Origin of the sequence: Streptomyces sp. NBC_00876, from assembly GCF_045207435.1 — a bacterium.
Lineage (GTDB): Bacteria > Actinomycetota > Actinomycetes > Streptomycetales > Streptomycetaceae > Streptomyces.
In genome coordinates this window covers 4,941,647-5,168,304 of the sequence record NZ_CP108800.1, presented here as the reverse complement: position 1 = coordinate 5,168,304, position 226,658 = coordinate 4,941,647, and the positions used below count along the sequence as shown (strand labels likewise).

227 protein-coding genes, 4 tRNA genes and 4 pseudogenes (2 of these 235 running past the window's edge) are annotated in these 226,658 nt (G+C 70.0%); 77 read left to right on the top strand and 158 right to left on the bottom strand.

Annotated elements, in window-relative coordinates; genetic code table 11:
* From alr to glmS, 5 genes are all read right to left on the bottom strand, one after another.
* Nucleotides 1-550: the 5' portion of an alanine racemase gene (alr, locus tag OG782_RS22835; RefSeq protein ID WP_406453764.1), read on the bottom strand. The gene continues 677 nt to the left of window position 1, outside the view; 550 of the gene's 1,227 nt are visible here — the first part of the coding sequence; its start codon is at nt 548-550; the stop codon falls past the left edge of the window.
* 83 nt (nt 551-633) lie between these two features.
* Nucleotides 634-1,020 carry a DUF488 domain-containing protein gene (locus OG782_RS22830; protein ID WP_406453762.1) on the bottom strand — a complete coding sequence of 129 codons (387 nt, stop codon included), beginning with the start codon at nt 1,018-1,020 and terminating at the stop codon, nt 634-636.
* Between the two features lie 46 nt (nt 1,021-1,066).
* Nucleotides 1,067-2,533, bottom strand: coding sequence for an NAD(P)H-hydrate dehydratase (locus OG782_RS22825; protein ID WP_406453760.1), 1,467 nt, complete (start codon nt 2,531-2,533; stop codon nt 1,067-1,069).
* A gap of 29 nt (nt 2,534-2,562) precedes the next feature.
* Entirely contained in the window at nt 2,563-2,931 is a 369-nt protein-coding gene (locus OG782_RS22820) for a holo-ACP synthase (RefSeq protein WP_406453758.1), read from the bottom strand.
* Nucleotides 2,932-2,959: 28 nt separating this feature from the next.
* A complete protein-coding gene (gene glmS / locus OG782_RS22815) occupies nt 2,960-4,807 on the bottom strand; it encodes a glutamine--fructose-6-phosphate transaminase (isomerizing) (protein WP_406453756.1) in 1,848 nt (615 codons plus the stop codon).
* Nucleotides 4,808-5,015: 208 nt separating this feature from the next.
* Between glmS and OG782_RS22810 the strand changes: the two genes are divergently transcribed.
* On the top strand, nt 5,016-6,470 hold the full coding sequence (locus OG782_RS22810) for an ATP-binding protein (RefSeq protein ID WP_406453754.1): 1,455 nt from the start codon (nt 5,016-5,018) through the stop codon (nt 6,468-6,470).
* Between the two features lie 92 nt (nt 6,471-6,562).
* Nucleotides 6,563-6,964, top strand: a complete 402-nt coding sequence (locus tag OG782_RS22805) for a hypothetical protein (protein ID WP_406453752.1) — start codon at nt 6,563-6,565, stop codon at nt 6,962-6,964.
* Nucleotides 6,965-6,987: 23 nt separating this feature from the next.
* On the opposite strand, the gene OG782_RS22800 is transcribed toward OG782_RS22805, so the two are convergent.
* Both OG782_RS22800 and OG782_RS22795 read right to left on the bottom strand, forming a co-directional pair.
* Complete coding sequence (locus OG782_RS22800) at nt 6,988-7,194, bottom strand: DUF397 domain-containing protein (RefSeq protein WP_406453750.1); 207 nt, start codon at nt 7,192-7,194, stop codon at nt 6,988-6,990.
* The gene (locus OG782_RS22795; RefSeq protein WP_406459218.1) at nt 7,191-8,063 is read right to left on the bottom strand and encodes a helix-turn-helix domain-containing protein; all 873 of its coding nucleotides are present in this window, start codon (nt 8,061-8,063) and stop codon (nt 7,191-7,193) included. The genes OG782_RS22800 and OG782_RS22795 overlap by 4 nt, the downstream gene beginning before the upstream one ends.
* A gap of 115 nt (nt 8,064-8,178) precedes the next feature.
* Between OG782_RS22795 and OG782_RS22790 the strand changes: the two genes are divergently transcribed.
* The gene (locus OG782_RS22790; RefSeq protein WP_406453748.1) at nt 8,179-8,697 is read left to right on the top strand and encodes an ATP-binding protein; all 519 of its coding nucleotides are present in this window, start codon (nt 8,179-8,181) and stop codon (nt 8,695-8,697) included.
* Between the two features lie 247 nt (nt 8,698-8,944).
* Nucleotides 8,945-9,856, top strand: coding sequence for a helix-turn-helix domain-containing protein (locus OG782_RS22785; protein ID WP_406453746.1), 912 nt, complete (start codon nt 8,945-8,947; stop codon nt 9,854-9,856).
* A gap of 79 nt (nt 9,857-9,935) precedes the next feature.
* Here OG782_RS22785 and OG782_RS22780 read toward each other — a convergent pair whose 3' ends face one another.
* The gene (locus tag OG782_RS22780; protein WP_406453744.1) at nt 9,936-12,794 is read right to left on the bottom strand and encodes a M4 family metallopeptidase; all 2,859 of its coding nucleotides are present in this window, start codon (nt 12,792-12,794) and stop codon (nt 9,936-9,938) included.
* Nucleotides 12,795-13,060: 266 nt separating this feature from the next.
* Here OG782_RS22780 and argG point away from each other — a divergent pair, with 266 nt between their 5' ends.
* The gene (gene argG, locus OG782_RS22775) at nt 13,061-14,506 is read left to right on the top strand and encodes an argininosuccinate synthase (protein WP_406453742.1); all 1,446 of its coding nucleotides are present in this window, start codon (nt 13,061-13,063) and stop codon (nt 14,504-14,506) included.
* A gap of 69 nt (nt 14,507-14,575) precedes the next feature.
* Here the strand turns inward: argG and OG782_RS22770 are convergent, their stop codons facing one another.
* Together OG782_RS22770 and OG782_RS22765 are read right to left on the bottom strand one after the other, a co-directional pair.
* Nucleotides 14,576-15,388, bottom strand: a complete 813-nt coding sequence (locus OG782_RS22770; protein ID WP_406453740.1) for a hypothetical protein — start codon at nt 15,386-15,388, stop codon at nt 14,576-14,578.
* 116 nt (nt 15,389-15,504) lie between these two features.
* Nucleotides 15,505-15,900: a winged helix-turn-helix transcriptional regulator gene (locus tag OG782_RS22765; RefSeq protein WP_406453738.1), complete on the bottom strand. Its 396-nt coding sequence runs from the start codon at nt 15,898-15,900 to the stop codon at nt 15,505-15,507.
* An 84-nt stretch (nt 15,901-15,984) separates the two neighbouring features.
* Here OG782_RS22765 and OG782_RS22760 point away from each other — a divergent pair, with 84 nt between their 5' ends.
* From OG782_RS22760 to OG782_RS22750, 3 genes are all read left to right on the top strand, one after another.
* Nucleotides 15,985-16,893, top strand: a complete 909-nt coding sequence (locus tag OG782_RS22760; protein ID WP_406453736.1) for an NAD(P)-dependent oxidoreductase — start codon at nt 15,985-15,987, stop codon at nt 16,891-16,893.
* Between the two features lie 113 nt (nt 16,894-17,006).
* Complete coding sequence (gene coaA / locus OG782_RS22755) at nt 17,007-18,002, top strand: type I pantothenate kinase (RefSeq protein ID WP_406453734.1); 996 nt, start codon at nt 17,007-17,009, stop codon at nt 18,000-18,002.
* Nucleotides 18,003-18,044: 42 nt separating this feature from the next.
* Nucleotides 18,045-19,010, top strand: coding sequence for a DUF389 domain-containing protein (locus OG782_RS22750; protein ID WP_406453732.1), 966 nt, complete (start codon nt 18,045-18,047; stop codon nt 19,008-19,010).
* 46 nt (nt 19,011-19,056) lie between these two features.
* Here OG782_RS22750 and glmM read toward each other — a convergent pair whose 3' ends face one another.
* From glmM to OG782_RS22730, 4 genes are all read right to left on the bottom strand, one after another.
* The gene (gene glmM, locus OG782_RS22745; protein WP_406453730.1) at nt 19,057-20,415 is read right to left on the bottom strand and encodes a phosphoglucosamine mutase; all 1,359 of its coding nucleotides are present in this window, start codon (nt 20,413-20,415) and stop codon (nt 19,057-19,059) included.
* 175 nt (nt 20,416-20,590) lie between these two features.
* The gene (gene rpsI / locus OG782_RS22740; protein ID WP_363067032.1) at nt 20,591-21,118 is read right to left on the bottom strand and encodes a 30S ribosomal protein S9; all 528 of its coding nucleotides are present in this window, start codon (nt 21,116-21,118) and stop codon (nt 20,591-20,593) included.
* 45 nt (nt 21,119-21,163) lie between these two features.
* Nucleotides 21,164-21,607: a 50S ribosomal protein L13 gene (gene rplM / locus OG782_RS22735; RefSeq protein WP_406453728.1), complete on the bottom strand. Its 444-nt coding sequence runs from the start codon at nt 21,605-21,607 to the stop codon at nt 21,164-21,166.
* Nucleotides 21,608-22,182: 575 nt separating this feature from the next.
* A complete protein-coding gene (locus OG782_RS22730; protein WP_406453726.1) occupies nt 22,183-23,802 on the bottom strand; it encodes an ABC-F family ATP-binding cassette domain-containing protein in 1,620 nt (539 codons plus the stop codon).
* Between the two features lie 66 nt (nt 23,803-23,868).
* On the opposite strand from OG782_RS22730, the gene OG782_RS22725 reads away from it, so the two are divergent.
* A complete protein-coding gene (locus OG782_RS22725; RefSeq protein ID WP_406453724.1) occupies nt 23,869-24,723 on the top strand; it encodes a hypothetical protein in 855 nt (284 codons plus the stop codon).
* A gap of 79 nt (nt 24,724-24,802) precedes the next feature.
* Nucleotides 24,803-26,671 carry a hypothetical protein gene (locus tag OG782_RS22720; protein ID WP_406453722.1) on the top strand — a complete coding sequence of 623 codons (1,869 nt, stop codon included), beginning with the start codon at nt 24,803-24,805 and terminating at the stop codon, nt 26,669-26,671.
* Nucleotides 26,672-26,693: 22 nt separating this feature from the next.
* On the opposite strand, the gene truA is transcribed toward OG782_RS22720, so the two are convergent.
* From truA to rpsJ, 31 genes are all read right to left on the bottom strand, one after another.
* Nucleotides 26,694-27,548 (bottom strand): tRNA pseudouridine(38-40) synthase TruA, encoded by an 855-nt coding sequence (gene truA, locus OG782_RS22715; RefSeq protein WP_406453720.1) that lies wholly within the window; start codon nt 27,546-27,548, stop codon nt 26,694-26,696.
* Nucleotides 27,549-27,638: 90 nt separating this feature from the next.
* Nucleotides 27,639-28,142, bottom strand: a complete 504-nt coding sequence (gene rplQ / locus OG782_RS22710) for a 50S ribosomal protein L17 (protein WP_136328425.1) — start codon at nt 28,140-28,142, stop codon at nt 27,639-27,641.
* A 250-nt stretch (nt 28,143-28,392) separates the two neighbouring features.
* Complete coding sequence (locus tag OG782_RS22705) at nt 28,393-29,415, bottom strand: DNA-directed RNA polymerase subunit alpha (RefSeq protein WP_003966937.1); 1,023 nt, start codon at nt 29,413-29,415, stop codon at nt 28,393-28,395.
* Nucleotides 29,416-29,552: 137 nt separating this feature from the next.
* Nucleotides 29,553-29,957, bottom strand: coding sequence for a 30S ribosomal protein S11 (gene rpsK, locus OG782_RS22700; RefSeq protein WP_003956432.1), 405 nt, complete (start codon nt 29,955-29,957; stop codon nt 29,553-29,555).
* Nucleotides 29,958-30,062: 105 nt separating this feature from the next.
* The gene (gene rpsM / locus OG782_RS22695; protein ID WP_014047799.1) at nt 30,063-30,443 is read right to left on the bottom strand and encodes a 30S ribosomal protein S13; all 381 of its coding nucleotides are present in this window, start codon (nt 30,441-30,443) and stop codon (nt 30,063-30,065) included.
* 193 nt (nt 30,444-30,636) lie between these two features.
* Nucleotides 30,637-30,750 carry a 50S ribosomal protein L36 gene (gene rpmJ / locus OG782_RS22690; RefSeq protein WP_003956441.1) on the bottom strand — a complete coding sequence of 38 codons (114 nt, stop codon included), beginning with the start codon at nt 30,748-30,750 and terminating at the stop codon, nt 30,637-30,639.
* 60 nt (nt 30,751-30,810) lie between these two features.
* Nucleotides 30,811-31,032 (bottom strand): translation initiation factor IF-1, encoded by a 222-nt coding sequence (gene infA, locus OG782_RS22685; protein ID WP_014047798.1) that lies wholly within the window; start codon nt 31,030-31,032, stop codon nt 30,811-30,813.
* Nucleotides 31,033-31,322: 290 nt separating this feature from the next.
* The gene (gene map / locus OG782_RS22680; protein ID WP_406453717.1) at nt 31,323-32,159 is read right to left on the bottom strand and encodes a type I methionyl aminopeptidase; all 837 of its coding nucleotides are present in this window, start codon (nt 32,157-32,159) and stop codon (nt 31,323-31,325) included.
* A gap of 124 nt (nt 32,160-32,283) precedes the next feature.
* Complete coding sequence (locus tag OG782_RS22675) at nt 32,284-32,940, bottom strand: adenylate kinase (RefSeq protein ID WP_406453715.1); 657 nt, start codon at nt 32,938-32,940, stop codon at nt 32,284-32,286.
* Nucleotides 32,940-34,259: a preprotein translocase subunit SecY gene (gene secY / locus OG782_RS22670; RefSeq protein ID WP_406453713.1), complete on the bottom strand. Its 1,320-nt coding sequence runs from the start codon at nt 34,257-34,259 to the stop codon at nt 32,940-32,942. Before secY ends, OG782_RS22675 begins: the two co-directional genes overlap by 1 nt.
* A 223-nt stretch (nt 34,260-34,482) precedes the next feature.
* On the bottom strand, nt 34,483-34,938 hold the full coding sequence (gene rplO, locus OG782_RS22665; RefSeq protein ID WP_250968189.1) for a 50S ribosomal protein L15: 456 nt from the start codon (nt 34,936-34,938) through the stop codon (nt 34,483-34,485).
* A 1-nt stretch (nt 34,939) separates the two neighbouring features.
* Nucleotides 34,940-35,122, bottom strand: coding sequence for a 50S ribosomal protein L30 (rpmD, locus tag OG782_RS22660; protein WP_024491595.1), 183 nt, complete (start codon nt 35,120-35,122; stop codon nt 34,940-34,942).
* Nucleotides 35,122-35,727, bottom strand: a complete 606-nt coding sequence (gene rpsE, locus OG782_RS22655; RefSeq protein WP_406453711.1) for a 30S ribosomal protein S5 — start codon at nt 35,725-35,727, stop codon at nt 35,122-35,124. The genes rpmD and rpsE overlap by 1 nt, the downstream gene beginning before the upstream one ends.
* A gap of 47 nt (nt 35,728-35,774) precedes the next feature.
* On the bottom strand, nt 35,775-36,158 hold the full coding sequence (gene rplR / locus OG782_RS22650; RefSeq protein WP_328905327.1) for a 50S ribosomal protein L18: 384 nt from the start codon (nt 36,156-36,158) through the stop codon (nt 35,775-35,777).
* A gap of 2 nt (nt 36,159-36,160) precedes the next feature.
* Nucleotides 36,161-36,700: a 50S ribosomal protein L6 gene (rplF, locus tag OG782_RS22645; RefSeq protein ID WP_326738107.1), complete on the bottom strand. Its 540-nt coding sequence runs from the start codon at nt 36,698-36,700 to the stop codon at nt 36,161-36,163.
* A gap of 21 nt (nt 36,701-36,721) precedes the next feature.
* Nucleotides 36,722-37,120, bottom strand: coding sequence for a 30S ribosomal protein S8 (gene rpsH, locus OG782_RS22640; protein ID WP_014154584.1), 399 nt, complete (start codon nt 37,118-37,120; stop codon nt 36,722-36,724).
* A 224-nt stretch (nt 37,121-37,344) separates the two neighbouring features.
* Complete coding sequence (locus OG782_RS22635) at nt 37,345-37,530, bottom strand: type Z 30S ribosomal protein S14 (RefSeq protein WP_024491590.1); 186 nt, start codon at nt 37,528-37,530, stop codon at nt 37,345-37,347.
* A gap of 2 nt (nt 37,531-37,532) precedes the next feature.
* Complete coding sequence (gene rplE, locus OG782_RS22630) at nt 37,533-38,090, bottom strand: 50S ribosomal protein L5 (protein ID WP_018550615.1); 558 nt, start codon at nt 38,088-38,090, stop codon at nt 37,533-37,535.
* Complete coding sequence (gene rplX / locus OG782_RS22625; protein ID WP_018550616.1) at nt 38,090-38,413, bottom strand: 50S ribosomal protein L24; 324 nt, start codon at nt 38,411-38,413, stop codon at nt 38,090-38,092. The genes rplE and rplX overlap by 1 nt, the downstream gene beginning before the upstream one ends.
* Before the next feature lie 2 nt (nt 38,414-38,415).
* On the bottom strand, nt 38,416-38,784 hold the full coding sequence (rplN, locus tag OG782_RS22620) for a 50S ribosomal protein L14 (RefSeq protein WP_003966950.1): 369 nt from the start codon (nt 38,782-38,784) through the stop codon (nt 38,416-38,418).
* Between the two features lie 107 nt (nt 38,785-38,891).
* On the bottom strand, nt 38,892-39,176 hold the full coding sequence (rpsQ, locus tag OG782_RS22615; protein ID WP_073786784.1) for a 30S ribosomal protein S17: 285 nt from the start codon (nt 39,174-39,176) through the stop codon (nt 38,892-38,894).
* A complete protein-coding gene (gene rpmC / locus OG782_RS22610; RefSeq protein WP_024494976.1) occupies nt 39,176-39,400 on the bottom strand; it encodes a 50S ribosomal protein L29 in 225 nt (74 codons plus the stop codon). Before rpmC ends, rpsQ begins: the two co-directional genes overlap by 1 nt.
* Nucleotides 39,400-39,819, bottom strand: coding sequence for a 50S ribosomal protein L16 (gene rplP, locus OG782_RS22605; protein WP_003966953.1), 420 nt, complete (start codon nt 39,817-39,819; stop codon nt 39,400-39,402). The genes rpmC and rplP overlap by 1 nt, the downstream gene beginning before the upstream one ends.
* 5 nt (nt 39,820-39,824) lie before the next feature.
* A complete protein-coding gene (gene rpsC / locus OG782_RS22600) occupies nt 39,825-40,661 on the bottom strand; it encodes a 30S ribosomal protein S3 (RefSeq protein WP_096625054.1) in 837 nt (278 codons plus the stop codon).
* Entirely contained in the window at nt 40,661-41,008 is a 348-nt protein-coding gene (gene rplV, locus OG782_RS22595) for a 50S ribosomal protein L22 (RefSeq protein ID WP_026290933.1), read from the bottom strand. Before rplV ends, rpsC begins: the two co-directional genes overlap by 1 nt.
* Nucleotides 41,009-41,050: 42 nt before the next feature.
* On the bottom strand, nt 41,051-41,332 hold the full coding sequence (gene rpsS, locus OG782_RS22590) for a 30S ribosomal protein S19 (RefSeq protein ID WP_015610726.1): 282 nt from the start codon (nt 41,330-41,332) through the stop codon (nt 41,051-41,053).
* 12 nt (nt 41,333-41,344) lie between these two features.
* Nucleotides 41,345-42,181, bottom strand: a complete 837-nt coding sequence (gene rplB / locus OG782_RS22585; protein ID WP_024494973.1) for a 50S ribosomal protein L2 — start codon at nt 42,179-42,181, stop codon at nt 41,345-41,347.
* Nucleotides 42,182-42,220: 39 nt separating this feature from the next.
* Nucleotides 42,221-42,544 carry a 50S ribosomal protein L23 gene (gene rplW / locus OG782_RS22580; protein ID WP_014154589.1) on the bottom strand — a complete coding sequence of 108 codons (324 nt, stop codon included), beginning with the start codon at nt 42,542-42,544 and terminating at the stop codon, nt 42,221-42,223.
* A complete protein-coding gene (gene rplD / locus OG782_RS22575; protein WP_406453705.1) occupies nt 42,544-43,194 on the bottom strand; it encodes a 50S ribosomal protein L4 in 651 nt (216 codons plus the stop codon). Before rplD ends, rplW begins: the two co-directional genes overlap by 1 nt.
* Before the next feature lie 4 nt (nt 43,195-43,198).
* A complete protein-coding gene (gene rplC, locus OG782_RS22570) occupies nt 43,199-43,843 on the bottom strand; it encodes a 50S ribosomal protein L3 (protein ID WP_136328436.1) in 645 nt (214 codons plus the stop codon).
* Between the two features lie 14 nt (nt 43,844-43,857).
* Nucleotides 43,858-44,166: a 30S ribosomal protein S10 gene (gene rpsJ, locus OG782_RS22565; RefSeq protein WP_003948644.1), complete on the bottom strand. Its 309-nt coding sequence runs from the start codon at nt 44,164-44,166 to the stop codon at nt 43,858-43,860.
* Nucleotides 44,167-44,671: 505 nt separating this feature from the next.
* Between rpsJ and OG782_RS22560 the strand changes: the two genes are divergently transcribed.
* Together OG782_RS22560 and OG782_RS22555 are read left to right on the top strand one after the other, a co-directional pair.
* The gene (locus OG782_RS22560) at nt 44,672-46,342 is read left to right on the top strand and encodes an RNA ligase family protein (RefSeq protein WP_406453703.1); all 1,671 of its coding nucleotides are present in this window, start codon (nt 44,672-44,674) and stop codon (nt 46,340-46,342) included.
* Nucleotides 46,342-49,029, top strand: coding sequence for a GNAT family N-acetyltransferase (locus tag OG782_RS22555; protein WP_406453701.1), 2,688 nt, complete (start codon nt 46,342-46,344; stop codon nt 49,027-49,029). The genes OG782_RS22560 and OG782_RS22555 overlap by 1 nt, the downstream gene beginning before the upstream one ends.
* Before the next feature lie 95 nt (nt 49,030-49,124).
* On the opposite strand, the gene tuf is transcribed toward OG782_RS22555, so the two are convergent.
* From tuf to OG782_RS22485, 14 genes are all read right to left on the bottom strand, one after another.
* Entirely contained in the window at nt 49,125-50,318 is a 1,194-nt protein-coding gene (gene tuf, locus OG782_RS22550; RefSeq protein ID WP_359132075.1) for an elongation factor Tu, read from the bottom strand.
* A 160-nt stretch (nt 50,319-50,478) separates the two neighbouring features.
* A complete protein-coding gene (fusA, locus tag OG782_RS22545) occupies nt 50,479-52,608 on the bottom strand; it encodes an elongation factor G (protein ID WP_406453698.1) in 2,130 nt (709 codons plus the stop codon).
* A 38-nt stretch (nt 52,609-52,646) separates the two neighbouring features.
* Nucleotides 52,647-53,117, bottom strand: coding sequence for a 30S ribosomal protein S7 (rpsG, locus tag OG782_RS22540; RefSeq protein WP_014154599.1), 471 nt, complete (start codon nt 53,115-53,117; stop codon nt 52,647-52,649).
* A gap of 2 nt (nt 53,118-53,119) precedes the next feature.
* Nucleotides 53,120-53,491: a 30S ribosomal protein S12 gene (gene rpsL / locus OG782_RS22535; protein ID WP_003948652.1), complete on the bottom strand. Its 372-nt coding sequence runs from the start codon at nt 53,489-53,491 to the stop codon at nt 53,120-53,122.
* A 437-nt stretch (nt 53,492-53,928) separates the two neighbouring features.
* The gene (locus OG782_RS22530; RefSeq protein ID WP_406453696.1) at nt 53,929-57,828 is read right to left on the bottom strand and encodes a DNA-directed RNA polymerase subunit beta'; all 3,900 of its coding nucleotides are present in this window, start codon (nt 57,826-57,828) and stop codon (nt 53,929-53,931) included.
* A gap of 129 nt (nt 57,829-57,957) precedes the next feature.
* Nucleotides 57,958-61,443, bottom strand: a complete 3,486-nt coding sequence (gene rpoB, locus OG782_RS22525; RefSeq protein WP_406453694.1) for a DNA-directed RNA polymerase subunit beta — start codon at nt 61,441-61,443, stop codon at nt 57,958-57,960.
* Nucleotides 61,444-62,041: 598 nt separating this feature from the next.
* Nucleotides 62,042-62,425, bottom strand: coding sequence for a 50S ribosomal protein L7/L12 (gene rplL, locus OG782_RS22520; RefSeq protein ID WP_406453692.1), 384 nt, complete (start codon nt 62,423-62,425; stop codon nt 62,042-62,044).
* A gap of 83 nt (nt 62,426-62,508) precedes the next feature.
* The gene (gene rplJ / locus OG782_RS22515) at nt 62,509-63,066 is read right to left on the bottom strand and encodes a 50S ribosomal protein L10 (protein WP_406453690.1); all 558 of its coding nucleotides are present in this window, start codon (nt 63,064-63,066) and stop codon (nt 62,509-62,511) included.
* A gap of 282 nt (nt 63,067-63,348) precedes the next feature.
* Nucleotides 63,349-64,260: a hypothetical protein gene (locus OG782_RS22510; RefSeq protein WP_406453688.1), complete on the bottom strand. Its 912-nt coding sequence runs from the start codon at nt 64,258-64,260 to the stop codon at nt 63,349-63,351.
* Between the two features lie 157 nt (nt 64,261-64,417).
* Nucleotides 64,418-65,140 (bottom strand): 50S ribosomal protein L1, encoded by a 723-nt coding sequence (gene rplA, locus OG782_RS22505; protein WP_406453686.1) that lies wholly within the window; start codon nt 65,138-65,140, stop codon nt 64,418-64,420.
* Nucleotides 65,141-65,220: 80 nt separating this feature from the next.
* Nucleotides 65,221-65,655 (bottom strand): 50S ribosomal protein L11, encoded by a 435-nt coding sequence (rplK, locus tag OG782_RS22500; protein WP_010058817.1) that lies wholly within the window; start codon nt 65,653-65,655, stop codon nt 65,221-65,223.
* A gap of 176 nt (nt 65,656-65,831) precedes the next feature.
* A complete protein-coding gene (gene nusG, locus OG782_RS22495) occupies nt 65,832-66,767 on the bottom strand; it encodes a transcription termination/antitermination protein NusG (protein WP_406453683.1) in 936 nt (311 codons plus the stop codon).
* A gap of 75 nt (nt 66,768-66,842) precedes the next feature.
* Nucleotides 66,843-67,130, bottom strand: coding sequence for a preprotein translocase subunit SecE (gene secE / locus OG782_RS22490; RefSeq protein WP_073732696.1), 288 nt, complete (start codon nt 67,128-67,130; stop codon nt 66,843-66,845).
* Nucleotides 67,131-67,236: 106 nt separating this feature from the next.
* Nucleotides 67,237-67,309 (bottom strand) — tRNA-Trp (locus tag OG782_RS22485).
* A gap of 235 nt (nt 67,310-67,544) precedes the next feature.
* Here OG782_RS22485 and OG782_RS22480 point away from each other — a divergent pair.
* Both OG782_RS22480 and OG782_RS22475 read left to right on the top strand, forming a co-directional pair.
* Nucleotides 67,545-68,771 carry a pyridoxal phosphate-dependent aminotransferase gene (locus OG782_RS22480; protein ID WP_406453681.1) on the top strand — a complete coding sequence of 409 codons (1,227 nt, stop codon included), beginning with the start codon at nt 67,545-67,547 and terminating at the stop codon, nt 68,769-68,771.
* A 133-nt stretch (nt 68,772-68,904) separates the two neighbouring features.
* On the top strand, nt 68,905-69,927 hold the full coding sequence (locus OG782_RS22475; RefSeq protein ID WP_406453679.1) for an adenosine deaminase: 1,023 nt from the start codon (nt 68,905-68,907) through the stop codon (nt 69,925-69,927).
* An 8-nt stretch (nt 69,928-69,935) separates the two neighbouring features.
* Here the strand turns inward: OG782_RS22475 and OG782_RS22470 are convergent, their stop codons facing one another.
* Nucleotides 69,936-70,541, bottom strand: coding sequence for a TetR/AcrR family transcriptional regulator (locus tag OG782_RS22470; protein ID WP_406453677.1), 606 nt, complete (start codon nt 70,539-70,541; stop codon nt 69,936-69,938).
* An 87-nt stretch (nt 70,542-70,628) separates the two neighbouring features.
* Between OG782_RS22470 and OG782_RS22465 the strand changes: the two genes are divergently transcribed.
* Complete coding sequence (locus tag OG782_RS22465; RefSeq protein ID WP_406453675.1) at nt 70,629-71,264, top strand: NAD(P)-dependent oxidoreductase; 636 nt, start codon at nt 70,629-70,631, stop codon at nt 71,262-71,264.
* Nucleotides 71,265-71,336: 72 nt separating this feature from the next.
* Here the strand turns inward: OG782_RS22465 and OG782_RS22460 are convergent, their stop codons facing one another.
* The 8 genes from OG782_RS22460 to OG782_RS22425 form a co-directional block, all read right to left on the bottom strand.
* Nucleotides 71,337-72,392, bottom strand: coding sequence for a UDP-N-acetylmuramate dehydrogenase (locus tag OG782_RS22460; RefSeq protein ID WP_406453673.1), 1,056 nt, complete (start codon nt 72,390-72,392; stop codon nt 71,337-71,339).
* Between the two features lie 69 nt (nt 72,393-72,461).
* The gene (locus OG782_RS22455) at nt 72,462-73,928 is read right to left on the bottom strand and encodes an MFS transporter (protein ID WP_406453671.1); all 1,467 of its coding nucleotides are present in this window, start codon (nt 73,926-73,928) and stop codon (nt 72,462-72,464) included.
* A gap of 140 nt (nt 73,929-74,068) precedes the next feature.
* Nucleotides 74,069-74,617 carry a TetR/AcrR family transcriptional regulator gene (locus OG782_RS22450; protein ID WP_406453669.1) on the bottom strand — a complete coding sequence of 183 codons (549 nt, stop codon included), beginning with the start codon at nt 74,615-74,617 and terminating at the stop codon, nt 74,069-74,071.
* Nucleotides 74,618-74,737: 120 nt separating this feature from the next.
* The gene (locus tag OG782_RS22445; protein ID WP_406453667.1) at nt 74,738-75,166 is read right to left on the bottom strand and encodes a MaoC family dehydratase; all 429 of its coding nucleotides are present in this window, start codon (nt 75,164-75,166) and stop codon (nt 74,738-74,740) included.
* Nucleotides 75,166-75,618: a MaoC family dehydratase N-terminal domain-containing protein gene (locus OG782_RS22440; RefSeq protein WP_406453665.1), complete on the bottom strand. Its 453-nt coding sequence runs from the start codon at nt 75,616-75,618 to the stop codon at nt 75,166-75,168. Before OG782_RS22440 ends, OG782_RS22445 begins: the two co-directional genes overlap by 1 nt.
* 118 nt (nt 75,619-75,736) lie before the next feature.
* Nucleotides 75,737-75,901, bottom strand: a complete 165-nt coding sequence (gene rpmG, locus OG782_RS22435; protein WP_003956487.1) for a 50S ribosomal protein L33 — start codon at nt 75,899-75,901, stop codon at nt 75,737-75,739.
* Between the two features lie 90 nt (nt 75,902-75,991).
* Nucleotides 75,992-76,064: transfer RNA gene (locus OG782_RS22430), tRNA-Met, on the bottom strand.
* A gap of 45 nt (nt 76,065-76,109) precedes the next feature.
* Nucleotides 76,110-76,182 (bottom strand) — tRNA-Thr (locus tag OG782_RS22425).
* A 366-nt stretch (nt 76,183-76,548) separates the two neighbouring features.
* Here OG782_RS22425 and OG782_RS22420 point away from each other — a divergent pair.
* Both OG782_RS22420 and OG782_RS22415 read left to right on the top strand, forming a co-directional pair.
* A complete protein-coding gene (locus OG782_RS22420; RefSeq protein WP_406453663.1) occupies nt 76,549-77,826 on the top strand; it encodes an amidohydrolase family protein in 1,278 nt (425 codons plus the stop codon).
* A gap of 36 nt (nt 77,827-77,862) precedes the next feature.
* Nucleotides 77,863-78,519: an SDR family oxidoreductase gene (locus OG782_RS22415; protein WP_406453661.1), complete on the top strand. Its 657-nt coding sequence runs from the start codon at nt 77,863-77,865 to the stop codon at nt 78,517-78,519.
* A gap of 34 nt (nt 78,520-78,553) precedes the next feature.
* On the opposite strand, the gene OG782_RS22410 is transcribed toward OG782_RS22415, so the two are convergent.
* Nucleotides 78,554-79,003: a DUF523 domain-containing protein gene (locus OG782_RS22410; protein ID WP_406453660.1), complete on the bottom strand. Its 450-nt coding sequence runs from the start codon at nt 79,001-79,003 to the stop codon at nt 78,554-78,556.
* Between the two features lie 286 nt (nt 79,004-79,289).
* On the opposite strand from OG782_RS22410, the gene OG782_RS22405 reads away from it, so the two are divergent.
* From OG782_RS22405 to OG782_RS22385, 5 genes are all read left to right on the top strand, one after another.
* Entirely contained in the window at nt 79,290-79,913 is a 624-nt protein-coding gene (locus OG782_RS22405; RefSeq protein WP_406453658.1) for a hypothetical protein, read from the top strand.
* A gap of 367 nt (nt 79,914-80,280) precedes the next feature.
* Nucleotides 80,281-80,685 carry a hypothetical protein gene (locus tag OG782_RS22400; protein ID WP_406453656.1) on the top strand — a complete coding sequence of 135 codons (405 nt, stop codon included), beginning with the start codon at nt 80,281-80,283 and terminating at the stop codon, nt 80,683-80,685.
* The gene (locus OG782_RS22395) at nt 80,682-81,398 is read left to right on the top strand and encodes a hypothetical protein (protein ID WP_406453654.1); all 717 of its coding nucleotides are present in this window, start codon (nt 80,682-80,684) and stop codon (nt 81,396-81,398) included. The genes OG782_RS22400 and OG782_RS22395 overlap by 4 nt, the downstream gene beginning before the upstream one ends.
* A gap of 522 nt (nt 81,399-81,920) precedes the next feature.
* Nucleotides 81,921-82,832: a hypothetical protein gene (locus OG782_RS22390; RefSeq protein ID WP_406453652.1), complete on the top strand. Its 912-nt coding sequence runs from the start codon at nt 81,921-81,923 to the stop codon at nt 82,830-82,832.
* Nucleotides 82,833-82,969: 137 nt separating this feature from the next.
* The gene (locus OG782_RS22385; RefSeq protein ID WP_406453650.1) at nt 82,970-83,371 is read left to right on the top strand and encodes a hypothetical protein; all 402 of its coding nucleotides are present in this window, start codon (nt 82,970-82,972) and stop codon (nt 83,369-83,371) included.
* Between the two features lie 72 nt (nt 83,372-83,443).
* Here OG782_RS22385 and OG782_RS22380 read toward each other — a convergent pair whose 3' ends face one another.
* Nucleotides 83,444-84,112 carry a YdcF family protein gene (locus tag OG782_RS22380; RefSeq protein ID WP_406453648.1) on the bottom strand — a complete coding sequence of 223 codons (669 nt, stop codon included), beginning with the start codon at nt 84,110-84,112 and terminating at the stop codon, nt 83,444-83,446.
* Nucleotides 84,109-84,282: pseudogene (locus tag OG782_RS22375) on the bottom strand (UTRA domain-containing protein); the annotation flags it as partial. The pseudogene OG782_RS22375 and the gene OG782_RS22380, both read right to left, overlap by 4 nt.
* A 219-nt stretch (nt 84,283-84,501) precedes the next feature.
* On the opposite strand from OG782_RS22375, the gene OG782_RS22370 reads away from it, so the two are divergent.
* From OG782_RS22370 to OG782_RS22360, 3 genes and pseudogenes are all read left to right on the top strand, one after another.
* Entirely contained in the window at nt 84,502-85,749 is a 1,248-nt protein-coding gene (locus OG782_RS22370; protein ID WP_406453646.1) for a DUF3631 domain-containing protein, read from the top strand.
* 165 nt (nt 85,750-85,914) lie between these two features.
* Nucleotides 85,915-86,103: a helix-turn-helix domain-containing protein gene (locus OG782_RS22365; protein ID WP_329306504.1), complete on the top strand. Its 189-nt coding sequence runs from the start codon at nt 85,915-85,917 to the stop codon at nt 86,101-86,103.
* Nucleotides 86,104-86,174: 71 nt separating this feature from the next.
* Nucleotides 86,175-87,553 (top strand): annotated as a pseudogene (locus tag OG782_RS22360) (tyrosine-type recombinase/integrase).
* A 172-nt stretch (nt 87,554-87,725) separates the two neighbouring features.
* On the opposite strand, the gene OG782_RS22355 reads toward OG782_RS22360, so the two are convergent.
* Nucleotides 87,726-87,807: transfer RNA gene (locus tag OG782_RS22355), tRNA-Tyr, on the bottom strand.
* Between the two features lie 213 nt (nt 87,808-88,020).
* On the opposite strand from OG782_RS22355, the gene OG782_RS22350 reads away from it, so the two are divergent.
* From OG782_RS22350 to OG782_RS22340, 3 genes are all read left to right on the top strand, one after another.
* On the top strand, nt 88,021-88,509 hold the full coding sequence (locus OG782_RS22350) for a YajQ family cyclic di-GMP-binding protein (RefSeq protein ID WP_406453643.1): 489 nt from the start codon (nt 88,021-88,023) through the stop codon (nt 88,507-88,509).
* Nucleotides 88,510-88,658: 149 nt separating this feature from the next.
* Nucleotides 88,659-89,177, top strand: coding sequence for a methylated-DNA--[protein]-cysteine S-methyltransferase (locus OG782_RS22345; RefSeq protein ID WP_406453641.1), 519 nt, complete (start codon nt 88,659-88,661; stop codon nt 89,175-89,177).
* Nucleotides 89,177-89,854, top strand: coding sequence for an alpha-ketoglutarate-dependent dioxygenase AlkB family protein (locus tag OG782_RS22340; RefSeq protein ID WP_406453639.1), 678 nt, complete (start codon nt 89,177-89,179; stop codon nt 89,852-89,854). The genes OG782_RS22345 and OG782_RS22340 overlap by 1 nt, the downstream gene beginning before the upstream one ends.
* A gap of 62 nt (nt 89,855-89,916) precedes the next feature.
* Here OG782_RS22340 and OG782_RS22335 read toward each other — a convergent pair whose 3' ends face one another.
* The 14 genes from OG782_RS22335 to OG782_RS22270 all read right to left on the bottom strand — a co-directional run bounded on the left by OG782_RS22335 (nt 89,917) and on the right by OG782_RS22270 (nt 102,545).
* Nucleotides 89,917-90,192, bottom strand: a complete 276-nt coding sequence (locus tag OG782_RS22335) for a GlsB/YeaQ/YmgE family stress response membrane protein (RefSeq protein ID WP_406453637.1) — start codon at nt 90,190-90,192, stop codon at nt 89,917-89,919.
* Nucleotides 90,193-90,304: 112 nt separating this feature from the next.
* Nucleotides 90,305-90,697 (bottom strand): YccF domain-containing protein, encoded by a 393-nt coding sequence (locus tag OG782_RS22330; protein ID WP_406453635.1) that lies wholly within the window; start codon nt 90,695-90,697, stop codon nt 90,305-90,307.
* A complete protein-coding gene (gene htpX / locus OG782_RS22325; RefSeq protein ID WP_406453633.1) occupies nt 90,694-91,557 on the bottom strand; it encodes a zinc metalloprotease HtpX in 864 nt (287 codons plus the stop codon). The genes OG782_RS22330 and htpX (OG782_RS22325) overlap by 4 nt, the downstream gene beginning before the upstream one ends.
* 194 nt (nt 91,558-91,751) lie before the next feature.
* Complete coding sequence (mscL, locus tag OG782_RS22320; RefSeq protein WP_326738074.1) at nt 91,752-92,216, bottom strand: large conductance mechanosensitive channel protein MscL; 465 nt, start codon at nt 92,214-92,216, stop codon at nt 91,752-91,754.
* A 101-nt stretch (nt 92,217-92,317) separates the two neighbouring features.
* A complete protein-coding gene (locus OG782_RS22315; RefSeq protein WP_406459216.1) occupies nt 92,318-93,784 on the bottom strand; it encodes an NADH-quinone oxidoreductase subunit N in 1,467 nt (488 codons plus the stop codon).
* A gap of 89 nt (nt 93,785-93,873) precedes the next feature.
* Complete coding sequence (locus tag OG782_RS22310) at nt 93,874-95,424, bottom strand: NuoM family protein (RefSeq protein WP_406459214.1); 1,551 nt, start codon at nt 95,422-95,424, stop codon at nt 93,874-93,876.
* Nucleotides 95,425-95,451: 27 nt separating this feature from the next.
* The gene (locus tag OG782_RS22305; RefSeq protein WP_406453631.1) at nt 95,452-97,452 is read right to left on the bottom strand and encodes an NADH-quinone oxidoreductase subunit L; all 2,001 of its coding nucleotides are present in this window, start codon (nt 97,450-97,452) and stop codon (nt 95,452-95,454) included.
* Complete coding sequence (gene nuoK / locus OG782_RS22300) at nt 97,449-97,871, bottom strand: NADH-quinone oxidoreductase subunit NuoK (protein ID WP_406453630.1); 423 nt, start codon at nt 97,869-97,871, stop codon at nt 97,449-97,451. Before nuoK (OG782_RS22300) ends, OG782_RS22305 begins: the two co-directional genes overlap by 4 nt.
* On the bottom strand, nt 97,871-98,530 hold the full coding sequence (locus tag OG782_RS22295) for an NADH-quinone oxidoreductase subunit J (protein WP_406453628.1): 660 nt from the start codon (nt 98,528-98,530) through the stop codon (nt 97,871-97,873). Before OG782_RS22295 ends, nuoK (OG782_RS22300) begins: the two co-directional genes overlap by 1 nt.
* Nucleotides 98,530-99,102 (bottom strand): NuoI/complex I 23 kDa subunit family protein, encoded by a 573-nt coding sequence (locus tag OG782_RS22290; RefSeq protein ID WP_406453626.1) that lies wholly within the window; start codon nt 99,100-99,102, stop codon nt 98,530-98,532. The genes OG782_RS22295 and OG782_RS22290 overlap by 1 nt, the downstream gene beginning before the upstream one ends.
* Nucleotides 99,102-100,070 carry an NADH-quinone oxidoreductase subunit H gene (locus OG782_RS22285; protein ID WP_406453624.1) on the bottom strand — a complete coding sequence of 323 codons (969 nt, stop codon included), beginning with the start codon at nt 100,068-100,070 and terminating at the stop codon, nt 99,102-99,104. The genes OG782_RS22290 and OG782_RS22285 overlap by 1 nt, the downstream gene beginning before the upstream one ends.
* Nucleotides 100,067-101,440, bottom strand: a complete 1,374-nt coding sequence (locus OG782_RS22280; RefSeq protein WP_406453622.1) for an NADH-quinone oxidoreductase subunit C — start codon at nt 101,438-101,440, stop codon at nt 100,067-100,069. Before OG782_RS22280 ends, OG782_RS22285 begins: the two co-directional genes overlap by 4 nt.
* Nucleotides 101,437-102,153 carry an NADH-quinone oxidoreductase subunit B gene (locus tag OG782_RS22275; protein WP_406453621.1) on the bottom strand — a complete coding sequence of 239 codons (717 nt, stop codon included), beginning with the start codon at nt 102,151-102,153 and terminating at the stop codon, nt 101,437-101,439. Before OG782_RS22275 ends, OG782_RS22280 begins: the two co-directional genes overlap by 4 nt.
* Complete coding sequence (locus OG782_RS22270) at nt 102,144-102,545, bottom strand: NADH-quinone oxidoreductase subunit A (protein WP_406459212.1); 402 nt, start codon at nt 102,543-102,545, stop codon at nt 102,144-102,146. Before OG782_RS22270 ends, OG782_RS22275 begins: the two co-directional genes overlap by 10 nt.
* 175 nt (nt 102,546-102,720) lie before the next feature.
* Here OG782_RS22270 and OG782_RS22265 point away from each other — a divergent pair, with 175 nt between their 5' ends.
* The 5 genes from OG782_RS22265 (at nt 102,721) to OG782_RS22245 (ending at nt 109,922) form a co-directional block, all read left to right on the top strand.
* Entirely contained in the window at nt 102,721-103,932 is a 1,212-nt protein-coding gene (locus tag OG782_RS22265; protein WP_406453619.1) for a sensor histidine kinase, read from the top strand.
* Nucleotides 103,933-104,211: 279 nt separating this feature from the next.
* Nucleotides 104,212-105,567, top strand: coding sequence for a sensor histidine kinase (locus tag OG782_RS22260; protein WP_406453617.1), 1,356 nt, complete (start codon nt 104,212-104,214; stop codon nt 105,565-105,567).
* A gap of 237 nt (nt 105,568-105,804) precedes the next feature.
* Nucleotides 105,805-106,464: a LuxR C-terminal-related transcriptional regulator gene (locus OG782_RS22255; protein ID WP_406459210.1), complete on the top strand. Its 660-nt coding sequence runs from the start codon at nt 105,805-105,807 to the stop codon at nt 106,462-106,464.
* 451 nt (nt 106,465-106,915) lie between these two features.
* Nucleotides 106,916-108,871, top strand: a complete 1,956-nt coding sequence (locus OG782_RS22250; RefSeq protein ID WP_406453615.1) for a 2-oxoacid:acceptor oxidoreductase subunit alpha — start codon at nt 106,916-106,918, stop codon at nt 108,869-108,871.
* Complete coding sequence (locus OG782_RS22245) at nt 108,864-109,922, top strand: 2-oxoacid:ferredoxin oxidoreductase subunit beta (RefSeq protein ID WP_406453613.1); 1,059 nt, start codon at nt 108,864-108,866, stop codon at nt 109,920-109,922. Before OG782_RS22250 ends, OG782_RS22245 begins: the two co-directional genes overlap by 8 nt.
* Nucleotides 109,923-110,039: 117 nt before the next feature.
* Here OG782_RS22245 and OG782_RS22240 read toward each other — a convergent pair whose 3' ends face one another.
* Nucleotides 110,040-110,432 (bottom strand): winged helix-turn-helix transcriptional regulator, encoded by a 393-nt coding sequence (locus tag OG782_RS22240; RefSeq protein ID WP_406453611.1) that lies wholly within the window; start codon nt 110,430-110,432, stop codon nt 110,040-110,042.
* A 108-nt stretch (nt 110,433-110,540) separates the two neighbouring features.
* Between OG782_RS22240 and OG782_RS22235 the strand changes: the two genes are divergently transcribed.
* The 7 genes from OG782_RS22235 to OG782_RS22205 all read left to right on the top strand — a co-directional run bounded on the left by OG782_RS22235 (nt 110,541) and on the right by OG782_RS22205 (nt 117,858).
* A complete protein-coding gene (locus tag OG782_RS22235) occupies nt 110,541-111,401 on the top strand; it encodes an SDR family oxidoreductase (RefSeq protein ID WP_406453609.1) in 861 nt (286 codons plus the stop codon).
* A gap of 141 nt (nt 111,402-111,542) precedes the next feature.
* Nucleotides 111,543-112,562, top strand: a complete 1,020-nt coding sequence (gene rarD, locus OG782_RS22230; RefSeq protein WP_406453607.1) for an EamA family transporter RarD — start codon at nt 111,543-111,545, stop codon at nt 112,560-112,562.
* Between the two features lie 63 nt (nt 112,563-112,625).
* Nucleotides 112,626-114,176 carry an FAD-dependent monooxygenase gene (locus OG782_RS22225; protein WP_406453605.1) on the top strand — a complete coding sequence of 517 codons (1,551 nt, stop codon included), beginning with the start codon at nt 112,626-112,628 and terminating at the stop codon, nt 114,174-114,176.
* A gap of 56 nt (nt 114,177-114,232) precedes the next feature.
* A complete protein-coding gene (locus tag OG782_RS22220) occupies nt 114,233-116,059 on the top strand; it encodes a hypothetical protein (protein WP_406453603.1) in 1,827 nt (608 codons plus the stop codon).
* Entirely contained in the window at nt 116,056-116,748 is a 693-nt protein-coding gene (locus OG782_RS22215; RefSeq protein WP_406453601.1) for a class F sortase, read from the top strand. Before OG782_RS22220 ends, OG782_RS22215 begins: the two co-directional genes overlap by 4 nt.
* Complete coding sequence (locus tag OG782_RS22210; protein WP_406453599.1) at nt 116,729-117,187, top strand: VOC family protein; 459 nt, start codon at nt 116,729-116,731, stop codon at nt 117,185-117,187. Before OG782_RS22215 ends, OG782_RS22210 begins: the two co-directional genes overlap by 20 nt.
* Nucleotides 117,188-117,315: 128 nt before the next feature.
* Complete coding sequence (locus OG782_RS22205) at nt 117,316-117,858, top strand: GNAT family N-acetyltransferase (RefSeq protein WP_406453597.1); 543 nt, start codon at nt 117,316-117,318, stop codon at nt 117,856-117,858.
* Nucleotides 117,859-117,874: 16 nt separating this feature from the next.
* Here OG782_RS22205 and OG782_RS22200 read toward each other — a convergent pair whose 3' ends face one another.
* The 4 genes from OG782_RS22200 to OG782_RS22185 are packed head-to-tail and all read right to left on the bottom strand — an operon-like array spanning nt 117,875 to nt 118,942.
* Nucleotides 117,875-118,231 carry a hypothetical protein gene (locus OG782_RS22200; RefSeq protein ID WP_406453595.1) on the bottom strand — a complete coding sequence of 119 codons (357 nt, stop codon included), beginning with the start codon at nt 118,229-118,231 and terminating at the stop codon, nt 117,875-117,877.
* Nucleotides 118,228-118,512 (bottom strand): hypothetical protein, encoded by a 285-nt coding sequence (locus OG782_RS22195; protein ID WP_406453594.1) that lies wholly within the window; start codon nt 118,510-118,512, stop codon nt 118,228-118,230. The genes OG782_RS22200 and OG782_RS22195 overlap by 4 nt, the downstream gene beginning before the upstream one ends.
* On the bottom strand, nt 118,509-118,679 hold the full coding sequence (locus tag OG782_RS22190) for a hypothetical protein (RefSeq protein WP_406453592.1): 171 nt from the start codon (nt 118,677-118,679) through the stop codon (nt 118,509-118,511). The genes OG782_RS22195 and OG782_RS22190 overlap by 4 nt, the downstream gene beginning before the upstream one ends.
* Entirely contained in the window at nt 118,676-118,942 is a 267-nt protein-coding gene (locus OG782_RS22185; protein WP_406453590.1) for a hypothetical protein, read from the bottom strand. The genes OG782_RS22190 and OG782_RS22185 overlap by 4 nt, the downstream gene beginning before the upstream one ends.
* 105 nt (nt 118,943-119,047) lie before the next feature.
* Here OG782_RS22185 and OG782_RS22180 point away from each other — a divergent pair, with 105 nt between their 5' ends.
* Genes OG782_RS22180 through OG782_RS22165 form a run of 4 tightly spaced genes read left to right on the top strand, consistent with a single transcriptional unit; the run spans nt 119,048 to nt 121,515 of the window.
* The gene (locus OG782_RS22180) at nt 119,048-119,884 is read left to right on the top strand and encodes a helix-turn-helix domain-containing protein (RefSeq protein WP_406453588.1); all 837 of its coding nucleotides are present in this window, start codon (nt 119,048-119,050) and stop codon (nt 119,882-119,884) included.
* A complete protein-coding gene (locus tag OG782_RS22175) occupies nt 119,881-120,090 on the top strand; it encodes a DUF397 domain-containing protein (RefSeq protein ID WP_406453586.1) in 210 nt (69 codons plus the stop codon). Before OG782_RS22180 ends, OG782_RS22175 begins: the two co-directional genes overlap by 4 nt.
* A 3-nt stretch (nt 120,091-120,093) precedes the next feature.
* Nucleotides 120,094-120,699 carry a GNAT family N-acetyltransferase gene (locus tag OG782_RS22170; RefSeq protein ID WP_406453584.1) on the top strand — a complete coding sequence of 202 codons (606 nt, stop codon included), beginning with the start codon at nt 120,094-120,096 and terminating at the stop codon, nt 120,697-120,699.
* Nucleotides 120,700-120,708: 9 nt separating this feature from the next.
* Nucleotides 120,709-121,515, top strand: a complete 807-nt coding sequence (locus OG782_RS22165) for an HAD family hydrolase (RefSeq protein ID WP_406453582.1) — start codon at nt 120,709-120,711, stop codon at nt 121,513-121,515.
* A gap of 53 nt (nt 121,516-121,568) precedes the next feature.
* Here the strand turns inward: OG782_RS22165 and OG782_RS22160 are convergent, their stop codons facing one another.
* From OG782_RS22160 to OG782_RS22140, 5 genes are all read right to left on the bottom strand, one after another.
* Nucleotides 121,569-122,159: a TetR/AcrR family transcriptional regulator gene (locus OG782_RS22160; RefSeq protein ID WP_406453580.1), complete on the bottom strand. Its 591-nt coding sequence runs from the start codon at nt 122,157-122,159 to the stop codon at nt 121,569-121,571.
* Nucleotides 122,160-122,371: 212 nt separating this feature from the next.
* Nucleotides 122,372-123,262 (bottom strand): ABC transporter permease, encoded by an 891-nt coding sequence (locus OG782_RS22155; protein ID WP_406453578.1) that lies wholly within the window; start codon nt 123,260-123,262, stop codon nt 122,372-122,374.
* A complete protein-coding gene (locus OG782_RS22150) occupies nt 123,249-124,244 on the bottom strand; it encodes an ABC transporter ATP-binding protein (protein ID WP_406453576.1) in 996 nt (331 codons plus the stop codon). The genes OG782_RS22155 and OG782_RS22150 overlap by 14 nt, the downstream gene beginning before the upstream one ends.
* A 108-nt stretch (nt 124,245-124,352) precedes the next feature.
* Nucleotides 124,353-125,615 (bottom strand): LolA family protein, encoded by a 1,263-nt coding sequence (locus OG782_RS22145; RefSeq protein ID WP_406453574.1) that lies wholly within the window; start codon nt 125,613-125,615, stop codon nt 124,353-124,355.
* A 217-nt stretch (nt 125,616-125,832) separates the two neighbouring features.
* Nucleotides 125,833-126,843 (bottom strand): polyprenyl synthetase family protein, encoded by a 1,011-nt coding sequence (locus OG782_RS22140; RefSeq protein ID WP_406453572.1) that lies wholly within the window; start codon nt 126,841-126,843, stop codon nt 125,833-125,835.
* A 156-nt stretch (nt 126,844-126,999) separates the two neighbouring features.
* On the opposite strand from OG782_RS22140, the gene OG782_RS22135 reads away from it, so the two are divergent.
* The 4 genes and pseudogenes from OG782_RS22135 to OG782_RS22120 all read left to right on the top strand — a co-directional run.
* Nucleotides 127,000-128,499 carry a peptide MFS transporter gene (locus OG782_RS22135; protein WP_406453570.1) on the top strand — a complete coding sequence of 500 codons (1,500 nt, stop codon included), beginning with the start codon at nt 127,000-127,002 and terminating at the stop codon, nt 128,497-128,499.
* A 9-nt stretch (nt 128,500-128,508) separates the two neighbouring features.
* Nucleotides 128,509-130,503 (top strand): CocE/NonD family hydrolase, encoded by a 1,995-nt coding sequence (locus OG782_RS22130; RefSeq protein WP_406453568.1) that lies wholly within the window; start codon nt 128,509-128,511, stop codon nt 130,501-130,503.
* A gap of 150 nt (nt 130,504-130,653) precedes the next feature.
* Complete coding sequence (gene fahA / locus OG782_RS22125) at nt 130,654-131,883, top strand: fumarylacetoacetase (protein WP_406453566.1); 1,230 nt, start codon at nt 130,654-130,656, stop codon at nt 131,881-131,883.
* 10 nt (nt 131,884-131,893) lie between these two features.
* Nucleotides 131,894-132,061, top strand: a pseudogene (locus tag OG782_RS22120) (Uma2 family endonuclease); the annotation flags it as partial.
* 26 nt (nt 132,062-132,087) lie between these two features.
* Here the strand turns inward: OG782_RS22120 and recQ are convergent.
* The 15 genes from recQ to OG782_RS22045 all read right to left on the bottom strand — a co-directional run bounded on the left by recQ (nt 132,088) and on the right by OG782_RS22045 (nt 150,368).
* Entirely contained in the window at nt 132,088-134,097 is a 2,010-nt protein-coding gene (recQ, locus tag OG782_RS22115) for a DNA helicase RecQ (protein WP_406453564.1), read from the bottom strand.
* A 167-nt stretch (nt 134,098-134,264) separates the two neighbouring features.
* On the bottom strand, nt 134,265-135,929 hold the full coding sequence (gene nuoN / locus OG782_RS22110; protein ID WP_406453562.1) for an NADH-quinone oxidoreductase subunit NuoN: 1,665 nt from the start codon (nt 135,927-135,929) through the stop codon (nt 134,265-134,267).
* Nucleotides 135,926-137,497 (bottom strand): NADH-quinone oxidoreductase subunit M, encoded by a 1,572-nt coding sequence (locus OG782_RS22105; RefSeq protein WP_406453560.1) that lies wholly within the window; start codon nt 137,495-137,497, stop codon nt 135,926-135,928. Before OG782_RS22105 ends, nuoN begins: the two co-directional genes overlap by 4 nt.
* Before the next feature lie 4 nt (nt 137,498-137,501).
* Complete coding sequence (gene nuoL / locus OG782_RS22100; RefSeq protein ID WP_406453558.1) at nt 137,502-139,403, bottom strand: NADH-quinone oxidoreductase subunit L; 1,902 nt, start codon at nt 139,401-139,403, stop codon at nt 137,502-137,504.
* Between the two features lie 14 nt (nt 139,404-139,417).
* A complete protein-coding gene (nuoK, locus tag OG782_RS22095; RefSeq protein WP_018101339.1) occupies nt 139,418-139,717 on the bottom strand; it encodes an NADH-quinone oxidoreductase subunit NuoK in 300 nt (99 codons plus the stop codon).
* The gene (locus OG782_RS22090) at nt 139,714-140,544 is read right to left on the bottom strand and encodes an NADH-quinone oxidoreductase subunit J (protein WP_406453556.1); all 831 of its coding nucleotides are present in this window, start codon (nt 140,542-140,544) and stop codon (nt 139,714-139,716) included. Before OG782_RS22090 ends, nuoK (OG782_RS22095) begins: the two co-directional genes overlap by 4 nt.
* Nucleotides 140,541-141,296, bottom strand: coding sequence for an NADH-quinone oxidoreductase subunit NuoI (gene nuoI, locus OG782_RS22085; RefSeq protein WP_406453554.1), 756 nt, complete (start codon nt 141,294-141,296; stop codon nt 140,541-140,543). The genes OG782_RS22090 and nuoI overlap by 4 nt, the downstream gene beginning before the upstream one ends.
* Nucleotides 141,289-142,692 (bottom strand): NADH-quinone oxidoreductase subunit NuoH, encoded by a 1,404-nt coding sequence (gene nuoH / locus OG782_RS22080; RefSeq protein WP_406453552.1) that lies wholly within the window; start codon nt 142,690-142,692, stop codon nt 141,289-141,291. The genes nuoI and nuoH overlap by 8 nt, the downstream gene beginning before the upstream one ends.
* Entirely contained in the window at nt 142,689-145,196 is a 2,508-nt protein-coding gene (locus tag OG782_RS22075; RefSeq protein WP_406453550.1) for an NADH-quinone oxidoreductase subunit G, read from the bottom strand. The genes nuoH and OG782_RS22075 overlap by 4 nt, the downstream gene beginning before the upstream one ends.
* A complete protein-coding gene (nuoF, locus tag OG782_RS22070) occupies nt 145,193-146,560 on the bottom strand; it encodes an NADH-quinone oxidoreductase subunit NuoF (RefSeq protein WP_406453548.1) in 1,368 nt (455 codons plus the stop codon). The genes OG782_RS22075 and nuoF overlap by 4 nt, the downstream gene beginning before the upstream one ends.
* Entirely contained in the window at nt 146,557-147,363 is an 807-nt protein-coding gene (gene nuoE, locus OG782_RS22065; protein WP_406459208.1) for an NADH-quinone oxidoreductase subunit NuoE, read from the bottom strand. The genes nuoF and nuoE overlap by 4 nt, the downstream gene beginning before the upstream one ends.
* A gap of 29 nt (nt 147,364-147,392) precedes the next feature.
* Nucleotides 147,393-148,715 (bottom strand): NADH-quinone oxidoreductase subunit D, encoded by a 1,323-nt coding sequence (locus OG782_RS22060; protein WP_406453546.1) that lies wholly within the window; start codon nt 148,713-148,715, stop codon nt 147,393-147,395.
* Nucleotides 148,715-149,440, bottom strand: coding sequence for an NADH-quinone oxidoreductase subunit C (locus tag OG782_RS22055; protein ID WP_406453544.1), 726 nt, complete (start codon nt 149,438-149,440; stop codon nt 148,715-148,717). Before OG782_RS22055 ends, OG782_RS22060 begins: the two co-directional genes overlap by 1 nt.
* A complete protein-coding gene (locus tag OG782_RS22050; protein ID WP_111337185.1) occupies nt 149,437-149,991 on the bottom strand; it encodes an NADH-quinone oxidoreductase subunit B family protein in 555 nt (184 codons plus the stop codon). Before OG782_RS22050 ends, OG782_RS22055 begins: the two co-directional genes overlap by 4 nt.
* Nucleotides 149,992-150,008: 17 nt before the next feature.
* The gene (locus OG782_RS22045; RefSeq protein WP_003992243.1) at nt 150,009-150,368 is read right to left on the bottom strand and encodes an NADH-quinone oxidoreductase subunit A; all 360 of its coding nucleotides are present in this window, start codon (nt 150,366-150,368) and stop codon (nt 150,009-150,011) included.
* A 793-nt stretch (nt 150,369-151,161) separates the two neighbouring features.
* On the opposite strand from OG782_RS22045, the gene OG782_RS22040 reads away from it, so the two are divergent.
* Both OG782_RS22040 and OG782_RS22035 read left to right on the top strand, forming a co-directional pair.
* Entirely contained in the window at nt 151,162-151,995 is an 834-nt protein-coding gene (locus OG782_RS22040) for a C40 family peptidase (protein WP_406453541.1), read from the top strand.
* A gap of 205 nt (nt 151,996-152,200) precedes the next feature.
* Nucleotides 152,201-153,394 (top strand): MFS transporter, encoded by a 1,194-nt coding sequence (locus tag OG782_RS22035; protein ID WP_406453539.1) that lies wholly within the window; start codon nt 152,201-152,203, stop codon nt 153,392-153,394.
* On the opposite strand, the gene OG782_RS22030 is transcribed toward OG782_RS22035, so the two are convergent.
* Nucleotides 153,391-154,674, bottom strand: coding sequence for a geranylgeranyl reductase family protein (locus OG782_RS22030; RefSeq protein WP_406453537.1), 1,284 nt, complete (start codon nt 154,672-154,674; stop codon nt 153,391-153,393). The genes OG782_RS22035 and OG782_RS22030 overlap by 4 nt on opposite strands.
* A 97-nt stretch (nt 154,675-154,771) precedes the next feature.
* Here OG782_RS22030 and OG782_RS22025 point away from each other — a divergent pair, with 97 nt between their 5' ends.
* Nucleotides 154,772-155,296, top strand: a complete 525-nt coding sequence (locus OG782_RS22025) for a GNAT family N-acetyltransferase (RefSeq protein ID WP_406453535.1) — start codon at nt 154,772-154,774, stop codon at nt 155,294-155,296.
* Nucleotides 155,297-155,407: 111 nt separating this feature from the next.
* On the opposite strand, the gene OG782_RS22020 is transcribed toward OG782_RS22025, so the two are convergent.
* From OG782_RS22020 to OG782_RS22000, 5 genes are all read right to left on the bottom strand, one after another.
* A complete protein-coding gene (locus OG782_RS22020; protein ID WP_406453533.1) occupies nt 155,408-156,100 on the bottom strand; it encodes a demethylmenaquinone methyltransferase in 693 nt (230 codons plus the stop codon).
* A 71-nt stretch (nt 156,101-156,171) separates the two neighbouring features.
* Nucleotides 156,172-157,383 carry an ABC transporter permease gene (locus OG782_RS22015; protein ID WP_406453531.1) on the bottom strand — a complete coding sequence of 404 codons (1,212 nt, stop codon included), beginning with the start codon at nt 157,381-157,383 and terminating at the stop codon, nt 156,172-156,174.
* 71 nt (nt 157,384-157,454) lie between these two features.
* A complete protein-coding gene (locus OG782_RS22010; RefSeq protein ID WP_406453529.1) occupies nt 157,455-158,144 on the bottom strand; it encodes an ABC transporter ATP-binding protein in 690 nt (229 codons plus the stop codon).
* The gene (locus OG782_RS22005) at nt 158,141-159,631 is read right to left on the bottom strand and encodes a peptidoglycan-binding protein (RefSeq protein ID WP_406453527.1); all 1,491 of its coding nucleotides are present in this window, start codon (nt 159,629-159,631) and stop codon (nt 158,141-158,143) included. The genes OG782_RS22010 and OG782_RS22005 overlap by 4 nt, the downstream gene beginning before the upstream one ends.
* Nucleotides 159,632-159,654: 23 nt before the next feature.
* Nucleotides 159,655-160,164 (bottom strand): hypothetical protein, encoded by a 510-nt coding sequence (locus OG782_RS22000; RefSeq protein WP_406453525.1) that lies wholly within the window; start codon nt 160,162-160,164, stop codon nt 159,655-159,657.
* A 272-nt stretch (nt 160,165-160,436) separates the two neighbouring features.
* On the opposite strand from OG782_RS22000, the gene OG782_RS21995 reads away from it, so the two are divergent.
* From OG782_RS21995 to OG782_RS21980, 4 genes are all read left to right on the top strand, one after another.
* Complete coding sequence (locus OG782_RS21995) at nt 160,437-160,862, top strand: peptidase inhibitor family I36 protein (RefSeq protein WP_406453523.1); 426 nt, start codon at nt 160,437-160,439, stop codon at nt 160,860-160,862.
* A gap of 118 nt (nt 160,863-160,980) precedes the next feature.
* Nucleotides 160,981-161,964, top strand: coding sequence for a hypothetical protein (locus OG782_RS21990; protein WP_406453521.1), 984 nt, complete (start codon nt 160,981-160,983; stop codon nt 161,962-161,964).
* A 124-nt stretch (nt 161,965-162,088) separates the two neighbouring features.
* Complete coding sequence (locus tag OG782_RS21985; protein WP_406453519.1) at nt 162,089-162,508, top strand: helix-turn-helix transcriptional regulator; 420 nt, start codon at nt 162,089-162,091, stop codon at nt 162,506-162,508.
* Between the two features lie 67 nt (nt 162,509-162,575).
* Nucleotides 162,576-163,271 (top strand): DUF3152 domain-containing protein, encoded by a 696-nt coding sequence (locus OG782_RS21980; protein WP_406453517.1) that lies wholly within the window; start codon nt 162,576-162,578, stop codon nt 163,269-163,271.
* A gap of 65 nt (nt 163,272-163,336) precedes the next feature.
* Here the strand turns inward: OG782_RS21980 and OG782_RS21975 are convergent, their stop codons facing one another.
* The 4 genes from OG782_RS21975 to OG782_RS21960 all read right to left on the bottom strand — a co-directional run bounded on the left by OG782_RS21975 (nt 163,337) and on the right by OG782_RS21960 (nt 168,366).
* On the bottom strand, nt 163,337-164,008 hold the full coding sequence (locus OG782_RS21975; RefSeq protein ID WP_406453515.1) for an imidazolonepropionase-like domain-containing protein: 672 nt from the start codon (nt 164,006-164,008) through the stop codon (nt 163,337-163,339).
* Nucleotides 164,009-164,022: 14 nt separating this feature from the next.
* Nucleotides 164,023-165,222 carry a cyclic dehypoxanthinyl futalosine synthase gene (gene mqnC, locus OG782_RS21970; RefSeq protein WP_406453513.1) on the bottom strand — a complete coding sequence of 400 codons (1,200 nt, stop codon included), beginning with the start codon at nt 165,220-165,222 and terminating at the stop codon, nt 164,023-164,025.
* Nucleotides 165,223-165,294: 72 nt separating this feature from the next.
* Entirely contained in the window at nt 165,295-167,049 is a 1,755-nt protein-coding gene (locus OG782_RS21965; protein ID WP_406453511.1) for a serine/threonine-protein kinase, read from the bottom strand.
* A 438-nt stretch (nt 167,050-167,487) separates the two neighbouring features.
* Entirely contained in the window at nt 167,488-168,366 is an 879-nt protein-coding gene (locus OG782_RS21960; protein WP_406453509.1) for a menaquinone biosynthetic enzyme MqnA/MqnD family protein, read from the bottom strand.
* Between the two features lie 366 nt (nt 168,367-168,732).
* Here OG782_RS21960 and OG782_RS21955 point away from each other — a divergent pair, with 366 nt between their 5' ends.
* Entirely contained in the window at nt 168,733-168,936 is a 204-nt protein-coding gene (locus OG782_RS21955; protein ID WP_003967102.1) for a cold-shock protein, read from the top strand.
* A 166-nt stretch (nt 168,937-169,102) separates the two neighbouring features.
* On the opposite strand, the gene OG782_RS21950 is transcribed toward OG782_RS21955, so the two are convergent.
* Both OG782_RS21950 and OG782_RS21945 read right to left on the bottom strand, forming a co-directional pair.
* The gene (locus OG782_RS21950; RefSeq protein WP_406453507.1) at nt 169,103-170,134 is read right to left on the bottom strand and encodes a CU044_5270 family protein; all 1,032 of its coding nucleotides are present in this window, start codon (nt 170,132-170,134) and stop codon (nt 169,103-169,105) included.
* Complete coding sequence (locus tag OG782_RS21945) at nt 170,131-170,769, bottom strand: RNA polymerase sigma factor (RefSeq protein WP_406453505.1); 639 nt, start codon at nt 170,767-170,769, stop codon at nt 170,131-170,133. Before OG782_RS21945 ends, OG782_RS21950 begins: the two co-directional genes overlap by 4 nt.
* Nucleotides 170,770-170,894: 125 nt before the next feature.
* On the opposite strand from OG782_RS21945, the gene OG782_RS21940 reads away from it, so the two are divergent.
* Nucleotides 170,895-171,722, top strand: coding sequence for a MerR family transcriptional regulator (locus OG782_RS21940; protein WP_406453503.1), 828 nt, complete (start codon nt 170,895-170,897; stop codon nt 171,720-171,722).
* A gap of 61 nt (nt 171,723-171,783) precedes the next feature.
* Here the strand turns inward: OG782_RS21940 and OG782_RS21935 are convergent, their stop codons facing one another.
* Complete coding sequence (locus OG782_RS21935; protein ID WP_406453501.1) at nt 171,784-173,016, bottom strand: amidohydrolase family protein; 1,233 nt, start codon at nt 173,014-173,016, stop codon at nt 171,784-171,786.
* A gap of 231 nt (nt 173,017-173,247) precedes the next feature.
* Here OG782_RS21935 and OG782_RS21930 point away from each other — a divergent pair, with 231 nt between their 5' ends.
* Nucleotides 173,248-176,217 (top strand): BTAD domain-containing putative transcriptional regulator, encoded by a 2,970-nt coding sequence (locus OG782_RS21930; RefSeq protein ID WP_406453499.1) that lies wholly within the window; start codon nt 173,248-173,250, stop codon nt 176,215-176,217.
* 195 nt (nt 176,218-176,412) lie between these two features.
* Nucleotides 176,413-176,631, top strand: coding sequence for a hypothetical protein (locus OG782_RS21925; RefSeq protein WP_406453497.1), 219 nt, complete (start codon nt 176,413-176,415; stop codon nt 176,629-176,631).
* Between the two features lie 522 nt (nt 176,632-177,153).
* Here the strand turns inward: OG782_RS21925 and OG782_RS21920 are convergent.
* Nucleotides 177,154-178,710: a FadD3 family acyl-CoA ligase gene (locus OG782_RS21920; RefSeq protein WP_406453495.1), complete on the bottom strand. Its 1,557-nt coding sequence runs from the start codon at nt 178,708-178,710 to the stop codon at nt 177,154-177,156.
* 101 nt (nt 178,711-178,811) lie between these two features.
* Between OG782_RS21920 and OG782_RS21915 the strand changes: the two genes are divergently transcribed.
* Genes OG782_RS21915 through OG782_RS21905 form a run of 3 tightly spaced genes read left to right on the top strand, consistent with a single transcriptional unit; the run spans nt 178,812 to nt 181,185 of the window.
* Nucleotides 178,812-179,960: a lipid-transfer protein gene (locus OG782_RS21915; protein ID WP_406453493.1), complete on the top strand. Its 1,149-nt coding sequence runs from the start codon at nt 178,812-178,814 to the stop codon at nt 179,958-179,960.
* A gap of 1 nt (nt 179,961) precedes the next feature.
* Nucleotides 179,962-180,402: a Zn-ribbon domain-containing OB-fold protein gene (locus OG782_RS21910; RefSeq protein ID WP_406453491.1), complete on the top strand. Its 441-nt coding sequence runs from the start codon at nt 179,962-179,964 to the stop codon at nt 180,400-180,402.
* Between the two features lie 6 nt (nt 180,403-180,408).
* Nucleotides 180,409-181,185: an enoyl-CoA hydratase/isomerase family protein gene (locus OG782_RS21905; RefSeq protein ID WP_406453489.1), complete on the top strand. Its 777-nt coding sequence runs from the start codon at nt 180,409-180,411 to the stop codon at nt 181,183-181,185.
* Nucleotides 181,186-181,231: 46 nt separating this feature from the next.
* On the opposite strand, the gene OG782_RS21900 is transcribed toward OG782_RS21905, so the two are convergent.
* Nucleotides 181,232-181,765: a hypothetical protein gene (locus OG782_RS21900; protein WP_406453487.1), complete on the bottom strand. Its 534-nt coding sequence runs from the start codon at nt 181,763-181,765 to the stop codon at nt 181,232-181,234.
* Between the two features lie 243 nt (nt 181,766-182,008).
* On the opposite strand from OG782_RS21900, the gene OG782_RS21895 reads away from it, so the two are divergent.
* Nucleotides 182,009-182,701 carry a hypothetical protein gene (locus OG782_RS21895; RefSeq protein WP_406453485.1) on the top strand — a complete coding sequence of 231 codons (693 nt, stop codon included), beginning with the start codon at nt 182,009-182,011 and terminating at the stop codon, nt 182,699-182,701.
* Between the two features lie 210 nt (nt 182,702-182,911).
* Here OG782_RS21895 and OG782_RS21890 read toward each other — a convergent pair whose 3' ends face one another.
* Nucleotides 182,912-185,299, bottom strand: a complete 2,388-nt coding sequence (locus OG782_RS21890) for a PQQ-binding-like beta-propeller repeat protein (protein ID WP_406459206.1) — start codon at nt 185,297-185,299, stop codon at nt 182,912-182,914.
* Nucleotides 185,300-185,478: 179 nt separating this feature from the next.
* Complete coding sequence (locus tag OG782_RS21885; protein ID WP_406453483.1) at nt 185,479-186,249, bottom strand: VOC family protein; 771 nt, start codon at nt 186,247-186,249, stop codon at nt 185,479-185,481.
* Between the two features lie 376 nt (nt 186,250-186,625).
* Between OG782_RS21885 and OG782_RS21880 the strand changes: the two genes are divergently transcribed.
* Nucleotides 186,626-187,273: a TetR family transcriptional regulator gene (locus OG782_RS21880; protein ID WP_406453481.1), complete on the top strand. Its 648-nt coding sequence runs from the start codon at nt 186,626-186,628 to the stop codon at nt 187,271-187,273.
* A gap of 128 nt (nt 187,274-187,401) precedes the next feature.
* Here the strand turns inward: OG782_RS21880 and OG782_RS21875 are convergent, their stop codons facing one another.
* Together OG782_RS21875 and OG782_RS21870 are read right to left on the bottom strand one after the other, a co-directional pair.
* The gene (locus tag OG782_RS21875) at nt 187,402-187,902 is read right to left on the bottom strand and encodes a nitroreductase family deazaflavin-dependent oxidoreductase (RefSeq protein WP_406453479.1); all 501 of its coding nucleotides are present in this window, start codon (nt 187,900-187,902) and stop codon (nt 187,402-187,404) included.
* Nucleotides 187,902-189,155, bottom strand: a complete 1,254-nt coding sequence (locus tag OG782_RS21870) for an acyl-CoA dehydrogenase family protein (RefSeq protein ID WP_406453477.1) — start codon at nt 189,153-189,155, stop codon at nt 187,902-187,904. The genes OG782_RS21875 and OG782_RS21870 overlap by 1 nt, the downstream gene beginning before the upstream one ends.
* A 164-nt stretch (nt 189,156-189,319) precedes the next feature.
* Between OG782_RS21870 and OG782_RS21865 the strand changes: the two genes are divergently transcribed.
* Nucleotides 189,320-190,498 (top strand): thiolase C-terminal domain-containing protein, encoded by a 1,179-nt coding sequence (locus OG782_RS21865; RefSeq protein WP_406453475.1) that lies wholly within the window; start codon nt 189,320-189,322, stop codon nt 190,496-190,498.
* Between the two features lie 33 nt (nt 190,499-190,531).
* Here OG782_RS21865 and OG782_RS21860 read toward each other — a convergent pair whose 3' ends face one another.
* From OG782_RS21860 to OG782_RS21850, 3 genes are read right to left on the bottom strand one after another with little or no spacing between them, the layout of a single operon-like run.
* Nucleotides 190,532-190,936, bottom strand: coding sequence for a type II toxin-antitoxin system VapC family toxin (locus tag OG782_RS21860; RefSeq protein WP_406453473.1), 405 nt, complete (start codon nt 190,934-190,936; stop codon nt 190,532-190,534).
* Nucleotides 190,929-191,207, bottom strand: a complete 279-nt coding sequence (locus OG782_RS21855) for a type II toxin-antitoxin system prevent-host-death family antitoxin (protein WP_362544187.1) — start codon at nt 191,205-191,207, stop codon at nt 190,929-190,931. Before OG782_RS21855 ends, OG782_RS21860 begins: the two co-directional genes overlap by 8 nt.
* Before the next feature lie 32 nt (nt 191,208-191,239).
* Nucleotides 191,240-192,475, bottom strand: a complete 1,236-nt coding sequence (locus tag OG782_RS21850; RefSeq protein WP_406453470.1) for an MFS transporter — start codon at nt 192,473-192,475, stop codon at nt 191,240-191,242.
* Nucleotides 192,476-192,513: 38 nt separating this feature from the next.
* On the opposite strand from OG782_RS21850, the gene OG782_RS21845 reads away from it, so the two are divergent.
* Nucleotides 192,514-193,110, top strand: coding sequence for a CGNR zinc finger domain-containing protein (locus OG782_RS21845; RefSeq protein ID WP_406453468.1), 597 nt, complete (start codon nt 192,514-192,516; stop codon nt 193,108-193,110).
* A gap of 56 nt (nt 193,111-193,166) precedes the next feature.
* Nucleotides 193,167-193,855 (top strand): annotated as a pseudogene (locus OG782_RS21840) (pyridoxal 5'-phosphate synthase).
* A 38-nt stretch (nt 193,856-193,893) separates the two neighbouring features.
* On the opposite strand, the gene OG782_RS21835 reads toward OG782_RS21840, so the two are convergent.
* Together OG782_RS21835 and OG782_RS21830 are read right to left on the bottom strand one after the other, a co-directional pair.
* Nucleotides 193,894-194,073, bottom strand: coding sequence for a ferredoxin (locus tag OG782_RS21835; protein WP_406453466.1), 180 nt, complete (start codon nt 194,071-194,073; stop codon nt 193,894-193,896).
* Nucleotides 194,074-194,102: 29 nt separating this feature from the next.
* Nucleotides 194,103-195,311, bottom strand: a complete 1,209-nt coding sequence (locus OG782_RS21830; protein WP_406453464.1) for a cytochrome P450 — start codon at nt 195,309-195,311, stop codon at nt 194,103-194,105.
* A gap of 171 nt (nt 195,312-195,482) precedes the next feature.
* On the opposite strand from OG782_RS21830, the gene htpX (OG782_RS21825) reads away from it, so the two are divergent.
* The 3 genes from htpX (OG782_RS21825) to OG782_RS21815 all read left to right on the top strand — a co-directional run bounded on the left by htpX (OG782_RS21825) (nt 195,483) and on the right by OG782_RS21815 (nt 197,942).
* Nucleotides 195,483-196,394 carry a zinc metalloprotease HtpX gene (gene htpX / locus OG782_RS21825; RefSeq protein WP_406453462.1) on the top strand — a complete coding sequence of 304 codons (912 nt, stop codon included), beginning with the start codon at nt 195,483-195,485 and terminating at the stop codon, nt 196,392-196,394.
* A 9-nt stretch (nt 196,395-196,403) separates the two neighbouring features.
* A complete protein-coding gene (locus tag OG782_RS21820; protein ID WP_406453460.1) occupies nt 196,404-196,988 on the top strand; it encodes a hypothetical protein in 585 nt (194 codons plus the stop codon).
* A gap of 102 nt (nt 196,989-197,090) precedes the next feature.
* Nucleotides 197,091-197,942 (top strand): hypothetical protein, encoded by an 852-nt coding sequence (locus tag OG782_RS21815; RefSeq protein ID WP_406453458.1) that lies wholly within the window; start codon nt 197,091-197,093, stop codon nt 197,940-197,942.
* Here OG782_RS21815 and OG782_RS21810 read toward each other — a convergent pair.
* From OG782_RS21810 to OG782_RS21800, 3 genes are all read right to left on the bottom strand, one after another.
* On the bottom strand, nt 197,930-198,754 hold the full coding sequence (locus tag OG782_RS21810; RefSeq protein ID WP_406453456.1) for an aldo/keto reductase: 825 nt from the start codon (nt 198,752-198,754) through the stop codon (nt 197,930-197,932). The genes OG782_RS21815 and OG782_RS21810 overlap by 13 nt on opposite strands.
* Entirely contained in the window at nt 198,688-199,899 is a 1,212-nt protein-coding gene (locus OG782_RS21805; RefSeq protein ID WP_406453454.1) for a JmjC domain-containing protein, read from the bottom strand. Before OG782_RS21805 ends, OG782_RS21810 begins: the two co-directional genes overlap by 67 nt.
* Nucleotides 199,900-199,976: 77 nt before the next feature.
* Entirely contained in the window at nt 199,977-200,129 is a 153-nt protein-coding gene (locus tag OG782_RS21800; RefSeq protein WP_406453452.1) for a hypothetical protein, read from the bottom strand.
* Between the two features lie 136 nt (nt 200,130-200,265).
* On the opposite strand from OG782_RS21800, the gene OG782_RS21795 reads away from it, so the two are divergent.
* Both OG782_RS21795 and OG782_RS21790 read left to right on the top strand, forming a co-directional pair.
* Nucleotides 200,266-201,525 (top strand): XRE family transcriptional regulator, encoded by a 1,260-nt coding sequence (locus OG782_RS21795; RefSeq protein WP_406453450.1) that lies wholly within the window; start codon nt 200,266-200,268, stop codon nt 201,523-201,525.
* Nucleotides 201,522-202,088 (top strand): NUDIX domain-containing protein, encoded by a 567-nt coding sequence (locus OG782_RS21790; RefSeq protein ID WP_406453448.1) that lies wholly within the window; start codon nt 201,522-201,524, stop codon nt 202,086-202,088. The genes OG782_RS21795 and OG782_RS21790 overlap by 4 nt, the downstream gene beginning before the upstream one ends.
* 162 nt (nt 202,089-202,250) lie before the next feature.
* Here the strand turns inward: OG782_RS21790 and OG782_RS21785 are convergent, their stop codons facing one another.
* Entirely contained in the window at nt 202,251-203,294 is a 1,044-nt protein-coding gene (locus OG782_RS21785) for a Gfo/Idh/MocA family oxidoreductase (RefSeq protein WP_406453446.1), read from the bottom strand.
* Nucleotide 203,295: 1 nt separating this feature from the next.
* Nucleotides 203,296-204,345: a Gfo/Idh/MocA family protein gene (locus OG782_RS21780; RefSeq protein WP_406453444.1), complete on the bottom strand. Its 1,050-nt coding sequence runs from the start codon at nt 204,343-204,345 to the stop codon at nt 203,296-203,298.
* A 187-nt stretch (nt 204,346-204,532) separates the two neighbouring features.
* Here OG782_RS21780 and OG782_RS21775 point away from each other — a divergent pair, with 187 nt between their 5' ends.
* Complete coding sequence (locus OG782_RS21775) at nt 204,533-204,913, top strand: hypothetical protein (RefSeq protein WP_406453442.1); 381 nt, start codon at nt 204,533-204,535, stop codon at nt 204,911-204,913.
* Between the two features lie 11 nt (nt 204,914-204,924).
* On the opposite strand, the gene OG782_RS21770 is transcribed toward OG782_RS21775, so the two are convergent.
* Genes OG782_RS21770 through OG782_RS21760 form a run of 3 tightly spaced genes read right to left on the bottom strand, consistent with a single transcriptional unit; the run spans nt 204,925 to nt 206,386 of the window.
* The gene (locus OG782_RS21770; protein WP_327709503.1) at nt 204,925-205,359 is read right to left on the bottom strand and encodes a GNAT family N-acetyltransferase; all 435 of its coding nucleotides are present in this window, start codon (nt 205,357-205,359) and stop codon (nt 204,925-204,927) included.
* A gap of 26 nt (nt 205,360-205,385) precedes the next feature.
* Nucleotides 205,386-205,574, bottom strand: a complete 189-nt coding sequence (locus OG782_RS21765; RefSeq protein WP_406453440.1) for a DUF397 domain-containing protein — start codon at nt 205,572-205,574, stop codon at nt 205,386-205,388.
* Nucleotides 205,571-206,386, bottom strand: coding sequence for a Scr1 family TA system antitoxin-like transcriptional regulator (locus tag OG782_RS21760; RefSeq protein WP_406453438.1), 816 nt, complete (start codon nt 206,384-206,386; stop codon nt 205,571-205,573). Before OG782_RS21760 ends, OG782_RS21765 begins: the two co-directional genes overlap by 4 nt.
* 84 nt (nt 206,387-206,470) lie before the next feature.
* On the opposite strand from OG782_RS21760, the gene OG782_RS21755 reads away from it, so the two are divergent.
* A complete protein-coding gene (locus tag OG782_RS21755) occupies nt 206,471-206,875 on the top strand; it encodes a hypothetical protein (protein WP_406453436.1) in 405 nt (134 codons plus the stop codon).
* Nucleotides 206,876-206,912: 37 nt separating this feature from the next.
* Here OG782_RS21755 and OG782_RS21750 read toward each other — a convergent pair whose 3' ends face one another.
* Nucleotides 206,913-207,572: a TetR/AcrR family transcriptional regulator gene (locus OG782_RS21750; protein ID WP_406459204.1), complete on the bottom strand. Its 660-nt coding sequence runs from the start codon at nt 207,570-207,572 to the stop codon at nt 206,913-206,915.
* Between the two features lie 178 nt (nt 207,573-207,750).
* Between OG782_RS21750 and OG782_RS21745 the strand changes: the two genes are divergently transcribed.
* Nucleotides 207,751-209,208, top strand: a complete 1,458-nt coding sequence (locus OG782_RS21745) for an MFS transporter (protein WP_406453434.1) — start codon at nt 207,751-207,753, stop codon at nt 209,206-209,208.
* A gap of 42 nt (nt 209,209-209,250) precedes the next feature.
* Here OG782_RS21745 and OG782_RS21740 read toward each other — a convergent pair whose 3' ends face one another.
* The 14 genes from OG782_RS21740 to OG782_RS21675 all read right to left on the bottom strand — a co-directional run bounded on the left by OG782_RS21740 (nt 209,251) and on the right by OG782_RS21675 (nt 224,419).
* Nucleotides 209,251-210,021, bottom strand: coding sequence for an NADase-type glycan-binding domain-containing protein (locus tag OG782_RS21740; RefSeq protein WP_406453432.1), 771 nt, complete (start codon nt 210,019-210,021; stop codon nt 209,251-209,253).
* 502 nt (nt 210,022-210,523) lie between these two features.
* A complete protein-coding gene (locus tag OG782_RS21735; protein ID WP_406453430.1) occupies nt 210,524-211,087 on the bottom strand; it encodes a phage tail protein in 564 nt (187 codons plus the stop codon).
* A complete protein-coding gene (locus tag OG782_RS21730) occupies nt 211,084-213,045 on the bottom strand; it encodes a putative baseplate assembly protein (RefSeq protein ID WP_406453428.1) in 1,962 nt (653 codons plus the stop codon). The genes OG782_RS21735 and OG782_RS21730 overlap by 4 nt, the downstream gene beginning before the upstream one ends.
* The gene (locus tag OG782_RS21725; RefSeq protein ID WP_406453426.1) at nt 213,045-213,470 is read right to left on the bottom strand and encodes a GPW/gp25 family protein; all 426 of its coding nucleotides are present in this window, start codon (nt 213,468-213,470) and stop codon (nt 213,045-213,047) included. The genes OG782_RS21730 and OG782_RS21725 overlap by 1 nt, the downstream gene beginning before the upstream one ends.
* Complete coding sequence (locus OG782_RS21720) at nt 213,467-213,784, bottom strand: PAAR domain-containing protein (protein WP_406453424.1); 318 nt, start codon at nt 213,782-213,784, stop codon at nt 213,467-213,469. Before OG782_RS21720 ends, OG782_RS21725 begins: the two co-directional genes overlap by 4 nt.
* A gap of 81 nt (nt 213,785-213,865) precedes the next feature.
* Nucleotides 213,866-215,635: a VgrG-related protein gene (locus OG782_RS21715; protein ID WP_406453422.1), complete on the bottom strand. Its 1,770-nt coding sequence runs from the start codon at nt 215,633-215,635 to the stop codon at nt 213,866-213,868.
* The gene (locus OG782_RS21710) at nt 215,632-216,354 is read right to left on the bottom strand and encodes a LysM peptidoglycan-binding domain-containing protein (protein WP_406453420.1); all 723 of its coding nucleotides are present in this window, start codon (nt 216,352-216,354) and stop codon (nt 215,632-215,634) included. Before OG782_RS21710 ends, OG782_RS21715 begins: the two co-directional genes overlap by 4 nt.
* Nucleotides 216,355-216,415: 61 nt before the next feature.
* Entirely contained in the window at nt 216,416-216,841 is a 426-nt protein-coding gene (locus tag OG782_RS21705) for a phage tail protein (RefSeq protein ID WP_326737971.1), read from the bottom strand.
* Between the two features lie 85 nt (nt 216,842-216,926).
* Entirely contained in the window at nt 216,927-218,348 is a 1,422-nt protein-coding gene (locus tag OG782_RS21700) for a hypothetical protein (RefSeq protein WP_406453418.1), read from the bottom strand.
* A 1,537-nt stretch (nt 218,349-219,885) separates the two neighbouring features.
* The gene (locus OG782_RS21695; RefSeq protein ID WP_018519429.1) at nt 219,886-220,044 is read right to left on the bottom strand and encodes a DUF6760 family protein; all 159 of its coding nucleotides are present in this window, start codon (nt 220,042-220,044) and stop codon (nt 219,886-219,888) included.
* The gene (locus OG782_RS21690; RefSeq protein WP_406453416.1) at nt 220,044-220,535 is read right to left on the bottom strand and encodes a hypothetical protein; all 492 of its coding nucleotides are present in this window, start codon (nt 220,533-220,535) and stop codon (nt 220,044-220,046) included. The genes OG782_RS21695 and OG782_RS21690 overlap by 1 nt, the downstream gene beginning before the upstream one ends.
* Entirely contained in the window at nt 220,532-220,972 is a 441-nt protein-coding gene (locus tag OG782_RS21685; RefSeq protein ID WP_124720830.1) for a phage tail protein, read from the bottom strand. The genes OG782_RS21690 and OG782_RS21685 overlap by 4 nt, the downstream gene beginning before the upstream one ends.
* A gap of 68 nt (nt 220,973-221,040) precedes the next feature.
* A complete protein-coding gene (locus OG782_RS21680) occupies nt 221,041-222,567 on the bottom strand; it encodes a phage tail sheath family protein (protein WP_406453413.1) in 1,527 nt (508 codons plus the stop codon).
* A gap of 559 nt (nt 222,568-223,126) precedes the next feature.
* Complete coding sequence (locus OG782_RS21675; RefSeq protein WP_406459203.1) at nt 223,127-224,419, bottom strand: hydrolytic protein; 1,293 nt, start codon at nt 224,417-224,419, stop codon at nt 223,127-223,129.
* A 226-nt stretch (nt 224,420-224,645) separates the two neighbouring features.
* Here OG782_RS21675 and OG782_RS21670 point away from each other — a divergent pair, with 226 nt between their 5' ends.
* Together OG782_RS21670 and OG782_RS21665 are read left to right on the top strand one after the other, a co-directional pair.
* Nucleotides 224,646-225,401, top strand: a complete 756-nt coding sequence (locus OG782_RS21670) for a response regulator transcription factor (RefSeq protein ID WP_406453411.1) — start codon at nt 224,646-224,648, stop codon at nt 225,399-225,401.
* Between the two features lie 136 nt (nt 225,402-225,537).
* Nucleotides 225,538-226,658, top strand: partial view of a hypothetical protein gene (locus OG782_RS21665; protein WP_406453409.1) — the 5' portion only. It continues 139 nt past the right edge of the window; only the first 1,121 of its 1,260 coding nucleotides appear in the window; its start codon is at nt 225,538-225,540; its stop codon lies off the right edge, out of view.

The following is a 226,658-nucleotide window of genomic DNA, read 5'->3' as shown; positions in this document are numbered from 1 at the left end:
GGGCGGTGATGGAGGGGTGTCCCGGCTCGTCCGCGCAGGCGAAGTGGGACCAGAGGCCGGTGACGCGGAGGGTGCCCGCCTCCTCGGCGGTGCGGGCGGCGGCGACCAGTTCGGGCCAGTCGGCGGGCTGGCAGCCGTTGCGGCCGAGGCCGGTGTCGGCCTTGAGCTGGATCCTGGCGGGGCGGCCGGCCTCCGCGGCTGCCGCGGTGACCTCGCGCAGCGCCCACATGCCGCTCACCGACACGTCGATGCCGGCCTCGATCGCCTCGCGCCAGGGCCCGCCCGGTGTCCACAGCCAGCACATGATCCGGCCGCCGAGACCGGCCGCGCGCAGGGCGAGCGCCTCGTGCGGTGTGGCGGTCCCCAGCCAGGTGGCGCCCGCTTCGAGCGCGGCTCGGGCGCAGGGCACCGCCCCGTGTCCGTACGCGTCGGACTTGACCACGGCCATGAGTTGCGCACCGGCCGCCCGGGCACGCAGTACGCGCACGTTGGCGCGGAGTGCGGCGAGGTCGATCTCGGCACGGGCTCTCAAGGACGCTGTCTCGTTCATCGCGCCCAGTGTCTCAGAGGCGTACGGCGGGGCCCTCCGGTACCGGTCACGGCAGGGCGCGCCGCGGCCGGAGGGCGGGCACGTCAGCGGCGGTGCAGTTCGTGTTCCAGGTACTCGACGAGGACCGGGACGTGGCTGCGCGGGACGTCCTTGACCGCCGTGACGAGCGTCACCGGGCCGCCCTCGCGGACCATGCCCACCAGCTCCTGAACGGCCGCCGACTGCGCGGGGCCTGCCAGCTCGGCGCGGTAGCGGTCCACGAAGTCGTCGTAGCGGGTGCCCGAGCGGTCCTCGTGGTACCAGGTGCGCAGCTCGCCCGAGGGGGTGAGGTCCTTGAGCCAGCGGTCGATCCGGGCACGGTCCTTGGACACACCGCGCGGCCAGAGCCGGTCGACGAGGACACGGGTGCCGTCGCCGTCCTCCTCCGGGTCGTACACCCGGCGTACGCGCACGTCACTGCCGCTGCCCACCGCTCATCACCTCTCGCTGCCGCCCCGATACCGCTCTCAGCATCACTCAGGCCCGTACGTCCCGCCAGGCCGCTCCGATCGCCCCCGCGACGTCCTGCGCGGCGACCGGGGAGCCGTCCGAGGCGAGCCGGGCCGCGAGCCCGTGGAGGTAGGCACCGGCCGACGCGGCGTCGCGCGGGGCGAGGCCCGCGGCCAGCAGCGAACCGGTCAGCCCGGACAGCACGTCGCCGCTGCCCGCGGTGGCGAGCCATGAGGTGCCGGTCGGGTTGACCCGGACTGGAGTGTGCGGGGTGTCCGTGGCGATCAGGGTCGTCGATCCCTTGAGCAGGACCGTGGCGCGGAAGCGGGCGGCGAGTTCGCGTACGGCCGCGAGCCGCCCCGCCTCGACCTCCTCGCGCGGGATGCCGAGCAGCGCGGCGGCCTCCCCGGCGTGCGGGGTCAGGACGGTGGGAGCGGTGCGGGCGCGGACGACGGCGGCGTCCAGCAGCCGCAGCCCGTCCGCGTCGACGAGCACCGGCACGTCCGTGGCCAGCACGTCGGAGACCGCCCCGACGGCCTCGGTCCCGTCGCCGAGCCCCGGCCCGACCACCCAGGCCTGTACCCGCCCGGCCCTGGAGGGCGGGCCGGCGTGGACCAGCGTCTCAGGATGGCGTGCGATGACGGCGCCGGCTCCCGGCCCGACGTAGCGCACGGCCCCCGCTCCGCCGCGCAGCGCCCCGGAGACGGCCAGTACGGCGGCCCCCGGGTAGCGCGCCGATCCGGCGACGATGCCGACGACGCCGCGCCGGTACTTGTCGCTCTCGGCGGCGGGCACGGGCAGCAGCGCGGCGACGTCCGCGTACTGGAGCGCCTCCAGATCGGGTACGTCCGGCAGTTCGGCGCCGAGCCCGATGTCGACGAGGTGCAGGGCGCCGGCCCGTTCGGCGGCCGGGTCGATCAGCAGCCCCGGTTTGTACGCCCCGAAGGTGACGGTCGCGTCCGCGCGCACGGTGTCACCCCGCACCTCCCCGGTGTCGGCCTCGACCCCGCTCGGCAGATCGACGGCGAGGACGGGCACTCCGTGGGCCGCGTAGTGCCCCACCACGGCGGCGGCGTCCGGCCGCAGTCCGCCGCGCCCGCCGATGCCGGTGATCCCGTCGACGACGAGGTCGATGTGCCCGCCCCAGTCCCGGTGCGGGGCGATGTCGCCGCCGTCCATCACCCGGCCGCCGGCCGCCAGCAGGGCCGCGACCCCGCCCTCGTGGGCCCGGCCGGGTGCGACGCGCACGGCCACGACGCCCGCGCCGCGCCGGGCGAGCCTGGCCCCCGCGTACAGCGCGTCGCCGCCGTTGTCGCCGCTGCCGACGAGCAGGACGACCCGGGACCCGTAGACCCGGCCGCCGCGCCGCAGCAGACCGGCGCAGGCGGCCGCGAGTCCGGCGGCGGCGCGCTGCATCAGCGCGCCCTCCGGGAGCCGTGCCATCAGAGCCTGTTCGGCGGCCCGTACGGTCGAGACGCTGTAAGCAGTACGCATGGCTCCAACGTACGCAAGGATCCGCCCTCCTACCCCTCCGCGATCACCACCGCCGAGGCCACGCCCGCGTCATGGCTGAGCGATACGTGCCACTGCCGCACGCCCAGCTCCGCGGCGCGCGCGGCGACGGTGCCCCGGACCCGCAGCCGGGGCTGCCCGCTCTCCTCGACGTACACCTCGGCGTCCGTCCACAGCAGCCCGCCCGGCGCGCCGAGCGCCTTGGCGAGGGCCTCCTTGGCGGCGAACCGGGCGGCCAGCGAGGCGATCCCGCGCCGCTCCCCGCTGGGCAGCAGCAACTCGCTCTCGACGAAGAGGCGTTGGGCCATCTGCGGCGTACGCTCCAGCGCCGCGTCGAACCGCTCGATCTCCGCCACGTCGATCCCGACCCCGATGATCACGTACGCACCCTCACTGTTGGCTGATGGCTCACTCCACGGTGACGGACTTCGCCAGGTTGCGCGGCTGGTCCACCTCGTTGCCGCGGGCCGTCGCCAGCTCGCAGGCGAAGACCTGCAACGGCACGGTGGCGACCAGCGGCTGGAGCAGCGTAGGCGTTGCGGGGATCCGGATGAGGTGGTCGGCGTACGGGACGACCTCCTCGTCGCCCTCCTCGGCGATGACGACGGTGAGGGCGCCGCGGGCCCGGATCTCCTGGATGTTCGACACGATCTTGCCGTGCAGCACCGAGCGCCCGGCCGGGGACGGCACCACGACGACGACCGGGAGCCCGTCCTCGATCAGCGCGATCGGACCGTGTTTGAGCTCACCGGCGGCGAACCCCTCCGCGTGCATGTACGCGAGTTCCTTGAGCTTCAACGCGCCTTCCAGGGCGACCGGATAGCCGACGTGCCGGCCGAGGAAGAGGACGGTGTCGTGCCCGGCCAGCGACCGGGCCAGCTCCCGCACCGGTTCCATGGTCGCCAGGACCCGGTCGACGGACCCGGAGATCTCGGAGAGCTGACGGATGACGGTACGGACCTCGTCGCCCCACTTGGCGCCGCGGATCTGGCCGAGGTACAGGGCGACGAGGTAGCAGGCGACGAGCTGGGTCAGGAACGCCTTGGTGGAGGCGACGGCGACCTCGGGTCCGGCGTGCGTGTAGAGCACGGCGTCGGACTCGCGGGGGATGGTCGAGCCGTTGGTGTTGCAGATGGCGAGGACCTTCGCGCCCTGCTCGCGGGCGTGGCGCAGCGCCATCAGGGTGTCCATCGTCTCGCCGGACTGCGAGATCGCGATGACGAGGGTGTGCGGGTCCAGGATCGGGTCGCGGTAGCGGAACTCGCTGGCGAGCTCGGTCTCGCAGGGGATGCGGGTCCAGTGCTCGATGGCGTACTTGGCGATCATCCCGGCGTGGAACGCGGTCCCGCAGGCGACGATCACCACCTTGTCGACCTCGCGCAGCTCGCCCGGCGTGATGCGCACCTCGTCGAGGCGGAGCGTGCCCTCCGGGCCGATCCGGCCGAGGAGGGTGTCGGTGACGGCCTTGGGCTGTTCGGCGATCTCCTTGAGCATGAAGGAGGCGTAGCCGCCCTTCTCGGCGGCGGACGCGTCCCAGTCCACGTGGTACGCGCGGACCTCGGCGGGCTGCCCGTCGAACCCCGTGACCACGACGCCCCCCCGGCGCAGCTCGACCACCTGGTCCTGGCCGAGCTCGATCGCGGACCGGGTGTGCGCGATGAACGCGGCGACGTCGGAGGCGAGGAACGACTCGCCGTCCCCGACGCCCACCACCAGGGGCGAGTTCCGCCGGGCCCCGACCACCACGTCGGGCGCGTCCGCGAACACGGCGACGAGCGTGAACGCCCCTTCGAGCCGCCGGCAGACCTGCCGCATCGCCTCGGCCGGGTCCGCGGTCTGCGAGAACGCCTCGGCAAGGAGGTGGGCGACGGTCTCGGTGTCGGTCTCGGAGACCAGGTCGTGGCCGCGCCGGGCCAGTTCGGCGCGCAGGGCGGCGAAGTTCTCGATGATCCCGTTGTGCACGACGGCGACGCGTCCGGCGTTGTCGAGGTGCGGGTGGGCGTTGACGTCGGTGGGGCCGCCGTGGGTGGCCCACCGGGTGTGGCCGATCCCGGCGGCGCCGGCGGGCAGCGGCCGCTCGCCCAGCGCCTTCTCCAGGTTGACGAGCTTCCCGGCCTTCTTCGCGGCGGCCAGCCCGCCGTCGGCGAGGACGGCGATGCCGGCGGAGTCGTAACCCCGGTACTCCAGCCGCTTCAGGCCGGCGACGACGACGTCCTGTGCCGACTGCCCACCGACGTAACCCACGATTCCGCACATAGTGGTCCTTTCCTGGTCACCAGCCCTTGTTCTTCGCATAGTCGCAGAAGCAACCATCATTTCAAGCCCTGTGAAGCCCGTCCGGCCCATCAAACCGATGCGGCCCATAAGCCCGTCCGAGCCCTTGTATGGGGCCGCCCACTTCAATCCGAGGCAGTAAAGTAGGAACGGCTCATACTTTGAGCCGTTCCTACTTCAGGGGGAACCCGTGGCCTTCACCGGACGCACCCGCGAGCTCCGCATCCTCGGATCATGGCTGGAGCGCGTCGTTTCGGGGGCCGGTGGCAGCGCCGGGCAGGCGCTCGTGATCAAGGGCCGGCGACGGATCGGCAAGACCCGCCTCGTGCAGGAGTTCTGTGCCCGGTCGGGGCGCCCGTACGTCTTCTTCCAGGCGACCCGCAGTCAGCCCGCCCCCCTCTCACGGCGTGCACTGTTCGACGCGGTGTCCGGTGCCCCGGGAATGCGGGATCACGGCTTGGCGCTGGAGCACGCCGCCGCCCCCGAGGACTGGGTCCGGACGCTGGCCACCGTCGCCGCCACCCTCCCGACGGACGAGCCGGTGATCCTCGTGCTGGACGAGGTCCCCTGGCTCTCCGAGGCCGACCCGGGATTCGACGCGGCACTCAAGACCGTGTGGGACATGTATCTGTCCGCGAAGCCGGTGCTCCTGCTGCTACTCGGCTCCGATCTGGCCATGATGGACCGGCTGACGTCGTACGACCATCCGTTCTACGGCCGGGCCGGCCAGTACACGGTGGGACCGCTCAGCCCTGCCGATGTGCAGGATTCCACGGGACTGGACGCGGCAGCGGCGCTCGACGCCTACCTCGTCACCGGGGGCTTCCCCGAAGTCGTCACGGGCTGGCTGACCGGCGAATCGGTCTCCGAATATCTGAACCGCCAGGTGGAGGACCCTTCATCGGTCCTGCTCACCACGGGTGAGCGCTCCCTTGCGGCGGAGTTCCCCGCACGCCTCCAGGCCGGCCGGGTGCTCCGGGCCATCGGCTCCGGCGAACGCACGTTCTCCGGCATCGCCGCAAGCACAGGGGGCGCCGACGGGCGCGCTCTGGCGCACGGCACACTCGCCCCGATACTGACCGAACTCACCGAGTCGAAGCGGATCGTGGCCGCCGACCTCCCCCTGTCCACACAGGCGGCCCCCAAGCTCAAGCGCTACCGCATCGCCGACACCTACCTGCGCTTCTGGCTCGCACACCTGGAGGACGCCGTCGCCCAGGCGGAAAGGGGCCGGGGCGAGGTCTCCGCCGCACGTATCCAGCGTTCCTGGCCGTCGTGGCGGGGACGCGCCGTGGAACCGGTGATCCGCGAATCGCTCGCCCGCCGGGTACCGGACGGTCTCTTCCCCGAGGCGATCGAGGTCGGTGGCTGGTGGAACCGGCAGAACAACCCGGAAGTCGACCTCATCGGCGCGGACACCCAGCCCGCGGCACGCCACGTCTCCTTCGTGGGATCGGTGAAGTGGCGCGACGAGACACCCTTCGGGGCGCGTGATCTCGCCGAACTCATCGCATGCGCACAACAGGTACCGGGGGCGCAGGAGGCCGCCTTGATCGCGGTCAGCCGCCGCCCCCCGACGGGCGCGGCCGCCGAGGGGCTGACCGCCCACTGGGGCCCCGAGGACGTAGTCGCCGCCTGGCGTTGAGCCCACCCCGGGGACGCTCCCCGCCCCCGGCGGAACCGCGCAGCCGCTCCTGATCATCTACGGCGGTACACGCCGAGCAGCAGGGGGCAGCGATGCGTCGTTCCGATACGGGTTCCGATACGGATTCCGAACTGGATTCCGTTGGGAGCAGCCGGACCGGGGGCGGGCCGTGGGCGGCCGCCGGGGCCAACCTCGCTCTCGGGGTGCTCGCCACGTTTCCCGGCATGTGTGTCCACTGGCTGATGACGGAATACCTGCCGATGGACTGCGGCAGCCAGGGCACCCGTGGCACGGGCTGCGACCCGGACATCTTCGTCAGCGCGTCCTTCTACATGTGGGGCGCGGGGATCGGCGGCCTGGTCGTCCTGGCGCTGCTCGTCATAGTCGACGTCCTCATGCCCCGCCAGGAGGGCTGGCCGAGACGGCTCTGGCTCGGGATGGCGGTGCTGGTGCCCGTCCCCTTCGTCGTCGGCCTGGCGCTGGGCCGGTTCTGAACGGACGGGCGTGGACCCTGTCGTCAGCCGGCCGACGCGTACGCGACGAAGTCGGCCCAGACGCCCGGGGCGAAGCCGAGCTCGGGGCCGGGGATGTTCTTGGAGTCGCGGACGTGGATGGCGGTGGGGGCGGCGGCCACCTCGACGCACGAGGGACCGTCATTGGTGCTGTAGCTGCTCTTGACCCAGGTCAAGTCGGACGTGCTTCCGGCCGAGGGCTTGGCACTCATGTCTCTCCCAGCAGTTTTTCGATGAAGATCCGCGACAGCCGAGGCGTCAGGGCCTGGGCCCTGATCATGCCGTACCGCATCTCAAGGATCTGAACTTCCTTGGGATCGCTGATGAGTCGGCTGGTGAGCTGGACCTCGTTGAGCCCCACAGCCATTCCGTCGCTCAGCTTAAGCACCCGGTGCGAGCCACCCAACCCCGCGTGCTCCTCGGTCTCGGTCGGCATCACCTGGATCTCAACATGCCTCAACAAGCTCAGTTCTAGCAGGTGTTCGAGCTGCTGACGCAACACGTTTCTCCCACCGGTCGGCCGCCTCAGCGTCGCCTCTTCCTGGACGAAGGTCAGCAGTGGAGCAGGCCGACTTCCGAAGATGGACTGGCGGGACATGCGCGCGGCCACGAGGTGGTCGACCTGCTCCTCCGTGTACGCGGGGCGCCGCTCCCCGTACAACGCGCGCGCATACGCCTCCGTCTGGAGCAAGCCGTCGATGACACCATTGGCGTACGACCCCAGCTCGACCGCATCGGCCTCCAGCTTGGCCAGGTCCCGGACCTTCTTCGGGTACCGCGCCTCCGCCACATCCCGCTTCATCGCGGCGAGCTTGCCGCCCGCGCCCAGGGCCTCGTCCGCCCGGTCCAGGAACTCCGGCTTCGGGATGCGCTTCCCGGCCTCCACCTTGTAGACCTGGTTCTCCCCGTACCCGATCGCCTCGCCCAGCTCCGCCGCGCGTAACCCCGCCGCCTCCCGCCAGAGGCGGATCTGGCGGCCGACCGTGGCGATCACCGCGCCCGAATCGTCCTCGGGTTCGACGTCCCATTCGGACCCGTCCGTACCGTCGTTGACACTCATACGCCACCCGCCTCCACCCATGATCGGCACCTCGCGGTTGTACGCGTGGGACAGGTCCGTACAACCGCTGGACAGTCACCGTCCGTACACGCGTCGCTCCTGTTCAGCCTAGACACGGACGGCCACGCTGAGTGACGTGAACCGAGAAATCACCCAACCGCGTGCCCGCAGCGGCCAGTTCGCCGTACAGCTCTCCGCGACCCGTCGGGGCGCCCGGCTCGCCCGGCTGCTGGCGACCGAGCAGCTCCGCTCCTGGGGGCTGCCGCTCGATGACGCGCGTCATGTCATCGCCGAGCTCGCGGCCAATGCCGCGCTGCACGGATACGTCCCGGGGCGGGACTTCCGCATCCTGCTGACGGTTGACGAGGACACGCTCCGTATCGAGGTGGCGGACGCGCGCGGCGAGCAACTGCCCCGGGTCCAGGAGCAGACCGGCGTATCCGAGTGCGGGCGCGGACTGCTGCTCGTCGAGGCGCTGGCCACCCGGTGGGGCGTCGAACAAGGACCCTTCCCCCGCAAGACCGTCTGGGCGGAGATCACGCTCACCGGACCCCGACACCACGACCCGGTGGAGGGCGACCCGGTAAAGGACGACCCGGTCGAGAACGTCCCGGCCGGCCGGGACGCGGTGGCCCACGACGTAAAAGGCTTTTAAGTCCTTCGGGAAGAAGAAATTTCACCAAACCCAACCCACCCGGGTGGACCTCAGCAGGCCCCCCGCGCGCCCGCGAGCGCGGGCGTGAGCGCCCGTCACCCGGACGGGTGAGGTTGCCCAACTGAGCTGGATTCCGCCCCGGTTGCCTGGCATATGCTCACGAAACCAACTTCAGAACTGAGACGGCCCCCGCCGGGATTGGCATCCCGAGCGAGGGCCTGACCACCGAGGAAGCGAGACCTTCCCGATGGATACCCAGCAGGTTATCTCCCCCTCCCACGCCCCGTCCGGCGGCGGCATCGTCCACGTGAATGTGCGCCACACCAGCCGCTTCACCGTTGTGGGCAACCACCTCGCCCAGCACTGCGAGCTCTCGCTCATCGCGATCGGCCTCGCCACCCACATCCAGTCGCTGCCCGCCGGGGCCAAGATCGGCATCAAGTTCCTGGTCGAGCGCTTCCCGGAGAGCGAGGCGCGCATCGCCGGAGCACTGCGCGAGCTGGAGAACCACGGCTATCTGAGGCGCACCCGCGAGCGCCTTCCCAGCGGCCGGGTCGTCACGCGCACGACGTCGTACAACCAGCCGTGCTCCATCGCGCCGTCCGGGGAAGCCCGCCCGACGCCGACCCGCACACCGGCACCGGCACGCGCGTTGCGAGAGGTCCGGCCACTCCCGAAGGCCGACCGGAGCACTCCCCAGCCTCCACCGCCACCGCCTCCGCCGCCCCCGGCCCTGCCCGCGCCGACCGCGCCGACGAGGGCCAGGCCTCCCCTCCCCCGGCCGCAGACGTCGAGCCCCGAGCTGGACCGGACGGCCTCCGCGCTCCTGCTCGACCTGGCAGGCAAGGAATCCGCGTACGACCTCTCCGAGGACGACGTCCGGACGCTCACCCCCGCCGTGGCCGCCTGGCTCGAACGCGGCGCCACCCCCGCACGCGTGAAGCGCGTGCTGACGACGGAGCTCCCCGCGCCACTGAAGTACCCGGTGAAGTTCCTCGGGCACCGGCTGACCACCCAGGTGCCACCGCCCCTCCCGGCCGTCGGGCGGTCCCCGCTCCACGACCCGATGCAGAACTGCGACGGCTGCGACCGCGGCTTCAGGGGACCCGAGCCGGGGAACTGTGCCGAGTGCAGGTGGGAGCTGTCCGCCACGGCCTGAAGGCTGTCCCGGCCGCGCATGCGAACGGCCGGGCTCCCCCCAAGGAGTCCGGCCGTCGCGTTCAGCAGGTGGTATCAGATCAGCAACTGCCCGCCGGGCGGTCGCGCTTCACCAGGTTCGTGTAGCCGGTGGTGCCGTCCAGCCACACGACGCGCCGGCCCTCGTCGGCGGCGCCGTACGCCTGCTCGCCGCGGTTGCAGGACATGCGCTGCGGGCCGCCCTTGCCGTCGGGTGCGACCTGGTAGAGCTTCATCATCGTGTCGTTGGCCCACCACGTGGCCGGCGGGGCGGTCGAGATGCTGACCGCGTCGTCCGAGGCCGTCAGCGTGTAGGCGTAGAGGGAGCCTTCGCCCGCCTCCGGGGTGACGGTGACCGGGTTCGAGCCGTCGAGGTTCGCGCGGCGCACCGCGGACTTGCCGGTGTCGGTGGCGTCGTCGTCCTCGATCCAGAAGACACCGTCGTCGGTGATCGCGGTCTGGCCGACGCCCATGACGCTGTCGGCGACGGGCATCTGCGTCTTGGCGCCGGTGGCTCCGTCGAAGACCTCGGCACCGAGATTGAAGTCGCCGTTCGCGTCAGGGGCCAACTTGACGTAGGCGATCCTGCCGTCCTTGATCGAGGGCAGGCCCGAGATGTTGTAGGGGCGACCGCCGTCGACCAGGCCGACCTCGCCGGTCTTCATGTTGACGTACCGGACGTTCGTGACGCCGAACTGCGGGTTGACAGCGGTGTACGCGACCCAGTCACCGTCCACGACGAGCCCGGAGACGTCACTGCCGATGGTGTCGACCACCTTCGCGAGGCCGCCGTTGACGGGGCGCGCCATGATCCTGATGCCGGTGCTGCTGTAGTCGGCCCACACCACGGTCTTGCCGTCGGTGTTCGCGTAGACGTTGTAGTCGCCGTTGTTGGCGCTCACCAGCTGCGGCTGGCCCTTGCCGGACGTGTTGCCCAGCCATACCGAGTACGGCTCACTGCCGTCCTCGTTGGAGCGGGAGACGGCGTACTTGCCGCCGCCGGCGCCGACGCCGGTGCCGGCGATGTTGACCTTGGAGACGAGCATGTCGGTGTCGACACCGAGCGCCTTCTCCCAGCCGGGCACGATGCCGTGCGCGTCGAAGGAGCGCGTGACGATCTTCAGCTGGGCCTTGGTGGCGCCCAGTTCCTTCGCCGCGGCGATGACCGCGGCGCGGCCCTCGGTGAAGCCGTCCAGGGGCGTCATGTACGCGGACAGGGCGCGGTAGACGATCTGGTCGGCGAACTCCGCGCCGAGGTCCTGGCGCATGTCCCACAGGGCGCCGGAGAAGATCGTGGAGTTGAGGTGGACGCCGCCGTTGTCACCGCCGTAGGTGACGCCGATGAAGTTCTTCGACGTGGTGGCGCCGTCGTTCAGGTCGCGCAGGGCGCACTCGCGGGGGCTGAGCGTGGTGCACAGGTCCTCACCGAGCAGACCGGCGTCCGGATCGTCCATCGACTGGCCGTTGGCCTCCAGGTCGATCGCGTTGCCGAAGTAGTCGGCGAGGGCCTCGTTCATGGCGCCGGACTGGCCCGCGTAGACCAGGTTCGCGGTGTGCTCGACGACGCCGTGCGTCATCTCGTGGCCGACGACGTCGGTGTCGGCGGAGAAGGTGCGGAAGTCGCCGCCGCCCTGGCCGTAGACCATCTTCTGGCCGTCCCAGAAGGCGTTGTTGTACGGCTGGCCCTGGCTGACGACTCCGACCAGGGAGTAGATGAAGCCGTCCTTGCCGTCGAGGCTGTTCCGGCCGAAGTGGTTCTTGTAGTAGTCGTACACCTTGCCGGCCGCCCAGTGGGCGTCCACGGCACCGGAGTTGGTGTAGTCCTCGCCGAGCTCCGGGGTGGCGGGCTGGAAGTACTTGACGCCGGTGGGCCAGCGGCCGGAGGCGCTGGAGGCCTCACGGCCGCGGGCGTCGTACGTGGCGATCATGGGGCCCTCGTACGGGGAGTCGGCGGCCCGCTTGCCGTAGTCGATCATCTGCAGGAGACCCTTGGAGTCCTTGTACAGATTGATGTCGACCTTCTGGCCGTTGTACCGGACGCCGCTGCCCTTGACGACCAGCTGGTCGGCAGCGTCGGTGGAGGCGTCGGCCGCGGGGGCGGCGGAGCCCTCGGCGGCACCGGCGGCCGTGCCCGTGGCACCGAACGTCTTGATGCCGCTGTACTGCATGACCGGGAAGCCGGAGCGTGCGTCGATGTACACCTCCTGCTGGACCGGCGAACCGTCGGCCGGGTCGGTGCCCGTGACGGTGATGTGCCGGGTCAGCACGCCGGCGCCCTGCGGGAGGATCGTGACGTCCCCGGCGGTGCCGGTGAACTTCGCGACGCCCGGCTTCTCGCCCTTGGCCGGGGCGCGCAGGAGGCCGCCGCCCAGCTGCGAGGTGACGGCGCCGACCGCCCGCTCGATCGCGGTCTTCTCGGAGACCTTCGGGGTGACCGTGGGGAGCTTCAGCTCGGTGAAGAACTTGCCGGAGGTGCCGGTGACGGCCCGCTTGCCGGACTTCTTCTCCATCCGGACGACGTACTCGCCGCCGAGGACCGACACACCCTTGTACTTCTGCTGGAGGCGCACGGTCTCGCGCCCGCCCTCGGCCTGCGTGTCGACGGCCTTCAGGTCACCCGCCGGATCGGCGATGTGGTAGCGGCCCTTCTTCGCCTTCAGGTGTCCGCGGGCGGCGTCGGCGGCGCTGCCGGTGGCAGCGACCTCCTCGTGCAGGCCGGTGACGAGGGCCGGGGTGTCGGTGTCGGTTCCGGGGGCGACCTCGGCCGCGGCGGCCGGGGTGTCCGTTGCCGCGACCGCTGCCGGCATACCGGCGACGAGCAGGCCTGCGGCGGCCAGGACTGCCGCCACTCCGTGGCCGACGGCTATGCCGCCGCGCGCCCTCGCCGGTCTGCCTGCTCTGCTGCGTGCTGAGCTCCGCACGATGCTTCCCTCCGGTGGCACAAGTGTCGAAACGGGGTTCCGTTGCCGACATGCAAGTAGCGGTGGGAGGTATAGACAATGCGTTCCGCCTGCTCACTAGTGAGCGTGTACACATGTGTGGCCGGTGCGGTCCAGGCAGCGGGCAGGACTCCGGAACCGTCGCTCTGCCGCTTCGGGAGTGCCGTGGCAGGGTGCGTTCCAGGACGTGGGAAGCACGGATAACCTCGCGCGTTGCATGATCATGCGTAATGATGCATACTCTTCCTATGTCTAAGGTCCTCACCTCCCTGCCCACCGGCGAGCGCGTCGGCATCGCCTTCTCGGGCGGCCTCGACACCTCGGTCGCGGTCGCGTGGATGCGCGACAAGGGCGCTGTCCCGTGCACCTACACCGCCGACATCGGCCAGTACGACGAGCCCGACATCGCCTCGGTGCCCGGCCGCGCCAAGGCCTACGGCGCCGAGATCGCGCGCCTGGTCGACTGCCGTGCCGCACTGGTCGAGGAGGGGCTGGCCGCGCTCACCTGCGGTGCGTTCCACATCCGCTCGGGCGGTCGCGCGTACTTCAACACGACGCCGCTCGGCCGCGCCGTCACGGGCACGCTCCTGGTCCGGGCGATGCTCGAGGACAACGTGCAGATCTGGGGCGACGGCTCCACGTACAAGGGCAACGACATCGAGCGGTTCTACCGCTACGGCCTGCTGGCCAACCCGCACCTGCGGATCTACAAGCCCTGGCTGGACGCGGACTTCGTGACGGAGCTCGGCGGCCGCAAGGAGATGTCGGAGTGGCTGGTCTCCCACGACCTGCCCTACCGCGACAGCACGGAGAAGGCGTACTCCACCGACGCCAACATCTGGGGCGCCACCCACGAGGCGAAGACCCTGGAGCACCTGAACACCGGTGTGGAGACCGTCGACCCGATCATGGGTGTGAAGTTCTGGGACCCCTCGGTCGAGATCGAGACCGAGGACGTCACGATCGGCTTCGACCAGGGCCGCCCGGTCACCATCAACGGCGAGAAGTTCGACTCCGCCGTCGACCTGGTGATGAAGGCGAACGCCATCGGCGGCCGCCACGGCATGGGCATGTCGGACCAGATCGAGAACCGGATCATCGAGGCCAAGAGCCGCGGCATCTACGAGGCGCCGGGCATGGCCCTGCTGCACGCCGCGTACGAGCGCCTGGTCAACGCGATCCACAACGAGGACACCCTCGCCCAGTACCACAACGAGGGCCGTCGCCTCGGCCGGCTGATGTACGAGGGCCGCTGGCTGGACCCGCAGGCGCTGATGGTCCGCGAGTCGATCCAGCGCTGGGTCGGCACCGCCGTCACCGGCGAGGTGACGCTGCGGCTGCGGCGCGGCGAGGACTACTCGATCCTCGACACCACGGGCCCGGCGTTCAGCTACCACCCGGACAAGCTCTCCATGGAGCGCACCGAGGACTCCGCGTTCGGCCCGGTCGACCGGATCGGCCAGCTCACGATGCGCAACCTCGACATCGCCGACTCCCGCGCCAAGCTGGAGCAGTACGCGGGCCTCGGCCTGATCGGCGCCTCCAACCCGGCCATCGGCGCGGCCCAGGCCGCCGCGACCGGCCTGATCGGCTCCCTGCCCGAGGGCGGCGCCGAGGCCATCGCCTCCCGCGGCGAGGTCTCCGAGACCGACGAGATGCTGGACCGCGCCGCGATGGAAGCCGGCACGGACTGACGCCTCACCTCACCGGAAGGCCGGCCCGGCGCCACGTGCGCCGGGCCGGCCTTTCGCGTACGGGTCCGTTCAGTTCACATCGACGTAGTCGACGGGCGAGGTGGCGGCGCCCGTGGTGGACCACCCGCCGAAGTTCCAGCGCCAGTAACCGTCGGCGGACGCCGTGACGGTGGTCTTCAGCGCGCCCGTGGAGCCCGACTTCACCGACTTGACGGTGGAGTAGGCCGAGGCGCCCTTCTTGCGGAACTGCAGCTGGACGGTGGCCGCGGAGACCCCGGTGTACTTGTGCCTCACCCAGTCGGCACGCGTGAGGCTGCCCGTGACGGTGATCGTCTTGCCCTTCTTCACCGGCTCGGGCGCGGCGTTGACGGTGGCCTTCGCCCAGCGCCTGATCTGCACGCGGCCGGACGTTGCCTTGAACTCAGCGGTCTTGAGCCCGCCGTCGCTCTTCCAGAGCATCACCGCGACGCCGATCGTCCACGAAGTGGCGTCGTTGTTCGAGTCGAGGCGGTAGTACGGGTCGATGTAGAGGTGGCCCTCGCAGTCAGCGATCCGGGCGCTCGTCTCGTAACAGATGTAGCTGCCCGGGTAGAGACCGCCACTGTCCGCTCCCTTGGCCGCGGTGGTGCCGTGGTACAGGTACGGGTTCGCGTCGTACGCGGAGGAGTTCGCGGTGCTGTATCCGGACGGAAGGGTGATCCGGAAGGAGATCGGCGGCTCCTTCACCTCCGAGGTGCCCACCACGATGGGCTTGCCGCCGTTGACGACGATCCGCGACACCGTGATCCCGGTATCGGCGGCCTGCGCCGTCGGAGCCGTGAACGCCGAGAGGGCGAGAGCCCCCGCGAGAGCGGCCACGACGCCGGTTCTGCCTGATTTCATGCGCACCTCATTGCTGCGAAAGGAATGCGGATCATCCACCTGCCCGGACGGTCAACCGGCCGAACGGCGGGGCGGCAGATTACCAACGGCCCGGAGGCACACCGCGGGCCGGGTGATCATTCGGCTGCCTGGGGCGATGGCCGCCGTGCTGACGTCTCGGCCACGTCGACCACTTCGGAGCCCTCGCGACGGATCCGCTCGATTCCCCAGGCGCCGAGCGGCCCGAGCGCCCGGTTGAGCGTGTGCCCGTGCTCGGTCAGGGAGTACTCCACCCGCGGCGGCACCTCGGCATAGACCTTCCGGTGCACAAGACCGTCCGCCTCCATCTCACGCAGGTGCTGCGTCAGCATCTTCTCGCTCACCCCCGGCAGACCGCGCCGGAGTTCGGAGAAACGGAGCACCTGATGGGCGTCGAGCTCCCAGAGGATCAGCCCTTTCCACTTGCCGCTCACCACGTCGAGCCCGGCGTCGATACCGCAGATGTACGGCCCCGATCTCGGCAACCTGGCCATCGCTGATCACCCTTACTGAAAGGTAAGTACCGCAGAAAATAGTGGGTACTTCCGAGAATAGAGACACTCTCCGAGCATGGAGGGGTGAACGAACGACAGAACCACACCACCGGACAGGACACCGCCGTCACCGTGATCGGGCTCGGCCCCATGGGCCGGGCGATGACCCGCACCCTCCTCGCCGCCGGCCACCCGGTCACCGTCTGGAACCGCACCGCCCGCCGGGCCGACGGCGTCGTCGCGGACGGGGCGAAGCTCGCGGCGACACCACGCGAAGCGGTCGAGGCGAGTGACCTCGTGATCCTCAGCCTCACCGACTACCGGGCGATGTACGACATCCTCGACAGCGCCACCTCATCACTCACCGGCCGGACGCTGGTCAACCTGAGCTCCGACACTCCCGACCGCTCCCGCGAGGCAGCGGCCTGGGCAGCGGGCCACGGCGCCGGCTTCCTCACCGGAGGTGTCATGGTCCCCGCGCCGATGGTCGGCACGGAGGCAGCCCATGTCTACTACAGCGGCCGCGACCAGGTACGGGAGAGCCACCTGGCGGCGTTGGCCCTGCTCGGAACACCCAAGCACCTGGGCGAGGACCCGGGCCTCGCGCAGATGATGTACCAGGCCCAGCTCGCGGTGTTCCTCACCACCCTGTCCGCCCTGATGCACGCCACCGCGATGCTCGGCACCGCGGGCATGGCGGCCGGGGAAGCTCTGCCGGAGTTGCTCGTCACCGCCGACTCGATCGGCGACATGATGCGGGCCGGCGAGAAGAACCCCGGTACCGCGCTGGACGCCGGCGAGCATCCCGGCGACCTCAGCACGGTCACCATGATGGGTGCGACGACCGACCACATCGTCGAGACCAGCACCTCGCTCGGCCTCGACCTCGCGCTTCCCCTGGCCGTGCAGGCCCACTACCGGCATGCGATCGCGAACGGACACGGCGGCGACAACTGGACCCGCATCATCGACGCCATCCGAGGGCCTCGCTGACCGGATACGGGGCGGACCGACGCAACGCCGTCGGTGTCGGCCCCCGCCCCGCCCGTCCCCCACGTGACCGACCCCACCCCCCACTCCGTTGAAACTCCCGCAACAATGAACCTGTGATCACTTCGCCGACACGGGGCACGAACCGACGCGCCGAGCCCGCCGCGACGCCGTACGTCGATCTCTCCCGGGCGGAGTGGAGCGCGCTGCGCGACAAGACGCCGCTGCCGCTGACCGCCGACGAGGTGGAGCGGCTGCGCGGGCTCGGGGACGTCATCGACCTCGACGAGGTGCGGGACGTCTACCTGCCGCTCTCGCGGCTCCTCAATCTGTACGTACAGGCCACCTCGGGGCTGCGCGGCGCCCTGAACACCTTCCTCGGGGACGCGGGAAACGGGCACGGCGAGCAGCGGGGGACGCCGTTCGTCATAGGGGTCGCCGGCAGCGTCGCGGTCGGCAAGTCCACCAGCGCCCGTATCCTCCAGGCGCTCCTGGCCCGCTGGCCGGAGCACCCCCGGGTGGAGCTCGTGACCACGGACGGGTTCCTGCTCCCGATGAAGGAGCTCCGCGCGCGCGGGCTGATGTCGCGCAAGGGCTTCCCGGAGTCGTACGACCGGCGCGCCCTGACCCGTTTCGTCGCCGACATCAAGGCGGGCAAGGACGAGGTGACGGCGCCCGTCTACTCGCACCTGATCTACGACATCGTGCCGGGTGAGCGGCTCACCGTACGGCGTCCGGACATCCTCATCGTCGAGGGGCTGAACGTGCTCCAGCCGGCGCTGCCCGGCAAGGACGGCCGCACCCGGGTCGGGCTCGCCGACTACTTCGACTTCAGCGTGTACGTGGACGCGCGCGCCGAGGACATCGAGACCTGGTACCTCAACCGCTTCCGCAAGCTGCGCGCGACGGCGTTCCAGGACCCGTCCTCGTACTTCCGCAAGTACACACAGGTCACCGAGGCGGAGGCGATGGAGTACGCCGCGACGATGTGGCGGACCATCAACAAGCCCAACCTGGTGGAAAATGTGGCGCCGACCCGGGGCCGTGCCACGCTGGTGCTGCGCAAGGGCCACGACCACAAGGTCCAGCGGCTCTCCCTGCGCAAGCTCTGAGACGATGGCGCCGTCCCCGCCCCGCCCCACCCGAGGAGCGCTGTGCTGCATCTGCGCCTGATCGTCCCCGCCGACCGTACGGACGAGGTGACGGGCCTGCTGGAGCAGACCGTCGGGACCGCCCATCTCGCGGTGCTGCCGGGGGTCGCGCGCGACCCGGTGGGCGATGTGGTGCTGTGCGACGTGGCGCGGGAGGCGGGCGACGAGCTGATCGGGGCGCTGCGGCGGCTCGGGGTCGACGAGTACGGGTCGATCACCGTCGAGAACATGGACCTGACGCTCTCCGCGCGCGCCGAGCGGGCCGAGGAGGCCGCGCCGGGCGAGGGCGCTGACGCGGTGCTGTGGGAGGAGCTGACGGACGTCACCCATGAGGAGTCGACGTTCTCCATCACCTACGTGGCGTTCCTCTCGGTCGCGACGATGCTCGCGGCCTGCGGTGTGATGCTCGACAACGCGATCCTGATCGTGGGCGCGATGGCGGTGGGTCCGGAGTTCGGGCCGCTGGCCGGGATCTCCACGGCCCTGGTGCAGCGCGCCCCGCGCCTGGTGTGGCGGTCCCTGTGGGCGCTGGTCGGCGGCTTCGCCGCGGCGATGGTGCTGACGGCGGGCTTCGCCTGGCTGATGGACGTCTTCGGGCTCTTCAACGAGTCGATGATCGAGGCGGACCGGCCCAACACGGCGTTCATCTGGCAGCCGGACTGGATGTCGTTCGTGGTGGCGTTCCTCGCGGGCGTCGCCGGGACGCTCTCCCTCACGTCGGCGAAGTCCGGCGCGCTGATCGGTGTCGCGATCTCGGTGACGACCGTGCCGGCCGCGGCCAATGCGGCGGTGGCCTTCAGCTACAGCGACTACAGCCAGATGACGGGCTCCATCAAGCAGCTGCTGGCGAACCTCGGCGGGATCGTGCTCGCGGGAACGCTGACCCTGCTGGCGCAGAAGGGCCTGTGGGTGGTGGCCCTCCGTCACCAGCGGAGGCACCCGAAGCCGCCGGTGACGACGGACGCGTAGCCGGGTGGGCGGGTGCGCGTTGCCACGCACCCGCCCTCCGCCCTGCTCAACCCAGCGCGGACTTCACGACATCGGCCAGGCGCCCGGCCACCGAGCGCGCCTGCTCGATGTCGGCGGCCTCGACCATGACCCGTACCAGCGGCTCCGTACCCGACTGGCGCAGCAGGACGCGTCCGGTGGCGCCCAGCTCGCGCTCGGCCTCGGCGACGGCCGTGGCCAGCTCCGGGGAGGTGTCCACGCGGGACTTGTCGACGTCCGGGACGTTGACGAGGACCTGCGGCAGGCGCTCCATCACACCGGCCAGGTCGGCGAGCGAGCGGCCGGTGGCGGCGACCCGGGCCGCCAGCATCAGGCCGGTCAGCGTGCCGTCGCCGGTCGTGGCGTGGTCCAGGACGATGACGTGGCCGGACTGCTCGCCGCCCAGGGCGTACCCCTCGGCCTTCATCGACTCCAGGACGTAGCGGTCGCCGACGGCGGTCTGCACGAGCTGGATGCCCTCGCGCTCCATGGCGATCTTGAAGCCGAGGTTCGACATCACGGTGCCGACCACGGTGTCCTTGCGCAGCTGTCCGGCCTCGCGCATGGCGAGGGCGAGGACGGCCAGGATCTGGTCGCCGTCGATCTCCTCGCCCGCGCCGTCCACGGCCAGGCAGCGGTCGGCGTCGCCGTCGTGCGCGATGCCGAGGTCGGCGCCGTGCTCGACGACGGCGGCGCGGAGCAGCGCCAGGTGCGTGGAGCCGCAGCCGTCGTTGATGTTCAGACCGTCCGGCTCGGCGCCGATGGTGATGACCTCGGCCCCGGCCCGTGCGAACGCCTCGGGCGAGACGTGGGCGGCGGCGCCGTGCGCCTCGTCCAGGACGACCTTCAGCCCGTCGAGACGGTTGGGGAGGACTCCGATGAGGTGGGCGACGTAACGGTCGAAGCCCTCGGCGTAGTCGCTGATCCGCCCGACGCCGGCGCCGGTGGGACGGGCCCACGGCTCACCGGTGCGGTGCTGCTCGTAGACCGTCTCGATGCGGTCCTCCAGCTCGTCGGCGAGCTTGTGGCCGCCGCGGGCGAAGAACTTGACACCGTTGTCCGGCATGGCGTTGTGGCTGGCGGAGAGCATCACTCCGATGTCGGCACCCAGCGAGCCCGTGAGGTAGGCCACGGCGGGGGTCGGCAGCACACCGACGCGCAGGACGTCGACGCCCGCGCTGGCGAGGCCGGCCACCACGGCGGCCTCCAGGAACTCTCCGGAGGCACGCGGGTCACGGCCCACCACGGCCGTCGGCCGATGACCCTCGAAGGTGCCCGCCTCGGCCAGTACGTGCGCCGCAGCGACCGAGAGCCCGAGCGCGAGCTCGGCCGTCAGGTCCGCATTGGCGACACCGCGCACGCCGTCCGTGCCGAAGAGTCGTCCCACTGGTGTCCTCCGAAGATGCTCCGAAACGCAAAAAAATCAGATCAAGCAACCAACGTGCCCAACAAGCGTATGAACGTCATATGCCGTTATATGCCCGAGGCTGTCAATAAACGAACGCCCCGGCAGCACGAGGTGTGCCGCCGGGGCGAACGTGTAACGCGATTGAGCAGGCGGTTTAGCGCTTGCTGTACTGCGGGGCCTTACGGGCCTTCTTGAGACCGGCCTTCTTGCGCTCGACCGCACGGTCGTCGCGGGAGAGGAAGCCGGCCTTCTTCAGCGTGGCGCGGTTGTTGTCCACGTCCGCCTCGTTCAGCGAGCGGGCCACACCGAGGCGCAGGGCACCGGCCTGACCGGAGACACCGCCACCCGAGATGCGCGCGACGACGTCGTAGCGACCGTCGAGCTCGAGAACCTTGAAGGGCTCGTTGACTTCCTGCTGGTGCACCTTGTTGGGGAAGTAGTCCTCAAGGGTGCGACCGTTGATCTTCCACTTGCCGGTGCCCGGGATGATCCGGACGCGGGCGATGGCGTTCTTGCGACGGCCGAGGCCGGCGGCGGGCTGCGGGTCGCCGAAGCGGCCTGCGAGCGACTCCGAGGTGTACTCACCCTCGACGGGGACCTCGGACTCGAAGGTGGTCACCTCGGCGAAGGTCTCTTCGCCCTCGGTGCCCTCGATGGGCGTCTCAACAGTGGTCTCGGCCACGATTCTCCTCAGATCTTTCTTTACGTCTTTGGGGGGAGGCCGGAACTACTGCGCGACCTGGGTGATCTCGAACGGGACCGGCTGCTGCGCAGCGTGCGGGTGCTGGTCGCCCGCGTAGACCTTCAGCTTCGAGATCATCTGGCGGCCCAGGGTGTTCTTGGGGATCATGCCCTTGATGGCCTTCTCGACGGCCTTCTCGGGGTTCTTCGCCAGGAGCTCGTCGTACCGCACGGAGCGGAGACCACCCGGGAACCCGGAGTGGCGGTACGCCATCTTCTGGGTCTTCTTGTTGCCGGAGAGGTGAACCTTCTCGGCGTTGATGATGATGACGAAGTCGCCCATGTCCATGTGGGGGGCGTAAATCGCCTTGTGCTTGCCTCGGAGGAGGTTCGCAGCCGTGGTGGCCAGACGGCCCAGGACGATGTCCTGCGCGTCAATGATGTGCCACTGGCGCGTCACATCTCCGGGCTTGGGGCTGTACGTACGCACTTCGTAGCCTTCGCTTCTTCAGTGGATGGGGTCCAGACACATGGCACCTCTGAAGCGATCATGCAGCTGGGGCTCACAATGCCGGGAACGCTGCCCGTATGCGAGCCACTGGTAACTGCTCCAGAGAACCTACGTAAGGCCCTTCGCGTGAGAACGACGAAGCCAATACGTATAACAATCCCCGACAGTACCCGCCCCGCCCCGGACGGGTCAAAACGGGTCCCTCGGCCGGGCGGGCACCCGGTGTTCCTTGGCACGGGGTTCCGTCCTCAATCGCCGGACGGGCTTGATTGCCCCTGCACGGCCCCGGACCGGCCGCCCTGCGTCTGCGGCAGCAGTACCGCCGACGTACACACGCGATGGCGACCGGGTGGGGACGTGCAGGGGAGTCCCCGCAGAAAATGGCGTACGACCCGGGTCCCTCACGGACCGGGGTGCACACGCCATTTTTGAGGAGTCTCCCCGGAGGGGCCCCACCCCCACCCACCGGACAAGGCGCCCCGCGGGGCACCCGCACACAAGCCCGTCCGGCGCTTGAGGACGGAACCCCGCACAAACGGAACCCCGCACCCGCGTCACCGCGCCCGCTGCACCCGCCGCTCGTCCCAGACCGGCTCCGCCGTCTCCCGTACGACCCCGTCCGAGCCGAAGACCAGGTACCGGTCGAAGGACTTCGCGAACCACCGGTCGTGCGTGACGGCCATCACGGTCCCGTCGTACACCTCAAGCCCGTCCTGGAGCGCCTCGGCCGAATCCAGGTCGAGGTTGTCCGTCGGCTCGTCCAGCAGCAGCGCGGTCGTGCCAGCCAGCTCCAGGAGCAGGATCTGGAAGCGGGCCTGCTGCCCGCCGGACAGCTTCTCGAAGGGCTGGTCCCCCTGCCGCTCCAGCTCGTAGCGCCGCAGTACGGACATGGCGCCGCCCCGGTCCTTGGCGTGCTCCGTCCACAGGATCTCGACGAGCGTCTTGCCCAGCAGTTCCGGATGCGCGTGCGTCTGCGCGAAGTGCCCGGCCAGCACCCTCGCCCCGAGCTTCCACTCCCCCGTGTGCGCCACCGGCTCACCCGCCAGCAGCCGCAGGAAGTGCGACTTGCCCGACCCGTTGGAGCCGAGGACGGCGACCCGCTCCCCGTAGTAGATCTCCAGGTCGAACGGCTTCATCAGGCCGGTCAGCTCAAGGTTCTTGCAGGTCACCGCCCGCACCCCGGTCCGTCCGCCGCGCAGCCGCATCCTGATGTCCTGCTCGCGCGGCGGCTCCGGCGGGGCCCCCGCGTCCTCGAACTTCTTGAAGCGGGTCTGCATCGCGTGGTAGCGGTTCGCCATGTCGGGGCTGTTCGCCGCCTGCTGCCGCAGCCGCAGGACGAGCGCCTTCAGCCGGGCGTGCTCCTCCTGCCAGCGGCGCAGCAGCTCCTCGAAGCGCGCGAACCGTTCCTTGCGGGCCTCGTGATACGTACCGAATCCGCCGCCGTGCACCCAGACGTCACTGCCGGCCGGACTGGGCTCCACGCTGACGATCTTCTCGGCGGCCCGGGACAGCAGCTCCCGGTCGTGGGAGACGAAGAGGACCGTCTTACGGGTCTCCTTCAGCTTCTCCTCGAGCCACCGCTTCCCGGGGACGTCCAGATAGTTGTCCGGCTCGTCGAGCAGCAGAACCTCGTCGGGCCCGCGCAGCAGCGCCTCCAGCACCAGCCGCTTCTGCTCACCGCCGGACAGCGTGCGCACCTCGCGGAACTGCGCCTTCTCGTACGGGACGCCGAGCGCGGCCATCGTGCACATGTCCCAGACCGTCTCGGCCTCGTACCCGCGCACCTCCGCCCAGTCGCTCAGCGCCTGCGCGTACGCCATCTGCGCGGCCTCGTCGTCGACGGTGAGGATCAGCTCCTCGGCCCGGTCGACGGCCTTCGCCGCCTCCTGGATGCGGGGCTGGGCGACGGAGACCAGCAGGTCCCGCACCGTGCGCTCGTCGCGCACCGAGCCGACGAACTGCTGCATCACGCCGAGTCCGCCGCTCACCGAGACGGAGCCGCCGTGCGGCTGGATCTCCCCGGCGAGCAGCCTCAGCAGTGTGGTCTTCCCGGCGCCGTTCGCCCCGACGAGGGCGACCACTGCACCGTCCGCGACACGGAACGAAGCATCGCCGAGCAGCACCCGTCCGTCCGGTAGGTAGTACTCCAGATGGCCTGCTTCAAGATGTCCCATACAGAGCATTGTCACGGCCCGCGAAGCTCAGGCCCAACCGGTTTCCCTTCGGTCTAGGATCGCGGCATGAGCTTTGGGCAAGGGGGGCCCTCCTGGGGGCCCGGGGGCACTGGGACTCCGGACTGGGCGGCGCTGGCCGAGGCATCCGCGGCGCGCGCCAGGCGCAGGAAGTGGCTGATGATCGGCGGGGGCGCACTGGCCACCGCCGCCGTCGCCGCGATCGTGGCGACGGCGGTCATCACGACCAACAAGAACCACTCCGACGACGCCTCCGGGAAGAACGTGAGCGCGCTTCCGTCCGCAAGCGACCTGCCGAGCGAGCCGGCCCAGCCCGAGCCCTCGTTCTCCTCGGTCGCACCGCCGCCCCCGCCGGATCCCAAGGACTACATATCCGACGTGAAGAAGGACAAGGCGCCCATCGGCATCGACGCCTTCTTCCCCGGCAAGAAGCTGATCATGGGCGACCGCACCTACGCCAAGGGCGCGACCCACCGCACCACCAAGTGCGCCACGACCACCCAGGGCTCGCTCGGCCCGATCCTCACGAACAACGGCTGCGACCAGGTCATCCGTGCCACCTACAGCCGCGACGGCGTGGCCGTCACCATCGGCCTCGCGGTGTTCGAGACCGAGGCCCAGGCCAAGAAGGCCGCCCAGCAGGCGGCCGGCGGCATCGCCTCACTGAACGGTCCGGGTGTACCGACCTTCTGCCGCGGCGGCTCCATATGCCGGCGCACGGCCAACTCCTACGGCCGCTACGCCTACTTCACGGTCGGCGGCTTCACCAGCGGCAAGAACGTCACCAAGACCGACAAGAACGTCTTCGCCGTCGGTGACGACCTGACCGACTTCACGTTCCGGCAGATCCGCCACCGCGGCGAGCTCCAGGCCTCGGCCGCCGCGACCGCCCCCGCCACCTGACCGGATCCGGGCCCGGCGCCCGTCCGCCCGCCCATCGGACCGACCGGTCACTTCTTCCGGAAGCGGAGGACCTGCTGCTGTGCGTCCCGTCTTCCTCATCGCCTTCCTGCGCATCCTGCGCCACCGCGATGCCGTCGGCGCCGACCTGGCGCCCGACGAGGCCGTGGTCACGGACCCGCCGGACCCTCATCTGCGCACCGCCCTGGCCGCCGCGACGGCGGGTGACCACGCCCCGGCCCGGGAACTGCTCGCCGCGACCCGGGCGCACGCCCAGTGGGAGCGCAGGGACGCGTACGTGAACCGGCTGGCCCGGACCGCGCTGCATCACGACGGCTGGCTGGACGCCTGGCTGGCGGAGTCACCCGACGACCCGGACGCCGTCCTCGTCGTGGCCGACTTCCACCTCCACCAGGCCTGGCAGGTACGCACGGACGCGCGGGCGAAGGACGTCGAACGCGACCAGTTCCAGGCCTTCTTCGCGCTCCTGGAGGACGCCGTACCGGTGATCGGCGCCGCCGCCGAGCTCAACCCCGCCGACCCGGTCCCCTGGCGCATCGCGCTCGCCCACGCCCGTGGCACGCAGGCCCCCCGCGAGGTCTTCGACGCGTACCTCGCCGAGGCCGAGGCCCGCGACCCGCACCACTTCGGCTGCCACGAGCAGGCCCTGCAGTACCTGTGCGCCAAGTGGTACGGATCGCACGAGGAGATGTTCCGTTACGCGGAGGGCGCCGCCGAATCGGCCCCGCCCGGCTCGAAGCTCCACGCGCTGCCGCTCCAGGCCGCGCTGGAGTACCGGCTCTCCGAGGCGGACGAGCCGGAGGGCCCCGATCCGTACGGCCCCAAGGTCGCCGCGTCGCTCACCCGGGCCCTGGCCCTCTCCGAGACCTACGGCGCGGGCGACCGCGAGGCGGCCGGCTTCCGCAACGAGCTGGCCCTGATGCTCATCCTGGAGGACCGTCCGGCCGAGGCCCTCGACATCTTCCGGGCCATCGGCGTCCACGCCACCGAGCAGCCGTGGGTCCAGATCGGCGACGCGCGCCACGAGTTCCTCGAAGCCCGCGCCGAAGTACGGCTCGATCTCGCCGCGCGGATCCCGTTCTTCGGCCGCCCGCCCGAGCCGCCGGCCGACGCACCGGACTGGGCGGAGCTCGTCCCCCGCGCGGTCGCGGTCGTCCCGGCGCCCCCGGCCGAGGTGGCTCAGGCGGCCCTGCTCTGCGGGATCTCCCTGCGTACGGCCCCGGCCGGCGAGGGCTACAGCTATGTCGAGGTGGTCCCGGAGCCCACCCGTGGACGGCGCTCCGCGCTCCTGCCGCAGGAGCCCCTGACCGCGGCGGCCGAGACCTTCACGACGGGCGAGAGCTGGCCCGCGCTGGTGCTGCACCGCACCCCGGAGCGCAGCAGCGTCACCGCCCTCCACCAGGGCCGGCAGATCGCGACGTACGCCTGGGACACCGAGTCCCCAGCCCCCGACCACACCGAGGTCCAGGCCCTCGCCGGGGATCTGGCGCACCTGTTCCGGGTGGCGGACCCCCGCCCGCTGGCCCACATCCTGCGCGCCACCGGAAACCCGGCCCGGCACCAGAGCGACCTGGTGACGGCCCTGGGCCTGCCTCCCGTACCGCCGGGCTTCGGCGGGGCGAGCGAGATCCTCGACGCGCTCCCCGGGGCCCTGGTCCAGGCCCGGCGCTCCATCCTGGCGGGGGTGCGCGACACGATGGCGGCGTACTCCGGCCGCCGTCCGCCCGCACCCGAGCCCCGTGCCCCGCACCCGGCCCACTGGTGGCTGACCCGTGCCGTCGTACTCGTGGTCCTCGGCGCGGCCGCCGCCTACGCCTGGTGGAGCCCGCAGATCGGCTGGGTCCGCTCCTCGGTGCTGACCTGCGCGGCGGCGTACCCGGCAGGAGCCCTCACGGCGGCGCTGCTCCGGCGCAAACGCAGAGCTCCCTGAACCACCGCGCGCTGATCCGCCGTCAGCAGCAGCCGGCGCCCGGCAGGGTCCGCACATTGCGGGCCTCGACCGCCCTGGCCGCCAGCAACTCGTCGACCGGATAGGCGACTTCCTCCAGGGTCAGCCCGTGCGGGCGCACCACATGAACCCCCGGGTCGCGGACCGCCGCCGCCAGCACCTCGGCCGGCCACGGGGCCGGGCGCCGCCCGTCGCCCACGAACAGCATCGCCCCCACCAGCGCACGCACCATGTTGTGGCAGAAGGCATCGGCCTGCACGGTGCCGGTGATGATCCCGGACGCCTCGTCACGTACCCAACTCAGCTGCTGAAGCGTCCGGATGGTCGTCGCGCCCTCACGCTTCTTGCAGTACGCGGCGAAGTCGTGCTCCCCCGTCATGCGCGCAGCGGCGGAGTTCATCGCGTCGAGGTCCAACTGCCGGTCGTGCCACAGCACATGACCGCGCACCAGCGGATCGACCCCGCCGGGCCCGTCCGACACCCGGTAGGCGTACCGGCGCCACAGGGCCGAGAAGCGGGCGTTGAACCCGGCCGGCGCCTCCTCGATCCGCCGGATCCGCACATCGGGCGCCATCCGGCCGGCCATCCGCCGCAGCAGTTTGTCCGCGTGCTCGGCCCACACCTCGCCCGGCAGATCCACGTGCGCGACCTGGCCCCGCGCGTGCACCCCGGCATCGGTGCGCCCGGCCACGGTCAGGTCATAGGTGCGCGTGGAGCGGGTCACGGTCCGCAGCGCATCCTCGATCTCCCCCTGGACGGTCCGCCGGCCGGTCTGCTTCGCCCAGCCCGAGAAGTCCTTGCCGTCGTACGCAAGATCCAGCCGCACCCGGACGAATCCGGGCTCCACCACATCACTCACACCAGCGATCCTCTCAAGATCCCTACACAGCGGAACGGGCCCGCACCGCCCCGAAGGGTGATGCGGGCCCGTCCAGAGGTCTCAGAACGCTCAGGCGTCCTTGGACTCCTCGTCGGCCTCGGCCGGCTTGGCGTCCTCGACGGACTCGACCGGGGTCTCGTCCTTCTTGAGGGCGTCTTCCTTGACCGCACGCTTCGTGGCGGCCTCGGCCTCACCGGTGGCAGCCTGCGCCACGGTCAGGGCCTCGACCAGCTCGATGACGGCCATCGGGGCGTTGTCGCCGCGACGGTTGCCGATCTTGGTGATACGGGTGTAACCACCGGGGCGGTTCTCGTACCGCGGGGCGATCTCGGTGAAGAGCGTGTGCACGATGCCCTTGTCCGTGATCGACTGCAGCACCAGGCGACGGTTGTGGATGTCGCCCTTCTTCGCCTTGGTGATGAAACGCTCGGCGACCGGACGCAGGCGGCGGGCCTTGGCCTCGGTCGTGGTGATGCGGCCGTGCTCGAACAGCGACTTCGCAAGGTTGTTGAGAAGAAGCTTCTCGTGCGCAGCGCTGCCGCCCAGACGGGCACCCTTGGCGGGCTGAGGCATGGTTTTCTCCTTGTGTGCTGCACCGGCCGTATCAGGTACCGGTGTCAGTTCCCGTGAGGCGGTCGCCACACGGAAGTCATGTCTGCCGGTCGCGCCGGAAATCCGACATCAGCGGATTTCAAGCCCGTCCGGCGATTGAGGACAACGCCCTCACGCCCGAGCCGAATTCAAGCCCGTCCGGCGATTGAGGACAAAGCCCTCGCCCGGTCCGGGGCACCCGTCAGGGACGGGCACCCCAGCCGGAGGCGACTCAGTACTGCTCGGTCTCCACGAAACCGGCATCCGCGTCGTCGTCCGCACCGAACGCGTCGGCCGCGGCGGTCGGGTCGAAGCCGGGAGGCGAGTCCTTCAGCGCCAGGCCCATACCGGCCAGCTTCGCCTTGACCTCGTCGATCGACTTCGCACCGAAGTTGCGGATGTCGAGCAGGTCCGCCTCGGAGCGGGCCACGAGCTCGCCCACCGAGTGGATGCCCTCGCGCTTGAGGCAGTTGTACGAGCGGACCGTGAGCTCCAGCTCCTCGATCGGCAGCGCCAGATCGGCGGCGAGCGCGGCGTCCGTCGGCGAGGGGCCCATGTCGATGCCCTCGGCGTCGATGTTGAGCTCGCGCGCCAGACCGAACAGCTCGACCAGGGTCTTACCGGCCGACGCCATGGCGTCACGGGGACGCATGGCCTGCTTGGTCTCGACGTCGACGATCAGCTTGTCGAAGTCGGTGCGCTGCTCGACACGGGTCGCCTCGACCTTGTACGTGACCTTGAGCACCGGGGAGTAGATGGAGTCGACCGGAATCCGGCCGATCTCCTGGCCCACCTGCTTGTTCTGGACGGCGGAGACGTAGCCGCGACCGCGCTCGACGGTCAGCTCCATCTCCAGCTTGCCCTTGCCGTTCAGCGTGGCCAGGACGAGGTCCGGGTTGTGGACCTCGACACCGGCCGGCGGGGCGATGTCGGCAGCGGTGACCAGGCCGGGACCCTGCTTGCGCAGGTACATCACGACCGGCTCGTCGTGCTCCGAGGAGACGACCAGCTGCTTGATGTTGAGGATGAGGTCGGTGACGTCCTCCTTGACGCCCGGCACGGTGGTGAACTCGTGCAGGACACCGTCGATGCGGATGCTGGTGACAGCGGCACCCGGGATCGAGGAGAGGAGCGTACGGCGGAGGGAGTTGCCGAGCGTGTAGCCGAAGCCCGGCTCCAGCGGCTCGATGACGAACCGCGAGCGGAACTCGTCAACGACCTCTTCGGTCAGCGACGGACGCTGAGCGATAAGCATGTGTGAATCCTTCAGTCGTGGGCGCCCACTATTTGACACCCGACAGATGAAACAAGGATACGGGCGGCACACCCCCGTAGGGGGCATACCGCCCGTACCCACGCTACTGACGCACGGCCGTCACCGGCCGTTGCGGATCAGACGCGGCGACGCTTCGGCGGACGGCAGCCGTTGTGCGGCGTCGGGGTGACGTCCTGGATCGAACCGACCTCGAGGCCCGTGGCCTGGAGGGAGCGGATCGCGGTCTCGCGGCCGGAGCCCGGACCCTTGACGAAGACGTCAACCTTGCGCATGCCGTGCTCCTGCGCGCGGCGGGCGGCCGACTCGGCGGCCATCTGCGCGGCGAAGGGGGTGGACTTGCGCGAGCCCTTGAAGCCGACGTGGCCGGCGGAGGCCCAGGAGATCACGTTGCCCGAGGGGTCCGTGATCGAGACGATGGTGTTGTTGAACGTGCTCTTGATGTGCGCGTGGCCGTGAGCGACGTTCTTCTTTTCCTTGCGACGCACCTTCTTGGCTGCGCCCTGACGACCCTTGGGGGGCATGTCTTGACTCCAGATGGAGAGGGGAGGTGATCGGTCCTACAGCGAAGACCGCTGGATGCTGCGGATGTCCGGAGACCCGGACGCTCGCAGTGCGTCCGCTGAGGACTACTTCTTGCCCGGCTTCTTCTTACCGGCGATCGCGCGACGCGGACCCTTGCGGGTACGGGCGTTGGTGCTGGTGCGCTGACCGTGGACCGGGAGACCGCGACGGTGGCGGATGCCCTGGTAGCAGCCGATCTCGATCTTGCGGCGGATGTCGCCCTGGATCTCGCGGCGAAGGTCACCCTCGGTGCGGAGGTTGGCGTCCACGTACTCGCGGATCTTGACCAGGTCCTCTTCGGCCAGGTCACGAACGCGGGTGTTCGGGTTCACGCCGGTGGTGGCGAGGATCTCCTTGGACCGGGTGCGCCCGATACCGAAGACGTAGGTGAGGGCAACCTCCACGCGCTTTTCGCGCGGGATGTCAACACCTGAAACGCGTGCCATTCAATGGCTCCAGTTGTTATTTCGGGGGTCTTCCGCAATGCCGCTCCCGACCGCCGACCTCTCACGGGGAGAAGGTGGTACGTCCGGGTCTCCGGCCCCCGCCGGAGGTGTCGTCAGCCGTGGCTTGGACGGGCACTGCGTATGTACGTTTACGTGCGTCGCGCGAAGTCTGCGAGATGCAGGGGGTCGTGCGTCAGCCCTGGCGCTGCTTGTGGCGCAGGTTGTCGCAGATGACCATGACCCGACCGTGACGGCGGATCACCTTGCACTTGTCGCAGATCTTCTTGACGCTCGGCTTGACCTTCATGGGATGTCAGGTTCTCCGGGTCAGTGCCAGCACCCCGCCGCAGCGGAATGAGGGCAAGATCTACTTGTAGCGGTAGACGATCCGGCCACGCGTCAGGTCGTACGGGGAGAGCTCCACGACGACCCGGTCGTCCGGGAGGATACGGATGTAGTGCATCCGCATCTTGCCGGAGATGTGCGCGAGGACCTTGTGACCGTTCTGGAGCTCCACCCTGAACATAGCGTTCGGGAGAGACTCGATCACGGTGCCCTCAATTTCGATGGCACCTTGCTTCTTGGCCACGCTTCGCCTTTCGAATCGGCTACCTTGATCGTCTCTCGCACGCCGCATGCGGACACACGGATGCACGAGAGCCGACGAGTCAGTCTACGTCAGCGGACTCCAAAAGACGAATCCGTCAAGTTTGCCCACCGCGGGAGATCCTTAGACCTCCGGGTGGCCGACAATCACCCCAAGGGGCCCGGCGCCGCCTCCACGCCGACCCCTCCATCACGCAGCCCTCGCGAGCTCGGCGCCCGGGGCGCCTCACAGGCTTCGGCCTGCCGCGCCGGACTCCGTCCGCCGGAGGGCACTCACCCCAAGGGGTCCGGCGCCGCCTCCACGCCGTACTGGGCCAGCTTCTCGCGGCCGCAGTCCGGGGCGGTCAGGACCAGCGGTCCCTGCTCCGTGAGAGCGATGGAGTGCTCCCAGTGCGAGGACCAGGTGCCGTCGGTCGTGATGACGGTCCACTCGTCCTCCAGCACCTCGGTGTGTGCCGTACCGAGGGAGACCATCGGCTCGATGGCCAGGCACACGCCCGGCACCAGTTTGATGCCCTTGCCGCGCTTGCGGGCGACGTAGTTCAGCAGGTGCGGGTCCATGTGCATCTCGGTGCCGATGCCGTGCCCGCCGTAGTCCTCGATGATCCCGTACTTGCCGGTCGCCGGGCGGGGCTGGCGGCGGATGTAGGTCTCGATCGCCTTCGAGATGTCGACCAGGCGGTTGTTCACCTTCATCGCGGCGATGCCGGCCCACATCGACTCCTCGGTCACCCGGGAGAGCTCGATGAGCTCCGGGGCGTGACCGGTGCCGACGAACGCCGTGTACGCGGCGTCGCCGTGCCAGCCGTCGATGATCGCGCCGGCGTCGATGGAGATGATGTCGCCGTCCTTGAGGACGGTCTTGTCGTCCGGGATGCCGTGGACGACGACCTCGTTGACCGAGGTGCAGATGGTCGCGGGGAATCCGCCGTACCCGAGGAAGTTCGACTTCGCGCCGTGGTCGGCGATCACCTTGCGGGCGACCTGGTCCAGGTCCTGCGTGGTGGCGCCGGGTACCGCGGCCTCACGGGTGGCCGCGTGAATGGCAGCGACCACCAGCCCCGCCTCACGCATCTTCGCGATCTGCTCGGGGGTCTTGATCTGCACCATTGCGCGGCGCCTTTCTGCATGGACGGTGACGGCTGCGGCGTACTCAACGATACGGCGCAAACAGTCGGCCGCGGCGCCCAAGGACGCCGCGGCCGACTGCACTGCATGTACTGCGGGTGTTCTCTCAGCCCTCGTCGGACTTCAGAGCCTCCATGGCCCGCTCGGTCACATCGGTGACCTTGCCGAGCGCGGAGATGGTGACCACCAGGTTCTGCGCCCTGTAGTAGTCGATGATCGGCTCGGTCTGCGTGTGGTAGACCTCGAGCCGGGTACGGACCGTCTCTTCGCTGTCGTCGTCGCGCTGGTACAGCTCGCCGCCACAGGTGTCGCAGACACCCTCGGCCTGCGGCGGGTTGTACGTCACGTGGAACACGTGCGCGCTGTCGTTGCGGCAGATCCGGCGGCCCGCGATCCGCTTCACGACCTCGTCCTCGGGGACTTCGAGGTCGAGGACCGCGTCCAGCTTTACGCCCTCGTCCTTCAGCATCACATCGAGGGCTTCGGCCTGGCCCACATTGCGCGGGAAGCCGTCGAGCAGGAAGCCGTTGACCGCGTCCGGCTGGGACATGCGGTCCTTGGCCATCCCGATCGTGACCTCGTCCGGTACCAACTGGCCTGCGTCCATGTAGGCGCGGGCCTGCTTGCCAAGGTCAGTGCCCTGGCTGATGTTGGCGCGGAAGAGGTCGCCCGTGGAGATGTGCGGAATCGACAGGTTCTTGGCAAGGTACGCAGCCTGCGTTCCCTTGCCGGCACCCGGCGGGCCGACGAGGACGATTCGCATCAGCGGAGGAACCCTTCGTAATTGCGCTGCTGGAGCTGACTCTCGATCTGCTTCACGGTCTCCAGACCCACACCCACGATGATGAGGATGCTCGTCCCGCCGAACGGGAAGTTCTGGTTAGCGCCACCGAAGCCTGCCAACGCCATCGTCGGCACCAGAGCGATCAGGCCCAGGTACAGCGAGCCCGGCCAAGTGATCCTGTTGAGCACGTAGCTCAGGTACTCGGCAGTAGGTCGACCAGCCCGGATACCCGGGACGAAGCCACCATACTTCTTCATGTTGTCGGCGACTTCCTCGGGGTTGAACGAGATCGCCACGTAGAAGAAGGCGAAGAACACGATCAACAGGAAGTACGACGCCAGGTAGTACGGGTGGTCGCCCTTGACGAAGTGGTCCTTGATCCAGGTCGCCCAGCCCGCGGTGGAGTTGGAGAACTGGACGATCAGAGCCGGGATGTAGAGCAGCGAAGAAGCGAAGATGACGGGAATCACACCCGCCTGGTTCACCTTCAGCGGGATGTAAGTGGACGTACCACCGTACGACCGGCGCCCGATCATGCGCTTCGCGTACTGCACCGGGATACGGCGCTGAGCCTGCTCGACGAAGACCACGAGGGCCACCATCACGAAGCCGATCAGGATGACGGTGCCGAACTCGATCCAGCCGTCCGCGAGCTTGCCGCTCGTCTTGATGGCCCACAGGGCGCCGGGGAAGCTGGCGGCGATCGAGATGAACATCAGGATCGACATGCCGTTGCCGATGCCGCGGTCGGTGATGAGCTCACCGAGCCACATGACGGCGGCGGTGCCGGCGGTCATCGTGATGACCATCACGATGGTCGTGAAGACCGATTGGTTCGGAACGATCTGGTCGGCGACCGGGCAGCCGCTGAACAGCGCGCCGCTGGTGGCCGTGGCCACCAGGCCGGTGCCCTGCAGGATGGCGAGTGCGACCGTCAGATAACGCGTGTACTGCGTGATCTTCGTCTGGCCGGACTGCCCCTCCTTCTTGAGCGCCTCGAGTCGGGGAATCACCACGGTCAGCAGCTGAAGAATGATGCTGGCCGTGATGTACGGCATGATGCCGAGCGCGAAGATCGTGATCTGCAGCAGTGCACCACCGCTGAACATGTTCACCAGGCCGAAGAGGCTGTTGTTGCCCTTGCTTGCCTGATCAACACAGGTCTGGACGTTCTCGTAGCTCACTCCCGGGACCGGGATGTGCGCCCCGAGCCGGTAGAGCACGATGATGCCGAGCGTGAAGAACAGCTTCTTGCGCAGGTCGGGCGTCTTGAACGCCCGGGCGAACGCGGTGAGCACGGTGCCTCCTGCGACCCCCGCGCAATGCGTAGAGGTGACGGTCTTGAGGATCGATGAATACGTAATAGCCAAAGGGCCCAAGGCGCTTGCACCCAGGGCTTACCACAGCAACGGAGGCCACCTTACCGGCGTACATGCCCCCCTAGGAACGACCAACCGGGGATGCCCCATATGAGAGGCATCCCCGGTCGGATGTTCAGGCCACCGAATGGTCCGAGTTGTCTCAGACGAGCTCGGTGACAGTGCCGCCGGCAGCGGCAATCTTCTCCTTGGCGGAGCCGGAAACGGCGTCAACCGAAACCTGCAGCGCCACGGAGATCTCGCCCTGTCCGAGGACCTTGACGAGGTGGTTGTTACGCACAGCGCCCTTGGCGACCAGACCGGCCACCGTGACCTCTCCACCCTCGGGGTAGAGCGTCGCGAGCTTGTCCAGGTTCACGACCTGGTACTCGGTGCGGAACGGGTTCTTGAAGCCCTTGAGCTTCGGGAGACGCATGTGGAGGGGCATCTGCCCGCCCTCGAAGCGCTCCGGAACCTGGTAACGGGCCTTGGTGCCCTTGGTGCCACGTCCGGCAGTCTTACCCTTGGACGCCTCACCACGACCCACACGGGTCTTGGCGGTCTTGGCGCCCGGGGCAGGCCGGAGGTCGTGGGCCTTCAGCGGCTTGTTCTCCGCCATGTCAGTCGACCTCCTCAACCGTCACGAGGTGGCGGACGGTGTTAGCCATTCCGCGGAACTCGGGGCGGTCCTCCTTGACAACCACGTCGTGCAGGCGCTTGAGCCCGAGCGAACGAAGGGTGTCGCGGTGGTTCTGCTTGCTGCCGATGTACGACTTCGTCTGCGTGATCTTGAGACGGGCCATTACGCACCCGCTCCCGCACGAGCACGAAGCAGAGCCGCGGGGGCGACGTCCTCGAGGGGCAGACCGCGGCGGGCCGCGATCTCCTCGGGACGCTGCAGGCCCTGGAGGGCCGCCACGGTCGCGTGCACGATGTTGATCGGGTTCGAAGAACCGAGCGACTTCGACAGGATGTCGTGAACGCCGGCGCACTCCAGAACGGCGCGCACCGGGCCACCGGCGATAACACCGGTACCGGGGGAAGCAGGCTTGAGCAGAACGACGCCCGCAGCCTTCTCGCCCTGGATCGGGTGAGGGATGGTGCCCTGGATACGCGGAACCTTGAAGAAGCTCTTCTTGGCCTCTTCAACGCCCTTGGCGATGGCCGCGGGAACTTCCTTGGCCTTGCCGTATCCGACACCGACGGTGCCGTCACCATCGCCCACCACGACCAGCGCGGTGAAGCTGAAGCGACGACCACCCTTCACAACCTTGGCGACGCGGTTGATCGCGACGACGCGCTCGACGTACGCGGTCTTCTCGGCGGCGCTGGGGCCACCGTCACGGCCCTTCCGGTCCCGCCGCTCGCCGCCACCGGCACCGCTTCCGCGGCGCTGGGGTCCAGCCATTGGAATTACCTCTCTCTGTTACGTCCGCTGTGCGTAGGAACCGGGGCTTAGAACTTCAGCCCGGCTTCACGGGCGGCGTCAGCCAGAGCGGCAATCCGCCCGGCGTACTGGTTACCACCGCGGTCAAACACGACGGCCTCGACGCCTGCGGCCTTGGCACGCTCTGCGACCAGGGCCCCGACCTGCTTGGCCAGGGTGCTCTTGTCACCCTCGCCACCACGGATGGAAGCGTCCAGGGTCGAAGCCGACGCGAGCGTGTGGCCCGCGACGTCGTCGATGACCTGAGCCACCATGTGGCGGTTCGAACGCGTCACAACCAGGCGCGGCCGCTCCGGCGAACCGGAGATGTGCTTGCGGACACGGATGTGGCGACGCTTGAGGGCGGCACGCTTGTAGGCGTCACCCTTGGCGATCTTTACGCCGTATGCCATCGCTACTTACCAGCCTTTCCGACCTTGCGGCGGATGACCTCGCCGGCGTACTTGACGCCCTTGGCCTTGTACGGGTCAGGCTTCCGCAGCTTGCGGATCTTGGCCGCGGTCTCGCCGACCTTCTGCTTGTCGATGCCCTCGACGGTGAACTTCGTGGGGGACTCCACCTTGAAGGTGATGCCCTCCGGGGCCTCGATCAGGATCGGGTGGCTGTAGCCCAGGGCGAACTCCAGATTGGAGCCCTTCGCCTGGACGCGGTAACCGACACCACTGATCTCGAGCGCCTTGATGTATCCCTGGGTCACACCGGTGATCATGTTCGCCACCAGCGTGCGGGACAGGCCGTGAAGGGCCTTGTTCTGACGCTCGTCGTTCGGGCGGGCGACGTTCAGGACGCCGTCCTCACCCTTGGTGACCTCGATCGGCGACGCAACGGTGTGCGAGAGGGTGCCCTTGGGGCCCTTCACTGCGACCGTACGGCCATCGATGGTGACGTCCACACCGGCGGGAACCTGGATGGGGAGCTTGCCGATTCGCGACATGAGCTATTCCTCCGTTCCCGACTACCAGACGTAGGCGAGGACTTCCCCACCTACGCCCTTCTTGCTGGCCTGCTGGCCGGTCAGGAGACCGTGGGACGTGGAGATGATCGCCACGCCCAGGCCGCCGAGAACCTTCGGCAGGTTGGTGGACTTTGCGTATACACGCAGACCCGGCTTCGAGATTCGCTTGATGCCGGCGATCGAGCGCTCGCGGTTCGGGCCGAACTTCAGCTCGAGAACGAGGCTCTTGCCGACCTCGGCGTCCTCGACCTTCCAGCCGGTGATGAAGCCCTCCTGCTGGAGGATCTCCGCGATGTGCGACTTGATCTTGCTGTGCGGCATCGCGACATCGTCGTGATACGCCGAGTTCGCGTTACGCAGACGCGTGAGCATGTCTGCGATGGGATCAGTCATGGTCATGAGTTGGCCTTCGGCCTCTCTCGCCGGGGTTTCCTGTATGCGCCATCCCTCTCCCTACTCAGAGGCAGGACGGGTGCGGTGCGGGGACCTACGGCGTAGTAAGTCGGTCTTGGGCGGCAGGCGCCCAACCCCACAAGCCTACGGCATGCGAGGACGGGCTCCTGCCGACCAGATGCTTACCGAGAGTCTCCGGTGATTCCCAACGCCCAAGGGGCGAAGGAGAATTACCAGGAGCTCTTGGTCACGCCCGGCAGCTCGCCACGGTGAGCCATCTCACGAAGGCACACGCGGCACAGGCCGAACTTGCGGTAGACGGAGTGGGGCCGGCCGCAGCGCTGGCAGCGGGTGTACCCGCGGACGCCGAACTTCGGCTTGCGGGCGGCCTTAGCGATCAGGGACTTCTTCGCCACGGTCAGTTCTCCTTGAACGGGAAGCCGAGGTGACGAAGGAGGGCACGACCCTCGTCGTCATTGGTCGCCGTGGTGACCACGGTGATGTCCATGCCCCGGACCCGGTCGATCTTGTCCTGGTCGATCTCGTGGAACATGACCTGCTCCGTGAGACCGAAGGTGTAGTTGCCACGGCCGTCGAACTGCTTCGGCGACAGGCCACGGAAGTCACGGATACGCGGAAGCGCGAGCGACAGCGTACGGTCCAGGAACTCCCACATGCGGTCACCACGGAGGGTGACGTGGCAGCCGATCGGCTGCCCCTCGCGCAGCTTGAACTGCGCGATCGACTTGCGGGCCTTGGTGACGGCCGGCTTCTGACCGGTGATCGTGGTGAGGTCGCGCACGGCGCCATCGATCAGCTTGGAGTCGCGGGCGGCGTCGCCCACACCCATGTTGACCACGATCTTGACCAGACCGGGGATCTGCATGACGTTCTCGTAGGAGAACTCCTCACGCAGCTTGCCGGCGATTTCCTCGCGGTAGCGCGTCTTGAGACGCGGCGCAGTGGTGGTAGTCATCAGATGTCCTCACCGGTGCGCTTGGCAACGCGGATCTTGTTGCCCTCGTCGTCAAAGCGGTAGCCGACGCGAGTAACGACCTTGTTGCCGTCCTTCTCAACAACCAGCTGCACGTTGCTGACGTGGACGGGGGCCTCGGTCGTCACAATGCCACCGGTCTGCGAACCGCGAGCGGTCTGACCGGCCTTGGTGTGCTTCTTGACCCGGTTGACACCCTCGACGAGGACGCGGTCCTGAGCGGGGTAGGCCACGATGACCTTGCCCTGCTTGCCCTTGTCCTTACCGGTGATGACCTGAACCAGGTCGCCCTTCTTGATCTTCATGCTTACAGCACCTCCGGCGCGAGCGAGATGATCTTCATGAACTTCTTCTCGCGCAGCTCACGGCCCACCGGGCCGAAGATACGGGTGCCGCGGGGGTCGCCGTCGTTCTTGAGAATGACAGCGGCGTTCTCGTCGAAGCGGATGTACGAGCCATCCTGACGACGACGCTCCTTGACGGTGCGAACGATGACGGCCTTGACGACGTCACCCTTCTTCACGTTGCCACCGGGGATCGCGTCCTTGACGGTGGCGACGATGACGTCACCGATGCCCGCGTAGCGGCGACCCGAGCCACCGAGAACACGGATGGTGAGAATTTCCTTCGCACCCGTGTTGTCGGCGACGCGCAGTCGCGACTCCTGCTGGATCACGTCTATCTCCTGATCGTCTGCCGGTTCCCGGCGGGGGCCGCTCCGTTACCGGAGCGAACCCCCGCCGAGCCTGGCGGAACCTGCCTGAAGGGGAAGCCCCTCAGGAATTACTTGGCCTTCTCGAGGATCTCGACGATGCGCCACCGCTTCGTGGCGGACAGCGGCCGGGTCTCCATCAGGAGGACGCGGTCGCCGACGCCGGCGGCGTTCTGCTCGTCGTGAGCCTTGAGCTTGTTCGTACGGCGGATGACCTTGCCGTACAGCGCGTGCTTGACGCGGTCCTCGACAGCGACGACGACGGTCTTGTCCATCTTGTCGCTGACGACCAGACCCTCACGGGTCTTGCGGAAACCGCGGTCGGTGTTCGTCTCAGTCACAGTCTTCTCGCTCATCAGACGCTCTCCACCGTCTCGATGCCGAGCTCGCGCTCACGCATCAGGGTGTAGATCCGGGCGATGTCCTTACGGACGGACTTGAGCCGGCCGTGGTTCTCGAGCTGTCCGGTCGCCGCCTGGAAGCGGAGGTTGAACAGCTCTTCCTTGGCCTCGCGGAGCTTGTTGAGGAGCTCCTCGTTGCCCAGCTCGCGCAGCTCGGACGTCTTGGTACCGGCCGACATCACGACTCACCTGCCTCGCGCCGAACAATCCGGCACTTCATCGGAAGCTTGTGAGCAGCGCGGGTGAGCGCCTCACGAGCAATCTTCTCGTTCGGGTAGGACAGCTCGAACATCACCCGGCCCGGCTTGACGTTCGCGATCCACCACTCGGGAGAACCCTTACCGGAACCCATGCGGGTCTCGGCAGGCTTCTTCGTCAGGGGACGGTCCGGGTAGATGTTGATCCAGACCTTGCCGCCACGCTTGATGTGACGGGTCATCGCGATACGAGCGGACTCGATCTGACGGTTCGTCACGTACGCCGGGGTCAGCGCCTGGATGCCGTACTCGCCGAACGCAACCTGCGTGCCACCCTTGGACATACCGCTGCGCTTCGGGTGGTGCTGCTTGCGGTGCTTGACCCTACGGGGGATCAGCATTTCGGTCAGGCCTCCGTTCCGGTGCTCTCAGCCGCCGGAGCAGCGGCGGTCGCGTCGGCCTTGGGGGCCTCGGCGGCCGGAGCCGACTGCTGCGGCTTGCGGCCACGACCGCCACGCTCGCCACCACGGCCACCGCGGCCGGCCGGACGGTCAGCGCCGCCACGGGCCGGGCGGTTGCCCGCACGGGCAGCAGCGTTCTCGGCGCGGACCTCGGCGATGTTCTTGACGTCGCCCTTGTAGATCCAGACCTTCACGCCGATGCGGCCGAAGGTCGTCTTGGCCTCGAAGAAGCCGTAGTCGACGTTCGCACGGAGGGTGTGCAGGGGCACGCGGCCCTCGCGGTAGAACTCCGAGCGGGACATCTCGGCGCCGCCGAGGCGACCGCCGCACTGGATCTTGATGCCCTTGGCGCCGGCCTTCATCGAGCTCTGCATGCTCTTACGCATGGCACGACGGAAGGAGACGCGGGAGGAGAGCTGCTCGGCGACGGCCTGGGCCACCAGCTGAGCGTCCACCTCGGGGTTCTTGACCTCGAGGATGTTCAGCTGGACCTGCTTGCCGGTCAGCTTCTCCAGCTCGCCACGGATGCGGTCGGCCTCGGCGCCGCGGCGGCCGATGACGATGCCCGGGCGGGCGGTGTGGATGTCAACGCGGACGCGGTCGCGGGTGCGCTCGATCTCAACCTTCGAGATGCCGGCTCGCTCCATGCCCTTCGTCATCATGCGACGAATGGCAACGTCTTCCTTGACGTAGTCCTTGTACAGCTTGTCGGCGTACCAACGGGACTTGAAGTCCGTGGTAATGCCGAGCCGGAACCCGTGCGGGTTTACCTTCTGGCCCATTACCGGGTTCCTTCCTTGCTGCTGACGACCACGGTGATGTGGCTGGTCCGCTTACGGATCCGGTAGGCACGGCCCTGAGCACGCGGACGGAACCGCTTCAGGGTCGGGCCCTCGTCCACGTACGCCTCGCTGATGACCAGCGAAGAGGCGTCAGGGTGGTCGTAGTTGTGTGCAGCGTTGGCAATGGCGCTGTCGAGCACCTTGCCAACCGGCACGCTCGCGGCCTGCGGGGCGAAACGCAGGACCGCCTGAGCCTCCGTGGCATCCATGCCACGGATGAGGTCCACCACTCGGCGGGCCTTCATGGGCGTGACGCGGATGTACCGCGCCTGGGCCCTGGCTTCCATGGTTGTCCCTTCGGTGTGAGTCATAGTCGTTTCCACCCCGCGCTAGCGGCGCTTCGACTTCCGGTCGTCCTTGACGTGGCCGCGGAAGGTGCGAGTCGGCGAGAACTCGCCGAGCTTGTGGCCGACCATCGACTCGGTGACGAACACCGGGACGTGGATCTTGCCGTTGTGCACCGCGATGGTGTGACCCAGCATGGCCGGGATGATCATCGAGCGACGGGACCAGGTCTTGATGACGTTCTTGGTGCCAGCTTCGTTCTGGACGTCCACCTTCTTGACGAGGTGGCCGTCGACGAAGGGCCCCTTCTTGAGACTGCGCGGCATCTAAACCCGCTCCTAGCGCTTCTTGTTCGTCTTGCGGCGGCGGACGATGTACTTGCTCGATGCCTTCTTCGGCGAGCGAGTACGACCCTCCTTCTGACCCCACGGCGAGACCGGGTGACGTCCACCGGAGGTCTTGCCTTCACCACCACCGTGCGGGTGGTCGACCGGGTTCATCGCAACACCGCGGACGGACGGGCGAACGCCCTTCCAGCGCATGCGACCGGCCTTGCCCCAGTTGATGTTCGACTGCTCGGCGTTGCCGACCTCACCGATGGTGGCGCGGCAGCGGGCGTCGACCAGGCGGATCTCACCCGACGGCATACGAAGGTGGGCCATGGTGCCCTCCTTCGCCAGCAGCTGCACGGAGGCACCCGCGGAACGGGCGAACTTCGCGCCGCCGCCGGGCCGCAGCTCGATGGCGTGGATGGTCGTACCGACCGGGATGTTGCGCAGCGCCAGGTTGTTGCCGGGCTTGATGTCGGCGGCCGGGCCGTTCTCGACACGGTCGCCCTGTCCCAGGCCACGCGGCGCGATGATGTAGCGCTTCTCGCCGTCCGCGTAGTGCAGGAGCGCGATGCGCGCGGTGCGGTTCGGGTCGTACTCGATGTGCGCGACCTTGGCCGGCACGCCGTCCTTGTCGTGACGACGGAAGTCGATCACGCGGTAGGCGCGCTTGTGGCCACCACCCTGGTGGCGAACGGTCACACGACCGGTGTTGTTACGGCCGCCCTTGCTGTGCAGGGGGCGGACCAGCGACTTCTCCGGCGTGGACCGCGTGATCTCGACAAAGTCGGCGACGCTGGAGCCACGACGGCCCGGGGTCGTCGGCTTGTACTTGCGGATACCCATTTCTCAGTCCTCGTCCGATTCCGGACGACTCGACCTCCGTTAGGAGGTCGGGCCGCCGAAGATGTCGATTCGGTCGCCCTCAGCGAGGGTCACGATGGCGCGCTTGGTGTCAGCGCGCTTGCCGAAACCGGTCTTGGTGCGCTTGCGCTTACCCTGCCGGTTGATCGTGTTGACCCCGGTGACCTTGACCGAGAAGACCGCTTCCACGGCCTGCTTGATCTGGGTCTTGTTGGAGCCGGGCGCGACGATGAACGTGTACTTGTTCTCGTCGAGCAGCGCGTAGCTCTTCTCCGAAACAACCGGCTTGACGAGAACGTCACGCGGGTCGGAGTAGGTCTTGCTGGTAACGGTCGCCTCACTCATCAGGCGTCGCTCCCTTCGGTCTCAGCGGTCTGGGGGCCAGACACGAAGGACTCGAAAGCGGCCTGGGTGAAGACCACGTCGTCAGAGACGATCACGTCGTACGTGTTCAGCTGGCCCGGGTCCAGGATGTGCACCTGGGGCAGGTTGCGCGCGGAGAGCCACGCGGCCTCGTCGTTGCGCTCGACGACCAGGAGCACGTTGTTGCGCTCCGAGATCTTGCCGAGCAGCGCCTTGACGGCCTTGGTGGAGATCCCGCTCTCGACCACGCCGGTGACGACGTGGATACGGGAGTGACGCGCCCGGTCGGAGAGGGCACCGCGCAGGGCGGCGGCCTTCATCTTCTTCGGGGTGCGCTGCGAGTAGTCGCGCGGCTTGGGGCCGTGCACGACGCCACCGCCGACGAACTGCGGCGCGCGGGTCGAACCCTGGCGGGCGCGGCCGGTGCCCTTCTGGCGGTACGGCTTGCGGCCACCACCACGGACTTCACCGCGGCGCTTGGTCGAGTGCGTGCCCTGACGGGCAGCTGCCAGCTGTGCGACAACGACCTGGTGGATCAGCGGAACGCTGGTCTTCGCGTCGAAGATCTCCGCGGGGAGCTCGACGGTACCGGCCTTGTCGCCTGCCGGCGAAAGGATGTCAATGGTGCTCATTACCTCAAGCCCCCTTGGCCGCGGTACGGACCAGGACGAGGCCGCCGTTCGGACCGGGGACTGCGCCCTTGATGAGCAGCAGACCCTTCTCCGCGTCAACCGCGTGGATGGTCAGGTTCTGGGTGGTGACGCGCTCGTTACCCATCCGGCCGGCCATGCGCATGCCCTTGAAGACACGCCCAGGGGTGGCGCAGCCACCGATCGAACCGGGGGAACGGTGCTTGCGCTGGACGCCGTGACCGGCGCCGAGGCCCTTGAAGTTGTGACGCTTCATGACACCGGCGAAGCCCTTGCCCTTGCTCTTGCCCGTGACGTCAACCTTGACGCCGGACTCGAACACCTGGGCGGTGATCTCCTGGCCCAGCGTGTACTCGCTGGCGTCAGGGGTGCGGAGCTCCACCAGGTGGCGGCGGGGGGTCACGTCGGCCTTGGCGAAGTGGCCCTTGAGGGGCTTGTTCACCTTGCGCGGGTCGATCTCGCCGAAGGCGATCTGGACCGACTCGTAGCCGTCGCTGTCGTTCGTACGAACCTGCGTCACGACGCACGGCCCGGCCTTGACGACGGTCACCGGGACAACCCGGTTGTTCTCGTCCCAGACCTGGGTCATGCCGAGCTTCTCGCCCAGGACGCCCTTGATGTTCTTGCTCATCTCGGCCCGTCCCCTCAGAGCTTGATCTCGATGTCGACGCCCGCCGGAAGGTCGAGGCGCATCAGCGAGTCAACCGTCTTCGGCGTGGGGTCGAGGATGTCGATGAGGCGCTTGTGCGTGCGCATCTCGAAGTGCTCGCGAGAGTCCTTGTACTTGTGCGGCGACTTGATGACGCAGTACACGTTCTTCTCAGTGGGCAGCGGCACCGGGCCCGCGACCGACGCACCAGTGCGGGTCACCGTCTCGACGATCTTCTTCGCCGAGGAGTCGATGACCTCGTGGTCGTAGGCCTTGAGCCGGATGCGGATCTTCTGTCCCGCCATGGCTACTAGTAGTCCTGTCTCTCGTAACGCTCTGGAACCCGGGGTTCTGTAACTCCGCCTCCGACCCACGCGGTCGGGCGTGTCGCATCCCCTCTACGTAAAAATCCCGAAGGATTTCCCAACCAAGGGGGTGCGGGCCTGAGACCGCGCTGCCGGGGGAGGAACCCCACCGGGCGCCTGGCCGGTGCCACACATCCGCTTCCCGAAAGATTCCCGTACGTCCGGCCCTTACAGGGCCGACGAGTACTGTGGGACTCGCTTCCGGTCCTCCCGGCGGGAGGCGCGCAGCATTGACACTCAACCGAGCAACCTGGTCAGTGTGCCATACGGGGCACTGGCCTGGCCAATCGGGTGGAGGATCTTACCCCCCGCGGATGGATGGTCAAACGCGGGCACGCACCGCGCCCCGCCCGCCCGTACCCCGCCCCGTAATTCGGTCGAGCTCCGGACGCCCCCGCCCCTACAGTGACCGGCCGGACAAGGCGTCGTCGCGGGGGAACGGAACATGCGCACTCACTATCCCCGGACCGCGCATCTGCCCTGGTCACCCGGGGCCACCTCGGACGACGTACGGCTCACCGGCCTCGCCGGCCTGACCGGCTCCGAGGTCGTGGTGACCGAGAAGCTCGACGGTGAGAACACCACGCTGTACGCAGACGGGCTGCACGCCCGCTCCCTCGACTCGGCGCACCATCCCTCCCGGGGTTGGGTCAAGGCGCTCCAGGGACGCATCGGCCCCCGCATCCCCACGGGGTGGCGGATCTGCGGCGAGAACATGTTCGCCCGCCACTCGATCCCGTACGAGGACCTGGCGAGCCACTTCTACGGATTCTCCGTCTGGGACGGGGAGCACTGCCTCGGCTGGGACCGGACCGTGGCCTTCCTCCAGGACCTGGGAATCCCGGCGCCGCCGGTGCTGTGGCGCGGGGTGTTCGACACCCGCGCCGAACGCACCCTGCGGGCGATGAAGCCCGACACGGTGCGGCAGGAGGGATACGTCGTCCGCCCGGCCGAAGGCTTCGCGGCCGCCGAGTTCGGGCACCGGGTGGCGAAGTGGGTGCGGCCCGGCCATGTGACGACGGGCACGCACTGGATGCACGCGGAGGTCGTGGAGAACCGCCTCGGCCCGGCCGCCGCCCTGTGGGCCGTGCGCTCGGGCGCCCCGGTGGATCCGGCGGCGCTCGCCGCCGCCACGGGGACCGGACCGGGCGACCCCCCGGCCGCCCTCGCGGCGGGCGACGCCCTGGACGCCCTGGGCCGTACGGGCGACGACCGGCTGGCCGGGGTGCTCGCCACCCTGCTGCACCGCACCCCGCGGGCCCGGCTGGCACCGGCACTGGCCGCACCGCTCGGGATGCCGCTCGCCCGGCGGATCGCGGACCTCGTCGGGCTGCACCCCTCGCTGCACCGCCCGTACCCCGACGAGAAGCGCCACGGCGGCCTGGCACGGATTTCGCTCGCCGCCGGCCTGCCCGTCCTGCACGCGGTGGCCGGCGCACTGGCCGGCAGCGCGGCGGCGCGCGAGCAGGTGGAGTGGTCGGCCCTGCACGCCCAGGACGTGGCCGAGCCGGACGGGCTGGCCGAGGCCTTCGCCGGTCTGGACCCGGCCGCCGCCGCCCGCTGCCTCGCGCAGGCCCGTGAGGCGTACGCGCTCGGCCGCATCAGCAGCGCGGACGAGGCCGTCGCCGCGACCTGGCGGTGGCGGTCCGGCCGGTTCCCGCGCCTGGTCCATCTGGTCGGGCCTTCGGGCAGCGGGAAGAGCACCTTCGCCCGCGGTCTGCCAGGCACCGCCACCTACGTCTCGCTCGACGACCTGCGCCTGGCCCGCGGCTCGCGCGCCGACCAGGGCGCCAACGCGGACGTCCTGCGCGAGGGGCTGCGGCGCCTGGACGCCGCCCTGGTCCCGGGCGCCACCGTGGTCTGGGACGCCACCTCCCTCAACCCGCAGCAGCGCTCCCTGGTCCACGCGGTCGCCCACCGCCGGGACGCCCTGATCACCCATGCCGTGGCATGGACCGGCGAGGGCGAGCTCATCGCGCGCAACGGCCGGCGTACCCACCCCGTACCCCCGGAGGTACTGACGTCCCAGCTGCGCCGGTTCGTCCCCCCGTACCCCGGCCAGGCGCACCGCACCTGGTACATCGGCACCAGCGGAACCGTGGAGGACCGGGCCTGATGCGTACGAGCGAGGAGATCTACCACCGGGTCCGCTGGGACGCCCGGTTCGACCCGGCACGCTTCGTGCTGGGCGTCGCCCAGCGCGGCCGGGACCCCAAGCGGGTACCGCTGGAGCGGTTCACCCCCGGCGGGGACGTCCCCTGGCACCGGGTGCTGTTCTTCGAGGCGGACGGCGAGGTGGTGTGGGACCGGTCCTCGGGCACGGACCGGATCGACGCGACGGACGCGGGCCGCGTACGGACCCCGCGCCGGCTCCCGTCCCCGTACTTCACGTCCCGTGTCCCGCATGCCTTCTCCTCCTCCACGGGCACCTGGGAGCCGATGCCCGCCCGGCCCCCGGGCCCGTCCGGTCCGCTGACGGTCCTCACCTGGAACACCCTCTGGGACCGCTACGACAGCGACCGCATCGACACCGCCCGGCGCCGCCCGCTGCTGCTCGACGCCCTGCGCGCGGCGGACGCGGACGTCATCGCGCTCCAGGAGGTGGAACCCGCGCTCCTGGAGCTGCTGCTGGCCTGCGACTGGGTACGGGACGGATACGTCCTGGCCACCGACCCGGCGGGCCGTGACGTACCGGACTGCGGTCTGCTGCTGCTCAGCCGGCTGCCCGTGAGCGAGGCGGGTCTGCACCCGCTGGGCCCGCACAAGGCGGTGGCGGCGGCCGTGGTGGAGACCGCCGGCGGCCCCGTCACGGTGGCCGTGACCCACCTCAGCAGCGACCACTCCCCCGACGGCGCCGCCCGCCGGGACTCCGAACTAGCCGACCTGGCAACGGGGTTGGCCGGCATCGAGGGCGAACTCCTGCTCGTCGGCGACTTCAACGACGGCGGCGACCACCCGCGGTCCCGCCTGGCGATGGCGGACGCCTGGAACGAGGTGCACGGCCCCGCCGACCGCACCCCCACCTTCGACCCGTCGGTGAACCCTCTCGCCGCCGTCTCCTCCCTCTCCGGCCGCGTCTCCCGGCTGGACAGGATCCTGCTGCGTACGGAACGGCTGCGCGCCCGGTCGGCGGTCCTGACCGGCGAGACACCCGGCCCGGAGGGGCTGTACGTCTCCGACCACTACGGGGTGCGGGTGGAGCTGGGCGCGCCCCTTCTGGTGGCCGAAGGGGTGACGGAACGGGTGGTCGCGGCCCTCCCCGGCGCCCATGTCCACGTCGTCGGCTCCCGGCGCATGGGCTGCGCACCGCCCGGCGCGGACCTGGACCTGGTGGCGGCGCTGCCCGGCGCACCCGACCCGGCAGCTGTGCGGCACCGGATGGCCGCCGCGTTTCCGGAGGCGCGGGGGCTGCGCGAGGTGACCGGCGCCCGGGTGCCGGGCCTGCGCTGGTATCTCGACGGCCTCCGGATCGACCTGGTCACCGTGTCGACCGCCGCCCTCTCCCCCGCCGACGCGGTGGCCCGCCGCACGGAGCTGGGCGAGGCGGCGGCCGTCGCGCTGAGCGCAGTGAGCGACGCGGAAGCGGTGCTCGCGGCGGCGGACCCGCACCGGGACGCCTTCGCCGCCCTCGCCCGGGACGTCAAGGAGTGGGCGCGCGCCCGGGGCCTGGACTCCGCCCCGTGCGGCGGACTGCCGGGCCTGGCCTGGACCGTCCTCGCGGCCCGTACCGCGCACGAGGCGGGCGGTCTGCCGCCCCTCGCCCTGCTCCGGCGCTTCTTCGCGACGTGGGCGGCGTGGGACTGGAGCGAGGCGGTGGGCGGGGCTGCGGCAACCGGCGACCCGGTCACGGTGCTGACCCCGACCGCTCCGGTACGTTCCTGCACCACCCAGGTCACCCCCGCCGGCCGCGACCTGCTCACCGCCGAGCTCTTCCGCGCCTGGGAGATCCTGGAGGAGGCGGCGGAGGACGCCCACCCACGCCCTCTCCTCTGCGCCCCGCCCGTACTGCGGGAACACCATGCGGCCTGGGCCCTCGCCTCCGCAGGGCCCGGCGAGGGCGACGAGGGCCGGCTGCGCGGCCGCCTCCTCGCCCTGCTCGCAGCGCTCGCCGACGCGGGTGCACCCGACGCCCGCATCTGGCCGCACCCGCTCACGGCCGACGGCCGCACGGGCTACGCGATCGGGCTGGGCACGACGCCGCCCGACGGCCCCCGGCTGTCGGAGATCGGGGCGGAGCTGCTCCGCGGCATCCGGGGCGCCTCGCTGGCACCGGTGGGACTGTCCGCCCTCCGGTCGGCCGGGGCCCCGGCGTTCACCCTCTGCCAGACTCCCGCCATGCATGTACGTACCACTCAAGCCTGGTCCCTGCGCCCGGCCACCGCCGACGACCTCGATGCCACGGCCGAGCTCCGGGCCGTCGTGATGCGCCCGGACCTGGTCCGGCTCGGCCGCTACGACGAGCACCGGGTGCGCCGGCGGCTGCGCGACTCCTACGTGCCCGAGCACACCTCGGTGATCCTCGTCGACGGCCGCTTCGCCGGCAGTGTCACGCTGCGGCCCTTCGAGGACGGCCGGTGCCTGGAGAGCTTCCTCATCGCCGAGGAGTTCCAGGGGCGGGGCATCGGCTCGGCCGTGCTGAGCGCCCTGCTGGCCCGTACGGACGCCGAAGGGGTGCCGGTCCGCCTCAACGTGCTCCAGGGCAGCGCGGCCCGGCGGCTGTACGAGCGGCACGGGTTCGTCCTGGAGCGCGAGGACCCGGTCGACGTCTTCATGGTGCGCATGCCGCCCGTACCCGTGGCCTGAGACAAGACGAAGGGCCCCGTCCCACCGCTTGCGCGGCGGGACGGGGCCCTTCTCGGTGCTCTTGTGCGGAGCTACCAGGTCAGACGCTCAAGTGATTACTTGAGGATCTTGGTGACCTGGCCGGCGCCCACGGTCCGGCCACCCTCACGGATGGCGAACTTCAGGCCCTCTTCCATGGCGACCGGCTGGATCAGCGCGACGTTCATGAGGGTGTTGTCACCCGGCATGACCATCTCGGTGCCCTCGGGAAGGGTCACAACGCCCGTCACGTCCGTGGTACGGAAGTAGAACTGCGGGCGGTAGTTGTTGAAGAACGGGGTGTGACGGCCACCCTCGTCCTTCGACAGGATGTAGGACTGCGCCTCGAACTCGGTGTGCGGCGTGACCGAACCCGGCTTGATGATGACCTGGCCGCGCTCGACGTCCTCGCGCTTGATGCCACGGAGGAGCAGACCGACGTTCTCACCGGCCTGGCCCTCGTCGAGCAGCTTGCGGAACATCTCGATGCCGGTGACCGTGGTGGTGGTCTTCTCGGTCTTGATACCGACGATGTCGACGGTCTCGTTGACCTTCAGGACACCACGCTCGATACGGCCGGTGACGACCGTACCGCGACCGGTGATCGTGAAGACGTCCTCGATCGGCATGAGGAACGGCTTCTCGACGTCACGCTCGGGCTGCGGGATCGACTCGTCGACGGCGGCCATGAGGTCCAGAACGGTCTGGCCCCACTCCTTGTCGCCCTCGAGCGCCTTGAGCGCCGAGACCTTGACGACCGGAAGGTCGTCGCCCGGGAACTCGTACTCGGAGAGGAGCTCACGGACCTCGAGCTCGACGAGCTCCAGGATCTCCTCGTCGTCCACCATGTCGGCCTTGTTCAGAGCGACGACGATGTACGGAACGCCGACCTGGCGGGCCAGGAGCACGTGCTCCTTGGTCTGCGGCATCGGGCCGTCGGTCGCGGCGACGACGAGGATGGCGCCGTCCATCTGCGCCGCACCCGTGATCATGTTCTTGATGTAGTCAGCGTGACCCGGGCAGTCGACGTGCGCGTAGTGACGCGACTCCGTCTGGTACTCGACGTGCGCGATCGAGATGGTGATACCGCGCTGGCGCTCCTCGGGAGCCTTGTCGATCTGGTCGAAGGCCGAGGCCTCGTTCAGGTCCGGGTACGCGTCGTGCAGCACCTTGGTAATGGCGGCCGTGAGGGTCGTCTTACCGTGGTCGATGTGACCGATGGTGCCGATGTTGACGTGCGGCTTAGTCCGCTCGAACTTTGCCTTCGCCACTGGGTCCTCCTGCGGAGTGGTTCTGTACGCCTTGCTTCATCGGCGCCAGGTGATCTTTGCTGGGATGCCGGGGCCCGGGGGCATTCGACGCATTGCATACGCGCCGCGTCAAATGCCCCACCAGGCTCCGGTGATAAGCCTAAAGCGTCAACTCGGGGAGTTATTCGCCCTTGGCCTTCGCGATGATCTCCTCGGCGACGTTCCGCGGAACCTCGGCGTAGGAGTCGAACTGCATCGAGTAGCTTGCGCGACCCGAGGTCTTGCTGCGGAGGTCTCCGACGTAGCCGAACATCTCCGAGAGGGGCACGAGGCCCTTCACGACGCGAGCGCCGCTGCGCTCCTCCATGGCCTGGATCTGGCCACGGCGGGAGTTGAGGTCGCCGATGACATCGCCCATGTAGTCCTCGGGCGTGGTGACCTCGACGGCCATCATCGGCTCCAGGAGCACGGGGGACGCCTTGCGGGCACCCTCCTTGAACGCCTGCGAACCGGCGATCTTGAAGGCGAGCTCCGAGGAGTCGACCTCGTGGTAACCACCGTCGAGAAGGGTGACGCGGACGCCGACCATCTCGTAGCCGGCCAGGATGCCGAACTGCATGGCTTCCTGGGCACCCGCGTCCACCGAGGGGATGTACTCACGGGGGATGCGGCCACCGGTGACCTTGTTGACGAACTCGTAGGACGCGTCGCCACCCTCGATGGGCTCAAGGGCGATCTGCACCTTCGCGAACTGGCCGGTACCACCAGTCTGCTTCTTGTGCGTGTAGTCGATGCGCTCGACGGCCTTGCGGATCGTCTCGCGGTACGCGACCTGCGGCTTGCCGACGTTCGCCTCGACGCGGAACTCGCGCTTCATGCGGTCGACGAGCACCTCGAGGTGAAGCTCGCCCATACCACCGATGATGGTCTGGCCGGTCTCCTCGTCGGAGTGCACCTGGAAGGACGGGTCCTCCTCGGAGAGGCGCTGGATGGCAATACCCAGCTTCTCCTGGTCACCCTTGGACTTGGGCTCGATGGCGACCTGAATGACCGGCGCCGGGAAGTCCATGGACTCCAGGATGACCGGGTTCTTGTCGTCACACAGCGTCTCACCGGTGGTGGTCTGCTTCAGGCCCATGACGGCGATGATGTCACCGGCGCCCACCGACGCGATCTCCTCACGCTTGTTCGCGTGCATGCGGTAGATCTTGCCGATGCGCTCCTTCTTGCCCTTGACCGAGTTCAGCACCGCGGTGCCGGCCTCGAGGCGACCGGAGTAGATCCGGACGAAGGTGAGCTTGCCGAGGTGCGGGTCGCTGGCGATCTTGAACGCGAGACCGGAGAAGGGCTCGTCGTCCGAGGGCTTGCGCTTGATGACGACCTCGGGGTCCTTGACGTCGTGGCCTTCGATGGCCTCGACGTCCAGGGGGGAAGGCAGGTAGCGGACGACCGCGTCGAGCAGGGGCTGAACGCCCTTGTTCTTGAACGCGGTGCCACAGAACACCGGGGTGACCGTGATGGAGTCCGCGGTGCCCTTCGACGCCAGGGTGATGCGGCGGATCGCCTCGTGCAGCTGGTCCTGGGTGGGCTCCTCGCCCTCCAGGTACAGCTCCATCATCGCGTCATCGTTCTCGGAGACGGCCTCGAGGAGCTTGCCGCGCCATTCCTCGGCGGCCTCCTGGAGGTTCTCCGGGATGTCGATGACGTTGTACATCTCGCCCTTGGCGGCCTCTTCGGGGTACACGAAGGCCTTCATCGACACGAGGTCGACAACGCCCGTGAAGTCCGCCTCGGCGCCGATGGGGAGCTGCATGACGATCGGGACAGCGCCGAGGCGCTGGACGATCATGTCGACACAACGGAAGAAGTCGGCACCGGTGCGGTCGAGCTTGTTGACGAAGCAGATACGCGGCACGCCGTAGCGGTCCGCCTGACGCCACACGGTCTCGGACTGCGGCTCGACGCCGGCCACACCGTCGAACACGGTGACGGCGCCGTCGAGGACGCGGAGCGAACGCTCCACCTCGACGGTGAAGTCGACGTGACCGGGGGTGTCGATGATGTTGATGGTGTGGTCAACATCATTGAGCGGCCAGTGGCAGGTCGTCGCGGCGGACGTGATCGTGATGCCGCGCTCCTGCTCCTGCTCCATCCAGTCCATCGTGGCTGCGCCGTCGTGGACCTCACCGATCTTGTACGAGACGCCGGTGTAGAACAGGATCCGCTCTGTGGTGGTCGTCTTGCCCGCGTCGATGTGGGCCATGATCCCAATGTTGCGGACCTTGGCCAGGTCAAGCGAAGTGGTGGCCATAAGGCTCAATCTTCTCTCGGTCTCGATGGGGTAAGCGACTACCAGCGGTAGTGCGCGAAGGCCTTGTTCGACTCGGCCATCTTGTGGGTGTCCTCGCGCTTCTTGACGGCAGCGCCAAGACCGTTGGAGGCGTCGAGCAGCTCGTTCATGAGGCGCTCGGTCATCGTCTTCTCGCGACGGGCGCGGGAGTAACCCACGATCCAGCGCAGCGAGAGGGTGGCGGCACGACCGGGCTTGACCTCGATCGGCACCTGGTAGGTGGCGCCACCGACACGGCGGGACTTGACCTCGAGCGAGGGCTTGACGTTCTCAAGCGCGCGCTTCAGCGTGATGACCGGGTCAGCGCCGGTCTTCTCGCGGAGGCCTTCCATGGCGCCGTACACGATCCGCTCGGCGGTGGAACGCTTGCCGTCGAGCAGGATCTTGTTGATCAGCGAGGTGACAAGAGGAGAGCTGTAGACCGGGTCGATGATGACCGGGCGCTTCGGGGCGGGGCCCTTACGAGGCATTCTTACTTCTCCTTCTTGGCGCCGTAGCGGCTGCGGGCCTGCTTGCGGTTCTTGACACCCTGGGTGTCGAGCGAGCCGCGGATGATCTTGTAACGAACACCCGGCAGGTCCTTCACACGGCCACCACGCACGAGCACGATCGAGTGCTCCTGCAGGTTGTGTCCCTCACCCGGAATGTAGGCCGTAACCTCGATGCCGGAGGTCAGACGCACACGCGCGACCTTACGGAGGGCCGAGTTCGGCTTCTTCGGGGTGGTCGTGAAGACACGCGTGCAGACGCCACGACGCTGGGGCGAACCCTCGAGCGCGGGCGTCTTGTTCTTCTCGACCTTGTCCTGCCGGCCCTTCCGGACCAGCTGCTGAATCGTAGGCACTACTTCTCCGGTTTCTGTGTGCCGTCGGTGAAACTAACCTGGAACACTCACCGACCCACGCGGTCGGGTGTGTCGAATACTGCGGGCCACTCCCCTGGAGCAGTGGAAGCACAGATTGCGGTGGCCAAAGACGAGCTCGCCGTGCGGTTGAGGACACGCACACGAGCCCAGGCACACCCCAGGCACAAGGTCTGAGCGTACCTACCTCACGGACTCCGGTCAAAACAAATGCTGTCCGCCGCGACACGCCGGGACGGCCGCCCGGCTTGTCCTGACCCGTGCGGGATGCCTCAGGGCCCCCTACAAGGCCCTCAGCGCCCTCCGGGGCCCGGAAACCACCGTACGCCCCACCCGGCCGGAGTGACGCATCGCACGCCGGAGGGCGGCCACCCCGTGTGTACGGGATGACCGCCCTCCGGTCGTATCAAGCGACTCGCTTACTGGTTGTACGGACCGTAGTCGTAGTCCTCCAGCGGAACGGCCTGGCCGGAGCCGGTGCCGAACGGCGAGTAGTCGATGTCGTCGTAGCCGACGGCCGAGTACATCGCGGCCTTGGCCTCCTCGGTCGGCTCGACCCGGATGTTGCGGTAGCGGGACAGACCCGTACCGGCCGGGATGAGCTTACCGATGATGACGTTCTCCTTGAGGCCGATCAGGGAGTCGGACTTGGCGTTGATCGCCGCGTCCGTCAGGACCCTGGTCGTCTCCTGGAAGGAAGCCGCGGACAGCCACGACTCCGTCGCCAGCGAGGCCTTGGTGATACCCATCAGCTGCGGACGGCCGGAGGCGGGGTGACCGCCCTCGGTGACCACACGACGGTTCTCGGTCTCGAACTTCGAGCGCTCGACGAGCTCGCCCGGCAGCAGTTCCGCGTCGCCGGACTCGATGATCGTCACGCGGCGGAGCATCTGCCGGATGATGATCTCGATGTGCTTGTCGTGGATCGACACGCCCTGCGAGTTGTAGACCTTCTGGACTTCGCCGACCAGGTGGACCTGGACCGCGCGCTGACCGAGGATCCGCAGCACGTCGTGCGGGTTGGTGGCACCCACGGTGAGCTTCTGGCCCACCTCGACGTGGTCGCCCTCGCCCACCAGCAGACGGGCGCGCTTGGAGATCGGGAACGGGATCTCTTCGCTGCCGTCGTCCGGCGTGACCACGAGCTTCTTGGTCTTCTCGGTCTCCTCGATCCGGACCCGGCCTGCGGACTCCGAGATCGGGGCGACACCCTTGGGCGTACGGGCTTCGAAGAGCTCGACGACTCGGGGCAGACCCTGGGTGATGTCGTCACCGGCCACACCACCGGTGTGGAAGGTACGCATCGTCAGCTGGGTACCGGGCTCACCGATGGACTGGGCGGCGATGATGCCGACCGCCTCACCGATGTCGACCAGCTTGCCGGTGGCGAGCGAGCGTCCGTAGCAGAAGGCACAGGTGCCGACCGCGGACTCACAGGTCAGGACCGAGCGGGTCTTGACCTCCTCGACGCCGGCGCCCACCAGGGCGTCGATCAGGACGTCACCGAGGTCGACGTTGGCAGGCGCGATGACCTTGCCGTCGACGACGACGTCCTCGGCGAGCATGCGGGCGTAGACCGAGGTCTCGACGTCCTCCGTCTTGCGGAGCACGCCGTCGGCGCCCTTGACGGCGATCTTCAGCTTGAGGCCGCGGTCGGTGCCGCAGTCCTCCTCGCGAATGATCACGTCCTGCGAGACGTCCACCAGACGACGGGTCAGGTAACCCGAGTCGGCGGTACGCAGGGCGGTGTCCGCCAGACCCTTACGGGCACCGTGCGTGGAGATGAAGTACTCCAGAACGGTGAGGCCCTCACGGAAGGACGCCTTGATGGGACGAGGAATCGTCTCGTTCTTGGCGTTGGACACCAGACCACGCATACCGGCGATCTGACGCATCTGCATCATGTTTCCTCGGGCACCCGAGTCAACCATCATGAAGATGGGGTTCGTCTTGGGGAAGTTCGCGTTCATCGCCTCGGCAACCTCATTGGTCGCCTTGGTCCAGATCGCGATGAGCTCCTGCGTGCGCTCGTCCTTGGTGATCAGACCGCGCTCGTACTGCTTCTGGACCTTCTCGTCCTGGTCCTCGTAGCCCTTGACGATGGCCTTCTTGGCCTCGGGCACGACGATGTCGGAGACGGCCACGGTGACGCCGGAACGGGTCGCCCAGTGGAAGCCCGCTGCCTTCAGGTTGTCGAGCGTCGCCGCCACGATGACCTTGGGGTAGCGCTCGGCGAGGTCGTTGACGATCTCGGAGAGCTGCTTCTTGCCGACCGAGTAGTCGACGAACGGGTAGTCCTCGGGCAGCAGCTCGTTGAAGAGCGCGCGGCCCAGGGTCGTCCGCAGCCGGAAGGTGTCACCCGGCTGGTACTCGGGCTCGCCCTCCTCGGCGACCGGCGGCACCCAGCCACGCGGCGGGATGGTGCCCACCGGGAAGCGGATGTCGACGGGCGACTGGAGCGCCAGCTCGCCGGCGTCGAACGCCATGATCGCCTCGGCCGTGGAGCCGAACGCACGGCCCTCGCCCTTGGTGTCACGCAGTTCGCCGTCGGTGGTCAGGAAGAACAGACCCAGCACCATGTCCTGGGTCGGCATGGTGACGGGACGACCGTCGGCCGGCTTCAGGATGTTGTTCGAGGACAGCATCAGGATGCGGGCCTCGGCCTGCGCCTCCGCGGAGAGCGGCAGGTGCACGGCCATCTGGTCACCGTCGAAGTCCGCGTTGAACGCGGTGCAGACGAGCGGGTGGATCTGGATGGCCTTGCCCTCGACCAGCTGGGGCTCGAAGGCCTGGATGCCGAGGCGGTGCAGGGTGGGTGCACGGTTCAGCAGCACCGGGTGCTCGGCGATGACCTCTTCGAGGACGTCGTACACCACGGTGCGGCCGCGCTCGACCATGCGCTTGGCCGACTTGATGTTCTGCGCGTGGTTCAGGTCCACCAGGCGCTTCATCACGAACGGCTTGAAGAGCTCCAGCGCCATGGCCTTCGGCAGACCGCACTGGTGCAGCTTGAGCTGCGGGCCGACGACGATCACGGAACGCGCGGAGTAGTCCACACGCTTACCGAGAAGGTTCTGACGGAATCGGCCCTGCTTGCCCTTCAGCATGTCGCTGAGGGACTTGAGCGGGCGGTTACCGGGACCGGTGACCGGGCGACCGCGGCGGCCGTTGTCGAACAGCGCGTCGACGGCCTCCTGCAGCATCCGCTTCTCGTTGTTCACGATGATCTCGGGGGCACCGAGGTCAAGGAGACGCTTGAGGCGGTTGTTGCGGTTGATCACACGGCGGTACAGGTCGTTCAGGTCGGAGGTCGCGAAGCGGCCACCGTCCAGCTGCACCATCGGACGCAGGTCCGGCGGGATGACCGGCACGCAGTCGAGCACCATGCCCTTGGGCTTGTTGCTGGTCTGCAGGAACGCGGAGACGACCTTGAGGCGCTTGAGCGCACGGGTCTTCTTCTGGCCCTTGCCGGTGCGGATGATCTCGCGGAGGCGCTCGGCCTCCTCGTCGAGGTCGAACGACTCCAGGCGCTTCTGCAGGGCGGCAGCGCCCATGCAGCCGTCGAAGTACGTGCCGAAGCGGTCACGCAGCTCGCGGTAGAGCAGCTCGTCGCCCTCGAGGTCCTGGACCTTGAGGTTCTTGAAGCGGCTCCACACCTCGTCGAGACGGTCGATCTCGCGCTGCGCACGGTCGCGCAGCTGCTTCATCTCACGCTCGGCACCTTCGCGCACCTTGCGGCGCACGTCGGCCTTGGCGCCCTCGGCCTCGAGCTCGCCGAGGTCGGTCTCGAGCTTCTTGGCGCGGTTCTCGAGGTCCGAGTCGCGACGGTTCTCGACCTGCTGACGCTCGACGGAGACGTGAGCCTCCAGCGACGGGAGGTCGCGGGTGCGGCGCTCCTCGTCGACGAACGTGATCATGTACGCGGCGAAGTAGATGACCTTCTCGAGGTCCTTCGGCGCGAGGTCCAGCAGGTAGCCCAGGCGCGACGGGACGCCCTTGAAGTACCAGATGTGGGTGACGGGAGCGGCAAGCTCGATGTGGCCCATGCGCTCACGGCGCACCTTGGCGCGCGTGACCTCGACGCCACAGCGCTCACAGATGATGCCCTTGAAGCGGACACGCTTGTACTTGCCGCAGTAGCACTCCCAGTCCCGGGTCGGACCGAAGATCTTCTCGCAGAAGAGTCCGTCCTTTTCGGGCTTGAGCGTGCGGTAGTTGATGGTCTCCGGCTTCTTCACTTCGCCGTGGGACCAGGTCCGGATGTCGTCCGCGGTGGCAAGGCCGATCCGCAGCTCGTCGAAGAAGTTGACGTCGAGCACTTGTCGTCAATCCCTCTTTCGGGGGTTCGAGCCCCCTCGCGTCACGCGAGAAATCGGGGCACTTCAGCAATGGTCTGAACGGGTCCGGGGAGAGCCGGCCGGATCACTGGGATCCGGCCGGCCAACCCGTCAGACCTCTTCGACGCTGCTCGGCTCGCGCCGGGACAGGTCGATACCGAGCTCCTCCGCCGCGCGGAAGACGTCCTCGTCCGTGTCGCGCATCTCGATGGACATGCCGTCCGAGGACAGCACCTCCACGTTGAGGCAGAGCGACTGCATTTCCTTGATGAGCACCTTGAAGGACTCGGGAATGCCGGGCTCGGGGATGTTCTCGCCCTTGACGATGGCCTCGTAGACCTTCACGCGGCCGGTCACGTCGTCGGACTTGATCGTCAGCAGCTCCTGGAGGGCGTAAGCGGCGCCATAAGCTTCAAGGGCCCACACCTCCATTTCACCGAAGCGCTGTCCACCGAACTGAGCCTTACCACCCAGCGGCTGCTGGGTGATCATGGAGTACGGACCCGTCGAACGAGCGTGCAGCTTGTCGTCGACGAGGTGGTGGAGCTTGAGGATGTACATGTAGCCGACCGAGACCGGCTCCGGGAACGGCTCGCCGGAGCGGCCGTCGAACAGATTGGCCTTGCCCGAGGGCTGGACCAGCCGGTCGCCGTCGCGGTTCGGGATCGTGGCCTGGAAGAGGCCGGTGATCTCGTCCTCGCGCGCACCGTCGAAGACGGGGGTGGCGACGTTGGTGCCGGGCGCGACCTGGTCGGCGCCGATGAGCTGCAGGCGCTTGGCCCACTCGTCACCGAGGCCGGAGACGTCCCAGCCGCGGCTGGCGAGCCAGCCGAGGTGGATCTCCAGGACCTGTCCCGGGTTCATTCGGGACGGGACACCCAGCGGGTTGAGGATGATGTCGACCGGGGTGCCGTCCTCCAGGAACGGCATGTCCTCGATCGGGAGGATCTTCGAGATGACGCCCTTGTTGCCGTGACGGCCGGCGAGCTTGTCACCATCGGTGATCTTGCGCTTCTGCGCGACGTAGACGCGGACCAGCTGGTTCACGCCCGGCGGCAGCTCGTCGCCCTCTTCGCGGTCGAAGACGCGGACGCCGATGACCTTGCCGATCTCACCGTGCGGCACCTTCAGCGAGGTGTCGCGCACCTCGCGCGCCTTCTCACCGAAGATCGCGCGGAGCAGACGCTCCTCGGGGGTCAGCTCGGTCTCACCCTTGGGCGTGACCTTGCCGACGAGGATGTCGCCGGCGACGACCTCGGCACCGATACGGATGATGCCGCGCTCGTCGAGGTCGGCGAGGACCTCCTCGGAGACGTTCGGGATGTCCCGGGTGATCTCCTCCGGGCCGAGCTTGGTGTCACGGGCGTCGACCTCGTGCTCCTCGATGTGGATCGAGGAGAGGACGTCGTCCTGCACGAGGCGCTGCGACAGGATGATCGCGTCCTCGTAGTTGTGACCCTCCCACGGCATGAACGCCACGAGCAGGTTCTTGCCCAGGGCCATCTCACCGTTCTCGGTGGCCGGACCGTCGGCGAGCACCTGGCCCTCGATGACCCGGTCGCCCTCGGAGACGACGACCTTCTGGTTGACCGAGGTGCCCTGGTTGGAGCGCATGAACTTCGCGATGCGGTACGTGGTGTACGTACCGTCATCGTTCGTCACGGTGATGTAGTCCGCGGAGACCTCCTGGACCACACCGTCCTTCTCGGCCTTCAGAACGTCACCGGCGTCGGTGGCGCAGCGGTACTCCATGCCGGTGCCGACGAGCGGCGCCTCGGACTTGATGAGCGGCACCGCCTGACGCATCATGTTCGCGCCCATGAGGGCACGGTTGGCGTCGTCGTGCTCCAGGAACGGGATCATCGCGGTGGCGACGGACACCATCTGGCGCGGCGACACGTCCATGTAGTCGACTTCGGTGCCGGGCACGTAGTCGACCTCTCCGCCACGACGGCGGACCAGGACGCGGGGCTCGGTGAAGCGCAGCTCGTCGGAGAGCGTCGCGTTCGCCTGGGCGATGACGTAACGGTCTTCCTCGTCGGCCGTGACGTAGTCGACCTCGTCGGTGACCTGGCCGTCGACGACCTTGCGGTACGGCGTCTCGATGAAGCCGAACGCGTTGACGCGGCCGTACGAGGCGAGCGAACCGATCAGACCGATGTTCGGGCCTTCAGGGGTCTCGATCGGGCACATGCGTCCGTAGTGGGACGGGTGCACGTCACGGACCTCGAAGCCTGCCCGCTCACGGGAGAGACCACCCGGGCCGAGCGCCGACAGACGGCGCTTGTGGGTGAGACCCGACAGCGGGTTGTTCTGGTCCATGAACTGAGACAGCTGGCTGGTGCCGAAGAACTCCTTGATGGAGGCGACGACCGGCCGGATGTTGATCAGTGTCTGCGGCGTGATCGCCTCGACGTCCTGGGTCGTCATGCGCTCACGCACGACGCGCTCCATCCGGGCCAGACCCGTACGGACCTGGTTCTGGATGAGCTCGCCGACGTTACGCAGACGACGGTTGCCGAAGTGGTCGATGTCGTCGGTCTCGACGACGATCTCCCGGCCCGACTCGCCGGTCGTCTCGGTCTCACCGGCGTGCAGCTTGACCAGGTACTTGATGGTCGCGATGACGTCGTCGGTGGTGAGCACGCCGGCGTCCAGCGGCTCATCGGCGCCGAGCTTCTTGTTCACCTTGTAGCGGCCGACCTTCGCGAGGTCGTAGCGCTTCGGGTTGAAGTAGAGGTTCTCGAGCAGCGTCTGAGCAGCCTCGCGGGTCGGCGGCTCGCCCGGGCGGAGCTTGCGGTAGATGTCGAGCAGCGCGTCGTCCTGGCCCTGGGTGTGGTCCTTCTCCAGGGTGGCGCGCATGGACTCGTACTCGCCGAACTCCTCGAGGATCTGCTCGGTGCTCCAGCCGAGAGCCTTCAGGAGGACGGTGACGGACTGCTTGCGCTTGCGGTCGATGCGGACACCGACCATGTCGCGCTTGTCGATCTCCATCTCCAGCCAGGCACCCCGGGACGGGATGATCTTGGCGGAGAAGATGTCCTTGTCGGACGTCTTGTCGATCGAGGAGTCGAAGTAGACACCCGGCGAGCGGACCAGCTGCGACACAACGACACGCTCGGTGCCGTTGATGACGAAGGTGCCCTTGTTGGTCATGAGCGGGAAATCGCCCATGAAGACCGTCTGGGACTTGATCTCGCCGGTCTCGTTGTTGGTGAACTCGGCCGTGACGAAGAGCGGGGCGGCGAACGTGAAGTCGCGCTCCTTGCACTCGTCGATCGAGTTCTTCGGGGGCTCGAATCGGTGGTCGCGGAACGTAAGCGACATCGACCCGGAGAAGTCCTCGATCGGTGAGATCTCCTCGAAGATCTCCTCCAGGCCGGACTTGGTGGGGACGTCTTGTCCACTGTCCAGAGCAGCCTCGACGCGAGCCTTCCAGGCGGCGTTGCCGAGGAGCCAGTCAAAGCTCTCGGTCTGCAGCGCGAGGAGGTTCGGAACCTCGAGGGGCTCCTTGATCTTTGCAAAAGAGATGCGCAGCGGGGCGGTGCTGGCGCCGTTGTTCGTATTCGCGGTCGAGGCGTTGCGCGAGGCGGCCAAGAGGGGGTCCTTCCGAGGGCTCGGACTCACTACGCGCGTACCGGTCCCAAATTGGACAGGTGGACAGATATCCCAGGTGAGGGATGTACGGTCCACGGTGCACAGGATGGGTATGCCCCTGGTGACGGGCAGGAGGCAGCTAACAGGCAGCGCAAAGGGTCAGTGTAGCCAAGCGGCACACTGATGTCCAGTCGGGGTTCTCAGAGACCCACGTTGCTCTCAACAGCTGTTCTCAACACCTATACGTCCGGCCCTGCGCGGGGTGCGCTCTTCTTTACTGCCCTCTTCGTCATCGATCCATGCCTCGGATTCGGATCGATGTGACGATGCGCCTCGAGAATTGCGCGCCTCGTGCGGTTCGTCAAGGCCCCCCAGCCGGGACAGGCCCCGCGGACCCGTGCGGCGCCGCCCACGGGCGCCTGCCGCGCTCCCCGCGAGAGGCGCACGGCGAAGATCACCATACTCGTCAACGGCGGAAGGGCAAGGCACCCGCCACGGGTACGCCGAAAGGCGACCACCCATACGGGTGATCGCCTTTCGCGATGTGACACCGCGCCTCGCGGCGCGGGGGTCCAGACGAGTCAGAAGACTCGCAGGGTCACTTGACCTCGACGGAAGCGCCGGCGGCCTTGAGGGACTCGGCAGCCTTCTCGGCGGCCTCCTTGGCGACCTTCTCGACGACGGGCTTCGGGGCGCCGTCGACGAGGTCCTTGGCCTCCTTCAGGCCGAGGGAGGTCAGCTCACGCACGACCTTGATGACCTGGATCTTCTTGTCACCGGCGGCGGTGAGGATGACGTCGAACTCGTCCTGCTCCTCCGGGGCGTCAGCAACGGCACCCGGGCCGGCAACGCCGGCAACGGCGACGGCCGCGGCGGCGGTGACGTCGAACTTCTCCTCGAAGGCCTTAACGAACTCGGAGAGCTCGATGAGGGTGAGCTCCTCGAACTGGGCGAGCAGGTCTTCCTGGCTGAGCTTCGCCATGATGGCGTCCTTCCACTATTCGGCAGGTGCCGGATGTATATGTCGGCGGGCGTACGTGGAGCCCGCTGGACCGCTGAGCGAAATTACTCGGCGGCCTCGGCGGGAGCCGGAGTACCGGCACCGCCCTGCTCTTCCCGCTTGGCACGAAGCGCTTCCGCAGTGCGGACGAACTTCGACGGCAGAGCCTGGAAGAGCTGCGCAGCCTGAGTCTGCTTGCCCTTCATGGCGCCGGCCAGCTTGGCGAGCAGAACCTCGCGGGACTCGAGGTCCGCGAGCTTCTTGATCTCATCGGCGGACAGCGCCTTACCGTCAAGGACACCGCCCTTGATGATGAGGTTGGGGTTGTCCTTGGCGAAGTCACGAAGACCCTTCGCCGACTCCACCGGGTCACCGGTGACGAAGGCAACCGCCGTCGGACCTGCGAACAGGTCGTCCAGCGTGTCGATCCCGGCCTCGTTGGCCGCAATCTTGGTCAGCGTGTTCTTCACCACGGCGTACTGGGCGTTCTCACCGAGCGAACGGCGCAGCTGCTTGAGCTGTGCCACGGTGAGACCCCGGTACTCGGTCAGCACGGCGGCGTTCGCGCTGCGGAACTGGTCCGCGAGCTCGGCTACCGCTGCAGCCTTGTCGGGCCTTGCCATGAGCGTCGGCCTCCTTCCGGGTGATGAGGACCGCTCAAAAGGGGCCGGAAAGACGAAACGCCCCGGCGCAGGCGCCAGGGCGTAGCTCGACCGAACTGAGTCCGGGAGCTTTCCACAGTCACCTGCGCAGGTCGTCCGTCTCAACGGATCCTTCGGTTGTCGTCCCCCTTGCGGGTTCTGAGCAACGACCAGCGGTCTTTGGCTTCTGCAGAAGAGTACGCGACAGGGGTCGCGCCGAGCAAATCCGTCCCGCTTCGGGCGGTCCGGGAGGTTTGGCGCGTCCTAGGACGCGCCCCCGGTCGCACCCTGCTGCTGCTTGAGCAGCTCCTTGAACTCGATGGTCTCGCCGGCCGGAGGACGCTCGACGGAGACCTTGGTCCCGTAATCGCTGTAGAACACCGTGGAGTTGAGCTCACCGGTCTTCATCTGACCGCGCTCGGTCTTCTTCACCAGCAGATCGTTCTCGTCGATCCAGATGTCGATCTTCTCCGTGGTGATGCCGGCGTCGTTCAGCTGCTTCTTGAGGGCGCTGAGCTGGTCGGCGTCGAGCTTGGAGTTCTTGGCGGTGAGCTCGGCGACGTCGACCGTGCCGGAGTAGTGCGTGGCGGAGACGCCCCGGACGTCCTCCTGGCCGACCCTCTTCACATCGCCGGAGGCCAGCAGCGGCTTCACACCCTGGTCGGGGCTGGTGTTCTCCATCTGCTCCTTCATGGCCACCCCGGAGGCCCCGCCCATCTCGGCGAGGTCGTCGTAGGAGTAGCTGATCCAGTGCTTGCCGCCCATCTGCTTGCCCAGGGCCGCGCCCATGTCCGCCGCGTAGCCGTCCTTGAAGTAGCGGGCCTGCATCGAGCCGTCGCTGCCGAGCTGCTTCATGGAGTCGGCCATGGTGCCGCCGGTGTACGTGATCTCCATGGACCCCTTGATGCCGTCCGACCAGTCCAGGGCACCCGTCTGCTTCATGGACATCGTGCTGCCCATGGTGGTGGTGCCCTCGATCTTGGCCGACTCGGCCCCGCCGGTCTTCTTCTGCGCGGCGAGCAGTGCGGCGATCGGGTCCGCCTTCACCACCGTGCCGCCGCGGTTCGCGCCCTTGTTCGTGCTGCCGCTGTCCGACCCGCCGCAGGCCGCGACCGACGTCAATGCCGCCGCCACGGCCACGGACAGACCCACGCGTCGTACGGTACTGGTCCTCATGATCGCTTCCACCCCTCGTTCGGCTCCGGTGACCACACGCTAACTCACGGCTCCGACAGCCACTGGTACGTGTATACGAGGACGGGCCCCGCACCTCGAAAGGTTGCGGGGCCCGTCAATGTCACACGTGACACGGCGGTCGAACGAGCACGGAGGCTCAGACGGAGGCCGGGTCCTCCTCGACGAGGAGGTTACGGGTGCGGTTGGAGTCCAGCGGGATGCCGGGACCCATCGTGGTCGACAGGGTGGCCTTCTTGATGTAGCGACCCTTGGCGGCGGACGGCTTCAGACGGAGGATCTCGTCCAGCGCCGCTGCGTAGTTCTCCACCAGCTTGGTCTCGTCGAACGAGGTCTTGCCGATGATGAAGTGCAGGTTCGAGTGCTTGTCGACGCGGAACTCGATCTTGCCGCCCTTGATGTCGTTGACAGCCTTCACGACATCGGGGGTGACGGTGCCGGTCTTCGGGTTCGGCATCAGACCACGCGGACCGAGCACGCGGCCGAGGCGGCCGACCTTGCCCATGAGGTCCGGGGTCGCGACGACGGCGTCGAAGTCCAGACGGCCCTTCGCCACCTCGTCGATGAGCTCGTCGGCGCCGACGATGTCGGCGCCCGCGGCTTCCGCGGCCGCAGCACGGTCACCGGTCGCGAAGACCAGGACCCGGGCGGTCTTGCCGGTGCCGTGCGGGAGGTTCACGGTGCCACGGACCATCTGGTCGGCCTTGCGCGGGTCTACACCCAGGGCAAAAGCGACCTCGACGGTGCTGTCGAACTTCGTGGAGGCGGTGTCCTTGGCGATACGGACGGCCTCGAGCGGGGCGTAGTTGCGCGCCCGGTCGATCTTGGCGTCCGCAGCGCGGAGGTTCTTGCTGCGCTTCACTTCTACTCCTGTGGTTTCAGGGTGTGGAGTCGTGGTGCGGACCAGCGCTTGGTCCTACCACTGAGGGCGGTGGGGCTGAATCAGCCTTCGACCGTGATGCCCATGGAACGGGCGGTGCCGGCAATGATCTTCGACGCGGCGTCGAGGTCATTGGCGTTCAGGTCGGGGAGCTTCGTCGTGGCGATCTCGCGGACCTGGGCAGCCGTCAGCTTGGCAACCTTGGTCTTGTGCGGCTCGCCGGAGCCCTTGTCCACACCCGCGGCCTTGAGGATCAGCTTGGCGGCCGGCGGCGTCTTGGTGATGAAGGTGAAGGAACGGTCTTCGTAGACCGTGATCTCCACCGGCACGACCATGCCACGCTGCGACTCGGTCGCGGCGTTGTAGGCCTTGCAGAACTCCATGATGTTGACGCCGTGCTGGCCCAGTGCGGGGCCGACCGGCGGTGCCGGGTTGGCCGCACCGGCGTTGATCTGGAGCTTGATAAGCCCCGTGACCTTCTTCTTCTTGGGAGGCATGTGCTCTCTCCGGGTCCTAGTGAGAGTTTTCGCCGTCATCCGGTCATCCGGATGCAGGCATACCGCACAACGATAACGGGTATAGCTGCGCGACCAAAAACCGAGCAGGTCAGACGGGCTGTGACAGCCTGTCTGACCTGCTCGGTAGGCATGTGTCCAGAAGCCGGCGGAAAGCGCTAGTTCTTCTGGATCTGGTCGAAGCTGAGCTCGACCGGGGTCTCGCGGCCGAAGATCTCGACAAGGCCCTTGACCTTCTTCGAGTCGGCGTTGATCTCGTTGATCGTCGCCTGCAGGGTCGCGAACGGGCCGTCGGTGACGGTGACCGAGTCGCCCACCTCGAAGTCCAGCACCTGGACCTCGACCTTGCGGGACGGAGCCGGCTTGCCCTCGGCCTCGGCGGCCTCACGGGCGGCCTTCTCCTCGGCCTCCGGCGCCAGCATCTTGACGATCTCGTCCAGCGTCAGCGGGTACGGGTCGTAGGCGTTGCCCACGAAGCCGGTGACACCGGGAGTGTTGCGGACGACGCCCCAGGACTCGTTCGTCAGGTCCATGCGCACCAGGACGTAGCCCGGGAGCTTGTTCTGACGGACGTTCTTGCGCTCGCCGTTCTTGATCTGGACGATTTCCTCCTCAGGCACCTCGGCCTGATAGATGAACTCCTCCACGTTCAGCGAGACGGCGCGCTGCTCCAGGTTGGCCTTCACACGCTTCTCGTAACCGGCGTACGTGTGAATGACGTACCACTCGCCCGGGAGGGTGCGGAGCTCCTCGCGCAGGGCGGTGACGGCGTCGACGGGCTCGGCCGGCTCGGCCTCTTCCTCGTCGGACTCGTCCGCGGCTTCCTCGTCGGACTCGGCCTCGTCGGAGGTCTCGTCCTCGGCGCTCTCGTCCTCGTCCTCACCGGACTCGGCCTCTTCGGCCTCGTCGGCCTCGTCGGCGGACTCGGTGTGCACTGCGGCCTGCTCGGCGGGCTCACCTGCGGCGGCGTCGGCAGCTTCAGCCTGGTCCGGCTCCTCGGCGTCCGCCGCCTCGACGATGTCGAGCTCGTCCTCGGCGGACTCGAAGGCGCCCGCCGTCGGCTCGACGGCGTCGTTCAGGTTCGGGTCAGACACGGTGGCTGCTTCTTCCTGGATACAAATGGGTGGAACATGCGAAAGGGGCGCCCATAAGAGGCGCCCTCCGCGGGATCAGCCGAAGACGTACTTGATGACCCGCTGGAAACCGAAGTCAATCACGGTGACAAGACCAATCATGACGACTACGAACACAATCACCACTGAGGTGTATGTCGTCAGCTGGTTGCGAGTCGGCCAGACAACCTTGCGGAGCTCGGCGACGATCTGGCGGTAGAAGAGCGCGAGACGGCCCAGAGGGCCCTTCTTGCCGCGCTTGCCGCCCTTCCGGGTCTTCTTCTTCGACTCGGGGACTTCATCCTCGGCATCAGGCATGTCGATGGAGCCCACGGCGTCCGTCACGCTTCTCACCTGATTCCGGGTCATGGCCGTGCCGCGCCCGGTGAAGCCGCACGGCAGTGCATTGAAGTACGTACATGCGCACACATCCTGGCGAAGGAGTGTGTAGCAGGGCCGGAGGGACTTGAACCCCCAACCGCTGGTTTTGGAGACCAGTGCTCTACCAATTGAGCTACGACCCTTTGTGGTTTCCACCAACCTACCGCATGTTCCCGGATGCCCCGGGTGCAGGAACGGTGCGGCTGGTGAAGGCCAACGACAGGTGAGTGTACGTGCTCAGCGGCCCGGCGTCGAACAGATAGCTCCCGACCGTTCCTGTCTGATGCTGTCCGGTTGTCTGTCCGCATGCTGTCCGAGTGCTGTCCGGTCCATGAAACCCCTGTGCCGACGGGGAATACGGTCTGGGACCATGGGGCCATGAGCGCTGCTACTTCTCCCTCCGAGCGCCGGGTCTCCGCCCGCATCGGTGCCATTTCCGAGTCCGCCACCCTCGCCGTCGACGCCAAGGCCAAGGCCCTCAAGGCCGCCGGCCGTCCGGTGATCGGCTTCGGTGCCGGCGAGCCCGACTTCCCGACCCCCGGCTACATCGTGGACGCCGCGGTCGAGGCCTGCCGCAACCCGAAGTACCACCGCTACACCCCCGCGGGCGGGCTCCCCGAGCTCAAGGCCGCCATCGCCGAGAAGACGCTGCGTGACTCCGGCTACGAGGTCGACGCCTCCCAGATCCTGGTGACCAACGGCGGCAAGCAGGCCATCTACGAGGCCTTCGCCGCGATCCTCGACCCGGGCGACGAGGTCATCGTCCCGGCGCCGTACTGGACCACGTACCCCGAGTCGATCCGTCTCGCCGGCGGTGTCCCGGTGGAGGTCGTCGCCGACGAGACCACCGGCTACCGGGTCTCCGTGGAGCAGCTGGAGGCGGCCCGTACCGAGCGTACGAAGGTCGTCCTGTTCGTCTCCCCCTCGAACCCGACCGGTGCGGTCTACAGCGAGGCGGACGCCGAGGCGATCGGCCGCTGGGCCGTCGAGCACGGACTGTGGGTGCTGACCGACGAGATCTACGAGCACCTGGTCTACGGGGACGCGAAGTTCACCTCGCTGCCGGCGATCGTGCCCGAGCTGCGCGACAAGTGCATCGTGGTCAACGGCGTCGCCAAGACGTACGCGATGACCGGCTGGCGCGTGGGGTGGATCGTCGGCCCCAAGGACGTCGTGAAGGCCGCGACCAACCTTCAGTCGCACGCCACCTCCAACGTCTCCAACGTCGCCCAGATCGCCGCGCTGGCCGCGGTCTCCGGGAACCTGGACGCGGTCGCCGAGATGCGTACCGCCTTCGACCGGCGCCGGCAGACGATCGTGCGGATGCTCAATGACATCGACGGCGTGTTCTGCCCGGTGCCCGAGGGCGCGTTCTACGCGTACCCCTCGGTGAAGGAGCTGCTCGGCAAGGAGATCCGCGGCAAGCGCCCGGCGACCTCGGTCGAGCTGGCGGCGCTCATCCTGGACGAGGCCGAGGTCGCGGTCGTACCGGGCGAGGCCTTCGGTACCCCGGGCTACCTGCGGCTCTCGTACGCGCTGGGTGACGACGACCTCGTCGAGGGCGTCTCGCGGCTCCAGAAGCTGCTGGGCGAGGCCAAGGCCTAGTACCTTCCGCAATCCAGCAGGCGACCCCCGGCTCCGGCCGGGGGTCGCTTTCTTGTTCGCTTCTCCGTTCGAGGGGCAACTCGATGGGGAAAGCGGGTACCGCGACACCCCGTCCGTGCGGCAAGATCTTGGAATGGAGCGTGATGTACGGCTGTTGCCCAAGGCCCACCTGCACCTGCATTTCACCGGGTCGATGCGGCCCACGACCCTGCTCGAACTCGCCGACAAGTACGGCGTCAGGCTGCCCGAGGCCCTGACCGGCGGTGAGCCCCCCAGGCTGCGCGCCACGGACGAACGCGGCTGGTTCCGCTTCCAGCGCCTCTACGACATCGCCCGATCCTGCCTGCGGGCGCCCGAGGACATCCAGCGGCTGGTGCGCGAGGCCGCCCAGGAGGACGTGGCGGACGGCTCCGGCTGGCTGGAGATCCAGGTCGACCCCACCTCGTACGCGCCTCTGCTCGGCGGGCTCATCCCGGCGATCGAGATCATCCTGGACGCGGTGGACCGTGCCTCTCGCGAGACCGGGCTGCCGATCCGGGTGGTGATCGCTGCGAACCGGATGAAGCATCCGCTGGACGCCAGGACCCTGGCGCGTCTCGCGGTGCGGTACGCGGACCGGGGCGTCGTCGGATTCGGGCTCTCCAACGACGAGCGGCGCGGCATGGCCCGCGACTTCGACCGTGCCTTCGCCATCGCCAGGGAGGGCGGCCTGCTGGCCGCCCCGCACGGCGGTGAGCTCTCGGGCCCCTCCAGCGTCCGCGACTGCCTGGACGACCTCGAAGCGTCCCGGGTCGGGCACGGTGTACGGGCCGCCGAGGACCCGCGGCTGCTGCGCAGGATGGCGGAGCGCGGGGTGACCTGCGAGGTGTGCCCGGCGTCCAACGTGGCGCTCGGCGTCTACGAGAAGCCGTCCGACGTACCCCTGCGCACTCTGTTCGAGGCGGGCGTGCCGATGGCCCTCGGAGCCGACGACCCGCTGCTCTTCGGCTCCCGGCTGGCCGCGCAGTACGACCTCGTGCGCCGCCACCACGCGTTCACGGACGAGGAGCTGGCGGAGCTGGCGCGCCAGTCGGTACGGGGTTCGGCTGCTCCGGACGCGGTGCGGGCGGACCTCCTGGCGGGCGTCGACGACTGGCTGGCCAAGCCGGCCTCCTGACGCTCCCGTCAGGGCTCGAGCCCGCTCAGGAGGGCCCGGGCGATCGAGGCGGCGAAGTCGTCGAGCGACTGCGGCGGCCCGCCGGTCTCCGTGGCGTTGTAGGCGAACGCCCGCTGGGAACAGGCCCCCAGCAGCAGGGACGCGGCCGCGTAGGTGTCGGCGCCGGCCCGTACGCGGCCTGCGGACTGTTCGGCGCGCAGATACGCGTCGACTCCGCGAATCGGTATGTGGGGGCCCGTCCCCAGCTCGCGCATCGCCGCGTTGTGACGCTCCTTGAGCCTCGGCTCTGCGTACAGGGACGCGGCGATCGGGAAGCTCTGCTCGTAGAAGAGGGCGGCCTCACGGGCGATCTCGGTGAGGTTCTGCTCGACGGTGCGCTCCCCCTCCCCCGGCTCGGTGATCAGCCTGTTCAGGATGCCGCCGACCTTCGGCAGCCGTTCCTTCAGCACCACCACGAAGAGCTCCTCCTTGCTCGGGAAGTGCTTGTAGAGCGCGGCCTCCGAGCAGCCGGCGGCCCTGGCGATCTCCTTGGTGGTGGCACGGGCCAGACCGATGGTGAGCATCAGCTGGTGGGCGGCGTCGATGATGCGGGCGCGGGCCGGCTTCTGCTCCATGTGCACTCCAACGAAGCTTGACGAGCGGGTGAGTATCCGCTCACTCTAGAGGTGAGTGAATACTTACCCACCCGAGGAGGGTGCGCAATGAGGCTCACAGTGTTCGGCGCGACAGGCGGTATCGGACAGGAGATCGTGCGCCAGGCGGTGGCAGCGGGGCACGAGGTGACGGCGGTGGTCCGCGATCCCGCGCGGCTGGCGGTGCCGCTCTCGGACGTCACGGTCCATACAGCGGCCCGGATCGATGACCCCGAGGCGCTGCGCGAGGCGGTCGCGGGACGCGACGCGGTCCTCTCCGGCCTTGGCGCACGGGGCCGGAAGGCCGGCGGGGTCGCCGAGCGGCTGACCCGCGGTGTCCTGACGGCGATGGAGGCCGAGGGCACCCGACGGCTGCTCGTGGTCAGCGCGGCCCCGGTCGCCCCGGAGCCCGCGGACGACCCGCTGCTCGACCGCATGATGCTCGCGGCGATCGGCATGATCCTGAAGGAGGTCTACACGGACCTCACCGCCATGGAGGCCGCGCTGGCGGCCTCCGCGACGGACTGGACGGCAGTACGTCCGCCGAAGCTCACCAACGGGCCGCTGACGGGCGTCTACCGGACCGTCATCGGCGGCAATCCGCGCAGCGGCCGGTCGATCTCGCGTGCCGACGTGGCGCACGCGATGCTGGCGCTGACCAACGACCCGGCGGCGGTGAAGCAGGGCGTGGGCGTGGCGTACTGAGGGGCGGGCGCGGTTCTCCCCCACGGGGAGAACCGCGCGGCCCTACAAACTCACGTCTAGGACCGCGCGGTCCTACAGGCTCACGCCGACGGTCACCGGTTCGTTGACGAGCGTGACGCCGAAGACCTCGTGGACCCCGGCCACGACCTCGCGCGCCAGGGCCAGCAGGTCCTCGGTGCTCGCCTCTCCCCGGTTGGTGAGGGCGAGCGTGTGCTTGGTGGAGATACGGGCCGGGCCGGTGCCGTACCCCTTGGTGAAGCCGGCCCGGTCGATGAGCCAGGCCGCCGAGGTCTTGGTGTGTCCCTCGCCCGCGGGGAAGGCGGGGGGCGTCACGTCCGGTCCGAGCCGGTCCGCGGCGCGGGCCAGGAACGCCTCGAACTGGGCCCGGTCCAGGATCGGGTTGGTGAAGAAGGAGCCGGCCGACCAGGTGTCGTGGTCCTCGGGGTCGAGCACCATGCCCTTGCCGGTCCGGAGGCCGAGCACGGTTTCACGTGCGTCCGCGGCGGGAACGCGCTCCCCTTCCGCGACGCCCATGGCGCGGGCCGTCTCGCGGTACATGAGGGGCGCGGACAGGCCGCCCGCGTCCTCCAGCCCGAAGCGGACGCGCAGCACCACGAACCGGTCGGGTTCGGCCTTGAAACGGCTGTGCCGATAAGAGAACGCGCACTCGGAGTTCGGGATGGTGACCGTTTCCCGGGTGTGCCGGTCGTAGGCGACGACCTCGGTGATGGTGGACGACACCTCCTGCCCGTACGCCCCGACGTTCTGGATCGGCGTCGCCCCGGCCGAGCCGGGGATTCCGGCCAGGCATTCGAGTCCGGCGAGGCCGGCCTCCACGCTGCGGGTGACGGCGTCCGTCCAGATCTCTCCCGCGGCCAGTTCGAGCGTCGTGCCGTCCAGCACGAAGCCCTTGGTCGCGATGCGCAGGGCGGTGCCGTCGAAGCCCTTGTCGCCGATGACCAGATTGCTGCCGCCGCCGATGACCAGGAGCGGGGTGCCGCTGTCGTCGGCCTCACGTACGGCCTCGACCACCTCGGCGTCGGTCGTCGCGGTCAGGAGGCGGGTGGCGGGGCCGCCGAGCCGGAAAGTGGTCAGGGGGGCGAGGGGCGCGTCGTGGAGTTCCTGCACGGGGACAAGAGTACGGTCCGCGTCCCCGCCGGCTGGGCGGGGCCACGGACCGTATCCGGGGAGCTGTGCTCAGGCGGGTACGGAGACCCGCGCCTCGGCCTGCTCCGTCTCCTGCGTCCGCTCCGGCGCCTGCTCCTGCTCCTGCTGCTGCGTCCGGGCGCTGCCGCGGCCCGGGATCATCAGGGCGACGAGGGCGGCGAGGGCCACCACACCGGCACCGATCCAGACCGCCGGGACGGTTCCGTCCGTGAAGGCCTGCGCGGAGCCGTAACCGCCCTGTGCGGAGAAGACGGAGGCGAGCACGGCGACACCGAACGCTCCGCCGACCTCGCGCAGTGCGTTGTTGGCGCCGGAGGCGATGCCCTGTTCACCGGGGCGAACGCTCGACATCACCAGGCTGGCGGCGGGTGCGAAGTACAGGGCCATCCCGATGCCGCCGACGATCAGCGCGGGCAGCTGCGCCGCGTAGGACGCGTCGGGGCCGATGACCATGGCGAACAGTCCGAGGCCGACAGCCTGGAGCGCGAGGCCCGCCACGACCACCGGGCGGCCGCCGAACCGGTCGGAGAGGATCCCCGCGATGGGTGCCACCAGCATCGGCATCCCGGTCCAGGGGAGCATCCGCAGACCGGCCTCGGTGGGCGAGTAGCCCAGCACGCCCTGGAAGTACTGGGCGAGCAGGAAGATCGAGCCGAACATGCCGAGGTACATCAGCAGGCTGGCCACGTTGATCCCGAAGAACGCACGGTCCCGGAAGAGGCGCATGGGCAGCATCGGGTGCTTGGCACGGAAGCCGTGGCGGACGAACCCGCCGAGGAGCGCGGCGCCGGCGACGAGGGAGGTCAGGACGGTCGGGCTGGTCCAGCCGTCGGCGTTGGCGTTGACCAGGCCGTAGACGATCCCGAAGAGTCCGCCGCTGACCAGGAGGGTGCCGGGGACGTCGAGCCGGGCGTCGGGGGCGTAGGACTCCGCCAGGCGGAAGCGGGCGAGCGGCAGCAGGACCAGGCCGATCGGGACGTTCAGCCAGAAGATCCACTGCCAGGAGATGTGCTCGGTGAGACTGCCGCCGATCAGTGGCCCGCTGGCCACCGCCAGTCCGGTCACGGCACCGAAGATGCCCAGCGCCATGCCGCGGCGGGCGGGCGGGACGGCGGCCGTCAGCAGGGTGAGCGTCAGCGGCATCATGACCGCGGCGCCCACGCCCTGGACCGCACGGAAGGCGATCAGTTCGTTGATCCCGGGCGAGAGGGCCGCTGCGGCGGAGGCGCCGGTGAAGACGGCTAGTCCGGCGAGGAAGAGCCGGCGGCGGCCGAACCGGTCACCGAGGGAGGCGCCGAACATCAGCAGTACGGCGAAGGTGAGGGTGTAGGCGTTCACCGTCCACTCGAGTTCCTCGATCCCTCCGCCGAGGCTTTTGCGGATCGACGGCAGGGCGGTGGTGACGACGAGGTTGTCGAGGGCCGCCATGAATCCGGCGACGCTGGTGATGACGAGAGCCCAGGCCGCTCCTGCGCGGCCGGTCGTGTGCTGGTTCACTGCTCCCCCTGGGGGTTAGTTATTGATTACTAACTTTCGCGGGCAGAAAACCGGGCCGAACCCGGGTCGAACTGTTCAGGCGGTACGACGTGCGACTTGTCCAGGTGGGCCGGCCGGACCGATCAGCCCGACCGGTCCGCTCAGGCGACCGGCCTGGCCGAGGCGTAGAACCCGGACCAGATCCGGTGCCCGGCCGGGAAGCCCAGCGACGTCAAGGTGTTGGCGAGCATGCCGTACGCAAGGAAGGTGGTGGCCTCGTTGGCGTCGGCGCCGAGCGAGAGCTTGACCGAGTCGAACAGCTCCATCCACCCGGCACGCACCGACTCGCCGAACTCGTGGTCCCCGGCGGCCTCCGCGGCGGCGACAGCCGCGTACGTCTGCATCTGCATCAGCAGCTTGTCGGCATCCACGGCGATCAGCCGCTGATAGGCCTTGGCCATGGAGTGCAGGGCCTCTTCGCCCTCGAGCCCCTCGGCCGCCTCCTCGAAGACCTGCCGGGTCTCGACGAGGCAGCGCTCGGCGGCGGCGAGGAACATCGCCTGCTTGTTGGGGAAGAGGCGGAAGAGATAGGGCTGCGAGACACCCACACGCCTGGCGATCGCCTCGGTGGAGGTGGCGCTGTATCCACCGCGGGCGAACTCGATGACCGCCGCACGGATGACGCTCTCGCGTCGCTCATCTGCACTCATCCTTGCCATGCCACTAAGTTAGTACTCAATCACTAACTTAGTCAAGCGGGGCGCCTCCCCCGCCCACGAGTAAGGGGCACGGCCCCTTGGACCGTGCCCCTTACTCCGTACTCAACGACCTCAGCCGAGCTGCACCACGGCCCGGGACATGCCCAGCACCTTCTTGTCGCCGCTCATGACCGTCAGGTCGACCCGCACCCGCCTGTCGTCCAGCAGGGCGGCCACCTTCGCGCTGACGTCGATCAGCGCGCCCTTGTCGTCATTGGGCACGACGACCGGCTTGGTGAACCGGACCCCGTACTCGACGACCGAGCCCGGATCCCCGGTCCAGTCCGTGACCACGCGGATCGCCTCGGCCATGGTGAACATGCCGTGCGCGATCACATCCGGCAGGCCGACCTCACGCGCGAACTTCTCGTTCCAGTGGATCGGGTTGAAGTCGCCCGAGGCGCCCGCGTACTGCACGAGGGCCGCCCGGGTCACCGGGAAGGACTGCGCCGGCAGCTCCGTACCGATCTCGACCGAGTCGTAACTCACCTTCGCCGTCATCACGCCTCCTCGGCGGCACGCGCCACCAGCTTCGTCCACGCCGTCACGACATGCTCGCCGGACTCGTCGTGGACCTCGCCGCGGACGTCCAGGATGTCGTTGCCCGCCATGGACTTGACGGCCTCGATCGTCGAGGTGACCGTCAGCCGGTCCCCCGCCCGCACCGGACGGACGTACACGAACTTCTGGTCGCCGTGCACCACCCGGCTGTAGTCCAGGCCCAGCTGAGGGTCCTGGATGACCTGCCCCGCGGCCTTGAAGGTGATCGAGAACACGAATGTCGGCGGGGCGATCACATCACTGTGACCGAGCGCCCTGGCCGCCTCGGGATCGACGTACGCGGGATTGGCGTCGCCCACCGCCTCGGCGAACTCTCGGATCTTCTCCCGGCCGACCTCGTAAGGCGCGGTGGGCGGATAGGTCCGCCCCACGAAGGACTGGTCGAGCGCCATGAGCTCGCAACCTCCTGATGAAAGACGAATGGGCCGATGTGCGGCCCAGTACAACGACACGCCTATACAACGACACGAGGCCGCCCCCAGAGGGGACGGCCTCGTGTACGAGCCTGATTCAGCGCGTTTCGCGGTGCGCAGTGTGCGAGTTGCAGCGCGGGCAATGCTTCTTCATCTCAAGACGGTCCGGGTTGTTACGCCGGTTCTTCTTGGTGATGTAGTTCCGCTCCTTGCACTCCACGCAGGCCAGCGTGATCTTCGGGCGGACGTCGGTGGCAGCCACGTGAGTGCTCCTTGGACGGACGGTGGACGGATGAACGCAAAAAAAAGAGTAGCCGATCGGAGGACCGACCCCACAATCGGCTACTGTTAGTAGCGGTGACCGGACTTGAACCGGTGACACAGCGATTATGAGCCGCTTGCTCTACCGACTGAGCTACACCGCTTTGATGATGAGTCTCCCCGCCGAAGCGGGGATTCCCGATCACCAGAGCCCCAATGCGGAATCGAACCGCAGACCTTCTCCTTACCATGGAGACGCTCTACCGACTGAGCTATTGGGGCGAGCGATGAAGACATTACACGGTCGATCGCCCCAGCCCAAATCCGTTTCGAAGCCCCATCCCGAGCCCTTGATCGGCACCGCTCCGATCCCTTGATCAGCCGCTCGCACGGCCCTTGATCAGCGGTCCTTCCGGCACCTGATCCACGGGCCCCGAAGGCTCGATCAGAAGTCCGGCCGGCAGTACCGCCGGTCCCCGGCCGGCCGCCCTGCGGCCTCCTCCCCCACCCCGGCCCCCGGCCTGCGCCGGAGCCCCGCACGCCACGGAACCGCACCGGTACGACTATTTCGCTCCTCCTCGAACCTGACCGGACACACCCCTAGGCTCGACTCACTCTGCGTGATCTTGTCCCCCTCCCAGGAGCACGATGCCCGACAGCCAGCCGCGGCAGCCAGACGACCACGCGGCCGACACCACCAGCAGCCCGGAGAGCTCCGCGCTGACACTGTGCGGGGCCCGTCTCACCGACGGCCGCATCGTGGACGTACAGCTCTGCGGCAGCCGCATCGAAGCCGTCGGCACCGCCGGCAGCCTCACCGCGCCCGGCCCGCGCGTGGACCTGCGCGGCCATCTCCTGCTCCCCGCACCCGCCGAACCGCACGCCCACAGCGACACCGCGCTCACCGCCGACAGCCCGGACCACAGCACCCCGGGACCCGCCTCACAGCGCCCCGAAGACATCCAGCGACGCGCCACCGAGGCGGCGTTGCTCCAACTCGGCCACGGCGCGACCGCGCTGCGCTCACACGTCCGGATCGGCGACATACAGGGCCTCGCGGCCCTCGAAGCCGTCCTGCAGGCACGACGCTCACTGCGCGGGCTCGCCGACCTGACCCCGGTGGCCGTCCCCCGGCTGCTCACCGGCGTCGCCGGAGCCGGCAACCTGGCCATGCTCCGCGACGCGGTGAAGATGGGCGCCGGAGCGGTCGGCGGCCGCCCCGGCCTCGACCCGGACCCGGCGGGGTACGTGGAGGCCGTCCTGGAGGTCGCCGCCGAGCACGGCTGCCCCGTCGATCTGCACACGGACGGTGACGATCCCGCCCGGCTGGCCCGGTTCGCCGCCATGGCGGGCGGAATGCGGCAGGAGGTCACCATCGGCCCCTGCGGCGGCCTCTCCCGGCTCCCCCGCGAGACCGCCGCCCGCGCCGCCGACCAGCTCGCCGCGGCCGGTGTGAGCGTGATCTGCCTCCCCCAGGGCGGCTGCTGCGCGGCGGAGCACCGGTCCACGGCCCCCGTACGGCTGCTGCGCGCGGCCGGGGTACGGGTCGCGGCGGGCAGCGGCGCACTGCGGGACCTGGCCAACCCGGTGGGCCGCGGCGACCCGCTCGAAGCCGCCTTCCTGCTGGCCTCGCAGAGCGGACTGCGGCCCGAGCACGCCTACGAGGCGGTGTCCACGGAAGCCAGGCGCGCCATGGGGCTGCCCGAGGTACGGGTCGAGGCCGGCTTCCCGGCCGAACTCCTCGCCGTACGCGGGGAACAGCTCTCCGGGGTGCTCTCGCTGGCGTACAGCCGGATCGTGGTGCACCGGGGCCGGGTGGTCGCCCGGACCAGCGCGGTACGCGAGTACTGCGACTCGGAGACGGGCGGCGGGCCCGGACTGCCCCGCCAGGGGCGGCCCGATCCCGGCACCGGCGGCGGGCCCTGAGCGCGCCGCGGCACGCCCCGGCGTACCGTCGTGACCATGCGCATTGTCATCGCAGGTGGACATGGTCAGATCGCGCTGCGGCTGGAGCGTCTGCTCGCCGCACGCGGGGATGAGGCCGCAGGCATCATCCGCAATCCCGGGCAGAGCGAGGACCTCCGGGCGGTGGGCGCCGAACCCGTCGTCCTGGACCTCGAATCGGCCACCGTGGAGGAGACCGCGGAGGTGCTGCGCGGCGCCGACGCGGCGGTCTTCGCGGCCGGCGCGGGCCCCGACAGCGGCACGGGCCGCAAGGACACGGTGGACCGCGGAGCCGCCGTTCTCTTCGCGGACGCGGCGGAACGGGCGGGGGTGCGGCGTCATGTCGTGGTCTCGTCCATGGGCGCCGACCCCGACCACCCCGGCGACGAGGTGTTCGACGTGTACCTGCGGGCCAAGGGCGCGGCGGACGCGTACGTGCGCTCGAGGCCGGCACTCGACTGGACGATCCTGCGCCCCGGCATGCTGACGAACGACGCGGGCACCGGCCAGGTCCTGCTCGCCTCGTCGACCGGGCGCGGCCCGGTGCCGCGCGACGACGTGGCGGCGGCGCTCCTGGAGCTGGTGGACACCCCGGCGACGGCGGGGCTGACGCTGGAGCTGATCTCGGGCAATGTGCCGCTGTCGGTCGCGGTGAAGGACATCGCGGGGAACTGACGTCGCGCCGGCCGGACGGCGGGGCGGGGTGCGATCAGTCGCCCGTCGCGGGGCGGACGGTGATGCCGTGCCGTTCCAGCAGGGCCGCCGTGACGCCGTCGCCCGCGCGCAGCGAGCCGGTGAACGTACCGTCATGGACCGTTCCCCGCCCGCACGAAGGGCTGCGGGCCATCAGCAGCGCCTCGGTGCAGCCCGCACCCTGCGCCGCCGCCAGCGCCCGCCCGGCGCCGTCCATGAACGCCTCGGTCACATCGTGTCCGGTGTCGTCCACGACGCGCGCCCGGCCGTCCAGCACGTCGTGCCCGTCCCCGCCGACGATCTCGGCGGGACGCCGGGGCGTGGGCAGTCCCGCGGCGACCTCGGGGCAGAAGGCCACGGGCCGGCGGTCGCCGAGGGCCGCGGTCATCTCCGCCGAGGCCTTGCCCCGTCCGTCGAACCGGCAGGGCACGCCCCGCAGACACGCGCTGACCAGTACGGATTCCATGTTCACACCCCTCTTCACGGCACAACGTCACGGCACAACAGAGAAGGCCCCCGTCCAGAGGACGGGGGCCTTGCTATGTGGCGGCGCCAGGGTTCGAACCTGGGTAGGCTGAGCCGGCAGATTTACAGCGGGCTCCCCCCGGTACGTCTGAGCTGCGGTTTCTCCGCCGGTGGGTGCTCTTGGGGCACACCTGGGGGAAAGCGCGGACCGAGAGGCCGCACGCTCGGCTGGCCAGCAACCAGAAATCCCGTCGCCCGTCTCGTGCCGACGGAGAACAATGCCGGGCATGGGCACAGACATTCACGGCTTCATCGAGTGCCGCTGGGATCGCTGGCTGGACGAGGACGATCGCGTTTGGTTCCAGGTCATCGACCTCGCGCATCTCTACAACGGGCGTGACTACGCTGCCTTCGGGTCCCTGTTCGGTGTCCGCGACACCGCCTCATTCCGCGCACTTGCCGATCATCGAGGCATCCCTCATGACGTGTCGAAAGAGGTCCTCGCTGACTTCGAGCCCTGGAGTGACGAGCTGCACGGCGAGTCCTGGATCTCCTGGGCAGAGCTGGCAGCCGCCGACTGGGACGAAGTCTCGAACGAGGTCGACGGCTGTGTTCACGAGTTCCGCCGGAGCTCTGACGGCACTTGGAAGATGCACGGACGGAACTCCAGCCTCACCCGCTTTGCCGAACTCTCCGGCCTCACCGATGCCCGGCAGCTCTACTCCGCGGGCAGCGTCTTTCCCGAGAACACCGAGTGGCCGGACGGCGACCGACTCTTCCGCGTCGGCCGCCTGCGGCGAAAGGACGCCGTACCCGACAGCGAATGGGGCGCCGTCTGGTCGGTGATGCGGACGCTGGCGAACCTGCACGGCGACGAGGGAGTGCGCCTGGTCGTCTGGTTCGACGGCTGACTCCACCAGAACTCAGCCCAGCAGCCGACTGTGCCAAGAGATCGGCCAAGGCCCAACTGGGCCCTAGACCGATCGTCCCTGCCATGCGCCAGTAGCCCGAGCGGCTCACTGCCCCAGTGGCGTACTTGCGGTATGAGGCCAGGCGGGCACCATTCATGGCACACATCGCTGTCCAGCTCGGTCTGCCGAACAGGCAGCGTTGTCCCCACCACAGACTGATTTCCGCCGCCCAAGCAGACGAATCAGCCAACTCTGCCAAAAAGGAGACGGTTGACGACGAACATCAGGGCCCGCTCCACCGCCGGAGGGGAGCATCAATCCGTCACCAACACGGTCACGCCGCATACCCCGAGAAGGGCCCTCACTCATGCTGGATGAAGCAGCCATTGCCATCACCACCGGTGCCGCCAGCAACGTCATCGCCTACCTTGCCCAGGGGCGTGCCGACGCCATTCGCAACCGGGTTTCGGCGATCTTCCGGCACGGGGGTGCTGGTCAAGAGGACGAAGCCCTGGTGGCCCTGGCCAATGACACTGCGGCACTGTCCCAACGCAGGATCAATCAGGCCGAGGCAACAGCGCGGTGGGCCGGTCTGTTCACTGCGGCCCTGGCCGCTCACCCCAGCGCCCGGCCCGACATTGAAGTCCTGGCTTCTACGCCTCCCCCGGTGAAGACGGTGAGTATCGGGTCCCAGCACAACCACGGCAGCGGTACGTTCGTTGGCGGCGACAACCACGGCAGCATCCAGTCCGGCCGTCAGAGTCAGCAGTGACGGACGAGGAATCAGGCGGGCCCGAACGGAAAATCGTCGAGCAGCACAACCACGGATCCGGTGCCTTCGTAGGCCGGGATAATCACGGCGAGATCCGTGTGGAGATGCTCGACGCGCAGACGAAGACCTACCTGCGTGAGATGTCTAAGGAGGCCCCTGGGCTGGCCAGGCTTCTCCGTAAGGCCGTTCGCGACGGAGCGATCTCGCCAGACATCGCGGATGCTCTCGTGATGGCGGCACGGAACATCAACGAAGACGTCGCCAACGCCCTGCGGGACGCATCGCGCAGTATCAACCCAGACGTCGCCCACCTGCTCTCAGACGCCGGCAGCAACATCAACGAAGACGTCGCCAGGCGTGTGGCTCAGGCTGCCGAGGACCTGACCGTGGCGTCCAGACGGCTGGCCCCCGACGACCTGGCCAAGGTCATCAGCAGGTTCGAGGAAGGCTTGGCAACTCTGGAACGCCTGACGAGGACCTTCGACGGCCTTCAGGACTTGCCCAGAGAGATCGAGCGGCTCCAAAATCCGGACCGGCCCTTCGGCCGGCTTGAGCAGATCGGAACCGTGTTGAGCAGCGCGGCTGAGCGGATTGAAGCCACAGTGACACCGCCGCCGCCGCGCCTCATCGTCGACAGGAAAGCGCAGCTCAGCGCGTTCGGGTGGGGCCTCGCCATCGGGGCGGTGTTCATCTTCTACCTCTCGCATAGGTGACCTAGCCCCGTAACGACTTGCGCGGTCGATGATGCTGCCTGCTACCCCAGCCAGAAGCCTGCAAGCATCAGACGCGGCTGATACCCAGTCCGCGTACTCGCGGCGCCCCCTGCGAGCGGAGAACCTGGCCTGCCGGCTTTGCGGGGGGCTACATTCGACCCCTCCCACCAGCTACTTCTCTGATCGCAGGCGCCCCTGGGCACGCCAGGGGAGGACGCCGCCAGCAACCAAACAGCAGCCGCGGAGACCCCACGCGCCGTGCCTGCCCCGGCATCCATGGCCGTAGCAGAGCAGCGTCATCACCCTGCGGGCTCTCGGCGCCGGCACCCTTGACTGCCTCCCGACGACGCGCGGGCCATCAGAGCGAGGTCATCACAAGACCGCCATTGTCAGACCCCTGGTCGATACTTGTAGTCGATCCGCAGAAGAAGCCACGGAAACCCACAATGGGAAATAGCGGACATTGCACTTTTTGATGGGTAAGCGATGCACAAGGGAGGGATCTACTCGTAGCCTGGGGGGATGCTGAAGCGAAAGCTGGTCTTCTACCGCTGGGCCTCCGTGGCCAGTCGGAACACGTTCGAGCCGTCAGTGGTTGCGGAGCGTTTGGCGCAAGAGATTGCGGCCGATCGCGAGTATCAGATGGTGGAAAAGGACGGCGTGATCACCGCCGTGGAAGTAGTCGACGCAGGAGGGGGAAGGGAGCCCGCTAAGTTCCGCGTACTTTCCCTTCGTGGCGTAGAAGACCGGCCCTTCAAATGGGATCCAAATTCTTCAATTGGCCCACTCTCCCTACTTGCCGACGAATACCCGGCGGATGCCACCCACGTATCCATCTGGCCTGACGGGTACTGCGCACACGACATGGGTAGGTACTCGCCGAGGGTATCGCGACTTTCATTCTTCCTGCGACAGCGAATGCTGGAGTACGTTCAGTTCGACCCACTTTATAACGAGGACGCCTTTCGTCGCCTAGAGGAAATGAAGGGGCAATTCCGTTCGTTCGATCTCGCGATGACGAAGCCTGAGTACGCCACACGCGATCGAGGCACTTTCGGCAGACTATGGCCTGCAGTTGCCGGTGAGGAACTCCCCTCGGTGCGCGTGACTTTGGGGATGGGGCGCTACGGCCCGAAGGACAGGTTCATCGATCAAGATCTTGAGGATGAGCTGCTTGAGCTAGCAGCCAACGCGAGCGACCTACTAACCGGAATGGTCGTGCGCGGGCGGAACAGAAGGACCAACCGAGCCGACCAGGTCAATCTATTGACGGAGCGCCTGGCCGCCGAGGTGGAGCTGCCGCATCGGACTGACATCCCCTCGGCTCCTCGCGTGGATTCTGTCTTCTTCGAACTAGATCAGGCATACAAGGACTTCAGGCAGAGGGGGGTCTTCGAGGCCACGTCGACTGCGGAGCTGATGCACAAAGAGTAGGGATTCGAGACGCGGGGGCAGGCATGTCTAAGATCATGGAAAAGGCAAACCGAAACTGGTGGGTGTTCCCCATCCTGGCTTTTACATGTGCACTGACGTGCCTCCTGGCCAGCGCCGCACTAGGAGGTCCACGACTAATGTCGGGATTGGACCGCGACCTACGAAAAGATATCTACTCATCCCTGACGGGTTCGTCTAGCGGCCTCCTAGGTTTCGCTCTGGCAGCAGTTGCGATTCTGTCCGCGTTCGCGCCGAAAGTCGATGCACAAGGAACTAATCGCCGCAAGGAAAGGGAAATGGCCGAGGCGCGCAGCGACATCGCAAAATGCCTGCTCGTGACCAGCCTTTTCCTTATGGTTCTTTTGGTTGTGTCGACGATTGGGATCGGGGTAGATGCAGAGAAGGGCGGAAATCGCCTAATCTCATCCTTGATCCTCTCCGCAGCATTCTCCAGCTTGGTCGGCCTGTTGATTTCCGGATTGGGTGTGACTTTGTCAATCCTTGAAAGGAACGCCCAAGCGCAGCAATCGCCCAGGTAATTACGCGGGGCAAGGAGCGTTCTTACCGGCAATTCTAATTAAAGGCAGGACTTCACCGCGATGAGTCTGGGCTCAGCCAGGCGTTCCCATATCGGGCTTCACGAGTCGACTCGTGAAGCCTGCGCTGCATAGCCGCTCGTACGCTTCCACAACATCCACTGGGACCGACTGGCTGATCATGAAGCCCTGCTGCGGGTAGTCCAACAGGCGTTGAAGAGCACCGACAAGCATGTCGAACACCAGGTGAGCATTTCCAATTGAGTCGATGTACGTGCCATATGTAATCGGCATCGATGCGCTCACGATTTCCACCTCGGGCCACAAATTCCGTGCCGTCGCGTAGGCACGCCGTTCCTCGTACGGCTTACTGATCAACAGTACTGATGCGACGTGCACGCCGGTCTCTTCGAGCAGGCTCCTTGAGAATCGGATGTTCTCGCCGGTGTTCCGCGCTTTGGGCTCTACCAGCACAGCAGAGCTGGGAACCCCAAGCTCTAGCGCGCGCTCGCGGTAGTGCACCGCCTCTCCGCGCGGCATGCGCTCTCGCGTCGTCGCGCTCGTGGCCCCAGTGAAGACGATGAGCGGAGCCATGCCGCGCTTGTAGAGGTCGGCCGCGGTGTCGGCCACGCCCAAGTCGTGGCTGCCCAGGCCGATCGCCACTGAGCACGGCCGCAGCTCGTGGTGCATCTGGTGGTAGTCCCACAACACCCGTGCGTCTGCCCAAGACTGCTCCGAGATCACTGGTCCGCCTTTCCGTCCTGGGCCGAGTCGGGCACCTTGAAGTCGTACTCCCACGCGAAGCGGGATGCCGCGTGGACGCCGATCGCGAACTCGACCACCGTGGCGTCGGCCGTGAACGTGGTGCGGTGCAGCTCGACTACCCATTCGCCGGCGGACAGCTGCAGAAGCTTCGCTGTTCGCCCTGACCAGCAGGCCGGAGACGGCCGCTACGCCATCGCTTGGCTGACCATCAGCGCACCCCGCGGCGCAGTCCCGACCGCCACGAGCGTCTGTGCTTGTGGCCGCAACCGGTTTGCCGCCGGTCACCGCAAAGCCCTCGCTCTGGTCGAAGACCACACCCGCCACCGCGACCTCTGCCTGCTCCGCACCCACCAGGAAGGCGCCGCCGTATGAACGCCACACCCGGCACACCGCCGCTCGACGGCGCCGCTCTGCTCAACGAGGTGGAGACCTTTCACCGCCGGTTCAACGTCTTCCCCACCGAGGCCGCCTACGTCGCCGTCACCCTGTGGGACGCGCACGCGCACCTGGTGGAATGCTTCGAGACCACGCCCCGGATCGCCTTCCTCTCCCCCGAACCGGGTTCGGGGAAGTCCCGGGCGCTGGAGATCGTGGAACTCCTCACCCCCCGTCCGGTCAGCACGGTCTCGGCATCCGCGAACGCCCTGTACCGGCTGGTCGACTCCGCCGCCGGGCTGCCCACGGTGCTCTTCGACGAGGTGGACACCATCTTCGGACCGAAGGCCGGCGCGGACGAGGCGCTGCGCGGCTTCCTGAATGCCGGGTACCGGCGCATCGGCGGTGCCCTGCGGTGCGTGGGAGAGGGTTCCAACCAGAACGCGCAGGTCTTCGGCTCGTACTGCGCGGTCGCCATGGCCGGGCTCGGCTCGCTGCCGGACACGGTGCTGACCCGCTCGGTCATCGTCCGCATGCGCAAGCGCGCCCCGAACGAGCGGGTGGAGCCCTACCGGCAGCGCATCCACGAGAAGCAGGGCCACGAACTGCGCGACCAGCTCGTGGCGTGGGCCGACACCGTCCGCGACCAGGTCGCGGAAGCCTGGCCCGAGATGCCCGACGGAGTCACCGACCGACCAGCCGACGTGTGGGAGCCCCTCCTCGCCGTCGCCGACGCCGCCGGGGGCGACTGGCCCGCTCGGGCCCGTACCGCGTGCCTGGAGCTGATCAATGCCGCCCACGACAACGACGAGGCTTCCCTCGGAGTGCGGCTACTGACCGACCTCCGCGACCGGGTGTTCTGCGGCGCGGACCGCGTGCCCACCGCCGTCGTCCTCGAATGCCTCCTCGCCATGGACGACGCCCCGTGGGGAGACCTGGACGACAAGCCGATCAACTCCCGCGCCCTCGCCCGGTTGCTCGCCCAGTACGTCACCCCCGGCAACAAGCCCATCAAGCCGCGCGGCATCCGCACCCCGTCCGGCTTCCCCAAGGGCTACTACGCGGAAGACCTCACGGACGCCTGGACCCGGTACTGCCCTCCGTCCCCGGAGGAATCCGCCACGTCCGCCACATCCGCCACACCGCAGGTCAGCGGGGGTAAATCCGTGGCGGATACCGCCCCAGCCATCCGCCACACGTCTACAGAAGCCGCCACACCGCTCTTCCCGGTCGCGGGCTGAGACCCAGCGTCGCCAGGTGCCGCCACACCCGGGAGTGGCGGCACCTATCCGCCACAGAAGCGCTATCCGCCACAAACGCAGGCCTCTGACCTGCGGTGTGGCGGCGTGGCGGACGTGGCGGATCCCCCAGAGCAAGAGACCACGCGCTCAAAGAGGAGTCGCACCATGGCCAGCCCGCAGATGCTCAAGCTCCCCGAAGTCCTCGCCGAACTCGCCATGAGCCGAGCCGCCTTCTACCGCATGCGTGCCCGCGGCAAGGCGCCCAAGCTCATCAAGCTCCCCAACGGCCAGCTCCGCGTGCGCCGGGCCGACCTCGACGCATGGTGGCGCGACCTCGAAGCGTCCGCCGCCTGAACACCCACTCCCCCGCTAGAAGCCCGAGGGCCCGCCGGACCGGCGGGCCCTCGGCCTGTTCCAGGAGAAACATGCCCCTCACGTACGACGTGCGCCTCTACTCGATCGAGGTGCGGCGGGATCGGCCCAAGCCCTACCGTCTGCGGTGACTGGTCGGACAACGCAAGCATTCAAAGAGCTACCAGCTCAAGGCCCAAGCCGATGGCCGGCGCTCGGAGCTGATGGCCGCCGTCCGGCGCGGTGAGCAGTTCGACGAGGAGAAGGGCCTGCCGACCTCCGAGCTTCGAGCTCTCCAAGGCTCGATCACCTGGTACGCACACACCCGCGCCTACATCGACCGCAAGTGGGCCGCGGCGCCGGCCAAGTCCCGGAAGAACTACGCGGACGCCCTGGCCACCATCACCCCGGCGCTCGTGAAATCGGCTGCTGGGAAGCCGGACGCGGCACTGCTCCGGCGGGCGCTCTACGGCTGGGCGTACAACCGCAACCGGTGGAACGAGGAGCCGCCGGCGGACGTGGCCCAGGCATTGAAGTGGCTGGACAAGAACTCTCTGCCGGTGTCCGCGCTCGAAGACGCGGCCACGGTCCGCCTGGCGCTGGACGCCTTGGGGCTCAAGATCGACGGAAAGCCCGCAGCGCCGCGCAACGCCCGCCGTAAGTGCGCATGCCTGAGCGACGTCCTGGGCCTGGCCGTCGAAGAGCGGTACTTCACCATGCCCGTGAACCCGCTGACGACCGTGAAGTGGACCGCGCCGAAGTCCGCCGAGGAAGTCGACCCGCAGAGCGTCGCGAACCCGCGCCAGGCGCGCTCCTTGCTCCAGGGGGTCCGCGAGCAAGGGCCCCGAGGCGAACACCTCGAAGCATTCTTCGGCTGCCTGTACTACGCGGCCATGCGGCCGGCAGAAGCGACGGCCCTCCGCGACTCGCAGTGCCACCTGCCCGAGACGGGCTGGGGCGCGCTCACGCTCCGCGAGGGCGCGGTACGGGCCGGCCGGAACTGGACCGACGACGGGGAGGCGCACGAGATGCGGCACCTGAAGGCGCGGGCGGTCAAGGACTCGCGGCCCGTGCCGATCCCGCCGCACTTCGTACGCCTGCTGCGTCAGCACATCGCCACGTACGGCGTCGCCCCGGACGGTCGGCTGTTCCGGACGAACCGCGGTGGGCTGCTCCAGGAGACCGGGTACGGAGAGGTCTGGGCGCGGGCCCGGAAAGAGGTGCTGACCGAGCAGGAACACGCGTCGCTCCTCGCCCGTCGCCCGTATGACCTACGTCACGCGGGGGTCTCCTTCTGGCTGAGCTCGGGTGTGGACCCATGGAGTGCGCGCGGCGGGCCGGCCACACCATCGCCGTCCTCTTCCGCGTCTACGCCAAGGTGCTCGCGCAGACGCAGCAGCGGGCCAACGACCGGATCGACGAAGCCCTGCGGGAGTGGAACGAGCCGGAGTGAGCCCCGCCCCCCGGGGGACGGGTGGGGGACACGCCCTGATCAGGGGTGGGATTCAGGTGAGACAGCGTGAGATACGGGGGCCGATCGGCGCGCTCCGCTGTCACACTTACACCCATGCAGAAACCCCGCCTGACCTGTGGTTTAAGCAGGTCAGACGGGGTTTCTCGTCCAGTGGCGGCGCCAGGGTTCGAACCTGGGTAGGCTGAGCCGGCAGATTTACAGTCTGCTCCCTTTGGCCACTCGGGCACACCGCCAAGGGATGCTGCCGTGAAACCCCGCCTTGCGGCGGCGCTCTGTGGCAACGACGTAAACGATACCTGATGCCCAGGGGTGCTATGCCACTGGATTGACCAGCGGCCCGGACGGGCGCGGGTGGCTAGGCTTGGTCGGCGGCGCGGTGCCCGCGGGTCCGCAGCCGCCCCTGGGCATTTCCATTCCAGCACCCCCGATACAAGGAGCCACACGTCATGGCCGACTCCAGTTTCGACATCGTCTCGAAGGTCGAGCGGCAGGAGGTCGACAACGCCCTCAACCAGGCCGCCAAGGAGATCTCCACGCGTTACGACTTCAAGGGCACGGGAGCCTCGATCTCCTGGTCCGGCGAGAAGATCCTGATGGAGGCGAACGGCGAGGAGCGCGTGAAGGCGATCCTCGACATCTTCCAGTCCAAGCTGATCAAGCGTGGCATCTCGCTGAAGTCGCTGGACTCGGGCGAGCCGCAGCTGTCCGGCAAGGAGTACAAGCTCTGGTCCACGATCGAGGAAGGCATCTCCCAGGAGAACGCCAAGAAGGTCGCGAAGATCATTCGCGATGAGGGCCCCAAGGGCGTCAAGGCGCTGGTCCAGGGCGACGAGCTGCGGGTCAGCTCGAAGAGCCGGGACGACCTCCAGGCCGTGCAGGCGCTGCTCAAGGGGCAGGACTTCGACTTCGACGTGCAGTTCGCGAACTACCGGTAGGACGCGATCGTCCGGCGCGGGGCGGAACGTCTCGTTCCGCGCCCGGATGCCATGTCCGAATACCGCCGGTCGTGGCGGTTCCGGCGACGCAGACTGGTCCGTGACGGCCGGTGATCCGGCCGGCCTGCGGACGAGGAGAGGGACGAGTCATGACCATGTACGCGACGGTCGACAGCCCGCTGGGTGAGCTGCTGCTGGTCGGCGAGGAGGCTGCGGGACCCGTCGGTACCGCCGCGGGGGTCGCACTCGTCTCGCTCTCCCTGCCGGGGCAGAAGGGTGCGGCGGTCGTCCAGGACGACTGGGTCCACGCGCCCTCGGCGTTCGAGGGGATCGCCGCGCAGCTGCGGGAGTACTTCGAGGGCCGCCGGACCCGCTTCGAGCTCGTGTACGCGGACGGCCCGGGCACGGACTTCCAGCGCCGGGTCTGGGCCGCGCTGGACGGCGTTCCGTACGGCGAGACGGTGTCCTACGGGCAGATCGCCGAGCGCGTCGGTTCGAGCGGCGCGGGGGTGCGGGCCGTGGGCACGGCCATCGGACGCAACCCGCTGCTGGTCGTACGGCCGTGCCACCGGGTGATCGGGGCGGACGGGGCGCTGCGGGGTTACGCGGGCGGCCTGGAGCGCAAGGAGCGCCTTCTGGGGCTCGAGCGCGCGCCGGCCGCGAGCTGATGAGCGGTCTCTTCCCGCGACCGCGGACCGTGGTCGCGCCGGGCGCCGTCCATGTGCCGGACTGGTTGTCCCCCGGCCGGCAGCAGAAGCTGGTGGCGGCGTGCCGCGAGTGGGCGCGCGGGCCCGTTCCGCTGCGGCACACGGCGTTGCCGGGCGGCGGGGTGATGTCCGTACGGACCGTGTGTCTGGGGTGGCACTGGCAGCCGTACCGCTATTCGCGTACGGCGGACGATGTGAACGGTGCGCAGGTCGCCCCGTTTCCCGAATGGCTCGCGGAGCTGGGCCGGGCGGCGCTGGCCGAGGCGTACGGGACGCGGAGCCCGGTCGGCACGTACGCGCCGGACACCGCGCTGATCAATTTCTACGACGGCGAGGCGCGCATGGGCATGCACCAGGACAAGGAGGAGCGGTCCGGCGCCCCCGTGGTGTCGCTCAGCATCGGCGACACCTGTGTCTTCCGCTTCGGCAATACGGAGAACCGGGGGCGGCCCTACACGGATGTAGAGCTGTCCTCCGGGGACCTGTTCGTCTTCGGCGGGCCGTCGCGTTACGCGTACCACGGGGTGCCGAGGGTCCGGCCGGGAACAGCGGATCCCGGGACGGGGATGAGCGGTGGACGGCTCAACCTGACCCTGCGTGAGACCGGGCTGGGCGGCCGGACCGACGGGCGTCCGTGACGTTCGCGGGAGGTGCCGGCAGGCGGCCGATGGGCAGCCGGCCGGCGATCAGCGGTCAGTGGTCAGCGGCGTTCGCGGGAGTTCCCGAACAGCAGCCGGTAGCCGATCAGCAGGACGAGTGAACCGCCGATGGCCGAGACCCAGGTCGCCGGGTCGAAGAAGTCCTGGTTGTCGATCGTGCGGTCCAGGAAGCGCGTCGCTATCCAGCCGCCGATGAAGGCGCCGACGATCCCGATGAGGGTGGTGCCCACGAGGCCGCCGGGGTCGCGGCCCGGCAACAGGATCTTGGCGATGACGCCCGCGACAAGTCCAAGAAAGATCCAGCCAATGATGATCATGCGTGTGAACCTACCCGTCACTCGGTCTTGGAATCCAAGACGTTCGTGCCGGTCGGGCGGTTGCGGAGCACCGGGTGCGAACCCGCCGTACTCCGCTCGCCGCCCGGTTCCGCTACCAGCCGGCGAACTCGTCGTCGGTGCTGACGATCTCCTTGCCGAGAGGCATCAGCGAGACGGGGATCAGTTTGAAGTTGGCGATGCCCAGCGGGATTCCGATGATGGTGAGGCACAGGACGATGCCGGTGGTGATGTGACCGAGCGCCAGCCACCAGCCGGCGAGGACGAGCCAGAGCACGTTGCCGATGCAGGAGGGCGCGCCGGCGTCGTGGCGGTCGACGACGCGGTGGCCGAAGGGCCACAGGGCGTAGAGGCCGATGCGGAAGGCCGCGAGGCCGAACGGGATGCCGATGATCGTGATGCAGAGCAGGAGTCCTGCGGCCAGGTAGCCGAGGAACATCCAGAATCCGCACAGGATCAGCCAAATGACGTTCAGAATTGTCTTCACGGGCGATGACCTGCCATCTGCTCGAGTCGGGCGATGCGCTCCGCCATCGGCGGGTGGGTCGAGAACATCCTGGACATGCCCTGCCCGGGGCGGAACGGGTTCGCGATCATCATGTGGCTCGCGGTCTCGATGCGCGGCTCGGGGGGCAGCGGAAGCTGTTTGGTGCCGGCGTCCAGCTTCCGCAGGGCGCCGGCCAGGGCGAGCGGGTCGCCGGTCAGCTGGGCGCCCGAGGCGTCCGCCTGGTACTCGCGGGAGCGGCTGACGGCCAGTTGGATCACGGACGCGGCGAGCGGGCCCAGGATCATGATCAGCAGCATGCCGAGGATGCCGGGGCCCTCGTCGTCGTTCGAGCGGCCGATCGGGATCAGCCAGGCGAAGTTGACCAGGAACATGACGACGGAGGCGAGCGCTCCGGCGACGGACGAGATCAGGATGTCGCGGTTGTAGACATGGCTGAGCTCGTGGCCAAGGACGCCGCGCAGTTCCCGTTCGTCCAGGATCTGGAGGATGCCCTCGGTGCAGCAGACCGCGGCGTTGCGCGGGTTGCGGCCGGTCGCGAAGGCGTTGGGGGCCTGCGTCGGCGAGATGTATAGCCGTGGCATGGGCTGCCGTGCCGCTGTGGAGAGCTCACGGACCATGCGGTAGAGCTGGGGCGCCTCGAACTCGCTCACCGGGCGGGCGCGCATGGCCCGCAGCGCCAGCTTGTCGCTGTTCCAGTACGCGTAGGCGTTGGTGGCGACGGCTACGAAGAGCGCGACGATGAGGCCCGTACGTCCGAAGAAGCTGCCGATGAGGATGATGAGTGCGGAAAGGCCGCCCAGAAGGGCGGCGGTTCTCAGCCCGTTGTGCCGGCGGTGCACGGTACGCCCTCCAAGTGGTGCAGCAGGGGAACCCTTGCTCTGTGGTGCTCCACTGCCCAGTGGAGCCTCCTGTACTGGTCAACGCCAGGCGAGGAGAGCTAGTTCCCTTGTGCGTACGCCCGTGGGGCCCGGCCGCTCCGGGTGTTCGGGCCGGAGCGGGCACTGGGCCGTACGGGTGGAGGGGCGGGGCGGGGTCAGCGCTGGACGGGGAGTTTCGCGAGCTCCAGGGCGGCCGGCTCGGGCTCGACGTCGCTGGTGCAGTGACCGCAGCGGGAGGCGATGGCCGGGATCGCCGTGTAGCAGCGCGGGCAGTCGCGCAGGGCGGCCTTGATGTCGACCTGCTCCTGGTCCTTCTTGGCGGTGAAGCGGTCCTGCACCTTGGCCATGGGCACGACGACACAGAAGTAGAGGACCGCGGCGGTGATGAGGAAGGCGATCGCGGCGCTGACGAAGAGGCCGTAGGGGAACGTCACACCGTCGAACTTGAAGTGCGCCTTGCTGAAGTCGCCCGTTCCGCGGGTGATGATGCCGATCAGCGGCACGATGAACGCGTTGCTGAACCCGGTGACGACCGCGGTGAAGGCGGCTCCGACGGCGAGGCCGATCGCCATGGAGATGACGTTTCCGCGCAGGATGAAGTCCTTGAACCCGTTCAGCACTGCCTCTGGCTCCTCTGTGGTGATGTGAAGGTCGTATGCGCCGTGCGCGGGCATGACCTTGCCCTGTCCCGGCCGCTCCAGGCAAACCGATCTTGGAGTCGTCAGAACAGGTTGACGCCGGCGAACCTGAGGACGGTCTGCGGGGCGCCGGACAGGGCGATGCCGGCGACGGCGGTGAGGACGATCGCGGCGGTGAGGGGGGCCGGGGTGGCGCGGTGGGTGGCGGGCTGGGGCTGCTCCGTACCGTCCTCGGCGGGGCTGCGGAACAGGGCCGCGGTCCACTGGAGGTAGTAGTAGAGCGCGATCACGACGTTGACGGCCATGACGACGGCGAGCCAGCCGAGTCCGGCGTCGACGGCCGAGGAGAAGACCGTGACCTTCGCGAACAGGCCGATGATGCCGGGCGGCAGTCCGGCCAGGCAGAGCAGGAAGAAGCCCATCGCGAGGGCGGCGAGTGGGCGGGTGGCGTACAGGCCCCGGTAGTCGGCGATGCGGTTGCCCGGGTGGGTACGGGCGACGAGGGCGGCCACCGCGAAGGCGCCGAGGTTCACGACGGCGTACATCAGGGCGTACGCGACGGTGGAACCGATCTGGCGGTCGCCGGCGTACGCCGCCGCGGCGATCGGTACCAGGAGGTAGCCGGCCTGAGCGACGGACGACCAGGCGAGCAGGCGTACGGCGCTGCGGGCGCGGGTGGCGCTCTGGCGCAGCGCGGCGACGTTGCCGACGGTCATGGTGAGTGCGGCCAGGACGGCGAGGGCGGGGCCCCAGACGTCCGCGTACGGGGGGAAGGCGACCACGGTGACGAGGATGAGGCCGGAGAAGCCGACCGCCTTGCCGACGACCGAGAGGTAGGCGGCGATCGGCAGGGGGGCGCCGACGTAGGTGTCGGGGACCCAGAAGTGGAAGGGCGCCGCGGCCGTCTTGAAGGCGAAGCCGACGAGCGTGAGGGCGACCCCGGCCTGGGCCAGGGTGGAGAGCTGTCCGGGGACCTCGTCCAGGCGGGCGGCGATCTCCGTGAGGTGGAGGGTGCCGGTCGCCGCGTAGACGAAGCTGACGCCGAGAAGCATCACGGAGGTCGCGACGACGGAGGAGAGGAAGAACTTCAGCGCGGCCTCGGAGGAGCGCCGGTCGCCGCGCTTGATGCCGACGAGGGCGAAGGCGGGCAGCGAGGCGACTTCGAGGGCGACGACGAGGGTGGCGAGGTCGCGGGACGCGGGCAGCAGGGCCGCTCCGGCTGCGGAGGACAGCAGCAGGAACCAGAACTCGCCGGCCGGGAGCTTGCGGGTGTCGCCGATGGAGAGCAGCGCGGTGAGCAGGGCGCCGCCGAGTACGAGGGCCTGGATGACCAGGGTGAAGTGGTCGGCGGTGTAGCTGCAGGCGCGGGTGCCGGTGGTGAGGCAGAAGGTGGAGCGGTCGCCGTCGTGCAGCGGAATGATGAGGACGAGGGCGGCGACGAGTCCGGCGACGGCTCCGTAGCCGAGGAGCGGCTTGCGGGCCGCGGGGACGAAGAGGTCGGCGATCAGGACGGCGAGGGCGACGACCGCGACGGTGACCGGCGGCGCGATCGCGAGCCAGTCGACGGACTGGACGAGGCCGGTGGTGCCGCTCTCGGCCGCTGACTGGACGAGGCCGGTGGCGCTCTCGGCCGCTGTGGTCACGACTTGCCTCCTGCGAGAAGCTTCTGCACGGCCGGGTCGGTGAGGCCGAGGAGGACGGCGGGCCACAGGCCGGCGAGGACGGTGAGGGCCGCGAGCGGGGTCCAGGCGGCGAATTCGTAGCTCTGGATGTCGGCGACGGGGTGCGGGTCCTCGCGCTTGGCGCCCATGCAGACGCGGCGGACCACGATGAGCAGGTACGCGGCGGTGAGCAGGGTGCCGAACGCGGCGATGGACATGAAGGTGAGGAAGGCGGGGCGGCTGAGTCCCTCGGCGGGGTCGAACGCGCCGAACAGGGCGAGCATCTCGCCCCAGAAGCCGGCGAGTCCGGGCAGGCCGAGGGAGGCGACCGCGGCGAACGCGAGGAGGCCGCCGAGGCGCGGTGCGCGGCCGTAGAGGGCGGCTCCGGTGGCCCCGGCGAGGGTGTCGAGGTCGGCGGTGCCGTACCGGTCCTTGACCGCGCCGACCAGGAAGAACAGCAGGCCGGTGATGAGGCCGTGGGCGATGTTGGCGAAGAGCGCGCCGTTGACACCGGTGGGGGTCATGCTCGCGATGCCGAGCAGGACGAAGCCCATGTGGCCGACGGAGGAGTACGCGATCAGCCGCTTCAGGTCGCCCTTGGCGCCGGGCCGGGCGAGTGCCAGGCAGGCGAGCGATCCGTAGATGATGCCGGCGACCGCGAACGCCGCGAGGTAGGGCGCGAAGGTCCGCATGCCGTCGGGCGCGACGGGGAGCAGGATCCGGACGAATCCGTACGTGCCCATTTTCAGCATGACGCCCGCGAGGAGGACGGAGCCGACCGTCGGGGCGGCGGTGTGGGCGTCGGGGAGCCAGCTGTGCAGCGGCCACATCGGCGTCTTCACCGCGAGCCCGATGCCGATCGCGAGAACGGCGATGACCTGCACGGACGAGGTGAGGCCGCGGCCGTTGTCAGTGGCGAGTGCCACCATGTCGAAGGTGCCGCTCTTCAGACCGATGAGGAGCAGGCCCAGCAGCATGACGACCGAGCCGAGCAGCGTGTAGAGGATGAACTTCCAGGCGGCCGCCTGCTTCTGGGCGCCGCCCCAGCGGGCGATGAGGAAGTACATCGGGATGAGCACCATCTCGAACGCCAGGAAGAACAGCAGCAGATCGAGGACGGCGAAGGTCGCGAGGGTGCCGGACTCCAGGACGAGGATCAGTGCGACGAAGGCCTTCGGGGAGGGGCCCGCGGGCATTTTGAAGTAGCTGTAGAGCGCGCAGAGGAAGGTCAGCAGCGCGGTCAGTACGAGGAGGGGGAGCGAGATGCCGTCGATGCCGAGGTGGATGCGGACGTCGAGCGCCGGGATCCAGCTGATGTCGGTGGTGGCCTGCATCTTCGACGGGTGGTCGTGGTCGAAGCCCGCTGCCAGGACGATCGCGGCGATGAGGATCACGCCGGTGACGGTCACGCCGTGGCGGAGCACGGCCTGGTCGGGGTTCCTGCCCTTGAGCCCGGGCGGGGCCGGGAGCAGGGCGGCCACGGCCCCGACGAGCGGGCCGACGACGATGAACGCCAGAAGGAACTGCATCACGGATGGGCTGATATCGATCACGGCTCACGACCCCGCGTTGACGTTGGCGAAGACGACGGCGGCGACCGCCAGGACCAGCGAACCGGCGAGCAGTGCGCTGAGGTAGGTCTGCACGTTGCCGGTCTGCGCGCGGCGGACGGCGGTGCCGAGCCAGCGTGCGCCGGTGGCCGATCCGCGTACGTAGGTCTCGACGACCTCGCGGTCCAGGAAGCGGACGAGGCTCGCCGCGGCCTGGACGGGGCGGACGAACAGGGCCGCGTGCAGGGCGTCCAGGTGGAAGCCGGTGGCCGCGTGGCGGTGGAGCGGGCCGAGCAGCAGACGGCCGGGGTCGGCCGGGTCGGGGGCGTCGCCGGCGGTTCCGTAGGCGGCGGTGTGGCTCTCCATGGCCTCGACCTCGACGAGGGCGGGTTCCGCGTCGGGGTGGACGACGACCGAACCCATCGGGGTGCGGGCGGCGAGTGCCGTGGTGTGACGCCAGGCTCCGTAGGTGACGAGGCCGCCGACGAGGCCGACGCCGGTGGAGAGGACGGCGGTGGTCAGTGACGGGGTGAGGCTGTGTCCGTCGAACCAGTCGGTGATCACGCCGACGGTCAGTCCGAAGGCGATGGTGGGGATGGCCAGCACCCACAGCACCGAGGTCATGGCGACGGGCTGCCGGCCGTGGTCGGGGGCCTCGGCGCCGCGGCCGCGGAAGGTGAGGAGCCAGAGGCGGGTGGCGTACGCGGCGGTGAGGAGGGCGGCCAGGAGTCCGGCGATCAGGACGGTCCAGCCGGCGGCGGCCGGGGCGACGTGCCGGTCGCCGAGGGCGGTGTGCTCGGCGGCGACGAGGACGGCTTCCTTGGAGAAGAAGCCGGCGAACGGCGGGATGGCGGCCAGCGCGAGGAGGGCGACCGTCATCGTCCAGTAGGCGTCGGGGATGCGCTTGGCCAGGCCTCCCATGCGGGACATGGCGGCCAGTGAGTTGGTGCCGGCGGCGTGGATGACGACGCCCGCGGCGAGGAAGAGGACGGCTTTGAACGCACCGTGCGAGATGAGGTGGAAGACCGCCGCACCGCGGTCGCCGACGGCCAGGGCGCCGGACATGTAACCGAGCTGGCCGATGGTCGAGTAGGCGAGGACGCGCTTGATGTCGTCCTGGGCGAGGGCGGCGAGTCCGGAGCCGATCATCGTGACGGCGGCCATCACGGCGAGGACGACGAGCGCGGCACCGGATTCGGCGAAGACGGGCAGCAGCCGGGCCACGAAGTAGATGCCGGCGGCGACCATCGTCGCCGCGTGGATCAGCGCGGAGACGGGGGTGGGGCCGGCCATCGCGTCGGGCAGCCAGGTGTGCAGCGGGAACTGCGCGGACTTGCCCGCGACACCGGCGAGGAGGAGCAGTGCGATCACGGTGGGGTGGTCGAGGCCGCCGTGCGCGACGGAGCCGAGGATGCCGGTGATGCGGAAGGTGCCGGTGTCGGCGGCGAGGGCGAACAGGCCGATGAGGAAGGGGACGTCGCCGAGCTTGGTGACCAGGAAGGCCTTGAGCGAGGCGGCGCGGGCCTCGGGCGTCTCCCAGTAGTGGCCGACCAGGAAGTACGAGCAGATGCCCATGATCTCCCAGCCGACCAGGAGCACCATCAGGTCGCCGGAGTAGACGACGAGCAGCATCGCGGAGGTGAAGAGGGAGACGAGGGCCGCGTACGAGGGGTAGCGGGGGTCGTCGCGCAGATACGCGGTCGAGTAGATCTGCACACAGCTCGCGACGAGGGCGACCAGGACGGCGACGAGGACGGCGAAGCCGTCGAGGTGCAGCGCGAGGTCGATCGGGACGGAGCCGGTGGGGGTGAGCTGCGTCGCGGCGTCGATGGCCGGTCCGCCGCCCTGGCGTGCGGCGACGACGGCGGCGAGGACGAGGGAGACGAGGGAGGGCAGTACGGCGAGCGGGCGGACGTAGCCCGGTGCGGTGCGGCCGATGAGGAGGCCGGCCGCCGCGCCCAGGAACGGGAGGAGGGGGACGAGGACGGCGAGGGTCGTGGTGGTCACGCGGTGGCCTCTGCCTTCTTTGCCTTCCCTGCCGGAGCAGTGGCCTGGTCTTCGGGGGCGTCGGCGTCGCTCTCGTCGTCGTCCGGAGCGTCCGGGAGCTCTTCGGCGTCGTCGGTCTCGGCGGTGTCGCGGAGGCGGTCGATGTCGGAGCTGCCGCGGTTGCGGTAGACGGCGAGGACGATCGCCAGGCCGATACCGATCTCCGCCGCCGCGATGGCGATGGTGAACAGGGTGAGGGCCTGGCCGGAGTGCAGGGCGTCGCGCAGCCAGACGTCGAAGGCGACCAGGTTGAGGTTGACGGCGTTGAGCATGAGCTCGACGGACATCAGGACCAGGATCGCGTTGCGGCGGGCGAGCACTCCGTACAGACCGGTGCAGAAGAGGAGGACGGCGAGCACGGCGGGATAGGCGAGGTGCATCAGCTCTTGTCCTCTCGGCTTGCGCTCTCGCTGCTTGCGCTCACTCGGCCCTTGTTCGCCCGGGTCGTGGTTGCGCGGGTCGTGGTCTCACGGCTTGCGCTCTCGCGGCCCTTGCGGGACAGGACGATCGCGCCGACGAGGGCGGCGAGCAGGAGAACGGAGAGTGCTTCGAAGGGGAGCACCCAGTGCCGGAAGAGGAAGGAGCCGGTGGCCTCGGTGGAGCCCTGGGCCGGTCCGTCCAGTTCGATCCAGGTGGTGCGGAAGGCGTCCACGACGACCCAGACGAGGGTGCCGGCCGCGGCGACGGCCACCGCGAGCGCGGCCCAGCGGTTCTCCGAATCGGCGTCCGGTGAGCGGCCGATGGGGGCCCGGGTCAGCATCAGGCCGAACAGGAGGAGGACGACGACGGAACCGACGTAGATCAGTACCTGCACCCAGGCGATGAATTCGGCGGTGAGCAGGAGGTATTCGACGGCGAGACCGCCGAGCGCCACGATCAGCCAGAGGGCGGCGTGCACCAGCTGTCTGGTCGTGACGGTGACGAGGGCTGCGCCGAGGGTGGCGATGCCGACCAGGACGAAGGCGATCTCGATACCGGTCGGGGAGAGGAAGCCGGGGTTCGCGGCGGCGAGGACGAAGGCGGCTCCGGTGGCGGTCATCACTCCGGTCCCTCCTGGGCGGCTTCCTGCTCCGCCGCTTCCTGTTCGCGCTGGGCGCGGAGCTTGTCCGCCGTCTTGCGGGCGGCGGCGATCTCCTTCGGTTCCTCGGCAGCCGGGTCGAGCGCCGGCGGTTCGGGCACCGTCCACATCCACTCGCGGAGCTTGTCGCGCTCGTGGGTGAGTTCGAGGATGTCCGTCTCCGCGTACTCGAACTCCGGCGACCAGAAGAGTGCGTCGAACGGGCACACCTCGATGCAGATGCCGCAGTACATGCAGAGCGAGAAGTCGATCGCGAAGCGGTCCAGCACATTGCGGCTGCGCTCGCGCCCGCCCGGGGCCGCTGCGGGCATCGTCTCCTTGTGGGAGTCGATGTAGATGCACCAGTCGGGGCACTCGCGGGCGCAGAGCATGCAGACCGTGCAGTTCTCCTCGAACAGCGCGATGACGCCTCGGGAGCGGGGCGGCAGTTCGGGCTGCACGTCCGGGTACTGCGCGGTGACGGTCTTCTTCGTCATCGTCCGCAGGGTGACGGCGAGACCCTTGGCCAGGCCTGCGCCGGGGATCGGAGGCACTAGTTGATCGCCACCTTCACGATGCCGGTGAGCGCGATCTGCGCGAGGGCGAGGGGGATGAGCGTGGTCCAGGCGAGCTTCTGGAGCTGGTCCTCGCGCAGTCGCGGATAGCTCACGCGCAGCCAGATGACGACGAAGGCGAGGATGCCGGTCTTCAGGAGCGTCCAGACCCAGCCGAGTCCGTCGGCACCCAGCGGGCCGTGCCAGCCGCCGAGGAAGAGGACGGTGGTCAGTCCGCACAGCACGACGATGCCCGCGTACTCGGCGAGCAGGAACAGCGCGAAGCGCAGTCCGGTGTACTCGGTGTACGCGCCGAAGATGATCTCGGAGTCGGCGACGGGCATGTCGAACGGCGGGCGCTGGAGTTCGGCGAGTCCGGCCACGAAGAAGACCAGGGCCCCGACGATCTGCCAGGGCAGCCACCACCACTCGAAGGCGTTGAGGATGCCGGGCAGGGAGACGGTGCCGGCCGCCATCGCCACGGAGGCGGCGGCGAGCAGCATCGGCAGTTCGTACGCGAGGAGCTGCGCGGCGGTACGGAGGCCGCCGAGCAGCGAGAACTTGTTGGCCGACGCCCAGCCCGCCATGAGCGAGCCGAGCACGCCGACGCCCATCACGGCGAGCACGAAGAAGATGCCCGCGTCGACGACCTGGCCGACCGCGCCCTCACTGGGCCCGATCGGGATGACGACGAGGACGAGGAGGTACGGAAGCAGCGCGACGGCGGGTGCGAGCTGGAAGACCCGGCGGTCGGCCTCGGCCGGGACGATGTCTTCTTTCTGCGCGAACTTCACGCCGTCCGCGACGAGCTGGGCCCAGCCGTGGAACCCGCCGGCGTACATGGGGCCGAGGCGGCCCTGCATATGGGCCATCACCTTGTGCTCGGCCTGTCCCACGACGAGCGGGACGACCATGAACACCGCGAAGACGATGACGAGGCGGAGGGCGACGTCCAGTCCGTCGTTCACTCGGGATCGCCTCCGGCGTCGGGGGTGTCGGGTGTGGCAGATGTGTTGGGTGTGGCAGGCGTGGCGGGGGTGGCAGAGGTGCCAGGTTCGGCAGAGGTGCCGGGTTCGGCAGAGGTGCCGGGTTCGGCAGAGGTGCCGGGTTCGGCAGAGGTGTCGGGCGCGTCAGCAGCGTCGGGCCGGGGGGCTGCGGGAGCCTCGGGGGCCTCGTGCGGCGCACCGGCCTCAGGGGCCTCGTTCGGCGCACCGGCCTCAGGGGCCTCGTGCGGCGCACCGGCCTCGGAGGCCTCGGGCAGCTCAGTGGCCTCGGAGGTCGCCTGCGGCTCGGCATCCTTGGATTCGCTCGACGGGCCGTCAAACGCCGGGCGAGCGTTGTGCCACGGGGCATCCGCAGCGGCGGCCGCCGAATCCGCAGGCTTCTCAGATGTCGGGGACGCCGGATCCGCAGAGGTCGATTCCGCCGGCTTAGCCGGTGACTTCTGGCTGGCCGAGCCCTGGGACGCGCTGCGGGTACGCCGCGCAGGCGCCGTCCCGGGGGCCGCGTCCGAGACCGGAGCCGATGTCGGAGCCGATGTCGGAGCCGTCCCGGGTGCCGCGTCCGGAGCCGGGTCCGTAGCCGGAGCCGGAGTCGACGCCGTCCCGGGTGCCGGGTCCGGGGCCGGTGTCACCGGCGGCTGCTGGCCGGCCGAGCCGTCGCTCGCGCTGCGGGTGCGGCGGACCGGGCGGTCGCCCGCGGGACGGGCAGCGCGCGCCGGGCGGGCGGGGGCGGGCGGGAGCTGGCCCTTCAGCGGGCCCCACTCGTTCGGGTCGGGAACGCCGGGCGGCAGCATCGTGCGGCGCTTGGGGCCGCCGTGCTCCGACTCCCCCGGCTCCTTGGCGCCCGGCCAGGCCTTCGCCACGCGGGCCGCCAGAACGAAGTCCTTGCGCAGGGGGTGGCCCTCGAAGCCCTCGGGCAGCAGCAGCGGAACCAGGTGCGGGTGGCCTTCGAAGGCGATCCCGAACATCTCGTGGGTCTCGCGCTCGTGCCAGGCAGCGCCCGCGAAGACGTCGACCGCGGTGGGCAGCACGGCCGCCTCGTGCGGGACGGTCGTACGGACCAGCAGGCGTCGCACGGTGCCGCCGGTTCCGGGCCGGTCGGGCAGGGCGGCGACATGGGCGCAGACCCGGAAGCCGGTGCCCGGTTCGTCCACGGCGCTCAGCCAGTCGAAGTAGGTGCAGCCGAGCCCGTCGCGCGCCGTTTCGAGGGCGGCGATCCAGGACGCGGGCGGCACGTCGACCGTCAGCAGGTCGTGTGCCTGCTCCGCCGTGGCGTCCTCGCCGAAGATCTCGGTGACGGCGTCCGGCAGCCGGTCGTAGCTCTCGGCGGCGGTCACTCCCGCTCCTCCCCCGACGAACTCGCCGAATCCGAAGAACTCGACGAATCCGACGAAACGCCCGAAGTCGACGAACCCGGCACGGGCGGGGCCGCGACCAGTCCGCTGCGCAGTGCGGCGGTGGAGGGACGGGCGGCGCCGCCCGTCGCGTAACGCTCGCTCAGCGACTCGCGCGCGATCTTCTCCTGAAGCTTGAGGATGCCCTGGAGCAGGGCCTCGGGCCGGGGCGGGCAGCCGGGGACGTACACGTCGACCGGAATGATCTGGTCGACGCCCTTCGTCACGGAGTACGAGTCCCAGTACGGGCCGCCGCAGTTGGAGCAGGCGCCGAAGGAGATGACGTACTTGGGCTCGGGCATCTGCTCGTACAGCCGCTTCACCGCGGGCGCCATCTTGTCCGTCACCGTGCCGGAGACGATCATGAGGTCGGCCTGGCGGGGTCCGGGAGCGAAGGGGATCACGCCGAGCCGGATGAAGTCGTGGCGCGCCATGGAGGCGGCGATGAATTCGATCGCGCAGCAGGCGAGTCCGAAGTTGAAGACCCACAGGCTGTAGCGGCGGCCCCAGTTGAGGACCACCTTCATCGGCTCGGGCGCGAGCCGCGACAGCACGCCCAGACGCTTCGGCTCCGGAAGGAACGTGGGTACGGGTTCGGCGTCCGCCTCCGGTCCCGGCTGCGGATGGCCGGAGGACGACGGGCTCGTCACGTCCATTCGAGGACGCCCTTCTTCCATGCGTAGAGCAGTCCCACGGCCAGGAAACCGAGGAAGATGAACATTTCCACCAGCGTCGTCGCGCCGTATCCGGGTGCGGCGAAGACGGTCGCCCACGGGAACAGGAAGATCGAGTCGACGGCGAAGACCACGTACAGGAAGGCGTACACGTAGTAGCGGACCTGGGTGTGGGCCCAGCCCTCCCCCACGGGGTCCACGCCGCATTCGTACGTGAGGAGCTTCTCCGGCGTCGGGACCACGGGACGCAGCAGCCGGCCGGCTCCGAAGGCGACGGCGACGAACAGCACGCCGATCACCGCGAGCAGTCCGACCACCGAGTAGCTGTGGAAGTAGTCCGACGCGAGAACGGTCGATCCCGGCAGGTCCGCCACGTCCGTCACGTCCGCCCCTCGCTCCCTCAAACCTGTTCGACGATGTACGCACGGGAGTCTAGGCCCTGTAAAGGGACGGTAAGCAGCCGCGTCGGGGAACTGGTGGGGTTATCCCTACTTCGCCCCACCCATGAGCACCATGGCGTCCGGGTGCCGCGCCCGGCAGGGTGGGCGTATGACGATGAGCCCCCAGGTACCCGACAACGACGGGCCGCCCCCTGTCCGCTTCGCCTTCGACCGGTGGACGTGGAAGGAGGTCGCACATCTCCTTGCCAACTTCCCGGTCGCCCTCGTCGGTTTCGTCTACACGGTGTTGATGGTCGCCGTCGGCGTGGGGCTCGCGGTCACGGTGATCGGTCTGCCGCTGCTCGCGCTGGGGCTCCAGGGTTCCCGGCTGCTGGGACGGGCGGAGCGGGGCCGGGCGCGGGCGTTGCTCGGGGTGCGGATCGACGAGCCGAGCCCGATGTCCCGGGTCCGCCGGGAGGAGGGGTTCTTCGCCTGGCTGTGGTCGAGCCTGAAGGATCCGGTGGGCTGGCGCGCGGTGCTGTACTCCTTCATGCGGCTGCCGTGGGGCGTCCTCACCTTCGCGGTGACGCTGGTGAGCCTCGTGCTATGGCCGGCGCTCCCCTATACGTCCCGGCTCATGGCCAACGCGGACCGGGGCATGGTGCGCGGGCTGCTCTCGCCCTCCGACGACCTGGAACGCCGCATCGCGGAACTGGAGTCGGACCGGGGCGTGGTCGTCGACACGGCCGCAGCCGACCTGCGCCGCATCGAACGGGATCTGCACGACGGCGCCCAGGCCCGCCTCGTAGCCCTCGCCATGGGCCTCGGCCTGGCGAAGGAGAAGCTGACCGATGACCCGGAGGCCGCGGCGCGCATGGTCGAGGAGGCCCACGGCGAGGTCAAGGTGGCGCTCCAGGAGCTGCGCGACCTGGCCCGGGGCATCCACCCCGCCGTCCTCACCGACCGCGGACTGGACGCCGCACTCTCCGCCATCGCCTCCCGCTGCACCGTCCCGGTCACGGTCGGGGTGGACCTGCCCGGACGGCCCGCGCAGGCCATCGAGGGCATCGCGTACTTCACCGTCTCCGAACTGCTCCAGAACGTCAGCAAGCACAGCGGGGCACGGTCGGCGTCCGTCGACGTGTGGCGCTCGGGCGACCGGCTGCTGATCCAGGTCGGTGACGACGGGCGGGGCGGGGCGTCGATGGACGGCGGTACGGGGATGGCGGGGCTCGCGGAGCGGCTGGACGCCGTCGACGGGCTGTTCGTCCTGGACTCCCCGGCCGGCGGTCCGACGACCGTCACCGCCGAGCTGCCCTGGCGCGACCGCGAGACCGGCCTCGGGAACGAGAAGGGCGGGGCCGGCGGCCGCAAGGCCTGACCCCGGCACGCGGCGAGGCACCCAAGGATCCCGTGGGCCCTGTGGGCCTGTGGGTCCCGTGGGCCCCCGGGGCCCGATGGTAGGGAAAACCCCCGCTCGAAGAGGGATACCGCCCTCATGGTGCGCGCCCGCACGGGTCCAGCACTCTTGAAGTACGCACGGTCCGCAGACGCAGACCTGACAGACCAGCTCACGAACCGAAGCAGTCGAGTAGTCGAAGCAGTCGACGAAGCCGACGAGGCCGAACAGGCTGAGAAGCCGAAGAAACGGACGGAACCCATGGCCACCGCATACGCACGGGACACACGGGACCCTCAGCGGCCGGGAAGCGGCTCCGGGGACCGTCCCGCCACGAAGCGCGTCCTGCCGGCCCTGCTGCGTGCGCCTTTCGAGGGCAGGACCTGGCGCGAGTTCGGCTATCTGATGCTGAGCCTGCCGATCAGCATCGTGCTGTTCGTCTTCGCGGTCACCATGACGTCGCTGAGTGCCGGCCTGCTCATCACCTTTCTGGGGATTCCGCTTCTGGCCGGCGGGCTGGCCATGTGCCGCGGCTTCGGTGCGATGGAACGGGCCAGGGCGCGCGGTCTGCTGAATCTGGACGTGGCCGCCCCCGCGCCGGTGCGCGGCCGGACCGGCGGCCTGATGTCCTGGGTCGGGGCGGTCCTGAAGAGCGGGGTGTCCTGGCGGCATCTCCTCTACGCGCTGCTGCACTTCCCGTGGGCGGTCTTCGCCTTCGTCGTCTCGCTGACCATGTGGGCGTGGGGCTGGGCGGCCCTGACCTACCCGCTGTGGCACTGGATCTTCCCGACGCACGTGGGGGTCAGCGGCGTTCAGCTGTACGGGGACGCCACCCACCAGGTCTACCTGGACTCCGACCTCGAACTGGGGGCGACCAGTGCCATCGGGCTGGCGGTCGTCCTGGTCACCCCGTGGATCATCCGCGGTCTCACCTCCGTGGACCGGCTGATGGTGGCCGGGCTGCTGAGTCCCTCCCGGCTGGCGACGCGCGTCACGGAGCTGGAGTCGGACCGGGGTGTGGTCGTCGACACGGCCGCCGCCGACCTGCGCCGCATCGAACGGGATCTGCACGACGGCGCCCAGGCCCGCCTCGTCGCCCTCGCGATGGATCTGGGGCTGGCGAAGGAGAAGCTGACGGACGACCCGGAGGCCGCCGCGCGCATGGTCGACGAGGCCCACGGCGAGGTCAAGGTGGCCCTCCAGGAGCTGCGCGACCTCGCCCGGGGCATCCACCCCGCCGTCCTCACCGACCGCGGACTGGACGCCGCACTCTCCGCCGTCGCCTCCCGCTGCACGGTCCCGGTCACGGTCGAGGTCGACCTGACGTCCCGCCCCGCGCAGGCCATCGAGGGCATCGCGTACTTCACCGTCTCCGAACTGCTCCAGAACGTCAGCAAGCACGCCCGCGCCACTCGCGCCTCGGTCGACGTGTGGCGGTCGGCCGACCGGCTGATGCTCCAGGTCACCGACAACGGGCGCGGTGGCGCCGACCTGACATCGGGCAGCGGACTGGCCGGGCTGACCGAGCGGCTGGACGCGGTGGACGGGATCCTGGTCGTCGACTCCCCGGTGGGCGGCCCGACGAAGGTCACGGCCGAGCTCCCGTGGCGCGGCTGACCCCCTGCCCGTACCCGGCCGCCGGGCGGACCCGCACACCGGGCCCGCCCGGCGGTCTGTTGTGCGGCGGCCCGTTGTCCGGCGACTTGGTGTCCGGCGCCCCGCGAGGAACGGTCCGCCGGGACGCAACCCGGCGAACGCTCACGACGTCACCGCTGATACGGGATGCTGGACAGCAACGGCATTCGGGTGGGAACAGCGAACAGTGGGGAAATCAGCGTCGTGGTGGAGGACAGGGTGCGCGTGGTCATCGCCGAGGATTCGGTACTGCTCCGGGAAGGACTCACCCGGCTGCTGACCGATCTCGGGCATGACGTCGTGGCCGGCGTCGGGGACGCGGAGGCGCTGATCAAGACGGTGAGCGACCTCGCCGGGCAGGACGCGCTGCCCGATGTGGTGGTCGCCGATGTGCGGATGCCGCCGACCCATACCGACGAGGGCGTGCGGGCCGCGGTGCGGCTGCGCAAGGAGTACCCGGGGATCGGGGTGCTGGTGCTTTCGCAGTACGTGGAGGAGCAGTACGCCACCGAGCTGCTGGCCGGGTCCACCCGGGGTGTGGGCTATCTGCTGAAGGACCGGGTCGCCGAGGTACGGGAGTTCGTGGACGCGGTGGTCCGGGTGGCGCAGGGCGGAACGGCGCTGGACCCCGAGGTGGTGGCGCAGTTGCTGGGCCGCAGCCGCAAGCAGGACGTGCTGGCCGGGCTGACGCCTCGCGAGCGCGAGGTGCTCGGGCTGATGGCCGAGGGGCGGACGAACTCGGCGGTGGCCAGGCAGCTGGTGGTGAGCGACGGCGCGGTGGAGAAGCACGTCAGCAACATCTTCCAGAAGCTGGGGCTGTCCCCCAGCGACGGCGACCACCGGCGGGTGCTGGCCGTGCTGACCTATCTGAACTCCTGACAGAGCACTCCGGGCCAAGGACTCCCGGCCGGGGACTCCTGACAGAACACTCCCGGCCGAGGACTCCCGATGGAGCACTGGCAGAGCACAGAGCCATCCCGATGGCGCACCCCCGGCAGAGCACTCCCGATGAAGCCCATCCCGATGGAGCAGCCAGAACCCCTGATGGAGCACCCAGTTATCTGACACCCTGTCAGATAACTGCCGGGGCGCCCCCCCGGCAGCACCCGGACGGTGAACAGGTGATCCGCTCCCGGGTGTCTCCAGCGAGGGTCCGACGGGGAACCAGGCGGCTGGTGAATCATGACGGAACAGCGCCGATAAGCGTCTCAAAATGCCGTCCACCATGTGATCGGCCAGAGGTAGGCGACCCTTACAGACGTAGGGTGGGGCGCGGGACCGCCGGCGGGCCGGATGGTTCCGAGCCGCCGCGCCGAGGGAGGTCCAGTAAGTGACCAGCCAGGTCAGTAGCCCAGCCGAACAGGCCGATGAGGCCAGTGAGGCGCTCGTAGGGGGACAGCGTGCCCCCCAGTCCGCAGCAGCAGGAACCGGCGAGAAAGAGATCCGCCGTCTGGACCGGGTGATCATCCGCTTCGCGGGCGACTCCGGTGACGGCATGCAGCTCACGGGTGACCGGTTCACCTCGGAGACGGCGTCCTTCGGGAACGACCTCTCCACGCTGCCGAACTTCCCCGCCGAGATCCGGGCCCCCGCAGGCACCCTGCCGGGGGTCTCGTCGTTCCAGCTCCACTTCGCCGATCACGACATCCTGACCCCGGGCGACGCGCCGAACGTACTGGTGGCGATGAACCCGGCCGCACTCAGGGCCAATATCGCCGATGTGCCGCGCGGCGCCGAAATCATCGTCAACACCGATGAGTTCACCAAGCGGCCGATGGCGAAGGTGGGCTACGCGACCAATCCGCTGGAGGACGGCTCGCTGGAGGCGTACAACGTCCATCCGGTGCCGCTGACCACGCTCACGATCGAGGCACTGAAGGAGTTCGGGCTCTCCCGCAAGGAGGCCGAGCGCTCCAAGAACATGTTCGCGCTCGGGCTGCTCTCCTGGATGTACCACCGGCCGACCGAGGGAACCGAGACCTTCCTGCGGGCCAAGTTCGCCAAGAAGCCGCAGATCGCCGAGGCGAACGTGGCCGCGTTCCGGGCCGGCTGGAACTTCGGGGAGACCACCGAGGACTTCGCGGTCAGCTACGAGGTGGCCCCGGCCACGCAGGCCTTCCCCACCGGCACGTACCGCAATATCTCGGGGAACCTCGCCCTGTCCTACGGTCTGATCGCCGCGGGCCGGCAGGCGGATCTGCCGGTCTATCTGGGCTCGTACCCGATCACCCCGGCGTCCGACATCCTGCACGAGCTCAGCAAGCACAAGAACTTCGGCGTACGCACCTTCCAGGCCGAGGACGAGATCGCGGGCATCGGCGCCGCGCTGGGCGCCGCCTTCGGCGGTGCGCTCGGCGTGACGACCACGTCGGGGCCGGGGGTGGCGCTGAAGTCGGAGACCATCGGCCTCGCCGTCTCCCTCGAACTGCCGCTGCTGATCATCGACATCCAGCGCGGCGGCCCGTCCACCGGACTGCCCACCAAGACCGAGCAGGCCGACCTGCTCCAGGCCATGTACGGGCGCAACGGCGAGGCCCCGGTGCCGATCGTGGCCCCGAAGACCCCGGCCGACTGCTTCGACGCGGCGCTCGACGCCGCCCGGATCGCCCTGACCTACCGCACCCCGGTCTTCCTGCTCTCCGACGGCTACCTGGCCAACGGCTCCGAGCCCTGGCGCATCCCCGAGGTCGACCAGCTCCCGGACCTGCGGGTGCAGTTCGCGGGCGGCCCGAACCACGAGCTGGCCGACGGCACCGAGGTCTTCTGGCCGTACAAGCGCGACCCGCAGACACTGGCCCGCCCCTGGGCGGTCCCCGGCACCCCCGGTCTCGAGCACCGCATCGGCGGCATCGAGAAGCAGGACGGCACCGGCAACATCTCGTACGACCCCGCCAACCACGACTTCATGGTCCGCACCCGCCAGGCCAAGATCGACGGCATCGAGGTCCCGGACGTGGAGGTCGACGACCCGGCGGGGGCGAAGACCCTGGTGCTCGGCTGGGGTTCGACGTACGGCCCCATCACCGCCGCGGTCCGCCGGCTGCGCGCCGCCGGACGCCCCATCGCGCAGGCACATCTGCGCCACCTCAATCCGTTCCCGCGGAATCTCGGCGAGGTGCTGAAGCGTTACGACAAGGTGGTCGTCCCCGAGATGAACCTCGGGCAGCTGGCCATGCTCATCCGGGCCAAGTACCTGGTGGACGCGCACAGTTACAACCAGGTCAACGGCATGCCGTTCAAGGCCGAGCAGCTTGCGACGGCCATCGAGGAGGCCATCGATGCCTGAGACCAACGAACTCCTGTCGCTGGTGCCGAAGTCCGAGGCCAAGCAGTCCATGAAGGACTTCAAGTCCGACCAGGAAGTGCGCTGGTGCCCCGGCTGCGGCGACTACGCCGTCCTCGCCGCCGTGCAGGGCTTCATGCCCGAGCTCGGGCTGGCGAAGGAGAACATCGTCTTCATCTCCGGGATCGGCTGCTCCTCCCGTTTCCCGTACTACATGAACACGTACGGGATGCACTCCATCCACGGCCGCGCCCCGTCCATCGCGACCGGACTCGCCTCCTCCCGGCGGGACCTGAGCGTCTGGGTGGTCACCGGTGACGGCGACGCGCTGTCCATCGGCGGCAACCACCTCATCCACGCGCTGCGCCGCAACGTGAACCTGAAGATCCTGCTCTTCAACAACCGGATCTACGGGCTGACCAAGGGCCAGTACTCCCCGACCTCCGAGGTCGGCAAGATCACCAAGTCGACGCCGATGGGTTCGCTGGACGCGCCCTTCAACCCGGTGTCCCTCGCCATCGGCGCGGAGGCGTCCTTCGTCGCCCGTACGGTCGACTCCGACCGCAAGCACCTCACGAGCGTGCTGCGCGCGGCGGCCGACCATCCGGGTACGGCGCTGGTGGAGATCTACCAGAACTGCAACATCTTCAACGACGGCGCGTTCGAGGTCCTCAAGGACCGGGAGCAGGCCGAGGAGGCGGTGATCCGGCTGGAGCACGGGCAGCCGATCCGCTTCGGCGCGGACGGTGCGAAGGGCGTCGTACGGGACTCACTGACGGGTGATCTGAAGGTGGTCGCGGTCAGCGAGGAGAACCAGTCGCAGATCCTCGTCCACGACGCGCACGCCGCGTCGCCGACCACCGCCTTCGCACTCAGCAGGCTGGCCGACCCGGACACGCTGCACCACACCCCGATCGGGGTGCTGCGCAGCGTCGAACGGCCGGTGTACGACACGCTGATGGCGGACCAGCTGGACACCGCCGTGGAGCAGAACGGCAAGGGCGACCTGGGGTCGCTGCTCGCGGGCAACGACAACTGGACGGTCGTCGGCTGACGCCGGTCCGTTCCTGATGCGCCGGCCGGCCCGCCCTCGGGCCCGGCCGGCGCTTCGCGTTGCGACGGGACGTTCACGGGCCGGCCGGCGATTCGGGCCCCGGCCGGGGTGCCCGCCTCAGGCGGAGCGTTCCTGCTTGCGCGCGTCGTACGCCGTGCGCGCCTCGTCCACCGCGCCCAGCTGCCGCTCCGACCAGCGCGCCAGGGCCCACACCTGCTCGGCGGCCTCCCGTCCCAGCCCGGTGAGCGCGTAGTCCACCCGGGGCGGGATGACCGGCTTGGCGTCCCGGTCCACGAAGCCGTCGCGCTCCAGGGTCCGGAGTGTCTGCGCCAGCATCTTCTCGCTGACGCCGCCGACCTCGCGGCGCAGTTCGCTGAAGCGGTACGGGCGCTCCAGCAGGGCGGCGAGCACGAGGACGCCCCACCGGCTGGTGACGTGTTCCAGCACCAGCCGGGAGGGGCACATCGGCTGCCGTACGTCCGGCCGGTACTCCTGACTGCTTACTCCCATGCCAGTACCTTACCTCAAAGTGGGTACTTTCCTTTAGTTAGCGCCAACCGTAAGGTGGGTGTCAGAGAGCGCGAACGGGAACATGAGCATCCAAAGAGGGAGAACCCCATGAGCATCGTCGTCACCGGAGCCACCGGAGAGCTCGGCAGCCTCGTCGTCGAGCAGCTGCTGGCCACCGTCCCCGCGAGCGGGATCGCCGCCGTCGTCCGCGACAAGGAGAAGGCGGCCGGCCTCGCCGCCCGCGGCGTCGAGCTCCGGATCGCCGACTACGACCGGCCCGAGACGCTGGCCGACGCCTTCCGGACCGGCGACCGGGTGCTGCTCATCTCCGGGAACGCGGTCGGCAGCCGGGTCGCCCAGCACACCGCCGTCATCGACGCGGCCAAGGCGGCGGGCGTGGCGCAGCTCGCGTACACCGGCATCCTGGGCGGCCCCGAGGCGGACTTCGAGCTGGCCGCCGAGCACAAGGTGACCGAGCAGCTGATCCTCGGCTCCGGCCTGCCGTACACCTTCCTGCGCAACGGCTGGTACACCGAGAACTACACGGCGAACCTGGCACCCGTCCTGGCCCACGGCGCCGTCGTGGCCAATGCGGGCGACGGCAGGGTCGCCTCCGCCACCCGCGCCGACTACGCCGCCGCGGCCGCCGCCGTCCTGACCGGCGAGGGCCACCTGGGCAAGGCCTACGAGCTGAGCGGGGATGTCGCCTGGTCGTTCGCGGAGTACGCAGCGGAGGTCGCCAGGGCGTCCGGCGAGACGATCGTCCACAAGGACGTCCCGGCCGCCGTGCACCAGGAGATCCTGGTCGGCGCCGGCGTGCCCGAGGGCTTCGCGGCGATCCTCACCGACGTGGACGAGGCGGTCCGGCGCGGCCGGCTGGCCGGCACCAGCGGCGAACTGGCCCGGCTGATCGGCCGCCCGACGACACCGCTCGCCGAGACCGTCGCCGCCGCGGTCGCCGCGCGGTAACGGGGACACGGCAGGGAGCCCACGGCGGACCCGGGTCCGGTGTCATGACCGTCTGGCGATACGGCAATGACACCGGGCCCCGTCGGCGCTACCTTCGTCTGGTCGACGCAGTCGTTGACGGACACCTGCCAGGAGGGGCCCGTGAAGGGGACGAACGAACAGCGGGCCGGACTGCTGTCCGGGTTCAGCGCCTACGGCCTGTGGGGACTGGTCCCGCTCTTCTGGCCGCTGCTGAAACCGGCCGGCGCGATCGAGATCCTGGCCCACCGCATGGTCTGGTCCCTCGGCGTCGTCACCGTCGCCCTGCTGGTGCTGCGCCGCTGGTCATGGATCGGTGAACTGCTGCGGCAGCCGCGGAAGCTGGGGCTGATCACCGTCGCCGCGGCCGTGATCACCGTCAACTGGGGCCTGTACATCTGGTCCGTGAACAACGGCCATGTCGTCGAGGCCTCGCTCGGCTACTTCATCAACCCCCTGGTCACCATCGCCATGGGCGTCCTGCTCCTCGGCGAACGGCTGCGCCCCGTGCAGTGGGTGGCGGTCGGCACCGGCGTCGCGGCGGTGCTCGTGCTGGCGATCGGGTACGGACAGCCGCCGTGGATCTCACTGACCCTGGCGTTCTCCTTCGCCACGTACGGACTGGTGAAGAAGAAGGTCAACATGGGCGGTCTGGAATCGCTCACGGCCGAGAGCGCGGTGCTCTTCGTGCCCGCGCTGGGCTATCTGCTGTGGCTGGGCGCCCGGGGCGACGCGACGTTCGTCTCCGGCGGCGCCGGGCACGCGGCCCTGCTGGCCGCGACCGGCGTGGTGACGGCCGTGCCGCTGATCCTGTTCGGGGCGGCCGCGATCCGCGTACCGCTCTCCACGCTCGGACTGCTCCAGTACCTGGCCCCGGTCTTCCAGTTCGCGCTCGGAATCGTGTACTTCCACGAGGCGATGCCGCCGGAGCGGTGGGCCGGGTTCGGGCTGGTCTGGCTGGCGCTCGCCCTGCTGACCTGGGATGCGCTGCGGACAGCACGGCGTACGCGGGCACAGGCGCAGGCCGCACGACTGGCCGCGGCGGCCAGGCCGGCCACGACGGAGACTCCGGCCGCAGCCACGACGAAGACGCCCGCCCCGGCCACGACGGAGACCCCCACCCCCACCTCAACTACAACCTAGTTGCTTTTTTAACTCGGTTACGTTTCCATGAGGGCCCCGGAAACGCCGACCGAGGAGTCACCCATGCCCGCTTCCCCGACCACCGTGCTGATCGTCGGCTCCGGACCGACCGGACTGACCCTGGCCATCGATCTGGCCCGGCGGGCCGTCGGCGTACGGATCATCGACAAGGCCCCGGACTTCCCGCGCAGCTCCCGGGCCAAGGGCCCCAATCCGCGCTCGCTGGAGGTCCTGGAGGACCTCGGAGTCGTCGACGAGATCCTGGCCTCGGGGTCCGCGCCGCTGCCGATGCGCAAGTACCGGGGCGGGGTGCCGATCGCCGACGCCGACCCGTTCGCCGACGCGCGTCCGGCGCCGGACGCCCCCTACGACCGCTCCTGGCTGATCGCCCAGTGGCGGCTGGAGGAGATCCTGCGGGCCCGGCTCGCGCAGTACGGCGTACGGGTCGAGCTCGGCGCCGAGCTGGTGGGGCTCACCGAGGCCGGCCCGTCCGTGACCGCCGAGCTGGCCGGCGGCGGGGAGATCGAGGCGCGGTACGTCGTCGGCTGCGACGGCGGCCACAGCACGGTGCGCAAGCTGCTCGGCGTGCCCTTCGAGGGGAAGACGGACGAGTCCCGGGCCATGGTCTGCGGCGATGTCGAGGTGCAGGGGCCGGACCGCGGCATCTGGCACCAGTGGTTCGACGAGGACGGGGCCGTGATGCTCTGCCCGATCCCGGGTACGCGGTCGGGCTGGTGGTTCCAGGCCGGCCCCGAGACCGACGCCTCGGGCGCCCCCGTACCCCCGTCGCTGGAGAGCTTCCAGCGGCTCTTCGCCAGGCACACACGACTGCCGGGCGCCCAGCTGTCCCGGGCCTCGCTGCTCTCCACCTACCGCGTCAACGAGCGCATGGCGGACCGCTACCGGGTGGGCCGGGTGTTCCTGGCGGGCGATGCCGCGCACGTGCACTCCATCGCCGGCGGACTGGGCATGAACACCGGCATCCAGGACGCGTACAACCTCGGCTGGAAGCTCGCCCGGGTCGCCTCCGGGCGGGCGGAACCGACCCTGCTCGACACGTACGAGGAGGAGCGGCTCCCCGTCGCCGCCCACGTCCTGGACCTCAGCGGCGAACAGTTGCGGGCCACTCTGGAGGCGATCAAGAAGCCGGGCGGCGGCCTGGACTCGGCGATCTCCGCGCAGACCAGCGGCCTGGGCAACGGCTACCGCTGGAGCTCCCTGGCCGGCGACGGCGCCACGGCCCGGCTGCGCGCGGGCGACCGCGCCCCGGACGCGCCCTGCCACGACGCGGCCACGGGAGCACCGCTCCGGCTGTTCGAGACCTTCGCCGGACCGCACTTCACCCTGCTCGGCTTCGGCGCGGGCACCGCCCGGACGGTACGGGAAGCGGCCGCCGCGCACGGCGACGACCTGCGGGCGCACACGGTGGACGCGGGCACCGCGCTCGGCCTGACCGACGACGAGGGGCACGCCCGCGCGGCCTACGGCATCGGGCCGGACGAGGACGTGCTGGTCCTGGTCCGCCCGGACAACCACATCGGGCTGATCACCCGGGCCGCGGACGTCCGGGCGGTCGGGGAGTATCTGCGCGGTGCGGCATTGGAGCGAGCTTAAGCGCGTCACGTTGGGTAATCCACCGCTAACGCACTGCTTATCATTTCCTCATACTTATGACCCGACCTCCGCGCACCTCCGGACCGTCACGCACGCTCCTGCGCACCGCGACCGCCACCGCCGCCCTGTCCGCCCTGTCCGTCCTCGCCTGTGGAATCGCTTCCACCGCCGGCGCGGACGACAGCGTGCAGACCGTCAACCCGTCGGGCCTCGGCCCGACGGGTCCCTGGCTCCGGCTCCAGGAGACCGCCCCCGACCGGGACCCCGGCATCCAGGAGGTCTCCCCGAAGCCCGACCCGGTCCAGCTGAACGGCAGCCTGCACCTGGCCATCGGCGCCGGCGAACAGGCCCAGGCCGCCCACTACTTCAACGCGACCTGGACCCCCGAGCCCATGCAGCCGATCCTGGACGCGGGCATCTCGTACTGGGCGTACACCTCCACCGAGGGCTCCAGCGCCACGAACATCGGCGCGAACCTCCAACTCCCCGCGTCCTGCGGCGGATTCACCACCCTGTCCTTCGAGCCGGGCAGCAACACGGACGAGCAGGGCGACGCGCTGAAACCGGACACCTGGCAGAGGTACGTCTTCACCGCCGACTCCGTGATGCGGACCTCGAACGCCGTGGCCGGCATCCCGGCGGGCGGGAGCGCCCCGCTGTCGCACTTCATCGAGAAGTGCGAGGGGGCGTACGGCGTGATCGCCAACATCGGCCGCCTCGGCGATGCCGACGCCACGCTCAACACGTACGTCGACAACATCACCGCCAAGGGCACCATCTGGGACTTCGCGGTCACCGGCCGCGCGTCCGCCGCGCTCACCGTCCCCGAGACGATCCAGGCGGGGGACGACCCCCGTCCGGCCGACGCCTCCTACACCGACCCGGCGGACGGACCGGAGTACCCCGGCATCGGCACGCACCTGACGTTCGACGGACCGAACGGTCTCCGGGCCGACCAGCTGACCGTCATGTCCGCGGACTCCGAGGTACCCCTGACCGAGCAGCCGGACGGAACGCTCACCGGCGAACTGCGGACCGACCTCCGGGCGGGCGGCACGCTGGAGCCCGGCGGAGAGGCGGGCGCCGCGTTCACCCTCGCCGCCGGCGAAGAGGCACCCACGGGCCGGCTCAAGGTGACGGCCGAACTGACCGTCACCATCGCCGGAGTCGACGGCCCGCAGCGCACCGGAGTGAGCGCGACGGACCACACCTGGATCACGGCCGCCGGCAAACCCCACCCGCAGCCCACGTACACCCACCACCCGAAGCCGACTCCGACGTACACCCACCACCCGAAGCCCACCCCCACATGGACCCACCACCCCAAGCCCACTCCGACTCCAACTCCGACGTACACCCACCACCCGAAGCCCACCCCCACATGGACCCACCACCCCAAGCCCACTCCGACTCCAACTCCGACGTACACCCACCACCCCAAGCCCACCCCCACATGGACCCACCACCCCAAGCCGACCCCCACTTACACCCACCACCCCAAGCCGACCCCCACTTACACCCACCACCCGAAGCCGACTCCCACTCCGACCCCGACATACACCCACCACCCCAAGCCGACCCACCCCCCGAAGCCGGCCCCCACGCACACCCACCACCCCAAGCCCACCCCCACGCCCACCCCGCCCGGTGACGGCAACAACAACGGCAACTGGGGCGGCGGCAGCGGCGGCTCCGGCAGCGGTCCCATCCCGAACGGACCGGTCGACGCGGGCGACGGCTCCACCGCACTGACCGGGGGCAGCGCCTCCTCCGGCATGACCGGTACGGGCCTGGCAGTCGGCGCGGCCGGGGCGGCCGGCCTGCTGGCAGTGGCGGGTGCCGCTCTCGGCGGGCTCCGCACGGTGCGGCGCCGGCGCGGTTGAGCACCCGTACTCCGCGGGAGCGGCCGTCACGGCGGTCCCTCCCGCGCCTGATCGCGGCGGCCGGGCTGATCCCGGCCGCCGCGGCGGCCCTCGCCCTGTTCCCGGCCTCGCCCCTGACGGAGCCCGGGACCGGCACGGCCGCCCGGTCCGGTCCGGTGCCCGCACCGACACCCGCGGCGCCCCTGCCCTCCTCCCGCCCCGTCCGCGTCGACATCCCCGGCCTCGGGGTCAGCGCCCCCCTGGTGGACCTGACCCTGGACAGCCGGCGCAAGCTCGGCGTACCCGACCCGGCGGAGCGCAATCTGGCGGGCTGGTACCGGGACGGGGTGACGCCGGGCTCCCCCGGCAACGCCGTGGTGGTCGCCCACGTCGACACCCCCACCGGCCCGGCCGCGTTCGCCGGACTCGACACGCTGCGCCCCGGCGCGACGGTGGACGTACGCCGGGCGGACCGGACGGTCGCCACGTTCCGCATCTACGCGATCGAGGAGTTCGAGAAGGACGACTTCCCCAGCACCCGCGTCTACGGCCCGACCAAGGACGCCCAGCTCCGCCTGCTCACCTGCGGCGGCGTGTACGACCCCGCCGCGGGCGGCTACCAGTCCAACGTGGTGGCCTTCGCCCGGCTGATGTCGGTCAAGCCCCCGGAACCCGGCGTCCCGGACAAGAATGGCTCCCATGACTCTTGAGTGGAAAGTCGTCGTCGACGCCGCAGACCCGCACGCCCAGGCCGGATTCTGGTCCGCGGCCCTCGGCTACGAGATCGAGGACAACAGCCCCCTGGTCGAACGCCTCCTGGGCCTCGGAGCCGTACCGGAGGCGATCACGACGACCGCGCACGGACGCCGGGCCTGGCTCGACCTGGCCGCGGTGCGGCACCCGGACGATCCGTACGAGCAGGAGAGCGGTACCGGGCTCGGGCGGCGGCTGCTCTTCCAGCGCGTACCGGAGCCCAAGACGGTGAAGAACCGCCTCCACCTGGACCTGCACGCCGGACCGGAGCGACGCGAGGCGGAAGTGTCCCGGCTGGAGGTCCTGGGCGCGAAGGTGCTCCGCAAGGTCGCGGAGCCGGGCGGGACATGGACGGTGCTCAGCGACCCGGAGGGCAACGAATTCTGCGTGCAGTAGCGGCATCGGTATCGGCAGCAGCTGCTTCATTGGGCTCCGCCCGCCAACTGGCGTGCGGAGCCCACCCGTTGATCTTGTCTTCGTAAACCTCGTTGCCGCCGGCCGGACCGGTCGGATAGGAAGTTCGCATGCTAAAAGGCAGCAAGATCGGGCTCAGGGCCCGGCACGAGGGCGACATCCCGGTCCTGACCGCCGAGCTCTACAACGACGTGGTCAACGCCTCGCGGGCCGAAGGCGAGCCCTGGCGGCCGGTCGCGGCGGATTCGAGCGACCCTCGGCTCGCGGTGACCAACAAGGAGCAGGGAAACGTCCCGTTCTCCGTGGTGGAACTGGACGGCGGCACGCTGATCGGCTCCGCGAACCTGTGGGGCATCGACACGCACAACCGGTCCGCGCACATCGGGCTGGGGCTGCTGCCGTCCGCACGCGGCAAGGGCTACGGGACCGACGTGGTCGCGACGATGTGCACCTACGGCTTCGTCGTGCGCAGCCTGCACCGGCTGCAGATAGAGACGCTGTCGGACAACACCCCGATGCTGCGCTCCGCCGAGCGCAACGGCTTCGTCCGCGAGGGAGTACTGCGCTCATCGGCCTGGGTGATGGGCGAGTTCCTGGACGAGGTCCTGCTCGGCCTCCTCGTCGAGGACTGGAAGCCGGGGCCGGGGAACTGAACACCGGGAACTCGGATCAGAAGTACGCGGGCCGGGCCGAGAGTGCGTAGGAGCACGTCTCGTCACGGGTGAGGAACAGGTACGCGCGACCGGCGGCGAGCCGCCGCGCCGCCTGGTCCTGGCGCCGCTCGCCGTCGGCCCAGTGGCGCAGCTTCGAGGATGCGTCCCACTCGGCGTGCGTGACGAGTCGCAGTGCGCGGGGTGACACCCAGCCGTCGCACGGATCGGGGTCCAGCGCCCGCGCGAAGCGGTGCGCCTGCCCGCGCAGCCAGCGCAGCGCGAGCCGGCGGGTCGGGGCGACGAACCTGCCGAGGTGGACGGTCACGGCCGCGTCACCCGCGTACACCTCGGCGATGTACCCGGACCCGGTCATGCCCCACGCCCACCGCTGTCCGGACGGACCAGGCTCCGCAGCAGATCGGCCGCCGCCTCGACCTCGCGTACGACGTCCCGCTCGACGATCGCGGCGTCGAGCCCGGCGCGGAACACCGCCCGGAACTCGGGGTCCGCTTCGATGCGCCGAAGTTCCGCGAACAGACCTTCATGCGGGGCCGGTTGGCGGGTGAGCGCGCACATGATACGGGGGAAGCGGGTACGTAACCGGATCTCCATCGCCCCCGCGACGAGGGCGAGCCGCACCGGTACGAGCCTCACGGCTGCGTCCCGTGCGCCGCGGCCCGGTGGCGCCTGCGCAGGACCCGGCAGTCGGTCTCCCGGCTCGCGTCCCCCTCGCCTCTGGCGACGGCTTCGACCAGGTCGATCGCCTGACACTCACGGCACTCACGGCACTCGACGGGGCGGGGGTCGTCCTGAACGGTCATGCCACCTCGCCCCGGCTCCTGGCGTTCTCCCGCGCGGTCCTGGCGCCGAGGCACTCGGCCGGCGTGGCCGGGCGGACGTGCTCGGGGAGCACCTCCCACTCGGGACCACCCTTCGCCGGGCGGAGCATCCAGTACGGGCCGGCGACTCCTCGGAACTCCCCCACCCGGTCGCCGTCACGACGGCTGGTATCCATCACCAGCGCGCCGGGGGCCGGGGGCTGCGGAAGTTCCTGCGCGTTCGGTGGACCGTTCTCTTCGGCCATGACCGTCCCTCTCCGTAGTCATTTCACTACCAAGTGGATTGAGCGTGGCCTAGAGTCAGGAACCATTCAACGTGTCGACCAAGAACGAAAGGTTGTCGATAACCCTTGAACCGCAAGGAGTTGGAGCCCGACAGCAGCCCACAGGCAGCATTCGGAGCACGTGTACGCAGCTTGCGGGAGGCTCGCGGATGGAAGCAGGAGGATCTCGCCGAACAGACGGGCTACTCCAGTACACACATCTCGGCCGTGGAAACCGGTCGCAAGATGCCAACCCTTCGCTTCTCGCGCAGTGCCGACCAGGCCTTCGGGACCGGCGACACCGCTGACACGTTCGAACGCCAGTGGCGCGAGATCCGGCACGGCTCGCTGCTGGAGGGCTTCCCGCAGTACGTCGGGTACGAGGGACGGGCGGTGGAGATCCGGCTGTACAACATCGGGATCATCCCCGGCCTGTTGCAAACGCCGGATTACGCACGGGTGTTGGCCAACAGCGCTGTTCGGCGGGGCGCCATCACGCCTGAACAGGCCGATGAACGCGTCTCGTTCCTGGCGGAACGACAGGCAGCGCTGGTTCGGCCCCGGCCGCCCATGATCTTTGTGACCATGGACGAAAGCTGCATCCGCAGACCCATTGGCGGCGCTGCGGTCATGGACGGCCAGCTGGCGCGCCTGATCGAATTCGCCGAGCTGCCGAACACACTGCTTCAGGTGGCTCCGTACGAGATAGGCGAGCGTCGCACGTTCGATCTGCCCGTCAATCTCCTGACGCTGCCGGATCGGTCCGTCGTCTGCTACGCGGAATCCCAGGCCCAGGGGCACGTGGACCGGGAAAGTACGTCGGTGCTGCCCATGTTGACGGCCTACCATCAACTACAGGCCGAAGCGCTGTCCCAGGCAGCCTCCATGGCCATGATCAGCCAGTTGCGAAAGGGCACCCCGTGACGACCGAATCCCCCCGCTGGTACACGTCCTCGTACAGCAACAACGGCGGCGACTGCGTCGAGGTAGCCACCAACCTCGTCACCCCGCGCGGCATGGTCCCCGTCCGTGACTCCAAGAACCCGGCCGGCCCCGTCCTGGACCTCCACGCCGACGCGTTCGCCTCCTTCGTGGCGAGCGTCAAGCGCGGCGCGTTCGACGCCGTCTGACCCATGCCGGAGTCCGACCCGATCCTCTGGATCGGCACCGAGACCTGCGCCCTCGGCCCGTACCGCGCCGACCTGGTCGAGACGTACTGGCGGTGGGAACAGGACCCCACCCTGATGGTCGGCTACGGACGGCAGGTCCCGGAGTCCCTGGAGGCCCGTTCGGAGGGCATGACCCACCAACTCCGGGGATCGAACCTCCGGTTCACGGTCTACGACCTGGCAGGCGACGTACCCGTGCCGGTCGGTGTCAGCACGCTGCTGCCCGACGAGGCCGTGCGTACCGCCGAGTTCGTCATCATGCTCGGCCGGCATGCCCGTGGCCGGGGCCTCGGCACCGAGGCCACCCGGCTCACGCTCGACTACGGATTCCACGTGGCCAACCTGCGCGCGATCTGGCTGAAGGTCCTGGCGCCCAACGTCCCTGCTGTCAGGGCGTACGAGAAGGCGGGGTTCCTGGAGGCAGGCCGGCTACGGGAAGCCGGGTACTGGCTCGGGGAGGTGTGTGACGAGCTGGTCATGGATGCTCTCGCGGCGGAGTTCGCCGGGCCCTCCGCGGTGAAGGCTCTCCTCCAGGGACCGTCCAGTCGTTGTCCGGCGGGCAGCCCCTAGGCTTGATCCATGCCTTTCCCACCCGCATATGCCCTCGTCGCCACGGACCTGGACGGCACACTGCTGCGCCGCGACGACACCGTGAGCCCCCGTTCCCGCGCCGCGCTCGCCCTGGCCGCGGCGGCCGGGGCCCGGCATCTGGTGGCCACCGGGCGGGCGGTGGCGGGTGCGCGGGAGTTGTTCGCGAGGCTGGACTACCGGGGGCTGGCGGTCTGTGGGCAGGGGGCGCAGCTCTATGACGCCGGGGCGGGCCGCATGGTCCATGCCGTCACCCTGGACCGGGAGCTGGCCGATGCCGCGCTCGGGAAGATAGAGGCCCAGGTGGGCCGGGTCTTCGCGGCGGTGGACCAGGCCGGGGCCGATGGCCGGACCCTGATCGAGCCGGGCTACCTGCTGCCGAACCCCGCGATGCCCGCGCACCGGACGCGGTACCGGGACGAGTTGTGGGCCGCACCGGTCATCAAGGTCCTCATCCGCCACCCCGAACTCGACGACGACGCCCTGGCGGCCGCGGCCGGCGCCGCTGTCGGCGACCTGGCCACCGTGGCGCTGTCCGGGCCCCATACGGTCGAACTCCAGCCGTACGGGGTCGACAAGGGGACCGGGGTCGCCCTTGCCTGTGAGCATCTGGGGGTGGACCCGGCCGCCGGGATCGCGTTCGGTGACATGCCGAACGACCTGCCCATGTTCCGCAGGTGCGGATACGGCGTCGCGATGGCCAATGCCCATCCCGACCTCCTGGCGGCGGCGGACGAGGTGACCCTGCCCCATGAGGACGACGGCGTCGCGGTGGTCCTTGAGCGGGTGTTCGGCTGATCCGGGCGGCTGATCCCGGCGGCCCCGTCCGGGTTGCCCCGTCCGGGCGGCCGTCAGCGGTCCACGGCGCCCAGTGACCGCAGTACGTGGTCGACCAGGGCCGCCACCGTCTCCTCGTCCTGCATCGGCTTGCGCAGTACATGGCGGTAGTAGACCGGCCCGTAGAGCATCTCCACGGCCAGCCGCAGATCGGCGCCCGGCGGGATCTGCCCCTGCTCCTGGGCGCTGCGCAGCCGGGCGACCGCCGCTTCGAAGCGGGGCTCGATCAGCTGGGTCCGTACAGTTTCGGCCAGTTCGTCGTCGTGGTGGAGCTCGGAGAGGATGCCCGCGTACGCGGGGCCGAAGGGTGGCACGGAGAGGACGTTGACCGCGCCCGTCACATGGGTCCGCAGATCCCTGGCCACGTCGCCGCTGTCGGTGAACGGCGTGGCCAGCACCAGCGCCTCCGTGAAGGCCTCCAGCAGCACCGCACTCTTTGACGGCCACCAGCGGTAGATCGTCTTCTTGCTGACACCCGCACGCGCCGCGATGGCCTCGACCGTGACGCGGCCGTACCCCTTCTCCGTGCACAGTTCGAGTGCGGCCTCCAGCGTCGCCCTGCGTGAGCTCTCGCTGCGGCGCATCGAACTCGGCGATGTGATCATTCGGTGAGCATAGGCCTGTTTGAGCCAATCCTTGTTGACAGTGCGTCGCCAGAAGTCGAACAATGCTCAGGCGGGAAACGGAACGTACCGTGTCGGCTCGTTCCTTACCTTTCGCACCGTTCGTGCCGTTCGTGCCGCGACGAGCCGATCGGGGGACGGCTCGCCCGGCCGACGGTACGGGTGCCGGAGACGCTCCTCTCAGGCGGCCGGCCTCAGGCGGTGATGTCCTTCGCCGTGAACCGCGCCCAGGCCGCAGACCCGAACACCGCCGCGTACAGCGCCTGCAGCCCCAGATTCTTCAGCAGCCCGTCCCAGTAGACGGGCTCGCGCAGCAGGTCCGCGAAGGACAGCCAGTAGTGCGGGAAGAGATAGGGATGGACCGCGCCCAGCTGCGGGATGGTGTCCACGATCTGCACCGTGATCAGCACCCCGACCGTCGCCGCCATGGCCGCGATCCCGCTGTTGGTGAGCGTCGAGACGAAGAGCCCGAGCGCCGCGAAGCCGATCAGTGACGCCGCGACCGCCACCGCGACGAACAGCGCCCTGAGCAGCCCGTCACCGAAGCCGATCCGGGTCCCGGAGATCGTCGTGACATCGCCGACGGGGAAGAGCAACGCGCCCACGGCCAGGGCGGAGGCCGCCACGACGAGGGTCGCGATCAGGCAGAAGACCAGGGTGGAGGCGTACTTGGCGAGCAGCAGCCGGGTCCGGCCGGCCGGTGCGACCAGCAGATAGCGCAGCGTTCCCGCGTTGGCCTCGCCGGCGACCGCGTCGCCCGCGATGACGCCCACCGCCATCGGGAGGAAGACCGGGAGGGTCGCGGCGAGGGAGGCGAAGACCAGGAAGAGGCCGTTGTTGGTCACCTGGGAGAGGAACGCGGGCCCTCCCCCGCCCCCGCCGGGACCGGAGGGCGAGCCGTCGGCCGTCTCGATGCGCACCGCGATCCCGATCAGTACGGGGACGGCGGCCAGCACGCCGAGCAGGGCGATCGTGCGCCATCGGCGCAGCGTGGTGGTCAGTTCGGAGCGCAGGATGCCGAACGTCCACAGCGGGTTGCGCCGGGCCGGACCGGCCCCGGCGGGTGCGAGTTCAGCCTGCGACATCGAATCCCTCTCCGGTGAGTGCGACGAAGGCGTCCTCCAGCGAGGCCCGTTCGACGCCGAAGGCGCGGACCCGGACGCCGCCGTGGACCAGGGCGGCGTTCAGGTCGGCGAGCTCGACGGAACCGGCCGGGGCGTCGGCCCGCACCCGGTCGCCGTCCGGGGTGATGCCGGTGATCCCGTGTTCCTTCAGGATGCGGGCGGCGTCGGCCGGGTCCGGGGTGGTGACGGCGAGACGGGCGCGGGTGCCTGCGGCGAGATCGGCGACCGGGCCCTGGGTGATCAGCCGGCCCCGGGCCATCACCGCCGCGTGGGTGCAGACCTGTTCGATCTCGTCGAGGAGGTGGGAGGAGAGGAAGACCGTGGTGCCGTCGGCCGCCAGTTCCCGGACCAGGGCGCGGATCTCCCGCATGCCCTGCGGGTCCAGCCCGTTGGTCGGCTCGTCCAGGACGAGCAGCCGCCGGGGCCTGAGCAGGGCGGCGGCGAGGCCGAGGCGCTGCTTCATGCCCAGCGAGTACGCCCGGGCCTTCTTGCCGGCCGCGGCGGCGAGACCGACCCGCTCCAGGGCGTGCTCGACGCGGCTGCGCCGGGTGCGCGGATCGGCGGTGGGGTCGGCGCAGTCGTAGCGCACGAGGTTGTCCCGGCCGCTCAGGAATCCGTACAGCGCCGGCCCCTCGATCAGCGCCCCGACCTGCGGGAGCACGCCGCGGGCGGCGCCCGGCATGGGGCGGCCCAGCACACTCGCGGTGCCGGACGTCGGATCGATCAGGCCCATCAGCATCCGGATGGTGGTGGTCTTCCCCGAGCCGTTGGGCCCGAGGAAGCCGAAGACGCTGCCGCCCGGAACGGTGAGGTCGAGCCCGTCGACGGCGAGCTGGCCGCCCCGGTAGCGCTTGGTGAGACCCCGGGTCTCGATCACGGGTGCGGCCTCGCTCACCGCCCGCGGCCCGCTCACGGTCGCGGGTCGGGTCCCGGACTCGGTCATGCGTACTCCCCATGGGTTCGGAAAGCGGCCGCGGATCGCACCCGCCCCGCCGTACGGAGGCTACGGCGGGGCGGGCGGACGGTGCACGACCTGGCGTACGCGGGAGTGTCAGCCGGCGTTGTTCGCCGCGTTCACCAGCGCGTCCTTGGTGACCGCGCCGACGTACACCCGGCCGTCATCCGTCATCAGGGCGTTGACCAGGCGGGTCTTGAAGACCGTGCCCGAGCCGAACTTCCCGGTGACCTTGTCGCCGAGCGCGTCCAGGAACTGCTGCGCCTCGGCCGGTACGTCGCCCGACTCCTTCGACGGGAGGACCGCGCCGCCGGGGGTCTTGATCTCGGCGATGGTGTTCCAGCCCTTGCCGATCACGTTCATGCCCTCGAAGGCGCTCAGGTCTCCCTGTGCCTTCTCGGCCTCGGCCTTCCCGTGGCCCTCGGCCTCGGCCTTCCCGTGGCCCTCGGCCTCGTCCGCCTCGGTCACCTTCGCGCCCTTGGGCGGGGTGAAGGCGAACGAGGAGGCGTCGGGCTTCTTGAAGTCGACCGAGGTGAACCCGGCGTCGACCGCCGCCTTGCCGCCGCTGCTCGGCTGGAGGGTGAACTTGAGCGGTACGCCGTTCTCCGCGTCCACCGCGACGGTGATCGAACCGATCGTGGAGCCGCTCTGTTCGGGCTTGATGACCAGGCGGTACGCGTCGCGTCCGGCGACCTGCGCGGTGCCGTCGACCGTGACGGACGTCGTGCCGTCGGCGGCCTTCAGTGCCTGCTCGGCCAGTGCCTTGGGGGTGGTGGGTACGCCGTCGGGGACCGCGTGCTCACCCTTCTGCGTCGTCTTCCCGGCCCCGCCCGCCTTCTCCGTGGCGTGGTAGACCGCGTTGGACTTGCTGTCGTACGCCCAGACCTGGTCCCCGTTGTGGATCAGGCTGTACTCGGACGCCTGGTCCAGGATCGAGACCCGCTGCCTGTCGGGGCCGTCGGCGGCCACCCGCAGGGTGTGCGTGCCGGACGCCAGCTCGGTGAGCTTCGTCTGCGGGTCGGCGCTCGCCTCGCCGTGGTCGCCCGCGCCGTCCGGGACGAGGGAGCCGGCCAGGCCGCCCATCGACGGGATGCCCAGGTCTGTGCTGATCTTCACCGTGCCGGACAGCTGCTGCGTGTCCGATGCGGCGATCTTCTCGATGAGTTCCTGCGCGGTGATCTTCGGCAGATCGGGGTCGCCCGAGCTGGCGAGCGCCGGGACCAGCCCGATCGTCGCGGCCGCCACTCCCGCCACCGCGACCGGGACGATGTAGCGCACCGCCTTCCGGCGGCCCGCGGCGGTGCCTGCGCTCCCGTGCGTGGCCGTGCCGTTGGTCTCTGCGCTGTCGTTCGGTGCCATGTGTGCCCTACCTCCGTGGTCGGCGGCTTCCGTCCGGTTGCACTCGTCCACTCCGTGCCGCCATTCTCACCCGTTTTGGTCAGGAGTGGTTGTTCTCCATCTGACCAAATCGGGTGGCTCAGGGCGTCAGCCCGCGGGAGCAACTCCGCGTACCTCTCCGGGATGACACCGCGAGGCCGTTGCTCCGCCGTCCCGTAGGGGTTGTGGCGGCAGCCTCTCAGCCCGCGCGGTGCACCACGGCGTCGCACATCTCTTCCAGGGCGGCCTTGGCGTAGCAGGAGGGCAGCGGCGCCAGCGTGGCCCGCGCCTCCTGCGCGTACCGGATCGTGTCGCGTCGTGCCTGGTCGAGCGCGGGGTGGGCGCGCAGCCGGCGCAGCGCCTCGGCGAGCCGGTCCGGGTCGCTCAGGTCGCCGTCGAGCAGTTCGACGAGCTCCACGTCGTCCGGCTTGCCGTCGGCCGCGGCCTGCGCCCTCAGGTGGAGGACGGGCAGGGTCGGGATGCCTTCGAGCAGATCCGTGCCGGGGGTCTTGCCGGACTCGTGGGAGTCGGACGCGATGTCGAGGACGTCGTCGGCGAGCTGGAAGGCGACGCCGAGCCGTTCGCCGTACTGGGTGAGGATGTCGGTCGCCGACTCGTCGGCGCCGGCCATCATCGCTCCGAAGCGGCAGGCCACGGCGATCAGCGAACCGGTCTTGCCGCGCATCACGTCGAGGTAGTGCTCGACCGGGTCACGCCCGTCGCGCGGGCCCGCGGTCTCCAGGATCTGGCCGGTGACCAGGCGCTCGAACGCCTCCGCCTGGATGCGGACCGCCTCGGGCCCGAGGTCGGCCAGTATGTGCGAGGCGCGCGCGAACAGGAAGTCGCCGGTCAGCACGGCCACCGAGTTGCCCCAGCGGGAATTGGCGCTGTCGACCCCGCGCCGCACGTCCGCCTCGTCCATCACGTCGTCGTGGTACAGCGTCGCGAGGTGCGTCAGCTCGACGACCACGGCGGCGGGCACCACGCCCGGGGCGTCGGCGTCACCGAACTGGGCGGACAGCATCGCCAGCAGGGGCCGGAACCGCTTGCCGCCCGCGCGCACCAGGTGCTGCGCGGCCTCCGTGATGAAGGGCACCTCACTCTTGGTGGCATCGAGCAGCCCCGATTCGACAGCAGCCAAACCGGCCTGGACACCGGCCTCAAGAGCCTGGTCCCGCACGCTCAGTCCGAACGGCCCGACGACGGTCACGAGGGGATCTCCTGTCTGCTGACGATCACACGGAATGTCGATGTGTCGCTGTCATCACTCAAGTCAGCGTATCCGGTCCCCTTTGGATCACCGTGGGCGCCTTCCCGCCGCCGCCGGTATGTTCGGGATCAGCTCATACGATCAGGAGTTGTCCCTTTGTCCCACACCGCCACCGACACCGATCCGGTCCAGCCCCCTCCGGGCGACGACCACGCCTTCTTCGGCCACCCGCGGGGTCTGATGACCCTGTCCGGCCTGGAGGTCTGGGAGCGGTTCTCGTTCCTCGGCATGCAGGCCATCCTGGTCCTCTACTTCGCCGACACCGTCGCCAACGGCGGCATGGGGATGGAGGCGGGTACCGCCGCGTCCGTCTCCGCCGCCTACGGCACGCTCGTCTACCTGGTCTCCGTGGCCGGCGGCTGGCTGGCCGACCGGATCCTCGGCTCCTACCGCGCCGTCCTGTACGGCGGCATCCTCATCGCCATCGGGCACTACGCCATGGCGGTGCCCACCAACGCCATGACCTGGGTCGGCCTGGGACTGATCAGCGCCGGAACGGGCCTGCTCAAGCCCAATGTCGCCACCATGGTCGGCAAGCTCTACCGCACCGAGGACGAGCGCCGCGACGCCGGCTTCGCCCTCTACTACATGGCCATCAACATCGGCGCGTTCCTCGGCCCGCTGATCACCGGCTGGCTCGGTGACCACGCGAGCTGGCACTGGGGCTTCTCGGCCGCCGCCTTCGGTATGACGCTCGGCCTGATCCAGTACGTACTGGGCCGCCGTCACCTGGCCGGGCGTAAGAACGCCGCCGAATTCCCGCTGGCCCCCGGGCCCATGCGCCGGGCGGTCCGGCTCATCGTCGTCGGCGTCCTCGTGGTCGCCGCCCTCGCCACCGCACTGGCCCTGGCCGGCTGGCTGACCATGGACCGCTTCGTCGACCTGCTCACGATCGTCTCGGTGATCGCGCCGGTCGTGTACTTCGTGGTGATGTTCAGGAGCCCCCGGGTCACCTCGGAGGAGCGCGGCAGGCTGCGCCCGTACGTGGTGCTGTTCCTGGCCTCCGTCGTCTTCAACTTCATCCTCTTCCAGGCGTACTCGACGATGATGCTGCTCGCGTCGACCAACGCCCGCACCGAGATCTTCGGCTTCCACTTCCCGGCCAGCTGGTACGCCTCCGCGCTCGGCGCCTTCGAGGTGGCACTCGCCCCGGTGGTCGCGGCCGTATGGGCGAAGATGGGGCCCCGCCAGCCGCACGCGTCCAACAAGATCGCGATCGGGGTGATCCTCGGCGGGCTCTCGTTCCTGCTGATGGTCCTGCCCACCTCCGGGCACGCGGACGACACCTACAAGATGGCCGCCTGGTGGATCGTCGGCTCGTACCTGCTGCTCGGGCTCGGCGACATCCTGCTGGAGACCTCCGGCATGTCCGCGACCACGAAGCTCGCCCCCAAGGCGTTCGCCAGCCAGACGATGGCGCTCTGGTTCCTCTCACTGGCCCTCGCCAACGGCATCCAGGCACAGATCGTGAAGCTGTACGGCGAGGTCTCCAACCCCGCCTACTTCGGTGTCAATGGCGCTATCGCGGTGGTGGCCGGTCTGGCCGTCGTCGCCGCCGCACCCTGGCTCAAGCGCACCATGCACCCCGTCCACTGAGGTACCCCCATGCACATCCAGACCTCATTCCCGTACGAGACGACCCGCGAGGACCTCTACATCCCGCTCCCGGACGGCACCCAGCTGTACGCCCGGATCTGGCGGCCGGTCACCGACGAACCCGTCCCCGCGCTGCTGGAGTACCTGCCCTACCGGCTGAGCGACTGGACCGCGCCGCGCGACTGGCAGCGCCACCCCTGGTACGCGGGCCACGGCTACGCCTCGGTCCGGGTCGACGTGCGCGGCCACGGCAACAGCGAGGGGATGCCGGGCGACGAGTACGACGCGACGGAGCTCGCCGACGGGGTCGCCGTCATCCACTGGCTCGCCCAGCAGGAGTGGTGCTCGGGCCGCGTCGGCATGTTCGGCATCTCCTGGGGCGGCTTCAACTCGCTCCAGATCGCCGCGCTCGCTCCCGAGCCGCTGAAGGCGATCGTCACCGTCTGCTCGGCCGACGACCGCTACGACAACGACGTCCACTACATGGGCGGATCCGTCCTCGCCGTGGACATGCACGCCTGGTCGGCGACCATGCTGGCCTTCGTCTGCCGGGCGCCGGATCCGGCGGACGTCGGCGACGACTGGCGGCAGATGTGGCTGAACCGGCTCGAGGCCGTCGACCCCCTCATCCACACCTGGCTGGCGCACCAGAGCCGCGACGACTACTGGAAGCACGGCAGCGTCTGCGAGGACTACTCCGCCATCAAGGCGAACGTCCTCGCGGTCGGCGGCTGGCACGACCCGTACCGCGACACCGTCCTGCGGCTCGTCGAGCACCTGGATCCGGCGAAGGTCCGCGGACTGATCGGGCCCTGGTCGCACCAGTACCCCGACCGCGGGCTGCCGCCCGGTCCCGGCATCGGCTTCCTCCAGGAGACGCTGCGCTGGTGGGACCAGCATCTGAAGGGCAAGGACACCGGCGTCATGTCGGAGCCCCTGCTGCGCTCCTGGATCAGCGAGTCGCACCGGCCGGCGACGGTGTACGAGACGCTGCCCGGCCGCTGGGTCGGGGACACCAGCTGGCCGTCGGAGAACGTCGCGCCGGTGGCGTACGCCCTCCAGGGCGGGCCGCAGATCGTCGACTCGCCGCAGCAGACCGGGCTGGACGCCGGGCGGTTCTTCCCGTTCGGCAACGACGCCGACCTGCCGCCCGACCAGCGGGACGAGGACGCCAAGTCGGTGTGCTTCGAGTTCCCCGTGGAGGCCGCCCCGATCGAGATCCTGGGCCGCCCCCGGGTGAAGCTGCGGATCCGGATGGACGTGCCGCGCGGCCAGGCGATCGCCCGGCTCTGCGACGTCGCCCCCGACGGCTCGTCCACCCTCGTCACCCGCGGCGCCCTCAACCTCGCCGCCCGCGACGGACGCGACCGCACCGAGGACTGGCCCGTCGGCGCGACCGAGGACGTGACGTTCGAACTGAACGGCATCGGGCACACCTTCCCGCCCGGTCACCGGATCAGGCTCGCGGTCTCCTCCTCGTACTGGCCCTGGATCTGGCCGCAGGCCGGCTCGGCGGGCTTCACCCTGGACGCCGACGGCAGCTTCGTCGAACTCCCCGTGCGCCGGCACACCGAGGACCCCTCGATCCGCTTCGAGGAGCCCGAGCAGTCGGAGCCGCTCGGCGTCGTCTTCCCCGTCACGCTCGACGAGCAGCGCCCCGAGCGGCTGGTGATCCGCGATGTCGCCAAGGGCGAGTGGCGGATGGAGGTCGACCCGCGCTACGGCGGCACCCGCGTCTACCCGGACGGCCTGGAGTTCACCGAGGACGCGGTGGAGACGTACACGATCCAGGAGAGCGACCCGCTCTCGGCGCGCACCCGTTCCAACTGGACGGTCCGCCAGCACCGGCCGGAGATGGGCTGGGACGTGCTGGTCGAGACCCGCTCGGAGATCTCCGCCGACGCGGACGACTTCATCACCTCCAACGAGGTCGTCTGCAAGGAGGGCGGCGAGGTCGTCTTCCACCGGACCTGGGAGAAGCGGATCCCGCGCACGGCGGGCTGAACAACCCGCCGATGTCCCCGCGTACCCGTCCGTACACGGGGACATCGGCGGAACTTTCCGGGCAATGGGGATGGTTGGGGCACTGCCGCCGGGGGATGTCCCCCACGTAACGTGTCCCCCACAGCGACCTGGAAAGCGAGGCAGCAACAGATGCCCGAGCAGAGCAGCCCGCTCGAACTGGCCGAGGGCGATCCCTTCGGTCCGCACAACCTTCCCTACGGTGTCTTCTCCACCGCCGACCGGCCCGGCGAGCAGCGGGTCGGCGTGCGCATCGGCGGCCATGTGCTGGACGCCGGGGCGGCAGCGCTCGCGCTGGGTTCCCCCTACGCGCAGTTGCTGGCCCAGCCCGACCTGATGCCGCTGCTCGCGGCCGGACGCACCGCGTGGAGCGATGTGCGCCGGGCGCTGACCGCCTGGGTGACGGTGCCGGCCCACCGCGCGGACATCGAGCCGCTGTTGCACCCCGTCGACTCCGTGACGCTCCATCTGCCCTACCGGGTCGCCGACTACGTGGACTTCTACGCCAGCGAGCACCACGCCACCAACGTCGGCCGGATCTTCCGCCCGGACGGCGACGCGCTCACCCCCAACTGGAAGCACCTGCCCATCGGTTACCACGGCCGCGCGGGCACGGTCGTGGTCTCCGGCACGGACGTGGTGCGCCCGTCGGGACAGCGCAAGGCCCCCGCCGATCCGGCTCCCGTCTTCGGCCCGTCCGTCAAACTGGACATCGAGGCAGAGGTCGGATTCGTCGTCGGAGTCGGCTCGGAGCAGGGCCGGTCGGTGGCGCTCGCCGACTTCCGCGAGCACGTCTTCGGCCTGTCGCTCCTCAACGACTGGTCCGCGCGCGACATCCAGGCCTGGGAGTACGTCCCGCTGGGCCCGTTCCTCGGCAAGTCCTTCGCCACGTCCGTATCGGCGTGGGTGACACCGCTGGAGGCCCTGGACGCCGCCCGGACCGCCCCGCCCGCCCGCGACTTCCCGCTGCTGCCCTACCTCGACGACGCGGACGACGAGGAGCCCGGCGGTTTCGATCTGCGGCTCTCCGTCGCGATCAACGGCCAGGTGGTCTCCGAGCCGCCGTTCACCACGATGTACTGGACGGCCGCCCAGCAGCTGGCGCAGATGACGGTCAACGGCGCCTCGCTGCGCAGCGGTGACCTGTACGGCTCCGGCACCATCAGCGGCGCCGAGCCGGCGCAGCGGGGCTCCCTGCTCGAACTCACCTGGAACGGCCGCGACCCGCTGGAACTCCCGGACGGCAAGCGGACGTTCCTGGAGGACGGCGACACGGTGACCATCACGGCCTGGGCCCCGGGCCCCGACGGCACCCGGGTCGGTCTCGGCGAGGTGATGGGCCGGATCGTGTCCGCGCCCTGACCCTGCCGCGGCGCGAGGTGCCGTGCCGGGCACCCGGGTGGTCCGGCATCCCGGACCACCCGCCGCGGGGTCTCCACCGGCCACCGGGGTCTTCCACGACCGGATGAAGGTGTCCGTCCCCTTCCCGGTCGACCTCACGGCCATCACCCCGCGCCGCCGGGCGCCGGACCCGCAGTAGGTCCGCCGCCCGCCGCAGCCGAGGGCTCACTCGTACTCCGGCGGCTCCTCGTCCCAGCCGAACTCCGGATCGCCGGCCGGAGCGGGCACCCGGACCGGAGCCGCCGCAGGGGCCCCAGCCGTGGGAGCCGGCGCCGGGGCCGCCTCCGCAGGGGCCGCGGGTGCCGCCTCGCCCGGGAGGCCGGCCAGCACCTCCAGTACGCCTTCCCCGTACGTCGCCAGCTTCTTCTCGCCCAGTCCGCTGATCCCGCCCAGCTCACCGAGCGACGACGGGCGCAGGGACGCGATCTCGCGCAGCGTGGCGTCGTGGAAGATCACATACGCGGGCAGGCCCAGCTCCTTGGCCTGGGCGCCGCGCCAGGCGCGCAGCGCCTCGAAGACCGGGAGCGCCTCCGGGGGGAGCTCGGCGGCGGCTGCCGAGGACTTCGCCCTGCGCTCGCCCTTCGAGGAGGAGCGGGACGACGCGGCCTGCTTCGCCTCCTTGCGCAGCAGCACCTCGCGCTCCCGGCCGAGCACGGTGGCGCTCTCCTCCGTGAGCACCAGCGTGCCGTACTCGCCCTCGACGGCGAGCAGTCCCTGGGCCAGCAGCTGCCGGACCACGCCGCGCCATTCCGCCTCGGCCAGCTCCTCGCCGATGCCGAACACCGAGAGCTGGTCGTGGTCGAACTGGATGACCTTCGCGGTCTTGCGGCCCAGCAGGATGTCGATGATCTGGCCGGCCCCGAACTTCTGGCCGCGCTCCCGCTTCAGCCGGACCACCGTGGACAGCAGCTTCTGGGAGACCACCGTGCCGTCCCAGGTCTCGGGCGGGGTCAGGCAGGTGTCGCAGTTGCCGCAGGAGGCCGTGGTGGGCTCCTGGCCGAAGTACGTGAGCAGTTGGGCCCTGCGGCACTGGACGGTCTCGCACAGCGCCAGCATGGAGTCCAGGTGCGAGGCGGCGCGGCGGCGGAACGCCTCGTCGCCCTCCCCGCCCTGGATGAGCTTGCGCTGCTGGACGACGTCCTGGAGGCCGTACGCCATCCAGGCCGTGGACGGGGTTCCGTCACGTCCGGCGCGGCCGGTCTCCTGGTAGTAGCCCTCGACGGACTTCGGCAGGTCCAGGTGGGCGACGAACCGTACGTCCGGCTTGTCGATGCCCATGCCGAAGGCGATCGTCGCGACGACGACCAGGCCCTCCTCGCGCAGGAAGCGGGACTGGTGGACCGCGCGGGTGCCCGCGTCCAGGCCCGCGTGGTACGGAACGGCCTCGATGCCGTTGCGGCAGAGGTACTCGGCGGTCTTCTCCGTGGAGTTGCGCGAGAGGCAGTAGACGATGCCCGCGTCCCCGGCGTGCTCCTCCTTCAGGAAGGAGAGCAGCTGCTTCTTCGGGTCGGCCTTCGGCACGATGCGGTACTGGATGTTGGGGCGGTCGAAGCTCGCCACGAAGTGCTTGGCGTCGGGCATGCCCAGGCGCTGGGTGATCTCGCGGTGCGTGGCGTCCGTCGCCGTGGCCGTCAGGGCGATGCGCGGGACGTCGGGCCAGCGCTCGCCCAGCACGGACAGGGCCAGGTAGTCGGGCCGGAAGTCGTGACCCCACTGGGCGACACAGTGCGCCTCGTCGATCGCGAAGACGGAGATCTCGCCCCGGGAGAGCAGACCGAGGGTGGAGTCCAGACGGAGGCGCTCGGGGGCCAGGTACAGGAGATCCAGCTCGCCTGCGATGAACTGGGCCTCCATCGAGCGGCGCTCGTCGAAGTCCTGTGTGGAGTTGATGAACCCGGCCCGCACGCCGAGTGCCCGCAGGGCGTCCACCTGGTCCTGCATCAGGGCGATCAGCGGGGAGATGACGATGCCCGTGCCCGCTCTGACCAGGGCCGGGATCTGGTAGCAGAGGGACTTGCCGCCGCCGGTGGGCATGAGGACGACGGCGTCCCCGCCCGCCACCACATGGTCGACGACCGCTTCCTGCTCGCCCCGGAACGTCTCGTACCCGAAAACCCGGTGGAGCGTCTGCCGCGCAGCACTCTCGGTCACGCCCGTGGTCGCGTCAGTGGTCATGTCCGTCACGCCTGTCCCGTCCGTCATGCTCATCGCTCTGTTCCCCCGACGGCTGTCCCGTTCTGTCCCTGCGCTCTCCCCTGCCACGATAGGCGCCGCCTACGACAAAGCCGGACGGGCTTGACTTCCAAGTCCGTCCGGCGCTGTCGCAGCGGTGGTGCGTCCGCCTACCTCACGAACACTCCGGCCTGGCTCGCCAGGTCCAGGAAGTACTGCGGGGCCAGGCCCAGCACCAGGGTGACCGCGACGCCGACGGCGATCGTGGTCATCGTCAGCGGGGACGGGACGGCGACCGTGGGGCCGTCCGCCTTCGGCTCGCTGAAGAACATCAGCACGATGACCCTGATGTAGAAGAACGCGGCGATCGCCGAGGAGATCACACCGACGACGACCAGTGCGCCCGCGCCGCCCTCGGCCGCGGCCTTGAACACCGCGAACTTGCCGGAGAAGCCCGAGGTGAGCGGGATTCCGGCGAAGGCCAGCAGGAACACCGCGAAGACCGCGGCGACCAGCGGCGAGCGCCGGCCGAGACCGGCCCACTTCGACAGGTGCGTCGCCTCGCCGCCCGCGTCACGCACCAGGGTGACGACGGCGAAGGCGCCGACGGTCACGAAGGAGTACGTGGCCAGGTAGAAGAGCACCGAGGAGATGCCCTGCGGGGTGGCCGCGATGACACCGGCGAGGATGAATCCGGCGTGCGCGATCGAGGAGTAGGCCAGCAGCCGCTTGATGTCGGTCTGGGTGATCGCGACGATCGCACCGCCGACCATGGTGACGATCGCGATGCCCCACATGACCGGGCGCAGGTCCCAGCTGAGGCCCGGCAGCACCACGTACAGCAGGCGCAGCAGCGCGCCGAACGCGGCGACCTTCGTGGCCGCGGCCATGAAGCCGGTGACCGGGGTCGGGGCGCCCTGGTAGACGTCCGGGGTCCACATGTGGAACGGGACGGCGCCGACCTTGAAGAGCAGGCCGGTCAGGATCATCGCGCCGCCGATGAGCAGCAGCGCGTCATTGCCCATGGTGTCGGCCAGCGCCGGGTCGATCTGCTGGATCGAGCCGTCGACGACGGTGGCGATCTGCGCGTACGAGACGGAGCCCGCGTACCCGTAGAGCAGGGCGATCCCGAAGAGCAGGAACGCCGAGGAGAAGGCGCCGAGCAGGAAGTACTTCACCGCGGCCTCCTGCGACATCAGCCGCTTGCGGCGGGCGACGGCGCACAGGAGGTAGAGCGGGAGCGAGAAGACTTCCAGGGCCACGAAGAGCGTCAGCAGATCGTTGGCCGCCGGGAAGACGAGCATGCCCGCCACCGAGAAGAGCACCAGCGGGAAGACCTCGGTGGTGGTGAATCCGGCCTTGACTGCGGCCTTCTCGCTGTCGCTGCCGGGGACCGAAGCGGCCTGGGCGGCGAACGAGTCGACCCTGTTCCCGTGCGACTCGGGGTCCAGGCGCCGTTCGGCGAAGGTGAAGACGGCGACCAGTGACGTCAGCAGGATGGTGCCCTGGAGGAACAGGGCGGGTCCGTCGACGGCGATGGCCCCCATGGCGGCGATGTGCGCCTTTGTCGTACCGTATCCGGCGGCCGCCAGGCCGATCACCGCGGCGAACGCGGCGACCAGTGCGACGACGGTCAGGAAGACCTGCGTGTAGTAGCGGGCCCGGCGCGGCACGAAGGCCTCGACGAGCACGCCCAGGACGGCGACACCGATCACGATCAGGACCGGGGTCAGCTGGGTGTACTCGATGACCGGGGCCTTGAACTTCTCGTCCGGGGCGGCAGATGTCACCCCGCCCGCCATTGTCCACAGGCTGTGGACAGCTGTTGCGCTCACTTGGCGGCCTCCACCTCGGGCTGGGGGTCCTTCTTCTGTACGTCCGACATGGTGTGCTGCACCGCCGGGTTGACGATCTCGGTCAGCGGCTTCGGGTAGACGCCCAGGAAGATCAGCAGCGCGATCAGCGGGACGACCACCACCAGCTCACGGACCTTGAGGTCCGCCATGCCCTGGACCTCGGCCTTGACCGGTCCCGTCATCGTCCGCTGGTAGAGGACGAGGACGTAGATCGCGGCGAGCACGATCCCGGTGGTGGCGATGATGCCGGCCGCCGGGTACGCGGAGAACGCGCCGACCAGGACGAGGAACTCACTGACGAACGGGGCGAGCCCCGGCAGCGACAGCGTGGCCAGACCACCGATCAGGAAGGTGCCGGCCAGGACCGGGGCCACCTTCTGCACTCCGCCGTAGTCGGCGATGAGCCGCGATCCGCGCCGGGTGATCAGGAAGCCCGCCACCAGCATCAGCGCGGCGGTCGAGATGCCGTGGTTGACCATGTACAGCGTCGCGCCCGACTGGCCCTGGCTGGTCATCGCGAAGATGCCCAGGATGATGAAGCCGAAGTGCGAGATCGACGCGTAGGCGATCAGCCGCTTGATGTCGCGCTGGCCGACGGCGAGCAGCGCCCCGTACACGATGCTGATCAGCGCCAGGACCAGGATCACCGGCGTGGCCCACTTGCTGGCCTCCGGGAAGAGCTGGAGACAGAAGCGCAGCATCGCGAAGGTGCCGACCTTGTCGACCACCGCGGTGATCAGGACGGCGACCGGGGTGGTCGCCTCGCCCATGGCGTTGGGCAGCCAGGTGTGCAGCGGCCACAGCGGGGCCTTCACCGCGAAGGCGAAGAAGAACCCGAGGAAGAGCCAGCGCTCGGTGCCGGTCGCCATGGTCAGCGAGCCGTTGGCCCTCGCCTCGGCGATCTCGGAGAGCGAGAACGACCCCGCCACCACATACAGCCCGATGACCGCGGCCAGCATGATGAGGCCGCCGACCAGGTTGTAGAGGAGGAACTTCACCGCCGCGTACGAGCGCTGCGCGGAGGCGTTCTCGTCGCTGCCGGCGTGGGCCCGGTCCCCGAAACCGCCGATGAGGAAGTACATCGGGATGAGCATGGCTTCGAAGAGGATGTAGAAGAGGAAGACGTCGGTGGCCACGAAGGAGAGGATCACCATCGCTTCGACCATCAGGATCAGGGCGAAGAAGCCCTGGGTGGGGCGCCAGCGCGAGGAGCTCGTCTCCAGGGGGTCGGCGTCGTGCCAGCCGGCCAGGATGACGAAGGGGATCAGCAGGGCGGTGAGCGCCATGAGCGCCAGCCCGATGCCGTCCACCCCCAGTTCGTACCGCACGCCGAAGTCCTTGATCCAGGCGTGCGATTCGGTGAGCTGGTAGCGGCTGCCGCCGGGCTCGAAGCGGACGAGCGCGATGCCCGCCAGCACCAGGGTGCCCAGCGAGAAGGCGAGCGCCAGCCATTTGGCGGCGGTGCGCCGGGCGGCCGGGACGGCGGCGGTGGCGATCGCACCGATCGCCGGGAGCGCCGCCGTCGCTGTCAGGAGGGGAAAGGACATGTGATCAGACCGCCCTCATCAGCAGGGTCGCGGCGATGACGACCGCCGTACCGCCGAACATCGAGACCGCGTAGGAGCGGGCGTAGCCGTTCTGCAGTTTGCGCAGCCGGCCGGAGAGTCCGCCCATGGAAGCGGCCGTGCCGTTGACGACGCCGTCGACCAGGGAGTGGTCGACGTAGACCAGGGAGCGGGTGAGGTGTTCGCCGCCGCGGACCAGGACCACGTGGTTGAAGTCGTCCTGGAGCAGATCGCGGCGGGCTGCCCGGGTGAGCAGCGAGCCGCGCGGGGCGAGGACGGGCACCGGCTTGCGGCCGTACATCGCCCAGGCGATGGCGACACCGATGACGAGCACCACCATGGTGGCGGCGGTGACGGTGGTCGCGCTGACCGGGGCGTCCCCGTGTTCGTGACCGGTGACGGGCTCCAGCCAGTGCAGGAAGCGGTCGCCGATGGAGAAGAAGCCTCCGGCGAAGACCGAACCGAACGCCAGGACGATCATGGGGATGGTCATGGACTTCGGGGACTCGTGCGGATGCGGCTCGTGGCCTTCCGCGTCCGGCTGCCAGCGCTTCTCGCCGAAGAACGTCAGCAGCATCACGCGCGTCATGTAGAACGCGGTGATCGCGGCGCCGATCAGGGTCACGGCTCCGAGGATCCAGCCCTCGGTGCCGCCCTTGGCGAAGGCGGCCTCGATGATCTTGTCCTTGGAGAAGAAGCCGGACAGACCGGGGAAGCCGATGATCGCGAGGTAGCCGAGCCCGAAGGTGACGAAGGTGACCGGCATGTACTTCCGCAGGCCGCCGAACTTCCTCATGTCGACCTCGTCGTTCATGCCGTGCATGACCGAACCGGCGCCGAGGAAGAGCCCGGCCTTGAAGAAGCCGTGCGTCACCAGGTGCATGATCGCGAAGACGTAGCCGATCGGGCCGAGCCCGGCGGCCAGGATCATGTAGCCGATCTGCGACATCGTCGACCCGGCGAGGGCCTTCTTGATGTCGTCCTTCGCGCAACCGACGATCGCACCGAAGATCAGCGTGACCGCTCCGACGATCACGACGACCAGCTGGGCGTCCGGGGCGCCGTTGAAGATCGCGCCGGAGCGGACGATCAGGTAGACGCCCGCGGTCACCATGGTGGCGGCGTGGATCAGGGCCGAGACCGGGGTCGGGCCCTCCATCGCGTCACCGAGCCAGGACTGAAGCGGCACCTGGGCCGACTTGCCGCAGGCGGCGAGCAGCAGCATCAGGCCGATCGCCGTCAGCTTGCCCTCGCTCGCCTGGCCGCCGTCGGCGGCGTCCAGGACGGGGCCGAAGGCGAAGGTGCCGAAGGTGGTGAACATCAGCATGATCGCGATCGACAGGCCCATGTCGCCGACCCGGTTGACCAGGAAGGCCTTCTTCGCGGCGGTGGCCGCGCTGGGCTTGTGCTGCCAGAAGCCGATGAGCAGGTACGACGCCAGACCGACGCCCTCCCACCCGACGTACAGCAGCAGGTAGTTGTCGGCGATGACCAGGATCAGCATCGCCGCGAGGAACAGGTTCAGATAGCCGAAGAAGCGGCGCCGGCGCTCATCGTGCTCCATGTAGCCGATCGAGTAGATGTGGATCAGCGTGCCCACACCGGTGATCAGCAGTACGAAGGTCATCGACAGCTGGTCGAGCTGGAAGGCCACATCGGCCTGGAAGCCCTCGACCGGAATCCAGCTGAACAGGAACTGGTGCAGCGCGCGGTCGTCGGCGCTCTTGCTCAGCATGTTGGCGAAGAGCACCACCGCGACGACGAACGAGGCGGCGGCGAGCGCGGTGCCGAGCCAGTGGCCCACGCGGTCCAGGCGCCGGCCGCCGCAGAGCAGCACCGCCGCTCCGAGCAGGGGCGCCGCGACGAGCAGCGCAATCAGGTTCTCCACGGTTCAAGCGCCCCTTACAACTTCATCAGGCTGGCGTCGTCGACCGAGGCCGAGTGGCGGGAACGGAACAGCGACACGATGATCGCGAGCCCGACCACGACCTCCGCGGCGGCGACGACCATCGTGAAGAAGGCGATGATCTGGCCGTCGAGATTGCCGTGCATCCGGGAGAAGGTGACGAACGCGAGGTTGCAGGCGTTGAGCATCAGCTCCACGCACATGAACACCACGATCGCGTTCCGCCTGATCAGCACCCCGGCCGCGCCGATGGTGAACAGCAGAGCGGCGAGATAGAGGTAGTTGACCGGATTCACTTGGCGACCTCCTCTTCTTCTGCGGCGTCCCGGCCGAGCCGCTCACCGGAGCGCTGCTCCAGTGCCTTGAGGCCGGCCAGCGATTCGTTGGACACATCGCGCATCTGGCCGCGCTTGCGCAGCGTCTGCATGACGGTGAGTTCGGCCGGCGTGCCGTCGGGGAGCAGTCCGGCGACGTCCACGGCGTTGTGCCGGGCGTAGACGCCGGGTGCGGGCAGCGGCGGCAGGTGGTTGCTGCGCACGCGGTCCTCGGACATCTCCCGCTGGTTCTTGGCCCGTTCGGTGCGCTCGCGGTGCGTGAGCACCATCGCGCCGACCGTCGCGGTGATCAGCAGGGCGCCGGTGATCTCGAAGGCGAAGACGTACTTGGTGAAGATGAGGCTGGCGAGCCCCTCCACGTTTCCGCCGTGCTCGGCGTTGGCGGTGCCCAGCCCGTTGAAGCTGTTCAGCGAGGCGTTGCCGATGCCGGCGATCAGCAGGACGCCGAAGCCGAGCCCGCAGCCGGCGGCCAGCCAGCGCTGGCCCTTGAGGGTCTCCTTCAGCGAGTCCGCCGCCGTGACACCGACGAGCATGACCACGAAGAGGAACAGCATCATGATCGCGCCGGTGTAGACGACGACCTGGACGACGCCGAGGAAGTAGGCACCGTTGGCGAGGTAGAACACCGCCAGGATGATCATGGTCCCGGCGAGGCTCAGCGCGCTGTGCACCGCCTTCTTCATCAGTACGGTGGACAGGGCGCCGATCACGGCGACCGTGCCCAGCACCCAGAACTGGAACGCCTCGCCGGTCGAGGTCTGAGAGGCCGCGGCGGCCAGGCCGGTCATGCGTCCACCTCCTGCGCGGCGCCGTTGCTCTCGCCGTTCGCGTCGTCCGGCTTCTCGCCCTTGGAGACGGCGGTCTGGCGCTCCGTACCCGGGGCGGCCTCGGTCACCAGGCCCCGGTAGTAGTCCTGTTCGTCCATGCCGGGGAAGATCGCGTGCGGGCTGTCGACCATGCCTTCCTCCAGGCCCGCGAGCAGCTCGTCCTTGGTGTAGATGAGGCTCTCGCGGGTGGTGTTGGCGAGCTCGAACTCATTGGTCATCGTGAGCGCCCGGGTCGGGCACGCCTCGATGCACAGTCCGCAGAGGATGCAGCGCGCGTAGTTGATCTGGTAGACGCGGCCGTAGCGCTCCCCCGGGGAGTACCGCTCCTCCTCGGTGTTGTCCGCGCCCTCGACGTAGATCGCGTCCGCCGGGCAGGCCCAGGCGCACAGCTCGCAGCCGACGCACTTCTCCAGGCCGTCCGGGTGGCGGTTGAGCTGGTGGCGGCCGTGGAAGCGCGGCGCCGTCACCTTCGGCGTCTCCGGATACTGCTCGGTCAGCCGCTTCTTGAACATGGCCTTGAAGGTCACGCCGAAGCCGGCCACCGGATTCTGGAACTTGTCCTCCGAGGACTGCGGGGACTGCGGGGACTGCGAAGGCTGGGAGGACTGCGTGGACCCGGAGGCCCCCGAGGCCCCCGAGGACGCGGCCGACCCCTTCGGGCCGGTGGACTTCGCCGGCCTCTTGGACCCCGGCGACTCAGGCAGTTCAGACACCGCCGGCCTCCTTTCCGTCACTCGGATTTCCGTCACTCTGAGTATCCATGCCACCACTGACAACGAGCTCGCGCTCATGGCGCGGCCTGCGCCGCGGCACGGGCGGCAGGGTCTGTCCGGGCAGCGGCGGCACCGGGAATCCGCCCGCCATCGGGTCGAACGCCGGCTCCGGTTCCGCGTTGGCCGCGGCCTCCCGGCCCTTCTTGTCGCGGAAGATGTCGACGACGAAGGAGATCAGCAGGACCGCGATCACGGCCCCGGCCACATAGAGCAGGATCTTCGAGAAGTCGTAGCCCTCGTTGCGCAGCGCCCGCACCGTCGCGACCAGCATCAGCCAGACGACGGAGACCGGGATCAGGACCTTCCAGCCCAGCTTCATCAGCTGGTCGTAGCGGACCCGGGGCAGCGTGCCGCGCAGCCAGATGAAGAAGAACAGCAGCAGCTGGACCTTGATGACGAACCAGAGCATCGGCCACCAGCCGTGGTTCGCACCCTCCCAGAAGGTGCTGATCGGCCACGGGGCCCGCCAGCCGCCCAGGAACAGGGTCGTGGAGACCGCGGAGACGGTGACCATGTTGACGTACTCGGCGAGCATGAACATCGCGAACTTGATCGACGAGTACTCGGTGTTGAAGCCGCCGACCAGGTCGCCCTCGGACTCCGGCATGTCGAACGGGGCGCGGTTGGTCTCACCGACCATCGTGACGATGTAGATGATGAAGGAGACCGGCAGCAGGATGATGAACCAGCGGTCCTGCTGCGCCTCCACGATCTTCGACGTCGACATCGACCCGGAGTAGAGGAAGACCGAGGCGAACGCGGCGCCCATCGCGATCTCGTAGGAGATCATCTGCGCGCAGGAGCGGAGCCCGCCGAGCAGCGGGTACGTCGATCCGGAGGACCAGCCCGCCAGCACGATGCCGTAGATCCCGACCGAGGCGACCGCGAGGATGTAGAGCATCGCGATCGGCAGGTCGGTGAGCTGCATCGCCGTACGGTGGCCGAAGATCGAGACCTCGTTGCCGGACGGCCCGAACGGGATGACCGCGATCGCCATGAACGCCGGGATCGCCGCGATGATCGGGGCGAGGACGTAGACGACCTTGTCCGCCCGCTTGACGATGAGGTCTTCCTTCAGCATCAGCTTGATGCCGTCGGCGAGCGACTGGAGCATGCCCCAGGGGCCGTGCCGGTTGGGTCCGATGCGCAGCTGCATCCAGGCGACGACCTTGCGCTCCCACACGATGGAGAAGAGCACGGTCACCATCAGGAACGCGAAGCAGAAGACCGCCTTGATGACGACGAGCCACCAGGGGTCGGTGCCGAACATCGACAGGTCCTCGGCGGCGAGCACGGCGCCGTGCGGTGCCGCTGCCAGTTGAGCGAAGGCACTCACGCCCCCACCTCCGGTGTGACGTCGGGAGTACCGGGTGCGGCGGGGCCGATCCGGACCAGACCGCCGGGCTGGACACCGGTGCCGGCCGGAACACCCCGCCCGACGGAGTTCAGCGGCACCCAGACCACCCGGTCCGGCATCTCGGTGACCCGGAGCGGGAGCTGGACGCTGCCCGCCGGGCCGGAGACGGCCAGCAGATCGCCGTCCTTGACGCCGGTCTCGGCGGCGGTGACGGCGGAGAGCCGGGCGACCGCGGCGTGCCGGGTCCCGGCCAGCGCCTCGTCACCCTCCTGGAGCCGGCCCAGGTCGAGCAGCATCCGGTGGCCCGCGAGGACCGCCTCGCCGTCGCCGGGCCGGGGCAGCGGACGGGCGGACGCGCGCGGGTCGTCCGCGTGCGCGCCCTGCCAGCCGCCGAGCCGGTCCAGCTCACGGCGTACGGACTTCAGGTCCGGCAGCGCGAAGTGGACGTCCAGCGCGTCGGCCAGCATGTGCAGCACCCGGGCATCGCCCGGGGCCAGGTTCCGCGTCATCTGCTCGGGCTTCAGCGCGGCCTCGAACATCCGCGCCCTGCCCTCCCAGTTGAGGAAGGTGCCGGACTTCTCGGCGACCGCGGCCACCGGGAACACCACGTCGGCGCGGTCGGTGACCTCGCTGGGGCGCAGCTCCAGCGAGACCAGGAAGCCGACCCGGTCCAGGGCCTCCAGGGCCCGTGCCGGATCGGGCAGGTCGGCCGTCTCGACACCGGCGACGAGCAGCGCGCCCAGTTCGCCGGTGGCCGCGGCCTCGACGATCTGGCCGGTGTCGCGGCCGAAGCGGGACGGGAGTTCGGCGACGCCCCAGAGCGCCGCCACCTCGTCCCGGGCCCGCGGGTCGGTGGCCGGGCGGCCGCCGGGCAGCAGCGACGGGAGCGCGCCCGCCTCCACCGCACCGCGTTCGCCGGCCCGGCGCGGGATCCACACCAGGGTGGCGCCGGTCGCGGTCGCGGTCCGTACCGCGGCGGTCAGCCCGCCCGGCACACCGGCGAGCCGTTCGCCCACCACGATCAGGGCTCCGTCGCCGCGCAGCGCCTCGGCCGCGGCGGCTCCGTCACCGTCGAGGCCGACACCGCCGGCGATCGCGTCCAGCCACTCGGTCTCGGTGCCGGGGGCGGCGGGCAGCAGCGTGCCGCCCGCCTTCGTGAGGCCGCGGGTGGCGTGCGAGGCGACGGCGAAGGTGCGCTGTCCGTGCTTGCGGTTCGCCTTGCGCAGCCGCAGGAAGACGCCGGGCGCCTCCTCCTCGGACTCGAATCCGACCAGCAGCACGGCCGGGGCCTTCTCCAGCGAGGTGTACGTGACACCCCTGCCGTCCAGGTCCTTGCCGCGACCGGCGACCCGGGCGGCCAGGAAGTCGCCCTCCTCGCCGCTGTGCACACGGGCCCGGAAGTCGATGTCGTTGGTGTCCAGGGCGATCCGGGCGAACTTGCTGTACGCGTACGCGTCCTCGACGGTCAGCCGGCCGCCCGTGAGGACACCCGTCCTGCCCCGTGCGGCGGACAGTCCGGCGGCCGCGGCGGCCAGCGCCTCGGGCCAGCTCGCCGGCTCCAGCTCACCGGACTCGCCCCGCACCAGCGGGGTGGTGAGCCGGTCGCGCTGCTGGGCGTAGCGGAAGCCGAAGCGGCCCTTGTCGCAGAGCCACTCCTCGTTGACCTCGGGGTCGTTGGAGGCGAGGCGCCGCATGACCTTGCCGCGCCGGTGGTCGGTGCGGGTGGCGCAGCCGCCGGCGCAGTGCTCGCACACCGAGGGCGTCGACACCAGGTCGAAGGGGCGGGAGCGGAACCGGTACGCCGCCGAGGTCAGCGCCCCGACGGGGCAGATCTGGATGGTGTTGCCGGAGAAGTACGACTCGAACGGGTCGCCCTCGCCGGTGCCGACCTGCTGGAGCGCGCCGCGCTCGATCAGCTCGATCATCGGGTCGCCCGCCACCTGGTTGGAGAACCGGGTGCAGCGCGCGCAGAGCACGCACCGCTCACGGTCCAGCAGCACCTGGGTGGAGATCGGGACGGGCTTCTCGTACGTCCGCTTCTTCCCGTCGAAGCGGGAGGTCGCGTCGCCGTGCGACATCGCCTGGTTCTGCAGCGGGCACTCGCCGCCCTTGTCGCAGACCGGACAGTCCAGCGGGTGGTTGATGAGCAGCAGCTCCATCACACCGCGCTGCGCCTTGTCGGCGACCGGCGAGGTGATCTGCGACTTGACGACCATGCCGTCGGTGCAGGTGATGGTGCAGGACGCCATCGGCTTGCGCTGGCCCTCGACCTCGACGATGCACTGGCGGCAGGCGCCGGCCGGGTCGAGGAGCGGGTGGTCGCAGAAGCGCGGGATCTCGATGCCGAGGAGTTCGGCGGCGCGGATGACCAGGGTGCCCTTGGGCACGCTGATCGAGATGCCGTCGATGGTCAGCGTGACCAGGTCCTCGGGCGGGAGCGCCGCCTCGCCGCCCCCGGAGGGCGCACTCGTGGTGACTGTCATGCGTTCACCCCCTGGGATGCGTTCTTGTCGTCGGCCCAGACGGTCGACCTGGCGGGATCGAAGGGGCAGCCCTTGCCGGTGATGTGCTGCTCGTACTCGTCGCGGAAGTACTTCAGCGAGGAGAAGATCGGCGAGGCGGCGCCGTCGCCGAGGGCGCAGAACGACTTGCCGTTGATGTTGTCGGCGATGTCGTTCAGCTTGTCGAGGTCGGACAGCTGTCCCTTGCCCGCTTCGATGTCGCGGAGCAACTGGACGAGCCAGTACGTGCCTTCACGGCAGGGCGTGCACTTGCCGCAGGACTCGTGGGCGTAGAACTCGGTCCAGCGGGTGACGGCCCTGACCACGCAGGTGGTCTCGTCGAAGCACTGGAGCGCCTTGGTGCCGAGCATGGATCCGGCGGCGCCGACACCCTCGTAGTCGAGGGGCACGTCGAGGTGCTCCTCGGTGAACATGGGGGTGGAGGAGCCGCCCGGGGTCCAGAACTTCAGCCGGTGCCCGGGGCGCATGCCGCCGCTCATGTCGAGGAGCTGGCGCAGTGTGATGCCGAGCGGGGCCTCGTACTGGCCGGGTCCCTGGACATGTCCGCTGAGCGAGTACAGCGTGAAGCCCGGGGACTTCTCGCTGCCCATGGACTTGAACCAGTCCTTGCCCTTGTTCAGGATCGCGGGAACCGAGGCGATGGACTCGACGTTGTTCACCACAGTGGGGCAGGCGTACAGGCCGGCGACCGCGGGGAAGGGCGGGCGCAGCCGGGGCTGGCCGCGGCGTCCTTCGAGCGAGTCGAGCAGTGCGGTTTCCTCACCGCAGATGTACGCACCGGCGCCCGCGTGCACGGTGAGTTCCAGATCGAGTCCGGAGCCCATGATGTTCGTGCCGAGATAGCCCGCCTCGTACGCCTCGCGTACGGCCTCGTGCAACCGCCGCAGTACGGGGACGACTTCACCGCGCAGATAGATGAAGGCGTGCGAGGAGCGGATCGCGTAACAGGCGATCACGATGCCTTCGATCAGGCTGTGCGGGTTGGCGAAGAGGAGCGGGATGTCCTTGCAGGTCCCGGGCTCCGACTCGTCGGCGTTGACCACCAGGTAGTGCGGCTTGCCGTCGCCCTGCGGGATGAACTGCCACTTCATCCCGGTGGGGAAGCCGGCGCCGCCGCGGCCGCGCAGACCGGAGTCCTTGACGTACGCGATCAGGTCGTCCGGGGACATGGCCAGCGCCTTGCGCAGTCCCTCGTACCCCTCGTGGCGGCGGTAGGTCTCCAGCGTCCAGGATTCGGGCTCGTCCCAGAAGGCGGACAGGACCGGCGAGAGAAGTTTCTCGGGACTGGTCCCGTTCTTGTCGATTTCGGCGGCCAACGTCATCACTCCCCCTCCTCGGCGGCGGGACCGGCCGGGTGGTCCGGGTCGGATGCCGAGGTCTGCTGCGGTTCGTCGCGCGGGACTTCGTCGCGCGGCGCTTCATCGCTCGGGGACTCGCCGCGCGGGCCCACTACGCGGGGCTGCGGGCCGGCTTCGCCCTTGGCCAGCTTCAGGCCGATGAGCGAGGCGGGGCCCGCGCCGCCGGAGGCCGCGACGGCGCCGGGGCGCTCGTCGGGGAATCCGGCCAGGATCCGGGCGGTCTCCTTGTACGAGCAGAGCGGGGCGCCGCGGGTCGGTTCGACCGTACGGCCGGCGATCAGGTCGTCGACGAGCCGTGTCGCGCTCTCGGGCGTCTGGTTGTCGAAGAACTCCCAGTTGACCATCACGACGGGCGCGAAGTCGCAGGCCGCGTTGCACTCGATGTGCTCGAGGGTGACCTTGCCGTCCTCGGTCGTCTCGTCGTTGCCGACGCCGAGGTGCTCCTTGAGCCGGTCGAAGATCGCGTCGCCGCCCATCACCGCGCAGAGCGTGTTGGTGCAGACGCCGACCTGGTAGTCGCCGCTCGGCTTGCGCCGGTACATCGTGTAGAAGGTGGCGACCGCGGTGACCTCGGCGGTGGTGAGGCCGAGCAGTTCGGCGCAGAACGCCATGCCCGTACGCGAGACGTACCCCTCTTCCGACTGCACGAGGTGCAGCAGCGGCAGCAGCGCGGAGCGGCTGCCGGGGTAGCGGGCGATCACCTCCTTCGCATCCGCTTCGAGCCTGGCGCGCACCTCGGCCGGGTAGGCGGGGGCGGGGAGCTGCGGCATCCCCAGACTGACTTCGCTACGTGCTTCGGTCACCGGTCGACGCCTCCCATCACGGGGTCGATGGATGCGACGGCGACGATGACGTCGGCGACCTGGCCGCCCTCGCACATCGCCGCCATGGCCTGGAGATTGGTGAAGGACGGGTCGCGGAAGTGGACCCGGTAGGGGCGGGTTCCGCCGTCCGAGACGACATGCACGCCGAGTTCGCCCTTCGGCGACTCGACCGCGGTGTACGCCTGTCCGGCCGGGACCCGGAAGCCCTCGGTCACCAGCTTGAAGTGGTGGATCAGGGCCTCCATGGAGGTGCCCATGATCTTCTTGATGTGGTCGAGCGAGTTGCCGAGTCCGTCCGGTCCGAGCGCGAGCTGCGCGGGCCAGGCGATCTTCTTGTCGGCGACCATGACCGGTCCCGGCTCCAGCCGGTCGATGCACTGCTCGATGATCCGCAGCGACTGGCGCATCTCCTCCAGCCGGATGAGGAAGCGTCCGTAGGAGTCGCAGCTGTCCGCCGTGGGGACGTCGAACTCGTAGTTCTCGTACCCGCAGTAGGGATCGGTCTTGCGCAGGTCGTGCGGGAGTCCGGCGGAGCGCAGGACCGGTCCGGTGGCGCCGAGCGCCATGCAGCCGGTGAGGTCGAGGTAGCCGACGTCCTGCATACGGGCCTTGAAGATGGGGTTGCCGGTGGCGAGCTTGTCGTACTCCGGCAGGTTCTTCTTCATGGTCTTCACGAACTCGCGCAGCTGGTCGACCGCGCCCGGGGGCAGGTCCTGGGCGAGTCCGCCGGGGCGGACGAACGCGTGGTTCATCCGCAGACCGGTGATCAGCTCGAAGAGATCGAGAACGAGTTCACGATCGCGGAAGCCGTAGATCATGATCGTCGTGGCGCCGAGCTCCATGCCTCCGGTGGCGATGCACACCAGGTGCGAGGAGATCCGGTTGAGCTCCATCAGGAGCACGCGCAGGACGGTGGCCCGGTCGGGGATCTGGTCCTCGATGCCGAGGAGCTTCTCGACGCCCAGGCAGTACGCCGTCTCGTTGAAGAACGGCGTCAGGTAGTCCATGCGCGTGACGAACGTGGTGCCCTGCGTCCAGTTCCGGAATTCGAGGTTCTTCTCGATGCCGGTGTGGAGGTAGCCGATGCCGCAGCGGGCCTCGGTGACGGTCTCGCCGTCGATCTCCAGGATCAGCCGGAGCACTCCGTGCGTGGACGGGTGCTGGGGACCCATGTTGACGATGATGCGCTCGTCGTCGGACTTGGCCGCCGATTCGACGACCTCGTCCCAGTCGCCGCCGGTGACCGTATATACAGTCCCCTCGGTCGTGGCCCTGGGTGTTGCGTGGGGAGTGGTCATCAGGAGTACGACCTCCGCTGGTCCGGAGCCGGGATCTGGGCGCCCTTGTACTCGACGGCGATGCCGCCGAGCGGGTAGTCCTTGCGCTGCGGGAAGCCCTGCCAGTCGTCCGGCATCATGATCCGGGTGAGGGCGGGGTGCCCGTCGAAGACGAGCCCGAAGAAGTCGTAGGTCTCGCGCTCGTGCCAGTCGTTGGTCGGGTAGACCGCGACGAGCGAGGGGATGTGCGGATCGCTGTCCGGCGCGGACACCTCCAGCCGGATGAGCCGGCCGTGGGTGATCGAGCGCAGGTGGTAGACGGCGTGCAGCTCACGTCCCTTGTCACCGAGGAAGTGAACGCCGCTCACCCCCGTACAGAGCTCGAAGCGCAGTGCCGGGTCGTCGCGCAGGGTCTTCGCGACGGTGGGCAGGTGCTCGCGGGCGATGTGGAAGGTGAGCTCGTCGCGGTCGACGACCGTCTTCTCGATCGCGTTGTCCGGAAGCAGACCCTGTTCCTCCAGGGCCCCTTCGAGCTCGTCGGCCACCTCGTCGAACCAGCCGCCGTACGGGCGCGCGGTGGCGCCCGGCAGGGCGACGGTGCGGATGAGCCCGCCGTAGCCGGAGGTGTCACCGCCGTTGTCGGCGCCGAACATGCCCTTGCGTACGCCGATGACCTCGCCGTGCTCGTCGCGCGGGGCGGGGACCGCGCTGCCGTTCTGTGCGGCCTGGCTGTCGTTCTCACTCACCGGAGCAGCCCCTTCATCTCGATCAGGGGCAGTGCCTTGAGCGCCGCTTCCTCCGCCTCGCGGGCGGCCTCCTCGGCGTTGACCCCGAGCTTGGAGCCCTGGATCTTCTGGTGGAGTTTGAGGATCGCGTCCATCAGCATCTCGGGCCGCGGTGGGCAGCCCGGCAAATAGATATCAACCGGGACAATATGATCAACACCCTGAACAATGGCGTAATTGTTGAACATTCCGCCCGATGACGCGCAAACCCCCATGGAGATGACCCACTTGGGGTTCGGCATCTGGTCGTAGACCTGCCGCAGGACGGGCGCCATCTTCTGGCTCACCCGTCCTGCCACGATCATCAGGTCCGCCTGCCGCGGCGATCCGCGGAAGACCTCCATGCCGAACCGGGCCAGGTCGTAGCGCCCGGCCCCGGTCGTCATCATCTCGATGGCGCAGCAGGCGAGGCCGAAGGTGGCCGGGAAGACGGAGGACTTCCGTACCCAGCCGGCGGCCTGCTCGACAGTGGTCAGCACGAAGCCGCTGGGCAGCTTCTCTTCGAGTCCCATATGTGCCCCTCAGCCCCTCAGTCCCATTCCAGGCCGCCGCGACGCCATACATACGCGTAGGCGACGAAGACGGTGAGCACGAAGAGCAGCATCTCGACGAGCCCGAAGATCCCCAGGGCGTCGAAGGTGACCGCCCAGGGATAGAGGAAGACGATCTCGATGTCGAAGACGATGAAGAGCATCGCCGTCAGGTAGTACTTGATGGGGAAGCGGCCGCCTCCGGCCGGAGTGGGTGTGGGTTCGATACCGCACTCGTACGCTTCGAGCTTTGCCCGGTTGTACCGCTTGGGGCCGATAAGCGTGGCCATGACCACGGAAAAGATCGCAAACCCTGCCCCGAGGGCGCCGAGCACGAGGATGGGCGCGTAGGCATTCACGCTCCTCGCTCCTTCCAGTCGTCCTTGACCGTTGGACCGCATCGGGCGACCTGGCTCGCCACCTCACCAAGATCGTGCACATGTGAGGCAGTTCACAAGCCCGACTGCCCCGCATCCTATGCCTGCCGTCCTGTGATCTGCGACACGGGGTACGACAACGTCTTTGTGATCTCCACCACCTGACGAACGATCATGAAGTCGGATGAGCGGTGATCTTCGTACACGAAGCGGCCGAGTGATCACGAGACGTGACATCTCCTGCTGTCACCGCTGGTCAAAGAGGTGTCGCTCTATCAAGCCGCAGCGCCGACCGCCAAATTGGCAATGGAACGCGATGGGGTGATAAAGGGATCTGCCCCACTCTGGGATCACGGCGGGGATACCCGGGGTCACCCGCGCGAGGGGTCGCGCGGAATGAAGTGGACGCATTCCGACATTCACCCGCTATGGGGCGAATGGGCCGCCGTACGCCACCAGTTCCCCGCTCGCGCCGCACCCCTCGCGCGGAGCCCTCGTATGCCCGTCGCCCGGAGAACATGCTGTGACCTGCGTCACTCCACCAAGCCCGCCATACAAGCGGGCTTGGCCAACGGTGTGAACGGATGGTAAGTGACGGGCAATTCGGGCGTATTGCAGAAAACCCGTGATCACAGCGGTGATTACCCATGCCCGGTTTGCCCGTTACGGCGTCAATAAAGGGCCTCAGAAAGCGGATTCACAGGTTCCGGACGTAACTGTGTCGCAACACACGTTTCTTGATGGGACCCCTGAGGCCCTGATAGCGCTAGTACCCATGTCCCACACCGCTCTCATACCCAGCCACCGGAAGCCCCGCCGAAACGCCTCGAAGACGGCGCTGCGGGCCGGAGTTGCCGGTGGCGTCCTCAGCACCATCGCGGTCGCAGGCGCTGCAGGTCCGGCCCAGGCCGAGCCGGTGACCCAGACGATCGAGATGCCGACCATCACGGCCGGGCTCTCCACCACCGTCGCCGCGTCCGCCGAGGCCACGCAGCAGGTCGCCCTGGACCTGGAGACCCAGGCCCAGGAGGACGCCGCAGCCACGACCGCCGCCAAGGCCGCCAAGAAGGCCAAGGCCGAGGCGGTCCGCAAGGCAGAGGCCGAGAAGAAGGCCGAAGCGGCCGCGAAGGCCAAGGCGGAGGCCGCGGAGCGCGCCTCCCGCTCCGCCGCGCGCACGACGCTGAGCACCTCTTCCGGCTCCTCGTCGGCAGGATCCTCGTCGTCCACCCCGGCGACGTACTCCTCCACCGCCACGGGCTCCGCCGCCGCCATCGTCTCCTTCGTGCAGATGCAGGTCGGCGACGCGTACGTGCCCGGCGGCACCGGCCCCAACTCCTGGGACTGCTCCGGCCTCGTCCAGGCCGCGTACCGCACGGTGGGCGTCGACCTGCCGCGCGTCTCGCAGAGCCAGTCGACGGCCGGCACCCAGGTCTCGCTGAGCAACCTCCAGCCGGGCGACATCCTGTACTGGGGCAGCGCGGGCAGCGCGTACCACGTCGGGATCTACGTGGGCGGCGGCCAGTTCGTCGGAGCGCAGAACTCCTCCACCGGTGTGGTGCAGCGCCCCCTGGACTACGACATGCCGACCGGCGCGGTCCGCGTTCTCTGAGTTCACGGATTCACAAGCGCCTCGGCGCACGGCAGGAAGCCGTCACTCCCCCGCTCGGGAGCGACGGCTTCCTGCCGTTTCCGGCAGAAACGCGACGCCACCCCCGGCGGCCACGGTGATGTCGCGAACCTGCCGGACTCCGTCCGCGTGAGCTTGTGAACTGGGGCGAACAGCCCCCGCGTCACCGAGCACAGGACGGCCCGCCATGTCCCTCACGGCCACCACTCCCCCCGGCGCCCCGCCCCGCACGCCCCTGCGCGGCCGACTGGCCGTGCTCTCCGTGATGCTGGGCATCTTCGCCGTCGTCACCACGGAGATCCTGCCGATCGGCCTGCTGACGCCGATCGGGGCCGACTTCGGCGTCGCCGACGGCACGGCCGGCCTGATGATGACGATGCCGGGCGTCCTGGCCGCCCTCGCCGCCCCCGTCGTGACCGTCGCGACGGCCCGCGCCGACCGGCGGCTGATGCTCTGCGCCTTCGTCCTGCTGCTCGCGTTGGCCGACTTCCTCACGGCCGCCGCGACGGACTACCGGCTGGTGCTGGCCGCACGGGTCCTGGTCGGCATCACCATCGGCGGCTTCTGGTCGATCGGCGCGGGTCTGGCCGGCCGGCTGGTCCGCCCGGCGGCGGCCGCCCGTGCGACGGCGGTCATCTTCTCCGCCGTCCCCCTCGGTTCCGTGCTCGGCGTCCCCGCCGGCACGCTCATCGGCGATCTGACCGGCTGGCGCACCGCGTTCGTGGCGATGGGCGTGCTGTCCACCGGCGTGCTGGCCCTGCTGCTCCTGACGCTCCCCGCCCTGCCCCCGGACCGGGTCACCCGTCCCGCGGTGCTCCGGGCCCTGCTGCGCACCACGGGCACCCGGTTCGCGCTGCTGACGACCTTCCTCATCGTACTGGCGCATTTCGGCACGTACACCTACGTAACGCCGTTCCTGCGGGAGGTCACCCACGCCGGTACGGGAACGGTCACGGCCTTCCTGCTGGTCTACGGGGCCGCGGGCGTGGCCGGCAACTTCCTCGGCGGCGCCCTGGTGGCGCGCCGCCCGCACACCGCGTTCGGGGCGGCCGCCGCGACGATCGCCGTCGCGACGGCCCTGCTGCCCGTCCTGGGCCGGTCCGAGGCGGGCGCGCTCGCGCTCCTCGTGCTCTGGGGCCTCGGCTACGGCGCGGTGCCGGTCTGCTCACAGACCTGGTTCGCCCGCGCCGCCCCGCAAACACCCGAGGCGGCCTCGGTCCTGTTCACGGCGTCCTTCCAGGCGACGATCGCCGCCGGCGCGCTCGGCGGCGGCTACGTCGTCGACCACGTCTCGCTCCCCGCGGTCATGGCGCTCGGCGCCGCGACCGCGGGTCTCGTGGTGGTCGCGGCGGGGATCCACCGCGCACGCCACGCCTGTTAGGAGCGGGGCGCCACCTTCGCCAGGCCGTTGATGATGCGGTCCATCGCGTCGCCGCCCGTCGGGTCGGTGAGGTTGGCGAGCATCTTCAGGGTGAACTTCATCAGCAGCGGGTGCGTCAGGCCACGCTGGGTGGCGACCTTCATGACCTTCGGGTTGCCGATCAGCTTCACGAAGGCGCGGCCCATCGTGTAGTAGCCGCCGTAGGTCTCCTTGAGCACCTTCGGGTAGTTGTTCAGGGCCAGTTCACGCTGGGCCGGGGTCGCGCGGGCGTGGGCCTGGACGATGACGTCGGCGGCGATCTGCCCCGACTCCATGGCGTACGCGATGCCTTCGCCGTTGAACGGGTTGACCATGCCGCCCGCGTCACCGACGAGCAGCAGGCCCTTGGTGTAGTGCGGCTGGCGGTTGAACGCCATCGGGAGGGCGGCGCCGCGGATCGGCATCGTCATGTTCTCGGGGGTGTAGCCCCAGTCCTCCGGCATGGAGGCGCACCAGGCCTTGAGGACCTCGCGCCAGTCCAGCTCCTTGAAGGCGGAGGAGGAGTTGAGGATGCCGAGGCCCACGTTGGAGGTGCCGTCGCCCATGCCGAAGATCCAGCCGTAGCCGGGCAGCAGCCGGTCCTCGGCGCCGCGCCGGTCCCACAGCTCCAGCCAGGACTCCAGGTAGTCGTCGTCGTGGCGGGGCGAGGTGAAGTACGTACGGACCGCGACACCCATCGGGCGGTCCTCACGGCGGTGCAGGCCCATCGCGAGGGAGAGCCGGGTGGAGTTGCCGTCGGCGGCGACGACGAGGGGGGCGTGGAAGGTGACCGGGGTCTTCTCCTCGCCGAGCTTCGCGTGCACGCCGGTGATCCGGCCGGTGCGCTCGTCCTTGATCGGGGCGCCGACGTTGCAGCGCTCGTACAGCCGCGCGCCCGCCTTCTGCGCCTGACGGGCCAGCTGCTCGTCGAAGTCGTCGCGCTTGCGCACCAGTCCGTAGTCCGGGTACGAGGCGAGATCCGGCCAGTCCAGCTGGAGGCGGACGCCGCCGCCGATGATGCGCAGGCCCTTGTTGCGCAGCCAGCCGGCCTCTTCGGAGATGTCGATGCCCATGGAGACGAGCTGCTTGGTGGCGCGTGGCGTGAGGCCGTCGCCGCAGACCTTCTCGCGCGGGAAGGCGGTCTTCTCCAGAAGGAGGACGTCGAGTCCGGCCTTGGCGAGGTAGTACGCGGTCGTGGAGCCGGCTGGGCCTGCCCCGACGACGATCACATCCGCGCTGTGTTCGGACAGGGGCTCGGTCACGGTCGGCTCTCCCGAAGACTCGAATTCGCGTGCCGCGCGGCACTGGTCCAAGGCAGTCTATGGGGGCTTGCTGATCAACTTTCCGAAGGGCTCCCCGATGTCGACCGCGCCTCCCTCGCTCCCTGCCGTACAGCTGCGTGTCCCGACCGACGAGGACGCGGTGGCCTGGCACCGCGCCTTCGACGACCCGGAGGTGATGGAGTTCTTCGGCGGCCGTCCGGACGAGCTGTCGATGTACGAGGAGTGGACGGCCAGGCAGCGCCGGCACGACGCGGAACTGGGCTACTGCCTGTGGACCGTGCTCGACGGGAACGGCGAGGTGCTCGGCTTCACCGGCGCCCAGCCGTGGCCGCAGAGCGCGTACGGGCCGGTGGGCGAGACCGAGATCGGCTGGCGGCTGGCCAGGACCGCGTGGGGCCACGGATATGTGACCGCGGCCGCGCACCTCACGCTGGAGCGGCTGCGCGCGGCCGGGGTGGAGCGGGTGGTGGCGACGATCGACGCGCTCAACGAGCGGTCGCTCAGGGTCGCCCGGCGCCTGGGCATGGAGCAGGCGGAGAGTTTCACCACTCCCCGCGCGGGCCAGGAGGTGCGGTGCTTCCGGCTGGAACTGGGCCGCTGAGCGTCCGGGGCCGGCCGGTGCCGCTGGGCGTCCGGGCAGGCAGGGCCGTCCGCTCCCGCTCCGAGAGGCCCTGGTGCACCGGCAGTTCGTCCGCCCCGAGCGATGCGGACGTCAGGCGCGTACGCCCCGGTGCAGCGCCACGATGCCGCCGCTGAGGTTGCGCCAGGCGACCTTCGACCAGCCGGCCCCCTGGAGCCTGGCCGCGAGCCCGGCCTGGTCGGGCCAGGCGCGGATCGACTCGGCGAGATAGACGTACGCGTCGGGGTTGGACGACACCGCGCGCGCGACCGGCGGCAGCGCCCGCATCAGGTACTCGGTGTAGACGGTCCGGAACGGCGCCCAGACCGGCTGGGAGAACTCGCAGATGACCACCCGGCCGCCCGGCTTGGTCACCCGGTACAGCTCGCGCAGGGCGGCGTCCGTGTCCTGGACGTTGCGCAGGCCGAAGGAGATGGTCACCGCGTCGAAGGTCTCGTCGCGAAACGGCAGTTTCGTCGCGTCGCCCGCGGTGAACGGCAGCCAGGAGTTGCGCTTCTTGCCCTCGCGCAGCATGCCGATGGAGAAGTCGCACGGCACGACGTACGCGCCGGTCGCGGCGAACGGCAGCGAGGACGTCGCCGTCCCGGCGGCCAGGTCGAGGACCTTCTCCGCGGGGCGGGCGTGCACCGCCTTGGCGACCTCCTTGCGCCACAGCCGGGCCTGGCCGAGCGAGAGCACGTCATTGGTGAGGTCGTAGTTCGCCGCCACGTCGTCGAACATCGAGGCGACTTCGTGCGGCTGCTTGTCCAGGGAGGCTCGGGTCACGTCTCCCATTCAAGCAGCCCGGCCGGGCGGCACAGGGGCGGGCCCGCCGTCCGGCGACGCGGCGGCGCCGATCAGCGGCGCAGTGCCTCGGCGGGCTGGATGCGGGACGCCCGCCAGGCCGGATACAGCCCGGCCAGGACACCGGTGACCAGCCCGGCCACGGGGGCCGTCGCGGCGGTGGCCGGGTGCACGACCGGGGTCCAGTCGCGGGCCACGGCCACACCCACCACCGTGACCACACCCAGCGACGTCCCGACGATGCCGCCCAGCGCTCCCAGGACCCCGGACTCGGCGAGGAACTGAAGGGTGATGTGGCGGGCCCGGGCGCCGAGCGCGCGCCGCAGGCCGATCTCGCCGGTGCGTTCCAGGACCGACACCAGGGTGGTGTTGGCGATCCCGACCGCGCCGATGACCAGGCAGATCCCCGCCAGGAGCAGGAACAGCTGACCGAGGTCGCCGCCGACTCCGGAACGCAGCGTCCGGGGGTCCGGCGGAGGGACGGCCTTGAGGTACTCGGGGTGGTCGGGCCGCAGCGCGGTCGGGGCGAGCCCGGCGACCTGCTGGGCGGCGCCCAGTTCCGTCGAGATCAGCATCCTCGCGCTGCTGCCCTCGGGCGGGCCCCAGATCTTCTCGGCCGTCGTGCGCGGGACGACGACCGACAGCAGCAGATCGGCCTTGCGTTCGGTGTTCTCGATGATCCCGGTGACGGTGAAGGGCTGGTCGCCGACGAAGACGGCGGGCCGGGTCTCCAGTGTGGTGATGCCGAGCCGGGACGCGACGCCCGAACCGATGACGGCGACGTACGCCCCGTCGCCGGACATCAGGTCGTCGTAGATCCGCCCCTGCGAGAGCGTGGGTTCGGCCGCCTCCAGTACGCCGGGGGACGCGGCGACCACCTCGGTCCCGCCGCCGCCCGTCGCCCGGCCGACCGGGGCGGAGCGCACGGTGACGGTGTCGGCCAGGCGCACCGGCCAGTACACCCCGGCGCTGCGCACCCCGTTCAGTGCCTCCACCCGGTCGTCGGCGTCCGGCGGGAAGGCGGGCTCCGCGAACTCGTACCGCTCCGAGGCCCTGTCCTCGACCGTCACCTCCGTGGCGGTGAGGGAGTTGAAGCGGGCGTCGATCTGCGAGGAGGCGGTGGCGGTCAGACCCAGGATGGCCACGAAGGTCCCCACGCCCAGGACCGTGCCGAGCGCGGTCAGCACGGAGCGGGCCGGGCGTTGCAGCATGCCGGCGAGCGATTCCCCCAGCAGATCGCCGAAGGAGAACACCGAGGGCTCCACCGGCCGGCTCCGGCGCGTCAACCGTGTCCGGCGCGTCAGGCGCGTCCAGCGCGTCCGCAGAAGGCCGCGGATCACCTGGCCGCCCCCTCGCGCTCGCGCAGCACCCCGTCGCGGATCGTGACCGTACGCGCGCCGCGTCCCGCCACCTCCGGATCGTGGGTGATCACCAGCACCGTCATGCCGTCGGCGTGCAGTTCCGCGAGCAGCGCCAGCACCGACTGCGCGTTGGCCGTGTCGAGGTTGCCGGTCGGCTCGTCGCACAGCAGCAGCGAGGGCCGGGCCACCAGCGCCCGTGCGATCGCCACCCGTTGCCGTTCCCCGCCGGACAGCCTGGTGGGCAGGGCCCCGGCGCGGTGGCCGAGCCCGACCCGTACCAGCGCCTCCTTCGCCCGCTGCCGGCGCTCCTTGCGGGGCACACCGCTGTAGACCATGGCCAGCGTGACGTTCTCCAGGGCGCTGCGGTGGGGCAGCAGATGGAAGGACTGGAAGACGAAGCCGATCCGGCGGCCGCGCAGCGCGGTGCGGTCGCCGTCCTTCATCGCTCCGGTGTCCAGGCCGTCGAGGAGGTACGTCCCCGCGGTGGGGGCGTCCAGCAGGCCGGCGATGTTGAGGAACGTGGACTTGCCCGAGCCGGATGGACCGACGACGGTCACGAACTCGCCCCGGCCGATCACCAGATCGCAGGGCCTGAACGCGTCGACCGGCGGAGGTCCGGGGTACGTGAGGGCGACCTGCCGGAACTCGATGACGGGCACGGTCACTTCCGCACCCCGGTGACCACCCGGTCGCCCGCGGCCAGGGCGCCCTTCGCCACGGGTACGACCGCCACATAGCCGTCGCCGGACGTGCCGGGGCGGACCTCGACGCGCTGCTGCCGGCCCTGCCCGGCGACCACGGTCACCACCGTCCGGCCGTCCGCGCCCGCGGTGATGGCGGTGACCGGCACGACCAGGGCCTTGCCCCCGGTGGAGGCCGCCTCGATGGTCAGCCGGACGTCCTGGCCGCCCAGCCGGTCGTCGAGCGCCTTGTCCGGGGTGATCTGCACCAGATAGCCGGTGGGGCCGGAGCCCGGGGCGCCGCCGCCGGAGCCGCCCTCCTGCCCGGAGCCGCCGGTGGTGTCCTGCGCCGGGACCGTCTGGGTGTCGGCGACACGGGAGACCTCTGCGCCGGCCGACACCCCGGAGACCTCGGAGTAGATCTCGACGTGCTGCCCGGCCCGCAGCAGCCCCTTCTGGTACTCGGGGACGTACGCCTGCACGACCAGCCGGCCCGAGGACAGCGTCATCGCCGTCCCGGACACCTTGTCGCCCACACTCCCCTGCACCGCGTTCACCCGGGCCGGGAAGCTCTCCAGGAACACCGCCTCGCCCGCCGGCAGCATCGGGCCCGACTTCGCCCGCACCCCGGCATAGGCGGCCCGTGCGTCGTCGAGGTCCTGGGCGGCCCGCTCCACGGCCCGGTGCGGATCGACGGGCGCGTCGCCGCTCTTCGCCGCCGAGCCGGAGTCCGCAGCGCCCTCGGCGTCCCTGGCGTCCTCCAGGGCCCGCTCGGCCGAGCGCACGGCGGCGGCGGCCGATCTGAGGCCCTCGCCGTCGTCGTCCTGGGCCGGCAGCGGGTCGTAACCGATGGACGCGTAGAACGAACCGAGCGCCGTCCTGGTCCCCGCGCCGAACGTCCCGCTCGCATCGGGTGCGGTGGGGTGGCCCAGGTCCCGCAGCGCCTTCTGGAGCTGCCCGACGTCATCGCCCGTACTGCCGGGGCGCAGGTCGCGGTAGACGGGCAGCTTCCCCCGCAGGACGAACACGGGGCGGCCGGAGACCTCCATCAGCAGCCGGCCGCTCCTCAGGACGTCCTGGGCCCTGACCGCCAGCTTCGTGATCACCGCTCCGGTCGCGCTCTCGTCACCGCCGGACAGCTGCGGGGAGACGTTCACGGTCTGTCCCGCCCGCACCTGGCCGCGGGTGATCACCGAGGAGACCAGCACCCGGTGCTCCACCGCGGCGGTCAGCACGTCCCGTTCCGGTGCGGCGGCCTCGGCCGCCGCCTGCGCCGGTGACTTGATGACCATCGAGGCGCCGACGCCCGCGGCGGCGAGCAGCACGGCCGCGACGGCGACGGCGGCCACCCAGCGCCGGCGCCGGCCGAGACCGCCGTCGCGCTCCCCGTCGTGCTCCGAGGCTCCGGCGCCACCGTCCCCGTCGCGCTCCGAGGCTCCGGCGCCACCGCTCCCGTCGTGCTCGCTGCTCATCGAAGGCTCCTCCCCCGGACCCGTCAGCCGCCGAGGATCGAGTCGCCCTCGGGCCGGGGATCACACACCCGGTCCGCCTCGCGGTAGTCGACGTCCGTCTTCATCCGGTGGATCAACTCGCTGCTGAGCTCGGCCTCCCCGTCCGGGCCGGGGTCGGGATAGTCCTTGACGCCGTGCTCCCGCAGGCACGCGCTCAGCTTCATGGCCCGCGCCATCTCCTCCTTGCCCGCCCGCCTCACGGCCGGCGGAGGCATGAGCGCGGCACACTTCTTCTCCGCCGCCATGATGGCCGCGTTGTTGTCCTTGCCCTTCTCGACCCGCAGCACGCCGTCACTGGTCCTGGCCAGCGGGATCCCGTGGTCCTCCAGGCACCGGTAGTACGTGATCTCCTGCGGCCGCTGGCTGGGTTCCGCATCCGTCCTCGCCTGCGGCTGCGACTCCCCCGAGTCCGACGCTCCCGTGCATCCGGCGGTCACGAGGGAGAGCAGCAGCAGCGCAGCGGCGGTTCTGGCGACAGCGGGAACGGGGCGCATACGGGACTCCCGGGAGAGGAGGAGCGGCGGAGGGGAGACGGTCGCCGCACCTGATGCGGAGCTACTCATCACGCACCCAACAGTCGCTCGTGGTCTGCGACTTGGCGACCTGTGACGCAGTCTCGGACCCCCGACCGTACAGAGCCCGCCCGCGGACGACAACTGTCCTCGGGGGCAGTAGCCATCCGTAATGAATGGCGCATTGGATTGATGGCGCTCACGCCCCATGGGCTCCACGCGCAACCGGACCAGCACACGAAGGAGAAACGAAAATGGCTCGTTCCGCTGTGATGCGCCGCCTGACCGGCATCACCCTGGCCGCGACCGCGGTCACCGGGCTGACGCTCGCGACGGCCGGCACCGCGTCGGCCGCGACGAACAAGAACGGCAATGTGGAGAGCGGGGAGTTCGGTCTCTACTACAACTCGAACTTCGCCGGCTGTGTCTTCGACCTCCTCGAATCGGACGGGAACTTCTCCGGCGATCTCTTCCGCTCGTCGACGAGTTCACAGTCCTGCCCCGGCCAGGGCCAGTCCACCGACAACAACACCGCGTCCTACTGGAACCGCGATGTGACGGCCTGGGACGTGTACACCAAGGCCTCCCGCGGCGGCATCAAGGGTTCTCTGCCGCTCGGCTACTACGGCAACGCCTCCACCACGTTCAAGAACGCGATCTCGTCGGCGTACTACTTCTGACCGCCCCGGAGCGGGCCGCTGCTCCGCCCGCCGCACGGCACCGCTGTTCTGCCCGTGAGCGACGGGCGGAGCAGCGGCTGTCCCTTCGTACGAACCGGCCGCCCCCCGAAGGATCCGCATGCACCCGTTCCCCGGCCGCCGCCGCGGTCTCCACCGTTCGTTCGGTGTGGTCTGCGCCGCCGTGCTCCTCGCCGCCTGTTCCGCCTGTTCCTCCTCCGCCGACGGGGGACGGAGCGACGAGAAGTCCGAACCCGGGATCGCGGCCACTCCCCCGGTGCTGAGCACGGTGGGGCTGCGACTCCCCCTGGACGCCTATGACGCCACCTATGAGGAGACCGAGGCGCTTCAGGAGGGCCAGGGCACACTCGTCGCCCGGTGCATGGCACGCTACGGCTTCCGCTACAGCATCCCGCGGCGCACCGGCTCCCCCGCGACGGGCGGAGCGAACGCACGGATCTTCGGAGTGGTGGACCCGGACGAAGCGGCCCGGTACGGCTACGGCGTCCCCGGAGAGGAGCGGACTCCCGGGCGGACCCCGCAGAAACTCACCGCGTCCGAGGAGATCGCGCTGAACGGCGCACCGGATCTGAAGCCCACCGATATGCCCAGGAGCCAGGCCGAGGCGGTGAAGAAGGGCGGCAGCAAGCAGCGGATCAACGGCAAGCCGGTGCCGGTCGGCGGCTGCGGCCGTGAGGCGTTCCTCAAGCTGTACGCCCCCGAGCCGAATGCCGTGGACGTGATGTACGTCTTCAATCTCAAGTCCCAGGCGGAGTCCCGGGCGCGCGAGGATTCCCGTACGAAGACCGTCAACAAGTACTGGTCCGACTGCATGGCGCGAAAGGGTCACACGGCGGCCGACCCGATGAACGTCACCACGGAGCTGGGCATCGCCGACGACGCCCTCTCGTCCCCGGCCGCCGTCACCGCCGCCAAGGCCGATGTCAGCTGCAAGAAAGAGGTCAATCTCGTCGGCGTCTACCTCGCGGTCCAGTCCGCCTACCAGAATCGGCAGATCGACAAGTTCGCCGAGACGCTCGACCTGGCCAAGGAACAACTCAAAGACCGGCTGAAACTCGCCGCATCACTCATTTCGGCATCCTGAACAATCTGCCTCATTTACCTGCGGACGCACGTCGCGAAGCGACCGCATCCCGGCCCCCGGCCTGAATTCCCGCCCCCCTCGTGCTAGATTCCTGCCGCTCTTGAACCAGCGCCCTGGGGGGGATATGACGGTTCATTGCCTTGTCTGCGCCCGCCCGATCCCTGACGGCCGGCATCGGCGCCCGACCGCAGACGTGCTCGCACAACCGGCTCCTCTCCGGCGGCTCACGCCCACCGAGGAGCAGCTCTTCGCCACGCTGCACAACGCCCCTTCGAATGAGGAAGTCGCGGCGCATCTGCACGTCACTCCGCGAACGGTGAAGTTTCACATCGCCAATATCCGGTCGAAACTCGGCGGGATGACAAGGCTCCGGCTCTGCCTGCTGTCCGCCTTGCACCACAGGGGCCTTCTGTCGCTCTGCGACGCGTGCATGCCCCTCTTCGCGAATCCGCCGGACGGTCCGCCACCCGGTGCGGCCTTTCCGGCCCGCGCGCCGGTCACCGCGCTCACGGGCGCCCGGCGACCTCATACACGTGTGGACTGAACCAATTGCCCCCGGCACCGGTCCTAACAGCGGGGAGCGGGAACCACCGAAACCGGGGAGGGCACGGATGTCCGCAGGGGATGGGCGAAGAAACGGGCGGCGGGAGCGCGGCCTGAACCGGCTGCTGGTCAGGGCCGCCGTTCCGGTGGTGCTGGTCGTGGCCGCCGTCGTGGGTATCCGGTGGAACGGCGGACATGATCCGAGTCCCTCGTCCGCCTCCGCCACCTTCACCGTCGCCCGCGCGGGCGTCTCCCCGGCCGGGACGGGAGACGCCTACCGGGTCGAGGTGGAGAAGGGCTCGGGTCTGGACCCGGACAAGGCCGCCGCCGAGATCGCCCGGATCCTGGCGGCGCCGCGCGGCTGGTCGCACCACGGTGAGCGCTCCTTCCGCCAGGTAGCCGAAGGGCCCGCGGGCCTGGTCATCCGGATCGCCACCCCGAAGACCACCGACAGCATCTGCGGGCAGAGCGGGCTCGACACCCATGGCGAGGTCAACTGCCGGGTCGGGACCGATGTCATGGTCAACCTGAAGCGCTGGCAGACGGGTTCGCCGGAGTTCCACGGCCCGCTGGCCGGCTACCGCGCCCTGATCATCAACCACGAGGTCGGGCACTGGCTGGGACACGGCCACGAGACCTGCCCCGGCAGGGGCCGCCCCGCCCCCGCGATGATGCAGCAGATCGACGGGCTCAAGGGCTGTGTCTCCAACGCCTGGCCGTACGCCGCGAACGGCCGGTACCTGGGCGGCCCTTCCGTACCGTGACGCTTTGCCGGTTGCCGCGTGCGGTGCGGGACCCCGCGTGCCCGGCCCGGTCCGGACGGGAGGCCCTACCGGCCCCGGTACACCAGCCGTCCGGCAGCCACGGTGGCCACGCAGCTCGCGCCGCCCGCGGCCAGGAGTGCGGCCTCGTCCGGTACGTCGAAGACGGCGAGGTCCGCCCGGCCGCCGGCGGCGAGCGGTGCCGCCATCGCGTCGGCCACCGCTGCGGCCCCGGCCAGCGGATCGAGCCGCGGCTCACCGCGGTCGCCGGCCGCGGAGCCCCGCGGAACACCGGTGGCGGCCGCGGGACCGAGGACCAGCAGGCCGGACCGGCGCACCGCCGTGAGCAGCGCGGGCGCGGTGGCGGGCGGGGCCGTCACCGCGGTCGTGCCGTGGCGGAGCATCCGGTGCAGCCCGCGCCGGACACTGCCCGCCCGCCAGGTGTCGTCCGGCCCGAGCGCGTCGAGCGCCTCGCCGGTCAGCGGCGCGGTGCCCAGGGTGTCCGCCTCACGCGGATCGGGGAAGTACGACTCCTCCAGCAGCCGGACCGCGTCCCGCTGCACGAGCCCCGGGGTCAGGACGCCCGGCCAGCGCCGGACCCGGGCGGGGTGGAGGGCGGCCAGTTCCTCGTACGGACCGAAGGCGGCGATCGCGGCGTCCCGCACGGCCACCGCCCCGCCGGGCACGGACGCACGACCGCCGCCCGGCAGCAGCAGGGCGGCGGCGTGGATCGTCAGCAAGGAGTGACCGGGCCCTAGTTGGCGTCGAGGAGCTTGAGCTCCGGGTGGGCGGTGCCGCCCTCGATCGCGGTGGACGAGATGTGCGAGACGACGCGCTCGTCGACCGGGTCGTTCGCCGGGTCGTCGTGGACGATGAGGTGCTCGTACGTGGTGGCGCGCTGGGCCGGCACCCGGTCCGCCTTGCGGATCAGGTCGATGATCTCCATGCGGTTGGAGCGGTGCTTCGCACCGGCGGAGGAGACGACGTTCTCCTCCAGCATGATCGAGCCGAGGTCGTCAGCGCCGTAGTGCAGCGACAGCTGGCCGACCTCCTTGCCGGTGGTCAGCCAGGAGCCCTGGATGTGGGCGACGTTGTCCAGGAAGAGCCGGGCGATCGCGATCATCCGCAGGTACTCGAAGAGCGTGGCCTGCGTCTGGCCCTTCAGCTTGTTGTTCTCCGGCTGGTACGTGTACGGGATGAAGGCCCGGAAACCGCCGGTGCGGTCCTGCACGTCGCGGATCATGGTCAGGTGCTCGATGCGCTCGGCGTTCGTCTCGCCGGTGCCCATCAGCATGGTGGAGGTGGACTCGACACCGAGGCCGTGGGCGATCTCCATGATCTCCAGCCAGCGCTCGCCGGACTCCTTGAGCGGGGCGATCGCGGTGCGCGGCCGGGCCGGCAGCAGCTCGGCGCCGGCGCCCGCGAAGGAGTCGAGACCGGCGGCGTGGATGCGGCTGATGGCCTCCTCGGCGGAGACCTTGGAGATCCGGGCCATGTGCTCGATCTCGGAGGCGCCGAGCGAGTGGATGACCAGCTGCGGGAACGCCTTCTTGATCGCGGAGAAGTGCTCCTCGTAGTACTCCACGCCGTAGTCCGGGTGGTGCCCGCCCTGGAACATGATCTGCGTGCCGCCCAGCTCGACCGTCTCCGCGCAGCGGCGCAGGATGTCGTCGAGGTCGCGGGACCAGCCCTTGGCGGTGTCCTTGGGCGCGGCGTAGAAGGCGCAGAACTTGCACGCCGTGACGCACACGTTCGTGTAGTTGATGTTGCGCTCGATGATGTACGTCGCGATGTGCTCCGTACCGGCGTAGCGCCGCCGGCGCACGGCGTCCGCGGCCGCGCCCAACGCGTGCAGGGGCGCCGACCGGTAGAGGTCCAGGGCCTCCGCCGGAGTGATCCGGCCGCCTTCGGCGGCTCGGTCGAGGATGGGCTGGAGGTCGGCCTTCTCGGTCACCGGGCTGTCACCTTTCGGCGGTTTTTCAACGGATCTACGGACCGGTTCAGCGTACGCCAGCCCCGGTGCGGGTCAGCCGCCGGACCGGGTCAGCGTGCCGTACGGAAGTCCGGCGCCCCGCTCGTCGGACCGGAACCGCAGGGTGCCGTCGGCGGCGCGGGTGAAGTGGACGTCGGCGGGTGTGGTGGTGCACAGGCCCTCGCTGCCGGGGCGGTCGGGGTCGGCGCGCTCCCGGAGCGTCAGTTCCTTGCCGTTGACGGAGGTGAGGGCGGCGATGCTGTTGCATTCGATGTCGATGCCGAGGCTGGAGACCGAGGTGGTCATCCGGACCACGTCGGTGCCCTGCTTCCCCGCGGTGAACACCGCGGTGAGCGTGCCGTGCGGCGAGCCGTTCGTCTTCTCGGTGAGCGGCCCCTTCCAGCTGCCGACGAACTCCTTCGGGACCTCGGCGCCCCCGCCCGGGGTCGCCGAGGGGGAGCGGGTGGGTGACGGCGGCCGCTCGGACGAGGTGGCGCCCGGGGGGCTGGCGGTGTCCCCCTCCCCGGCGTTGTTGGCGCCGCCTCCGCCCGGCATCAGGTCGAGGACATAGGCGCTGCCCACGGTCACGGCGGCGAGCGCACCGGCCACCGCGAGGGCGACGGTGCAGCTCAGCCTGCGCCCCCGGTGCTCGCCCCGCCGCGAGTCGGCGCTCATGGTGACGGCGAACCGGGGGTCGGGGATGCGCCGGCCCGGTACCCCGTCCGTCCGGGCGGCGGACGCCATGGGCGGGGCGGGCGTGGCGACCGGTTCGACCGGCGGGCCGAAGACCCCGAGCGGCCCGGCCACCCCGCTCGCCCCGCTCGCCCCGCCGGCCCCGAACGCCCCGAACGCCCCGCCGGTGGCGATCGAGGCGTTGCTGAAGGGCACGGGCCCGGTCTGCGCCGGCGCGTCCTGCGGTTCCAGGTCCAGCAGCGCGACCGCCGACCGGCTGACCTCGCGCACCAGGGGTCCGGGCAGCCATCCCGCCGCCACCGCGACCGCCGCTCCGCCGGGTGCCAGCTGACGGGCGAGCTCCGCCGGGGTCGGCCGCCGCGCCGCGTCCTTCGCCAGGCAGGAGGCGATGACCTCGCGCAGCCCGCCCTCCAGTTCGCCCAGTTCGGGCTCCTCGTGCACGACCTTGTAGAGCAGTACGGCGGACGAGTCGCCGAGGAAGGGTGCGGTACCGGTCGCCGCGTACGCGAGAACCGCGCCCAGCGAGAAGATGTCGGCCGCGCCGGAGACGTCCAGGCCGCGGATCTGCTCCGGCGCCATGTAGCCGGGCGAGCCGACCGAGACGCCGGTGGAGGTGAGCGAGGCGGTCGCGTCGATGGCCCGGGCGATGCCGAAGTCGATCAGCCGGGGGCCGTCGAGGGCGAGCAGGACGTTGGACGGCTTCACGTCCCGGTGGATCAGGCCCTGCTCATGGACCGCGCCCAGCGCCTCGGCGAGCCCGGCCCCCAGGGTGCGTACCGCGTGCTCGGGCAGCGGCCCGTGTTCGGTGACCGCGGCCGAGAGCGGCGGCCCCGCCACATAGCCGGTGGCCACCCACGGCACGGGGGCGTCCGGGTCGGCGTCCAGGACGGGCGCGGTCCACTGCGCACCTATCCGGCGCGCCGCGTCCACCTCGCGCCGGAACCGGGCGCGGAACTGCTCGTCGAGCGCGAAGTGCGGATGGACGACCTTGACCGCGACCGTGCGGCCGCCCGCGCTGCGCCCCAGATAGACGCGGCCCATGCCGCCGGCACCGAGCCGGCCGAGCAGCCGGTAGGCACCGATGCTCAGCGGTTCGCCGGCTTCGAGCGGCTGCATATGCGGACTCCCCCTGTGGACCGGCCGGACCTCCGACCGAAGCCTAGGGGCGAAGGTCATCGGGTCACAGGGGAAACCATCCGCCGATTTCGGCCCCAAGGGAACGAACGGGCGCCATTCGCCGCAGCGAAAGGCGTGAATGTGCCGTTCCGCCGCCCGTCCGCCGGTCGATTGCGGAAGGTATCGGGGACATACTCCCGACGCCTTCCACCAATCGGCCATTCAGCGCGAATTCACCCGAATCGATAACCGCGCACGGTTCCGTACGAGGATGCGTACGGGGATGTGTGCGGGGATGCGTACGGGTTCCGCACGGCGTTCCGCACAAGGGAACGCCGGGAACGCCGGGAAGGCCGGGAAGGCCCGAACGGGAATGGCCGGGCATTCCCGTTCAACCCCGTGCGGGGGCGCGCGGCGGAGTGCCCCCGCCGCCCCGGCTCAGCCGCCCAGCAGCTCGACGTCGACGTCCGCCGCGAACCCCGTCGTCGGACCGGTCCGGCGCGCGAACTCCTTGACGCCCGCCAGCTGCGCGGGCCCGAAGCGGAAGTCGAGGGTGGTGAAGTAGCGCTCCAGGACCTCCGCGTCGAAGGCCTCCCAGCGCGCCGCCTGCTCCGCGACCTTGGTGACCTCCTCCAGGGAGACGTCCCGCGAGGCCAGGAAGGCCTCGTGCACCTTCTGCACGGCGGTGGGATGGGCCGCCAGATAGTCCTTGCGCGCGGCCCAGACGGCGAAGACGAAGGGCAGCCCCGTCCACTCCTTCCACATCGCGCCCAGGTCGTGGACCTGGAGCCCGAGCCTGGGGGCGTCGTGCAGGTTGGCGCGCAGCGCGGCGTCGCCGATGAGGACGGCGGCGTCCGCCTCCTGCATCATCAGGCCGAGGTCGGGCGGGCAGGTGTAGTACTCGGGGCTGACGCCGTACCGCTCGGCGAGCAGCAGCTGCGCCAGCCGTACGGAGGTGCGGGACGTCGATCCCAGCGCCACCCGGGCCCGGTCCAGGTCCTCCAGGGGCCGCTGCGAGACGATCACGCACGACATGACGGGCCCGTCGCAGCCGACCGCGATGTCGGGGAAGGCGACCAGGTCGTCGGCGTTGCGCAGGAACTCCACCAGGGTGACGGGGCCGATGTCCAGATCGCCCCTGATCAGCTGCTCGCTGAGCTTCTCCGGGGTGTCCTTCGAGAGCTCCAGGTCGAGCAGGGTTCCGGTCCGTGCCAGTCCCCAGTAGAGGGGGAGGCAGTTGAGGAACTGGATGTGGCCTACGCGGGGCCGGCTGCGACGGTCGTCGCCTGCGACGGTTGAGACGGTTGAATTGTCCACATCGCGAGGCTAGACCCGTGACCGCCGGGCAGCCCCACCGGGGGCGCGCGGCGTCGCACGAGCCCTCTCCCGCGAGTGCCCGGAATAGACGGTCCAAGGCTTCTCGGGAAGGACGCCGGGAGTCACCCGGGAGTCACCCGGAAGGGCCTCTCCGACCGCTCATCCGCACGCCTGCCAAACATTCGGCTGGAGTGATCTTTCCCTCTACCCTTCGGCACATGCTGCGTGCTAGGCTCAACGCCAAGTTGCAGTTTGGTTTCCCTTGCAGTACAGAGCCTGCGGAGCATGTAACCCGCAGGCTTTTGTAGTTTTCAGACTTCTTTGCAGGTTCTGGAGCAGGGCAACCCTTTGGCCCAAGGAGGGCTTATGGCTACCGGAACCGTCAAGTGGTTCAACGCTGAAAAGGGCTTCGGCTTCATCGCCCAGGACGGCGGCGGCCCGGATGTCTTCGTCCACTACTCCGCGATCAACGCGTCCGGGTTCCGCTCCCTCGAGGAGAACCAGGTCGTGAACTTCGACGTCACTCAGGGACCCAAGGGTCCGCAGGCTGAGAACGTCACCCCGGCCTAGTTGCCCGGGTCGGCCGATCGCGGCCGGTAACGCAGTACCCAAGGAGCCCCGCTCCCCCGCCTCGGCGGAGGAGCGGGGCTCCTGCCTGTGTGCGACAGGCGCTCGGATTCTTCTCCTGAGCCCCGTCTGCCACTTCGCCGTCGCGCCTACTGCTTCGGCGTCCCGTCTACTTCTTCGGCGTCTCGTCGCGGCTGTCCACCACGCCGCGGTCGAGCACGGCCTGCAGCTCGGTGACGGTGCCCTTCCTGCCCAGCTCGGTGTCCTGGACCAGATAGGCACGCAGGCCCAGGTAGTCGTAGCTGTTGGCGTCGAAGACCAGCTCCTTGCGCTCGTGCGTCCGCTCGTCCGTACGGGCCAGCGCCACACCGGGCCGGCCGTCGCCGTCCTGCGCCTTCTCCACCACGACGACGCCGGGGATCTTCGCCGCGGCACGGTAGACCGCCGCGCCCGTCTCCGGCGGCAGGATGTTCTCGCGGATCAGGCCGCCCACGTACTCGAAGAGCCACTGGTCGGACGAGCCTGAGTACGCGGCGTCCGCACGGAGCTTCTTCAGCAGTGCGTCGGGGTCGCTGGGCAGCGCCTGGAGTGCGGCGTACGTCTGGTTCCGCAGGTCCTCCAGGTACCCCTCCTCCCCGGCGCGCGGTGCCGACCAGATGATGTCGTCGCCCGGCTGCTTGAGCCGGCTCTGCACCTTCTCGGGGTTCTGGGACGTCCACGTCTCGCGGTAGTACGTCTTCAGCTTGAGGGGGTTGCCGACGTCGGCCTGCATGTTGGAGTAGTGCGAGCGCACGTAGACGAACTGGTTCTTGCCGACGCGGGTCGCGGGGCCCTCCGCGGCGTGCTGGGCCACGTTCTCCATCAGCGCTCCGACACCGTCCGCCGAGCCGACCTCGACCTTGACCACGGGGGCCGCACTGAGGTGGTAGCCGGTGTCGCCGCCGCTCTGCCCGGGACCGGCCAGGAAGGTGAAGGCGAGCGCCCCGGCGGCGACCATACCGACGGGGACCGCGTACCAGGCGCGGTTGCGGCGCGGCCGCACGGTCTGCGGCGCCTTCCCGGTCAGGACCTGGACCTGGTGGATCTCGTTCATCAAGTGCTCCTTGAGCAGCCGTTGACGGTCGCCCGGCAGGACCGGTCCGTGCGGCTCGGGCAGCTGCGCACGCAGCTCCCCCGCAACCTTCTTCGCGTCGGCACTCATCGGTTCCCCTCCCTCTCGTTCGACCGGACCGCAGTGGCGCGGTCACTCCGGTACTGTCCGGCTGATCCAGGTAGTTCCGTGTTTATTGCGTTTTTCTCGATTCTCTTTATCTCGTCCTCGGTGAGGTCCCGCAGCCGCTTCCGGGCCCGGGAGAGCCGCGAGCGGACGGTCCCGACGGGGACACCGAGGGCGCGTGCGGCGTCCCGGTAGTCCAGGCCGTCCCAGACGCAGAGCAGGAACACCTCCCGCTCCTTGGGTCTCAGCCGCCCCAGGGCCGCCTGCGCGGCGGCAAGCCGGTCCGCGTCATGGATGCGGCCCACCAGTTCGTCGGCGAAGTCCGGCACGGCCGGTCTCGCCGGCATCCGGGTCAGTGCCGCGTCATGCCTGCGGGCGGCCCGGCGGGTGTTGCGCAGGACGTTGGTCGCGATGCCGAGCAGCCAGGGCTTCAGCTCCTCGTCCGACTCCCGCAGGGTCCCGCGCAGCCGCCACGCCTCCAGGAAGGTCAGCGATACGACGTCCTCCGCACCTGCCCAGTCACCGGTCGAGCGGACCACGTAGCGGAACACCGTCTGGGCGTAGTCGTCGAAAAGGCCGCCGAACGCGTCCGGGTCGCCTGCCCGTATCCGGGCTCTCAAGGAATGCTCCACATCAGGTCCTGTCCGCAGCGGGCGGCGAGTTCCTGTGACCTGCGCCACACCCGTATCGGGGCGCTGCGATGCTTGACCTTGACACCGTGTGAGGCCGTGCACTGGGAGACATCATGTTCACCATCGGAGACTTCGCCCGCCACGGGCGGGTGTCGGCCCGGATGCTGCGCCACTACGACGCGGTCGGGCTGCTGCACCCCGACCGTACCGACCCGGCGACCGGGTACCGCTACTACGGTGCGGCTCAGCTCGCCCGGCTCAACCGGATCATCGCCCTCAAGGATCTCGGCTTCACGCTCCAGCAGGTGCGGGCCGTCCTCGACGAGGAGGTGGGCCCACAGGAGCTGCGCGGGATGCTGCGGCTGCGGCGCTCGGAGCTGGAGGCGGCGATGGCCGCGGCGGCGGCACGGCTGGCCCAGGTCGAGGCGAGGCTCCGGTCGATCGAGAAGGAGGGACACATGTCTGCGGACGATGTCGTGATCAAGAGCGTTCCGGCGGTACGGGTCGCGGAGCTGACCGGCGTGGCCGGCGGCTACGAGCCGAAGGACATCACACCGGTGATCGGCCCGCTGTACGAGCGCCTGTTCCCGCTGCTGGGCGAGGCCGGGGTGAGCCCGACGGGCCCGGGGATCGCCCGATACGCGGACGTCCCGGAGGGTGGCGGCGCGGTCGTGGTGCACGCCGGGGTGACGGTGTCGGCCCCGGTGGGCCCGCTGGGCGACACGGGGGTCACGGTGGTCGAGCTGCCCGCGTTCGAGGCGGCGACCATCGTGCACCGGGGCTCGATGGACGCGATCCTGCCGACGGCCCAGACCCTGGCCCGGTGGATCGACGCCGGCGGCTACCGCTCGACGGGGTACGCGCGCGAGATCAGCCTGGAGTGCCCCGAGGACAGGGAGAAGTGGGTGACGGAGCTCCAGGAGCCGGTCACCCGCGCCTGACCTTCACCCCGGGGGGCGCCGGGACCGTCCGCCTGCGGAACGGCCCCGGCACCCGCCTGCCTCACGCCCCCGAGCCCGGTCCCGCCCACAGCCCGTCGGCCGTCAGTCCGAGCAGGTCGATCGCGTTGCGGCGCACGATGCGGTCCACGACATCCGCGTCCAGGTGCCCCATCTGCGCCTCGCCGACCTCACGGGACTTGGGCCAGGTGGAGTCGGAGTGCGGGTAGTCCGTCTCGTACAGGACGTTCCCCACGCCGATCGAGTCCAGGTTCTTCAGCCCGAAGGCGTCGTCGAAGAAGCAGCCGTAGATGTGCTCGGCGAACAGCTCCGACGGCGGCCGGTGGACCTTGTCGGCCACCCCGCCCCAGGCACGGTTCTCCTCCCACACCACGTCGGCCCGTTCCAGGATGTACGGAATCCAGCCGATCTGGCCCTCCGCGTACATGATCCGCAGGTTCGGGAAGCGCTCGAGCTTGCCGCTCATCAGCCAGTCGACCATCGAGAAGCAGCAGTTGGCGAAGGTGATGGTGGAGCCGACGGCCGGCGGTGCGTCGGCCGATGTGGACGGCATCCTCGAGGACGATCCGATGTGCATGGCGATCACCGTCCCCGTCTCGTCGCAGGCCCGGAAGAACGGATCCCATTCGTCCGCATGAATGGACGGCAGTCCCAGATGTGGAGGTATCTCGGAGAACGCCACCGCACGCACCCCGCGCGCCGCGTTGCGCCGCACCTCGTCGGCGGCGAGCTGCGCGTCCCAGAGCGGGATGAGGGTGAGCGGGATGAGCCGGCCGTGCGCGTCGGGCCCGCACCACTCCTCGACCATCCAGTCGTTGTACGCCCGCACCCCCAGCAGCCCCAGTTCGCGGTCCTTCGCCTCGGTGAAGGTCTGGCCGCAGAAACGGGGGAACGTCGGGAAGCAGAGCGCGGACTGGACGTGGTTGATGTCCATGTCGGCCAGCCGGTCCGGAACCGAGAACGAACCGGGACGCATCTGCTCGTACGTGATGACTTCGAGCTTGATCTCGTCCCTGTCGTAGCCGACGGAGGTGTCGAGCCGGGTGAGCGGGCGGTGCAGGTCCTCGTACACCCACCAGTCGCCGATCGGGCCGTCGTCCCCCTTCGCACCCATCACGGGTGCGAACTTGCCACCCAGGAACGTCATTTCCTTGAGCGGCGCCCGGACGATGCGCGGCCCGGAGTCCGCGTACTTGGACGGGAGCCGGTCCCGCCAGACATGAGCGGGCTCCACCGTGTGGTCGTCCACCGAGATGATCTTCGGGAAGGTCTCCATGCGTTCCACGGTAGCGTTGATCTGACGAACCGTCAGCTATCTGGGCGGGACCTCGTTCCACAATCGTTGTCGAAGGCTTGTGCAGAGAGTCATCCGCTGCTGACGCGTCCACCCTTCACAAGGCAGACTGTTGACGGCGATACCAACGGTATGGAGCAATCCGGATAGCCCTGCTGGAATCCGGACAAGCAGGGACCATGCCGGGCGGCGCAGGCAGGACAGGAGGCAGCAATGGGCCGTGACGACGGGCCACGGGTACGTGTTCCGGAGCAACGCGCCCCGGAGCGGCGGCCGGCGGAGGACGCCGTGCTGCACTTTTCCGTGCTCGGTCCGGTACGGGCCCGGCGGGGCGGCGAGACGCTGCCGTCCGGTTCGCCGCAGCAGCGCGCCCTGCTGACGGCGCTGCTGCTGCGCGGCGGGCACACCGCGACGGCCGCCGAGCTCATCGACGCCATCTGGGGCGACGACCCGCCCTCGCAGGCGCTGGCCGCCGTGCGTACGTACGCCTCCCGGCTGCGCAAGGTCCTGGGACCCGAGACCCTGGCCAGCGACTCCGGCGGCTACGCGATGCGGACCGGCCCGGACGCCGTCGACCTGACCGTGGCCCAGGAACTGGCGGCCGACGCGGAGAAGGCCCGCGCCTCGGGCGACCGCTGCGAGGCCAGGGTGCTGCTGAACAAGGCGCTCGGCCTGTGGGACGGCGAGGCACTGGCCTCCGTGCCCGGCCCGTACGCCGAGAACCAGCGCACCCGGCTGGAGGAGTGGCGGCTCCAGCTCACCGAGACCCGCCTCGACCTGGACCTGGAGGTCGGCTGCCACGCGGAGGCCGTCTCCGAACTCACCGCCCTCACCGCCGCGCACCCGCTGCGCGAACGGCTGCGCGAGCTCCTGATGGTGGCCCTGTACCGCAGCGGCCGCCAGGCCGAGGCCCTCGCCGTCTACGCCGACACCCGCCGGCTCCTCGCCGAGGAACTGGGCGTCGACCCGCGCCCCGAACTCGCCGCCCTCCAGCATCGCATCCTCCAGGCCGACGAGGAACTGGCCCGCCCCGCCGACGAGCCCGCCCCGGCCGGCACCCCGGTCCGCCCGGCCCAGCTCCCGGCCACCGTCCCCGACTTCACCGGCCGCAACGCCTTCGTCCGTGAACTGGGCACCCGCCTCGCCACCGCCGAGGGCTCCGTCATGGCCGTCTCCGCGCTGGCCGGCATCGGCGGCGTCGGCAAGACGACCCTCGCCGTCCATGTCGCCCACCAGGCCCGCAAGCACTTCCCGGACGGCCAGCTGTACGTCGACCTCCAGGGCGCGGGCTCCCGCGCCGCCGAGCCGGAGACGGTCCTCGGCGCGTTCCTGCGCGCCCTGGGCACGGCGGACTCGGCGATCCCCGACTCCCTCGACGAACGCGCCGCGCTCTACCGCTCCACGCTCGACGGCCGCCGCATCCTGGTCCTCCTGGACAACGCCCACGACGCGGCCCAGATCCGCCCGCTGCTCCCCGGTACGGAGGGCTGCGCGGCCCTGGTCACCAGCCGGGTCCGGATGGTCGACCTGGCCGGCGCGCACCTCGTCGACCTCGACGTGATGTCCCCCGAGGAGGCGCTCCAGCTCTTCACCCGCATCGTGGGCGATGAGCGCATCAACTCCGAGCGCGAGGCCGCCCTCGACGTGGTCGCCGCGTGCGGCTTCCTCCCCCTCGCCATCCGCATCGCCGCCTCCCGCCTGGCCGCCCGCCGCACCTGGACGGTCTCCGTCCTGGCCGCGAAACTCGCGGACGAGCGCCGCCGCCTGGACGAGCTCCAGGCGGGCGACCTCGCGGTGAAGGCCACCTTCGAACTCGGCTACGGCCAGCTGGAACCGGCCCAGGCCCGCGCCTTCCGCCTCCTGGGCCTCGCGGACGGCCCGGACATCTCCCTGGCGGCAGCGGCGGCCCTGCTCAACCTGGAGACGCACGCGGCGGAGGACCTCCTGGAGGCCCTGGTCGACACGTCCCTCGTGGAGTCGGCGGCCCCGGGCCGTTACCGGTACCACGACCTGGTGCGTCTCTACGCGCGTTCGTGCGCGGAGCGGGACGAGCGGCTTCCGGAGGAGCGGGAGTCGGCCTTGTCTCGGCTGCTGGACTTCTATCTGGCGACGGCTGCGGGGGTGTACGCGCTGGAGCGGCCGGGGGACCGAACCGTCAACCACCTGGAAGGCACGAATCATCCAGGATTGTCGTTCTCCGACCACGGCCAGGCTCTCGACTGGTTGTATTCGGAAGCGAGCCCCCTCCTGGCATGCGTCCAGCAGAGCAGTGCCGCCGGAACCATCCGGCGTGCGGTGGATCTCCTTCTCGCCTCAAAGGATCTCGCGGAATCGGGCGCCAACTCACGTCAGTTCGAATCGGTCGCCACCGTCGTACGGGATGCCGCGGCCCTCACTGGTGACGCCCGCTCCGAGGCAAGGGCACGCACGACACTCGCCCAGGTGCACAGCACTGCGGGCCGTTTCGACCAGGCAGAGGACGAAGCCCGGCGGGCCATGGCACTCGGGGCGTCGATCGACGACATCTGGACCCACTGCAACGCCCCGAACGAGCTCGCGATCATCGCCGGATACCGCAATCAGCTCGACGAGGCGGAAGTACTCCTCCAGCAGACCATCGCCGCGTTCCGGACCGACGACAACCAAGCAGGCGAAGCCAGCGCGCTGTGCAATCTGTCCCGTGTCCATCTGGCGATCGGGCGGACGGCAAGCGCCGTCGACCTCGCCGGCCAGGGAATCGACCTCTATGCCCGGCTGGGACTCACCCTGCGCCTGGCGAACGGCCGCTACGCCCTGGGACTCGCGCTGACGCGCGCAGGCCGGCAGAACGAGGCGGAGGGCCGCCTCTCCGAGGCGCTCTCCGTCTTCCGCGAGAGCCGCCAACGGCTGTGGGAGGGGATGACTCTCTTCAGGCTGGCCGAAGTGCATCTCGCTGCTCAGCGTCCGGCGCGGGCCGCCGAGTTCTCCGAACAGGCGCTGACGGTACTGCTTCACGTCGGCGGCGAGTGGCGTCGAGCCAATGTGCTGACCGTACTGGGGCAGGCCTTGGACGGCATAGGACAGGCGGATCGCGCGAAGGTCTGCTGGCGGGAAGCGCTGGGGGTCTTCGAGCAGTTGAAGGCTCCTGAGAGTGAGATCGTCCGCGGCCTGCTCGGCCATTCGGTCTCACCTCAGGGGCGCTGATCCTGCGTTCATCGTTCGTTTATCACCGCCCGGCAGTCTCGTACCTGTCGATGCGTCGCGTCGGGGGGCAGACGAGTCGACAGTGGAACCGCGCACTAAGGTGAACGGCTCTGAACAGCCCGTCCGGCAGCCCACGGGGGAGCAGCCGGACGGGCTTTGCCGACCATCCATGCATCCAGCAACGGAGTTCACAGCATGAGCGACGACAAGAAGATCCAGGTGCCCACACCGAAGTCCGGCGCCACGGGCGGCGTCAAGCCTGCGGACAGCCACATGACGGACGAACCCGAGATCAAGCCGCTGGACAGCCACATGACCACCGAGCCCAAGGTCAAGCCGCTGGACAGCCACATGACCACCGAGCCCGAGATCAAGCCGCTGGACAGCCACATGACCGGCGCAGATCCACGCTGAGCCACGCGACGGGGGCGCGGGGGTAAGGGGGGCACGGGGGATACGGGGGATACGGGGGATACGGGGGATACGGGGGTAGGGGGAGCGGCCGCGGCGGCGCGGAGGGGGAGCCGTCGCGGCCGCTGCACGTCCGTGTCCGGAAGGGCAACTCGGCAGGATTCCCACGTGTCCTGATGTGACACCGCAGCAAGCAAGGAGAGGGGCCCGAGCCACCCGGCTCGGGCCCCTCTCCCGTACCCCTGCAACCCGCGGACCTGAATCCCCGCCCCGCACAGCTTGCCCATGCCGTCCTCGTCCGAGGTGAACACCACCACCCGGCCCCTGCAAGATCAGGCAGCCCCTCTGGGACTGGGCGATGTCGGGCGTAGTGGTCGAACCCGTCCGCTGCCGCCCCGCGATCACCGGGAGGGCCGCGTCGATGGCGTACTTGTGGCCGTGCAGGCCGGTGGACCGCAGCAGGCGGATCGCCTCGTCGGCGATGTCCTTGGTGACCTCACCCCATGGAGTGACTATCGGCGCCCCCTACCCCCGCCCCCGCAGCTCCCCCTTCACCACCTTGCCGCTCGCGTTGCGCGGGAGCTCCGTCACGAACTCCACCGCCCTCGGCACCTTGTAGTTCGCCATCTCGCGCCGGGACCAGGCGATCAGGTCGTCCGCCGTCACCGTCGCGCCCGGCCGGCGTACCGCGTAGGCCTTGCCGACCTCGCCGAGGCGGGGATCGGGGATGCCGATCACCGCGACGTCGGCCACGTCCGGGTGCAGGCCGAGGAGCTGTTCGATCTCCGCGGGGTAGGCGTTGAAGCCGCCGACGATGAACATGTCCTTGATCCGGTCCGTGATCCGGAGGTTGCCGTCCTCGTCGAGGATGCCCACGTCACCGGTGTGCAGCCAGCCGTCCGAGGTGATCGTGGCGGCCGTGGTCTCCGGATCCTCGAAGTAGCCGCTCATCACGTTGAAGCCGCGGACCATGATCTCGCCCTGGGTGCCGGGGGCGGCCAGGACGCGGAGTTCCGTGCCGGGGATCGCCCGGCCCGAGGTGGAGGCGATCACCTCCGCCGGGTCGCCGCGGCGGCACATCGTGACGATGCCGCTCGCCTCGGAGAGGCCGTAGGCGGTCAGGACCGTGGCGATGCCCAGTTCGGTGCGCAGGCGGTTCACCAGCTGGAGGGGGACGACCGCCGCGCCCGTCACGACGAGGCGGAGGGCGGAGAGGTCGTGGGTGGTGCGGGCCGGGTGGTCCAGGAGGGACTGGTGGAGGGTGGGCGGGCCGGGCAGGACCGAGATGCGTTCGGCGGCGATGTTGGCGAGGACCGTGTCCACGTTGAAGACCGGCTGCGGGACCATCGTCGCGCCCCGCATCAGGCAGGCGATGATGCCCGCCTTGTAGCCGAAGGTGTGGAAGAACGGGTTCACGATGAGGTAGCGGTCGCCCTCGCGCAGGCCCGCCAGCTCGCTCCAGATCGCGTAGCAGCGCAGGGTCTGGGTGTGGCTGATGACCGCGCCCTTGGGACGGCCCGTGGTGCCCGAGGTGTAGATGATGTCGGAGGGGGCGGCGGCGGGAATGGCGTCGGCCCGTATCCGTACCTGCTCGGCGGATATCGGATCCCCCGACGCCAGGAAGTCCTTCCAGGTGACGTAGTCGTCGGGGGCGGAGTCGGCGAGCACCACCACCTTCTCCAGGTGCGGGAGTTCGGCCTCCGCGCGGCGCAGCGACGCCACGTACGACGTACCGAGGAAGGTGCCCGTGATGAAGAGCAGCTTCGCGCGGCTCTGTTCCAGGACGTACGCCGCCTCCGTGCCCTTGAAGCGTGTGTTGAGCGGGACCAGGACCGCGCCGGCCGTCACCGCCCCGAGCGCGGAGACGATCCAGTCCAGGGTGTTGGGCGCCCAGACCGCGACCCGGTCCCCCGCCTCCACCCCCGAGGCCATGCACGCGGCGGCGGCCCGCTCCACGCGTTCGCCGAGTTCGGTGTACGTGAGGCGGGTGCGGCCCTCGACCACCGCCTCCCGGTCGCCGTACCGTACGGCTGCCGCCCGTACCAGATTCGGGACGGTGGACCATTCCTCGTCGCCGCGCATCTCGTGCCCTCCCACCGAACGGAACCGCAGTAGCTGACTATCCGTCAGATTAGCTGTAGCCTCCTCCGCTGTCAGCAGTCACGACGGCCTCGGAGGTGGCGGTGGCGACGCTCAAGGACAACGTAGCGATAGCCGGTATAGGACAGACAAAGTTCGCTAAGAACCTGGTCGAGCCCGAGAAGACCCTGGCCTGCCGGGCCATCGTCGCGGCGCTCGACGACGCGGGTATCGCCGCGTCGGAGGTGGACGCGTTCGCCTCGTACACGATGGAGGAGACCGACGAGGTCGAGGTCGCCAAGTCGATCGGGGCCGGCGACGTTACCTTCTTCAGCAAGGTGGGGTTCGGGGGCGGCGGCTCCTGCGCGACGATCGCGCACCTGGCCGCCGCGATCGCCACCGGGCAGGCGAGCGTCGGGGTCGCCTGGCGGTCGCGCAAGCGGGGATCGGGGCCGCGGCCCTGGAAGAACACCGCCGTGCAGCTGCCCACCCCCGCGCAGTGGACCCGGCCCTACGGGCTGCTGCGGCCCGCCGACGAGATCGGGATGCTGGCGCGGCGGTACATGCACGAGTACGGGGCGACCCGCGACCACCTGTTCAACGTCGCGCTCGCCTGCCGCAACCGGGCCAACCAGAACCCGGACGCCGTGATGTACGAACGGCCGCTGACCCGCGACATGTATATGACCTCGCGCTGGATCAGCGAGCCGCTCTGCCTCTTCGACAACTGCCTGGAGACGGACGGGGCGCTGGCCTGCGTCATCGTCTCCGCCGAACGGGCCCGCGACTGCCGGCAGAAGCCCGTCTACGTCCACTCCGTCGCCCAGGGGCTGCCCGCCCAGCACCACGGGATGGTCAACTACTGGAACGACGACCCGCTCACCGGACCGGCCTGGGCCGCCGCCCGACAGCTTTGGAAGCAGGCCGACTTCGGGCCCGAGGACGTCGATGTGGCCCAGATCTACGACGCGTTCACCCCGCTCATCCCGCTCTCCCTGGAGGGGTACGGCTTCTGCGGGCGCGGCGAGGGCGCCGCGTTCACCGAGGGCGGGGCGCTGGAGAGCGGGGGGCGGCTGCCGATCAACACCGGCGGCGGCGGGCTCAGCGAGGGGTACGTGCACGGCTTCAACCTCATCAACGAGGGCGTGAAGCAGCTGCGCGGCATCTCCACCGCCCAGGTTCCCGACGCCTCGACCTGCCTGGTCACCGCCGGCGAGGGCGTCCCCACGTCCGCCGTACTGCTGAGGAGTTGACATGGACTCGATGCTGCTGCCCGTCGTCGACGAGGACGGCGCCCCCTTCTGGGAGTACGCGGCGCGCGGAGAACTGCGCGTCCAGGCGTGCACCGGCCCGGACTGCGGGCGGCTCCGCTTCCCGCCCCGCCCGTGCTGCCCGCACTGCCAGTCGTTCGAGAGCGAGTGGCGGCTGATGAGCGGTCGCGGCCGCATCTGGTCGTACGTGCTGCCGCATCCGCCCCTCCTCCCCGCCTACGCCGCCCAGGCCCCGTACAACGCCGTCGTGGTCGAACTGGCCGACGCCCCGGAGATCCGGCTGGTCGGCAATGTGGTCAGCGGCCCCGACGCTCCCCTGAATTCCGTCGATCCGGCACGGCTGCGGATCGGGGCGGCGGTGAAGGCGCTCTACTGCCCCGTCACCCCCGAAGTGACCCTGGTCCGCTGGCTGCTGGAACGGTGACCGGCGATGGCGCTGCGCACGGAGACGGACAAGGAGACCGGGGTGGCCCTGATCACCCTGGACCGTCCCGAGAAACACAACGCGATCGATCTCGCCACGGCCGGTGAACTGACCGCCGCCTGGCGGGCGTTCCGGTACGACGACGAGGTGCGGGCGGTCGTCGTCACCGGGGCGGGCGGCCGGGCGTTCTGCACCGGGATCGACCGGGGCGTCGACGTCCCGCAGCCCTCGTCCCCGTACACGATCGACGATCCGCTCATCGCGATCGGGCCGAAGGCCAACGACCTGTGGAAGCCGGTGATCGCGGCCGTGGAGGGGATGGCCTGCGGCGGGGCGTTCTATCTGCTGGGCGAGGCCGAGTTCGTCATCGCGTCCGAGGAGGCGACGTTCTTCGACCCGCACACCACGTACGGCATGGTCAGCGCGTACGAGGCGATCTCCATGGCGCAGCGGATGCCGTTCGGCGAGGTCGCCCGGATGTCCCTGATGGGCACGGCCGAGCGGGTCACGGCCCGCAGGGCGTACGAGACCGGGCTGGTCAGCGAGGTCACCCCGCCCGGCGCCGCGGTGGAGGCGGCGCTGCGGGCGGCGGCTGTCATCGCCTCGTACCCGACCGCCGCGGTGCAGGGGACGGTACGCGCCGTCTGGTCCGCCAAGGAGGCCGCGAGGGCGCAGGCGATGGCCCATGCCCCGCACCTGATCGCGCTCGGGAACCTGGCGCCGGAGCAGCAGGCGGAGCTGTTCAGGGGGCGGGGCGGGGGCGGCGGGTTCCGGCTGCGGTGAAGGCCGGACGGGAAGGGCCCGGGGCCGGGGTCGGGGTCGGGGTCGGTCAGTAGCTGAGCTCGGCGGTGACCGTGCACTTCTTCACGCGGGACACCCTGCTCGGGCTGGCCATCCGGACGGACACCGTCTTCGTGTCGCCGCCGTCAGCCTCCACGGTGGCGACACCGGTGTCGACGGTGTTGCCGACCGCGTCGAGGAACTCCACGTCGACCTCGTACGTGTGGCTGCCGAGCGCGCTCGCGTTGAGCTGCACGGTGGAGGCGGTGACGGCCTTGCGCTTGCCCTTGCGGGGTGTCACGCAGCGCACGACGTACGCCTGGGGCCCGTCCGTCGCGGTGGGGGTCGGGGTCCCGTACGTGGAACCGGAGGAGCTGCCCGACGAGCTGTAGTCGTCATCGTCGTAGTCGTTGTCGTGGTACGTGCCGTTGCTCTTCTTCGAGTTGGAGCACCCGCCACCGCTGCTGCTGCTGGACTTCCGGCTCTTGCCGCTCTTGCCGCCGTGGCTGGAGCTGGAGAAGCCGGTGAGCGCGAGTACCACCGCCACCAGGACCACCGTCAGTTTTATGTGCTGCCGCATCATCGATGCCGCCCCCGTTGTGTTGTGTCTCGTGTGTACCGCGGGCCGTCCCGGCTGCCGGGTGACCGCGCGACACCGTAACGCACAGCATGGCCGGTTCCCACGGGCGGCCCGGTCATGACCCTGTCACGGTCTCGTCATCGTCTGGTGGCGTGGTCCGGACCTCCGGCGTAGCGTCGGAGCGAGAGCGGTGATGATGCGCGCCGCCGGCCGGCGGCGCCTCTCGCGCCCGCAGGAGGTCCGGAGATGATCCGAAACGTCCTCGGCTCGATCGTCGCTCTCGCAGGAGCGGCGGCCGCCGTGCTGAGCCCCTTCCGTAACTGGTACGACGGCCGCCTCGGGCGGTACTACCGGATCGACGACCTGTTCAACGGCGTCACGGGGACGCGTCCCGGCCTGTTCGGTTCGATCCTGCTGCCCTTTGTCTTCGCCGCGGTCGTGACGGTCGTCGGCGTGGTGCTGCGGTCCCGGCTGCTGGTCGCCCTCGCGGGTGTGGTGGTGCTCGGGTTCACGGTGCTGTGGATGGTGCGTCAGGGGCAGGCGGCGGGAAGCCTGGCGATCGCGGCCGACGGTTCCGGGCTCCAGCAGGGGGTGGCCGGCGCGGCGGGCGGCGGGGTGCTGCTTCTGCTGGGGGCGGCGCTGATGTCGGGGCGGCGAGGTCACCGCGGGCCGCTGGAGCGGCCGTTCACCCCGCCCGGGTCGGCGGATCCCGACACGTGGCCGCCCACGCGGGAGCCGGGCCCCTCGGTGCAGACCAGCCCGTGGCCGGAGCCGGAGGCGGACCCGTACGTGGGGCCTGCGCCGGGTTCGTCGCCGGGTTCGCCGTCCGGTTCGCCGCGCGACACGGAGCCGACCGCGACGTACCCGGTCCAGGACGCCCCGGACCGCCCGGACCGCCCGGACCGCCCGGGGCCGCATTCCAGCCCGTCCGGCGATTGAGGACGAAGCGGCGACCGGGCGCGCCCGCAACCCTTCGCACCGGCCACCACCTCACCGGTTCCGTCCTCAAGCGCCGGACGGGCTGGAATGAGCGCCAGGGCCACCGCCTCACCGGTTCCGTCCTCAAGCGCCGGACGGGCTGGAATGGGCGCCAGGCCCTACAAGCGCCGGACGGGCCGGAGGGGCGCGCAGAGCCCGGGCCGGGAAGGGCTACGCGCGGGCCCTGTTGCCCGTGCCCGTGCCCTTCAGCGCGTCCAGCGCGTACACGCAGCGGTCCTTGCTGCACGCGTAGACCACGCCGCCCTGAGCCACCGGCGAACCCGTGATCTCGCCGCCCGTGGCGAGCTTCCAGCGGAGCTGGCCGCCCGCCGCGTCCAGCGTGTACAGGACGTGGTCGGCGGAGCCGAAGTGGACGCGGCCGTCGGCGACGACGGGAGCGCCCACCACCTCACCACCCGCGGCGAACCGCCACTTCGGGGTGCCCGTGACCGCGTCCAGTGTGTAGAGCGCACTGCCGCTGCCGACGTGCACGTTCCCCGCGGCCACCAGCACCGGCTCGATCGACTGGCGGGACTCCGTGGCGATGCGCCAGCGGTCCTTGCCGGTCGAGGCGTCCAGCGCGTACACCGTGCCGAGGTAGTCCGCGAGGTACACCCCGCCGCCGGTGACCGCCGGGCCGGGCGCGAAGGCGGGCGGCGAGAGGAACACCGCCGGTGACTCGAAGTGCCAGCGCACATGGCCGGAGGCGATGTCCACCGCGAGGACCCGGGTCCCGGCGGAGACGTACACATAGCCGTCCGGCGCCGGGGTCACCCGGACCGGCACCCCTCCGCAGGAGGCCGCGTCGCCGACCGGGTAGGACCAGCGCTCGGTGCCGGTGCGGGCGTCGACGGCCCGCAGCCGGGCGTCCTGCCAGAAGTAGACCGTGCCGTCGTGGACGGACGGCCCGGCCTCCGGCGTCTCGAAGTCCGTCTGCGCGCCGGTGATGTCCCAGAGCTTCTCGCCGGTGGACGCCTCCCACGCCTGGATGCCGCCGCCCCGGGTCCCGGTGACGACCGTGCCGCGGTCGGCCTTGAGCGAGTACACCCACGCATCGGTCTGCAGCCGCCACCGCTCGCTGCCGGTGACCGCGTCCAGGGCGTAGAGCGACGGGCCGTCGGAGGCGTGGATGCGGCCGCCGTCCACGGCCATCGCCCAGGCCACGTCCCGGGTCTTGAACTGGCGCCGCCCGTTGCCGATGTCCAGCGCGTGCACCTCGAAGGACGTGACGTAGAGCAGGTCGCCGACGACGACCGGGGTGCCCCACACATCGTTCGACATGCGGAACCGCCAGGGCCGCCAGCGCTCCGGCCCCGGCGGCGCGCTCTCGGGCGGGTGCGCCGGAGCGGGTACGGGGGCGGCCGGGGCGGTGACGGCGATGCCGTTGACCCCCGAGGGCGGGCGCACCCAGCCGGTCGCCGTACCGGCGTCACCGGCGGCCGCCGAGGCGCGTACGTCCTGGGCGCGCGGCCCCGGACCGATCGGCACCTGCACACCGGACAGCCGGACGGGACCGCCCGCGTCGGGTACCCGGGCGGGCGGAGCGGGCGGGGGGCGCAGATCGGCGCCGCTGCGCCACGCGCTGTCCCGGTCGGTGCCCGGCGGCTGCTGGGGCGCGGGCGGCACCGGCGCGGGAGCGGCCGGGGTCGCGGCGGCGACCGCACGTCCGCCGCCGCGCCGCTGCTCGATCATCGCGGTGGCGTCGGCGGGCAGCCAGGCGGACGCCGTACCGCTGTCGTCGCCGCCGGAGGCGAAGAGGTGCGGGGCGAGCTGGGCCTGAAGTTCGGCGGGGGTGGGCCGCATCGACGCGTCCATCTGCATGCAGGACTCGATCAGCGGCCGCAGGTCGTCGGGCAGCCCGCTGACGTCGGGGCCCTCGCGCAGCAGCATGAAGACCGTCTCGACCGGGTTGGCCCCGTGGAACGGCGCATGGCCGGTCGCGGCGAAGACGAGCGTCGAGCCGAGCGAGAAGATGTCGCTGGCGCCCGTGACGCTGCGCGAGTCCCGCGCCTGCTCGGGCGACATGTACGCGGGCGTGCCGACGGCGACGTTCGTCATGGTGAGCCGGGTGTTGGAGACACCGGACGCGATCCCGAAGTCGATCACCCGGGGGCCGTCCTCGACCACGAGCACGTTCGACGGCTTCATGTCGCGGTGGACGAGCTTGGCCCCGTGGATGGACTGGAGCGCCTCCGCGATGCCCGCCGCCAGCCAGCGCACCGCCTGGGTCGGCATCGGCCCGCACTCATTGACTATTTCCTCGAGCGAGGGAGCCGGCACATAGGCGGTGGCGAGCCAGGGCACGGCGGCGCGCGGGTCGGCGTCCACCACAGCGGCCGTGTAGAAGCCGCTCACGGCGCGGGCGGCCTCCACCTCGCGCGTGAAGCGGACCCGGAACAGCTGGTCCTCGGCCAGTTCCGTACGCACCGTCTTGATCGCCACCCGCCGGCCCGACGCCGACCGGGCGAGATAGACCAGCCCCATGCCGCCGGCCCCGAGCCGTCCCAGCACCTCGAACGGGCCGATCCGCCTCGGGTCGTGCTGCGTCAGCTGCTCCACCACTTGCCTGCCACCTCCCCGTACGGACCTCCGTGAGGAGAGGTCCGCGAAAAACCCGCCGTGTGCAGCGTCTCATCACTGGGCACCACCCGGCGGTGCGCACCCCGATTGTTCCTGGCCGAGCCCCGGGTTGCGAACCCGGGGGCGGATCGGGGTGTCCCGGGCCACTCCGGGCCGTATCAGGACACCGGCGGCTGAAGTACGGCGAACACGGCGCCCTGGTCGTCCTGGAGGACCGCCATCCGCCCGTACGGGATGTCGAAGGGCGGCGCGGAGACCCGGCCGCCGAGCCGTCCGACGGCCTCGGCCGTCGCATCGCAGTCCGCGACGGCGAAGTAGCTCAGGAAGTAGCTGGGCATCTCGGCGGGGAACGCGTCGGTGATGACGCTGCGGCCGCCGACCGCGGTGTCGGGGCCGGGTTCGGTGCCGGCGGGGGACCACATGCGGAAGTCGGAGCCGGCCTCGTCCGGGCCGGCGGAGCGGAAGCCGAAGACCTCCTCGTAGAAGGCGTCGACCTTGTCCTTCTGCCGGGTGTAGACCTCGGTCCAGCAGAAGGAGCCCGGCTCGTTCTGCTTCTGGAATCCCTTGCGTTCACCCGCCTGCCAGAGGCCGAAGACCGCACCGCCGGGGTCGGCGGCCTGGGCGAGCACCCCGGACCGGCCGGCCCGCACCGGGTCGGTGATCACCTGGCCGCCGGCCGCGCGGATCCGGGCGACGGTCGCGGTGATGTCGTCGGTGGCGAAGTAGACGCCCCAGGCGGTCGGCATGCGGCCGTCCTGCTTGGCGGCGAGCGCGGCCACGAGCTTTCCGTCGCTGAGGGCGTCGGCGTAGGGCCCGTCGCCCGCCCGGAAGGTCCAGCCGAAGAGCTCACCGTAGAAGCGCTTGCCCGCCTCGAGGTCGGAGAGCTGCACATCCACCCAGCACGGCGCGGACTGCGCGAATGCGGCCATGGGCCCGGATCCTTCCGTAGCGGTGACGCTCACTCGACGGTGACGCTCATCGATGGCGACGCTCAATCGCCGACGACGCCCGTCGATGGTGACGCTCATCACACCCAACGTAGCCGGGGGTCGCGCCGCACGCGCCCCGACCGTTCCGATGCGAACACATTTTCGATTCAGGGGTGCACGGGCCACGTCGTCACGGAAAGTTATCCACGGAAGTTGTCCACAGGCTGTTGATAACACTAATCAACCTGTGGGGAACCCGTGGGAACGCATCGGGCGCATCACCCGAAACCCACCCACTCCCCCCACCGCACCTGAGGCACTCCCCATTTGCAGTCGGCCGAATCGCGCTCCGATCACCCGTCGGTAAGCTGACGGCATGACAGGACAAGTACGCACCGTCGACGGCCGCGTGGCCGGTCGACGCGGACAGGCGACGCGGCAGAAGCTGCTCGACTGCCTCAGCGAGATGCTCAGCTCCTCGCCGTACCGGGACGTCAAAGTCATCGACGTCGCCCGGAAGGCGGGGACTTCACCCGCGACCTTCTACCAGTATTTCCCCGACGTCGAGGGCGCCGTCCTCGAAATCGCCGAAGAGATGGCCAAGGAGGGCGCCGGACTGACCGAACTGGTCGCCGGACGCTCCTGGGTCGGCAAGTCGGGATGGCAGACCGCCGAGGAACTCGTCGAGGGATTCCTCGACTTCTGGCGGCGCAACGACGCGATCCTTCGCGTGGTCGACCTCGGTGCGGCCGAGGGCGACAAGCGGTTCTACAAGATCCGCATGAAGATCCTCAACTCCGTCACCAACTCCCTTACGGATTCGGTGAAGGAGCTCCAGGCCAAGGGCAAGGTCGATAAGGACGTCAGCGCCGCGGCGATGGCGGGCTCCCTGGTGGCGATGCTGGCCGCGGTCGCCTCGCACCAGAAGGGCTTCACCACCTGGGGCGTCAAGCAGTCCGAACTCAAGCCGAACCTCGCGCTGTTGGTGCATCTGGGCATCACCGGCAAGAAGCCGACGAAGTAGCGCCCGCGCCGGACCCCCTCGTACTGGGTGACACGCGGTGATCCCGGGTGCCCCAGGTCCTGTCTCACCGACGGCGGACCACGCATGTGGTCCGCCGTCGGCGTGCCCGGACGGGACACGGCCTCCCGTCACGCGGGAACGTCGCGCCGCTCCAGCCGGAACAGCCGGATCTCCCGGTCGATCCGGGCCTGGTACGCGGCATAGGGCGGCCAGAACTTCAGCGCCGTATCCCACACCCCGGCCCGTTCCTCCCCCGCCAGCAGCCGTGCCCGTACGGGAATGTCGCGGCCCTTCCAGTTGATGACGGCCGCCTCCGGATGCGCCAGCAGGTTCGCCGTCCAGGCCGGATGCCCCGGACGGCCGAAGTTGCTGCCGACCAGGATCCAGCTGTCCTGCCCGCCCTCACCCGGCTCCGGCATACAGGCCAGTGGGGTGGTCCGCGGCTGCCCGCTGCGCGCCCCCGGCACGGTCATCACCACCCCCGGCAGCATCTGCGCGCTGAGCAGCACCCGGCCGCGGGTGAGCCGGTGGACCGTGCGGTCCATGGCGGGCACGACATGGGGGGCGATCCGGGCGAAGACCCGGGTGGAGGAGACCTTCTGGACGAGACGGACGCCTGCCGCGGCCATCAGACCGCCACCTGTTCGGCCGGTGCCGGGCCGTCCGGGCCCCGGCCGTCCCGGCCCAGCGCGCCCTGCTCGGGACGCCCGAACAGCCCTGCCCGCTGCGCCGCGTGATCGCGGAGCCCGTGGACGGGGCCGAGGAGCAGTTCGTCGGCGGTGGCCCGCTCGAAGTACAGATGGGCCTCGCGCTCCCAGGTGAAGCCGACGCCCCCGTGCAGCTGCACCGCCTCGGCGGTGGTGATCCGCAGCGCCTCCAGGGCCTGGGCGAGGGCGAGCCCCCCGGCCTCCGAGCCCCAGGCGGCGTAGTACGCGGCGGAGCGGGCCGACTCCACCTGGACGTACAGATCCGCCAGGCGGTGCTTCACGGCCTGGAACGATCCGGCCGCCCGGCCGAACCGCTCGCGCTCCCCCACGTAGGCGACCGTCCGCTCCAGCGCGCTCGCCGCCGCACCCACCGCCTCGGCGGCGAGCACCGCGGCCGCCGTGCGCCCGGTCGCGGCCAGGGCCTGGGTGACGTCCACGGTGTCGTCGGCGCCGAGGAGTTCGGCCCCGGTGTCGCGCAGCTGGACCCGGGCGAGCGGCCGGGTGCCGTCCGGTGAGGTCTGCCGGGTGCGGACGAGTCCGGCGGGCGGCTGCGGCCCGTCCGTCCGGACCAGGAACAGCAGGGTGCGGCTGCGCGGGAAGCCGCCCGTGTGGGCGGCGACCAGCAGCAGTCCGGCGCTGTGCCCGTCCAGCACCTGGTCGGCCTCCCCGTACAGCCGCCACCCGTCGTCGCCGCCGGCCGGCCGGGCCTGCACACCGCCCGCCCGGCCGCCGCCCGCCCAGGCGCCGCCGGTGGGATCGCCGGTGAGGCCGAGGGCGGTGGCGAGCGAGCCGCCGGGGACGGCCAGGGCTGCGGTGAGTTCGCCCGCCGCGACGGACGGCAGCAGCGCGGCGCGCTGCTCCTCGGTGCCGAGGGCGAGGATCAGGGGTGTGGCGAGTACGGCGGTGGCGAGCAGCGGTGACGGCAGCAGCACACGGCCGGTCTCCTCCAGGGCGACGGCGAGTTCGACCGGGCCGCGGCCGAGCCCTCCGTACTCCTTCGGGAGGGCGAGGCCGGGCAGCCCGAGGTCCCGGGCGAGCCGGCGCCACAGCTCCGCGTCGTATCCGTCCTGCGTGTGCACGGCGCTCCCGGCGTCGCCGGGTCCGCTGCGGCCGGCCAGTAGTTCGCGCAGGGTGCGGCGGAACTCGTCCTGTTCCGCGGTGAAGGCGGCATCCATCGTCGGGCTCCTTCCCCTCAGAGGCCGACGGCCTCTGAACTGACGGGCCGTCATGCTAGGGGCGAACCAGCGAGATTCCCAGAGCCGCGCACCGTGACGAACCCCCGGGATCCGATCTCCGCGCACCGGTCCGCCCTCCCATTATCTGATGTACCGTCAGATTCATGTCTGCCACGCCTTCCTCCCGCCGCAAGGTCGCCGTCGTCGGCATATCCCTCGCCGACTGCGGACGCGTCGACACGGCGACGCCGTACGCCCTGCACGCCCAGGCCGCCCGGCGCGCGCTCGCCGACTCGGGGCTGGACCGCTCGGTCGTCGACGGATTCGCCTCCGCCGGACTCGGCACGCTCGCACCGGTCGAGGTGGCCGAGTACCTGGGGCTGAAGCCCACCTGGGTGGACTCCACCTCGGTCGGCGGATCGACCTGGGAGGTGATGGCGGCCCACGCGGCGGACGCCATCGCGGCGGGCCGCGCCAACGCCGTACTGCTGGTGTACGGGTCGACGGCCCGTGCGGACATCAAGGCGGGCCGCCGCACATCCAACCTGTCCTTCGGGGCCCGCGGCCCGCTCCAGTTCGAGGTGCCGTACGGGCACTCGCTGATCGCCAAGTACGCGATGGCCGCCCGCCGCCACATGCACGAGTACGGCACCACGCTGGAGCAGCTCGCCGAGGTGGCGGTGCAGGCCCGCGCGAACGCGGCGGCCAACCCGGACGCGATGTTCCGTGACCCCATAACGGTCGACGAGGTCCTGTCGGGCCCGATGATCGCCGACCCGTTCACCAAGCTGCACTGCTGCATCCGCAGCGACGGCGGCTGCGCGGTGCTGCTGGCGGCCGAGGAGTACGTACCGGACACGGCGAAGGCCCCCGTCTGGATCCTCGGCACCGGCGAGCACGTCTCGCACTCCACCATGTCGGAGTGGGAGGACTTCACGGTCTCCCCCGCCGCCGTCTCGGGCCGCCTCGCCTTCGAGCGGGCGGGGGTGCGGCCGGAGGACATCGACCTGGCCGAGATCTACGACGCGTTCACCTATATGACGCTGGTGACGCTGGAGGACCTGGGCTTCTGCGCGAAGGGCGAGGGCGGCGCGTTCGTGGAGAAGGGCCGCACGGGCCTCACGGGCGAACTCCCGGTCAACACGGACGGCGGCGGCCTGTCCGCCTGCCACCCCGGAATGCGCGGGCTGTTCCTGCTGGTGGAGGCGGTACGCCAACTGCGCGGCGAGGCGGGCGCCCGCCAGGTGCGCAAGGCGGGGGGCCGGCTGCCGGAACTGGCGGTGGCATCCGGAACGGGCGGCTGGTTCTGCTCATCGGGAACGGTGGTGCTGGGGCGGGGGTAAGGGGGCGGGGGCTCCAGCACCCTCGGCCCACGCTCACACGGCGACCACCGTGAGCACACCTTCCAGCCCTTTGAAATCGTCCGCGTTACGGGTGAAGAGCGGCAGATCCCTGACCGAGGCAATGGAAGCGATCATCAAGTCCATGCGCCGGGGTTGAGGGTTGCGGCCGGTTGCGACGACGAGCGACACCATGCTTCCGTAACGAGCAGCCGCGTCCCCGTCGAAGGGAAGTGGTTCGAAGTCAGCCACGGCTGCCCCCAGTTTCTCCATCCGGGCCGCTCGCCCAGCCGGATCCTTGGCCATCGCCACACCCTGCTGGAGCTCAGCCATCGTGACGGCGGTAAGCACCGGAAAGGAAGGAAGATCCTCGGCGCGCAGCAGGTCGAGGTCGATGTACGTACAGGTATCGAGGACCCCCGCACGGTAGCGCTCAGCCACGCCCGCGCTCCCAAGGATCGTCGTCGCCGGCCTGGTCATCATCGCCGAAGAGCTCGTCTGCTTCGCGACGCATCAACGCGCCGTCCACCCGGGGAAGCCGCCTGTGCCGGGCCACCAGCTCCTCCGCGCTCAGGCTCCGTTTGCGCGTGAGTGGCCGTAGCTCCGCTACCTCTATCCCGTTACGCGTGATGTGGAAGATCTCGCCCTCCTCCACGGCATTCATGACATCTGCGGACCGATTCCGGAATTCCCGTTGCGTAATGGTCTTCATACGACCAGCGTAGCCCCCCGTGTCTCAGCGTGCTACGGCAATCCTTCTCGACTGCCGGCCCGGCAGCCTTGCCGCGTGGGGCGGCGGTCGGACGGGGCGGCGCTTGCCGACGGGATCACGAAGCAGGCCACTGCGGCAAGGACTTCCACGCACGCCGCGAGCGCCAACGCGCCTGGAAGAGACCACATCACGACCGGTCCGCAAACCGCTGCCCCCAAGGCGAAACCGGTGATCTTCAAGCTGGCGCCCGTGGTGAAGATCTGGCCCCTCAGGTGGTCTGGAGCCTCACGATGACGAACGGCGAACAGGGCGGTCAGCTGGGGTCCCTCACCAACCCCCACCACGAGTACGGCCACGATGAGCACGACAGGTTGCTGCCACGTCGCCAAGGCCAGCCCGGCAGCTTGCACAAGGGCACTGGCCCGGATGATCGCACCGGGGGCGACTGAACCCGGAAACCGGGCGAGTACAGCATTGGCCGCCAAGGCGGAGACCGCCACGCAGGAGAGCAGCACCGCACCGCTGCCGGCGCCGCCCAGGACCCGCTCACCGAGGAGCGGGATGCACGCCATCAGCATTCCCTGGGCGATGCAGGAGGCAACCGAAGTGAGGGTTGCGCGGGCCAGTGCCGGCCTTCCGGCGATGACCCGCACTCCGGCAGCGAGGTCGCCGATCACCGAAGTCGGCCGAGCCACCTGCACCTGACCGGGACGGGCGGGCAGCATCCAGGCGGCGGGCAGCGCCAGGACGATGAGCGCCAAGGAGACCACCACGGCCGTCGGCGCTCCCAGCACCGCCGCCACACCGCCGGCGAGAGCCGGACCGGCCAGACTCGCCACTCCGAACGTCATGGCATCGAGCGCGTTCGCCCGGGGCAGGCGATCGCCCGGCACCACACGCGGAAGCTGGGCCGTCCAACCGCCCGACAGGGCCGGCCCCGGCATCCCCGTCAGCACGGCGATCGACAGGGTGACCGCGAACGGCAACCGGCCCAGCCCGATGAGAACCGCCCCCAGCCCCACCGCGTACAGGACGAGGGCCCCGGCCAGCAGGCGTCCCGGCCGTCCTGCCCTGTCGAGGAGTGCCCCCAGCACCGGGCCCCCCACCGCAGCGGAGATCGTGATGCCCGCAAGCAGCGACGACGCCTCGACGGCCGATCCGGCCATAGCGAACCCTGCCAGCATCAGCGCCGGCCCTGACATCTCGTCCCCCGAACGGGCAGCCACCGCTCCGGCGAGATACAAGCGAAGTGAGTAACGCTCTCCCATCAGCAAGACGTTACGCAGGTAACTCAAAACTCAACAAGATGCGTTACATTCCGCAGGTGTCCTTCAACAGTGACGACTGGTCCACCCGGCACTCCGTACTCACCACGGCTCGGCGCACGGCCGCCCTGGTCAACCTCCTCGCCGACGAGTGCCCCGCCCCGGCCGAAGTCGCCGATGTACTCCGCACCTACGGCGAGACGGACCCCATCGACCTCACCGACCGCGACCTCGCCGGGATGCGTGCAGCCGCCGCCCTGCTCAGGCCCGTCTTCGCCGCCGAGCACGCCGACGGCGCCGCGACCACCCTGAACGGCCTTCTGCGGGATCACGCCGGACCGCTCCGCCTGACCTCGCACGGCGGCAGCACCCCCTGGCACCCCCACCTCGACCGCGACGACGATGCCCCCTGGGACGAGTGGCTCCTCGCCTCGTCCTGCATGGCCCTGACCGTTCTCCTCTGGGACCGCCAACGCCCGCCCGGCGGGATCTGCGCGTCGCCGAGCTGCCGGAACGTCTTCATCACCCTGGGCAGCGGCCCGGAACGCCGCTACTGTTCCCGCCGCTGCGCGACCCGCGAACGCGTCGCAGCCCATCGCCGCGCCCAATCCGCCGAGCAGCCGGGCGAGACCAGGTAGGAGCGGGATCCGCCCCGGCGTCACCCGGACATCGCTGCACCGGGTCAAATGTCCACATGACCGATGCATCAGCCGGCACCCCACACCGCACCTTCCTCGACCTCCTCCACGCCCAGCGCGTCTGGGACATCGAGCTCCCCGCCTTCGACCCGGCCGCGGCACCCCCGCCCCGCTCCCCCTCTTCCACGCCTGGTTCGCCGAGGCCGTCGCCGCCGGGCAGCCCGAGCCGCACACGATGACGCTGGCCACGGTCGACGCGGAAGGCCTGCCCGACGTACGCACGCTGATGCTGCACGACGCCGACGAACGCGGCTGGCACTTCGCCACGCACGCCACCAGCGCGAAGGGCCGCGAGCTCGCCGCCCTCCCGTACGCCGCCCTCGGCTTCTACTGGCCCGCGCAGGGGCGGCAGGTACGGGTGCGGGGCCCCGTCATCGTCTGCTCCCCCGCCGAGAGCAGCGCCGATCTGCACGCCCGCTCGACCGGGGCCCTGGCCTCGGCGCTGGTGGGGCGGCAGAGCGAGGTGCTGGGCTCGACGGGGGAGCTCGACCGGGCCTCGGACGCCGCGTGGCAGCGGGCGCAGGAGGAGCCGGAGGCGGAGGTGGCGAGCTGGACGCGGTACGTGGTCGAGCCGCGCGAGGTCGAGTTCTTCCAGGGCGACGCCCGGCGGCGGCACGTACGGCTGCGCTACCGCCGGGCGGGTGCGGACCGTGCGGACTGGACGCGGGAGCTGCTCTGGCCCTGACCGGCCCCGTACCCGTCCCCGCCGCTCCCGGCCCCGGGTCAGGTGATCGTGATGGCCTGTACGGGGCACGCGCGGGCGGCCTCGCCCACCATGGGCCCGGGCTCGGCTTCCGCCAGGAGCTCGCTGAGTCCGTCGTCGTCCTGGGTGAACACCTTCGGTGCGGCGAGCGCACACTGCCCCGCGCCGATGCACACGTCCTTGTCGATGTCGATCCGCATGTCCGTCCGTCCTTCCGCTCGGCCTCCGGTCACCACGTCACGGGCAGTTCGAAGAGCCCCTGGACCGTGTCCCCCGGCTTGAACGGCACTTCCTCGACGGGAACCGCGAGCCGCAGACCGGGGAGGCGGCTGAAGAGGGCGGGCAGCGCGATCTCCAGTTCGGCCCGGGCCAGGTTCTGGCCGAGACACTGGTGGATACCGAACCCGAAGGCGACGTGGTTGCGCGCGCCGCGGCCGAGGTCCAGCTCGTCGGGCGCCGGATAGACGGCCTCGTCCCGGTTGATCACCGCCGTGGACAGGAGGACCCCGTCCCCCGCCCGGAACGTCACACCGCCCACCTCGATGTCCTCGACGGCGACCCGGGAGATCCCGTCGGCGATGGACAGGAAGCGGAGCAGTTCCTCGACGGCGGCCGGCACCCCGTCGCCCCCCTCGCGCATCAGGGCCAGCTGGTCCGGGTGCTGGAGAAGGGTGAGTGTGCCGAGCGAGATCATGTTCGCGGTCGTCTCATGGCCCGCCACGAGCAGGATCTGGGCCAGCCGCACCAGCTCGTCGCGGTCCACCGCCCCGGTCTCCAGCTGCTTGGCGATGAGCTCGTCGAGCAGTCCCTCGCCGGGATCGCGCCGCTTGTGCTCGATCAGTACGCGGAAGTACTCGTCGAGGGCGTCCCGCGCCTCCTCGACGTCGGAGGCCTCCGGGCCGCGGAGCAGCTTGCGGGACTGCGCCTCGAAGAACTCGTGGTCCGTGTAGGGAACGCCGAGCAGTGCGCAGATGACCATGGAGGGCACCGGCAGCGCGAAGGCGTTGACCAGCTCGGCCGGCGGCCCCTGCTCGGCCATCGCGTCCAGGAGCCGGTCCACGGTCTCCTGGATCCGCGGCCGGAGCGCCGCCGTCCGCCTGACCGTGAAGCTGGGGATCAGCATCCGGCGCTGCACGTTGTGCTCCGGGTCATCGACCCCGAGCAGTTCGATACGCCGCTGCGTGGTCACGGCCAGCCGCCGGGCGAAGAACGGGAACGCGGGATTCTCCCGGTCGGACGACAGCCTCGGGTCCGCCAGCAGCGCGCGCGCCTCGGCGTGCCCGGTCACCAGCCACGCCGTACGGCCGTCGAAGAGCCGGACGCGGGACACGGACTGCTGCCCTCGGCTCGCGCTCGGATATCCCGTCGGCGGGTGATAGGGGCAGGTTCGGTTCTGCGGAAAGGAAACGGTCTCGGTCTGTGCCTCGGTCTGTGTCATGGCGGACCTCGCAACGAGAGGGGGGTGTCCTGCCGATCACCCACTACTAGATGCCTCAGGCACCTAAACAGCTAGGTGATGTTCGGCCAAATCCCCCGTACCGCACGCCCTTATCCGCTTTCGACGGGCAAGGGGCACTATGGGAGACAGGTGAAGGACTGGAGGTCACTCATGACCCGAACCCGTAGCCGGTACGCCCCCGACCGCGGTCTGACCACACGCATGGTGACCACCATGTTCCTGATCGGCCTGCTGTACGTGGTGCTGGTCGGCGTACTGCTTGCCGTACTGCGCGGCGCCTGGCCGATCATCCTGATCATCACCGGGGGCATGTTCATCGCCCAGTTCTGGTTCAGCGACCGCATCGCGGCGTTCAGCATGGGCGCCCGCGAGGTCACTCCCGAACAGGCACCGGAGCTGCACGGCGCGATCGACCGGATCTGTGCGCTCGCCGACATGCCCAAGCCCCGGGTCGCCATCGCCGAGAGCGACGTACCGAACGCCTTCGCCACCGGCCGCAGCGAGAAGACGGCTCTGGTCTGCGCCACGACGGGTCTGCTGCGAAGACTGGAGCCGGAGGAGCTGGAGGGCGTCCTCGCCCACGAGATGTCGCACGTCGCGCACCGCGATGTCGCCGTGATGACCATCGCCTCGTTCCTGGGCGTCCTCGCCGGCATCATCACCCGCGTCGCCCTGTGGGGCGGCTTCTCCCGCAACAGCCGGAGCAACGACCCCATGGGCATCGCGATCATGCTGATCCCGCTGATCAGCGCGGTGGTCTACGCCCTGAGCTTCCTGCTGACCCGGCTGCTGTCGCGCTACCGCGAACTCTCCGCCGACCGCACGGCCGCCCTGCTGACGGGCCGCCCCTCGGCCCTCGCCTCCGCCCTGACCAAGGTCAGCGGGCAGATGGCCCGCATCCCGACGGAGGACCTGCGGAAGGCGGAGCCGTACAACGCCTTCTACTTCGTCCCCGCCTTCTCCTCCAAGGAGAGCCTCAGCCGGCTGCTCTCCTCGCACCCAACGCTGGAACAGCGACTGGACCAGCTGGCTCGCATCTCCGCCGACCTGTCCCGTCCGTAAGGAGTCCCCGTGGGTCTGCTCGACACCATCCTGGGCCGCAGCAAACCGGTCCGCCCCGACCTGGACCAGCTCTTCGCCGTCCCGTCCGCCGCCCTCACCCTCCAGGCGGCCACCGGTTTCGTCCCGACGGGGCTCGGCTCGGTGTGCTTCGCGGGCGTGGAGGGCGCCGGTTTCGCCCGTATCCAGCAAGACGTACGGGAACTGCTGGACGCGGACACCGGGCGCGGCGGCGTCCCGGTGGAGTTCAGCCAGGACACGTACGGCTACACCTGGCTGCTCGCCCGGCAGCCGGCCGACGACACCGCCGCCCTGGTCAACGACCTGCACGCGGTCAACACCCTGCTCCAGGACGGCGGCTTCGGCCCGCAGTTGCTCTGCTCGCTGATCGGCTTCCGGGACGGGGAGGGGCGGTCACTGGCGCTGGTCTACCTCTACAAGCGCGGCACGTTCTACCCGTTCGCCCCGGTGCCGGGCGGCGGTGAGAAGCGGGACAACCAGCTGGAGTTGCAGGTCCGCGCCGCCCTCGGGGACGACCTGCGGGTGGAGAAGGACCTGGCGCGGTGGTTTCCGGTGTGGGGGGCGCCTGGGTTGTGAGACGGGCCGCTGAGGTGGGGGGCTTCCTCGTACGCGCTCATGCGTGGCGTGGCATGGCCAAGTTGACCGCCCACCGGATCGCGGATTGCTACCGTCGCAGCCATGTCGGTCTCTGTGGCTCGTACGGTCGATCTCCGCCGGGAATCCGTGGATGACGCGCTCGACAGGGTCGAGCGGTCGCTCCGGGTCGCGCTCGACCGCAAGACGCTGGTGGTCAAGCGCCGGTCAGTCGGCGCCGGGACGGATCGCGGTACCTGGGTGCGGATCGAACGGCGCGGTGTCGACCGGATCGGGGTGCAGGGCTGGAACGGCGCCGAGTGCGCGGAATCTCTTACGGGTGTCAACAAGCCCGCCTGGTTCGCAAGCACAGCCTGGCGGGACACGGACGACAACGCGATGTGGCGGGCGGACGAGACCGCGCTCCTGCCCGGGAAGCCGGTCGGACCGAGCGTCCTCGCCAAGGACCCGAACCTGCCCGAGGCGTGGTGGGCCTCCCTGAACTCATCGCTGAACGCCCTCGCCGGACACCGAACGAACCGCATCGCCACCCCGGACACCGAGACCATTACGCAGAACCTGGTGACCGAGTCCATCGGCCGGGCCTTCCCGGACAGCTTCGACACGACCGTGCGGGAGTGGGTTCCGGCGCACGCCGACCTCAACTGGGCGAACGTCACCGGTCCGGAGTTCTGCCTCTTCGACTGGGAGGACTGGGGCATGGCTCCCCGAGGGCTGGACGCGGCATCGCTGTGGGGCAACTCCCTCGCCGTCCCGGCCTTGGCCGATCGCGTACACATGGAGCGCCGCGACGACTTCGCGAGCCGGGACGGCAAGTTGATGACGCTGTTCGTCTGCTCAAAGATCCTCGGTCCGTACGCCGACCCCGAGGACCCTCGCCTCACCCCCGCCCGCGCCATGGCGGATCAGGCGATCGATGAGCTTCACACCGGGTGACGAAGCGCCTTGAGGAGTTCCACGTACTTCTCCACCGCCCGGCCGTCGACAGTGAACTCCAGTGCTTCGGTCAGCTCCCGGAGGTGGTCGGGTCTATCCGTGCCGACCACCAGCGCGTCCACAGCCGGTAGGTGGAACGCGGTGCGGAACGCGGATTGATGTTGGGACCCTTGACCGTCGCGGAGGAAGACCTGCGGATCGAACTTCTCCCATACGTCTGCGTCTCTGCCGCCTCCGAAGGGGGACATGCCCCACGTCGACACCGGGCGCCACCGCGTCATGAGGCCCTCCGAGGCCTCGAGAACGTCGACGCCGACGAATAGTCCGGCGCGAACCATGAGGACATCCGGCCGTGGTACATCGCCGATCCCGGCCAGGGCGCGCGCATCCCAAACCGAGATGCCCCAGCCCTGGCAAAGCCCTTGCGCGGCGGCGTCCACCAGCACGCAGCACGCCTGCGCGAGGACTGCGTGGGCGTCGGGAGTGTTTCGAAGGGTGTGCTCGGGGTTATGAAGGAGCACCACGTCCGGCTCCCGCCCCAGATCCTTGGCCGTCCGCTCCACTGACTGCCGAAGCCGGGCCGGATCCAAGGAATGTTCCCGGCCCGGAAAGAACCCGACCTTTGTGGAGATCGTGAACCTCCACAGCAAGTCACCAGCCACCTTCGCCAACGTCTCGTGGGATCGGAACCCCAGATAGTTGGTACTTGTGTCGAGCGCGGTGACCCCGAGTTCGAGGGCCTCTTTCAGGAGCCGCCGTTCGTGACGAGACCGGTGTAAGCCGAGGACAACTCGGGGGTCAGTTCCGTGCACAGCTCCTCCTTCAGCAGTATCCCGGCCAGCCCCTCCACGTCCACGCCTGTGCGCGCGGCGGTCTCGGCGATATCCACCGGGCGGCCGCTCAGCAGATGGTTCAGGGCAGGGCGTGCCTTGTCGTCGAAGGTGATGCGCTTCCCGGCCGCGAGCACATGCACGACTCCCTCCCGCTGCTGAATGACCGGCTCGAAGTCGGTGACACAGACGACCGCGCTCGGCTCACCGAAGAGTCCGGTGGAAGGGATATGCCGGGCGGCCGGACGCTCATGCTCACGGGCATCGAGGAAACCTTGCGGAGGCAGCTCCAGAGCCATGGCCGCGACCGCCTCCGCAAGCCGCATCTGTTGCTGCTCCCACTGGCCGGTGGCGCCCCACCGGTCGAGGTCGCGGCGGAAGCACTCCTTCGCACGGCTCTGATCGGCCAGCCATGTCAGCCAGTTCACCCCTGCACGCTTCACAATCCCGAACGTGGCGTGAAGGCTGTATCCCTCGCCCTGGTCCTCCCGAGTGGCCTGATGCCAGAATCCGCGCGGAATGTGCATGACGTCCCCGGGGCGCATCGTCCCCTGCCAAACGGTCTCCTCGCTGGGCTCCGCATTCGGGGTGGAATCGCGGTACATCGGTGACTTCCGAGACGGTCCCCGGACCTCCCAGCTCTTCTGTCCGGAGAGCTGGACGATCAGCACGTCATGGTCGTCCCAGTGGAGCTTGAATCCGCCTGCATCCTGGGTAGTGAGATAGGCGTTCACTTGGACGAGTTCATGGGCCCACCATTGAAGCGCCCGGCACGTGGCCTCCATCGTGGGGTCGAAGAAGTCGACTTCGTCCAGGACCATCGTGCAGCCCTCCAGCAGCAGCCCTCCCACGCGGCGCATGTCCGCCATCGGGATGGCTTGCCCCCGTCGGGTGACCGAGGCATTGACGTAACGACTGGGGTGGAGTTCCGAGCCTCCCTGGAAGAGACGGAACTGAGGCGTGCTGACGCTGCGCCTCATCACAAGATCGAGCAGCTTGTTCGGATTGAGGAGGCGGTCGAGCAGATCGAGATCGGTGATTGTCCCCCGGGTGAAGGTCGTGCCCAGACGACTGGGCCCGTCCCAGCCAAGGGCCATTTCGAGGGCACTGACGAAGCGGTGGTCCATCGGATACCTCCAGTCGGACATCGTTGGGTACCGCCACAGCGGGGGACGCGCCACGCGCCCCCCCGCCGAGCGTTCTGTTACTCCTGCGGGAGGTTCAGGCCATCCCGGTTGTCACCGTCGTCACCCGCCGAGGTACCGGTGGGGTCGGATTCGGCGGCGTCGGCCGAGAAGCGGTCCTGGATGCTGATCAGGCTTTCGATGCCGACCAGCAGACTTTCCTTCGCTTCCATGTGCGTGCTCCTTTCCGTGGTCGAATCAGTCAACAGTGACGGAGAGGGGTAGGGAGACTCCGAAGGGTGACCCCAGGATGGAGTCACCGGGCGGTCGCCGACCGTCGCTCCGGACCGGCCGCGGCAGGGAGCGCTGATGGACCGCCAAACCCAGAATCTGCGCGAGGTCGTCGCCGGGCTGCTCGATGACCCACGCCTTGTCGCCGCGCTCACGGACCGCGACATGGGCGCACTCTTCCGACTCATCAACCACCGGGGCGTCAGCACACGTCGGATTGCAGCTGCTGTCGAGATCACCCAGGGGCGGCTCTACGACTACATGAACAACAAGAGCCGGGTGGAGAAGCTCGCGATCTTCGAGCAGATCGCTGATGCCTTGCACATCCCCGGCCATCGCCTCGGACTGGCCCGACGCGCATGGGAACAGCCGGCCTCCGACCCAGCACAACACACCGTTCAGCTACCGCCGGACGCCGACGATCTGGCCGCCATGAATGCCTTCCGCAGCGCAGACCGCCAGACCGGGGGCGGACGCCTGTACGGGGCCGTGGTTCAGCATCTTGGCCGGCGCGTCGCCCCACGGCTGGTCGATGTCGACAGCAGCCCCCAGGTCTTCGCCGCGGCGGCGGCACTGACGGAGATGGCTGGATGGATGGCCCACGACTCCGGGCAAGACGCTCTCGCCGCACGCCACTTCGCTCTCGCACTGTCACTGGCACGCACCTCCGGGGACTTGCCGCTGACCGCACACATCGCTGCGAGCAGCAGCCACTTGGCACTTCAGACCGGGGACGCTTCGGGTGCCGCGCTATGGGCCACGACTGGGCTCGACCTCGCCGGCCGAGGTCCGCGGATCCCTGCTCTCGCGGCCCGCCTACACACCATGCATGCCCGGGCCATGGCCGTGGCCTCACATCACACCCCTGCTGCCCACGCGCTAGATCGGGCGCAACACGCCCTCGGAACCCCTGCCGACACCGAACATCCGTGGCTCAGTCAATTTGACGCTGCCGCCCTGGCCGGCGAGTCAGCTTTGATCCTCCGGGACTTGGAGCGTCACGACCAGGCCCTCGATCACGCCAAGGACGCTGTACGGTTCCGCGAAGACGGGCGGGCACGGTCGCTGGCGTTGAGCCGCATCACGCTCGCCGGAATCCATGTGCACCGCCTCGACCTGGACTCTGCCGTGCGCGTGGGTCACGATCTGCTCAGTACCAGCCCCACGCTCGGATCCGTCCGCGTCGTTCATGAGCTCGACAACCTCCGCCGTCTCATCGAGCCCCACAAGGGGCACGGCCCCATTCGCGAGTACCTGGTGCGATTCGACGACTCGAGGCGCGCGAGAATGGTGTTGCTGGCCGACATCATCTCGCCCGACGGAGGCGTCCCTTCTTGAGGCCCACACCCGACGACGACCCTGATGCCTGGCACGCCCACCTGGTCGAGGGCAACGCCACCCAGGCCCGCAAGCGCGTTGCAGCGGATATTCTCCTGCGAGATTCCGCCGGTCGCGTGCTGTTGGTAAATCCCACCTACAAGCCAGGATGGGACCTGCCCGGAGGCATGTCCGAGGAGAACGAACCGCCCGAGCAGACCGTGGTCCGCGAGCTGACAGAAGAACTGGGCCTGGCTGTCACACCACGCACCCTGCTGGTCGTGGACTGGATTCCTCCACACGGGCCCTGGGACGACCAGATCGCTTTCGTCTTCGACGGGGGAATCCTCGATACTCGCACCGCCTTGCGCCCCCGGGACGAAGAACTGTCCGATGCCGCATTCGTCTCCTTGGACAGGGCACACGGGCTGCTGGAAGAACGACTGCGCAAGCGGCTCGACGCTGCCGTGGAGGCCCTGAACCACGGACGTCCGGTGTATCTGAGCAATGGGTGCCTGATCCATTCAGGCACTTCAGAAGGCCCACGAGAAGCTACTTCTGGGGAGCCGGGCGGACTTCTCTGATCCTGCCCGGGGGTTTGTGACAAGCGGCGTCGGCTGCTGAGGGGGTCAGTGCCTGATTTCCGCGGGAACACGCCCCCGGTTGTTGACCAGGTAGCCATTCCTTGGTTTCCGGTGTGGGGGGCGCCGGGGCTGTGAGACCCGGCGACCCACACCACTGAGCCGTCAGGCCGCCGGGGCGACCGGCGCGCCGTCCTCGCGGGCGGAGGACTGCGCGGCCTCGACCACCGCGACCGCCGCGTGGATGTCGGCAGCCGTCACCAGCGGCGTACGCCCGTAGCGGATGTCGTCGCGGAACTCCTCGAACAGCCGCCGCAGCGCCGTCGTCCCGGCGGGCCCGCCGACCTGCCGGGGCACGCTGACGCCGTCCGCCCCGCGCACCGCGAACGACGGGGCGTCCTCGTCGGCGAGGACGTGACCGTGCGAGCCGAGCACGCGCAGGCTGGACGAGACGGGGGCGGGGCCGACACCGGCGGGCGTACGGGCCACGGTGACGGTGGCCACCACCCCGTTGCGCAGCCGCAGCGAGAGCACCGCCGCGTCCTCGACGCCGTAGGCGCCGTGCGGGCCGCCGAAGAGCGGCGTGTGGGGCGCGGCGCTGCTGAAGGCGACGACCTCCTCGACGTCGAGGCCGGTCAGATGGCGGATGGCCAGGGCCGGGTACCACCCGAAGTTCATCAGCTCACCGCCGCCGGACAGGGCGGGGTCGCAGACGAGTTCGGGGCGCTCGACGGTGGCTCCTTCGAGTCCGCCGGCCGCCAGCCACTCCACGTCCACGGCCAGGGGCAGGCCGATCGCGCCGGAGTCCAAGATCCGCCGGGCCCGGACGATCTGCGGGGAGTAGAGGCGGTGCACGGCGGTGAGCAGCCCGCGTGAGCGCCCGGCGGCGTCCATGAGCCGCTGTGCGTCGTGCGAGTCGGTCGCTGCGGGCTTGTCGACGATGACGTGGCAGCCGGCGTCGAGCGCGCGCACCGCGAGGTCGACGTGGCGCGTGGGCTCGCTGCACACGAGGGCGATGTCGCAGGCGGCGAGGCCCTCGTCCAGGCCGAGCAGCGGGATGCCCGTCGCCTGCGCGAGGGCCGCACTGTCCTCGGCGAACGGGCTGTCGGCGGTGTCGGCACAGCCGATGACCTCGAACCCGGGCATGGACTTCAGCATCGGTACGTAGTCGCGGGCGTGCCGGACCCCGGATGCGATGAGGACCCTCATGTCAGCAGACCTCCTTGACGTCGACGGGCCGGCCTTCGTCGGCACTGAGCTGCGCCGCCAGGGCGGCGGCGAGGGCGGCGCGTATCTGGTGGGGCGCGGTCAACGGGGCGGCGGCACCGTCGAGTACGTCGCGCAGGTGCCGGGTCTGCTCGGTCATCGCGCCGTCGATCGAGGCCGGGGCGACGGGGGACGCGGTGTGCACGCGCGGCTCGTCCTCGCTGCTGTGGTGCAGGGTGCCGGACGTGCCGGAGAGCATGAGCCGGCGGACGAAGGTGCCGCGCTGGACGAGTGCGTAGCAGAGCTCGATGGTGGCGAGGGCGCCGCCGGCGAAGCGTACGAGGATCTGGAAGCTGTCGGGGGTCGGCATCCCGGCGGCCCAGGTGTTGGTGGGGCGGGCGAACACCCGGACCGGTTCGTCGTCCATGAGCCAGGTCAGCAGGTCGAGGGCGTGCACGCCGTTGTGGGCGACGTGGCCTCCGGACCGGGCCGAGTCCAGCTGCCAGCCGCGCCAGCCCCCGGACCAGACGTGCCCGGTGTACCAGGTGAGGTGGGCCAGGCGGGGCGTGCCGATCGCGCCTTCGGCGACCGCCTTGGCGATCTCCAGGTGTACGGGCTGGAAGCGGGCCGTCTGGGCGACGAGCAGCGGCCGGTCCGCGGCCTTCGCGGCGGCGAGGATCCGGTCGGCGTCGGCCACGTTGAGCGCGGCGGGCTTCTCCAGCAGGACCGCCCGGCCGGCCCGGAGCGCGGCGACGGACAGGTCCGCGTGCGACTCGGGCGAGGTGCACACGGCGGTGACGTCGACGGCGTCGGACCAGGCGGTGGCCGGGTCGGTGGACCAGGTGGCGCCCTCGGCGAGAGCGGCCAGCGCGGCGGCCCGCTCGGGGTGCCGGTCGACCACATGGGCCAGCCGGAGTCCCGGGACGCCCGCGAATGCGGTGACGTGATCCCTGGCGATGGCGCCCGCCCCGATGACGGCCACGCGGTGCTCGCCGCCTTGCCGTCCTGGGCCGCGCGGCCTCTGGTCGTCTCCGGTCACTGGGTCGGGGGACATCCGGCTCCTCGCTGCGCTTCCTGAGCTACTAGGACATCGGACATCTTATGTCTGATGTCCTGTGCTGAACACCCGCCCCTTGCTCGGTGCCCGGAGGGCGCGTGGGTGACGAGGTGGCGAGGGGGCGTCGGCCTCGGGCAGGGGCGAGTGGGCCTCGCACGTTGCGATGCCGTGCGAGGGTGCTCGGGTGTTCAATCGCCTTGAGATCAACGTGTTGCCACCGGGCCCCCGATGGGCTGCCCAGTTGTCTTTCCGGATCGACGGCGAGGAAGTGGTGGCAGCGGCGATCGGAGTGGGAGGCCGCAGCCCGTTTGCCGAGGAGGCATTGCCGGCCGCCGGCCAGGGCCCCCTCCGGGCAACCGACGAGGGACGACGTGTGGTGCTGGGTGAGCCCGAGTGCACGGGCGGATGTGGCTACCTGTCCGTGTTCGTGCAGCGTCACGGCGGGATCGTGGAGTGGTCCGACTGGCAGGTGCCCGTTGATGACGCGCGCCCTCCGGCTTTCCACTTCGACGCCGATCAATACGACGCCGAACTGACGCGCGCGCGGGCAGCGTTCACCTCGTGACAGCCCGCATTTCACTGGCGGGCGGCGGCCGGCTCCTGCGGGCAGAGGTAGAACAGCTCCGGGTCGCCCTCGTCCAGGCCGTGGAGCAGGCCGGCCGGGCTCCATCCCGCGCGTTGCAGCAGCCGCTGCATCGGCTGGTTGGAGACGTTCGTCGAGGTGAACAGCTTCGGGGCACTGCACGAGGCCGCGGCGTCCGCCAACAGGCGCTCACCCACACCTCGGCCACGGGCTGCGGGCGCCACCATCAGCATCGTGACGAAGCCCTGCTCGAAGAACGTGTACTCCACCACGACGTAGCCCAACGGCCCGGACGCGTCCTCGACCACGGCCGCGAGGCCCTGCCGGCACCAGTCTCGGATGTTCCGGCGCCGCGCTTCGTCGCCTTCCGCCGCAACCGAGTCGATCCGGGCCAACGCGTCGGCATCCGCCTCGCTCGCGCGCCGCACGGCGAGCGCCCCCGCGTCCACGCGCGTCAGCCGTTCGCGGCGTGGCCCAGGAACGCGGTCCAGGCGGCGGGGGCGACGGCGAAGGTGGGGCCGTCGGTGACCTTGGAGTCGCGGACGTGGACGGTGTGGGGGCAGGTGGCTACCTCTACGCAGGCCCCACCCTCGTTGCCGCTGTAGCTGGACTTGAACCAGGTCAGTCCGGATCCGTGGCTCACAGTTGCCTCACCTTCGTCTCGATGATCTCCGCGGACTTCCAGGGGTTGAGTGCCTGGGCCCGCAGGATGCCGAAGAGGTCGAACAGATCGCCCACCTGCTCCGGCTTCGCGATCAATCTATCGCCGCTCTGCCCTTCCACGTACAGCAGACTGCGGCCTTCCGCAGTGGACATCAACTGCATGGGTCCCATCATCCCCGCATGCGTGTGCTGGGCCGAGGGCATCACCTGCACCGTCAGGTGATTGAACCGCTCAACGCAGTCGAGTACGTGCCTCAGTTGCTCCTTCAGCACCTCCGATCCGCCGAGCGTCCGGTCCAGGACCGACTCCTCGATGACGTATCCGATGCGCGGCGGCGGCGTGCGCGAAAGCACCGTTTGCCGCTCCAGCCTCGCGCCGACGTGCCGGGCGATCTCGTCCTCGGTGTACGCCGGTACGCGCGACCGGTGCAGCGCGTACGCGTACCCCTCCGTCTGGAGCAGGCCGGGGATCAACATCGTCTCGTACGCGCTGACGACCCGCGCGCTCCGCTCCAGCCTGGCCCAATCCAGAAACTTCGGCGAGTACTTCTCCTCATCCACCAACTCGCAGCAAGCCGTCAGCGCCCCGCCCGCCCCGAACACCCGGTCCGCGTCGATCAGCAGGTCGCGCGAAGGAATGCGCTCCGCCCGCTCCACCGCGCCCATCAGCGACTCCGAGATCAGCAGCTGCTCCGCCGCCTCCTTCTGCGTGAGCCCCGCCCGCACCCGGTGGATGCGGATCAACTCCCCCACCAGCCGCCGCCCGTGCGTCGTCTCGCTACTCGTCCCCACAGCCGTCACCGCCCTCCCCACATCGCACCGATGTGGATCGCGTCCTCCTGGTCACGCTACGCAGTCGCCGGAATGCTCGTAGCCATGACGCAGAAGAAGCACCCCGAATGGGTACCCACCTCGGGGCTCCAACTCCACCTGACCGGCATCCACTTCGACGCGATCAGGTTGCGCGGCGTACGGGGCGAGGCGGTGCTGCACCACCTCGCCACCCTCACCGACGGCGATCCGGGGCCCGTCGTGCGGGAGATCGCGGGAGGGCGGTGGACGTACTTCCTGCTCGAACCCGGCGCGAGCCAGGATTTCGACTGGCCGCTCGGCGCGACGTGCTTCGGCCCGTCGGCCCGCGACCAGTACGTGGGGATCCCGGCCGCCCACGGCAACACGTACCCGCTCAGCTGGCGGTGCGGGCCGCCCGAGGACGGGGACTTCGTGGACGCGGAACTGCTGCACGGCGTCGTGACCGCGCAACTCGTGCCCGGGGAGTAGACCCCGGCGCGGGGCAGGCCGGCGCGGGTCGGGGCGTTCAGGCTCCGGCGCCGGGTCCGGCCTGGAGGCGGAGGCCCGCCAGGGTCAGCTCCAGGCCCGCCAGGAACTGTTCCTTGTCGTCGTGGCCGTCGAACTCGTCGACGATGTCATGCATGAACGGGAACTCCTCGGCGTCGAGCTCGCGCCACATCTCGGCGTAGCGGCCGAGGAACTCCTCCCGGTTCACGGCGCCGTCGAGCACCTCCTCGGGCGGCTCCTGCCCCATGTCGGCGGCGCTGCCGACCACATCGCCCACGATCGCCGACACGGCGTGGAACCGCTGCCGCGGCGTGAGGTCGAGTCGGAGGGTCTGCTGCCCCAGCGCCTCGTAGAGCCGCAACGAGTTGCCCCGGTCGACGAGGTCCCGCATGAAGTGCGGACCCAGCCACGGCCGGTCCACGATCGCGTCGAACAGCGTGACGGCCATCACGCGCAGGTCATCGATCGGGTCGTCACTGGCGGCCTGTCCGTCGATCTCGGCCAGCACCCCGCCGAGCACATGGTCGATGGCGCGGTCGAGCAGCTCGTCCTTGCCCGAGACGTACCAGTAGATGCTGCCGACGCCGGTGCCGAGCCGGGCGGCGAGGGCGCGGAGGGTCAGCGCGGGCGCGCCCGCCTCGTCGAGCAGGGCCACGGCCGCGGCGAGAACCGCCTCGATGGAGTGCGAAGCCCGCTGACGTCCTCGGGAAGGGCGATCGGCGGGTCGGGGTCGCGGGCCTGTCATGGCACTCATCCAATCACAGCTTGCCCATTTATCGAACCTTGTTCTATGGTCGAACCACGTTCCATTGTCGAACATCGTTCGATGCTCGACACCGTCCGAGAGGAGGCCCGCCATGACCACGACCACCACCGAGCCCGCCGCATCGCGCACCTATCCGTCGCTGCGCGCGGCATGGATACCCCTGGCCGCGCTCTGCCTGGCCTTCTTCGTCGAGATGGTCGACAACACACTGCTCTCGATCGCGCTGCCCACGATCGGCCGGGACCTCGACAGCGGCACGACGTCGTTGCAGTGGGTGACCGGCGCGTACTCGCTGACGTTCGGCGGTCTGCTGCTGACGGCAGGATCGATGGCCGACCGGCTCGGCCGCCGGCGTGTGCTGCTGGTCGGCCTCGCGGTGTTCGGTCTGCTGAGCCTGGGCGTCGTCGCGGTCAGCACCGCAGGACAGCTCATCACCCTGCGGGCCGGCCTCGGCATCGCCGCGGCGGCGATGGCCCCCATCACCAACTCGCTGGTCTTCCGGCTGTTCGACGACAAGGCGCTGCGGATGCGCGCCATGACGCTGATGATCGTCGTCGGCATGTCCGGCTTCGTCCTCGGCCCGCTGCTGGGCGGCACCGCCCTGGCTCATGTGCGGTGGCAGTGGCTCCTGCTCGTCAACGCCCCGATCGCGCTGATCGCGGCCATCGGCGTCCGTCTCGGCGTCCCGGCCGACCGGCCGCAGGACCTCACCCGGGACAAGCTCGATCTGCCGGGCGCCGCACTGAGCGTCACCACCATCGGCCTGGCCTGCTACTCGCTGACCAGCGGTGTCGAGCACGGCTGGCTCTCCACGATCACGCTCGCCTCGGTCATCGGCGCCCTCGCCGCGGGCATCGCGTTCGTATGGCACGAGCGCCGCAGTGCAGCGCCCATGCTGGATCTCCGCCTCTTCTCCAACGGCACCGTCCGTGGCGCCGCCATCGCCCAGATAGGCACGGCCATCGCGATGGCCGCCGTGATGTTCGGGCTGATCCTCCACTTCCAGTACGCCTACGGGTGGAGCCCGGTGCGGGCCGGCCTGGCGAACCTGCCGCTCATCGTGACCATGATCCTCGCGACGCCCCTCTCCGAGTGGCTCGCGAAGAGGTTCGGCCACCGCATCGCCTGCCTCGTCGGCGCGGCCTGCCTGGCCGGCTCGCTGGCCGGTCTGTCGTGGGGCGTCGACCACGGGTACGGCGCCATCGCGGCCTGCATGGTCCTGATGACCGTCGGACTGCGCACCGTCATGACGATCTGCGCCATCGCGCTCGTCGACGCGATGCCGGGCAACCGCACATCGATCGGCACGGCGCTCAACGACACCGCCCAGGAGGTCGGAAGCAGCATCGGCACCGCGGTGGTCGGCACCCTGATCGCCGCACTGGTCACCACGCAGCTGCCCGCAGGCACCTGGAGCGACGCCCTGGTGGCGTCGTTCTTCCACGGCGAGCGGATCACCTACGCGGTGCTGGCGGTCATCGTCGGCCTGGTCGCGGCCGGCGGTGCACTCACCCTCACCGACTCCCGCGCCACCGAGGAGCACGCCTGAGGCCCCGGACGGCACCAGGGGCCCTGGACGGCGTCCAGGGCCTCAGGTGCGCTTGAAGTACTCGATCTCCCCGAGGGCGATCGGCCGTCCACCCCCCTGGCCTGCCGCCTCCCGCACGATGAACTCGATGGAGACGACGTCGCTGATGCCGGTCCGTACCGTCTGCTCACCGGGCTTGTCGGTGAGCGTCCAGGCCTTCTCGTGGATCTTGCCGTCCTTCGTCCTGATGCGGAGGTCGGCCCGGGTCGGCCTGGCGCCCTTCTGGAACGCCTCGGGCTTCGTCGACACCCCCGTGTGGACCGTGACGCCGACCAGCCGGAACGGCTTGTCGAACTCGGCGGTCAGCGAGGCGCCCGTCCTCGGGGCGCCCCAGTAGGTGTTCGTCACCCCGTCCGTGGCCAGTTTCGCCGGGTGCCCGGCGGTGGCGGCGCTCGCGGAGGCCTTGTCGGGGCTGATCTCCCCCGTTCCGCCGAGCTTGTCCCGTACGTCCTCCACGACGTAGCGCCCGGCCGGTACGAGCAGGAAGCCCGCGATCAGGAGCCCGACGATCAGCAGGGCCAGCACGCTCCCCCGCAGCAGACGCCCCGACCCTGCCCGCACCTTGCGGTCGAACGGCCACCTGGTACGCCACCAGGGCAGCGGTTCGGCCTGCTCGCCCGGGTGGAGCGGCGTCGCGCAGCGGCCGCAGAACTTGCGTCCCGGCCGGTTGAGGGTCCCGCACGACGGGCAGGGGAAGCCGGTCGTCTCCTCCTGGGCCGCCACCGGCCTGACGACGGGGCGCTGGGCGATCGGGACGCCGGGCTGTACGGCCACGACGGGCTCGTCCTCCGCCTGCGGTTCCGGCCGAGCCGGTCGTACGGGGGCGGGCGCGGCCGGCCGCACGGGGGCCGGTGGGGCTGGTGGGGCCGGTGGCTGTACGGGGGCCGGCGGGGCCGGCGGCCGTACGGGGGCCGGTGGGGGCGGTGGGCGTACGGGGGCGGGCTCGGGCACGGGCTCGGGTTCGGGGGCGGCCTCGGGCTCTGGCGTCGCGCGGCCCGGTGGCTCCTCCGCGACCGGTGCGGGCGTGGGTACGACGACCGGCTCCGGCATCGGGGGCGGGGGCGGGGTCGGCGCGGGGCGCGGGGCCGGCACCGGGCGTGCGTCATCACCCTCGGGCCCCGTCTCCTCCACCGGATGCGCCGGCGCCTCGACTTCCGGCGCCGGGGCGGCCGTTCGGGCACGGCGGGACGACCCGCCCAGGTACGTACCGCAGCTGCCGCAGAAGTCCTCGTCCTCGCCGTTGGCGGCGCCGCACGCCGGGCACGAGCGCGTCATGTCACTCTCCTGTCTCATCCGGTGCGCCTGGCAGGATCTCCACCCGGCAGCTGAGGTGAGCGGGGCACGAGGCCCGGACGACGGCCAGGACGCGGGCCGCGTCCACCGGCCTTCCGGCAGGCGCCCGGACCCGTACCAGCAGTTCGCCGGTCGGGGGCGCAGGGAGCTGTCCCCCCGGCTCCGACGACCAGGCGGCGCCGCCGCCGTCGTGGATGTCGGCCTCCACGCCGAAGCAGAGCCGGAGGTGTTCGGTGAGGCCGCGGCGGGTTCCGCGCCACCGATGGAGCTCGACGGCGCGGGTGACGACGGCCCGGCGCAGTTCCTCCGGCCAGGCGGGGTCGAGGTCTGCACCCACCCAGGACGACAGCCAGGACAGGAAGTCGTCCGGGGTCAGGGCGGGGTCGAAGTAGGCCGGGAGGTTGTCGAGGGTGGACAGGACCGGTGCCAGGACGGTGTCCAGGCCCGCCGTGAAGCGTTGCGCGAGGTCGTCGTCCGCGTACAGGGCCGGCAGCAGCCCGCCGATCGGGTAGCGGCTGGGGAGCCCGGGGACCGCGGCCCTGGTCATGGGCGCTCACCGGACCCGGCCGCCGTGACGACGACCTGGTGCTGGTGGGAGAAGACCAGAGCGTTCGCGGCGACGTCGATCCGGTCCACCGCCGCTCCCCGCCGCCCGGTGAGCGGGTCGGCGGGGAACAGCCGTACCTCGTCCACCAGACGGACTCCGGGCACGCTCTGCAGTACGGCGAAGATCTCGCCGTACTGCACGGGCCTGCCGAAGGGCCAGCCGCTTCGGTCCGTGCCGCCCCGCAGCGGGTCGATGTGGCGGAACAGCGCGTCGAGCGCCTCGGCCCGGACGCGGTCCATGTCGCCTTCGGCCGCCACGAGTTCGGCGACGACGGTGACGCCCTGGTAGGCGGGCGGCTCCACGATCAGCCGGGTGCCGACCAGCCGCCGTTCGTCGAGCCGCTCGGTGACCGCCGACAGCACCGAGTCCGGCGGGATCAGCTGCTCGAACCGCAGCCGGCCGCCTTCGTCGGGCACCGCGTCGGGCACCGTCAGGACCCGCACCGCACCGCCCTCGCCCGCGACGGCGGGCAGGCAGCGGACCCTGCGCAGCGAGGGCGCCGCCTCACGGGCGATGACCTCGTAGTCCTCGGCCGTGACCGCCCGCTCCTGGACCCGGAGGATGTTGGGCGCGCGCACCTTCGCGTTCTCGACGCTCTCGCCGTCGACCCCGCCGCGGGCCGCCTCGCGGTTGTCGACGCCTGCGACGTACGGCACCGAGCTGCGCAGCACGCGGATGGCGCCGCGGGCCACGTTCCCGGCGGCCCCGCCGCCCGTCCGGTAGCGGGGGACCCGGAGCTGGGCGCCCTTGGGGGGCACCGCTCCGTAGCCGCGCATCGTGCCGTCGGCCTCACGTACCTCCGGCGGAAAGGCGAACTCGCCGGTGACCGCGTCGATCAGCACGTGCCGGTCGTCCGGGGACGAGGTGCCGAAGTGATCCACCGGTGTCCAGACCTGCCAGCCCTCGGCGGAGGACACCTGGACGACCGGCGGCTCCCCGTCCAGCAGGAGCGGCACCCTGCCCACGGAGAACTTCTGGCCGGCGACCCCTTCGGAGACGCCGAGCGGAACGTCCAGGACGGTCTCCGCGTGTTCGACGCCGGCGGTGCCGCCGACGGTGAACACCTCGGCCTCGCGGATCGTCGGCGACTCCGAGTAGAAGGGCTGCCCCGGTTCGGGCGCGGTGACCTTGCACCGCAGCCACCCGGCCCTGACCCCGGCCGTCACCGAGGCGGTGTGCCCGGCGGGTACGAACACGATCACCTCGCCGGGCCTGTTCAGCCCTCCGGTGCTGTCGCTCCCCGTCACGCAGGGCACCCAGCGGGCGCCGTCCCACGCCTCCCAGACGAGCGGCGGCTGCCGGGGGTCCACGCCGACGCCCTCCACCCGGCTGTCGAGACGTACGGCGACGATGCACCGGGGCACGGCGGTGGGCAGCCCGAACAGCAGGGCGTCACCCGGCTCCGGGCGGGACTGGAAGCAGGGGATGTCGTTGCCCGCGCCGAGCGGGGCCGTGCGGTCGGTCTGGTCTCCGGACGCGGGTGCGGTGACCAGCCTGATCAGTGAACTCGGCACGATCGCCAGGTCATCGGCGGTCGAGAAGACCACGGCCTCCTCCGTCTCACCGCGGGCGGTGGCGACCTCCGTGCCTGCCGGGAGCCGCACGGTGTCCGGCTGGGGGGCGGACAGCCAGAAGTCGACGTCGGCGCGGGCGACCGTCGGCGGGAACAACCGGACACCCAGCAGGTCGAGGAAGGCGGAGTAGTTCCGGTCGGGCACCCGGTTCAGCCGGTACAGCAGCTGGTCGACCATGTACGCGAAGGTCTCGATGAGCGTGACCCCGGGGTCCGACACGTTGTGGTCGGTCCATTCCGGAGAGCGCTGCTGGACGTATCGCTTGGCCTCGTCGACGAGTTGCTGGAAGCGCCGGTCGTCCAGGTTGGGAGAGGGAAGAGACATCAGGCGGCCCCCGCTTCTTCCGGATTCCCCGAGGACGGGATGGTGTAGAAGGGGAAGACGAGGTTGCGCAGGTCGTTGGTGGACCGCACGGTGTAGTGCACGTCGATGTAGAGGGTTCCCTCGTCGACCGTGTCGTAGGCGACCACCACGTCCGTCACCTCGATTCGCGGTTCCCAGCGTTCCAGTGACACACGCACCTCGTGCGCGATGCGCCCGGCGGTGGCGGCGTCGCCCGGCGCGAAGACGTAGTCGTGGATGCCGCAGCCGAACTCGGGCCGCATCGGCCGCTCCCCCGGTGCGGTGCCGAGCACCAGGCCGATGGCCTCCTCGATCTCCTGTTCCCGCTCGACCATGCCGATGCCGCCCGTGGCGCCGACCCGCAGCGGGAAGCCCCAGCCCCGTCCGATGAATCCGCCCTCGCTCACACCGGGCCTCCGATCAGGACGTTCGGCGCACCGCTGATGATCTTGGCGCCGCAACTGGTGGTGTCCCCCATGCGGGCGGCCGGCAGCCCGCCGATCAGGACCATGCCGCCGACCGCTGCGGCCGGCGAGGGCATGATGACGTTCCCCGGTCCGAGCAGGGCGTGCGGCGGGATGACGCACACGTGCAGGCTGCCGGCGACGGCGGCCGGCCTGCCGCCGATCAGCACGGTGGCGACGGCCACCGCACCCGGTGGCGGGGTGCCGATGAGGCCGCCGTGGACGGTGGGGTCGCCCGTGCGGGCTGCGGGGGGCATGGCTGCTGGTCTCCTTGCTGGGCGAGGGAGTTGCTGGGATGGTCACGGGGGGCGGTTCGGGGGCTTCGGGGCGGTTCGGGGTCAGTTGATCCGGATGAGCCTGGCCTTGAGGACGGCGAGCAGTCCGCCGTCCACGGTGACCCCGGTCTTGCCGTTGATGGTCACCGAGGCCCCCTTGACCTCCACGTTCCCCGTACCGGCGTCGAGCGTGATCCCGGACCGGCCGAGGGAGAGCGAGCTCAGCACCCGGGAGGTGCCGCGGGCGAAGACCTTCAGTGCGATCTCCCCCCTCCGCTCGTCCAGGGTGACCTCCAACTGCTTGTCCCCGGTGGCCAGTCGGACTCCGGACGGGCCGCGCGGGGCGTCCAGCAGTTCGATCCGGTTGCCCGAACGGGACACCAGGGAACGCCGGTTGACCTTTCCGCTGGTCGGGTCGACCAGCGGCACGTCATGGGGTGACGGCTTGTCGACCCCGTTGTAGAGGCCGCCCAGCACATAGGGGCTGTCCAGCAGGCCCTGTTCGAAGCCGACCAGCACCTCGTCGTTGACCTCGGGGCTGAACACCCCGCCGCCTCCCTGGCCGCCCCACTGCACCGTACGGACCCAGTCGGACACATAGGTGTCGTCGAGCCAGGGGAACTTCAGCCGGACCGAGCCGCGTTCGCCCTTGCCCCTGCCCTCACGGATGTCGGTGACCACCCCGGTCGCGAGGCCCGGCATCCGGGCGCCGCGCGGGGAGGAGTCGCCGCCGGTGAGTCCGGTCAGGGAGCGGTCCGGCGAGGAGCTGACCAGCACGGTCGTGCGGTAGCCGCCGTGCGGGTCCAGAGAGTGGTGGGCCGCCGTCGCCGTGTACCGGCCGGCGAACGCGGGCCCGACATTGCCGAGGGCAACCGGCTCGCCGGCCCTGAGCCGGGGGTTGCCCTCGGCGACCGCCTCGATCTCCCCGAATCCGGAGCTGACCTGCGCGGCCACCGCACCGGCGACCGCGCCGGCCTCGGCCTGCGTCCGGTACGGGGTGTCGGTGACCGTCATCCGGGCCTTCGGGCCGAACGCCCCGGCCGCGACGGACGGGCTCATCCCGGGGACCACGGTGGTGGAGCGGACGGATGGCTCGCGCGCCACGAGGCGGGTCTTGGTCTCCACGTCCCAGCCGCGCACCTCGACGCTGTCCGCCCCGTCCGCTCCGGTCAGCACAGCCCTCAGGGCCAGCAGATTGCGCCCGAACTCCAGCACCATCGGATTCCGGGTGGCGGACGTGGACGGGGACGGCGCCGAGGACGCGGGCTTCGGCTTCACGAACTGCAGCAGCCCCTTCTCGTCCACCCGTACATATGCGCCGCACTCGCCCGCGAGGTACTGGAGGAAGTCCCAGTCCGAGATGTTGGGCTGGGTGAGCTGCTTGTACATGACGGGCGCCGCCTCGACCTTCCCGCAGGCGAGCCCGGCACCGGCGGCGACCTTGCGGACGATGTCGGCGGCCTTCATGTTCCGGAAGGCCACCACCTTGCGCCCGCGCCGGAGCCGGTGCGCCTTGGAGAAGGCCCGCACGACGGTGAAGGACCCGGTGGTGTCGCTGTCGAGTTCGAGCGCGGTGACCTCGCCCGTGAACAGCCGCTCCCGCGCCCGCTCCTGGACCGTGACCACCGAGATCTTCAAGGGGGTGCCGATGGTGATCCCGGTGGCGGTGAGCAGCGTGTGGTACGGGTCCCGGTACGTCAGTACGGCGGTGTCCGGAAGGCCGATGTTCTCGTCGACCACACAGCTCACCAGCTGGGAGGCCCAGGCCTGGGGAAGCTCGGCGGGGGCCTCGATGATCGGGTCGGCGGCGAAGGAGCGGGCGGGTGCGGTCACCGGGTGTCCTCCGGGATGTGGTCTTCCAGCGCGGGTACGAGGAGTTCCCTGCCGGGGGCCAGTTGCATGGGGTCGTCGATGTCGTTGGCCTCGGCGATCGTGCGCCACGCGGTGGCGTCGCCGTATTCACGCCAGGCGAGCAGCGGCAGGCTGTCACCGGCGACGACCCGGTGGGTACGGCGTGCCTCCCGCGATCCGGACGTGGGGTTCTGGCCGGCCGGCCCGACGCTCGCCTCCTCGATCGAGAGGGAGCAGGTGGCGCGCAGCGGCTTCCCGTCCACGTCGAACAGCGTGTACGAGACGGAGAGACTGGACAGGACCCCGTCGAAGGATGTCGTCTTCGACGTTCCCCAGTCGAAGCGCACCCACGGACTCGACGGCTTCTTGCGGCCCAGGCTGCTCGGGGTGGGCACACAGGCCGTCATCAGCTGCTCCACGGCCTTCTCCACCGAGTTGTCGTGGGTGGCGGTGGCGTCCAGGAAGACGTCCAGGGAAAGCGAACGGGGCCCGCTGCCCACGAACTCCGGCAGCGCGGACTCGCCGGCCGTCCGGGAGGGCGTACGCCGCCACTCGGTGCTCTTGGTCAGGGACAGCGTCGCCGGATTGAACTGCAACGTGAGCCGGGCGAGGGTGCCACCGGGTTTGGCGCCCACGTCCGCCGGAGGTTCCAGGATGGTCAGCTGGGCACGGGCACGGCTCGTACGGGCAGTCGCCGCCATGGTGTTCCTCCTTCCTGCTCGTCTGCGTCGTCGGCTCGGGCACAGCGGAACGGACGGCCCATCAGGACGGCACCAGGCCCTCGTGCGCGATCTCCAGGGTCTCGATCGCCGCCTCGGAGCTGGACGGGTCGAAGGAGGGCCCCTGCCAGCGCACCGGGACGATGCCCTGCACCTGCCAGCTGATGATCCGGCTGAGGTCCGGCCGCAGCGCGACGATCTCGCCGTCCTTGCGTTCCACCCGCTGGGTGGTCTCGTTCAGCCATCGCGCGATCTTCAGTGTGTCGGCGGTGACGGGACGGGTCAGCGTGATGTTGGTCCAGGTGATCCGCCCCGGCAGCTGCCAGGTGAAGCCGTTGTTGCCGCCCTCGGCGTACTGCTCCAGCTCCACCTCGGCACCCAGACCCGAGCAGGTGTGGAAGGCCCCGAGGTCGCTTCCCCCGATGGCGAGTTTGAAGAACACACTCGTCGCGAAGATGTTGTCCGTCATGTGTTTCGCTTCTTCTCTGCTGTCCGTGGGGTGGCGGGGCTTCTCGGCTGTGGATGGGGGTTTCCGCTGTCCGTGGCTGCCTGCGTCAGCGGCGGCCGTCGTACGGCCGTCCGGAGCGTTCGCGTCCTCTGCGCAGGTCCGCCCGGAGCAGCCTGCTGACGGGGTCGATCAGCCGGCGGGCGAGTTCCTCGACGTCCGCGCCGGCGGGCTCGTTCCGCTGCGGCTCAGCGGCTGCGCCCGGTGCCGGTGCGGCGGGGGCGGGGGCGCGGGCGGTCCTCGCCTGGACCACCCGTACCGGGACCCCGGAGAATCCCGCTTCGGCCACCGCCCGCTGGAGCGCCTGGGCCGACGGGCCCGGGGCCCGGTTGCCGGTGGCAGGGCTTCGTGGTGCGGGACTTCCCGGGCCCCCGCCTCCCTGGGCTCCGCCGGGCCGGGCCGGTGCGGGGTGCGGTGCGCGCACGGTGAGCTCGTGCGGCCCGTCGGACGGGGCCTCACCCATCGGCACCGGTCCGGTGGTGGGTGCGCCGGATTCGGGTACCACCGGCATCGAGAGGCGCTGCACCGGCACGGCGACACCTCCGGGCCGGGGCGACCCGGGCGGATGCGGGCGCACCACCGGGACGGGCGGTGCCGGGGACGGGGCGGGCTGCTGGGCCTGGGACGGGGCGGCGCGGGACGGCGGTTCGGGTGTCCGGGCGGTGTGGTGCGCCGACGGATCCGGTCCGGGCACGCGGTCGCCGGCCGGGGTCGGCACGGAAGGTGTCGCGCCACGCGCCGAGCGCTGGACCAGCCGTACGAGGGAGCGGACGACGGGCCCTCCGGACGACCGGACCGTGGCGGGGCGGCCCGTGCCCTCTGCTCCCACCGGCCCGGCTCCCGCAAGCCCGGCTCCCGCACCCCGGGCTGTCGCGCCCGCGCCCGGTGCGACTCCTCGCGGGGCGGTGCGGGATGCGGCGGGCGCCTGCACTCCCGCCTTCGGACCGGTTTCCTGAGCAGAGGCCGGGGCAGGGCGTTGCGGGGTGGGCAAGGCGGGGTGGTCGCCCCGTCGTTCCGTGGCGCGCTGGACCGGGGCGACGGAGGCGGCCGGGATGTCCCGCCGCCTCTCCGTCCGGGCGTCGCCACCGTCCGGCGCACCGCCGGATCCCCGCGGGGCGTCCCGGCGCCAGGTCGCCGCCACGACCGGACGGGTGGAGGCGGCCGACGCCGGCCCCGAGAAGCCCTCGGCCGCACCGGTACGCACGGCCAGCGACCGTCCGGCGAGCAGGGCGCGCGACCGCTGGACCGCCGGGACGGACCCGGCTGCCGTTCCGCCGGTGGCGGGACCCGGCGTGTGACCGTCGTTGCCTCGGGTGGCGATCCGCCGGACACGTACCGGGGTGGCGGGAGCGGAAGGGCCGGCCTGAGTCGACGGGGTGATGGTGCTCGTGGACGTACGGGTCGAGTCTGCGGCGCGTTGGCCCTCGGCCGGCTGCCCGGCGGCGGGGTGGGTCCTCGATCGCAGCGGCATGCCGACCGAGGCGTGCTGGTCAACCCCCGGCGCAGGCACGGACGTTGACGACTCCCCCGCCGACGGGCCGGCGCTCAGCGGGCCCGTGGTTCCGGGCCGCACGCGCCGGGCGTCGCCGAGCAGCGGGGCGGCGTTCGTGGTGCCGGCGGTCGGGGGGAGCGCGGGGAGGGGTATACCGAGTCCGCCCCGGGTACGGGCCTGTGCGCCCGGGCCACCGGGCCCGGGGGCCGGCGACCGTTGCGCGGAGACGGGTCCGGACGCCGGTGCCTCGCCGGTAACCGGTGCCGCGCCGGGAACCGGCTCCTGGCGCTCCGACGCCTGCTGGTCCTTCGGCAGCCGTTCCCTCAGCGGCCGGTCTGCCGGCGGCTCTTCCCTCGACGGCCCTTCCGCCGGCTGCCGACCCCGCTGCCGGGGCTGCACCGACGACGGGACCCCCGGGGCAGGAGGAGCAGCCGCCGGAGCAGCCGTTTCCTGCGTCTGCCGCTGGACCACGGGCAGTGCCGCGTCCCCGGGCTCCACGGCCGGCCCTGCGGATGCGACTCCACCCTGGCCGCCCTGTCCGGCCTGCCCTCCATGTCCGGCCGGCCCGAACGGGGCCGCTCCGGACGGGAGTTCCCGCAGGGCCTTGCCCAGGGCGGGACGTACAGGAGGCGTGGCGGGCGTACCCGGGTCACGCTCCGGCTGAATGGTGGGCCCGGGCTCCGCAGGGCCCGTGGGGACCAGGCCCGGCGCGGCCGATGGCCCGACTCCCGTATCCGATGGGGGTGTTGCGGCTGGAGCGAAGGCGGCCAGACTCCGCAGAGCCCTCGCCGGCCGTCGGGCGACGATCAGGGATGGCGCGGTGCGCCGGGGGCGGACCCGGGCGGGCCGCTGCTGCGGCTGCGTGGACGGGGCGGGGCCGGTGTCCGCGGACGTGCGGCCCGTCCGGGCGGCGGACGGCCCGGGGCCGGGTGCGGGATCGGGTCCGGTCCGGGCGGTCGCGGCGTCGGAGCCGGATGCGGTCCGGGGCTGCGTGCCGCCCGGCCGCCGGACGGCGGGCGCACGGCCCGGGGCGCCGGACGGCGAGGGCTGTACCGGCTGCTCCTGTCCGCCGGCGGCGGCGCGCAGCAGGAGGGGCGCTCCGGGGGCGCTGGAACGGGCCGTGCCCGGCCGCGCCACACCGTGGATGAGGCCCACCGGTGCGGAGGGCAGGACCGCATGGCCGAGTTCGCTGCCGAACCCGAGGTTCTGCCACGAGGCGAGCCGGGACCTGAAGCGCAGTCCGTCGCTCACCCCGATCGAGGACCGGGCGACGGTCACGGCCGGTGGCGCGACCCGACGCCAGCCACCGTCCCAGTCCGCGTCCGGACGTGCGGGCCGGACACCGCCCTGCCCGGCACCGGGTTCCCGGCCGCCATCGGTGCCGCCCGCGGGTTCCGGACCGTTCCCGGTGCCGCCCCCGGCCGGTGCCCCGACCGGCCCCGGGGCCGCTCCCGGGACGGGGCTGCCGGCCTGCCGCCGGCTCCCGCCGCGGAACCAGTTCCTGAACTCCACGCCCTCACCCGCTCTCGTTGACGCGGGTGTTGATCCGCGCTATCTCCCTCACCCACTCCTGCCGCTCACCATGGGTGAGGTCGAGGATTTCCTCACGCTGCCAGTGGAAGTGGTAGGCGATGTACGCGAGCTCCTCCCGCAGCCGGGCAGGCGCGTACGTCACTATTCCCCCAGGCGTTCACCCGACAGATCCACCTCGAACGACCCGTGGCACAGCGGACATGTCACCGCGGCGTGGGTGTGGCCCTCGCTGTTGATGCGGCGGTAGAAGTCCTGGAGGAACGCCACGTCCGTGGCGTACATCCGCTCGACCACCCCGGCGTGCACGTCCGTGACGGTGCCGAGCCGGGTGATCACCTGGCTGAGCAGCACCACGCTCAGGTACGCCGGGTTCTCCTTGACCCGCAGGTCGATCTGCGGGCGCAGCTCGTCCCGTGCGGTGGCCAGTCGCATCGACCCGCTCCGGTGGACCTGGCCCGCGTCGTCGACGTAACCCCGCGGAAGCTCGAAGTCGAACTCCGTACGCATGTCCTGGCGGTCCGGCTCCCGGGCGGGAGGAGGCGTCGGGGCTTCCTCCCCCGGGGCGGGCGCGGCGGTGGCGAGGCTGTCGAGAACCTCTTCGAGGCCGCCGCCGGAAACAGTCCTGCGCCTCATTCGACCACGATCTCCTCGAAGGTGATGGTGACCGTCTCCGTCGCGGCGCTCGACTCACCGGCCTTCAGCGAGGGGCCCTCCCACTTGCTGGCCCATCCCTGCATCAGCTGGATGCGGCGGACGGTCTCGCCCTTGGAGTCCTTGATCTCGATGGTGAGGTTCTGGCGTGCGGTGTCGACGGCTCCGTTGTTGAGCGTCTCCTTGATCCACTTGGTGAACTCGCTGCTCTTGTCGAGCCCGCGGGTGATCGTCACCTCTCCGGCCTGGCGCGCACCGGGCTGCTTGCGGATGATCTGCTTGCCCTCGGCGGTCACCTGCCGGACCTCGACGACTTCCTCCTCGACGGTCAGACCGCTGATCTCCTGGATCGACTCCACGAGATAGCCGCCGAGCTGTACGCCGAAGACGTGGGTGGAAAGAGCATCGCCCTCTGCCATGACTGTGTGTCACCTGTTCCGTTCGTTGCCTGCTGGGGTCACTGCTCGACGGGGACGGCGGGTGCGGGTCACTCGTCGACGAGGCTGGTGCTGTCCGAGAACTGCGAGAGGCGGAAGATCACGAACTCCGCGGGCTTCACCGGGGCGACGCCGATCTCGCACACGACCTGGCCGAGGTCGATGGACTCCTGCGGGTTGTTGTCGCGGTCGCACTTGACGTAGAAGGCCTCTTCCGCCGTCCGGCCGAAGAGCGCACCCCGGCGCCACTCCTCGGTGAGGAAGGCGGTGACGTTGCGCCGGATGCTCGACCAGAGGCGGTCGTCGTTCGGCTCGAAGACCACCCACTGGGTGCCCAGGAGGATGGACTCCTCCAGGTAGTTGAAGAGGCGGCGTACGTTGAGGTAGCGCCAGGCGGGATCGGACGAGAGCGTGCGTGCGCCCCAGATCCGGATTCCCCGCCCGGGGAAGGCGCGGACACAGTTGACGCCGATCGGGTTGAGCAGGTCCTGCTCGCCCTTGCTCAGGCGCAGTTCGAGGTCCAGCGCCCCGCGGATGACCTCGTTGGCGGGCGCCTTGTGCACCCCGCGCTCGCCGTCGCTGCGGGCCCAGACCCCGGCGACGTGGCCGCTCGGCGGGATCAGGGTCTGCTGTCCGGTCGCCGGGTCGAGGACCTTGAGCCAGGGGTAGTACAGGGTCGCGTAGCGCGAGTCGTATCCGGCGTCCTCGTTGCGCCAGGCGCGGACGCGCTGGGCGTTCATTCCGGGCGGGGCGTCCAGGACGGCGACCCGGTCGCCCATCTGCTCGCAGTGGGCGATGACGGCCAGTTGCACGGCCTTGACGCCGTCGTCGTCGATGTCGCCGCGCCGGTGGGCGCTCATCAGGTCCGGGACGGCGACGATGGTGATCTCGTCGATCGCCTCCAGGGCCGCGATGCCCGTACGGGCCGACGCGTCGCCCACGTACTCGCTCGGGCCGGCCGGGACGGTGCCGCCGGCGGCCGGGGAGGCGGGCGCGAGGGAGAGGGTCTGCGTCTCGGGGCGGGTCTGCGCCGCGCCGGGCTGCTCGGTGACCTCGATGAGCTTGGACTGACGGGCCTGGGTGACCAGGTAGCCCTTGACGTTCTTGCGTACGGAGGTGTCGTACGTCTCCGCCACCTTGCCGCCCTGCCGCACCAGCAGCCGGAACCGGTCCTCCGGAGGGTTCTCGCCCTCGGGGTCGGCGACCTCGACGGAGAGGCCGTCACCGGCGCCCGGCCGGGCGGAGACCAGGAAGCCGCCGATGGCGACGGACGGCGCCGCCGCGGGCGCGGAGCCCTGCGACGCGTCCTCGGCCGGGCCGCCGATGCGCACGATGTACGCGGCGCCGCCGCCGTTGCTGAAGTACCCGTGGACGGCGAGCGTCAGAGTGGCGTCGGGAGTGAAGGTGCCGAAGGACGCCACGTACTGGTCCCAGCTCGTCACCAGCGTCGGCCGGTGGAAGGGGCCGGTCTCCGCGAACCCGACGAAGGCTGCGACCGCGGTGCCGACTCCCTCGATGGGCCGTGCTCCGGACTGCACCTCCTCCACGTATACACCTGGGGTGAGGTACGACGGCATGCTCGCTCCTTCGGGTGGTCAGTCGTTCGCCTGTTCAGTCTTGCCCGGGGGTATCTGCGGGAAGTAGGCCCCAAAGTCCTGGCCCCGGGGCAGGGCGACTGCCTTCCCGGGCACCCCGGACGCCCGGTAAGGCCCTTGTGCGCCGCAGCCGTCGAGACGGGACGGCGGCCCCGCCCGGGCACACCCGTACGCGTGCGGCGAGGGTGTTGAGGACGGCGAGGGCTGCGAGGGACTGATTTCAGCCAGAAATCACTGGGCCCGCGCGGCCGGATCGGCCGGATTTCCACGGTCGGATCGCGGGCCGGGAGATCCTGGTCCTCCCCGGCGAGCAGGGTTTTCACAGACCGGGCGTCTTCCGCCATCCGATAAATCCAGGGAATGGACAGCGCGGGACCGGCATTCACCGGCCATCGCACCCTCCGCGGAATCCGTTCCCGATTTCACGCCGGTGTGTGTAAGGACACATCCCGGTGCGCGGGCCTGTGAAGATCCCCGCTGGCCAGACCCCCGATTGTCCACACGATCGAAACGAACGGGACGGAATCCGGCGCTATCGTTCCTACGGCACGATATCGCTCAGCACACCACTGACATTGAGCACTTGGTGGCATTCGGAGGCCTGCGTTCCGGTCGCCGGGGTCCCCGGTTTGGAACAGGTCACGGAGGCCGTGACAGCAGCGTTCTCCGGTATCCGAATGGGGGTGACCCAGTGATAGTCCTGGTTGCGGAACGTCTCCAGAGCGATCGTGGTGATCTTCCGCTCCCCGAAGGAGATCGTCAGCACCCCTTCGTCTCCCTGGAAGTTCGCCACCACGATGTCCGTGACGCCGAATACCTTTCCTTCCGGAACCTGATAGGTCCCGTCCTTCTTGGCTCCGGCACCGGTCTGCACGTCGATGGTCTCGGAACTCTGCTGGGAGTTGGCCGTGCCGGTGCCGCCCGTCGAGCCCGAGCCGCCCGTGGCGGCACCGCCGGTCCCCTCCGTACCCGGTCCGGCACCCTGACTCTGCTCGCCGTCCGGGGCGCCGCCGGTGCTCCCGCCGGCCGCCGAACCGCCCTGCGGCCGCTCCCTGTTCTCCTCCTGAGCCGCCTTGGCCCCCGCCTCCTTCGCGGTACTGCGGACGGCGGGCCGTACCAGCGCGAACCACGCCACCAGCAGCGCGAGCAGCGCCGCCAGCAGGATCAGCAGCCACTTCGGCAGCAAGGGAAGCTGAGCGAACTCGCCGGGCAGGGGCTCCGGCCGGCCGGGCTGCTCGCTCTCGGCGGCGGCCCCCTCGCGCTCCACGGCCCCGGCCTCGAACGGCCAGGTGACCGGAGCGCCGAACCAGATCAGCTTCCTGGCCCGCACCCGCAGGCCCGTATCGGCGGACTCGCCCGGCTTCAGGCTCCGGCTCTCCGGGGTGAAGGCGAGGCGCAGTTCCTCCCCCGCCTGCTTTGCGGTGAACACCACGTCGACGGGGGTGTTCCCCAGGTTCTGCACCGAGGTCCGGAACCGGGCGCCCAGCCAGCCCCTGCGCCGCCCCGGCTCCAGCTTCGCCCGGAGCTCATGGAAGGGCTCGACGACCACCGTCAGCTCGGGAACGGCCACCGACTCGGGGTGCTCCGCGGGCAGCACCCGTACACCCAGGGGGACTTCGCCCGCCCTGACCTCGTGGGAGCGGGGCGGCGCGAGCCGCACCGTCACGGTCTCGGAGGTGCCCGGGTAGAGGGAGACCCGCGCCGGTTCCACCGTGGTCCACGCCGCACAGTCGCCGACCACTTCGAGGGTGTACGCCTCGACGATGTCGCCGTCGTTGCGCACGGTCAGCGTGCTCGTCGCTCCGGCGCCGGGCGACACCGTCACCGTGGCTATGTCGAATTCGGCAGATGTGGTCACGATGCGACGCTAGGCCGCGCCCCGGCCCCGGCAGCAGAGGCGGAAGGGCAATGTGAGGGCAGCCCCGGTGCCCCGGCGGCACACTCCCGCCGGGTCCTGGCGCCCCGTCCCCGGGCCAGGTCCCCCTGCCCGGTCACCGGCCGGGCGAGCACGACGTCTGACGGATCGGACAGCGACGGAAGCCACTGAGGAAGACGACCACATGACCATGACAGAAGTGATGAAGACAGCGGCGGCGGGCGGCCGCAGCCGCGGGCCGACGGCGCCGGTGCCGGGGCCGGAGCACCCCGGGGACGGCACGCCGACGGCGGCCCCGGCACCGGCACCGGCCCCGGGAGGCAGGATCTCGGTAGCCGTGTACGCGGAGGACCTGATCCTTCAGACCGGCATGGTCCACCAGTTACGCCTCCGGCCGGAGATAGAACTGATACCGGAGGAGGAGGCCGACCGCGCGCAGGTCTCCCTGGTCGTGGTGGACATGGTGAACGAACCCGCCGTCCAGCTCCTGCACCGCCTCCAGCGCAACACCTCCACCCGCACCGGCCTCGTCGTCGGCTTCTTCGAGACGGGCGCGCTCCAGACGCTGATCGAGTACGGAGTCGCCGCCGTGCTGCGGCGCGGGGAGGCCGACCAGGACCGTCTCGTGCACCTGGTGACGGCGCTCGCGAAGGGCGAAGGAGTGCTGCCGGGCGACCTCCTGGGCAAGCTCCTCAGCCATGTCAGCAGCCTTCACCGCACGGTGCTGGACCCCCGCGGGCTCTCGCTCTCCACCCTCACGGCGCGGGAGGCGGAGATGATCAGGCTGGTGTCGGAGGGGTACGGCACCGCGGAGATAGCGCAGAAGACGTCGTACTCCGAACGGACCGTCAAGAACGTGCTCCACGAGGTGGCGACCCGGCTGGAACTGCGCAACCGGGCCCATGCGGTGGGCTACGCCATGCGGCACGGCCTCATCTGAGCCGCGCCCGCTGCCACCGGGACGGGTGGCCTCCCGCGGGAGGCCGCACCGACGGGCCCGCGGGGGCAACGGGTACTGCCCCCGCGGTGCCCCGGGGTCCCTGGGGCCGGCCGTCGCCCCGGCCTAGCGTGGCGGTATGCGTACCCATGAGAGTGCCGGTCCGTCTCCGGACTCCGTGTCCGCCTCCCCCGCACGGCGCCACCGTCCCGGCACCCTGGACCGGTTGCAGAGCACCCTGGGCAACGCGGCGACGGCACAGCTGATCACGGTGTCCCGGATGATGACCCCGGAGGCGTTCAAGGACAGCACCTCGACCCGGATGCCGCGCGGCCGCTCGGAGATCACCAAGGTGGACCGGGCGCTGGAGGCCTTCCAGCAGGTCCCGCAGGACGACCAGCGCGCCCAGTTGTTCGCGCTCAAGGACGTCATCGACGCATGCAGCGCCTACACCTCCCACAAGACGGAGGGCGGTGTACGGGTGACGGGCACCCAGGAGCTCTCCCGGCAGGCGGAACAGGCACGGATCGAGCTGGACCTCGAATCGGTCTACCGCGGCCTGATCACGGAGATCGATCAGCTGCAGGCCGAGGACCGCGACACGATGGTGCCGACCGACCAGGCCCACCGCACGGCCCAGTTGATCCCCGCCGAACGGTTCCACACCATGATGAGCGGCTACGTCCAGCAGCTCGACGCCCTCCGCGCGCACCCCACGCTGCCCGCCGAGACCCGCACCGTCATCGGGGAACTGATGACCGTCGTACCGCTGGTGACAGTGCTCCAGTACCCATGGAGCAGCATGCCGGGGATGAAGCTCAACCCGCCCGTGGAGGGCGAGGATCCGTCGTTCTCGTTCGGTGTGGCCACCCAGGCCCCGGGCGGCACCCCCTTCCTCCTCGGCCACATCGCCCACGAACTGACCCATGTGGCGGCCCATCAGGCCTTCGGCAGCAGCCCGGCGATGGAGCTTGTGGAGTCGGGGGCGAGCGTGGAACAGGTGAGGGCGCTGGCCCAGGAGCGCAGCAGGACCCTCGAAGAGCTGGCAACGGCGCTGGAGGAGAACAACGACTTCACCGGATTCCAGTACCGGCTGCTCGAGGAGAAACTGCACTACGGGGCACAGCCCAACAAGCTGGAGCGATACGCGCTCAACCTCGCGGGGAGGGACCGGATCACCGAGGAGCAGAAGCTCCGTCTGATCAGCTACGGCGAGGCGGCCGGGGGCGCGTCGGGCGCGCTGGTCGAGTACGACACGGT

Coding starts and splice junctions, on each gene's coding strand:
- rplL (WP_406453692.1), bottom strand. CDS start 62,425: ATGGCGAAGCTCAGCCAGGAAGACCTGCTCGCCCAGTTCGAGGAGCTC.
- OG782_RS21815 (WP_406453458.1), top strand. CDS start 197,091: ATGTCGGTCTCTGTGGCTCGTACGGTCGATCTCCGCCGGGAATCCGTG.
- OG782_RS21935 (WP_406453501.1), bottom strand. CDS start 173,016: ATGGAGACCTTCCCGAAGATCATCTCGGTGGACGACCACACGGTGGAG.
- rpmJ (WP_003956441.1), bottom strand. CDS start 30,750: ATGAAGGTCAAGCCGAGCGTCAAGAAGATCTGCGACAAGTGCAAGGTG.
- OG782_RS22350 (WP_406453643.1), top strand. CDS start 88,021: ATGGCCGACTCCAGTTTCGACATCGTCTCGAAGGTCGAGCGGCAGGAG.
- OG782_RS21800 (WP_406453452.1), bottom strand. CDS start 200,129: ATGGAAGCGAAGGAAAGTCTGCTGGTCGGCATCGAAAGCCTGATCAGC.
- argG (WP_406453742.1), top strand. CDS start 13,061: ATGTCTAAGGTCCTCACCTCCCTGCCCACCGGCGAGCGCGTCGGCATC.
- rpsS (WP_015610726.1), bottom strand. CDS start 41,332: ATGCCGCGCAGTCTCAAGAAGGGGCCCTTCGTCGACGGCCACCTCGTC.
- OG782_RS22825 (WP_406453760.1), bottom strand. CDS start 2,533: ATGCGTACTGCTTACAGCGTCTCGACCGTACGGGCCGCCGAACAGGCT.
- OG782_RS21870 (WP_406453477.1), bottom strand. CDS start 189,155: ATGGATGCCGCCTTCACCGCGGAACAGGACGAGTTCCGCCGCACCCTG.
- OG782_RS21955 (WP_003967102.1), top strand. CDS start 168,733: ATGGCTACCGGAACCGTCAAGTGGTTCAACGCTGAAAAGGGCTTCGGC.
- OG782_RS22730 (WP_406453726.1), bottom strand. CDS start 23,802: ATGGGACATCTTGAAGCAGGCCATCTGGAGTACTACCTACCGGACGGA.
- OG782_RS22705 (WP_003966937.1), bottom strand. CDS start 29,415: ATGCTTATCGCTCAGCGTCCGTCGCTGACCGAAGAGGTCGTTGACGAG.
- OG782_RS21710 (WP_406453420.1), bottom strand. CDS start 216,354: ATGGCGGCGACTGCCCGTACGAGCCGTGCCCGTGCCCAGCTGACCATC.
- OG782_RS21845 (WP_406453468.1), top strand. CDS start 192,514: ATGCGTTACATTCCGCAGGTGTCCTTCAACAGTGACGACTGGTCCACC.
- rplQ (WP_136328425.1), bottom strand. CDS start 28,142: ATGCCTCAGCCCGCCAAGGGTGCCCGTCTGGGCGGCAGCGCTGCGCAC.
- rpsJ (WP_003948644.1), bottom strand. CDS start 44,166: ATGGCGGGACAGAAGATCCGCATCCGGCTCAAGGCCTACGACCACGAG.
- OG782_RS22185 (WP_406453590.1), bottom strand. CDS start 118,942: ATGGCCGAAGAGAACGGTCCACCGAACGCGCAGGAACTTCCGCAGCCC.
- OG782_RS22225 (WP_406453605.1), top strand. CDS start 112,626: ATGCCCGCTTCCCCGACCACCGTGCTGATCGTCGGCTCCGGACCGACC.
- OG782_RS21830 (WP_406453464.1), bottom strand. CDS start 195,311: ATGACACAGACCGAGGCACAGACCGAGACCGTTTCCTTTCCGCAGAAC.
- OG782_RS21685 (WP_124720830.1), bottom strand. CDS start 220,972: ATGGCAGAGGGCGATGCTCTTTCCACCCACGTCTTCGGCGTACAGCTC.
- rplP (WP_003966953.1), bottom strand. CDS start 39,819: ATGCTGATCCCCCGTAGGGTCAAGCACCGCAAGCAGCACCACCCGAAG.
- rplJ (WP_406453690.1), bottom strand. CDS start 63,066: ATGGCAAGGCCCGACAAGGCTGCAGCGGTAGCCGAGCTCGCGGACCAG.
- OG782_RS21990 (WP_406453521.1), top strand. CDS start 160,981: ATGCACCCGTTCCCCGGCCGCCGCCGCGGTCTCCACCGTTCGTTCGGT.
- OG782_RS22075 (WP_406453550.1), bottom strand. CDS start 145,196: ATGACAGTCACCACGAGTGCGCCCTCCGGGGGCGGCGAGGCGGCGCTC.
- OG782_RS22370 (WP_406453646.1), top strand. CDS start 84,502: ATGAACGCCACACCCGGCACACCGCCGCTCGACGGCGCCGCTCTGCTC.
- OG782_RS21755 (WP_406453436.1), top strand. CDS start 206,471: ATGACGCAGAAGAAGCACCCCGAATGGGTACCCACCTCGGGGCTCCAA.
- OG782_RS21730 (WP_406453428.1), bottom strand. CDS start 213,045: ATGTCTCTTCCCTCTCCCAACCTGGACGACCGGCGCTTCCAGCAACTC.
- rpsK (WP_003956432.1), bottom strand. CDS start 29,957: ATGCCCCCCAAGGGTCGTCAGGGCGCAGCCAAGAAGGTGCGTCGCAAG.
- fusA (WP_406453698.1), bottom strand. CDS start 52,608: ATGGCCACCACTTCGCTTGACCTGGCCAAGGTCCGCAACATTGGGATC.
- OG782_RS21875 (WP_406453479.1), bottom strand. CDS start 187,902: ATGGCCGCGGCAGGCGTCCGTCTCGTCCAGAAGGTCTCCTCCACCCGG.
- OG782_RS22725 (WP_406453724.1), top strand. CDS start 23,869: ATGAGCTTTGGGCAAGGGGGGCCCTCCTGGGGGCCCGGGGGCACTGGG.
- OG782_RS22035 (WP_406453539.1), top strand. CDS start 152,201: ATGTCCCTCACGGCCACCACTCCCCCCGGCGCCCCGCCCCGCACGCCC.
- OG782_RS21865 (WP_406453475.1), top strand. CDS start 189,320: ATGTCTGCCACGCCTTCCTCCCGCCGCAAGGTCGCCGTCGTCGGCATA.
- rplF (WP_326738107.1), bottom strand. CDS start 36,700: ATGTCGCGAATCGGCAAGCTCCCCATCCAGGTTCCCGCCGGTGTGGAC.
- OG782_RS22385 (WP_406453650.1), top strand. CDS start 82,970: ATGTCGGGATTGGACCGCGACCTACGAAAAGATATCTACTCATCCCTG.
- OG782_RS21745 (WP_406453434.1), top strand. CDS start 207,751: ATGACCACGACCACCACCGAGCCCGCCGCATCGCGCACCTATCCGTCG.
- OG782_RS21795 (WP_406453450.1), top strand. CDS start 200,266: ATGGACCGCCAAACCCAGAATCTGCGCGAGGTCGTCGCCGGGCTGCTC.
- OG782_RS21965 (WP_406453511.1), bottom strand. CDS start 167,049: ATGCAGCCGCTCGAAGCCGGCGAACCGCTGAGCATCGGTGCCTACCGG.
- OG782_RS22240 (WP_406453611.1), bottom strand. CDS start 110,432: ATGGGAGTAAGCAGTCAGGAGTACCGGCCGGACGTACGGCAGCCGATG.
- OG782_RS22345 (WP_406453641.1), top strand. CDS start 88,659: ATGACCATGTACGCGACGGTCGACAGCCCGCTGGGTGAGCTGCTGCTG.
- OG782_RS22190 (WP_406453592.1), bottom strand. CDS start 118,679: ATGACCGTTCAGGACGACCCCCGCCCCGTCGAGTGCCGTGAGTGCCGT.
- OG782_RS21720 (WP_406453424.1), bottom strand. CDS start 213,784: ATGCCCCCCGCAGCCCGCACGGGCGACCCCACCGTCCACGGCGGCCTC.
- OG782_RS22265 (WP_406453619.1), top strand. CDS start 102,721: ATGACGATGAGCCCCCAGGTACCCGACAACGACGGGCCGCCCCCTGTC.
- OG782_RS22295 (WP_406453628.1), bottom strand. CDS start 98,530: ATGACCGCCACCGGAGCCGCCTTCGTCCTCGCCGCCGCGAACCCCGGC.
- OG782_RS21855 (WP_362544187.1), bottom strand. CDS start 191,207: ATGAAGACCATTACGCAACGGGAATTCCGGAATCGGTCCGCAGATGTC.
- rpmC (WP_024494976.1), bottom strand. CDS start 39,400: ATGTCGGCCGGTACCAAGACGTCCGAGCTGCGCGAGCTGGGCAACGAG.
- OG782_RS22005 (WP_406453527.1), bottom strand. CDS start 159,631: ATGAGCAGCGAGCACGACGGGAGCGGTGGCGCCGGAGCCTCGGAGCGC.
- OG782_RS22805 (WP_406453752.1), top strand. CDS start 6,563: ATGCGTCGTTCCGATACGGGTTCCGATACGGATTCCGAACTGGATTCC.
- OG782_RS22480 (WP_406453681.1), top strand. CDS start 67,545: ATGAGCGCTGCTACTTCTCCCTCCGAGCGCCGGGTCTCCGCCCGCATC.
- OG782_RS21895 (WP_406453485.1), top strand. CDS start 182,009: ATGATCCGAAACGTCCTCGGCTCGATCGTCGCTCTCGCAGGAGCGGCG.
- rplR (WP_328905327.1), bottom strand. CDS start 36,158: ATGGCATACGGCGTAAAGATCGCCAAGGGTGACGCCTACAAGCGTGCC.
- OG782_RS22155 (WP_406453578.1), bottom strand. CDS start 123,262: ATGTCGCAGGCTGAACTCGCACCCGCCGGGGCCGGTCCGGCCCGGCGC.
- OG782_RS22160 (WP_406453580.1), bottom strand. CDS start 122,159: ATGATCACATCGCCGAGTTCGATGCGCCGCAGCGAGAGCTCACGCAGG.
- rplX (WP_018550616.1), bottom strand. CDS start 38,413: ATGAAGATCAAGAAGGGCGACCTGGTTCAGGTCATCACCGGTAAGGAC.
- OG782_RS22510 (WP_406453688.1), bottom strand. CDS start 64,260: ATGAGGACCAGTACCGTACGACGCGTGGGTCTGTCCGTGGCCGTGGCG.
- rpmD (WP_024491595.1), bottom strand. CDS start 35,122: ATGGCCCGTCTCAAGATCACGCAGACGAAGTCGTACATCGGCAGCAAG.
- OG782_RS21670 (WP_406453411.1), top strand. CDS start 224,646: ATGACCATGACAGAAGTGATGAAGACAGCGGCGGCGGGCGGCCGCAGC.
- OG782_RS21900 (WP_406453487.1), bottom strand. CDS start 181,765: ATGATGCGGCAGCACATAAAACTGACGGTGGTCCTGGTGGCGGTGGTA.
- OG782_RS21880 (WP_406453481.1), top strand. CDS start 186,626: ATGACAGGACAAGTACGCACCGTCGACGGCCGCGTGGCCGGTCGACGC.
- OG782_RS22440 (WP_406453665.1), bottom strand. CDS start 75,618: ATGGCGCTCGACCAGTCCTTCGTGGGGCGGACCTATCCGCCCACCGCG.
- OG782_RS22465 (WP_406453675.1), top strand. CDS start 70,629: ATGAGGCTCACAGTGTTCGGCGCGACAGGCGGTATCGGACAGGAGATC.
- OG782_RS22340 (WP_406453639.1), top strand. CDS start 89,177: ATGAGCGGTCTCTTCCCGCGACCGCGGACCGTGGTCGCGCCGGGCGCC.
- rpsE (WP_406453711.1), bottom strand. CDS start 35,727: ATGGCTGGACCCCAGCGCCGCGGAAGCGGTGCCGGTGGCGGCGAGCGG.
- OG782_RS22560 (WP_406453703.1), top strand. CDS start 44,672: ATGCGCACTCACTATCCCCGGACCGCGCATCTGCCCTGGTCACCCGGG.
- OG782_RS21680 (WP_406453413.1), bottom strand. CDS start 222,567: ATGCCGTCGTACCTCACCCCAGGTGTATACGTGGAGGAGGTGCAGTCC.
- OG782_RS22310 (WP_406459214.1), bottom strand. CDS start 95,424: ATGCAGTTCCTTCTGGCGTTCATCGTCGTCGGCCCGCTCGTCGGGGCC.
- rplK (WP_010058817.1), bottom strand. CDS start 65,655: ATGCCTCCCAAGAAGAAGAAGGTCACGGGGCTTATCAAGCTCCAGATC.
- OG782_RS22000 (WP_406453525.1), bottom strand. CDS start 160,164: ATGCGCCCCGTTCCCGCTGTCGCCAGAACCGCCGCTGCGCTGCTGCTG.
- OG782_RS22795 (WP_406459218.1), bottom strand. CDS start 8,063: ATGGGTGGAGGCGGGTGGCGTATGAGTGTCAACGACGGTACGGACGGG.
- OG782_RS22040 (WP_406453541.1), top strand. CDS start 151,162: ATGTCCCACACCGCTCTCATACCCAGCCACCGGAAGCCCCGCCGAAAC.
- rpsH (WP_014154584.1), bottom strand. CDS start 37,120: ATGACCATGACTGATCCCATCGCAGACATGCTCACGCGTCTGCGTAAC.
- recQ (WP_406453564.1), bottom strand. CDS start 134,097: ATGACCACTGACGCGACCACGGGCGTGACCGAGAGTGCTGCGCGGCAG.
- OG782_RS21980 (WP_406453517.1), top strand. CDS start 162,576: ATGTCCGCAGGGGATGGGCGAAGAAACGGGCGGCGGGAGCGCGGCCTG.
- rpsC (WP_096625054.1), bottom strand. CDS start 40,661: ATGGGCCAGAAGGTAAACCCGCACGGGTTCCGGCTCGGCATTACCACG.
- glmS (WP_406453756.1), bottom strand. CDS start 4,807: ATGTGCGGAATCGTGGGTTACGTCGGTGGGCAGTCGGCACAGGACGTC.
- OG782_RS22470 (WP_406453677.1), bottom strand. CDS start 70,541: ATGGAGCAGAAGCCGGCCCGCGCCCGCATCATCGACGCCGCCCACCAG.
- OG782_RS22235 (WP_406453609.1), top strand. CDS start 110,541: ATGAGCATCGTCGTCACCGGAGCCACCGGAGAGCTCGGCAGCCTCGTC.
- rplV (WP_026290933.1), bottom strand. CDS start 41,008: ATGGAAGCCAGGGCCCAGGCGCGGTACATCCGCGTCACGCCCATGAAG.
- OG782_RS22365 (WP_329306504.1), top strand. CDS start 85,915: ATGGCCAGCCCGCAGATGCTCAAGCTCCCCGAAGTCCTCGCCGAACTC.
- OG782_RS21910 (WP_406453491.1), top strand. CDS start 179,962: ATGGACTCGATGCTGCTGCCCGTCGTCGACGAGGACGGCGCCCCCTTC.
- OG782_RS22415 (WP_406453661.1), top strand. CDS start 77,863: ATGCGCATTGTCATCGCAGGTGGACATGGTCAGATCGCGCTGCGGCTG.
- htpX (WP_406453462.1), top strand. CDS start 195,483: ATGACCCGAACCCGTAGCCGGTACGCCCCCGACCGCGGTCTGACCACA.
- OG782_RS21690 (WP_406453416.1), bottom strand. CDS start 220,535: ATGAGGCGCAGGACTGTTTCCGGCGGCGGCCTCGAAGAGGTTCTCGAC.
- OG782_RS22555 (WP_406453701.1), top strand. CDS start 46,342: ATGCGTACGAGCGAGGAGATCTACCACCGGGTCCGCTGGGACGCCCGG.
- OG782_RS22060 (WP_406453546.1), bottom strand. CDS start 148,715: ATGACCACTCCCCACGCAACACCCAGGGCCACGACCGAGGGGACTGTA.
- fahA (WP_406453566.1), top strand. CDS start 130,654: ATGCCCGAGCAGAGCAGCCCGCTCGAACTGGCCGAGGGCGATCCCTTC.
- rpsQ (WP_073786784.1), bottom strand. CDS start 39,176: ATGAGCGAGAAGACTGTGACTGAGACGAACACCGACCGCGGTTTCCGC.
- OG782_RS22335 (WP_406453637.1), bottom strand. CDS start 90,192: ATGATCATCATTGGCTGGATCTTTCTTGGACTTGTCGCGGGCGTCATC.
- rplD (WP_406453705.1), bottom strand. CDS start 43,194: ATGAGCACCATTGACATCCTTTCGCCGGCAGGCGACAAGGCCGGTACC.
- OG782_RS21925 (WP_406453497.1), top strand. CDS start 176,413: ATGAGCGACGACAAGAAGATCCAGGTGCCCACACCGAAGTCCGGCGCC.
- OG782_RS22405 (WP_406453658.1), top strand. CDS start 79,290: ATGGGCACAGACATTCACGGCTTCATCGAGTGCCGCTGGGATCGCTGG.
- OG782_RS22245 (WP_406453613.1), top strand. CDS start 108,864: ATGCCTGAGACCAACGAACTCCTGTCGCTGGTGCCGAAGTCCGAGGCC.
- OG782_RS21805 (WP_406453454.1), bottom strand. CDS start 199,899: ATGGACCACCGCTTCGTCAGTGCCCTCGAAATGGCCCTTGGCTGGGAC.
- OG782_RS22475 (WP_406453679.1), top strand. CDS start 68,905: ATGGAGCGTGATGTACGGCTGTTGCCCAAGGCCCACCTGCACCTGCAT.
- OG782_RS21930 (WP_406453499.1), top strand. CDS start 173,248: ATGGGCCGTGACGACGGGCCACGGGTACGTGTTCCGGAGCAACGCGCC.
- OG782_RS21940 (WP_406453503.1), top strand. CDS start 170,895: ATGTTCACCATCGGAGACTTCGCCCGCCACGGGCGGGTGTCGGCCCGG.
- rpsG (WP_014154599.1), bottom strand. CDS start 53,117: ATGCCTCGTAAGGGCCCCGCCCCGAAGCGCCCGGTCATCATCGACCCG.
- OG782_RS21950 (WP_406453507.1), bottom strand. CDS start 170,134: ATGAGTGCCGACGCGAAGAAGGTTGCGGGGGAGCTGCGTGCGCAGCTG.
- OG782_RS22150 (WP_406453576.1), bottom strand. CDS start 124,244: ATGACCGAGTCCGGGACCCGACCCGCGACCGTGAGCGGGCCGCGGGCG.
- OG782_RS21885 (WP_406453483.1), bottom strand. CDS start 186,249: ATGGCCGCATTCGCGCAGTCCGCGCCGTGCTGGGTGGATGTGCAGCTC.
- OG782_RS22675 (WP_406453715.1), bottom strand. CDS start 32,940: ATGCGAATCGTCCTCGTCGGCCCGCCGGGTGCCGGCAAGGGAACGCAG.
- OG782_RS21920 (WP_406453495.1), bottom strand. CDS start 178,710: ATGCGCGGCGACGAGGAATGGTCCACCGTCCCGAATCTGGTACGGGCG.
- rplW (WP_014154589.1), bottom strand. CDS start 42,544: ATGAGTGAGGCGACCGTTACCAGCAAGACCTACTCCGACCCGCGTGAC.
- rplC (WP_136328436.1), bottom strand. CDS start 43,843: ATGAGCAAGAACATCAAGGGCGTCCTGGGCGAGAAGCTCGGCATGACC.
- OG782_RS21700 (WP_406453418.1), bottom strand. CDS start 218,348: ATGCCGCTGCGATCGAGGACCCACCCCGCCGCCGGGCAGCCGGCCGAG.
- nuoE (WP_406459208.1), bottom strand. CDS start 147,363: ATGCCGCAGCTCCCCGCCCCCGCCTACCCGGCCGAGGTGCGCGCCAGG.
- OG782_RS21785 (WP_406453446.1), bottom strand. CDS start 203,294: ATGAGGGTCCTCATCGCATCCGGGGTCCGGCACGCCCGCGACTACGTA.
- rplB (WP_024494973.1), bottom strand. CDS start 42,181: ATGGGTATCCGCAAGTACAAGCCGACGACCCCGGGCCGTCGTGGCTCC.
- OG782_RS22260 (WP_406453617.1), top strand. CDS start 104,212: ATGGCCACCGCATACGCACGGGACACACGGGACCCTCAGCGGCCGGGA.
- OG782_RS22450 (WP_406453669.1), bottom strand. CDS start 74,617: ATGAGTGCAGATGAGCGACGCGAGAGCGTCATCCGTGCGGCGGTCATC.
- OG782_RS21985 (WP_406453519.1), top strand. CDS start 162,089: ATGACGGTTCATTGCCTTGTCTGCGCCCGCCCGATCCCTGACGGCCGG.
- OG782_RS22390 (WP_406453652.1), top strand. CDS start 81,921: ATGCTGAAGCGAAAGCTGGTCTTCTACCGCTGGGCCTCCGTGGCCAGT.
- OG782_RS22025 (WP_406453535.1), top strand. CDS start 154,772: ATGTCGACCGCGCCTCCCTCGCTCCCTGCCGTACAGCTGCGTGTCCCG.
- OG782_RS21835 (WP_406453466.1), bottom strand. CDS start 194,073: ATGCGGATCGACATCGACAAGGACGTGTGCATCGGCGCGGGGCAGTGT.
- OG782_RS22205 (WP_406453597.1), top strand. CDS start 117,316: ATGCTAAAAGGCAGCAAGATCGGGCTCAGGGCCCGGCACGAGGGCGAC.
- OG782_RS22410 (WP_406453660.1), bottom strand. CDS start 79,003: ATGGAATCCGTACTGGTCAGCGCGTGTCTGCGGGGCGTGCCCTGCCGG.
- OG782_RS22105 (WP_406453560.1), bottom strand. CDS start 137,497: ATGTCCTTTCCCCTCCTGACAGCGACGGCGGCGCTCCCGGCGATCGGT.
- OG782_RS22145 (WP_406453574.1), bottom strand. CDS start 125,615: ATGGCACCGAACGACAGCGCAGAGACCAACGGCACGGCCACGCACGGG.
- OG782_RS22400 (WP_406453656.1), top strand. CDS start 80,281: ATGCTGGATGAAGCAGCCATTGCCATCACCACCGGTGCCGCCAGCAAC.
- OG782_RS22210 (WP_406453599.1), top strand. CDS start 116,729: ATGGCTCCCATGACTCTTGAGTGGAAAGTCGTCGTCGACGCCGCAGAC.
- OG782_RS21780 (WP_406453444.1), bottom strand. CDS start 204,345: ATGTCCCCCGACCCAGTGACCGGAGACGACCAGAGGCCGCGCGGCCCA.
- OG782_RS22770 (WP_406453740.1), bottom strand. CDS start 15,388: ATGAAATCAGGCAGAACCGGCGTCGTGGCCGCTCTCGCGGGGGCTCTC.
- OG782_RS21705 (WP_326737971.1), bottom strand. CDS start 216,841: ATGACGGACAACATCTTCGCGACGAGTGTGTTCTTCAAACTCGCCATC.
- OG782_RS21735 (WP_406453430.1), bottom strand. CDS start 211,087: ATGACCAGGGCCGCGGTCCCCGGGCTCCCCAGCCGCTACCCGATCGGC.
- OG782_RS22130 (WP_406453568.1), top strand. CDS start 128,509: ATGCACATCCAGACCTCATTCCCGTACGAGACGACCCGCGAGGACCTC.
- rplO (WP_250968189.1), bottom strand. CDS start 34,938: ATGGCGGAGAACAAGCCGCTGAAGGCCCACGACCTCCGGCCTGCCCCG.
- OG782_RS22090 (WP_406453556.1), bottom strand. CDS start 140,544: ATGACCGGCCTGGCCGCCGCGGCCTCTCAGACCTCGACCGGCGAGGCG.
- nuoK (WP_406453630.1), bottom strand. CDS start 97,871: ATGCACCTCGCCTATCCCGCCGTGCTCGCCGTCCTCCTCTTCTGCACC.
- OG782_RS22275 (WP_406453621.1), bottom strand. CDS start 102,153: ATGGACGTGACGAGCCCGTCGTCCTCCGGCCATCCGCAGCCGGGACCG.
- OG782_RS22220 (WP_406453603.1), top strand. CDS start 114,233: ATGACCCGACCTCCGCGCACCTCCGGACCGTCACGCACGCTCCTGCGC.
- map (WP_406453717.1), bottom strand. CDS start 32,159: ATGGTGCAGATCAAGACCCCCGAGCAGATCGCGAAGATGCGTGAGGCG.
- OG782_RS22785 (WP_406453746.1), top strand. CDS start 8,945: ATGGATACCCAGCAGGTTATCTCCCCCTCCCACGCCCCGTCCGGCGGC.
- OG782_RS22445 (WP_406453667.1), bottom strand. CDS start 75,166: ATGACGGCGAAGGTGAGTTACGACTCGGTCGAGATCGGTACGGAGCTG.
- rplE (WP_018550615.1), bottom strand. CDS start 38,090: ATGACTACCACCACTGCGCCGCGTCTCAAGACGCGCTACCGCGAGGAA.
- OG782_RS22165 (WP_406453582.1), top strand. CDS start 120,709: ATGCCTTTCCCACCCGCATATGCCCTCGTCGCCACGGACCTGGACGGC.
- OG782_RS22800 (WP_406453750.1), bottom strand. CDS start 7,194: ATGAGTGCCAAGCCCTCGGCCGGAAGCACGTCCGACTTGACCTGGGTC.
- OG782_RS21995 (WP_406453523.1), top strand. CDS start 160,437: ATGGCTCGTTCCGCTGTGATGCGCCGCCTGACCGGCATCACCCTGGCC.
- OG782_RS22170 (WP_406453584.1), top strand. CDS start 120,094: ATGCCGGAGTCCGACCCGATCCTCTGGATCGGCACCGAGACCTGCGCC.
- OG782_RS21850 (WP_406453470.1), bottom strand. CDS start 192,475: ATGGGAGAGCGTTACTCACTTCGCTTGTATCTCGCCGGAGCGGTGGCT.
- OG782_RS22420 (WP_406453663.1), top strand. CDS start 76,549: ATGCCCGACAGCCAGCCGCGGCAGCCAGACGACCACGCGGCCGACACC.
- OG782_RS22765 (WP_406453738.1), bottom strand. CDS start 15,900: ATGGCCAGGTTGCCGAGATCGGGGCCGTACATCTGCGGTATCGACGCC.
- OG782_RS22050 (WP_111337185.1), bottom strand. CDS start 149,991: ATGGGACTCGAAGAGAAGCTGCCCAGCGGCTTCGTGCTGACCACTGTC.
- OG782_RS22200 (WP_406453595.1), bottom strand. CDS start 118,231: ATGACCGGGTCCGGGTACATCGCCGAGGTGTACGCGGGTGACGCGGCC.
- OG782_RS21905 (WP_406453489.1), top strand. CDS start 180,409: ATGGCGCTGCGCACGGAGACGGACAAGGAGACCGGGGTGGCCCTGATC.
- rpsM (WP_014047799.1), bottom strand. CDS start 30,443: ATGGCACGCGTTTCAGGTGTTGACATCCCGCGCGAAAAGCGCGTGGAG.